The sequence below is a fragment of the Bradyrhizobium sp. SBR1B genome (assembly GCF_014198205.1).
Classification (GTDB): domain Bacteria; phylum Pseudomonadota; class Alphaproteobacteria; order Rhizobiales; family Xanthobacteraceae; genus Bradyrhizobium.
The window spans coordinates 1-228,947 of sequence record NZ_JACIHC010000002.1 but is presented as its reverse complement, the minus strand read 5'-3'; the positions used below and the strand labels follow the sequence as shown (position 1 = coordinate 228,947).

The 228,947-nt window shown below is 63.3% G+C and carries 198 protein-coding genes, 4 tRNA genes and 5 pseudogenes (1 of these 207 running past the window's edge); 109 read left to right on the top strand and 98 right to left on the bottom strand.

The window, feature by feature from the left end:
* The 8 genes from GGD61_RS05705 to GGD61_RS05670 form a co-directional block, all read left to right on the top strand.
* Positions 1-663, top strand: the 3' portion of a protein-coding gene (locus tag GGD61_RS05705) for an outer membrane protein (RefSeq protein WP_018318284.1). Its footprint begins 165 nt before the window's first position; 663 of the gene's 828 nt are visible here — the last part of the coding sequence; the start codon falls outside the window, past its left edge; it ends in the stop codon at positions 661-663.
* A 75-nt stretch (positions 664-738) separates the two neighbouring features.
* The gene (locus GGD61_RS05700) at positions 739-1,329 is read left to right on the top strand and encodes a glutathione S-transferase family protein (RefSeq protein ID WP_092254995.1); all 591 of its coding nucleotides are present in this window, start codon (positions 739-741) and stop codon (positions 1,327-1,329) included.
* 17 nt (positions 1,330-1,346) lie between these two features.
* Positions 1,347-1,811 carry a GNAT family N-acetyltransferase gene (locus GGD61_RS05695; protein ID WP_092254992.1) on the top strand — a complete coding sequence of 155 codons (465 nt, stop codon included), beginning with the start codon at positions 1,347-1,349 and terminating at the stop codon, positions 1,809-1,811.
* 173 nt (positions 1,812-1,984) lie between these two features.
* The gene (locus tag GGD61_RS05690) at positions 1,985-2,176 is read left to right on the top strand and encodes a hypothetical protein (protein ID WP_240536301.1); all 192 of its coding nucleotides are present in this window, start codon (positions 1,985-1,987) and stop codon (positions 2,174-2,176) included.
* Positions 2,177-2,257: 81 nt separating this feature from the next.
* Entirely contained in the window at positions 2,258-3,430 is a 1,173-nt protein-coding gene (locus tag GGD61_RS05685) for a phosphoserine transaminase (RefSeq protein ID WP_092255895.1), read from the top strand.
* A 169-nt stretch (positions 3,431-3,599) separates the two neighbouring features.
* Complete coding sequence (serA, locus tag GGD61_RS05680) at positions 3,600-5,189, top strand: phosphoglycerate dehydrogenase (RefSeq protein ID WP_018318279.1); 1,590 nt, start codon at positions 3,600-3,602, stop codon at positions 5,187-5,189.
* 156 nt (positions 5,190-5,345) lie between these two features.
* Complete coding sequence (locus GGD61_RS05675; protein WP_092254990.1) at positions 5,346-6,518, top strand: acetyl-CoA C-acyltransferase; 1,173 nt, start codon at positions 5,346-5,348, stop codon at positions 6,516-6,518.
* Between the two features lie 217 nt (positions 6,519-6,735).
* Positions 6,736-8,709: a methyl-accepting chemotaxis protein gene (locus tag GGD61_RS05670; RefSeq protein ID WP_092254987.1), complete on the top strand. Its 1,974-nt coding sequence runs from the start codon at positions 6,736-6,738 to the stop codon at positions 8,707-8,709.
* 59 nt (positions 8,710-8,768) lie between these two features.
* On the opposite strand, the gene GGD61_RS05665 is transcribed toward GGD61_RS05670, so the two are convergent.
* On the bottom strand, positions 8,769-12,230 hold the full coding sequence (locus GGD61_RS05665; protein ID WP_092254984.1) for a PAS domain S-box protein: 3,462 nt from the start codon (positions 12,228-12,230) through the stop codon (positions 8,769-8,771).
* Positions 12,231-12,923: 693 nt separating this feature from the next.
* On the opposite strand from GGD61_RS05665, the gene GGD61_RS05660 reads away from it, so the two are divergent.
* Together GGD61_RS05660 and GGD61_RS05655 are read left to right on the top strand one after the other, a co-directional pair.
* A complete protein-coding gene (locus tag GGD61_RS05660; protein ID WP_091958388.1) occupies positions 12,924-13,358 on the top strand; it encodes a phasin in 435 nt (144 codons plus the stop codon).
* 374 nt (positions 13,359-13,732) lie between these two features.
* A tRNA-His gene (locus GGD61_RS05655) sits at positions 13,733-13,809 on the top strand.
* Positions 13,810-13,875: 66 nt separating this feature from the next.
* On the opposite strand, the gene GGD61_RS05650 is transcribed toward GGD61_RS05655, so the two are convergent.
* Complete coding sequence (locus tag GGD61_RS05650; protein WP_183230419.1) at positions 13,876-14,691, bottom strand: hypothetical protein; 816 nt, start codon at positions 14,689-14,691, stop codon at positions 13,876-13,878.
* Positions 14,692-15,397: 706 nt separating this feature from the next.
* Here GGD61_RS05650 and tenA point away from each other — a divergent pair.
* Positions 15,398-16,081 carry a thiaminase II gene (gene tenA, locus GGD61_RS05645; protein WP_018318272.1) on the top strand — a complete coding sequence of 228 codons (684 nt, stop codon included), beginning with the start codon at positions 15,398-15,400 and terminating at the stop codon, positions 16,079-16,081.
* Positions 16,082-16,328: 247 nt separating this feature from the next.
* On the opposite strand, the gene GGD61_RS05640 is transcribed toward tenA, so the two are convergent.
* A complete protein-coding gene (locus tag GGD61_RS05640) occupies positions 16,329-16,694 on the bottom strand; it encodes a hypothetical protein (RefSeq protein ID WP_092260583.1) in 366 nt (121 codons plus the stop codon).
* A gap of 125 nt (positions 16,695-16,819) precedes the next feature.
* On the opposite strand from GGD61_RS05640, the gene GGD61_RS05635 reads away from it, so the two are divergent.
* Positions 16,820-17,317, top strand: a complete 498-nt coding sequence (locus GGD61_RS05635; RefSeq protein ID WP_092260585.1) for a DinB family protein — start codon at positions 16,820-16,822, stop codon at positions 17,315-17,317.
* Between the two features lie 33 nt (positions 17,318-17,350).
* On the opposite strand, the gene GGD61_RS05630 is transcribed toward GGD61_RS05635, so the two are convergent.
* The 4 genes from GGD61_RS05630 to GGD61_RS05615 form a co-directional block, all read right to left on the bottom strand.
* Positions 17,351-17,755 carry a nuclear transport factor 2 family protein gene (locus GGD61_RS05630; protein ID WP_092260587.1) on the bottom strand — a complete coding sequence of 135 codons (405 nt, stop codon included), beginning with the start codon at positions 17,753-17,755 and terminating at the stop codon, positions 17,351-17,353.
* Between the two features lie 84 nt (positions 17,756-17,839).
* Positions 17,840-18,778, bottom strand: coding sequence for an AEC family transporter (locus GGD61_RS05625; RefSeq protein ID WP_092260590.1), 939 nt, complete (start codon positions 18,776-18,778; stop codon positions 17,840-17,842).
* A 6-nt stretch (positions 18,779-18,784) separates the two neighbouring features.
* Positions 18,785-19,708 (bottom strand): CoA ester lyase, encoded by a 924-nt coding sequence (locus GGD61_RS05620; protein ID WP_092260592.1) that lies wholly within the window; start codon positions 19,706-19,708, stop codon positions 18,785-18,787.
* A gap of 2 nt (positions 19,709-19,710) precedes the next feature.
* Positions 19,711-20,877, bottom strand: a complete 1,167-nt coding sequence (locus GGD61_RS05615) for a CaiB/BaiF CoA-transferase family protein (RefSeq protein WP_092260594.1) — start codon at positions 20,875-20,877, stop codon at positions 19,711-19,713.
* Positions 20,878-21,285: 408 nt separating this feature from the next.
* Here GGD61_RS05615 and GGD61_RS05610 point away from each other — a divergent pair, with 408 nt between their 5' ends.
* Together GGD61_RS05610 and GGD61_RS05605 are read left to right on the top strand one after the other, a co-directional pair.
* A complete protein-coding gene (locus GGD61_RS05610) occupies positions 21,286-21,624 on the top strand; it encodes a hypothetical protein (protein WP_018318265.1) in 339 nt (112 codons plus the stop codon).
* Positions 21,625-21,984: 360 nt separating this feature from the next.
* On the top strand, positions 21,985-22,662 hold the full coding sequence (locus GGD61_RS05605) for a ParA family protein (RefSeq protein ID WP_025032179.1): 678 nt from the start codon (positions 21,985-21,987) through the stop codon (positions 22,660-22,662).
* A 79-nt stretch (positions 22,663-22,741) separates the two neighbouring features.
* Here the strand turns inward: GGD61_RS05605 and GGD61_RS05600 are convergent, their stop codons facing one another.
* From GGD61_RS05600 to trxB, 5 genes are all read right to left on the bottom strand, one after another.
* A complete protein-coding gene (locus tag GGD61_RS05600) occupies positions 22,742-22,906 on the bottom strand; it encodes a hypothetical protein (protein ID WP_183230418.1) in 165 nt (54 codons plus the stop codon).
* 132 nt (positions 22,907-23,038) lie between these two features.
* Complete coding sequence (locus GGD61_RS05595) at positions 23,039-23,185, bottom strand: hypothetical protein (RefSeq protein ID WP_018318262.1); 147 nt, start codon at positions 23,183-23,185, stop codon at positions 23,039-23,041.
* A 316-nt stretch (positions 23,186-23,501) separates the two neighbouring features.
* Positions 23,502-24,410, bottom strand: coding sequence for a 4-hydroxy-tetrahydrodipicolinate synthase (locus tag GGD61_RS05590; protein WP_092260598.1), 909 nt, complete (start codon positions 24,408-24,410; stop codon positions 23,502-23,504).
* Between the two features lie 459 nt (positions 24,411-24,869).
* Positions 24,870-25,793, bottom strand: coding sequence for a LysR family transcriptional regulator (locus GGD61_RS05585; RefSeq protein WP_026201990.1), 924 nt, complete (start codon positions 25,791-25,793; stop codon positions 24,870-24,872).
* Positions 25,794-25,798: 5 nt separating this feature from the next.
* On the bottom strand, positions 25,799-26,764 hold the full coding sequence (gene trxB / locus GGD61_RS05580) for a thioredoxin-disulfide reductase (RefSeq protein ID WP_018318258.1): 966 nt from the start codon (positions 26,762-26,764) through the stop codon (positions 25,799-25,801).
* A 262-nt stretch (positions 26,765-27,026) separates the two neighbouring features.
* Here trxB and GGD61_RS05575 point away from each other — a divergent pair, with 262 nt between their 5' ends.
* On the top strand, positions 27,027-27,506 hold the full coding sequence (locus GGD61_RS05575) for an Lrp/AsnC family transcriptional regulator (protein WP_026201989.1): 480 nt from the start codon (positions 27,027-27,029) through the stop codon (positions 27,504-27,506).
* A 405-nt stretch (positions 27,507-27,911) separates the two neighbouring features.
* Here the strand turns inward: GGD61_RS05575 and greA (GGD61_RS05570) are convergent, their stop codons facing one another.
* From greA (GGD61_RS05570) to GGD61_RS05560, 3 genes are all read right to left on the bottom strand, one after another.
* On the bottom strand, positions 27,912-28,385 hold the full coding sequence (greA, locus tag GGD61_RS05570; protein ID WP_018318257.1) for a transcription elongation factor GreA: 474 nt from the start codon (positions 28,383-28,385) through the stop codon (positions 27,912-27,914).
* Positions 28,386-28,606: 221 nt separating this feature from the next.
* Positions 28,607-32,071: a carbamoyl-phosphate synthase large subunit gene (gene carB / locus GGD61_RS05565; RefSeq protein ID WP_092260603.1), complete on the bottom strand. Its 3,465-nt coding sequence runs from the start codon at positions 32,069-32,071 to the stop codon at positions 28,607-28,609.
* A 253-nt stretch (positions 32,072-32,324) separates the two neighbouring features.
* Entirely contained in the window at positions 32,325-33,494 is a 1,170-nt protein-coding gene (locus GGD61_RS05560) for an MFS transporter (protein WP_183230417.1), read from the bottom strand.
* A gap of 113 nt (positions 33,495-33,607) precedes the next feature.
* Between GGD61_RS05560 and GGD61_RS05555 the strand changes: the two genes are divergently transcribed.
* On the top strand, positions 33,608-33,979 hold the full coding sequence (locus GGD61_RS05555) for a helix-turn-helix transcriptional regulator (RefSeq protein ID WP_092260814.1): 372 nt from the start codon (positions 33,608-33,610) through the stop codon (positions 33,977-33,979).
* 169 nt (positions 33,980-34,148) lie between these two features.
* Here the strand turns inward: GGD61_RS05555 and GGD61_RS05550 are convergent.
* Together GGD61_RS05550 and GGD61_RS05545 are read right to left on the bottom strand one after the other, a co-directional pair.
* Positions 34,149-34,224, bottom strand: a tRNA-OTHER gene (locus GGD61_RS05550).
* A 54-nt stretch (positions 34,225-34,278) separates the two neighbouring features.
* Complete coding sequence (locus GGD61_RS05545) at positions 34,279-34,980, bottom strand: class I SAM-dependent methyltransferase (RefSeq protein WP_092260608.1); 702 nt, start codon at positions 34,978-34,980, stop codon at positions 34,279-34,281.
* A gap of 114 nt (positions 34,981-35,094) precedes the next feature.
* Between GGD61_RS05545 and GGD61_RS05540 the strand changes: the two genes are divergently transcribed.
* Positions 35,095-35,619 carry a Dps family protein gene (locus GGD61_RS05540; RefSeq protein ID WP_018318252.1) on the top strand — a complete coding sequence of 175 codons (525 nt, stop codon included), beginning with the start codon at positions 35,095-35,097 and terminating at the stop codon, positions 35,617-35,619.
* A gap of 124 nt (positions 35,620-35,743) precedes the next feature.
* On the opposite strand, the gene GGD61_RS05535 is transcribed toward GGD61_RS05540, so the two are convergent.
* Together GGD61_RS05535 and carA are read right to left on the bottom strand one after the other, a co-directional pair.
* Positions 35,744-36,265, bottom strand: coding sequence for a hypothetical protein (locus GGD61_RS05535; RefSeq protein ID WP_092260610.1), 522 nt, complete (start codon positions 36,263-36,265; stop codon positions 35,744-35,746).
* Between the two features lie 166 nt (positions 36,266-36,431).
* Positions 36,432-37,622, bottom strand: a complete 1,191-nt coding sequence (gene carA, locus GGD61_RS05530; RefSeq protein ID WP_018318250.1) for a glutamine-hydrolyzing carbamoyl-phosphate synthase small subunit — start codon at positions 37,620-37,622, stop codon at positions 36,432-36,434.
* Between the two features lie 146 nt (positions 37,623-37,768).
* Between carA and GGD61_RS05525 the strand changes: the two genes are divergently transcribed.
* From GGD61_RS05525 to GGD61_RS05495, 7 genes and pseudogenes are all read left to right on the top strand, one after another.
* On the top strand, positions 37,769-38,479 hold the full coding sequence (locus tag GGD61_RS05525; RefSeq protein WP_092260612.1) for an alpha/beta fold hydrolase: 711 nt from the start codon (positions 37,769-37,771) through the stop codon (positions 38,477-38,479).
* A 51-nt stretch (positions 38,480-38,530) separates the two neighbouring features.
* A complete protein-coding gene (locus GGD61_RS05520) occupies positions 38,531-38,986 on the top strand; it encodes a GatB/YqeY domain-containing protein (RefSeq protein ID WP_018318249.1) in 456 nt (151 codons plus the stop codon).
* 225 nt (positions 38,987-39,211) lie between these two features.
* A pseudogene (locus tag GGD61_RS05515) lies at positions 39,212-40,351 on the top strand (epoxide hydrolase family protein).
* A gap of 49 nt (positions 40,352-40,400) precedes the next feature.
* Positions 40,401-42,011 (top strand): acyl-CoA synthetase, encoded by a 1,611-nt coding sequence (locus tag GGD61_RS05510; RefSeq protein ID WP_183230416.1) that lies wholly within the window; start codon positions 40,401-40,403, stop codon positions 42,009-42,011.
* Positions 42,012-42,037: 26 nt separating this feature from the next.
* A complete protein-coding gene (locus GGD61_RS05505; protein ID WP_092260618.1) occupies positions 42,038-42,505 on the top strand; it encodes a MarR family winged helix-turn-helix transcriptional regulator in 468 nt (155 codons plus the stop codon).
* 83 nt (positions 42,506-42,588) lie between these two features.
* Entirely contained in the window at positions 42,589-42,975 is a 387-nt protein-coding gene (locus GGD61_RS05500; protein WP_092260620.1) for a nuclear transport factor 2 family protein, read from the top strand.
* Between the two features lie 2 nt (positions 42,976-42,977).
* Positions 42,978-43,421, top strand: coding sequence for a hypothetical protein (locus GGD61_RS05495; RefSeq protein WP_104465320.1), 444 nt, complete (start codon positions 42,978-42,980; stop codon positions 43,419-43,421).
* Position 43,422: 1 nt separating this feature from the next.
* On the opposite strand, the gene GGD61_RS05490 is transcribed toward GGD61_RS05495, so the two are convergent.
* Positions 43,423-45,654: an ATP-binding protein gene (locus GGD61_RS05490; protein ID WP_092260625.1), complete on the bottom strand. Its 2,232-nt coding sequence runs from the start codon at positions 45,652-45,654 to the stop codon at positions 43,423-43,425.
* 240 nt (positions 45,655-45,894) lie between these two features.
* Here GGD61_RS05490 and GGD61_RS05485 point away from each other — a divergent pair, with 240 nt between their 5' ends.
* Complete coding sequence (locus GGD61_RS05485) at positions 45,895-46,665, top strand: DUF2189 domain-containing protein (protein ID WP_026201985.1); 771 nt, start codon at positions 45,895-45,897, stop codon at positions 46,663-46,665.
* 191 nt (positions 46,666-46,856) lie between these two features.
* On the opposite strand, the gene GGD61_RS05480 is transcribed toward GGD61_RS05485, so the two are convergent.
* Genes GGD61_RS05480 through GGD61_RS05470 form a run of 3 tightly spaced genes read right to left on the bottom strand, consistent with a single transcriptional unit; the run spans position 46,857 to position 48,143 of the window.
* Positions 46,857-47,369 carry an SRPBCC family protein gene (locus GGD61_RS05480; protein WP_092260627.1) on the bottom strand — a complete coding sequence of 171 codons (513 nt, stop codon included), beginning with the start codon at positions 47,367-47,369 and terminating at the stop codon, positions 46,857-46,859.
* Positions 47,366-47,836: an SRPBCC family protein gene (locus GGD61_RS05475; RefSeq protein WP_092260629.1), complete on the bottom strand. Its 471-nt coding sequence runs from the start codon at positions 47,834-47,836 to the stop codon at positions 47,366-47,368. Before GGD61_RS05475 ends, GGD61_RS05480 begins: the two co-directional genes overlap by 4 nt.
* A complete protein-coding gene (locus GGD61_RS05470) occupies positions 47,829-48,143 on the bottom strand; it encodes a helix-turn-helix transcriptional regulator (protein ID WP_183230415.1) in 315 nt (104 codons plus the stop codon). The genes GGD61_RS05475 and GGD61_RS05470 overlap by 8 nt, the downstream gene beginning before the upstream one ends.
* A gap of 116 nt (positions 48,144-48,259) precedes the next feature.
* Here GGD61_RS05470 and GGD61_RS05465 point away from each other — a divergent pair, with 116 nt between their 5' ends.
* On the top strand, positions 48,260-49,705 hold the full coding sequence (locus GGD61_RS05465) for an LVIVD repeat-containing protein (protein ID WP_092260633.1): 1,446 nt from the start codon (positions 48,260-48,262) through the stop codon (positions 49,703-49,705).
* 257 nt (positions 49,706-49,962) lie between these two features.
* A complete protein-coding gene (locus GGD61_RS05460) occupies positions 49,963-50,583 on the top strand; it encodes a LysE family translocator (protein ID WP_177237307.1) in 621 nt (206 codons plus the stop codon).
* Positions 50,584-50,586: 3 nt separating this feature from the next.
* Here the strand turns inward: GGD61_RS05460 and GGD61_RS05455 are convergent, their stop codons facing one another.
* Entirely contained in the window at positions 50,587-51,390 is an 804-nt protein-coding gene (locus GGD61_RS05455; protein WP_183230414.1) for an N-formylglutamate amidohydrolase, read from the bottom strand.
* Positions 51,391-51,465: 75 nt separating this feature from the next.
* Between GGD61_RS05455 and GGD61_RS05450 the strand changes: the two genes are divergently transcribed.
* The gene (locus GGD61_RS05450; protein ID WP_092260637.1) at positions 51,466-51,864 is read left to right on the top strand and encodes a gamma-glutamylcyclotransferase; all 399 of its coding nucleotides are present in this window, start codon (positions 51,466-51,468) and stop codon (positions 51,862-51,864) included.
* 56 nt (positions 51,865-51,920) lie between these two features.
* Here the strand turns inward: GGD61_RS05450 and GGD61_RS05445 are convergent, their stop codons facing one another.
* Complete coding sequence (locus GGD61_RS05445; protein ID WP_092260639.1) at positions 51,921-52,484, bottom strand: chlorite dismutase family protein; 564 nt, start codon at positions 52,482-52,484, stop codon at positions 51,921-51,923.
* Between the two features lie 436 nt (positions 52,485-52,920).
* Between GGD61_RS05445 and dnaG the strand changes: the two genes are divergently transcribed.
* From dnaG to GGD61_RS05430, 3 genes are all read left to right on the top strand, one after another.
* Complete coding sequence (gene dnaG / locus GGD61_RS05440; RefSeq protein WP_092260641.1) at positions 52,921-54,942, top strand: DNA primase; 2,022 nt, start codon at positions 52,921-52,923, stop codon at positions 54,940-54,942.
* A 376-nt stretch (positions 54,943-55,318) separates the two neighbouring features.
* The gene (gene rpoD, locus GGD61_RS05435; protein ID WP_092260643.1) at positions 55,319-57,460 is read left to right on the top strand and encodes an RNA polymerase sigma factor RpoD; all 2,142 of its coding nucleotides are present in this window, start codon (positions 55,319-55,321) and stop codon (positions 57,458-57,460) included.
* 184 nt (positions 57,461-57,644) lie between these two features.
* Positions 57,645-58,025: a thiol-disulfide oxidoreductase DCC family protein gene (locus tag GGD61_RS05430; RefSeq protein WP_092260645.1), complete on the top strand. Its 381-nt coding sequence runs from the start codon at positions 57,645-57,647 to the stop codon at positions 58,023-58,025.
* A gap of 18 nt (positions 58,026-58,043) precedes the next feature.
* Here the strand turns inward: GGD61_RS05430 and GGD61_RS05425 are convergent, their stop codons facing one another.
* Positions 58,044-58,280 (bottom strand): hypothetical protein, encoded by a 237-nt coding sequence (locus GGD61_RS05425; protein ID WP_018318231.1) that lies wholly within the window; start codon positions 58,278-58,280, stop codon positions 58,044-58,046.
* Positions 58,281-58,741: 461 nt separating this feature from the next.
* Entirely contained in the window at positions 58,742-59,086 is a 345-nt protein-coding gene (locus GGD61_RS05420; RefSeq protein WP_092260647.1) for a hypothetical protein, read from the bottom strand.
* Positions 59,087-59,354: 268 nt separating this feature from the next.
* Between GGD61_RS05420 and GGD61_RS05415 the strand changes: the two genes are divergently transcribed.
* The gene (locus tag GGD61_RS05415; protein ID WP_092260649.1) at positions 59,355-60,158 is read left to right on the top strand and encodes a lytic murein transglycosylase; all 804 of its coding nucleotides are present in this window, start codon (positions 59,355-59,357) and stop codon (positions 60,156-60,158) included.
* 103 nt (positions 60,159-60,261) lie between these two features.
* On the opposite strand, the gene GGD61_RS05410 is transcribed toward GGD61_RS05415, so the two are convergent.
* Positions 60,262-61,092, bottom strand: a complete 831-nt coding sequence (locus tag GGD61_RS05410; RefSeq protein ID WP_092260651.1) for an SDR family oxidoreductase — start codon at positions 61,090-61,092, stop codon at positions 60,262-60,264.
* A 120-nt stretch (positions 61,093-61,212) separates the two neighbouring features.
* On the opposite strand from GGD61_RS05410, the gene GGD61_RS05405 reads away from it, so the two are divergent.
* The 4 genes from GGD61_RS05405 (at position 61,213) to GGD61_RS05390 (ending at position 64,954) form a co-directional block, all read left to right on the top strand.
* Positions 61,213-61,587 carry a response regulator gene (locus GGD61_RS05405; RefSeq protein WP_092260653.1) on the top strand — a complete coding sequence of 125 codons (375 nt, stop codon included), beginning with the start codon at positions 61,213-61,215 and terminating at the stop codon, positions 61,585-61,587.
* 217 nt (positions 61,588-61,804) lie between these two features.
* On the top strand, positions 61,805-62,416 hold the full coding sequence (locus GGD61_RS05400) for a LysE family translocator (protein ID WP_028140463.1): 612 nt from the start codon (positions 61,805-61,807) through the stop codon (positions 62,414-62,416).
* A gap of 665 nt (positions 62,417-63,081) precedes the next feature.
* A complete protein-coding gene (locus tag GGD61_RS05395; protein ID WP_177237308.1) occupies positions 63,082-64,293 on the top strand; it encodes a GGDEF domain-containing protein in 1,212 nt (403 codons plus the stop codon).
* A gap of 34 nt (positions 64,294-64,327) precedes the next feature.
* The gene (locus GGD61_RS05390) at positions 64,328-64,954 is read left to right on the top strand and encodes an N-acetylmuramoyl-L-alanine amidase (RefSeq protein ID WP_092260657.1); all 627 of its coding nucleotides are present in this window, start codon (positions 64,328-64,330) and stop codon (positions 64,952-64,954) included.
* A 147-nt stretch (positions 64,955-65,101) separates the two neighbouring features.
* Here the strand turns inward: GGD61_RS05390 and GGD61_RS05385 are convergent, their stop codons facing one another.
* The 3 genes from GGD61_RS05385 to GGD61_RS05375 form a co-directional block, all read right to left on the bottom strand.
* Positions 65,102-65,443 (bottom strand): hypothetical protein, encoded by a 342-nt coding sequence (locus GGD61_RS05385; RefSeq protein WP_018318223.1) that lies wholly within the window; start codon positions 65,441-65,443, stop codon positions 65,102-65,104.
* Positions 65,444-65,624: 181 nt separating this feature from the next.
* Positions 65,625-66,524 (bottom strand): RNA polymerase sigma factor RpoH, encoded by a 900-nt coding sequence (rpoH, locus tag GGD61_RS05380; protein ID WP_018318222.1) that lies wholly within the window; start codon positions 66,522-66,524, stop codon positions 65,625-65,627.
* A 217-nt stretch (positions 66,525-66,741) separates the two neighbouring features.
* Complete coding sequence (locus GGD61_RS05375; RefSeq protein ID WP_092260659.1) at positions 66,742-67,749, bottom strand: RluA family pseudouridine synthase; 1,008 nt, start codon at positions 67,747-67,749, stop codon at positions 66,742-66,744.
* Here GGD61_RS05375 and GGD61_RS05370 point away from each other — a divergent pair.
* From GGD61_RS05370 to GGD61_RS05360, 3 genes are all read left to right on the top strand, one after another.
* Positions 67,748-68,092, top strand: a complete 345-nt coding sequence (locus GGD61_RS05370) for a hypothetical protein (protein WP_028140457.1) — start codon at positions 67,748-67,750, stop codon at positions 68,090-68,092. The genes GGD61_RS05375 and GGD61_RS05370 overlap by 2 nt on opposite strands.
* A gap of 57 nt (positions 68,093-68,149) precedes the next feature.
* Positions 68,150-68,224, top strand: a tRNA-Glu gene (locus GGD61_RS05365).
* Positions 68,225-68,309: 85 nt separating this feature from the next.
* Positions 68,310-69,824: a site-specific integrase gene (locus GGD61_RS05360; RefSeq protein ID WP_183230413.1), complete on the top strand. Its 1,515-nt coding sequence runs from the start codon at positions 68,310-68,312 to the stop codon at positions 69,822-69,824.
* A 21-nt stretch (positions 69,825-69,845) separates the two neighbouring features.
* On the opposite strand, the gene GGD61_RS05355 is transcribed toward GGD61_RS05360, so the two are convergent.
* The 6 genes from GGD61_RS05355 to GGD61_RS05330 form a co-directional block, all read right to left on the bottom strand.
* On the bottom strand, positions 69,846-71,798 hold the full coding sequence (locus tag GGD61_RS05355; protein WP_183230412.1) for a DEAD/DEAH box helicase family protein: 1,953 nt from the start codon (positions 71,796-71,798) through the stop codon (positions 69,846-69,848).
* 599 nt (positions 71,799-72,397) lie between these two features.
* Entirely contained in the window at positions 72,398-73,147 is a 750-nt protein-coding gene (locus GGD61_RS05350) for a hypothetical protein (protein WP_183230411.1), read from the bottom strand.
* 265 nt (positions 73,148-73,412) lie between these two features.
* Positions 73,413-74,870: an ATP-dependent endonuclease gene (locus GGD61_RS05345; protein WP_183230410.1), complete on the bottom strand. Its 1,458-nt coding sequence runs from the start codon at positions 74,868-74,870 to the stop codon at positions 73,413-73,415.
* Positions 74,867-75,994: a DUF262 domain-containing protein gene (locus GGD61_RS05340; RefSeq protein WP_183230409.1), complete on the bottom strand. Its 1,128-nt coding sequence runs from the start codon at positions 75,992-75,994 to the stop codon at positions 74,867-74,869. Before GGD61_RS05340 ends, GGD61_RS05345 begins: the two co-directional genes overlap by 4 nt.
* A 134-nt stretch (positions 75,995-76,128) precedes the next feature.
* Positions 76,129-76,269, bottom strand: a complete 141-nt coding sequence (locus tag GGD61_RS41605) for a tyrosine-type recombinase/integrase (RefSeq protein ID WP_409362451.1) — start codon at positions 76,267-76,269, stop codon at positions 76,129-76,131.
* A 695-nt stretch (positions 76,270-76,964) separates the two neighbouring features.
* Positions 76,965-77,609: a recombinase family protein gene (locus GGD61_RS05330; protein WP_183230408.1), complete on the bottom strand. Its 645-nt coding sequence runs from the start codon at positions 77,607-77,609 to the stop codon at positions 76,965-76,967.
* 954 nt (positions 77,610-78,563) lie between these two features.
* On the opposite strand from GGD61_RS05330, the gene yaaA reads away from it, so the two are divergent.
* The 3 genes from yaaA (at position 78,564) to GGD61_RS05315 (ending at position 81,544) form a co-directional block, all read left to right on the top strand.
* Positions 78,564-80,156 (top strand): peroxide stress protein YaaA, encoded by a 1,593-nt coding sequence (yaaA, locus tag GGD61_RS05325; RefSeq protein ID WP_183230407.1) that lies wholly within the window; start codon positions 78,564-78,566, stop codon positions 80,154-80,156.
* On the top strand, positions 80,153-81,307 hold the full coding sequence (locus tag GGD61_RS41600) for a hypothetical protein (RefSeq protein WP_183230406.1): 1,155 nt from the start codon (positions 80,153-80,155) through the stop codon (positions 81,305-81,307). Before yaaA ends, GGD61_RS41600 begins: the two co-directional genes overlap by 4 nt.
* Before the next feature lie 162 nt (positions 81,308-81,469).
* Positions 81,470-81,544, top strand: a tRNA-Glu gene (locus tag GGD61_RS05315).
* A 312-nt stretch (positions 81,545-81,856) separates the two neighbouring features.
* Here the strand turns inward: GGD61_RS05315 and GGD61_RS05310 are convergent.
* From GGD61_RS05310 to GGD61_RS05300, 3 genes are all read right to left on the bottom strand, one after another.
* Complete coding sequence (locus GGD61_RS05310) at positions 81,857-82,276, bottom strand: CBS domain-containing protein (RefSeq protein ID WP_092260661.1); 420 nt, start codon at positions 82,274-82,276, stop codon at positions 81,857-81,859.
* A 182-nt stretch (positions 82,277-82,458) separates the two neighbouring features.
* Positions 82,459-82,929: an aminoacyl-tRNA deacylase gene (locus tag GGD61_RS05305; protein ID WP_092260663.1), complete on the bottom strand. Its 471-nt coding sequence runs from the start codon at positions 82,927-82,929 to the stop codon at positions 82,459-82,461.
* Between the two features lie 217 nt (positions 82,930-83,146).
* Positions 83,147-84,100 carry an alpha/beta hydrolase gene (locus GGD61_RS05300; RefSeq protein WP_177237309.1) on the bottom strand — a complete coding sequence of 318 codons (954 nt, stop codon included), beginning with the start codon at positions 84,098-84,100 and terminating at the stop codon, positions 83,147-83,149.
* 1,344 nt (positions 84,101-85,444) lie between these two features.
* On the opposite strand from GGD61_RS05300, the gene GGD61_RS05295 reads away from it, so the two are divergent.
* Positions 85,445-86,935, top strand: coding sequence for an amidohydrolase family protein (locus GGD61_RS05295; RefSeq protein WP_092260667.1), 1,491 nt, complete (start codon positions 85,445-85,447; stop codon positions 86,933-86,935).
* 3 nt (positions 86,936-86,938) lie between these two features.
* Positions 86,939-87,868: a GTP-binding protein gene (locus GGD61_RS05290; RefSeq protein WP_183230405.1), complete on the top strand. Its 930-nt coding sequence runs from the start codon at positions 86,939-86,941 to the stop codon at positions 87,866-87,868.
* Positions 87,869-87,944: 76 nt separating this feature from the next.
* Here GGD61_RS05290 and GGD61_RS05285 read toward each other — a convergent pair whose 3' ends face one another.
* A complete protein-coding gene (locus GGD61_RS05285) occupies positions 87,945-88,322 on the bottom strand; it encodes a tautomerase family protein (RefSeq protein ID WP_092260671.1) in 378 nt (125 codons plus the stop codon).
* 160 nt (positions 88,323-88,482) lie between these two features.
* On the opposite strand from GGD61_RS05285, the gene GGD61_RS05280 reads away from it, so the two are divergent.
* Positions 88,483-89,082, top strand: a complete 600-nt coding sequence (locus GGD61_RS05280; RefSeq protein WP_092260673.1) for a TetR/AcrR family transcriptional regulator — start codon at positions 88,483-88,485, stop codon at positions 89,080-89,082.
* 60 nt (positions 89,083-89,142) lie between these two features.
* On the opposite strand, the gene GGD61_RS05275 is transcribed toward GGD61_RS05280, so the two are convergent.
* Together GGD61_RS05275 and GGD61_RS05270 are read right to left on the bottom strand one after the other, a co-directional pair.
* Entirely contained in the window at positions 89,143-89,610 is a 468-nt protein-coding gene (locus GGD61_RS05275; RefSeq protein ID WP_092260675.1) for a hypothetical protein, read from the bottom strand.
* A gap of 11 nt (positions 89,611-89,621) precedes the next feature.
* Complete coding sequence (locus GGD61_RS05270; RefSeq protein ID WP_092260677.1) at positions 89,622-90,122, bottom strand: hypothetical protein; 501 nt, start codon at positions 90,120-90,122, stop codon at positions 89,622-89,624.
* Between the two features lie 285 nt (positions 90,123-90,407).
* On the opposite strand from GGD61_RS05270, the gene GGD61_RS05265 reads away from it, so the two are divergent.
* From GGD61_RS05265 to GGD61_RS05250, 4 genes are all read left to right on the top strand, one after another.
* Positions 90,408-92,090, top strand: coding sequence for a methyl-accepting chemotaxis protein (locus GGD61_RS05265; RefSeq protein WP_183230404.1), 1,683 nt, complete (start codon positions 90,408-90,410; stop codon positions 92,088-92,090).
* Positions 92,091-92,251: 161 nt separating this feature from the next.
* Positions 92,252-93,973 (top strand): AMP-binding protein, encoded by a 1,722-nt coding sequence (locus GGD61_RS05260; RefSeq protein WP_092260681.1) that lies wholly within the window; start codon positions 92,252-92,254, stop codon positions 93,971-93,973.
* A gap of 12 nt (positions 93,974-93,985) precedes the next feature.
* A complete protein-coding gene (locus GGD61_RS05255; protein ID WP_183230403.1) occupies positions 93,986-97,291 on the top strand; it encodes a carboxyl transferase domain-containing protein in 3,306 nt (1,101 codons plus the stop codon).
* A gap of 224 nt (positions 97,292-97,515) precedes the next feature.
* Positions 97,516-99,384 (top strand): sigma-54-dependent Fis family transcriptional regulator, encoded by a 1,869-nt coding sequence (locus GGD61_RS05250; RefSeq protein WP_183230402.1) that lies wholly within the window; start codon positions 97,516-97,518, stop codon positions 99,382-99,384.
* 161 nt (positions 99,385-99,545) lie between these two features.
* On the opposite strand, the gene GGD61_RS05245 is transcribed toward GGD61_RS05250, so the two are convergent.
* A complete protein-coding gene (locus tag GGD61_RS05245; RefSeq protein WP_177237312.1) occupies positions 99,546-100,115 on the bottom strand; it encodes a flavin reductase family protein in 570 nt (189 codons plus the stop codon).
* A gap of 58 nt (positions 100,116-100,173) precedes the next feature.
* Entirely contained in the window at positions 100,174-101,271 is a 1,098-nt protein-coding gene (locus GGD61_RS05240; protein WP_092260687.1) for an LLM class flavin-dependent oxidoreductase, read from the bottom strand.
* 237 nt (positions 101,272-101,508) lie between these two features.
* Here GGD61_RS05240 and GGD61_RS05235 point away from each other — a divergent pair, with 237 nt between their 5' ends.
* From GGD61_RS05235 to poxB, 3 genes are all read left to right on the top strand, one after another.
* Positions 101,509-102,435, top strand: a complete 927-nt coding sequence (locus GGD61_RS05235; RefSeq protein WP_092260689.1) for a 2-dehydro-3-deoxygalactonokinase — start codon at positions 101,509-101,511, stop codon at positions 102,433-102,435.
* Between the two features lies 1 nt (position 102,436).
* Entirely contained in the window at positions 102,437-103,069 is a 633-nt protein-coding gene (locus tag GGD61_RS05230; protein ID WP_092260691.1) for a 2-dehydro-3-deoxy-6-phosphogalactonate aldolase, read from the top strand.
* Positions 103,070-103,179: 110 nt separating this feature from the next.
* A complete protein-coding gene (gene poxB / locus GGD61_RS05225; protein ID WP_092260693.1) occupies positions 103,180-104,916 on the top strand; it encodes a ubiquinone-dependent pyruvate dehydrogenase in 1,737 nt (578 codons plus the stop codon).
* Here the strand turns inward: poxB and GGD61_RS05220 are convergent.
* A complete protein-coding gene (locus GGD61_RS05220) occupies positions 104,913-105,278 on the bottom strand; it encodes a hypothetical protein (protein WP_177237313.1) in 366 nt (121 codons plus the stop codon). The two genes, poxB and GGD61_RS05220, sit on opposite strands and share 4 nt — an antisense overlap.
* Positions 105,279-105,345: 67 nt before the next feature.
* Positions 105,346-106,254, bottom strand: a complete 909-nt coding sequence (locus GGD61_RS05215) for a PaaI family thioesterase (RefSeq protein ID WP_092260695.1) — start codon at positions 106,252-106,254, stop codon at positions 105,346-105,348.
* Positions 106,255-106,370: 116 nt separating this feature from the next.
* Between GGD61_RS05215 and GGD61_RS05210 the strand changes: the two genes are divergently transcribed.
* Positions 106,371-106,691, top strand: coding sequence for a hypothetical protein (locus GGD61_RS05210; RefSeq protein ID WP_165637419.1), 321 nt, complete (start codon positions 106,371-106,373; stop codon positions 106,689-106,691).
* Positions 106,692-106,867: 176 nt separating this feature from the next.
* Here GGD61_RS05210 and GGD61_RS05205 read toward each other — a convergent pair whose 3' ends face one another.
* A complete protein-coding gene (locus GGD61_RS05205; protein ID WP_183230401.1) occupies positions 106,868-108,337 on the bottom strand; it encodes an amidase in 1,470 nt (489 codons plus the stop codon).
* Between the two features lie 1,210 nt (positions 108,338-109,547).
* Between GGD61_RS05205 and GGD61_RS05200 the strand changes: the two genes are divergently transcribed.
* The 4 genes from GGD61_RS05200 to GGD61_RS05185 all read left to right on the top strand — a co-directional run bounded on the left by GGD61_RS05200 (position 109,548) and on the right by GGD61_RS05185 (position 114,512).
* Positions 109,548-111,884 carry a Tex family protein gene (locus tag GGD61_RS05200; protein WP_183230400.1) on the top strand — a complete coding sequence of 779 codons (2,337 nt, stop codon included), beginning with the start codon at positions 109,548-109,550 and terminating at the stop codon, positions 111,882-111,884.
* Between the two features lie 295 nt (positions 111,885-112,179).
* Positions 112,180-112,662 carry a hypothetical protein gene (locus GGD61_RS05195; RefSeq protein ID WP_018317259.1) on the top strand — a complete coding sequence of 161 codons (483 nt, stop codon included), beginning with the start codon at positions 112,180-112,182 and terminating at the stop codon, positions 112,660-112,662.
* A gap of 100 nt (positions 112,663-112,762) precedes the next feature.
* Positions 112,763-113,455, top strand: coding sequence for a response regulator transcription factor (locus GGD61_RS05190; RefSeq protein WP_018317258.1), 693 nt, complete (start codon positions 112,763-112,765; stop codon positions 113,453-113,455).
* Complete coding sequence (locus GGD61_RS05185) at positions 113,442-114,512, top strand: HAMP domain-containing sensor histidine kinase (protein WP_183230399.1); 1,071 nt, start codon at positions 113,442-113,444, stop codon at positions 114,510-114,512. The genes GGD61_RS05190 and GGD61_RS05185 overlap by 14 nt, the downstream gene beginning before the upstream one ends.
* Here the strand turns inward: GGD61_RS05185 and GGD61_RS05180 are convergent.
* The gene (locus GGD61_RS05180; RefSeq protein ID WP_018317256.1) at positions 114,507-114,878 is read right to left on the bottom strand and encodes a response regulator transcription factor; all 372 of its coding nucleotides are present in this window, start codon (positions 114,876-114,878) and stop codon (positions 114,507-114,509) included. The two genes, GGD61_RS05185 and GGD61_RS05180, sit on opposite strands and share 6 nt — an antisense overlap.
* Positions 114,875-115,741, bottom strand: a complete 867-nt coding sequence (locus GGD61_RS05175) for a S1C family serine protease (protein WP_183230398.1) — start codon at positions 115,739-115,741, stop codon at positions 114,875-114,877. Before GGD61_RS05175 ends, GGD61_RS05180 begins: the two co-directional genes overlap by 4 nt.
* Before the next feature lie 184 nt (positions 115,742-115,925).
* On the opposite strand from GGD61_RS05175, the gene GGD61_RS05170 reads away from it, so the two are divergent.
* The 5 genes from GGD61_RS05170 (at position 115,926) to GGD61_RS05150 (ending at position 122,813) form a co-directional block, all read left to right on the top strand.
* Positions 115,926-116,891: a VOC family protein gene (locus GGD61_RS05170; protein WP_183230397.1), complete on the top strand. Its 966-nt coding sequence runs from the start codon at positions 115,926-115,928 to the stop codon at positions 116,889-116,891.
* A gap of 56 nt (positions 116,892-116,947) precedes the next feature.
* The gene (locus GGD61_RS05165; protein WP_183230396.1) at positions 116,948-117,823 is read left to right on the top strand and encodes a dihydrodipicolinate synthase family protein; all 876 of its coding nucleotides are present in this window, start codon (positions 116,948-116,950) and stop codon (positions 117,821-117,823) included.
* A gap of 169 nt (positions 117,824-117,992) precedes the next feature.
* Positions 117,993-119,096 (top strand): S1C family serine protease, encoded by a 1,104-nt coding sequence (locus GGD61_RS05160; RefSeq protein ID WP_018317252.1) that lies wholly within the window; start codon positions 117,993-117,995, stop codon positions 119,094-119,096.
* 126 nt (positions 119,097-119,222) lie between these two features.
* The gene (locus GGD61_RS05155; protein ID WP_183230395.1) at positions 119,223-121,547 is read left to right on the top strand and encodes a xanthine dehydrogenase family protein molybdopterin-binding subunit; all 2,325 of its coding nucleotides are present in this window, start codon (positions 119,223-119,225) and stop codon (positions 121,545-121,547) included.
* Between the two features lie 228 nt (positions 121,548-121,775).
* Positions 121,776-122,813: an IS110 family transposase gene (locus GGD61_RS05150; RefSeq protein WP_183230394.1), complete on the top strand. Its 1,038-nt coding sequence runs from the start codon at positions 121,776-121,778 to the stop codon at positions 122,811-122,813.
* Between the two features lie 334 nt (positions 122,814-123,147).
* Here the strand turns inward: GGD61_RS05150 and GGD61_RS05145 are convergent, their stop codons facing one another.
* The 3 genes from GGD61_RS05145 to GGD61_RS05135 are packed head-to-tail and all read right to left on the bottom strand — an operon-like array spanning position 123,148 to position 126,359.
* Complete coding sequence (locus GGD61_RS05145; RefSeq protein ID WP_183230393.1) at positions 123,148-124,344, bottom strand: acyl-CoA dehydrogenase family protein; 1,197 nt, start codon at positions 124,342-124,344, stop codon at positions 123,148-123,150.
* Between the two features lie 15 nt (positions 124,345-124,359).
* Complete coding sequence (locus GGD61_RS05140) at positions 124,360-125,499, bottom strand: acyl-CoA dehydrogenase family protein (protein ID WP_183230392.1); 1,140 nt, start codon at positions 125,497-125,499, stop codon at positions 124,360-124,362.
* Positions 125,500-125,504: 5 nt separating this feature from the next.
* A complete protein-coding gene (locus tag GGD61_RS05135; RefSeq protein WP_183230391.1) occupies positions 125,505-126,359 on the bottom strand; it encodes an enoyl-CoA hydratase in 855 nt (284 codons plus the stop codon).
* A gap of 270 nt (positions 126,360-126,629) precedes the next feature.
* Here GGD61_RS05135 and GGD61_RS05130 point away from each other — a divergent pair, with 270 nt between their 5' ends.
* The 6 genes from GGD61_RS05130 (at position 126,630) to GGD61_RS05105 (ending at position 131,922) form a co-directional block, all read left to right on the top strand.
* Complete coding sequence (locus GGD61_RS05130; RefSeq protein ID WP_018317247.1) at positions 126,630-127,238, top strand: LemA family protein; 609 nt, start codon at positions 126,630-126,632, stop codon at positions 127,236-127,238.
* Between the two features lie 198 nt (positions 127,239-127,436).
* On the top strand, positions 127,437-128,333 hold the full coding sequence (locus GGD61_RS05125) for a YgcG family protein (protein WP_183230390.1): 897 nt from the start codon (positions 127,437-127,439) through the stop codon (positions 128,331-128,333).
* Positions 128,334-128,338: 5 nt separating this feature from the next.
* Positions 128,339-128,836, top strand: a complete 498-nt coding sequence (locus GGD61_RS05120) for a TPM domain-containing protein (RefSeq protein WP_183230389.1) — start codon at positions 128,339-128,341, stop codon at positions 128,834-128,836.
* Positions 128,837-129,138: 302 nt separating this feature from the next.
* Complete coding sequence (locus GGD61_RS05115; RefSeq protein ID WP_183230513.1) at positions 129,139-130,128, top strand: hypothetical protein; 990 nt, start codon at positions 129,139-129,141, stop codon at positions 130,126-130,128.
* Between the two features lie 92 nt (positions 130,129-130,220).
* On the top strand, positions 130,221-131,732 hold the full coding sequence (locus tag GGD61_RS05110; protein WP_183230388.1) for a hypothetical protein: 1,512 nt from the start codon (positions 130,221-130,223) through the stop codon (positions 131,730-131,732).
* A gap of 25 nt (positions 131,733-131,757) precedes the next feature.
* Positions 131,758-131,922: a hypothetical protein gene (locus tag GGD61_RS05105; RefSeq protein WP_018317242.1), complete on the top strand. Its 165-nt coding sequence runs from the start codon at positions 131,758-131,760 to the stop codon at positions 131,920-131,922.
* Positions 131,923-131,971: 49 nt separating this feature from the next.
* Here GGD61_RS05105 and GGD61_RS05100 read toward each other — a convergent pair whose 3' ends face one another.
* The 3 genes from GGD61_RS05100 to putA all read right to left on the bottom strand — a co-directional run bounded on the left by GGD61_RS05100 (position 131,972) and on the right by putA (position 137,243).
* Positions 131,972-132,619 carry a glutathione S-transferase family protein gene (locus tag GGD61_RS05100; RefSeq protein WP_183230387.1) on the bottom strand — a complete coding sequence of 216 codons (648 nt, stop codon included), beginning with the start codon at positions 132,617-132,619 and terminating at the stop codon, positions 131,972-131,974.
* Positions 132,620-132,703: 84 nt separating this feature from the next.
* The gene (locus GGD61_RS05095) at positions 132,704-133,909 is read right to left on the bottom strand and encodes a CaiB/BaiF CoA-transferase family protein (protein WP_183230386.1); all 1,206 of its coding nucleotides are present in this window, start codon (positions 133,907-133,909) and stop codon (positions 132,704-132,706) included.
* Between the two features lie 334 nt (positions 133,910-134,243).
* Positions 134,244-137,243, bottom strand: coding sequence for a bifunctional proline dehydrogenase/L-glutamate gamma-semialdehyde dehydrogenase PutA (gene putA / locus GGD61_RS05090; RefSeq protein WP_092260727.1), 3,000 nt, complete (start codon positions 137,241-137,243; stop codon positions 134,244-134,246).
* Positions 137,244-137,356: 113 nt separating this feature from the next.
* Between putA and GGD61_RS05085 the strand changes: the two genes are divergently transcribed.
* Positions 137,357-137,818 carry an Lrp/AsnC ligand binding domain-containing protein gene (locus GGD61_RS05085; protein ID WP_018317238.1) on the top strand — a complete coding sequence of 154 codons (462 nt, stop codon included), beginning with the start codon at positions 137,357-137,359 and terminating at the stop codon, positions 137,816-137,818.
* Between the two features lie 169 nt (positions 137,819-137,987).
* Here GGD61_RS05085 and GGD61_RS05080 read toward each other — a convergent pair whose 3' ends face one another.
* From GGD61_RS05080 to GGD61_RS05065, 4 genes are all read right to left on the bottom strand, one after another.
* The gene (locus GGD61_RS05080) at positions 137,988-138,188 is read right to left on the bottom strand and encodes a cold-shock protein (RefSeq protein WP_008134691.1); all 201 of its coding nucleotides are present in this window, start codon (positions 138,186-138,188) and stop codon (positions 137,988-137,990) included.
* 285 nt (positions 138,189-138,473) lie between these two features.
* Positions 138,474-138,782, bottom strand: coding sequence for a sulfite:cytochrome C oxidoreductase subunit B (locus GGD61_RS05075; RefSeq protein ID WP_026201815.1), 309 nt, complete (start codon positions 138,780-138,782; stop codon positions 138,474-138,476).
* A gap of 12 nt (positions 138,783-138,794) precedes the next feature.
* Positions 138,795-139,994: a molybdopterin-dependent oxidoreductase gene (locus tag GGD61_RS05070; RefSeq protein ID WP_092260729.1), complete on the bottom strand. Its 1,200-nt coding sequence runs from the start codon at positions 139,992-139,994 to the stop codon at positions 138,795-138,797.
* 347 nt (positions 139,995-140,341) lie between these two features.
* Positions 140,342-142,075 (bottom strand): adenylate/guanylate cyclase domain-containing protein, encoded by a 1,734-nt coding sequence (locus GGD61_RS05065; protein WP_092260733.1) that lies wholly within the window; start codon positions 142,073-142,075, stop codon positions 140,342-140,344.
* Positions 142,076-142,375: 300 nt separating this feature from the next.
* Between GGD61_RS05065 and GGD61_RS05060 the strand changes: the two genes are divergently transcribed.
* On the top strand, positions 142,376-143,983 hold the full coding sequence (locus GGD61_RS05060; protein WP_092260826.1) for a glycosyltransferase family 39 protein: 1,608 nt from the start codon (positions 142,376-142,378) through the stop codon (positions 143,981-143,983).
* A gap of 125 nt (positions 143,984-144,108) precedes the next feature.
* Here the strand turns inward: GGD61_RS05060 and GGD61_RS05055 are convergent, their stop codons facing one another.
* Positions 144,109-145,137 carry a YcjF family protein gene (locus GGD61_RS05055; RefSeq protein WP_183230385.1) on the bottom strand — a complete coding sequence of 343 codons (1,029 nt, stop codon included), beginning with the start codon at positions 145,135-145,137 and terminating at the stop codon, positions 144,109-144,111.
* Positions 145,134-146,603: a YcjX family protein gene (locus GGD61_RS05050; RefSeq protein ID WP_183230384.1), complete on the bottom strand. Its 1,470-nt coding sequence runs from the start codon at positions 146,601-146,603 to the stop codon at positions 145,134-145,136. Before GGD61_RS05050 ends, GGD61_RS05055 begins: the two co-directional genes overlap by 4 nt.
* 178 nt (positions 146,604-146,781) lie before the next feature.
* On the opposite strand from GGD61_RS05050, the gene trhA reads away from it, so the two are divergent.
* The gene (gene trhA / locus GGD61_RS05045; RefSeq protein ID WP_092260740.1) at positions 146,782-147,477 is read left to right on the top strand and encodes a PAQR family membrane homeostasis protein TrhA; all 696 of its coding nucleotides are present in this window, start codon (positions 146,782-146,784) and stop codon (positions 147,475-147,477) included.
* A gap of 54 nt (positions 147,478-147,531) precedes the next feature.
* Positions 147,532-148,326, top strand: a complete 795-nt coding sequence (locus GGD61_RS05040; RefSeq protein ID WP_018317230.1) for an SDR family oxidoreductase — start codon at positions 147,532-147,534, stop codon at positions 148,324-148,326.
* 193 nt (positions 148,327-148,519) lie between these two features.
* On the opposite strand, the gene GGD61_RS05035 is transcribed toward GGD61_RS05040, so the two are convergent.
* Positions 148,520-148,975 (bottom strand): MarR family winged helix-turn-helix transcriptional regulator, encoded by a 456-nt coding sequence (locus tag GGD61_RS05035; protein WP_092260742.1) that lies wholly within the window; start codon positions 148,973-148,975, stop codon positions 148,520-148,522.
* Positions 148,976-149,050: 75 nt separating this feature from the next.
* Here GGD61_RS05035 and GGD61_RS05030 point away from each other — a divergent pair, with 75 nt between their 5' ends.
* The gene (locus GGD61_RS05030) at positions 149,051-149,827 is read left to right on the top strand and encodes an SDR family NAD(P)-dependent oxidoreductase (protein ID WP_092260744.1); all 777 of its coding nucleotides are present in this window, start codon (positions 149,051-149,053) and stop codon (positions 149,825-149,827) included.
* Between the two features lie 191 nt (positions 149,828-150,018).
* Here GGD61_RS05030 and mdlC read toward each other — a convergent pair whose 3' ends face one another.
* From mdlC to GGD61_RS05010, 4 genes are all read right to left on the bottom strand, one after another.
* Positions 150,019-151,641 (bottom strand): benzoylformate decarboxylase, encoded by a 1,623-nt coding sequence (gene mdlC, locus GGD61_RS05025; RefSeq protein WP_183230383.1) that lies wholly within the window; start codon positions 151,639-151,641, stop codon positions 150,019-150,021.
* Between the two features lie 175 nt (positions 151,642-151,816).
* Positions 151,817-152,668 (bottom strand): MaoC family dehydratase N-terminal domain-containing protein, encoded by an 852-nt coding sequence (locus GGD61_RS05020; protein WP_183230382.1) that lies wholly within the window; start codon positions 152,666-152,668, stop codon positions 151,817-151,819.
* 15 nt (positions 152,669-152,683) lie between these two features.
* Positions 152,684-153,787: a CaiB/BaiF CoA-transferase family protein gene (locus tag GGD61_RS05015; RefSeq protein WP_183230381.1), complete on the bottom strand. Its 1,104-nt coding sequence runs from the start codon at positions 153,785-153,787 to the stop codon at positions 152,684-152,686.
* Between the two features lie 10 nt (positions 153,788-153,797).
* A complete protein-coding gene (locus GGD61_RS05010) occupies positions 153,798-154,967 on the bottom strand; it encodes an acyl-CoA dehydrogenase family protein (protein ID WP_018317224.1) in 1,170 nt (389 codons plus the stop codon).
* A 125-nt stretch (positions 154,968-155,092) separates the two neighbouring features.
* On the opposite strand from GGD61_RS05010, the gene GGD61_RS05005 reads away from it, so the two are divergent.
* On the top strand, positions 155,093-156,013 hold the full coding sequence (locus GGD61_RS05005) for a LysR substrate-binding domain-containing protein (protein WP_183230380.1): 921 nt from the start codon (positions 155,093-155,095) through the stop codon (positions 156,011-156,013).
* Positions 156,014-156,293: 280 nt separating this feature from the next.
* Here GGD61_RS05005 and GGD61_RS05000 read toward each other — a convergent pair whose 3' ends face one another.
* The gene (locus tag GGD61_RS05000; protein WP_018317222.1) at positions 156,294-157,568 is read right to left on the bottom strand and encodes a cytochrome P450; all 1,275 of its coding nucleotides are present in this window, start codon (positions 157,566-157,568) and stop codon (positions 156,294-156,296) included.
* 175 nt (positions 157,569-157,743) lie between these two features.
* On the bottom strand, positions 157,744-159,009 hold the full coding sequence (locus GGD61_RS04995) for a cytochrome P450 (RefSeq protein WP_183230379.1): 1,266 nt from the start codon (positions 159,007-159,009) through the stop codon (positions 157,744-157,746).
* Positions 159,010-159,419: 410 nt separating this feature from the next.
* On the opposite strand from GGD61_RS04995, the pseudogene GGD61_RS04990 reads away from it, so the two are divergent.
* Both GGD61_RS04990 and GGD61_RS04985 read left to right on the top strand, forming a co-directional pair.
* Positions 159,420-160,566 (top strand): annotated as a pseudogene (locus tag GGD61_RS04990) (YjgN family protein).
* A gap of 3 nt (positions 160,567-160,569) precedes the next feature.
* On the top strand, positions 160,570-161,682 hold the full coding sequence (locus tag GGD61_RS04985) for a M48 family metallopeptidase (protein WP_179734939.1): 1,113 nt from the start codon (positions 160,570-160,572) through the stop codon (positions 161,680-161,682).
* A 69-nt stretch (positions 161,683-161,751) separates the two neighbouring features.
* Here GGD61_RS04985 and upp read toward each other — a convergent pair whose 3' ends face one another.
* The 4 genes from upp to GGD61_RS04965 form a co-directional block, all read right to left on the bottom strand.
* On the bottom strand, positions 161,752-162,381 hold the full coding sequence (upp, locus tag GGD61_RS04980; RefSeq protein WP_018317218.1) for a uracil phosphoribosyltransferase: 630 nt from the start codon (positions 162,379-162,381) through the stop codon (positions 161,752-161,754).
* 168 nt (positions 162,382-162,549) lie between these two features.
* Positions 162,550-163,788, bottom strand: coding sequence for a URC4/urg3 family protein (locus GGD61_RS04975; RefSeq protein WP_183230378.1), 1,239 nt, complete (start codon positions 163,786-163,788; stop codon positions 162,550-162,552).
* A 7-nt stretch (positions 163,789-163,795) separates the two neighbouring features.
* Complete coding sequence (locus GGD61_RS04970; protein ID WP_018317216.1) at positions 163,796-165,052, bottom strand: GTP cyclohydrolase II; 1,257 nt, start codon at positions 165,050-165,052, stop codon at positions 163,796-163,798.
* A 276-nt stretch (positions 165,053-165,328) separates the two neighbouring features.
* A complete protein-coding gene (locus GGD61_RS04965; RefSeq protein ID WP_183230377.1) occupies positions 165,329-165,964 on the bottom strand; it encodes a VOC family protein in 636 nt (211 codons plus the stop codon).
* A 261-nt stretch (positions 165,965-166,225) separates the two neighbouring features.
* On the opposite strand from GGD61_RS04965, the gene GGD61_RS04960 reads away from it, so the two are divergent.
* Together GGD61_RS04960 and GGD61_RS04955 are read left to right on the top strand one after the other, a co-directional pair.
* The gene (locus GGD61_RS04960) at positions 166,226-167,350 is read left to right on the top strand and encodes a threonine synthase (protein WP_183230376.1); all 1,125 of its coding nucleotides are present in this window, start codon (positions 166,226-166,228) and stop codon (positions 167,348-167,350) included.
* Between the two features lie 162 nt (positions 167,351-167,512).
* Positions 167,513-168,319, top strand: a complete 807-nt coding sequence (locus tag GGD61_RS04955) for a class I SAM-dependent methyltransferase (protein WP_183230375.1) — start codon at positions 167,513-167,515, stop codon at positions 168,317-168,319.
* Between the two features lie 195 nt (positions 168,320-168,514).
* Here GGD61_RS04955 and GGD61_RS04950 read toward each other — a convergent pair whose 3' ends face one another.
* Positions 168,515-169,330 (bottom strand): DUF2927 domain-containing protein, encoded by an 816-nt coding sequence (locus GGD61_RS04950; protein ID WP_092260764.1) that lies wholly within the window; start codon positions 169,328-169,330, stop codon positions 168,515-168,517.
* Positions 169,331-169,528: 198 nt separating this feature from the next.
* Positions 169,529-170,107, bottom strand: coding sequence for a L,D-transpeptidase (locus GGD61_RS04945; protein WP_018317212.1), 579 nt, complete (start codon positions 170,105-170,107; stop codon positions 169,529-169,531).
* A 266-nt stretch (positions 170,108-170,373) separates the two neighbouring features.
* Between GGD61_RS04945 and GGD61_RS04940 the strand changes: the two genes are divergently transcribed.
* Positions 170,374-171,921, top strand: a complete 1,548-nt coding sequence (locus tag GGD61_RS04940; RefSeq protein WP_183230374.1) for an acetolactate synthase large subunit — start codon at positions 170,374-170,376, stop codon at positions 171,919-171,921.
* A 192-nt stretch (positions 171,922-172,113) separates the two neighbouring features.
* Positions 172,114-172,632, top strand: a complete 519-nt coding sequence (locus GGD61_RS04935) for a hypothetical protein (RefSeq protein ID WP_183230373.1) — start codon at positions 172,114-172,116, stop codon at positions 172,630-172,632.
* Between the two features lie 42 nt (positions 172,633-172,674).
* Here GGD61_RS04935 and GGD61_RS04930 read toward each other — a convergent pair whose 3' ends face one another.
* A complete protein-coding gene (locus GGD61_RS04930) occupies positions 172,675-172,908 on the bottom strand; it encodes a DUF3551 domain-containing protein (protein ID WP_018317209.1) in 234 nt (77 codons plus the stop codon).
* Positions 172,909-173,166: 258 nt separating this feature from the next.
* Between GGD61_RS04930 and GGD61_RS04925 the strand changes: the two genes are divergently transcribed.
* The 3 genes from GGD61_RS04925 (at position 173,167) to greA (GGD61_RS04915) (ending at position 174,714) form a co-directional block, all read left to right on the top strand.
* On the top strand, positions 173,167-173,502 hold the full coding sequence (locus GGD61_RS04925) for a hypothetical protein (RefSeq protein ID WP_092260770.1): 336 nt from the start codon (positions 173,167-173,169) through the stop codon (positions 173,500-173,502).
* Between the two features lie 174 nt (positions 173,503-173,676).
* Entirely contained in the window at positions 173,677-174,162 is a 486-nt protein-coding gene (locus tag GGD61_RS04920; RefSeq protein WP_183230512.1) for a hypothetical protein, read from the top strand.
* 69 nt (positions 174,163-174,231) lie between these two features.
* Positions 174,232-174,714, top strand: a complete 483-nt coding sequence (gene greA / locus GGD61_RS04915; protein WP_183230372.1) for a transcription elongation factor GreA — start codon at positions 174,232-174,234, stop codon at positions 174,712-174,714.
* Between the two features lie 124 nt (positions 174,715-174,838).
* Here the strand turns inward: greA (GGD61_RS04915) and GGD61_RS04910 are convergent, their stop codons facing one another.
* The 4 genes from GGD61_RS04910 to GGD61_RS04895 all read right to left on the bottom strand — a co-directional run bounded on the left by GGD61_RS04910 (position 174,839) and on the right by GGD61_RS04895 (position 178,167).
* Positions 174,839-175,612, bottom strand: coding sequence for an SDR family NAD(P)-dependent oxidoreductase (locus tag GGD61_RS04910; RefSeq protein WP_183230371.1), 774 nt, complete (start codon positions 175,610-175,612; stop codon positions 174,839-174,841).
* A 47-nt stretch (positions 175,613-175,659) separates the two neighbouring features.
* Positions 175,660-176,055, bottom strand: a complete 396-nt coding sequence (locus tag GGD61_RS04905; RefSeq protein ID WP_312012622.1) for a cupin domain-containing protein — start codon at positions 176,053-176,055, stop codon at positions 175,660-175,662.
* Positions 176,056-176,179: 124 nt separating this feature from the next.
* Complete coding sequence (locus GGD61_RS04900) at positions 176,180-176,965, bottom strand: carboxymuconolactone decarboxylase family protein (protein ID WP_183230369.1); 786 nt, start codon at positions 176,963-176,965, stop codon at positions 176,180-176,182.
* Positions 176,962-178,167: an arabinose transporter gene (locus GGD61_RS04895; RefSeq protein ID WP_409362455.1), complete on the bottom strand. Its 1,206-nt coding sequence runs from the start codon at positions 178,165-178,167 to the stop codon at positions 176,962-176,964. The genes GGD61_RS04900 and GGD61_RS04895 overlap by 4 nt, the downstream gene beginning before the upstream one ends.
* 99 nt (positions 178,168-178,266) lie before the next feature.
* Between GGD61_RS04895 and GGD61_RS04890 the strand changes: the two are divergent.
* The 3 genes and pseudogenes from GGD61_RS04890 (at position 178,267) to GGD61_RS04880 (ending at position 181,023) form a co-directional block, all read left to right on the top strand.
* Positions 178,267-179,165, top strand: a pseudogene (locus GGD61_RS04890) (LysR family transcriptional regulator).
* Between the two features lie 232 nt (positions 179,166-179,397).
* Entirely contained in the window at positions 179,398-180,075 is a 678-nt protein-coding gene (locus GGD61_RS04885) for a hypothetical protein (RefSeq protein ID WP_092260782.1), read from the top strand.
* Positions 180,076-180,654: 579 nt separating this feature from the next.
* Positions 180,655-181,023 (top strand): hypothetical protein, encoded by a 369-nt coding sequence (locus GGD61_RS04880; RefSeq protein WP_143109092.1) that lies wholly within the window; start codon positions 180,655-180,657, stop codon positions 181,021-181,023.
* Positions 181,024-182,542: 1,519 nt separating this feature from the next.
* Here the strand turns inward: GGD61_RS04880 and GGD61_RS04875 are convergent.
* Entirely contained in the window at positions 182,543-182,848 is a 306-nt protein-coding gene (locus GGD61_RS04875; RefSeq protein ID WP_244550746.1) for a hypothetical protein, read from the bottom strand.
* A gap of 357 nt (positions 182,849-183,205) precedes the next feature.
* Between GGD61_RS04875 and GGD61_RS04870 the strand changes: the two genes are divergently transcribed.
* From GGD61_RS04870 to GGD61_RS04840, 7 genes are all read left to right on the top strand, one after another.
* Positions 183,206-187,318, top strand: coding sequence for a GAF domain-containing protein (locus GGD61_RS04870; RefSeq protein WP_246785884.1), 4,113 nt, complete (start codon positions 183,206-183,208; stop codon positions 187,316-187,318).
* On the top strand, positions 187,315-187,704 hold the full coding sequence (locus GGD61_RS04865) for a response regulator (RefSeq protein ID WP_092260790.1): 390 nt from the start codon (positions 187,315-187,317) through the stop codon (positions 187,702-187,704). Before GGD61_RS04870 ends, GGD61_RS04865 begins: the two co-directional genes overlap by 4 nt.
* A 116-nt stretch (positions 187,705-187,820) precedes the next feature.
* Positions 187,821-188,660, top strand: coding sequence for a universal stress protein (locus GGD61_RS04860; RefSeq protein WP_092260792.1), 840 nt, complete (start codon positions 187,821-187,823; stop codon positions 188,658-188,660).
* Positions 188,661-189,229: 569 nt separating this feature from the next.
* Complete coding sequence (locus GGD61_RS04855) at positions 189,230-190,555, top strand: integrase arm-type DNA-binding domain-containing protein (protein WP_183230367.1); 1,326 nt, start codon at positions 189,230-189,232, stop codon at positions 190,553-190,555.
* A 638-nt stretch (positions 190,556-191,193) separates the two neighbouring features.
* Positions 191,194-192,744 (top strand): adenylate/guanylate cyclase domain-containing protein, encoded by a 1,551-nt coding sequence (locus tag GGD61_RS04850; protein ID WP_183230366.1) that lies wholly within the window; start codon positions 191,194-191,196, stop codon positions 192,742-192,744.
* Positions 192,741-194,474 (top strand): ThiF family adenylyltransferase, encoded by a 1,734-nt coding sequence (locus tag GGD61_RS04845; RefSeq protein ID WP_183230365.1) that lies wholly within the window; start codon positions 192,741-192,743, stop codon positions 194,472-194,474. Before GGD61_RS04850 ends, GGD61_RS04845 begins: the two co-directional genes overlap by 4 nt.
* On the top strand, positions 194,443-194,970 hold the full coding sequence (locus tag GGD61_RS04840) for a Mov34/MPN/PAD-1 family protein (protein WP_183230364.1): 528 nt from the start codon (positions 194,443-194,445) through the stop codon (positions 194,968-194,970). Before GGD61_RS04845 ends, GGD61_RS04840 begins: the two co-directional genes overlap by 32 nt.
* An 87-nt stretch (positions 194,971-195,057) precedes the next feature.
* Here GGD61_RS04840 and GGD61_RS04835 read toward each other — a convergent pair whose 3' ends face one another.
* From GGD61_RS04835 to GGD61_RS04830, 3 genes are all read right to left on the bottom strand, one after another.
* Entirely contained in the window at positions 195,058-195,639 is a 582-nt protein-coding gene (locus GGD61_RS04835; protein WP_246785883.1) for an ImmA/IrrE family metallo-endopeptidase, read from the bottom strand.
* Complete coding sequence (locus GGD61_RS41205) at positions 195,521-195,793, bottom strand: ImmA/IrrE family metallo-endopeptidase (protein WP_283814524.1); 273 nt, start codon at positions 195,791-195,793, stop codon at positions 195,521-195,523. The genes GGD61_RS04835 and GGD61_RS41205 overlap by 119 nt, the downstream gene beginning before the upstream one ends.
* A 121-nt stretch (positions 195,794-195,914) precedes the next feature.
* Complete coding sequence (locus GGD61_RS04830) at positions 195,915-196,223, bottom strand: helix-turn-helix domain-containing protein (protein WP_183230363.1); 309 nt, start codon at positions 196,221-196,223, stop codon at positions 195,915-195,917.
* A 232-nt stretch (positions 196,224-196,455) separates the two neighbouring features.
* Here GGD61_RS04830 and GGD61_RS04825 point away from each other — a divergent pair, with 232 nt between their 5' ends.
* On the top strand, positions 196,456-197,481 hold the full coding sequence (locus GGD61_RS04825; protein ID WP_246785882.1) for a cyclic nucleotide-binding domain-containing protein: 1,026 nt from the start codon (positions 196,456-196,458) through the stop codon (positions 197,479-197,481).
* Here the strand turns inward: GGD61_RS04825 and GGD61_RS40365 are convergent.
* Positions 197,469-197,978 (bottom strand): hypothetical protein, encoded by a 510-nt coding sequence (locus GGD61_RS40365; protein ID WP_246785881.1) that lies wholly within the window; start codon positions 197,976-197,978, stop codon positions 197,469-197,471. The genes GGD61_RS04825 and GGD61_RS40365 overlap by 13 nt on opposite strands.
* 16 nt (positions 197,979-197,994) lie before the next feature.
* Here GGD61_RS40365 and GGD61_RS04820 point away from each other — a divergent pair, with 16 nt between their 5' ends.
* Both GGD61_RS04820 and GGD61_RS04815 read left to right on the top strand, forming a co-directional pair.
* A complete protein-coding gene (locus GGD61_RS04820; protein ID WP_246785880.1) occupies positions 197,995-198,975 on the top strand; it encodes a hypothetical protein in 981 nt (326 codons plus the stop codon).
* A gap of 8 nt (positions 198,976-198,983) precedes the next feature.
* Complete coding sequence (locus GGD61_RS04815; protein ID WP_246785879.1) at positions 198,984-199,736, top strand: E2 domain-containing protein; 753 nt, start codon at positions 198,984-198,986, stop codon at positions 199,734-199,736.
* A gap of 478 nt (positions 199,737-200,214) precedes the next feature.
* On the opposite strand, the gene GGD61_RS04810 is transcribed toward GGD61_RS04815, so the two are convergent.
* The 3 genes from GGD61_RS04810 to GGD61_RS04800 form a co-directional block, all read right to left on the bottom strand.
* A complete protein-coding gene (locus tag GGD61_RS04810; protein WP_183230361.1) occupies positions 200,215-200,733 on the bottom strand; it encodes a hypothetical protein in 519 nt (172 codons plus the stop codon).
* A 352-nt stretch (positions 200,734-201,085) separates the two neighbouring features.
* Entirely contained in the window at positions 201,086-201,748 is a 663-nt protein-coding gene (locus GGD61_RS04805) for an SOS response-associated peptidase (RefSeq protein WP_183230360.1), read from the bottom strand.
* Between the two features lie 112 nt (positions 201,749-201,860).
* Positions 201,861-202,055, bottom strand: coding sequence for a hypothetical protein (locus tag GGD61_RS04800; RefSeq protein ID WP_183230359.1), 195 nt, complete (start codon positions 202,053-202,055; stop codon positions 201,861-201,863).
* Positions 202,056-202,068: 13 nt separating this feature from the next.
* Here GGD61_RS04800 and GGD61_RS04795 point away from each other — a divergent pair, with 13 nt between their 5' ends.
* The 5 genes from GGD61_RS04795 to GGD61_RS04780 all read left to right on the top strand — a co-directional run bounded on the left by GGD61_RS04795 (position 202,069) and on the right by GGD61_RS04780 (position 205,319).
* On the top strand, positions 202,069-202,614 hold the full coding sequence (locus tag GGD61_RS04795; protein ID WP_246785878.1) for a hypothetical protein: 546 nt from the start codon (positions 202,069-202,071) through the stop codon (positions 202,612-202,614).
* 196 nt (positions 202,615-202,810) lie between these two features.
* Positions 202,811-203,197: a thermonuclease family protein gene (locus GGD61_RS04790; protein ID WP_312012580.1), complete on the top strand. Its 387-nt coding sequence runs from the start codon at positions 202,811-202,813 to the stop codon at positions 203,195-203,197.
* A gap of 134 nt (positions 203,198-203,331) precedes the next feature.
* On the top strand, positions 203,332-203,514 hold the full coding sequence (locus GGD61_RS04785) for a hypothetical protein (RefSeq protein ID WP_183230358.1): 183 nt from the start codon (positions 203,332-203,334) through the stop codon (positions 203,512-203,514).
* A gap of 505 nt (positions 203,515-204,019) precedes the next feature.
* Positions 204,020-204,502, top strand: a complete 483-nt coding sequence (locus tag GGD61_RS40360; RefSeq protein WP_246785877.1) for a DUF2235 domain-containing protein — start codon at positions 204,020-204,022, stop codon at positions 204,500-204,502.
* Between the two features lie 103 nt (positions 204,503-204,605).
* Positions 204,606-205,319, top strand: a complete 714-nt coding sequence (locus GGD61_RS04780) for a DUF2235 domain-containing protein (protein ID WP_312012579.1) — start codon at positions 204,606-204,608, stop codon at positions 205,317-205,319.
* Between the two features lie 271 nt (positions 205,320-205,590).
* Here the strand turns inward: GGD61_RS04780 and GGD61_RS04775 are convergent, their stop codons facing one another.
* From GGD61_RS04775 to GGD61_RS04770, 3 genes are read right to left on the bottom strand one after another with little or no spacing between them, the layout of a single operon-like run.
* Positions 205,591-206,994, bottom strand: a complete 1,404-nt coding sequence (locus GGD61_RS04775) for a hypothetical protein (protein ID WP_183230357.1) — start codon at positions 206,992-206,994, stop codon at positions 205,591-205,593.
* Positions 206,954-207,166, bottom strand: a complete 213-nt coding sequence (locus tag GGD61_RS40200; protein ID WP_210310974.1) for a hypothetical protein — start codon at positions 207,164-207,166, stop codon at positions 206,954-206,956. The genes GGD61_RS04775 and GGD61_RS40200 overlap by 41 nt, the downstream gene beginning before the upstream one ends.
* Before the next feature lie 11 nt (positions 207,167-207,177).
* Positions 207,178-207,990, bottom strand: coding sequence for a nucleoid-associated protein (locus GGD61_RS04770; protein ID WP_210310973.1), 813 nt, complete (start codon positions 207,988-207,990; stop codon positions 207,178-207,180).
* A gap of 409 nt (positions 207,991-208,399) precedes the next feature.
* Between GGD61_RS04770 and GGD61_RS04765 the strand changes: the two are divergent.
* The 4 genes and pseudogenes from GGD61_RS04765 to GGD61_RS04750 form a co-directional block, all read left to right on the top strand.
* A pseudogene (locus tag GGD61_RS04765) lies at positions 208,400-208,718 on the top strand (integrase); the annotation flags it as partial.
* 545 nt (positions 208,719-209,263) lie between these two features.
* Positions 209,264-210,802, top strand: coding sequence for a Wadjet anti-phage system protein JetA family protein (locus GGD61_RS04760; protein WP_312012578.1), 1,539 nt, complete (start codon positions 209,264-209,266; stop codon positions 210,800-210,802).
* A gap of 10 nt (positions 210,803-210,812) precedes the next feature.
* Entirely contained in the window at positions 210,813-211,451 is a 639-nt protein-coding gene (locus GGD61_RS04755) for a DUF4194 domain-containing protein (protein ID WP_183230356.1), read from the top strand.
* Entirely contained in the window at positions 211,448-213,724 is a 2,277-nt protein-coding gene (locus tag GGD61_RS04750; RefSeq protein WP_183230355.1) for an ATP-binding protein, read from the top strand. The genes GGD61_RS04755 and GGD61_RS04750 overlap by 4 nt, the downstream gene beginning before the upstream one ends.
* Here GGD61_RS04750 and GGD61_RS04745 read toward each other — a convergent pair.
* Positions 213,641-214,009: pseudogene (locus tag GGD61_RS04745) on the bottom strand (sugar phosphate nucleotidyltransferase); the annotation flags it as partial. The gene GGD61_RS04750 and the pseudogene GGD61_RS04745 overlap by 84 nt on opposite strands.
* Positions 214,010-214,318: 309 nt before the next feature.
* The gene (aepX, locus tag GGD61_RS04740; RefSeq protein WP_183230354.1) at positions 214,319-215,290 is read right to left on the bottom strand and encodes a phosphoenolpyruvate mutase; all 972 of its coding nucleotides are present in this window, start codon (positions 215,288-215,290) and stop codon (positions 214,319-214,321) included.
* A gap of 344 nt (positions 215,291-215,634) precedes the next feature.
* Between aepX and GGD61_RS04735 the strand changes: the two genes are divergently transcribed.
* Positions 215,635-215,910: a helix-turn-helix transcriptional regulator gene (locus GGD61_RS04735; RefSeq protein WP_246785875.1), complete on the top strand. Its 276-nt coding sequence runs from the start codon at positions 215,635-215,637 to the stop codon at positions 215,908-215,910.
* 748 nt (positions 215,911-216,658) lie between these two features.
* Positions 216,659-216,865: a cold-shock protein gene (locus GGD61_RS04730; RefSeq protein ID WP_312012577.1), complete on the top strand. Its 207-nt coding sequence runs from the start codon at positions 216,659-216,661 to the stop codon at positions 216,863-216,865.
* A gap of 668 nt (positions 216,866-217,533) precedes the next feature.
* Here the strand turns inward: GGD61_RS04730 and rpoN are convergent.
* The 4 genes from rpoN to GGD61_RS04710 form a co-directional block, all read right to left on the bottom strand.
* The gene (gene rpoN / locus GGD61_RS04725; protein WP_183230352.1) at positions 217,534-218,985 is read right to left on the bottom strand and encodes an RNA polymerase factor sigma-54; all 1,452 of its coding nucleotides are present in this window, start codon (positions 218,983-218,985) and stop codon (positions 217,534-217,536) included.
* A gap of 416 nt (positions 218,986-219,401) precedes the next feature.
* On the bottom strand, positions 219,402-220,844 hold the full coding sequence (gene phnY, locus GGD61_RS04720; protein WP_183230351.1) for a phosphonoacetaldehyde dehydrogenase: 1,443 nt from the start codon (positions 220,842-220,844) through the stop codon (positions 219,402-219,404).
* Positions 220,845-221,043: 199 nt separating this feature from the next.
* Positions 221,044-222,186, bottom strand: a complete 1,143-nt coding sequence (aepY, locus tag GGD61_RS04715; protein WP_183230350.1) for a phosphonopyruvate decarboxylase — start codon at positions 222,184-222,186, stop codon at positions 221,044-221,046.
* 63 nt (positions 222,187-222,249) lie between these two features.
* Positions 222,250-223,110 carry a methyltransferase gene (locus GGD61_RS04710; protein ID WP_246785874.1) on the bottom strand — a complete coding sequence of 287 codons (861 nt, stop codon included), beginning with the start codon at positions 223,108-223,110 and terminating at the stop codon, positions 222,250-222,252.
* Between the two features lie 1,121 nt (positions 223,111-224,231).
* Here GGD61_RS04710 and GGD61_RS04705 point away from each other — a divergent pair.
* A complete protein-coding gene (locus GGD61_RS04705; protein WP_183230348.1) occupies positions 224,232-226,664 on the top strand; it encodes a CoA transferase in 2,433 nt (810 codons plus the stop codon).
* A gap of 238 nt (positions 226,665-226,902) precedes the next feature.
* Positions 226,903-228,402, top strand: a complete 1,500-nt coding sequence (locus GGD61_RS04700; RefSeq protein WP_183230347.1) for an alkaline phosphatase family protein — start codon at positions 226,903-226,905, stop codon at positions 228,400-228,402.
* A gap of 289 nt (positions 228,403-228,691) precedes the next feature.
* Here the strand turns inward: GGD61_RS04700 and GGD61_RS40195 are convergent.
* A partial coding sequence (locus tag GGD61_RS40195; protein ID WP_210310972.1) for a hypothetical protein occupies positions 228,692-228,947 on the bottom strand: 256 nt, incomplete at its 5' end.

The window sequence follows — 228,947 nt, the reverse complement described above, 5'->3', positions numbered from 1 at the left end:
TCGTCCGACGAGAACTTCAACGGCTCGACCAGCAACATGATGGCTGCCCTGTTGGCGGATACGTTGATCGAGAGCTCGATGGGCGTGTCTCAGTGGAATCTCGGACTGGGCAAGGCCTCGCAGCGCACCACCGGTTACGGCGCCTTCGTCGGATACAATGCGCAATGGGACGACGTCGTCCTCGGTCTCGAAGTGAGCTGGCTGCACGGCAGGTTCGGAGGATCGTCGTCGGCCAGCGAACGGCGCGTCAGCCCCACTGCACTGTCCGACGGCAATTTCCATGATGTCACGGCGACGTCGACCTCTTCGATCAGCATCAGCGACATCGGGACGTTCCGCGGTCGCGCCGCCTACGCATGGGGATGCTTCCTGCCCTACATGTTTGCGGGGCTCGCGCTCGGTAATGCCGACATCGTTCGCACCGTCAGCGTGCAGGACCGCGTGAGCGCGACCCAGCTCGGGGTCTACACGCCGCTGGCGCCGTTGACCTCGACCGATGCCCAGCACAATCACCTGATCTACGGCTACACCGCCGGTCTCGGCGTCGACGTCAATCTGGTCGGCGGCTTGTTCATGCGCGCGGAGTACGAATATATTCGCTTCACTTCCCAGGTCGACACCAGCATCAACACCGTCCGCGCCGGTCTCGGCTACAAGTTCTGACGGGACCGCGCTGCGCCGCGGTTGACAGCTCGCTTGCGTCCTGATGCTCTGTCGCTCCAAAGCGGGGCGGCAGCGATGAAGATCTACGGCGACAGCAATTCCGGCAATTGCCTGAAGGTGAAGTGGGTCTGCGACAAGCTTGCATTGCCCTACCAGTGGATCGAGATCGATACGCGCAAGGGCGAGACGCGCACGCCGCAATTCCTTGAGATGAACGGCGCCGGCCAGGTGCCCACCGTCGCATTCGACGACGGCCGCACGCTGGCGCAGTCCAATGCCATCATCCGCTATCTCGCCCGCGACAGCGCGCTCGTTCCGCGCGACGCCTTCATTGCGGCCAAGATGGACGAATGGCTGTTCTGGGAACAGTACAGCCACGAGCCCTATATCGCGGTGTGCCGCTTCCTCCTCGTTTATCTCGGCAAGGATGCATCCGCGCTCGACCCCGAAAAGGTCAAGCGCGGCTATGCGGCGCTCGACCGCATGGAGCAGCATCTTTCGGCCGGCCGCTTCTTCGCCGGTGAAGAGGTTTCGCTCGCCGACGTCTCGCTGCTCGCCTATACCCGCGTGGCGCATGAAGGCGGCTTCGATCTCGGCCGCTATGCCGCCCTCCGCCGCTGGATCGGCGAGGTCGAAGCGTTTCTCGGCCTCCCGCCGGCGCGCTGAGGTTGGAGTTGTCTGACATGAACGCCGAATCCGTCTCCATTCGCCGCGCGCGCCGCGACGACGTTCCTGCGATCGTGGCGATGCTCGCCGACGATCATCTCGGCCGCGCGCGCGAGCGCGTCGAGGATCCGTTGCCTGCCGCCTATTACGATGCCTTCGCGCGGGTCGAGCGCGATCCGAACCTCACGCTCGTGGTTGCCGAGAGCGAGGGCAGGGTGGTCGGCTGCCTGCAACTCGCGATCCTGCCGGGCATCAGCTCGCAAGGCGGCGTGCGCGGCCTGCTGGAAGACGTTCGCGTTGCTTCGGATTGTCGCAGCCGCGGCATCGGCGAGCGGCTGGTGCAATGGGCGATCGCGGAAGCGAAAGCGCGCGGCTGCGGTCTGGTCGAGTTGCTGACGCATGCGAGCCGCGTCGATGCGCAGCGTTTCTACAAGCGGCTCGGGTTCGCAGCGAGTCACGTCGGTATGACTGTCCGCTTTTGAGGCAGCTCTTCGCGAGCCTTGCGCGATCAGCGAATTCGGATCGCGCGTTTGTTCATATTAACAGCTGATAAACTACCCAGCCGTCGTTCACGTTGATCCGGGAACGAACGGTGCTACGGCAGCTTCAGACACCGGGCTCTGTCGGTTCGGGGATTTCGATGACAAGCTATTCAATGATCAAGGTCGGCAACGATTACGTCGTGCAGGCCAATGACAAGTGCATTTTGAAAGTCGGCAGCCGCCGCAGAGCCGCGCAATTGATCAGCGAGGCCACGGACTTGCTGAATGCGCTCGCGGTCGTTGAATCCCCTGATATCGCACCGGAAGCACCATCACGCCGCCGTGAGACGCCGGAACTTCCTTGACGACTCTTCCTGTTTCCCGTATCAGCCGCGGCGGGACACCTCCCCCCAACGGGAGGCTGACTATCTGGAAGGGTAGATATGATGACTGTAGCGAAGCCCGCTTCGCGGCCGAACGTGCCGCATTTCTCCTCCGGCCCCTGCGCCAAGCGCCCCGGCTGGAACGCCCAAAATCTCAAGGACGCAGCACTCGGCCGGTCGCATCGCGCGAAGGTCGGCAAGACCAAGCTCAAGCTCGCGATCGATCTGACGCGCGAAGTGCTCGAAGTGCCCGCCGACTATCGCATCGGCATCGTGCCCGCCTCCGATACCGGCGCAGTCGAGATGGCGCTCTGGTCGCTGCTCGGTGCGCGGCCCGTCACCACGCTCGCCTGGGAATCCTTCGGCGAAGGTTGGGTCAGCGATATCGTCAAGGAATTGAAGCTCAAGGACGTCACCAAGCTCAACGCAGCCTATGGTGAGATCCCCGACCTCTCCAAGGTCGATCCCAAGAGCGACGTTGTCTTCACCTGGAACGGCACCACGTCAGGTGTGCGCGTGCCTGATGCCAACTGGATCAGCGCGACCCGCGAAGGCCTGACCATCTGCGACGCCACCTCGGCCGCGTTTGCGCAGCCGCTGGACTGGGCCAAGCTCGATGTCGTCACCTTCTCCTGGCAGAAGGCGCTCGGCGGCGAGGCCGCGCACGGCATGCTGATCCTGTCGCCCCGTGCGGTGGAACGGCTGGAAACCTACAAGCCGGCCTGGCCGCTGCCGAAGATCTTCCGCATGACCAAGGGCGGCAAGATCAACGAAGGCATCTTCGTCGGCGAGACCATCAACACGCCGTCGATGCTTTGCGTCGAGGATTATCTCGATGCGCTGAACTGGGCCAAGTCGATCGGCGGCCTCAAGGCGCTGATCGCGCGTGCCGACGCCAACACCAAGGTGCTCGCCGACTGGAAGGCGAAGACGCCGTGGATCGACTTCCTCGCCAAGGACGCCGCGATCCGCTCCAACACTTCGGTGTGCCTGAAGTTCACCGATCCCGCCATCACCTCGCTGTCCGAGGACGCGCAAGCCGAGTTCTCCAAGAAGCTGGTGGCGCTGGTGGAGAAGGAAGGCGCCGGCTACGACTTCGCGTATTATCGCGATGCGCCGGCTGGCCTGCGCATCTGGTGCGGCGCCACCGTCGAGGCCAAGGACGTCGAGCTGCTGACGCAGTGGATCGACTGGGCTTTTGCCGAGACCAAGGCCACGCTCGCCAAGGCGGCCTGAGTTCTGACCCTCCCCTGGAGGGGGAGGGTCGACGTACCGTCAGGTGCGGCGGGGTGGGGTGATCTCTCCACACGGCGCACTGGCGAATTTCGAATTCGCAGCTTCACCCCACCCCGGCGCTTCGCGCCGACCCTCCCCCCTCCAGGGGAGGGTGTGAAGGACACATCCCATGACCAAACCCAAAGTTCTCATTTCCGACGCGCTCTCGCCCGCTGCCGTGCAGATCTTCAAAGATCGCGGCGTCGAGGTCGACTTCCAGCCCAATCTCGGCAAGGACAAGGACAAGCTGGCCGAGATCATCGGCAATTACGACGGCCTTGCGATCCGCTCCGCGACGAAGGCGACCGCAAAGATCCTCGACAAGGCGACCAACCTCAAGGTGATCGGCCGCGCCGGCATCGGCGTCGACAATGTGGAGATCCCCGCCGCCACGGCCAAGGGCATCATCGTGATGAACACGCCGTTCGGCAATTCGATCACGACCGCCGAGCATGCCGTCACCCTGATGCTGGCGCTCGCGCGCGAAATCCCGCAGGCCGACGCCTCGACCCAGGCCGGCAAGTGGGAGAAGAACCGCTTCATGGGCGTCGAGATCACCGGCAAGGTGCTGGGCGTCGTCGGCTGCGGCAACATCGGCTCGATCGTCGCCGACCGCGCGCTCGGCCTGCGCATGAAGGTGATCGCGTTCGATCCGTTCCTGTCGCCGGAGCGCGCCAAGGACATCGGCGTCGAGAAGGTCGAGCTCGACGACCTGCTCAAGCGCGCCGATTTCATCACGCTGCACACGCCGCTGACCGAGAAGACGAAGAACATCATCGACGCTGCCGCAATCGCCAAGATGAAGAAGGGCGTGCGCCTGATCAACTGCGCGCGCGGCGGTCTCGTCGACGAGCAGGCGGTGGTCGATGCACTCAATTCCAAGCACATCGCCGGCGCCGCGTTCGACGTTTTCGTCGAGGAGCCCGCGAACGCCAACGTGCTGTTCGGCCATCCCAACGTGATCTGCACGCCGCATCTCGGCGCCTCCACCACCGAAGCGCAGGAGAATGTCGCGCTGCAGGTCGCCGAGCAGATGTCGGATTACCTGCTCACCGGCGCGATCTCGAACGCGGTCAACTTCCCCTCGATCACGGCGGAAGAAGCGCCGAAGCTGAAGCCGTTCATCTCGCTCGCCGAGAAGCTCGGCTCGTTCGCCGGCCAGCTCACCGAGACCGGCATCCTCAAGGTCGAGATCACCTATGAGGGCCACGTCGCCGAGATGAAGATCAAGGCGATCACCTCCGCCGTGCTGTCGGGCCTGCTGCGGCCGATGCTGGGCGAGGTCAACGTGGTGTCCGCCCCCGTCGTCGCCAAGGAGCGCGGCATGGTGGTGGACGAGATCGTGCGCGCCGCCCAGAGCGACTATGAGAGCCTGATCACCGTGACGGTCGCGACCGAACGCCAGGAGCGCTCGGTCTCCGGCACCGTCTATCACGACGGCAAGCCGCGCCTGGTCGACATCAAGGGCATCCGCGTCGACGCCGAGTTCGGCAAGTCGATGATCTATGTCACCAACGAGGACAAGCCGGGCTTCATCGGCAGCTTCGCTGGCCTGCTGGGCGACGCCAAGATCAACATCGCGACCTTCCATCTCGGCCGCGTCGAGCAGGGCGGCGACGCTATCGCGCTGGTCGAGGTCGATGGCGCGGTCCCGGCGGACGTGCTCGCCAAGGTGCAGGCCCTGCCGCAGGTCAAGCAGGTCAAGGCGCTGACGTTCTGAGACGCTGACATATTCCGACCCGCGGAACAACGCCGCCTCCGTCACGGGAGGCGGCGTTTTTATTTTCCGCAGCCTTCAAACTTTGTGTACCAATGGCGCCAGGACAACTCGTTCAAAGAGCGCTCCGTTCAAAATCGCTCGACAAGGGAGAAACACATGCGTGAAGCCGTCATCGTTTCCTATGCGCGCACGGGCCTCGCAAAATCCGGCCGCGGCGGGTTCAACATCACGCCGCCGATGTCGCTCGCGGCGCACGCCATCCAGCACGCGGTGAAGCGCGCCGGCGTCGACAAGGACTATGTCGAGGACTGCTATCTCGGCAATTGCGCCCATGGCGCGCCCAACATCGGCCGCCAGGCCGCGCTGCTGGCCGGCCTGCCGAAGACCACCGCCGGCGTCTCGGTGAACCGGTTCTGCTCCTCGGGACTGCAGACCATCGCGATGGCCGCCAACTCGATCCGCTCGGACGGCGCCGACTGCATCGTCGCCGGCGGGGTCGAGAGCATCTCGATGCCGGGCGGCGGCACGCCGAAGGAATCGATCGATCCTGAATTGCTCAAGGTCGCGCCCGACATCTTCATGGCGATGATCGACACCGCCGACATCGTCGCCGAGCGCTACAAGCTCAGCCGCGAATATCAGGACGAGTTCTCGCTGGAATCGCAGCGCCGCATGGCGGCGTCGCAGCAGGCGGGCAAGTACAAGGACGAGATCGTCCCGATGAAGACCAAGATGAAGGTCGTCGACAAGGCCACCAAGGCCGAGACCATCGTCGACTACGTCGTCGATCGCGACGAGTGCAACCGGCCCGAGACCACGATGGAAGGTCTCGCCAAGCTCGAGCCGGTGAAGGGCCCCGGCAAGTTCGTCACTGCCGGCAATGCCAGCCAGCTCTCGGACGGCGCCGCCGCCGTGGTGCTGATGGAAGCCAAGGACGCCGAGAAGCGCGGCCTCAAGCCGCTCGGCCGCTTCGTCGCCTGGGCGACCGCGGGCTGCGAGCCCGACGAAATGGGCATCGGCCCGGTGTTCGCAATTCCGAAGCTGCTCAAGCGCACCGGCCTCAAGGTCGACGACATCGATCTCTGGGAGCTCAACGAAGCCTTCGCCAGCCAGTGCCTGTACTGCCGCGACCAGCTCGGCATCGATCCCGCCAAGTACAACGTCAACGGCGGCTCGATCGCGATCGGCCATCCCTTCGGCATGACCGGCGCCCGTCTCACCGGCCACCTGCTGCAGGAAGGCGCGCGCCGCAAGGCGAAGTGGGGTGTGGTGACGATGTGCATCGGCGGCGGCCAGGGCGGCGCCGGCCTGTTCGAGATCTACAGCTGAGCCGATCCGCAACCAACGGCTTGAAGGGAAGGAAGCACGGCGCGTACGAGCGCCGTGTTTTTTTGTGCACTTCACCGTGCATAAACGCCATCGAGACCTATCCTGTGACGTGTATCGTGCATAAGTACGTAGTCATACGTGTCCGCAAATTAACGGAAGTTTCCGCGCATTGAGGCTTCATTAATCGCATCAGCCACAACCAATTTTGAAATCAAAGATGCGATTATTCTCCCTGCGGCTCACCCACAAGATCACTGCAATCGGCGTCATCGGCGTCGCTGGTGTCGTCCTGATCGGCGGCATTCACCTCTATGGTGAGCGCGCGATGGCGGTCTATCGCAACGCCGCCGAGGAGGCGCGCACCGTCTTCGAGCTCAACAACAGGATCGCGGTCGAACTGCTCGAGGCGCGCCGGGCCGAAAAGGATTTCCTTCTACGCAGCGATCCGGCCAGAGCCGAGCGCCAGGTCGAGATCAGCCGGCAGGCGGCGCTCGACATCGAGACGCTTCGCGGCAGGATCTCTGTCGTCGGCAAGCCCGAGCTGGCGCAAAAGATCGACGCGATGAATGCATCGCTGAAGACCTACCAAGCGCGCTTTACCGCGGTGGTCGAGGAGCGGCAGCGGCTCGGCCTCGACGAGAAATCCGGCCTGGAGGGGCGCCTGCGCGCGTCGGTCCACGGTATCGAGAGCCAGGTCGACCAGCTTCAGGACTCCTCTCTCAAGGTGATCATGCTGATGATGCGCCGGCATGAGAAGGACTTCATGCTCCGTCGCGACGCGCGATATGGCGATGACATCAAGAAGCGTGCGGCTGAATTCTCCGCCAACCTGAACGCCGCAACCATTCCCGACAATTCGAAGGCCGAGCTTCGCCAAAAGCTCGCCGATTACCAGCGCGACTTCTCCGCGTGGATGGAGACCGCGTTGAAGCTCGCGGCCGAGCTGAAGGCGATGTCCGAAGCGTTCTCCGCGGTCGAGCCCGTCATCGAGCAGGTCTCGAAGTCGGTCGACCAGATCCGTGTCGAGGCCGACCGGCTGAACGAGGCCGAACGTGCCAACATCCAGTTCTGGATCGCGGTCGCGATCGCGCTGATCGCATCCGGCGTGCTCGGCCTCGGCATCTTCATCGGCCGCTCGGTTTCCAAGCCGCTGTCGGCCATGCGCGCGGCGATGATCGAGCTCGCCAACGGAAATTTCGCCATCGTGCTCCCCGGGCTCGGCCGTCCCGACGAGATCGGCGAGATCGCGCAGGCCGTCGAGACGTTCAAGGTCAATGCCGAGCGCAAGGCGCAGGAAGAGGCGGAAGAGAAGATCAGGCAGGACAAGCTCGCCGCCGAGCGCCGTCGCGCCGACATGATCAGGATGGCCGACGATTTCGAAGGCGCGATCGGCGAGATCGTCGAGACCGTGTCGTCTGCCGCCAACGAGCTCGAGGCGTCGGCGACCTCGCTGACCACCACCGCCAGCCGCTCGACCGAGCTTGCCACGCTGGTCGAGGCGGCCTCCGAAGAGGCCGCGACCAACGTGCAGTCGGTGGCCTCCGCAGCGGAGGAGCTGACCGCCTCCGTCCACGAGATCAGCCGCCAGGTGCAGGCCTCCGCACGCATGGCCGGCGAAGCCGTCAGCCAGGCCGGGCAGACCAACGACCGCGTCAGCGAATTGTCGAAGGCGGCCGCGCGCATCGGAGACGTGGTCGAGCTCATCAGCGCCATCGCGGGCCAGACCAATTTGCTGGCGCTGAATGCCACCATCGAGGCCGCGCGTGCCGGCGAAGCCGGGCGCGGCTTTGCAGTGGTGGCTTCGGAGGTGAAGGCGCTGGCCGAGCAGACCGCGAAGGCCACCGGCGATATCGGTCAGCAGATTTCCAGCATCCAGGTTGCGACCGAGGATTCGGTCGGCGCCATCAAGACCATCGGCGGCACCATCGAGCGGCTGTCCGAGATATCGTCCACCATCGCCGCGGCCGTGGAAGAGCAGGGCGCCGCGACCGGCGAGATCTCGCGCAACGTCCAGAATGCGGCCGCCGGCACCACGCAGGTGAGCGCCAACATCAGCAGCGTCAGGCAGGGCGCGACCGAGACGGGATCTGCCTCCGCGCAGGTGCTGTCCGCGGCGCAGTCGCTGTCGAACGACAGCAGCCGGCTGAAGATCGAAGTCAGCAGGTTCTTGGACACCGTGCGCGCGGCGTGATGCCTCCGTGTCGTCAGCCCCGGACAAGCCCGGGCATGACGAGCTTGTGGTCGTGACTGCTAAGCCCCCGCCACCACCGGTGCGAACACCACTTCGATCAGCGTGCCGGAATTCCCCGCGCTCTTGATGTTGAAGCGGGCGCGATTGGCTTCGACCAGGGCCTTGGTCAGCGACAGGCTCAGCGCCGAATTGTCCGCGGCGTCCCCGGGCGGCGGGGTGCGGAACGGCTCCATCGCGGCGGCGACTTCGCGCTCGGAGAGGCCATGGCCGGTGTCGCGGATGCGCAGGCAAATCTCGCCGCGGTCGGACAGCGCGGTCGAGACGATGACCTGGCCGCCGGCGCTGGCGAGCCTGATCGAGTTCGAGATCAGGTTCATGGTGATCTGCCGCATCGCGCGCGCGTCAGCCGTGACCTGCGGCAGCGCATGCGCGAGCGAGGTGCGGATGATGATGCGCTCGCGATTGGCCTGCGGCTGCATCACCGTCACGCAGGCTTCGACGAGGTCGTTGAGGCTGAGGTTGGCGAAGTTGAGATCGAGCTTGCCGGTTTCGATCCGCGACAGCTCCAGCAGATCGTCGATGATCGCGATGACGCGCTCGCCGGAGGCGCGGATATCCTTCATGTATTCGCCGTAACGCTCGTTGCCGAGCGTGCCGAAGCGTTCGGAGATCATCACCTCGGCAAAGCCGATGATGGCGTTGAGCGGCGTGCGGATCTCGTGGCTGATCCGCGCCAGCATGTCGGCCTTGGCGTTGGCCGCGCTGTGGACGAGGTGGCGGGCCTGCGTCAGCTCGCTCTCGCCCCTCTTGCTCTGCGAGAGATCGCGGAACACGGCGAAGAAGTTCGGGCCGTCCGGCCGCGTGCGGCCCATGATCATCGCGAGCGGAATGACGCCGCCCTTCTTCTCGCGTCCGAGCACCTCGCGGCCGTGGTCCAGCAGGCTCGAAATGTCCTGGCTCTTGAGGCTTTCGAGATAGTCGGCGACGATCTGCCGGCTCTCCGGCGCGAACAGCGTCGCCAGATTCTGCTCGAGCAGGTCGGTGCCGTCATAGCCGAACAGCGCCTCGGCGCTGCGGTTGCAGGCGTGGATGTTGCCTTCGGCATCGAACATGACGATGCCCTCGGCGGTGGTGTCGAGGATCGCGGCGAGATCCTCCGCATCGGCATCGCCGGCCGCGGATTCGAGCTCGGGCGCGTAGGGGAAGGATTCGGCGACGATGGGCTCCACGACGACGGTCTCGGCGATCGAAGCCGCGACGCTGGGCGCCGGCGGCAGCGCGCAGATCAACGCATGCGCGCTCTCGCCGTCCCAGTCGATCGTGTGCAGATGAGCCTCGGTGGTCGCAAGCGGCGCTTCACCGTTCGCGAGCGTCGCGCTGATCGTGACAGGCGTGCCGGCTTGCGAGGTGCTGCTGGCCGAGGACACGCCGGGCTCGACATAGAGCGCATCGAGCCCGCCGGCACTCTCCAGCGCGTTGATGCCGTCATAGCCCATGCGCGCGAGGAAGGCGGGGTTGGCGTAGAGCAGGCGGTCGAGCCGGTAGATCAGGATGCCGGTCGGCAACAGGTCGAGCAGGGTGCGGTCGCGCGCGCTGGCGCCGCGTGGCGGCGGCGCGGGCTCGCTCAGCCATTCGGCCGCAGCTTGCGGCGATGAGGGCTCCGGCGCCGACGGCTCGGTGAGGGTCTCCGCCACGGGCTCGGAAGCTTCTGCCGCGATCGTCTCGCGCTCGCGTTCGAGCCGTTCGGACAATTGCCGGGCGAGCTCGTTGAACGCGCTATTCTCGACCGGCGTCAGCGTCGGCGATCTCTGATCACTGGGTGATCTGACATCGCCGTGCGGGCGGAACGGCACGACATTCGGAGGGGTTTCGACTGGCGTTTCCACTGACGTTTCCGGATCGGTTGGGTGTGAATTCGCGTCGCTGGTGGGTTCGGGCAGTTCAGGTTCGGATGCTGGCTCGGGCTCGGCTGCGGGCGGCTCGATCGGCGGAGGCGGCGCCTCCGCGACCGGCTCGGCCTCGGGCTCCGGCGCGACCAGTTCGGCAGACGGGCCGTGCTGCGCCGGCGGTTCGGTCACCGTCTCGAAGCGCCTCAGCGCTGCGAGACGATTGAGGCCGTCGAGATCGCGGCAGACGCCAAAGCCCTTGAAGCCGGCAAAGTTGCGCTCGCGGTCGTAGACCGGCAGGCCCGCGAGCTCGACCGGCAGATGCTCGCCGCCGTCAGCCGGCCAGTTCACGGTGATCCCGGCCCAGGTGTCGTGGCGCGCAAGCGCCTCCGCGACGCGCCCCTCAGGATCAAGCGAGAATTCCGCGGCGATCTCGCGCCAAGGGCGGCCGAAGCCGGCGGCGGTGCGCGCGCCGATCAGGCGGATGAATTCGTCGGAGAGAAGCACAAAGCGGCCCTCCGCATCCATCTGCCAGAGGAAGCGCAGCGGATGCTGACGCGGTGCGGGCGGCTCTTGGCCCGACGAATCCCGGCCAGACGATTGCTGGCCCGACGGCGGCTCGACCATGCCGGGAGTGATCGGCACAGCCTGCGGCGACACGATGGCTTGATGCGGGTTTTCAACCGGAGTCTTTGGCGCGATGTCGGCGCCCTGGTCCGGGGTTTCGTGAGCTGGTTCTCGAACAGGCTGTTCGGCCGTGTCCTCGACCCCCGTCGAGTCCTGCGGTTCAGGCGCCATTGTCTCGGTCGCTGTGCACGCCTCGACCGGCTCGGCGAACGCATCGAACAACGAGATCCCGGCCGATCCGTCCTGCGACGGTGGCGGCTCGCACGGCATGGCCGCGGCCTGCTGCGCAGGTTCAACCGGCGCTTCGTTTGCGGTTTCCGCCGTGCTCGCGGGCACGGAAGCTGCGGGTGCTGCTTGCGTGGCGGGCTCGATCAGCGCGACCAGGCCGACATCGGCGCCGCTGCCGACCCGTTGCAGCACCATCTGGCCGATGCCGATCGGCGTTTCGACGCGGCCCGCGCGAAGCGCATCGCTGCGCGCTTGCTCGAGGCCGGCCTCGCCGAGATCGCGAAAGCCGAGCAGGGAGCGGGCGGCCTCGCTGGCGCCGACGAACAGGCCGTCGGGCGCGAACGCCGCCATCGGCATCTTCGCGCCCTCGACCAGCCGATGCAGCCGCTCGACCAGCGGCATGGTGCGCAAGGTCGGGTCCATCGCGGTGACGAGCACGGCGTGTCCGCCATCGGCAAAGTCGAGCCGGGCGCAGGCGCAGGTCATCAGCGTGCCGAGCCGGGCGCCGAAGCCGCGCAGCCGTTCGAGCCGCACGGTGCCGTTCGCCGGCAGCTGCCGGGCGAGCCGGGCGACCTGGCGGCGATGGCCGTCCGCCGGGCCAAAAATCCGCTCCGCCAGCGCTGCGCCGTTCGCCGCGCCGAACAGCTTTGCGCCGACCGGATTGGCCCACAGCACGCGCGCGCCGTCGGTGGACCACAGCCAGGTCGCGAGCGGCGAGGTCGCATGCACGGCCAGCCGGGGATCGCCCACACCTCGCAACTGGAAATCCGAACTCGTCATCCGACCGGCTGTGTCTCGCGCTTGAAGCTGGCGGCTGCCGGGAATGACAGCCTTAAGAAAGGGTTAGTATCGCCCGCGCCCGCGGGCAGGTCCACGGCCCCGGTCCCCGGCGGCGGCCCTAAGCCGCGATAACCTTAATCAGCCCGAACCCGCAAGCCGCCGCCCGGTTCATCCAAGGGATTCGAAGGGAAGCTGATCGTCGGCCGGCGTGACCTGACTCGGTATGCACGTCGAGAAAGGTGCATTCCCTCCCCCCTTGTGGGGGAGGGTTAGGGAGAGGGGTAGCCCAGCAAGCGATGTCAGTTGGGGTGACGTGCCGAGAGCAGGGTGCGCGACGGAAAGAATCCCCGTGCGGCACCCCCTCCCTGCCCCTCCCCCACAAGGGGGGAGGGAACGGAAAGAGCGGAGCCTGCGGGCAGACTCACGCCACCACCCCCTTACCTCAACCCCCGGTTCCCCGAACCCGGAACCTCGCCCTAACCTAGATTAAATTATCGCGGCGCACCCTGCCTCCGCATTGCGCTGCACAATGTTGACATGATAGGCAGCCATAATCTTGGGCGCTGGGCGAGCCATCTCGTTTGTTTCGCGTTTCCAGTCTTTCGTACCCGCTCAATGTGTGACGGCCCAGACCGGGGGCCGGCGGGCGCGCCAGAAGGCTCACTCCATTTTTCATTATCGTGAGGGACAACCATGACAGGTGCGACTGATCCGTTTTCTGCCTCGATCATTCCGTTCGAGGTGCCCGAGCAGATGCGTGCGTTCGCCGAAAAGGGCGTGTCGCAGGCCCGTGAGAGCTACGCCAAGTTCAAGGACGCCGCCGAAACCCACAACGGCACCGTCGAGGCCGTGTTCACCTCCGCCAGCAAGGGCGCGAGCGAATACACCGCCAAGCTGGTGGAATTCATGAAGGCCAACAGCAACGCCCAGCTGGACTTCGCCCAGCAGCTGTTCGGCCTGAAGTCGCCGGCCGAAGCGATGGAGCTGTGGACCGGCCACACCCGCACCCAGCTCGAGACCTTCCAGTCTCAGGCCAAGGAGCTGGTCGAGCTGACCCAGCGCGTCGCCGCCGAGACCGCCGAGCCGATCAAGGCCAGCGCCTCGAAGTTCTACAAGCCCGCCGCCTGATCCGGCAGGTTGGTTTGAATTTGAGAAACCCGGGCCGAAAGGCCCGGGTTTTTTCTTCGCCTCTCCCGCTCTTGTCCGCCGAAGCCTTGGCGAAGGCGGATGCGGGAGAGGCCGGCGCCGGGCGATACGAAGCATCGTCGGGCGACGGGTTGAGGGTTGTCTCCGCCCGGGGAGTGCCGCCATAAGCGGCAGAGGCAGCGCAGCACCTGGATGGCCGTGATCAAGCCCGATTTCCTCGCACCGAACGTGATTTCAGCCGGTTTTTCGTCGCTCTGCGGCCTTGCCAAACCGGGCCGTTGCACCTAGTTTCCGCCCCGTCCAGCCCCCTAGGTCGACGGCCTTTTCAGGTAGCCCCGAGGGCGGCTCGCCAGGATGCAGTTGTAGCTCAGTTGGTTAGAGCGCCTGTCTGTGGAACAGGAGGTCGGTGGTTCGAGCCCACCCAACTGTACCAGCGGGGTCAATATTTGAGATCAAAACAAAGAAATCAGCAGAATTCGCTTGAGGCGATAAAGCGGCATCAAGCAGGCAAATCGCTATTCCTGATGTGTGCAGGGATGCCGACGATGTTAGCGATTTTTCGCCAGATCCTGCGAAAGCCGTACTGCGACCATGGTCGGGCCGACGCCTCGTAAATGACAACAGGACCAGCAGATGGCTTCCCGCCATAGAAGACAATGGCGTGCGCCAATTCCTCCATAACCATTGGGAAGACCTTTAGATCGTGCTGAGTCACTCGTGATCGCTTGGTGGTCATACGCAGAATAAGTTCTTCATCAATCTGCTCCCATCGAAGACCTCTTATCCACTTACCGTATTTGGGATGTGAAACATCGGATGGATCAGCCTCATCATTCGGCACCCATTCTCCAAGCACTTCTTTTTGGGTAAGGCGCAGCTCAAATTGAAGAGCTTGCGCGAGCGCAATGGAGAAATAACCGATTTCCCGAGCTTTGTTCCGGAGCGCGGTGGCTTGATCTGCGGTCATCCTTGAGATGCGTGGAGTGGAGCTAGCTTGAACGCGAGCGAGGCTTAGGACTTCGAAAAGACGCGCGCACTCTCTATCTTCCAGTATCGTCGCGCCAAATCGAAACACCGCGCTTAGGCGTCCCGTTAGTGCGGAGGCCATCGCGGCCTTGCCATTAGCTACCCAATCGCGCTGCCAAGCAACCAATGTGCGGGCACGAACGTCCCTCAGCCGGTACTCTCCTTTCTCTGCGGCGATGCGCGCTAACATTCGACGATGCCTCACGCGGACCTCATGTTTCAGCTCATGGAAAGATGAGTCTGGATCGATTTGGTATTCCGTAATCAAAGTCCCGAGCGTCAAGCTCATCGGTTAACCTATCCGTTCACAAAGTAGGTCCCAAAAATAATTATCACGATCGCTATTGTGCCGACGATACCGAGAACGCCCTCGGCTTTTATCGTCGACCCGAAAATTTGGATTTCCATTCTCTGTCGTTGTTGCACGGCGACTCTCCCTTGGATCAGACCTAACCCTTGTGCTCGATCTCCGGGAGAAGGCAATCGAGTGCCTTCGAAAAATCCTAATACCTCGCAATCTCATGCACTTAAGACACTGCGCGGTAGGTTATCGCTCTATGCGAAAGAGCGACAACCTGCATTTTTCCAAATTGCTTTGCCTTTAAGTTCAAGCGCCACCAGCATAATTTCTGAGCGGTGCTGATTGTACTGTCTGCTGATCAGCAACTGATGACTGACATCCACTGAGCAGCTCTAAGAAATTCAAAGACTTAGACAGGCTGTCGCTCTTTACCATGGAGCGATAACCTGAAGAGAAAGTGCGACTAGATGGGAAGCGAGCCGCCGCCGAGACGCGGGACAAGGGAGCGGCGGCTCGCTTTGCCTGCCGGGATTACGGTGACAGTGCACTAAACTCCTAATCCCGCGCATGCGTGCCATCAGAGTACTGGCGAAAGCCAATCTTGTGCGCGGTCACCGTAGCTCCTCGGTTCGCAATGCGATATCGGTAGCGAGCCAAAGATATTCATGGACAAGCAAGCCAGGCAAAAAAGATCGTGAGTTTCTTCGAACGTCTCAAGACAGAAGCATCCGTTGAGTGGCGGGCCTACACCGAACATCCCTTCACGAACGGATTGGCAGACGGCTCGCTCCCCGAAGCGGCGTTTCGTCACTACCTCGTCCAGGATTACCTGTTCCTCATCGAGTTTGCTCGCGCCTACGCGCTGGCGGTCTACAAGTCGCCCAGGCTTGCCGACATGCGTGAGGCAGCGGCCGGCCTTTCGGCCATCCTCGATGTCGAGATGAACCTGCATGTGAAGCTCTGTGCCGATTGGGGCCTATCCCCGGCCGATCTTGAACAGGCCCCTCCGGCGGCCGAGATGCTGGCCTATACACGCTATGTGTTAGATGCGGGAATGCGCGGCGATCTGCTGGCACTCAAGGTGGCGCTTGCTCCCTGTGTGATCGGGTACGCGGAGATCGCAACGCGGCTCGCCTCGCGACCCCATGCGGATGCCGCGACCAACGCCTATCGCGTCTGGATCGCGGAGTACGCCGGCGTGCCGTACCAGGAGGTCGCTGCCAAAGCCCGTGCGCACCTCGACCATCTCGCCGATCTCTACGCCACGCCGGCCCGCGAGGCCGAGCTGACTGCGATCTTCAAGGAAGCCACCCGGCTCGAGGCAGACTTCTGGGAGATGGCCTGGCGCGAGGGCCAGCGTGTTGCCGAATTACGGTAACAGTGCGCGAAACTCCTGCGGACTCGCATCCCGCCTCACGCGATCATCGCCTTGATCTGCGCAGTATCCGCAAACTCGATCAGCTCGGCGATCTTGCCATCCTGATGAACAGGTCCAGGATCTCGGTGCTGAAAGTCTTTCCGCTCGGATTGTATCGAACGACAACCCGGGAAAGCGCGACGTCGAGCCTGCATGCCTATCCGGCGCGAGGGCCGCGGTCGTCTAATTCAGACGGGTGCAATTTGCCTCACTTCCGTGCGCCCGCCGTCGACCAAGGCTTCGGATCTTCTCTCGGTGGTGGTCCATTGAGTTGGAGCTCCCAGGACTCGAATGGCGGACTCACTTGGAACCCGCGGTCGCAATAGCTCCGGATCCATTGGGCGGCACGGTGCTCCGCATACTTCGCGTTAACGGGCATACCCTGCTGATCAAACTCGATGACGTTCGCAAAGATCGCATAGGCCTGCTCCATCAAGCTCGGCTCTGCTAACATTACCTGGCGATATTCGATCCCTTCGAGAAGAGGATGCCCGACGGAGCCAGCAGCAATCCAATAGCTGAAGCTACGTAACGCTCCCGAGAAGGCGGCGCTTAGCTTTGAAGGATGATTCATGTTCGAACACCATAAAGTAGCAAGTGAGCCAAGCTCCGCCGTCGACACCGTATTTCTAGCTGCTTCACGTCCGGGGCAACATCCCGAAATCAGCCAACATCGACAACCTCTGGGAGCCTGAGAAAATGATCTCAGCCGAATACTGCCGACTTATGGCCCGCTACAACACTTGGCAGAACGCCTCTTTGGTAACGGCCGCCGACGAGCTTACCAACGAGGATCGCTGGAAGGATCGAGGTGCGTTCTTCCGGTCGATCGCAGCTACATTGAACCATCTTTATTGGGCTGATGCCCTGATACTGGAGCGATTAAAGGGGAACGAGCGTCCAGAGGAAACCATCAAGCCCTCCCTCACGGATCCCACAGATTGGGAGGCCTTCAAGGCGCTCCGCTTGCAACGGAACGCGGAAATCGAAGCGTGGTCAGCGCGATTGGTCGATGCGGACCTGAACGGGATGCTTGTTTGGTATCCGGGGGACGGTTCAACTCGGATCGAGAAGCCAAAGACGCTCGTTGCTGTTCAACTCTTCAATCACCAGACCCACCATCGAGGTCAGGTCCATGCGATGCTGACGGCAGCGGGTGCAGAACCAGAGCCGACGGACCTTCATCTTCTGGCGTAGCTCGTGCGACGCTCCAATCCATCTCATCGCATGTCAGGCGATCATCGCCTTGATCTGCGCCGTGTCCGCAAACTCGATCAGCTCGGCGATCTTGCCGTCCTGAAATCTGAACAGATCCAGGATCTCGGTGCTGAAAGTCTTTCCGCTCGGATTGTATCGAACGACAACCCGGGAATGGACTGCGACGCGATCCCCGTCGACCAGCTCAGTCAGGATCTCGCGGCTTTCGAAGCCGAAGTTGGCAGTGAACTGAGTGAAAGCCCCGCGCAGGGTCGGATGCCCCTCCATGCGTCCCGTCAGTTCCAGCGCGCCCTTGTCGCCCATCAAGGTGAAGTGGCCCTCGGGATGAAAAGCCGTCACCAGGCCTTCGACGTCGCCCTCGCCGCGCGCGGCGTAGGCGGTCCTGATCAATGCGAGCATCTCTTCGCGCTGTGCCATGTCACCCTCCCTGCAACACGTATCAGGGCAGCCTAGCGACCTTCGCGTGTAAAGGCAAAATCATTGGGACCGTGTTGCGCGTGCTCAGCGCGCCACCACCCACACCACCACCGGCAACGTCACTGCCGCCAGCAGCGTCCCCAGCGCCACCGCGCCCGAGACCGGGTTCACCAGCCGCTGATACTGCACCGCGAAGATGTAGGCGTTGGCGCCGGTCGGCATCGCCGCGAACAGCACGACGACGCCGGCAGCGATCGGCGGCAGGTCGAGCAGCTTGGCCAGCACGAATGCAGCCGCCGGCATCGCCGCTAGCTTCAGCGCGCACATCACCAGGATGCTCAGCTTCTCGCCCTTCACCTCGAAGCGAAACAGGTTGATGCCGAGCGCGATCAGCGCGGTCGGCGAGCCCGCCTGCGCCAGCAGCTCGATGGTGCGGTCGACGACGGGGGTGAGGCCGAGGCCGGTGAAACGCCAGATCACGCCAAAGCCGATCGCCAGCATCAGCGGATTGCGGGCGAGATCCGTGAGCACGGGCCAGATCACCGACAGCGCCGAGCCGGTCCGCTTGCGGTTGACCAGCTCCATCTGCAGGATGCCGCAGAGCCAGAGCAGCGGCGTGTTCACCGACAGGATCAGCGCCATCGGGCCTGCGGCCTCATTGCCGAGCGCCGAGAGCGTCAGGGGAATGCCGAGCATCACGATGTTGCCGTAGACCGAGCCGATCGCGAACACGACGCCGTCCTCGCGATCTTCGCGCCGCGCGCGCAGCAGCGCCGAGATCGCCAGCGCCGCGATCCAGATGACGGCCAGCGCGCCGTAATAGGCGCCCCACATCCGGTAGGGGCTGACGTCTGGGAATTCCGACACGACGATGGTGCGGAACAGCAGCGCCGGGATCGCGATGCTGAAGGCGAACTCGGAGATGCCCTTGTGCGCGCTCTCCGAGACGAAGCGAAACAGCACCGCGGCATAGCCGGACGCGATCAGCGCAAACACCGGCGCGACGATCAGCAATGTGGCCATGCGCCGCTACGACCCCAGCTCGATGATCCGGCGCGCCATCCGCACATTGGCATAGTCGATCATCTTGCCGTCCAGCGTCACCGCGCCCTGTCCTTTCGCCTCCGCCTGCTCCATGGCGTCGACGATCCGCCGCGCCTGGGCCAGCTCCTGCTCCGACGGCATGAACGCGCGCAGCGTCGGCTCGATCTGGTCGGGATGGATGACCTGCTTGCCGTCGAACCCCATCGCCGCGGCCTTTTGCGCGCTGCTTTCGGTCAGCCTGGCATCGCGGAACGCGCCGCAGGGGCCGTCGATGGCGTGAAGGCCGTGCGCGCGGGCGGCCACGAGGACGCGCATCATCGGATAGGCAAACAGGTCGAGCGGGGCGGAGGCATAGCCGCTTTGCGCCGATCCCACGTGACGATAGCCGTCCGGCGACACGCCGATGTCGGAGGAGCGGGCGCCGATCGACGCCGCGAAATCGCCGACGCCGAGATGCAGCACGGCGACGCTGGCGTGGCACGCAGCGAGCGTGTCGACATTGACGAGGCCGAGCGCGGTCTCGATCAGTAATTCCAGCGCGACCGGCGCGGGGCGATCGGGGTTAGCTGCCCGCAACTGCTCGGCAATGCCGGCGATGTCGCTGGCGCGCTCCGCCTTCGGCACGATCACCGCATCCAACCGCGGAAGTGCGACCAGCGCGCGGATCTCTTGCGCGATGAAGGGGCTGTCGACGGCGTTGATCCTCACCGTGACGCGCTTGTTGCCCCAGTCGAGCGAGGCGAGGGACTGGACAGCTTCCTCCAGCGCAAGGCCCTTCTCGGACGGCGGCACCGCGTCCTCGAGATCCATGAACACCGCATCCGCCGTTGAGGCCGCTGCCTTGGCGACAAGACGGGAGCGATGCGCGGGAACGGCGAGGTAGGCCCGCGTGGGCCGCAGCGAGACCATCGTCAAATGTCCTTCGCCAGACCGAGTTCGCTGAGGATAGCCTGGTTGTGCTGTCCCACATCCGGCACCGGATCCATCCGCGGCTTGACGCCTGGAATGGTCAGCGCAGGCAGGAAGCTCATCACCGGCCCGCACGGCGAGCCGACGCTCTGCACCCGGGACCGCGCGCGGAGCTGCTCATGCGCCAGGAAAGCCTCGACCGAGTTCAGATGCGCGTTGGCGATCGCGGCCTCATCCAGCAGTCGCAGCACCTCTTCGCTGGTCATGGATGCAAAGCGCTGCTCGATATGCGCCTGTAGCTCGTCGCGGTTCTGCATGCGCAGCGGATTGGTGCGGAAGCGCAGGTCGTCGGCAAAGCCGGCATCGCCGAGCACGATGCTGCACAGCGACCGCCATTCCCGATCGTTCTGGATGCCGAAGAAGATCGTGTTGCCGTCGCCGACCCGGAACGGGCCATACGGCGCGATCGTCGCATGCCTGGCGCCGGTTCGCGGCAGCGGCCGGCCCGTGCTGTGCGTGTAGAAGGCGGGATAGCTCATCCAGTCGGTGATGGAGTCGAACAGCGAGGCCTGGAAGGCGGTGCCCTTGCCGGTCCGCTCGCGACGGTACAGCGCCATCAGCACGCCGTTGAGGATGTACATGCCGGTGGCGATATCGACCACCGACAGCCCGACCTTGGCCGGCTCCGCCTCGGTGCCGTTGATGGCGAGAACCCCGGCCTCGCACTGGACCAGGAGATCATAGGCCTTCTTGTCGCTGTAGGGGCCGCCAGTGCCATAGCCCGAGACGTCGCAGGCGATGATGCGCGGATACTTTCGCAACAGCGATGCGGCATCGAGGCCGAGCCGCTCGGCAGCGCCGGGCGCGAGGTTCTGGATGAACACATCGGCCCGCGGCAGCAGGGCGTCGAGCACCTTGCGGCCGTCCTCGCTCTTGATGTCGATGGCGAGGCTTTCCTTGGAGCGGTTGGTCCAGACGAACTGGCTCGACATGCCGTTCATCACGTGGTCGTAGTCCCGGCAGAAGTCGCCCGCGCCCGGCCGCTCGATCTTGATCACCCGCGCGCCCCAGTCCGCCAGGTGCCGGCTCGCCAGCGGCGCCGCGATCGCCTGCTCGAGCGAGACCACCGTGACGCCGGACAGCGGCAGCTCCGCTTCATTCGCTTCCATGAGATCGCTTCCTCTCGTGCGCTTTTCGACCAGCGCAGGAGACAGGCCGATCACCCCACGCGCATCTTTTTGGATGGGACATGATGCCCCCGTTTTGCCCGACAAGTCAAACCTGGTTTCGTCAAATCCTAAGACGAAATGCGCTGCGATTACCGTGGCTTGGCTACTGTGCATGGGGTTGTTTTCGCAGTTTTGTGTCTGAGGGCGAGACCCTTTCCTCGGCCACACCTGTCATCCTCCGCCTTGTGCGCAATTGCGCACAAGGCCGGGCGACGACAGTGGAGAGGTTGCCGAGCGGCACCCGCCTGTTGCCGAGACCGCACAGGTCCGACCTTTCGCATCTGCCCTCGTTGCCAACGAACCGCCGTTCACCCACTATTCCCTCCGACTCGACATGTGGGGGGATCGATGCCGGCGTTTCGCTTCAAGACATCCTTGGCTGCTGCAACCCTCGGGATGGCCCTGGCCGTTCTGATCCAGCCCGGTACCGGCTTCGCCTACACCCCGGAGGAGCAGCAGGCCTGCACGCCGGATGCGATGCGGCTGTGCGGCGAGTTCGTGCCGAACGTCGACGCCATCACCGCCTGCATGATCAAGAAGAAGGCGCAGCTCTCGCCGCAATGCCGGGTGTTCTTCCGTCCCGGACCCGAGCCGGGTGAGGCCCGCGCCGGCAAGCCGACCAGCATCGCGCCCAAAACCGCGAAGAAGAGCACCAAGCCCAAGAAGAAAAAGACCAGCGACGGCTGAGCGCGGGATAGCCCGCGTTCCTTATCCGAAACTTCGTAATGTAACGGACTCCTTTTGTTCGCGCAGGCCGCGCTGATGCCTGCGGCAATTGCGAATGTGCGAAGGAAAAGAGTCGGGTAAGGGTTTGCGCGGGAAGGTTGCATTCCGCTTGGTCCCGTTCGGCTGCTCAAAGAACGCACAGACGCTCGCGCGGGCGGTGTTTCGCTGCCGGTGGTCTCTTGTCGTGCGACGCAGTGTGACTCAAAAGCCAACACGCCTTGTTATTTCGTGGCGGCAACGCAACCCCCGATAAATTTTTCTTTCACGAATCAGCGCGGTGATTCATTTTCGCGGCCTAGGGTCAATCTGGAGGCCGAAGGTATGAACGTTATTGTTTTTGCATCGCGTAAAGGCGGCTCGGGCAAGAGTACCCTAGCCGCGCATCTCGCCGCACAGATCAAGGCGAGCAAGCAGGTCATGCTCGTGGACGCGGACCCGCAGGGCTCGCTGACGCTGTGGCACAAGCTGCGTGGCACCAACGAGCCGCCGATCAAGGCGGCGGTGAACTCCGTCAGCGGCATCGTCTCCGCTGCCAAGCGCGACGGTTATGAATGGGTGTTGATCGACACGCCGCCGAACCTCTCGGCCGTCGTCGACGACGCGATCAAGAACGCGACGATGGTGGTCATTCCGGCGCGTCCCGGCGTGTTCGACGTCAACGCGGTGCAGGAAACCATCCAGATGTGCCGCGCGGCGCGCAAGCCCTATGCGGTCGTGCTCAACGGTGCGCCGGCCAAGCGCGACGAAGCCGAAAGCCCGATCGTCACCATCGCCCGCGAAGCGCTGGCGAAATTCCGGGCTCCGGTGTGGGGCGGCCAGATCACCAACCGTTCGGATCTCTTGATGGCGCTGAGCCACGGCGAGGGCGCGCGGGAATACCAGGCCGAGAGCCGTGCGGCCCAGGAAATCGCAAGGCTGTGGGCGGCGATCGAGCGTTCAGTTAAGGCCATTCGCGGCACGGCGTCGGCGTCCGGCGCAATGCACAAGCAGGCTGCTTAATTTCATTATTCATTTCCCCGGACGAAAAACGCGCGGGAACGTCCGCGCGTTTTGCGTTTTCGGGATCTGCTGAAGGAGGCTACGCCACCATCAGCATGTAGAACACGATGACCGGCGACATCGTCAGGATCACCGACCAGATGCCGGCGGCCCAGAGAATGTCCTCGGTGGTAAAGCTCTGCTCGGTGGACAGCTTCTCCTGTCCGGCGCCGAAATGCGACGCCAATTCATTATGACTATTCATAAACGCCCCCGCGATTTCTTCGCTTATGGGCGTGAACGATACGCGGGATGTTTTAAGATTCCGGCTTGCAAACCGCTGCGCATTTTGAGCGCATTTGTGACGGCCGCTTAACCATCCGCGCGACGTGCCGCCTCAGGCGAGCCAGACGCGAAACAGCAGCGCCGGCATCAGGCCGAGCATCACGGCCCAGAAGCCGAACGACGATACGACGAGAATTCCCTGCAAAAGATCGGCCGGCGCGAATTGCTGCGCGGCCGTAGGCCGGGTGCGATGTCCCATGGTCATTCCCCTCTGGAAGTTCCTGGAGAGCAACGATAGGGACGGACGGGTAAACGAGACGTGGATGCGCCATGCGGCAGCAGCGAAGGCCGTTGGGGCGCGGTTAACCAAGGGGCGGCGCTCTTACCCTCCCCTGGAGGGGTCCGGGACGAGCGAAGCTCGCCCGTGGGTCGGCTCACATGAGCGCAGCGAAATGTGAGACGGGGTGGGGTGACGGTCTCGCCACATCCGACAGTGCCCGAGTTGCGAGATCACCCTACCCCGCTCGCGCTTCGCGCGATCGACCCTCCCCCTCCAGGGGAGGGTGAACGAGAAACTACGCCGCCACCTTCGTCCGTCGCTCGATCTCGCGATCGATCGCGGCCGCGAGCTCGCTGCTCACTTCCACCATTGGCAGGCGCACTTCTGGGCTGTCGATCAGGCCGCATCGCCACAGCCAGTACTTTGCCGGCGCCGGGCTCGGCTCGGTGAACAGCAGCCGCGTCAGATCGGCGACCTCGTGCCAGCGCGCCTGCGCCGCGTCATGGTTGCCGCGCTTCGCTTCCGCATACACCGCCGCGAACGTCGCGGTCTCGACATGAGCGGAGAGCACGATGCCGCCGTCGGCGCCGTCGCTGAGCGCCTCGAAAAAGTTCGCGTCCTCGCCCGTGAGCACGCGAAACTCCTTCGGCCGGTCGCGCAAGAGCGCGATCGATTGCTCGCGGCTCGCGCCGCAATCCTTCAAGCCTATGATGTTGGGATGCTCGGCGAGCCGCAGCATGGTCTGGTTGGTGATGTTCACCGAGGTGCGATAGGGAATGTTGTAGAGCGCAAGCGGCCAAGCGGCGTGATCGGCGAGCGTCTCGAAATGCGCCAAGAGGCCGCGCTGCGAGGGGCGCACATAATAAGGGCTTGCGATCAGATAACCGTCGATCGGCCAGTCCGCGGTCTCGTCGAGACGGTCCTTCAGCCGCGAGGTGTCCGCGCCCGACAGCCCGAGGCAGATCGGCAGGGTGCGCCGGCTCGCCGCCATCTCGTCGCGCACGATGGCGACGAGACGTTCGAGCTCGGCCTCGCGCAACGTCATGCCTTCACCCGAGGTCGCCCCCAGGATGAATCCGTCGATGCCTTGCGCGCTGTAATGTCGCGTCAGCCGCCGCAGCGATCGCTCGTCGAGCGCGCCGCCCTGAAACGGCGTCACCAGCGGCAGCCACAGCCCGTGCAAATGATCTTCAAGTCCGGTCATGTTTCCATCTCCTTCTCGGGAAACCTGAGACGGAGGGCACATGAAAAAACCCCGTCCAGGCGGCGGGGTTTTCGGGATTGCAGCGATGACGAAGCCGGTCTAGCGCGCGCAAAACTCCGAGGTCCCCGGATGGGGGCCTTTTTTCGAGGCGATCGCCTTCGACGAGATTGCGCACGACTTCGTGATCATCTGCAAATGATGCGGGGTATGCCTGGAACTGTCAATACACGCGGAGGGCGAAGGCCGATTTGACCGAAAAAAAGCCGGGCTCGAACGAGCCCGGCTTAAGGTATTGGCCACGTGAGGCCGACACAATCACCTTCCAAGAGGGATTACTGAACTCCCGCGCCACTGGAGGAGGGGGACAAATGCGCAACGCGAAGGCTCAGCGTGCAAACAGTATGAGCTTGACGAGCGCCATGCAGCAACAGCCGAGGCCGCATGTCAGTCATGCGGAAATCAGGACGGCCAGCGCTGCGCCTTGCTCACCACGAAGTCGCGGAACACCTGCACGCGCGCGACCGTCTTCAACTCTTCGGGATAGACAAAATACGTATCGAGCTGGATCGAATCCGACTCGCCGAACAGCTGCACGAGTTTGCTCTGTTCCTCGACGAGGTAGTCGGGCAGCGCCGCGATGCCGAGGCCCTGCTGACAGGCGCGCACGAGACCGAGGATGTTGTTGACCCTGAAATAGGCTTCGCGCGGACCCGAGCCGTTGCGGCCCGCTTCGACCAGCCAGTTGCGGTTCTGCAGATGCGGCGCGAAGTTGCCGTCCGAGAGCGTGATGATGCGGTGGGAGTCGAGCTCCTCCAGCGTGCGCGGCGTGCCGAAGCGCTTGATGTATTCCGGCGAGCAATAGGCGTGGAAGCCCATCGCGAACAGCTTGCGCTGGATGAGATCCGGCTGCGTCGGCTTGCGGGTGCGGATCGCGACGTCGGCCTCGCGCATCGACAGGTCGAGCTCCTCGTCGGTGACGATCAGGGAGATCCGGATTTCCGGATAGAGCGCGGTGAACTCGCCGAGCCGCGGGATCAGCCAGTTGATGCCGACGCCGGGCGTGGTGGTGATCTTGAGGTCGCCGCTCGGCCGCTCGCGGCTGTCGGTCAGCTTGGCGCGCGCCGCCTGGAGCTGCATGAACACGTCATGCGCGGTGCGGAACAGCAAATCGCCCTGCTCGGTGAGGATCAGGCCGCGGGCATGGCGGTGGAACAGCGAGACTGAAAGCTCCTGCTCCAGCGCCGAGACCTGGCGCGACACCGCCGATTGCGACAGGCCGAGCTGCTCGCCCGCATGCGTGAAGCTGCCCGCTTCCGCCGCCGCGTGAAACACCTTCAGCTTGTCCCAGTCCATATCCGTAAATCCGTCGCGTGTTCGGGGCATGATCTTTATTCCGCTGCCGCGCGCTCGCTGGCGCGCAGGGCCAAGAAACGTTCGGCTTCGAGAGCTGCCATGCAGCCGAGGCCGGCGGCCGTGACGGCCTGGCGATAGGTTTCGTCGGCGACGTCGCCGGCGGCGAACAGGCCGGGCACCGATGTCGCGGTCGAGTTCGGGGCGACCTCGACATAGCCCGACGGTTTGAGCTTGATCTGGTCTTTGACGAGCTCGGTCGCCGGTGCGTGGCCGATGGCGATGAAGATGCCGTCGGTCTTCACGTCCGTCAGCGCGCCGGTCTTGACGTTCTTGAGGCGGACATGGGTGACCTTGTTGGGGTTCTCGGTGCCGCAGATCTCGTCAACGGCGCTGTCCCAGATCACCTTGATCTTCGGGTGCTTGAACAGGCGCTCCTGCAGGATACGCTCGGCGCGGAAATGGTCGCGGCGATGCACGATGGTGACCTGCGAGGCATGGTTGGTGAGGTACAGGGCCTCCTCGACCGCGGTATTGCCGCCGCCGACCACCACGACCTCCTTGTTGCGGTAGAAGAAGCCGTCGCAGGTGGCGCAGGCCGATACGCCGCCGCCCTGGAACTTTACTTCGGACGGCAACCCGAGCCAGCGCGCCTGCGCGCCGGTGGCGAGGATCACAGAGTCAGCGAGATAGACATCGCCCGAGTCGCAGGTGAGGCGGAACGGCCGATGCGAAGTTTCCAGCTTAATGACCAGGTCCGTGACGATCTTGGTGCCGACATGGACCGCCTGCTTCTCCATCTGCTCCATCAGCCAGGGGCCCTGGATCACATCGGCGAAGCCGGGATAGTTCTCGACGTCGGTGGTGATGGTGAGCTGGCCGCCCGGCTGGATGCCTTGGATCAGGATCGGCTCGAGCATCGCGCGCGCGGCGTAGATCGCCGCCGTGTAACCGGCGGGGCCGGAGCCGATAATGACGACCTTTGCATGAACAGGAGCGGACATTTCGATGGACGCCTTTCACGGGGGATTTGCAGCGCGGGCGCGGAACATGCCGGGAGGCGTCGCGGAGGCGCTGAAATATCAGAGCTAATCTAAGCGTTCTGGTGAGCTATGCAAGAATTGCATTCCCTCTCGGCGGATTTTTCCAACAAGGAACAAAAGTCGATTGCGGTGCACGCGCAATAAAATTGCGCTAGTCGTGCGGACTGGGCTATGAGGATTGCGGCAAACCCACCAATCAAGCCGCAAAGGCCAGGAGTTCCAAGTGTCGCGGAACCTAGACGACATCGACCTGAAAATTCTGTCCGAGATTCAGGCCGACGGTCGAATCACGAATGTTGAGCTGGCCAAGCGGGTCGGCATCTCGCCGCCGCCCTGCCTGCGCCGCGTCCGGGCGCTGGAGGAGGAGGGCTACATCCACGGCTATCGCGGCCTGCTCGATGCCCGCAAGCTCGGCTTCGACGTCACCGTCTTCGCCGCCGTGCACCTGTCCAGTCAGGCCGAGGCGGATTTGCGCGCCTTCGAGGAGTTCGTCCGCGCCGAGCCCCTGGTGCGGGAATGCTGGATGTTGTCGGGCGAGGTCGATTTCATCCTCAAATGCGTCGCCCCCGACATGGCGACCTTCCAGGATTTCGTCACCCATCTGACCGCCGCGCCCCACGTGCGGAACGTGCGAACGTCATTGGTGCTGCACAATTCGAAGTATGAGGCGGCCGTGCCGCTGGACGTGAAGGGGCGGAGGTAGCCGCTCTAGAGTCCTGCCAATCCCGTCATCCTGAGGCGCGAGGCATCGGGCGCAACGCGCCCGATGGGGAGCCCGAAGGATGCGCGGCCAAGATGCAGCAGCGCGCGGCAACAGTTGGGCCATCGCCCTTCGAGGCTCGCCGAAGAGGCGAGCACCTCAGGGTGACGGTGATGGAATTAGGTTCGCTGCATCAACACCGTCATTGCGAGGAGGAGCTCTTGCGACGAAGCAATCCAAAGTCTTTCCGCGGCGGCAGCCTGGATTGCTTCGCTGCGCTCGCAATGACGGGCGGAGAGAATGCGTTTCTCCACTCACGCAAGCGATGCGCTGAAATAAAGACACCCCGAAACAAAAAGGCCGCGCATCGCGCGGCCTTTTGAAACGTCTCGGTGCAGCGGCAAATCCTTACCGCCATTCCACCTTGGTAATTTCATACGCCTTGGCGCCGCCGGGTGCGTTGACCTCGACGGTCGAACCTTTCTTCTTGCCGATCAGCGCGCGGGCGAGCGGCGAGGTGATGGAGATGCGGCCCTTCTTGGCGTCGGCCTCGACCTCGCCGACGATCTGCCACACCGTCTTCTTCTCGGTGTCCTCGTCGACCAAGGTCACGGTGGCGCCGAACTTGATGGTGTCGCCGGACAGTTTCGAGATGTCGATGATGTCGGCGCGCGCGAGCTTGTCCTCGAGCTCGGCGATGCGGCCTTCATTGTGGGACTGCTCTTCCTTCGCGGCATGATATTCCGCGTTCTCCGACAGGTCTCCGTGCGAGCGCGCCTCCGCGATATGCTCGATGATGCGCGGACGGTCCTCGGACTGGCGCTTCTTCAATTCTTCCCCGAGCGCGGCAAAGCCGCTCGCTGTCATCGGAACCTTTTCCATCTCTTCTCTCGTTCTTCGGTTACGCGCCCCCACAACAGCGGGCGCAGAAACCTTGATTCGTCGGTATTCCCGGCGCTGAACACGCGGCCACCGGAACGTTATGTGGGCTGGCGCCGGAACAGAACAACCACCATGGCCGGACAGTTCCTCCGGCCATTGTGGCTTCATTGCCAATCACTTAGCGGAGGCCTAACCCTTAAGGCTCGGCCTCCCGCTCGCGATCAGGTTTCCGAAAAGTAGCTCTGCAGGGTACGAACCTCAAGGTCCCCGCCGAGATAGGCGCGGATGCCCTGCGCGGCCGCCACGGCCCCGGAAAGAGTGGTGTAATACGGCACTTTATGCAAGAGGGCCGCGCGCCGCAGCGAACGGCTGTCGGCGAGCGCCTGCGGGCCTTCGGTGGTATTGAAGACGAGCTGGACGTCGCCATTGGTGATGGCGTCGACGATGTGCGGCCGACCCTCCAGCACCTTGTTCACCTTCTCGGTCGGGATGCCCTGATCGGTCAGGAAGCGCTGGGTGCCCGAGGTCGCCAGCACCTTGAAGCCGAGCGAATGCAGTTCGCGGACCGCATCGGCGATGCGCGTCTTGTCGCTCTCGCGCACCGAGACGAACACCGTGCCCTTGCGCGGTACTCTCGTGCCGCCGCCGAGTTGGCTCTTGGCGAAGGCGACCTCGAAATTGCGGTCGATGCCCATGACCTCGCCGGTCGAGCGCATCTCGGGGCCGAGCACCGTGTCGACGCCGGGGAAGCGCGCGAACGGGAATACCGACTCCTTGACGCCGACGTGCTTGAGCTTTGCCTTCTTCAGCTTGAAATCGGCAAGCTTCTCGCCGGCCATGATGCGCGCGGCGATCTTCGCGACCGGCGTGCCGACCACCTTGGCGACGAACGGCACGGTGCGCGAGGCACGCGGATTGACCTCGAGCACGTAGATCTCGCCGTCCTTGACGGCGTATTGCACGTTCATCAGGCCGACGACGTCGAGGCCGAGCGCGAGCTCGCGGGTCTGCCGCTCCAGCTCCTCGATCATCTCAGGCTCGAGCGAATGCGCCGGCAGGGAGCAGGCGCTGTCGCCGGAATGGATGCCGGCTTCCTCGATGTGCTCCATGATGCCGACAATGAAGGTGTCCTTGCCGTCGCAGAGGCAGTCGACGTCGATCTCGGTTGCGTCCGAGAGATAACGATCGAACAGCAGCGGGTTCTTGCCGAGCACGGTGTTGATCTGCCCGGTCTTGTCGTTCGGATAGCGCGCCTTGACGTCGGCCGGCACCAGCTCCGGCAGCGTGCCGAGCAGATAGTCGTTGAGCTGGTTCTCCTCGCGGATGATCTGCATCGCACGGCCGCCGAGCACGTAGGACGGGCGCACCACCAGCGGCAGGCCGAGATCGGCAGAGACGAGCCTTGCCTGCTCGACCGAATAGGCGATGCCGTTCTTGGGCTGCTTGAGACGCAGCTTGTCGAGCACGCGCTTGAAGCGGTCGCGGTCCTCGGCAAGGTCGATGGCATCAGGCGAGGTGCCGAGGATCGGCACTTCGGCGGCTTCCAGCGCGCGCGCGAGCTTCAGCGGCGTCTGGCCGCCGAACTGCACGATCACGCCGTGCAGCGTGCCGTTGGTGCGCTCCTTGGCGATGATCTCCAGCACGTCCTCGGCAGTGAGCGGCTCGAAATACAGCCGGTCGGCGGTGTCGTAGTCGGTCGACACGGTTTCCGGGTTGCAGTTGACCATGATGGATTCATAGCCGGCATCATGCAGCGCGAAGCAGGCGTGACAGCAGCAATAGTCGAATTCGATGCCCTGGCCGATACGGTTCGGTCCGCCGCCTAGAATGATGACCTTCTTCTTGTCGGACGGCGTGCTCTCGTCCGCCGGTGCGCCCGCGAACAGCGCCTCATAGGTCGAATACATATAGGCGGTCGGCGAGGCGAATTCGGCCGCGCAGGTGTCGATGCGCTTGTACACCGGACGAACGCCGAGCGCGTGGCGCTTCGCGGTGACCTCGGCTTCCGTCGTCTCGGCGAGCACCGCGAGCCGCGCATCGGAGAAGCCCATGGCCTTCAGCGTGCGCATGCCGAAGGCATTGCCCGGCAGGCCGTTCTTGCGGACCTTCTCCTCCATGTCGACGATGCCGCGCATCTCGCTGAGGAACCACGGATCGATCTTGCAGGAGTTGAAGATCTCCTCGTTCGACCAGCCGAGCCGCATCGCCTGGGCGACCTGGAGCAGCCGGTTCGGCGTCGGCGTGCCGAGCGCGGCCCGGATCGCGTTCTTGTCGTCGTCGCGGCCGAGACCCTCGATCTCGATCTCGTCGAGGCCGGTCAGTCCGGTCTCGAGCCCGCGCAGCGCCTTCTGCAGGCTTTCCTGGAAGGTGCGGCCGATCGCCATGACTTCGCCGACCGACTTCATCGACGTGGTCAGCGTGGTGGAGGCGCCGGGGAATTTCTCGAAGGCGAAGCGCGGCACCTTGGTGACGACGTAGTCGATGGTCGGCTCGAACGAGGCCGGCGTGGCGCCGCCGGTGATGTCGTTGGCGATCTCGTCGAGCGTGTAGCCGACCGCAAGCTTGGCCGCGACCTTCGCGATCGGGAAGCCGGTGGCCTTCGAAGCCAGAGCGGACGAACGCGACACGCGCGGGTTCATCTCGATGACGACCATGCGGCCGTCCTCGGGATTGACGCCGAACTGCACGTTGGAGCCGCCGGTCTCGACGCCGATCTCGCGCAGCACCGCCAGCGAGGCGTCGCGCATGATCTGGTATTCCTTGTCGGTCAGCGTCAGCGCCGGCGCCACCGTGATGGAATCGCCGGTGTGCACGCCCATCGGATCGAGGTTCTCGATCGAGCAGACGATGATGCAATTGTCCTTCTTGTCGCGCACCACCTCCATCTCGTACTCTTTCCAGCCGAGCACGGATTCTTCGATCAGCACTTCGTTGGTCGGAGACGCATCCAGGCCGCGCTCGATGATGTCGAGGAACTCTTCCTTGTTGTAGGCAATGCCGCCGCCGGTGCCGCCCATGGTGAAGGAGGGGCGGATGATCGCGGGCAGGCCGATCTCGGACAGCGCCATCATGGCCTGGCCGAAGGCGTATTCCTGGTAGCGCTTGCGGCGCTCGCTCTCGCCCAGCGTCCACTGCCGCTCATGCTCTTCGAGCGCGGCGCCGGAGAGTTTTTCGCGCTCGGCCTGATATTTGTCGCGGAACGATTTCTTCAGCGCCGAGGCGTTGGCGAGCCGCGACTTCGGCGTCTCGAGCCCGATCTTGGTCATGGCCTCGCGGAACAGCTGGCGGTCTTCCGCCTTGTCGATCGCATCCGCGGTCGCGCCGATCATTTCGACGTCGAACTTGTCGAGCGTGCCCTGGCGGCGCAGCGACAGCGCGCAGTTCAGCGCGGTCTGTCCGCCCATGGTCGGCAGCAGCGCGAAGCCGCCGGGGATGACGTGACGTTCCTTCTCGATGATCTTGGCGACGATCTCGGGCGTGATCGGCTCGATATAGGTCGCATCGGCCAATTCCGGGTCGGTCATGATGGTGGCCGGGTTGGAATTGACGAGGACGATGCGATAGCCCTCTTCCTTCAGCGTCTTCACCGCCTGGGTGCCCGAATAGTCGAACTCGCAGGCCTGGCCGATCACGATGGGACCGGCGCCGATGATCAGGATGGTGGTGATGTCTGTACGTTTGGGCATCAACTCTCGCCGGACTGGAATTTAGGCACAAAAAAAGGGCGCGCTCCTGCGCGTCCCTTTGGCCGAAGCGCGATCAGCAAAAGTGGCCACCGGTTTTGCGTCCGATCGCGCTTCTACTCTTATTAAGAGGCGCATGATCTTGACGCCAAACCGCCTACACTTTGGCGGATCATGCGCGCGCGCGGTGGTCTCCCTCGCGCGCGGGTGGGTCTTAGACCAGATTCCGGAGCGGCGAAACCCCGAAAAACGCCCATCAACCGGCAATTTTGACGGGTTTTGGCCTGGCCTGCCAGCCACGGGCGAGATGCACCAGAAGTGAGGCCGCAACGCTCGTTCCGCCGATCCAGCCGAGGTCGGTCGGCGAGAGGGTGGCCAGCACCGCCCCGCCCAATGCCCCGCCGATGGCGAAGCCGAGATGCATGGCGGAGGCGTTGAGCGAGAGCGCAATCATCGAGGCCTGCGGCTCGATCCGGATGATGCTGGCGACCTGGGCCGGGTAGAATGCCCAGCCCGAGATGCCCCAGAGGAAGATCGCGCCCAGCACCGCATAGTGCGCCTGGCCCGGCATCAGCTTCAGGACCACCGAGTGCAGGATCAGCGCTGCTGCCATGCCGGCGAGCCCGAGGCCCACGGTGGCGAGCGTACCGAGCCGGTCGGCAAGTAAGCCGCCGAACATGTTCCCGATCGCGGCCGCGCCGCCAAACACCAGCAACGCAAGGCTGATTTGCTGCGCATCGAAGCCGAGGCCGCGCAGCGGAATCGCGAAATAGGTGAACACGGTGAAGCCCCCGAGCGCCCATAGGATGGTGATCACAAGCGCGACCAGGACATTGCTGTGACGCGCCACGGCCAGCCGTTCGCCGAGCGAGGCGGTGTTGCGCGGCAGGCCGCGGGGCAGGCCGAGCAGCAGCCCGGCAAGCGCGACGGTGCCGATCATAGCGACCATGGCAAAGGTCGCGCGCCAGCCGAGCAGGCTGCCGACGAGATTGCCGAGGGGAACGCCAATGACGGTCGCGACCGTCAGGCCCGACGTGACCAGCGCCACCGCTCGGCCGCGCCGTTCCGGCGAGGCGACCGCCACGGACACTGCGAGCGCCGTCGGCATGCAAAGCCCGGAGCCCAGCGCCATCAGCATCCGCGAGGCCAGCAGCAGGGCGTAGCTGGAAGCCACCATCGCGGCGAGATTTCCGGCGATGAAGGTCGCCAGCGCCAGGGCGAGCACGGTGCGGCGGTCGATATTGTTCAGCGCGACGGCCAGGATCGGGGAGCCCACGGCGTAGGTGAGGGCGTAAGCCGTGACCAATTGGCCGGCGGCGGAGACCGAAATCTGCAAATCGGCGGCGATGCCGGGCAAAAGGCCTGCGATTACAAAGCCTTTGATGCCGATCGCAAAGGCCGCCAAGGCCAGCCAGAATACGCTCATTGGACGAGATCCCTATGTTCAACGTTTATCGAACTATTGAATGTGAGGATATGGATGTCAATTGGTTCAAGAACTATTGAACATTGTGGCCGCTTCGCTATGATTCCCGGATCATGAGCCGCACACCTCTCCACCCGACCCCCGAGCAGATCGAGTTGCCGATGGTGCTGGATTGCCTGAGCGATCCGATCCGGCTCGCCATCGTCTATCAGCTTGCCCAGCAGGAAGGTGTCAGCAGCGAGCTCTGCTGCGGCGACTTCAACGGGCTCGCGGGCAAGTCCAACCTCGCCTATCACTTCGCCAAGCTGCGCGAATGCGGCCTGATGCAGACGCGCGTGGCCGGCACCAACCGCTTCATGCGGCTGCGCCGCGAGGATCTGGACGCGCGTTTTCCCGGCCTGCTCGATGCGGTGATCAAATCCGCGGCCAAGGACGCCGAGCGGCTTCAGTTGCTGCCGGAGGGTGAAGTGGTTGCGGCAGATTGAGGTTGGGGCGGGGCAGTCCGTCTTCGCTTCCGCTGCGCTCCAGCTACGCCGGACACGCTTCGACCCTGCGGATGGCTGCGCCACGCCCGGCTTCGCCCTTCGGGCTTCGCCGCGGCAGCGTTCGCCACGAAAAGGCTTGCCGAGCCGAAGCTGCGTAAGCAGCGAAGGCTGGAGACCCGGCCTGGATTTGAACCAGGATGTAGAGCGTTGCACCGCCCTCGCGTAGACGCTTCCGCCACCGGGCCGAGGCGATCATTACCGATTGCAGTGCGACAAGCTACAACGGCTAATTGTTATGCTTAACGAACCAGAGGCGGCCGCGCGATGAAGGTCATGCGCCAGCGATTGTGGCCGATATTGGCGTGGGCGCGCTGGACCGCGAACCCGGCCGCTCTCAGCTTGGCGGTGATTTCCTCCTCGCTGTAGCGCTGGAGCCCGATACGCGTGCGCAGATGACGGTAGTCGGACAGCGCGGTGCTGATCAGCCCGATCAGCGCGTCTTTCAGGAAACCGTGGCGCAGGCCAAAGCCGAGCAGCGCCATGACGTCCCTGAACATGCCGACATTGGGCTGGAGGATGTCCCCCAGCACCAGCTTGCCGGAGGGCTTCAGGATACGGCGGATGGTGAGGAGCGCGGCATCGAGCTCGTCCGGCGCCATGTATTGCGCGACCGAGTTCATCACGACGAGGTCGATCGACTGGTCCTGCATCTTCCGGACATCGTCGAGCGAGCGGACACGGATCTTGGTGTTCGGGGCAAACCGCGCGATCAGCCGGCCGCGCACGCCCGGCGCGGGCTCGGCGAGGATCAGCTTGCCGCAGCTAGCGGCCACCTGGGTCGCCGAGAGCGCCTCGCCGCAGGCATAGTCCAGCACCGTCGCGTCCGGCGAGGGGATATAGCCGATGATGTCCCGCGCGATGATCTGGAAGTGCAAGTCGCGATGCAGCTTGCTGACATAGATCGTATGCGTCGAGTCGTAATAATCGATCCAATCGTCCATGGTATTCGATGGTCCCGGCCAAACGGTTCCCGTCAAGGAACCGGCGCTGCCCGCCTTGCGTTAGGGGTGCGACGGCGCGCCGTCAATGTCCGCGTCCTAACAGGAAGGCTTCCCGTGAGCAAAACCAACAACAAGGTCTCGCCCGATCTCGATACCCCCACCGACCTGTCGCCCGACGGGGTCAAGAAGGTTTCGGAGGCGCTCAACGTACTTCTGGCCGACGCCTTCGCGCTGTATCTGAAGACCAAGAATTTTCACTGGCACATCAGCGGCCGGCATTTCCGCGACTATCATCTGCTGCTCGACGAGCAGTCCGACCAGATCTTCGCCACCACCGACCAGCTCGCCGAGCGCGTCCGCAAGATCGGCGGCACCACGCTGAAGTCGATCGGCCAGGTCGCAAAGCTCCAGACCATCAAGGACAACAACGAGGACTACGTCCCGCCGCGCGAGATGCTGCGCGAGCTGATGCAGGACAACAAGCACGTCGCGGCTGCGATGCGCAAAGCGCACGAGGTCTGCGACGACGCCGGCGATGTCGCCAGCGCCAGCATTTTGGAAGTGTTCATCGACGAGACCGAGCGCCGGACGTGGTTCCTGTTCGAGGCCACGCGGCAGGAGGGTGGCAACGAGGCGTAGGGCACGGTGCCGTGGGGTGGGCAAAGGCGCGCTCTTGCGCGCCGTGCCCACTATCTTTCCTTTCGGCTTGAATAGATTGGTGGGCACGCTTCGCTTTGCCCACCCTACGGCGCCGCCGTTGTGGCTACCGCCACAGCCGCATCAACGCCCCATCCGTACCCGTCACGGGATCGGCCGGCGGCATCGCGACGTTCGGAATCGTCTTCAACGCTTTCGCGTGGCTCTCCGGCGTTGGCCGCGCGATCTCCATCTTGCTGCCCGGCGGATAGGCGCCGATCACGCAGAAATCCTCGCTCGCCCTGATGCGTTGATGGCCGGTGCCGGCGGGCAGGATCGCGACATCACCCGCCTTGATCTCGAGCTCCTGGCCATGGTCGCCGCCGAAGCGGACGCGGGCACTGCCGCGCGCGACGCCGAGCACCTCATGCACCGTCGCGTGGTAATGCAGATAATCGTAGACGCCGTTCCGCCACGTCCCGCCCCAGCCATTCGCTTCGAACAGGTTCTCGATGGTCTCTTCCGGCCGCTCCGGGTCGAGCTTCACCGCAGCCTGGTAGACCAGGAACGGAAGGATGTTGTTCGGCACGAGCCCGTCATCCTCGAACACGATGGCGAGCGGCTCGGCCTTGTCGCGGACGACGGACATGGCGGGACTCCGGCTGCAAAGACAGCGGGACAACATTCTATCGTGTGGAGGTGTTCCTCAACAGGTCACCTGTCCCGGACGCGCTGCAGCGTGCAACGCCGCGGCGCAGAGCCGGGACCCCAGAGAGCCGCGAGGCCCGGTTCAGCGGGGCATGAGAGCGCGCGTCTTACGCGCTCTTCTTCTGCCGCATCAGATCCGCAAAACGCTGGAACAGGTAGTGTGAGTCGCGCGGGCCTGGTGAGGCCTCGGGGTGGTACTGCACCGAGAACACCGGCTTGCCGTCGAGTTGGATGCCGCAATTGGAGCCGTCGAACAGCGAGATGTGGGTCTGCGTCGCGCCCTTCGGCAGCGTGGTCTCGTCCACCGCAAAGCCGTGGTTCATCGAGGTGATCTCGACCTTGCCGGTGGTCTCGTCCTTCACGGGGTGATTGGCGCCGTGATGGCCCTGATGCATCTTCTTCGTCTTGGCGCCGACGGCGAGGCCGAGCATCTGGTGGCCGAGGCAAATGCCGAAGGTCGGCGTGCCGGACTTGATGACGTCCCGGATCACAGGCACGGCATATTTGCCGGTCGCGGCCGGATCGCCCGGACCGTTGGACAGGAACACGCCGTCCGGCTTCATCGCCAGAATGTCTTCGGACGAAGTCGTCGCCGGCACCACCGTCACCTTGCAGCCGACGCCGGCGAGCAGGCGCAGGATGTTGCGCTTGATGCCGTAGTCGATGGCGACGACGTTGAACTCCACCTTGTCCTGGCGGCCAAAGCCCTTGTCCCACAGCCACGGCGTCTCGTCCCAGGTGAAGCGCTGGCCGCTTGTGACCATCGGCACGAGGTCCATGCCCTCGAGGCCCGGCCATTCGCGCGCCTCTTCCTTGAGGCCATGCAGGTCGAACTCGCCGTTCCTGGCGTGCGCGATCACGGCGTTGGGCATGCCCTTTGAGCGGATCAGCGCGGTCAGTGCGCGGGTGTCGATGCCGGAGAGGCCGATGATGCCGCGCGCCTTTAGCCACTGGTCGAGATGCTTGGTGGCTCGATAGTTCGAGGGATCGGTGATCGCGGTGCGGAGGATCACGCCGCGGGCGCCAGGTGTGGCGGCCATGTTCACCGTCTCGATGTCTTCCTCGTTGGTACCGACATTGCCGATATGCGGGAAGGTGAAGGTGATGAGCTGCCCGGCATAGGAGGGGTCGGTGAGGATCTCCTCATAGCCGGTCATCGCGGTGTTGAAGCAGACTTCACCGACGGCGTGGCCTTCGGCGCCGAGACCAAAGCCTTCAAGCACCGTGCCGTCGGCAAGCACGAGGAGCGCGGTCGGTTTATGGTCCGGCCAAGCGGGATCGTTGTCATGTTGTGTCATGAGCGCGTTTCATAAGCCTGCCGGACGCCCCCGTCAAAGCGCAGATGCACCGATTCACATGCGTTTTTGCATATTTGACAGCCTGTCTCGGGCTCCTAAGCTTGGCCGCACAATTTCCGGCAAATTCCTGGGCTTGCGAGGCAATAATGGACCAGACCACCCCGATTCTGTTGGTTCCGGGGCTGGCCTCCTCGGCCCGGATCTATGCTCCGGTCATCCCGGCGCTGTGGCGTTTCGGCCCGGTCATGGTTGCCAACCATATCCGCGACGACAGCATGGCGGCGATCGCCGCCCGCATGCTGAGCGAGGCCCCGCCGCGCTTCGCGCTCGCGGGCCATTCCATGGGCGGCTACATCGCGTTCGAGATCATGCGCCAGGCGCCCGAACGGGTGTCAAAGCTCGCGCTGATCAATACCCAGGCGCGGCCAGATACGCCGAAGGCAACCGCACGCCGGCGCGGCTTGATGGAACGCGCCCGGCGCGGCGAGCTCCGCGCGCTTCGCGAGGAGAGCTTTCCGGAGCTCGTGCATCCGTCGCGGCGCGACGATGCCGATATTCTCAAGCTGGTGCATGCGCAGGACGAGGATGTCGGTGTCGAGGGCTATCTGCGGCAGCAGACCGCGATCATCGCACGGGTGGATTCGCACCCGACGCTTGCAGCCATCAAATGCCCGACGCTTGTGTTGACGGGCGATGCCGACAACACCATCCCGAACGCGCTCTCCAGGGAGATGGCCGCGGGCATCGCCGGCGCAAGGCTCAAAGTCCTCGATCGCTGCGGGCACTTGCCGCAAGCCGAGCAGCCCGAAGCGACAGTGCGGGCCCTGACCGAATGGCTCGGAACCGAGGTTGTCTAGGGGCCGCGAACGGCCTAGATCAGGCGTCAGATATTCGAAGGGATCACGATCATGTTGCGCGACGACATCAACAATGCGGTCAAGGAGGCCATGAAGGCCAAGGACGAGCGCAAGCTGTCCACGCTGCGCATGGTCAACTCGACCATCAAGAACGCCGACATCGACGCTCGCGGCAACGGCAAGCCGCCGCTGTCGGACGCCGATCTGCTCGGTGTGCTGCAGAAGATGATCAAGCAGCGCCAGGAGGCGGTCGAGCTCTACGACAAGGGCGGCCGCGCCGAGCTCGCGGCGCAGGAGCGCGAGGAGATCGCGGTGATCTCGGCGTATCTGCCGAAGCAGATGGCCGACGACGAGGTGAAAAAGGCGATCGCGGATGCGATCGGCGAGACCGGTGCCGCCGGCATGAAGGACATGGGCAAGGTGATCGCCGTGCTGCGCGCGAAGTATGCCGGGCAGATGGACTTCGGCAAGGCGAGCGGCCTCGTGAAGGCCGCGCTGTCGGGCTAGCTGCTTACCCTCCCCTGGAGGGGAGGGTCGATCGCGCGAAGCGCGAGCGGGGTGGGGTGATCTCTCCACTCGGGCAGCGCTTCCGCGGAAAGACTGCCACCCCACCTCGGTTCGCATGCCGCTTCGCTTCATGCGAACCGATCCTCCCCCTCCAGGGGAGGATCGGTACCTTTGACGTGGCTGCGATCCGGTCTACTCTCTGGACAAGAAAAATCGGGAGGCACGATGACCGGCGCCATCAAACCGTTCCGCATCGCCATCAGCGACGACATTCTCTCCGATCTCAAGTCGCGTCTCACCCGCACGCGTTGGCCGGAGGCGGAGCTGGTCGACGACTGGAGCCAGGGCGCACCGCTGAAGTGGATCCGGGAGGTCTGTGCCTACTAGGCGAGCGAATATGACTGGCGCGCCCGCGAGGCAAAGCTCAACCGCTTCGCGCAGCTCACCACCGAGATCGACGGGCTCGACATCCACTTTATTCATGCGCGTTCGAAAGAACCAAGCGCGCTGCCGCTGATCATCACCCATGGCTGGCCGGGCTCGATCGTCGAATTCCAGAAGGTGATCGCGCCGCTCACCGATCCCGTCGCGCATGGCGGCAATCCTGCGGATGCGTTTCACGTGATCTGTCCTTCGCTGCCCGGCTTCGGCTTCTCCGCCAAGCCGAAGGCGACCGGCTGGGGCGTCGATCGCATCGCCGCGACCTGGGCGAAGCTGATGGAGCGGCTGGGCTATGCGCGCTATGGCGCGCAAGGCGGCGATTGGGGCTCGGCGGTGACGGCCTCGCTCGGTTCGCAGGATGGGGCGCACTGCGCCGGCATTCACATCACGCTGTCCTTCAACTCGCCGCCGCGCATGGAGGGCGAGCCGACGCCGGAGGAGAAGCGGGCACTCGCCGGCCTCAAGCATTACGTCGATTTCGACTCCGGCTATTCCAAGCAGCAATCGACGCGCCCGCAGACGCTCGGCTATGGCCTCACGGATTCGCCGAGCGGGCAGGCGGCCTGGATTTTGGAAAAGTTCTGGGCCTGGACCGATTGCGACGGGCACCCTGAGAACATCTTCAGCAAGGACGAGCTGCTCGACAACGTCATGCTTTATTGGGTGACGGAGACGGCGACCTCCTCGGCGCGACTCTACTGGGAGAGCTTTGGCAAGCGCCGCACCACGCCTGTCGTCAAGGTGCCGACCGGCGTCGCCGCGTTCCCCAAGGAAATCATCACGCCGGTGCGGAGCTGGATGGAACCGAACTTTCACAACATCACGCATTGGAGCGAGATGGAGAAGGGTGGCCATTTCGCCGCCTTCGAGCAGCCGGAGCTGTTCGTGCGCGATGTCAGGAAATTCTTCCGGACGATGCGGTAACTCTCTAGACTGGGCAACAACGACGAGACCCGGGAAGACGACCAAGCCCATGCTCACCGAAGCCAAGACCTACGACGAGCTCGTCCGCAACTTCCGCTGGGACATCCCGGCGCACTTCAACATGGCGGAAGCGTGCTGCGATCGCCATGCCGACGGCACCGGCCGGCTCGCGCTTGTTTATGTCGACGAGAACGGCGCCACCACGCGCACCTCCTTCGACGAGGTCGCGGACATGTCGCGCCGCTTTGCCAACGTGCTGAAGGCCGATGGGCTTTCGCGCGGCGACCGCGTCGCGGTGTTCCTGTCGCAATCGCTGGAGCTGCCGATCGCGCATATGGCGGCGTTCCGCTCCGGCCTGGTCTCGATCCCGCTGTTCGCCCTGTTCGGCGAGGACGCGCTGGAATTCCGCCTTTCGAATTCACAGGCGAAGGCAATCATCACGGATGAGGCGGGCTGGGAGAAGCTCACGAAGATCCGCGAGCGGCTGCCCTATTTGCAGGACATCTACATCACGAGCGGCGCCGTCCACGCCGGCGCAAAGCCATTCTGGCCGGCGATCGAAACCGCGTCCGAGGACTTTGCGACCGTCGACACCGCCGCCGATGATCCTGCGCTGATCATCTACACCTCGGGCACGACGGGAAATCCCAAAGGCGCGCTGCATGCGCACCGCGTGGTGCTCGGCCATCTCCCCAATGTCGAGATGTGTCACAACTTCTTACCCAGGCCCGGCGATCTGATGTGGACGCCGGCGGACTGGGCCTGGATCGGCGGCCTCGTCAACGGCCTGCTCGCATTCTGGTATCACGGCATCCCCCTGGTCGGGCATCGCGCGCGCAAATTCGAGCCGCAGGCGGCGATGCAGATGATGGCCGATCTCGGCGTCCGCAACGTCTTCCTGCCGCCAACCGCGCTGAAGCTGATGCGGCAGGCGGGTGTGAAGCACGCGGGCGTCAAGCTCCGCAGCATCTTCACCGGCGGGGAATCGCTCGGCGGCGAGCTGCTCGGCTGGGTGCGCGAGACCTTCGGCATCGACGCCCATGAGGTGTTCGGCCAGACCGAGTGCAATCTCGTGATCGGCAGCAACTCCAACCTGTTTCCAATCCGCCCGGGTTCGATGGGCAAGGCGACGCCGGGCTTCGACGTTCGCATCGTCAACGACAAGGGCGAGGAATTGCCGCGCGGCCAGCGGGGCATCATCGGCGTGCGCCAGCCATGCCCCGTCACCATGCTCGAATATTGGCGCAATCCCGAGGCGACGGCGAAGAAATATGCCGGCGAATTCCTGCTCACCGGCGATCTCGGCGTGCAGGACGAGGATGGCTATTTCTGGTATGTCAGCCGCGAGGACGACGTCATCACCACCGCCGGCTATCGCGTCGGCCCGTCCGAGATCGAGCACACGCTGATGAAGCATCCCTCGGTGGCGATGGCCGCGGTAATCGGCATTCCCGATCCGATCCGCACCGAATCGATCAAGGCCTGGATCGTGCTGCGTCCGGGCTTTACCGGCACCGACGCGCTGGCGCGCGAGATCCAGGAGTTCGTCAAGGTGCAGCTCGCCGCGCATGAATATCCGCGCTTCGTCGAATTCGCCGAGACGCTGCCGATGACGGCGACGGGCAAGGTGCTGCGGCGCGAGCTGCGGGCCAAGGGCTGACTTCTTAAAAGGGCTGACTTCCGACAATGGCCAAGACGTCTCAAGCCGCGGGACTTCACCGCGCTTCGCTCGACAAGTTGCACGATCTCGATGCGGCGCTCGAGCTCATGTATTACGGCTGGCGCGGGATGACGCTGGAAGCGGACGAATATCTTGCGAAGCAGGGCCTGTCGCGTCCGCATCATCGCATCCTCTACGTGGTGGCACGGCGGCCCGATATCGCGATCGGCTCGCTGCTCGAGGTCCTCGGCATTTCCAAGCAGGCCTTGAGCCGGCCGCTCAGTCTGCTGCTGGAGCGCAAGCTGGTGACGTCGAGGCGCTCGCCCGAGCAGCATCGCTCGAAGCTGCTGCGTCTGACGGCCGCCGGGCAGCGCATCGAGCAACGGGCTTCGGACCACGAGCGCAAGGTTTTGCGCGAGGCGTTCGATCGCGTCGGCGCATCGGGGGCGGCGGCATGGATGGCTGTCATGGGGACGATCGCCGACAATAACTGACGGTTCTTAAAGTCAATGTAGTTGACATGAGAAGCGGGCTTTGCCACTGTCCTGGCAACAGGCCGGGGAGGGCCCGTGTCGTCATGAGCGGACAGAATCCATTGAGCGCGCAGAAGATGAATCGCGCGGCCGCCGAGCGCTTCGTCGCGGCATGGTGCGCGAATTGGTGCAAGGTCGAGATCGACGCGGTGGTGGCGCATTTCGCCGAGAATGCGCAGATGCGCAGCCCTCTGGCGCTGACGCTGACCGGTTCTCCTGTCGTCGCCGGCATCGAGAATATCCGCGCCTATTGGCGCAAAGCCTATGGCCACATCGAAAGCGCGGACCTGAAGATCCTGAGCTGGAGCTGGGACGACACCATCGCGCGCCTGACGGTGTGGTGGCAGCTCGGCGACACGCGCGCCAGCGAGTTCATGGATTTTGACGACGCTGGCCGCGTCGTGCGCAGCGAAGCCTTTTACGGAAAATGACCATGCGCCTTTCGGATATCGTCCTGCTCCTCAACACGCTGTGGTTCGGCGGCGCCTTCATCCAGTTCAGCATTGCGCAGGCCAACACGCTGAAGATCTTGCTGCCGCGGGAAGAGCGCAGCAATCCGATCGCGCCGACCCTGGCGGCCAGCGTTGCGTTCCTGGGCGGGATGAACCTGCCGATCGGGCTGCTGTCGTTCTACCTTCTGGTTGCGCGTCCGCTCTTCTTCCAGCCGGTCGAGGCGCAGCTCACGCTGTTCCTGTTCTTTTCGGCCTGCCATTTCAGTCAGTTCGCCTATAACCTCCCGGTGCTGATGCGTGGCGGACGTGTCGGGGTCGCCTACTGGCCGGTGTTGAAGGGTCCGATGCTCCGGATCTTCGTCATCGACGCGGGCCTGTTCGCGGCCAATCTCGCAGTGGCGCTTCAGCTCGCGATAGCGTCCTGATCTACCGCGACGGATCCGCGAGCGCGGCCCGCAGCATCGCCGCAAGATCCTTTCGCCGGAACGGCTTGGTCAGAATGCGGGCGTCGCCGCCCCCGTCCGGTGTTTTGACGGGAGTCTGGCTGTAGCCCGAGGTGAAGAGCACTTTGAGATCAGGCCGCAGCTCGGTTGCTTGCCTCGCAAGCTCCGGCCCGAATATGCCGCCGGGCATGACGACGTCGGTGAACAGCAGCTGGATGTCTCCGGGCTGGCGCAGCACCTCCAGCGCTGCCGGTCCGTTCGACGTCGCGATGACCCGGTAGCCGAGCGTGCTGAGCTCGTTCTCGACATAGGCCCGCACCATGTCGTCGTCTTCGACGAGGAGAATGGTCTCGTGTCCCGCTTGTGTGACGGTCGCTTCCGCTGGGCGCAGGTCCTCGCCCGGCGGTGTTTCGAGACGGGGAAAGAACAGCCTGACGACACTGCCTCGTCCCGGCTCGGACTGTATCTGCACAAGTCCGCCGGACTGTTGTGCAAATCCGTAGACCATGCTCAGGCCGAGGCCGGTCCCCTTGCCAACCTCCTTGGTCGTGAAGAACGGCTCGAACGCGCGGCTGACCACCTCGGCGCTCATGCCGCTGCCGGTATCGGTCACGGCCACCATCACGTAGTCGCCGGGCCGCGGCTCGCCGTTGACGTCGAGGTCGGATTCACCGAGCGAATTGTTGCGCACCTCGACCGTCAGCTTGCCGCCCTCCGGCATCGCGTCGCGCGCGTTGAGCACGAGGTTGAGCAGGGCCGTCGTCAGCTGGCCGGGATCGACGCTGGCCGGCCATAAATCCCGTTCGAGCGCGAAGCGGCACTCGATGTGCTCGCCCAGTGTCCGACGCAGAAGCTGCTCCATGCCGAGCACTTTCTCGGCGATGTCGATCTCTCTCGGCCGCAGCGGCTGCTTGCGTGCGAAGGCGAGCAGGCTCCGTGTCAGGTCAGAGCCGCGCTCGGCGGCGGTCGCGATGTCGCCGGCGATGCGGTGCAATTCCTTGTTTCCCGCCAGCTGGTCGGCAAGATGCTCGGAGTTGCCGAGAATGACGGTCAGGAGATTGTTGAAGTCATGCGCCACGCCGCCGGTGAGCTGGCCCATGGCTTCCATCTTCTGGGATTGGCTGAGCTTCTGGTTGAGATCCGCGATCGCGGCGCGCTGCCGCTGCAGCGATTCGGCGGTGCCGTTGAGCAGGGTCATCAATCCGCCGAGCTCGCCGCCCGGATGGGGCTCCGGAATGCGCGCGCTGAGATCTCCGCGCCCGAGCCTCTTCGCCATGGTGGCGAGCCGCCCGACCTGGCGGCCGATGCTCACGGTCGTGAGGATCCATAAGCCGGCCAGGAGCAGCAGTAAGGCCACCGCGAGAATCGCCATGTCCTCGTAAAGCCGGCGGTTCGCTGCCGCGACCAGTCCGTCCTTGGAGCGTCCGACCATGATGGTGAGGCCGGCCTTGCGCATCGAGGGCGAGCGGGCAACGCCCCAGATCTGCGTGCGGCCCCCGCGGTCGGTGACTTCCCGAAATGGCTCGCCATCGGGCGCTGCCGCAAAGCGGAACAGATCGGAGCCCGCAATGGTCCCGCCAATGGGCACGCTCCAGCCGCCGCCCTTGGGGGCGACCAGGACCGTACCCTTGGCGTCGACGAACAGGATGTCCTTCTCGGCCAGCAGCCGCTTGTCGTGAAATTCCGCGAATTTGTTCAGGTTGAAGGATGCGAGCAGCACGAATTTCAGCGCGCCCGCCTCCGATCGCACGGGATAGGCGATCTGGAGCACCGATAGCCCGGTGAGGCGGCCGAACACCGGCTCCGCGGCAACGACGCCTTGAAGACCCTTGACCTCTTTGAAATAGCCGCGGTCGTTCAGGTCGAGGGTGCGGTTGGTCCGAAGCGAGTCGCAGAACAGGCTGCCGTCGGGATCGATGGTCAAGATGCCCGTGAACTGCGGATATTCTTCGCGCACTTCCGACAGGAACGCCGAGCACGCCGCCTTGTCGCGCGTGTCGAGGTCGCGGGCCCGGGCGAGCCCATAATGAAGCTGGGCGGTGCCCTGGATCTTCTCGTTCAGATCGCTCGCGATGTCGTCGGCGGATGCGGCCAGATTGGCCAGCGCCGCGTCGATCTCGCTGGCCCGGTTCTGCACAAAACGCAGCCCGACCAGGATCGCGGGCACCAGCATGGCGGCAATGACGAGGATCAGTAACCGGGTACGCAGGCTCATCGGTGGGGCGGTCCGCTCTCAGGCGCATCTGCTCGGAGGTACAATTTGCGGACGATCGTCTGCCCAGTCCATAGCATTGGCGCGAAAATCGCGCCGATGGTGAAGGATTTCGCATCGCGAGCATTGTTACCTCGCCGCTGCTCTTCGCACCGGCTGGCATCAAGTTGCGCCTGCGCGCGGCGGCGCTAGTATCGCAGCATGCGCGCGACGAAAGATCGCGCCGATGTGTGGAGGGAGCTGATGTCCATCTCCGGCAAGGTCGATCCGGTGGTACGTCGCGTCGCGGCGACCGATATCGCCGAGGCGCTGGTCGAGGGTCTGCGCGATTTCCAGGCGCTACCGTTTTACGGTCTCTGCTTCGGCGCGCTCTACGCCGCCGGCGGCATCGCCATCATGCTGTGCCTCACCGCCTTCGGAATGGTCTATCTCGTCTATCCCCTGGCGGCAGGCTTCGCGTTGATCGGGCCATTCGTGGCGATCGGGCTCTATGAGGTCAGCCGCCGCCGCGAGCGCGGCGAGCCGGTCTCCTTCGGCGCGATCTGGTCGGCCGTGCGCGCGCGCAGCGAGATCGGCTGGATGGCGTTCGTCACGCTGTTCGTGTTCGTGATCTGGATGTATCAGGTGCGGCTCCTGATCGCGCTGCTGCTCGGTCTGCACGCTTCGTTCTCGAGCCTTCAGGAATTCATGACCGTGGTGCTGACCACGAATGAAGGCCTGCTGTTCCTCGGCATCGGCAATGCGGTCGGCGCGGTGCTGTCGCTGATCCTGTTCTCGCTGACCGTGGTGTCGTTTCCGCTGTTGCTCGACCGCGAGGTCGATTTCGTCACGGCGATGGTGACAAGCGTGCGCGCGGTGGTGACGAGCCCGCTGCCGATGATCACATGGGCCGCCGTGATCGTGATGCTGCTGATCGTCTCGGCGCTGCCTTACTTTCTTGGGCTGATCGTGACGTTACCCGTGCTCGGGCATGCGACCTGGCATCTTTATCGGCGGCTGGTGGTGCCGGTGTAGCTAGTCGCTGTCCTTTTGCCCTTGGGCGGTGCCGTAGGGTGGGCAAAGCGACTTGTCCGCCGTAGCTCGAAGAGCGAAGGCGGAAGCGTGCCCACCACCCCTCTCAGCCGGGGACAGATGGTGGGCACGGCGCAAGTGCGCCTTTGCCCACCCTACGATGCCGAGTTCGCGGAGACAGACCCCGTCTCGCCCTACGGCGTCTTGATCCCCATCGCCTTCAGGGCATCCAGCATCCGCTGCGGTGGCCCCATCTTCACCGCCAGCGGCTTGCCGGTTTCCAACAGGCTCTTGAGGCTGGACAGGATCGCGGGCCAGCCCGAACGGCCACCGGCGAGGATGTCCTCGCTGAGCGGGCGGTCGTGGCCTTCGCTCATGGTAAGCCGGACCGCATCGCCGGCCTGTTCGATCTCGTAGGTGACGAGAGTCGGCCCGAGCTTCTCGATCAGCTCGGGCCAGTTGACGTTGAAGGTGACCGACAGCTTTCGCGGCGGATCGTAGGCGAGAACCTCGCCGCTGATGTGCAACGCGCCATCGGGCGTGCGCACGGTGAACGCGCCGCCAAGGCGCGGCTCGACCTCCACGGCATTGCCGAAGAAATACTGCTTGCTGAACTGGGCCGAGGTCAGCGCCTCCCACACTTTCTCCGGCGTCGAGGCGATGTAGATGGTGTAGACCGTCAGCGGCTTGAATTGATCGAGGTTCATTTTGCGTCGAATCCCTTGTTGAGCGCCGTGCGGGGAATGGCGAGCACTTTGCCCCTCTCCAGCAGGCTCTTGAGCCCGGACAGGATCGCCGGCCAGCCATTGGAGACGGCGCCGAGATATTTGCCGCCCTCGACGAAGCCGTCATGCAACACGGTCAAACGCACGAGCGCGCCGAACGGTTCGATGGTGAAGACGACGCGTGAGATTGGCTCGCCGCGCAGCTCTTCGAATTTCTGGTGCTTGAAGCTGTAGGACAGGCGGCGCGGCGGATCGGATTCCAGGATTTCGCCGGAATCGGTGACCTCGCCATCGAGCGTAAGCGCAAAGGGCGAGCCGACCTGCCAGTCGGAGCGGACCTCGGCGCCGAACCAGTACTGCCTGGTGAATTCGCTCGACGTCAACGCCTCCCACAGCTTTTCCGGCGTGGTCTCGATATAGGTCACGTAGACGAACTCCGGCTTACTCATCGCGCTTCTCCAACTGGCGTTTCAACTCGCTGAGCGCGGCGAGCTTGCCGCGCTCGAATTTTTTGATCCAGCGTTCGCCGATCTGATGGATCGGCACCGGGTTGAGATAGTGCAGCTTCTCGCGGCCATGCCTGATGGCGGTGACGAGATTGGCCTCTTCCAGGATCGCAATGTGCTTGGTCACGGCCTGCCGCGTCATCGCAAGGCCCTCGCAGAGCTCGTTCAGCGTCTGGCCGTTCCTGGCATGAAGCCTGTCGAGCAGCGACCGTCGTGACGCATCGGCGAGCGCTTTGAAGACCTCATCCATGGTGTCGATAATAGGCAACCAAATGGTTGCATGTCAAGATGGAGTCTTTGGCGCGCGCAGTCGGCCGTGCTAGCCTCGACGCTCAGCCAACGCAGATTGGTTCCGGGAGGATTTTGATGTTCCGTCGCGTTTCACGTGTTGCCGCTCTCGTCCTTTTCGCGTGCAGCACCGCGGCCCAGGCGCAGAAGCAGACCATCGGCGCGCCGCCCGAAGCGTCCAACATGAAGCTAGTCGGGAGCAACGACCTCCAGGCCCGCAGCGCCTATCAGCCGACCATCCATCACCAGGGCGATCGCTGGATCGCCTATATCGGCCATCACGGCGGCACTGATGATGTGCCCGCGCCCGTCAACCCGATGACGGGCAAGGCCGAGCCGAACGGAACCTCGATCGTCGACGTCACCGATCCCGCGCGTCCAAAATATCTGCGGCATCTGCCGGGGCAGGAGGGCAAGTACGAATCCGGCGGCGCGCAGATGGTGCGGGTGTGCGACGGCAAGGCCTTGCCGAGGGGCGATCCCAACGCGGTCTACATGCTCAGGACGTTCGGCGGCGAGGCGCACGAGATCTGGAACGTCACCGATCCCGCGAGCCCCGTGCTCATCACCCGCATCGGCGGCCTGAAGGACACCCACAAGAGCTGGTGGGAATGCGACACCGGTATCGCCTATCTCGTCTCGGGCGCGCCGGACTGGCGCACGCGGCGGATGACGCAGATCTATGATCTCTCCGATCCCGCGCGCCCGCAGAAGATCCGCGATTTCGGTCTGCCCGGTCAGGAGCCCGGTTCGACCGGCGCGGTGCCGACCGAATTGCACGGGCCGATCTCGACCGGGCCCGACGGCAACCGCGTCTATTTCGGCTACGGCACCAACAAGGGCGGCATTTTGCAGATCGTCGATCGCGACAAGCTCTTGAGCGGGGCAAAGGAGCCGACGCCGGACAATCTGCGCTATCCCGAGATTGCGCGCATGCCGATGTCCGCCTTCAACGGCGCGCACACGACGTTTCCGATGCTCGACATGCCCATCGCGGAATTCGCCGAGGACAAGGACGGCAAGACCCGCGACATCGTCATGATCGTGAATGAAGCGATCCTCAACGAATGCGGCGAGGCGCGGCAGATGGTGTGGTTCGCCGACGTCACCACCGAGACGCGGCCGATGATGATCTCGAGCTACACCGTGCCGGAGGCGAGCGGGCGGTTCTGTCAGCGCGGCGGGCGCTTCGGCGCGCATTCCTCCAACGAGAGCATGGCGCCGGTCTACTACAAGAAGATGGCCTTCATTGCCTTCTTCAATGCCGGCGTGCGCGCGCTCGATATCCGCGATCCCTATCATCCCAAGGAGGTCGGCTATTTCATTCCCTCGATCACGGCTGCGACCGACAAGCGCTGCATCCCGATCGAGGGCGGCGAGCGCTGCAAGGTCGCGATCCAGACCAACAATGTCGAGACCGATGATCGCGGCTACATCTACATCGTCGACCGCGCCAATACCGGCCTGCATATCCTGGAGCTGACCGGCCCGGCCCGCAATGTCGCCGGCCTGCCGAAGAACTGATGATGCGGCGCGGACCGATGTCGGCGTCGATGTTGGTACGTCGCTTCCACATTCTCCGCTGTCATTCCCCGCGCAGGCGGGGAATCCAGTATTCCAGAGACGTTGGTGAAGTGCGGAGGCGTCGCGGCGTACTGGATCCCCCGCTTTCGCGGGGGATGACACCGTTGGTTGAGCGCGCACCTTGCGCTCATCTCACTTCCCTCTGCGCCCGTCCCATGCATTAATATGGCCCAACCGCTCCGAGCCGAGTCTCCCCCATGATGTCCATGCAAGCCTATTTCGCCTTCGTCGCCGCCTGCATTGCGCTGGCGCTGCTGCCGGGGCCGATCGTCACCCTCGTCATCGCCAACGGCCTGCGCCACGGCACGCGTGCCGCGCTGACCAACGTGGCCGGTGCGCAGGCCGGCCTTGCCATCGTCATCGGCATCGTCGCGGTCGGCCTGACCTCGCTGATGGCGACCATGGGCTACTGGTTCGACTGGGTGCGCTTTGCCGGCGCCACCTATCTCGTCTGGCTCGGCATCAAGCTGATCTGGGCGCCGGTCGAGGGCGTCGATGTCGACACACCGCCACCGCCGCCGCGCGGCGGCTTCTTCCTGCAGGGTTTCCTGGTGCTGCTGTCGAACCCGAAAGTGCTGGTGTTCTTCGGCGCCTTCATCCCGCAGTTCATGGACATGAACCAGCCGCACTTTCCGCAAGTGGCGCTGCTGGGCGCGACCTTCATGGTCACCGCCGTGGTGACCGATGCGCTCTACGCCATCGCCGCAGGCCGCGCGCGAAAATTTTTCTCGGCCCGCCGCACGCGGATGATGTCGCGCATCTCCGGCGGCTTCATGATCGGCGGCGGCATTTGGCTGGCGCTGACCAGGGCGAAGTGAGGCTTACACCAACAGCTCCACCTTCAGCTCCATCTCGACCTCGGCAAGGATCCTTGCCAGCCGTTCGGCCCATTGCTGCTGGCCGGTGTGGTCGGCGATCAGATCCTGCCGGATCTCGATGCCAGTGTTGACGAGGCCGCGCCCTTCGCCGTGGACGGGGATGGTGTAGTCGGTGAGGTCGCTGACCGCGTAAGGCTCGTTGTCGCCGACAACGAGATCGCCCTCTGCGCGCAGATGTTTCAACAGCAGTTGCGGCAGCACGGTGTCGCGGTTGTAGAGCGCGGCGATGTGCCAGGGCCGCGCGACGCCGGCATAGACGGGCGTGAAGCTGTGCAGCGACGCCAGCACCGTCGGCCGCTTGTCGTGCAGGCGGGCGTCGATCGCGGCATCGATGCGATCATGATAAGGCTCGAAAATCTCGCGCCGCCGTGCCTCCCGCTCCCCATCCGATATCCCTTCGTTGCGCGGGATCGCGGTGGCTTCGGAGATCACGGGGATCGAGCTTGCAGCAGAAGGCGGGCGGTTGCAGTCGATCACGAGCCGCGAATAGCGCTGCGCGATCAGATGCGCACCCAGCAACCTTGCGAGCCGCTCGGCGACGCCGGCAATGCCGATGTCCCAGCCGATGTGCCTGACAAGCTCGCTTTCCGCGATGCCGAGATCGCCGAGCGCGCGGGGCAGCACCCGTCCGTAATGATCCGAGGTGAGCAGAAAGGGCGAAGTCCCTTCGGCATTTACCTCATGCACGGGCAAAATATCGCCCTCGCCGAGCAGTTGATCGGCGGCCTCGGCCGTGTGCAGATCCATCCTGATTGCCTATGAAACGATTACGTGTCTAAACGGAGTAACGATATTGCACCGACGTCGCAACTTTAGAGCAGCATGACCTCCGATCGCCTTTTCGTCTACGGCACCCTGATGCGCGGCTTCGACCATCCGATGGCGCGACTGCTCGCGGGCCACGCCGATTTTGTGGGTGAAGCGACCTGCCGCGGCCGGCTCGTCCTGGTGAAGCATTATCCGGGACTGCTGCTGTCGAATGCTGCCTCCGACATCGTTCATGGCGAGCTCTTCCGGATGCGCGTACCTGACGAGCTCCTGGGCGAGCTCGACATGTACGAGGCCTGCGGCGAAGGTTTTCCCGAGCCGACCGAATATCTGCGCCGGCTGATCGACGTGACGCTGCCTGATGGCACCACGGAGAAGGCCTGGACCTATGTCTACAACTGGCCCCTCACGGGTTTGCCGCTCATCGAGTCCGGGCGGTTCTTGGCGCACTAGTTGTTTTCGAGCATGATCTTCTCGGAAAACCGCTTCGCACTTTTCCGGATCATGCTCTAAGCCGACAGCACTTCCTTCACCACGCGCACGTCGACCTCGCGCTCGACGTAACTCCATTCCTCGGTTTCCCGGAGCATCGCCACCAGCTCCTCGAACAAGGAGGCATGCACGGGGGCGAATTCGAACCAGGTCAGGAAATCGAAGGGCTCGCCGAGGTCGCGGCAATGATAGAGCTGGCGCGCGATCGCGGGCAGGAAACGAAGGCTGCTCGCGATGTGGTGCGACTTGTCCTCGAAGATCTGGCGGCGCTCTTCCTGCGTCAACTCCCACCAGGCCTGCGATTTGCGGATCGGGATCAGCGCCGCGCTGGTTGCTTCCATCCGGCCGAGCCCGGCCTGCACGGCTGTGAGCTGCTGCTTCTCGGGCCGCTCGGTGTAGCGCAAATTGCTGGGGGCGCCGACCAGCCGCCAGGCATTGCGCGAGGGCACCAGCGGCAATGAGACGGCCTCGCTGTCCGTCACCGACAGCGCCGGCATGAAGGGCAGGGGCTCGCCGGTCACGGGCGCGATCGAGACCACGCGCCAGCCCCCGCTGTGTCCGCCCCGAAAGGTCCTGAACATGGGGATATGGAAGCGTGGAACCGGGTTAGGTTCAAGGGGCTCGTCATTTCGGCACTACGGTCCCGTCATCCTGAGGCGCGAGTGGCGCCATGCCATGCATCGCGCCGGGAGCTTGAAGGATGAACGGCCGCGCTGATGCTCAGTACTCGACGCGGTTAGAGCCGGGCCGACGCCCTTCGAGGCTCGCCGAAGAGGCGAGCACCTCAGGGTGACGGATGAAAGCAATCGCTCGTGGCATTGGGCTCGCGCTGATGCGTCCGCGGCGCTGTCAATATTCGCGTGTAGGTATTCGTCTTGGAGACAAATAGCGTATGTGGACAAAGTGGATATGGACGGAACGTATCAAGAACATTAAATGAGCAATTGAAGCAAGGCAACGATTTGCCTTTCTGAGTTGGGCGGCTCCGTGCGGCCACTGACAGAGTTCCATTCCCCCATGCGCTTCACGCCCCAATTCCTCGACGAGCTTCGTGCCCGGCTTTCGGTCTCCGAAGTCGTGGGCAAGCGCGTCAAGCTGAAGAAGGCCGGGCGGGAGTGGAAGGGGCTGTCGCCGTTCCAGCAGGAGAAGACGCCGTCCTTCTACGTCAACGACCAGAAGGGTTTTTACCACGACTTCTCCTCCGGCAAGCACGGCGACATCATCTCCTTCGTGATGGAGACCGACGGCCTGCCGTTCGCGGAGGCCGTCGAGCGGCTCGCCAGCATGGCGGGCCTGGCGCTGCCGGCGGTGACGCCGGATGCGGCGCGGCAGGAGCAGCGCCGCCGCACGCTGCATGACGTCATGGATCTCGCCGCGACCTATTTCGCGGAGACGCTGGCCTCGCGCGTCGGCGCCAAGGCACGCGGCTATCTCGCCGACCGCGGGATCTCGCCGGCGACTCAATTGCAGTTCCGCCTCGGCTATGCCTCGCCCGATCGCTTCGCGCTGAAGGAGCATCTCGGCAAGCTCGGTGTCTCCGTTGACGACATGGTCGAGACCGGCCTGCTGGTGGCCGGCGACGATATTCCCGTTCCCTACGACCGCTTCCGCGATCGCGTGATGTTCCCGATCACCGATCTGCGCGGCCGCGTCATCGCCTTCGGCGGGCGCGCGCTGGAGAAGGACGTTCCGGCCAAATACCTCAATTCGCCGGAGACGCCGCTCTTCCACAAGGGCGACAATCTCTACAATCACCAGACCGCGCGCAAAGCCACCCATGACGGCAGCGCGCTGATCGTGGTCGAAGGTTATGTCGACGTCATCGCCATGGTCACCGCGGGCTTTGCCGGCGCCGTCGCGCCGCTCGGCACCGCGCTCACCGAAAGCCAGCTGGCACTGCTCTGGAAGATGGCGGACGAGCCGATCCTCTGCTTCGACGGCGACCGCGCCGGCCAGAAGGCGGCTTATCGTGCCGCTGATCTCGCGCTGCCATTTCTCGCGCCCGGAAAGAGTCTTCGTTTCGCGCTGTTGCCGGAGGGGCAGGACCCCGACGATCTCGCGCGCTCCGGCGGTCGCGGCGCGATCGAGGAAGTCATCGCGGCGGCGAAGCCGCTTGCCGAGATGATCTGGTCGCGCGAGCTCGAAGGCGGCAATTTCGCCACCCCCGAGCGCCGCGCCGCGCTGGAGGCGCGCGTCAAGGAGCTCTCCAACGGCATCCGCGACGAGGTGGTGCGGCGCTATTACCGCGATGATTTTGCCGAGCGGCTTCGGCGCACTTTCGCGCCTGAGGGTGGCCGCAGCGGCTTTGCCGGCCGGGGCAATCTCCAAGGTAATTCCGGCCGCCAATTCCAGCCCCGGGCTGCGGGAGGCGCGAATCGATTCGGGGGGCAGGGATTCGGGGGAGGCCTCGGCGGCGGGCGCCGGGGCGCGCCCGGCCCCACCCTGTTACCCTCCGGCCCCTACCAGGCGGCGAGCCCGCAGCTGGCGGCAAGCCCGATCATGCGCGGCCAGCGCAGCGCCATCTCCCGCCGGGAGGCCCTGATCCTGCAATGCCTGATCAACCACCCCTGGCTGCTGCACGATCACCTCGAGGAGGTCGCCGCCCTGGAGCTCGCTCATCCCGAGGCCCACAAGCTCAGGGCCGGCATCATCGCCGCCTTTGCCAACGACCACCACCATTCCCCGGACCCCGGCGAGCAGGCCGAAAAGATGCGCGGCGATCTCGCCAAAGGCGGATTTTCGCAAGTCCTTCAACGGGTTGAGAACGGCATCACCACCGCGGCGGTGTGGGGTGCCCGCGAAGGCGCCGCGCCCGACGACGTTCTCGCCACCTGGCATCAGCTGGTTGCCTTGCATCGGCAATGGCATTCACTACTTAGAGAGCTGAAAGACGCCGAGCTGGCCTTGGGGGAGGACCCCAGCGAGGCCAATTTGGCGTGGCTGCGTGACGTCAAGGCCCGGATGGCCGAGGTCGATGGCACCGAAGCCCTGATCGAGGGTTTTGGCGAGCTGTCGGGTCGGTTCCAGAAGAGCGTGTGATGAAAGAATCATGCGGACGGCCGGAGCCGGAACCGCTAAAAGACTCGCCAAATCCAAGGTTTGGCGGCAAAAACAGGGTTAATCGAGGCTTAACGGTCTTGTAGCACTTTGGCCACCAGGCGGCCGCAGGCAGAACAGACGCGTCAGGAATGAATCCGCGCAATTGCTGTTGGCACTACACCTGCATCCGCTGCGACAAAGAGGCTGACGAAGCGTTAGGCATTTCCGGCGAGAGAGAGTTGGGGGTGGCGAGAGATATGTGCGCCGCCCTTTCCGTGTCGAGAGCTGCCGAAGCGAGAGCGTCGGGCAACAGGTTCATGTGAATTCAGGCAGACGCGGCGAGCCGACTGCATTGAAGCGCGTTTAGGAGCAATGGATGGCCACCAAGGCAAAGACGCTGCAGGCGAAGGACAAGGAAAAAGACGACAAGGCAGCGGACGCGCCGGAAAAGGATTCCCAGGACGCGCCCTCGCCGTTGCTTGACCTGTCCGACGCCGCCGTAAAGAAGATGATCAAGCAGGCCAAGAAGCGCGGCTTCGTGACCTTCGATCAGCTCAACGAAGTCTTGCCGTCCGACCAGACCTCGCCCGAACAGATCGAGGACATCATGTCGATGCTCTCCGACATGGGCATCAACGTCACCGAAGCCGACGATAGCGAAGGCGAGGAAGACAAGGACGAGGGCGGCGAGGACGAGACCGACAACGAGCTCGTCGAGGTCACCCAGAAGGCCGTCACCGAGGTCAAGAAGAGCGAGCCGGGCGAACGCACCGACGATCCCGTGCGTATGTATCTGCGCGAGATGGGCACGGTCGAGCTGCTCTCCCGCGAAGGCGAAATCGCCATCGCCAAGCGCATCGAGGCCGGCCGCGAGGCGATGATCGCAGGGCTGTGCGAAAGCCCGCTGACCTTCCAGGCCATCATCATCTGGCGCGACGAGCTCAACGAAGGCAAGATCTTCCTCCGCGACATCATCGATCTCGAAGCCACCTATGCCGGCCCCGACGCCAAGGCCGGGATGAACAATGCGATGATCGCAGGTCCCACCGGCGAGAACGGTGAAGCGCCCGCCGAGGGCGGCCAGGCCGCCGCGACCGGCGCGCCCGCGCATGTCGCCCCGCCCGCCGCGCCGCCGTCGCCGACCCCGTTCCGCGCCGCGCCTGCGCCGGGCGGCACGGAAGCCGGCGAGGAGAAGGATCCGGGCGAGGCTGCGGCCGAGTCCGACATGGACGACGACGAGTTCGAGAACCAGATGTCGCTCGCGGCCATCGAGGCCGAGCTCAAGCCGAAGGTGGTCGAGATCTTCGACAAGATCGCCGACAGCTACAAGAAGCTGCGCAAGCTTCAGGAGCAGGACATCCAGAACCAGCTCCAGAACGAGTCGCTCTCGCCGCACCAGGAGCGCAAGTACAAGAAGCTGAAGGACGAGATCATCGTCGAGGTGAAGTCGCTGCGCCTCAACCAGGCCCGTATCGACTCGCTCGTCGAGCAGCTCTACGACATCAACAAGCGCCTCGTCTCGCATGAGGGCCGCCTGATGCGCCTTGCCGACAGCCACGGCGTCGCGCGCGAGGACTTTTTGCGCAACTACACCGGCTCGGAGCTCGATCCGCGCTGGCTCAATCGCGTCTCGAAGCTCTCGGCCAAGGGCTGGAAGAACTTCGTCCATCACGAGAAGGACCGCATCAAGGATCTGCGTCACGAGGTGCATCAGCTCGCCGCGCTGACCGGCCTCGAGATCGTCGAGTTCCGCAAGATCGTGCACTCCGTGCAGAAGGGCGAGCGCGAGGCACGCCAGGCCAAGAAGGAGATGGTGGAAGCCAACCTCCGTCTCGTGATCTCGATCGCCAAGAAATACACCAACCGCGGCCTGCAATTCCTCGACCTGATCCAGGAAGGCAACATCGGCCTGATGAAGGCGGTCGACAAGTTCGAGTACCGCCGCGGCTACAAGTTCTCGACCTACGCGACGTGGTGGATCCGGCAGGCGATCACCCGCTCGATTGCGGACCAGGCCCGCACCATCCGCATCCCCGTGCACATGATCGAGACGATCAACAAGATCGTGCGCACGAGCCGCCAGATGCTCAACGAGATCGGCCGCGAACCGACCCCGGAAGAGCTCGCCGAGAAGCTCGGCATGCCCTTGGAGAAGGTCCGCAAGGTCCTGAAGATCGCCAAAGAGCCGCTTTCGCTCGAAACGCCCGTCGGTGACGAAGAGGATTCACACCTCGGCGATTTCATCGAGGACAAGAACGCGATCCTGCCGATCGACGCCGCGATCCAGTCCAATCTGCGCGAGACCACCACGCGCGTGCTCGCCTCGCTCACCCCGCGCGAAGAGCGCGTGCTCCGCATGCGCTTCGGCATCGGCATGAACACCGACCACACGCTGGAAGAAGTCGGTCAGCAGTTCTCGGTGACGCGCGAGCGTATTCGTCAGATCGAAGCCAAGGCGCTGCGGAAGCTGAAGCATCCGTCGAGGAGCCGGAAGCTGCGGAGCTTCTTGGATAATTGATCGGGATTGTCATGCCCGGGCCCGACCCGGGCATCCATCGTAACGAAGACGGCGGGCCGAAAAGCCCGCCGTTTTTCTTTGTGCTAGCGCCTGGATTGCGTCGGATAGTAAATTGCGAGGCGGATGCCGTTGGTTTGCTCATTCCATCTCCGTTGCTCTTCCGCTTTTTTCAACCCCGCCAGCTATGCCCGACTATCACCTCACCGTCTGGTACAACACCCGCTGCCCCGTCTGCGACGCCGGCATCGACTGGCAGCGCAACAAGCTGCTGGCGCTGGTGCGCGCGGGTACGGTCGAGTTCAGAGACATCAACGAGCAGCCCGACGCGCTGGCGCACTTTGGTGCTTCGCTCGACGACATCAGGCGGCGCCTGCATGCGACCGATGAAGCGGGGCGGCTCATCGTCGGTGCGGATGTCGCGATTGCGTTGTGGAGGTTGACTCCGGGGGAGGGCTGGCTTGCTGCGCTGTTCGGCAATCGCGTGGCGCTGCCATTCACGCGGTTCGGCTACGACCGGTTTGCCGATCTGCTGTTTGCCTGGAATAAAAGGAGCGGGCGCTGGTGAGCGCCTGCTTATGTCGTCCTACTTCTTCTTCACCCCGACCCGCTCGATCCGCTTGATCTCGAGCGCGGGGCGGCCGCTCTTTTCGGCGATCTCGCGGTCCTGCTCCATGATGAAGGCGCGGGCGGGTTCGTCGCCGTCGAGGCCGCCGAGCAGCTCGCTGGGTACGCGGCGGTTGGAGCGCTGGGAATCGTCTTCATAGAAGACGTTGAAAAAGGCGAATTCGCCTTTGGGATTGGTTCCGGGTTTTTTGGCCATGGCGGCTTGTCGTCGATAGCCGCGTCATAGTCAAATGACTTCGCGCGTCGCCGGGGTCGGTACGGAGCCGTGGGCCCGCTGCGCAAGGGATCCTTGCCTCAATAAACGGCGGGCCGAAGCCCGCCGCTTATTTTTGGTCTTCAGCGTCACCCGGGGCTGGCAGGGTGACAACCTAAAATAGAAGGCTATAGAAGACGCCCTGCGATGGCAAGGCAAATCGTGGCGGCGTTGATGTCGCAGCGAGCGGATCAGATATGCGATGGTCGCGACATCTGGTTTCGATTCACATCGAAGCAATTGTTTAGAGCGTCAAACCAGTTTGTTCATCTTGCCGGCCCTCGCGATGCAACGCGCGTGGCGCGCTGTGTCGGAAGGCGCGCCAGCCTGCACCTCTTCCCGCCTGCGTGCAGACAGTGTGATCTCGATTTGTAAAAGCGGGTTCCATCGCCGCGGCTAATGTCTCAATGCGCGCGCGTGCGCCGCGCCGTCTCCTGCATCGCCAGCCGCGACCCGCGTCCGCCGCCCTTGCCGCTGTGCTCTTTAAGTCCCTGCGCCATGATCGCGCTGCCCATCGCAGCCGAGCCGAAGGTGATGAGGAACGAAGCCACCAGCAGCGCGAGCGCGATGCCGGGCGAGCTGTCGGCGAAGATCAGCTCGCGCAGATGTCCGGGGTTGAGCCAGAGCAGGCCGCCGACGAGGAGCGTCGCGGCGCAGGCGCCGATCGCGAGGTTGATGGCGAGCAGGCGGAACAGGGGAATGCGGAGGAGGGAGCGGGCTGGCCGGTGAGGATGTTGATGGTTGGACATGGTTGATCGCTTCATCCTGGCTCAACGTCGTCGTCGATCGCGCAGCGGTGTGGCGCAAGCAACATTGTCACAGCGCCAGCTCTCTCATCCATCAATCCGGCCGGTCATGGAGGCTTCTCCTTGGCGGCTCCCGTGTATTCGCAATCTAGACAGCAGGGCGTGAGACAGTTTGATGCGGATCAAGCTTGCTGCTTTGACGCTCGCTGCGTTCCCGGGCATGATCCGCGCGCTGCTTCGCAGCTTGAGATTTTTAAGGGGATTGCTCCACATGCTGAGACTGCTTCTCGCCGCCGCGTCCGTCATTTGTCTGGCCGGCGGGGCGCAGGCCGCGCGCTGCGGCGGGGACTTCAACAGTTTCGTCGCCACCATGGCCCAGGAAGCGCAAGCAGCCGGCGTCTCGGCAAGCGTGACCAACGCGGCGCTCAGCGGCGTCACCCCCGATGGCGCGGTGCTTGCCTTCGACCGGCGCCAGCGCCACACCTTCAACAAGAGCTTTGAGCAGTATGTCTCGACCCGCGTCGGCCCCGGCCGCATCAATGGCGGTCGTGCCCTCTTGCAGCGCCACGCCGCGCTGCTCTCGCGCATCGAGCAGCAGTTCGGCGTGCCCCGCTATATCCTGGTCGCGATCTGGGGGCTGGAGAGCGATTTCGGCAAGGGCGACATCGGCAAGATGCCGGTGGTCCGCACGCTGGCAACCCTCGCGCATGATTGCCGCCGCACCGACCTGTTCCAGGGCGAGCTGCTCGCTGCGCTGAAGATCGTGCAGCGCGGCGACCTGCCGCTGCGCGACCTGATTGGCGCCTTCGCCGGCGAGATCGGCCAGACCCAGTTCCTGCCGTCGTCCTACATCAAATACGGCGTCGATTTCGACGGTGACGGCCATGTCGACCTCCGTCACAGCGTCCCCGACGTGCTCGCCTCGACCGCGAATTTGCTCCACACCAGCGGCTTCAAGATGGGCCAGCCCTATGGCGAAGGCACCGCCAATTTCGAGGCGATGCGCGAGTGGAACAGGGCGGTGGTGTATCGCAAGACCATCGGGTATTTCGCCGATCGCCTTGCGGGACAGTGACCACATACTCAGTCTCGTAGGGTGGGCAAAGCGTAGCGTGCCCACGACTTCTGTCGGCGGCAAAGAGATCATGGGCACGCTACGCTTTGCCCACCCTACGAATTCACGTTCCCTTCGCCATCTTCTCCAGCCGCCGCTGCAGCGGCGCCCAATACGTTGCCGGCCGAAACCGCTGCAACAGGTCCATGAAGCGGGCGTCGTTGCCGATCAGGATGCGGGGCTCGTTCTTCTCGATACCCCTGATGATGCGCAGCGCGGCGTCCTTCGGCGTGGTCCTTGCCGCGGTCTCGAACCGCTCGATCGATTGCGCGCGGCGGGCATTGTCGGTGACACCGACCCCGGTGCGGGAGTTGCGCGCGATGGCGGTAGCGACGCCGCCGGGATGCACGACCGACAGCCTGACCGGGCTGCCCGCCACCGCAAGCTCGTGCCGCACGCTCTCGGAGAAGCCGCGCACAGCGAACTTGGCCGCCGCGTAAGCCGATTGCCCCGGCGGCGCGATGATGCCGAAGATCGAGGAAAGGTTGACGATGTGCGCCTCAGCCCTCGTCTTCAGATGCGGCAGGAAGGCGCGCGTGCCGTGCACCACGCCCCAGAAATTGATGTCGAACAGCCAGTCCATCTGCGCCTGGTCGATCTCCTCGAACGAGCCCATCAGCGCGACGCCGGCATTGTTGACGACGATGCCGAGCGCAGGATGGGTAGAGGTCGCCTCGTTCGCGAACTGCGCGATGTCGTCGGGCTCGCCGACGTCGACGCGGTGCACGCTGACCTTGCGTCCCGCGCCGATCTCGGCCGCGAGCGTCTTCAGCCCGGCCTCGTCGCGATCGGCCAGCGCAAGATCGCAGCCGCGCTGTGCAAGCTCGATCGCCAGCGCCCGGCCGATGCCGCTGGCGGCTCCCGTGATGGCGGCGGCGCCGCGAATCGTGGTCATGAACCCCCCGTCAAGTCCCTGCGCGTGGAACCATGATTTACATTTTTTCAGAATGGAACTGAACCGCAGGCGCCCTGGCTCCTTAACATACGTTACGCAAGCGATCATTGGGAGACGCTGATGGGACAGGCACAGCCATTTCGTGCAACTGCGCTGATCGTTGAAGACGACGTCATGCAGCGGGAGATGCTGAGCCTGCTGCTGGAGGAGAGCGGCTACCACGTCATCCAGTGCGAAAGCGCCGAGGCCGCCGAGCGCGTCCTCGACAAGAGCGCCGGCGCGCTCTGCCTGATGATGACCGACGTCCAGCTCGCGGGGCGCATGAACGGTGTCGAGCTCGCGCACGTCGCCAAGGACCGCAATCCCAAGCTCGACGTCGTCGTCACCTCCGGCCGCCCCCTGATGCAGCCCTTGCCCGACGGCGCAAAGTTCTGGGCCAAACCCTGGGCGCCGCTCGACGTGCTGCGCGAAGCCGAGCTCGCGCAGCTGGCTTGAAGCGAAGGTTTTGCTATCAAATCCGTCATCCTGAGGTGCGAGGCATCGGGCGCAAAGCGCCCGATGGGAAGCCTCGAAGGATGCACGGCCGCGATGCAGCCGGGCCGTCGCCCTTCGAGGCTGGCCCAAGCGGGCGAGCACCTCAGGTTGACAGTCAGAGACTGAAGGCCCGAGACCTGACTTCCCCGCCGCGAGGCGGGTTGATAAGGTCGGCCCCATGTCCTGGTCCTTCCTGCTCACCTCGCTCATCGTCGTCGCCTCGCCCGGCACCGGCGTGCTCTACACCCTGGCTGCGGCGCTGACGCGCGGCTCGCGTGCCAGTCTCGCGGCCGCCTTCGGCTGCACGCTCGGGATCGTGCCGCACATGATGGCGGCCATGCTCGGGCTCGCCGCCGTGCTCCACACCAGCGCGCTCGCCTTTGCCGCGCTGAAATGGGGCGGGGTGCTCTATCTGCTTTACATGTCCTGGCAGGCGCTACGCGAGCAAGGTGCGCTGGCGGTCGAGGGCGAGATCCGCGAGCGTTCGGTCGGCCGCGTCATCGTCACCGGCTTTCTGATCAACATCCTCAATCCAAAACTGTCGATCTTCTTCCTCGCCTTCTTGCCGCAATTCATCGCCGCGGACGAAGCCCATGTGCTGGCGCGCATGCTGGAATTGAGCGGCGCCTTCATGGCGATGACCCTTGCGGTGTTCGTGGTCTACGGCCTCTGCGCCGCCTCGGTGCGCGAGCACGTCATCTCCCGCCCGCGCATCATGGCCTGGCTGCGCCGCAGCTTCGCCGCCGGTTTCGCCGCGCTCGGCGCCAAGCTGGCCTTTGCGGAGAGGTAGTTTCTCCTTCACCTTTTGAAAGGTTCGTCATGCCCGGGCTTGTCCCGGGCATCCACGTTCTTGATGCGGCGTCCAGGAGGGGCAGCGTTCTCAACACCACCCAATAAAAAAGCGGGCCTCGCGCCCGCCACCTTCAAACTTACCCGACGCCCGGGCGGAGCAAGCTCCACCCGGGCAAAGAACAAGCCTCGTTACTTCTTCTTCGCCTTCTTGGCCTTCTTCGCCTTCTTCTTCGTCGCCTTCTTCGCTTTCTTAGCCATAGGATCCTCTTAAGGGTTAATGGTGGAACGCGACACGAGGGATGCTCGGCGGAGGGCCAGCCTCGCAACATCCTCGACGACAAACTCAGCAGATTCGCGCCTTCCTGCCCCGCGCTGTCACATCCGTGTCATCGCGTTATCCACAGCTCAGATGCATTTTCGGGTGATTTTGGTGCGCGAATCCGCATCGCGGCGTCGAAGCGGCGTCGCCGCCGACATCCCTAACGATCCGACAACGGAGCGGCGCCGTTCATGAATCCAAAACCAAAGGCGCGTTTTGCCGGAACGCGGTGAGACTCCATTAAGCGCGAAGGCCGCATTCTTCTCCGCAAGAAAACGGGGATGGGTCATGGACGGACGGCTGCCAGGGACGGGGGGCGCGACGCTGCGCATGCCGCGCGCGTCATGCTGAACGTACCGACGCTCTGGACCGTCTTCGTCGTCAACTTCCTGGCGCTCGGCGTGATCTGGGCCTACGTGACGCGCTCCTATCCGAAATTTGCCGCCGCGCGGTTCTGGATGGCATCGTCCTTTGTCGGTGCGATCGGGGCGATGACGGCGCTGGTGCGCCTGTTCGTGGCGTCTCCCCTTCCGCTTCTGCTCGGTGCGGCCGGTGTGATCGCCGCGAGCTGCCTCGCCGCGATGGGCATTCAGCGCTTCTATGGCCGGCCGGTCTCATGGCGCCTGATGACGGCGACGGGAGCCTTGAGCCTTGCCGGCGTCGTGGTCTTCATGGTCGGCTTCGAGCACATGCAGCTGCGCATGCTCAGCTACACGCTCGGTCAGGCCCTGCCGCTGATGCTGGCGCTGCGCCTGCTGCTGTCGCCGCCGGAAGGGCGCGTCAGCCCGGGCGCGCGGCTGTCAGGCATCGTCATCCTCACCATCATCGCGATCCTCATTGCCCGCACGATCGGCAATCTGCTCGGCCACGATCTGTCGGCGAAGGCCGGCGGCCAGACCCATGCCGTGATGGTGCTGGGGCTGCTGTTCCTGTCGATGACGCTCAATTTCGGCTTCCTGCTGATGGCGATGGACCGGCTGCGGGGCGAGGTCGCCGACCTCGCGCTGCTCGACGATCTCACCGGCGTCGCCAACCGGCGGCATCTGCTGCAGCGCCTGACCGAGGAATGCGCCCGCTCGGAGCGCAGCGGTGCGCCGTTCTCGCTGCTGGTGATCGATCTCGACGGCTTCAAGACCATCAACGACACCCACGGCCATGCCGCCGGCGATGCCTGCCTGCAGCACTTCACACTGATGGCGCAGACGCGGCTGCGGCCCGGCGACATGCTGGCCCGCACCGGTGGCGACGAGTTCTGCGTCGTGCTGCCGTCCTCGTCCTTGCGCGAGGCCGCCGCGATCGCCCGCCGCGTGCTCGAGGTCTGCCGTCAGGATGCCGAGGCCTGCACCGGCAGCGAGATCCCGATCGCGATCTCGATCGGAGTCGCGCAGTGGGATCGCGGCATCGGCGAATTCCCGGATCGCCTGATGGCCAATGCCGACCACGCCCTCTATGCCGCCAAGAAGAACGGCAAGAACGATTTTGCCGTCTACGATCCGTCGCCGCCGCTCTCGCCTGAGCCGATCGGCCGGGGCGAGACCGCGCGCCATTTCGCCTGAGGCCATGCTAGGTTGCGGTCACCGTTGGACCCGCATGATGATCGCTCGCCTGCTCGCGGCCGTTCTGGCCGCTTTCTTTCTGATCGCCCCCGCCGCTGCCGAAGATGCCGAGCTCGCAAAGCTCGCACGCGCCTCCGGCACGCCCGACATTCCCGGCCTGAAGCTGGTCTGGCTGGCGCCCTGGGGTGACGTCCGGAACGCAAGACCCTGGCGCAACATCATCGTGCACCAGACCGAAGGGCCGGCGGGCTCGGCGCGCGGCGGTGCGCAAGCGCAAGCGAAGACCCCGACGCGGCGCGGCGTCACCGTGTGGGTGGAAACCGACGGCACGGTCTATTGGGCGGTCGCGGAAAACCTGGTGCCGACCCATGGCGACGGCGCCAATCGCAACGACAACAAGTTCATCGACAACAGCGCGACCTATCGGCAAGTGGTGCGCGACAATTCGATCGGCGTCGAGTTCGCCGGCAATTATCCTGATGTGACGACCGGTCCGACCGACGCGCAGGTCGCGGCGTGGCGCGTGCTCGTTCAGGTCCTGCGCGCGCGCTACGACATCCCGCTCGACCGCGTCTATGCCCACAACTGGATCGACTACAAGGACGCGCGCTATTGCGAAGGCTGCTGGCTCGCCACGCTGGCGAGGATGTGGGGGGAGTAGGAGGTGCGCTCCCTCGCCCCGCTTGCGGGGACGGGGACGCTGAGAGTTGGACTCGCGGAGAGTCCCCCTCACCCGAATTTGCGCTTCGCGCAAATTCGACCTCTCCCCGCAAGCGGGGCGAGGTGAACGACCGGCGGCCCGGATTGGCTACACCGCCTGCGCCATCCAACCGAAGAACCGTCGCATCAATCCCGGCCGCTGCGGCAATTCCGGCGGATCATCGACCGCCAGCACGCGTTTGAAGAAGTAATCCAGAAACACCATGTCGTTCGGCTCGGTGACGGTGAATGTCTCCTCGCCGAAGAACACGCTGTAACTGAAGAAGAACGGCCCCATCAGCGGGATCGTCGCCGTGCCTGCATAGTCCTTGGAGATCACGAACTCCGACGGCTCGAGCCCATGCTCGCGCATCGCCTGCTCGACCAGCGGCAGCTTGCGCATGAACTGGGGAGAGAAGCCGCCGACGGTGGATTGCAGGATGATCGACACGGTGCGTGCCCGCTCTTGTGATGTGATCCGACCATCATGTGTCGGGCGACCCGTCATAGGCGTTCAAGTGCCCCCGCCAGCTTCGCGAAGCTGGCGCAGCTCACCCAACAAAAAAGCCGGCGTTGCCGCCGGCTTTTTCTCTTTCTCGATCCGCCAATCTCTTACCGCGGAAAAGCCCCGCTTAGTGCGCGGCTTCCAGCGCGGCCTGTTCGGCCCTTGCGATCGTGCCCTTGACCGCGGACTGCACCTTCTCGAAGGCGCGGACCTCGATCTGGCGGACGCGCTCGCGCGACACGCCGAACTCGGCAGCGAGGTCTTCCAGCGTCATCGGCTCATCGGCGAGGCGGCGAGCCTCGAAGATGCGGCGTTCGCGCGGGTTGAGCACGCCCATGGCGCCGTTCAGCGCGTCACGGCGTTCGTCGTACTCCTCGTGCTCGGCCAGCATGGCTTCCTGGTTGGGCGTATTGTCGACCAACCAGTCCTGCCACTCGCCGGCTTCGCCGTCGTCGCGGATCGGTGCGTTGAGCGACGCGTCGCCACCGAGGCGGCGGTTCATGTCGATCACGTCCTGATCGGTGACGCCGAGGCGCTTGGCAATGATCTTCACCTGGTCGGGACGCAGATCGCCCTCGTCCAGCGCGTTGATCTTGCTCTTCGCCTTGCGCAGGTTGAAGAACAGCTTCTTCTGGTTCGCGGTGGTGCCCATCTTCACGAGCGACCAGGAACGCAGAATGTACTCTTGAATCGACGCCTTGATCCACCACATCGCATAGGTGGCGAGACGGAACCCCTTCTCGGGTTCGAAACGTTTCACCGCCTGCATCAGGCCGACATTGCCTTCCGAGACGACCTCGGAGATCGGCAGGCCGTAGCCGCGATAGCCCATGGCGATCTTGGCCACGAGCCGGAGGTGGCTGGTGACGAGTTGGTGCGCCGCGTCGCGATCGTCATGCTCGCGCCAACGCTTGGCGAGCATGTATTCCTGCTGGGGTTCCAGCATCGGGAACTTGCGGATCTCGGCGAGGTAACGGGAAAGGCCGGATTCTCCATTGAGGACCGGCAAAGCAGCGGTACGGGCCATACTGAAGCCCTCCAAAGGTTCAGGCCCCCGATAGCGGCGGGCCAGGCAGACGACCGCTGTGTTAAAGCCGGCCGTAGCTGCGATGTTCCGTTGGTCATTTCCAACGCAGCCGCAATATACCCCATGGGGGGGCAAAAAGGGAAGGATTGCTGACGTCACGACCCCGTGTGGCAGCTATAATCTTTTGTAATGTAACGCTTTTCTTAAAGGGCCTGCGTCATACCGCCGCTTTCAGGGTGCTCTGGAGGAGAAGCAAATCCTCCGGCAAAGGCGCCTCCCAGTGGAGTAATTCTCCGGTCCTCGGGTGCTCCAATACCAGCAAATACGCATGCAGGGCCTGCCGCCCAAGCGCGGCCAGAGCGCCCTGCGACGAGGGCGCCAACTGGTTCGCCTTGGTCTTGAAATGCGGGCCATAGACGGCATCGCCCATCAGGGGATGGCCGATATGAGCGAGGTGGACGCGGATCTGGTGGGTGCGCCCGGTCTCGAGCTCGCAGGCGAGCAGCGTCGCGATCGGCTTGCCGTCGCGTCCGTTAAAACTCTCCAGAATCTCCCAATGCGTCACCGCCTCGCGGCCGCCCTGGCGCACCGCCATCTTCTCGCGTGCATGCGGATGGCGGTCGATCGGGGCGTCGACGGTGCCGCGATGGCGGCCTGGGACGCCCCAGGCAAAGGCCATGTAGCCGCGGCGCATCGCACCGGTGCGGCCGTGGTCGGCGAATTGCGCGGTCAGCGAGGCATGGGCGAGGTCGTTCTTGGCGACCACCATCAGCCCTGTGGTGTCCTTGTCGAGTCGGTGCACGATGCCGGGCCGGCGCACCCCGCCGATGCCCGACAGCGAAGAGCCGCAATGGGCGATCAGCGCGTTCACCAGCGTACCGGTCTCGTGGCCGGCCGCGGGGTGCACCACCAGCCCCTTCGGCTTGTTGAGGACGACGATGTCATCGTCCTCGAACACGATATCGAGGGCGATATCCTCCCCCTTCGGCTCCGGCGGGGCCGCCGCCGGCACGTCGATTATGATCGTATCGCCGGATGTGACGTGATAAGCGGGGTCGCGGACCGCGGAGGCCTTCAGGCTCACCGCGCCCGCCAGGATCAGGGCTTTCAGCCGCGATCGCGACAGGTCGGTGAGGTGTGCCGCCAGCACGCGGTCGAGCCGGGCCGACCCCTCGTTGCCGGCGACCACGACCTCCAACCTTTGCGCAGAGCCAAAATTTTCCATGACGACGACTGATACCGCTGTTCCCGAACCGAGCCCCGAGCAGGCCGCGCTGTTCGCGCGGGTGCGGCGGATGATGCTGATCGCGGGGTTGACCACGGCGCTGGCGATCTGCGCCGTGCTAATCGCGGTGGGCTACCGCCTTTTCAAGTCGGAGGGAAGGGCGGCCGAGGCGGCCAGTGACGTCACCGCCATCCTGCCTAAGGGCGCCAAAATCGTCTCGACCGGCCTCGCCGGCGACCGCCTCGTGGTCAGCCTGGATGTCGGCGGCGTCATCGAGATCCGCACCTTCGACGCCCACACGCTCAAGCCGGCCGGGCGGCTGAAATTCGCCAATGAGCCGTAAAAGGCTCCTCGGGGTCCTTGCGGCGGACAAATTTCGAGGCTATTGGCTAGCCCTCACGCTCCCTTCGTCTAGCGGTTAGGACGCGGCCCTCTCAAGGCTGAAACAGGGGTTCGATTCCCCTAGGGAGCGCCATTTCCTCCTAACTGCCTGACATCGCTGGCATTGCTCGGTGCAGCTTCCTCGTTTGCTACGTCTTCGTGCTACGGGAAGCGATGGAATGCCGCGTGTCTCACACCTGATCAGGCGTAACGGAATCTATTGGTTCAAGATCGATCTGCCTGACGATCTCGCGGGCCTGCCACTACCGCATTCGATCCCGCTGACAATTAAGCAACTGGAAAGCCCCACGCGGCTCGGTCGCTTCAAGACGGCAGTCTGGCTTTCGTTGAGAACGGCGGTCGAACGCGAAGCCAAGCAGCGTGTTGGCATTCAGATCGCACAACATCTAAACCTGTTCGACGCGGCGAGAGCGTTCCTGACCGGCAACTATCAGCCCGAACAAGCTGTCCCATTGACAGGTGACGATCAGTTACCTGCAACAGGTTGCATTGGGATTGTACAAAACGCCGTTTGTCTGCCGCTTCCGAAGTCAGCCAAGGCCCCGGCAGGTGCTGAGGCCTTCGGTGGACTCATGGCTGCGCCCTTAAATGTCCCCACGATAACCAAGGCGTTCCATGCATGGTCTAGCGGGGGCGGAGCGAAGGGCACAAGGACGCCTGCCCCTAACACCGTCACCGAAACTGACGCAGCCCGTCGCAGGTTCGTTGAGTTGTTCGGAGACTTGCCCGTACATCACATCAACAAAGGGCATGGCCGCGAGTATCGGGACGCAATCAGCCGAATACCCAAGGGTCTTCCGGCAGACTTGAAGCAGCTTACCCTGCCGGACTTGCTGCAACGGGATCTGAGTGCGTACGAACCACGCTTAGCAACGACCATCAACAAATCCCTGACCTTGCTCGGCGCAGTACTTGCCCGTGCCGAACAGGACGGTCACTTCGACGGGACTGGATGGCGCAACCCGTTTGACGTGGCGTTCGACGTCGATTCCGCCGATGAGGACTATTACGAGCCGTTCACCAAGGACGAGTTGAAGCTGCTGATGGCGAGCCCGGTGTTCGCTGCCGGTGTGCGCCCCAAGGGGGGACGTTGTGAGACGGCAATGTGGGCACCCTTACTCGCTCTGTTTCAAGGTGCTCGCCGCACGGAGGTGATCCAGCTATTGGTTCAGGACATAGCCAAAGACCCGGAAACCGACATTTGGACGCTGCGTTTCGACCGCGAAGGTGACAAGAGGATTAAAACCGTGTCCTCGATCCGGCGTGTCCCGATCCATCCTGAACTGGTTCGCCTCGGCTTCCCGTCATTCGTGGAGGAGCGCCGCAGGGCAGTTGGCCCATTGTCGAGCCTTTGGCCCGGATTTGAGGACAGGAGCAAGCTGGCAAGCCGTGCCAATAAATGGAGCGAGTGGTTTAACGCCTACCTCGCAGAGCACGTCGTTGATGATCCGGTGAAGAAGTTTCACTCGTTTCGCGGCACATTCAAACGGTTCGGCCGCGCTGCTGGCGTCGATGAGGTCGTGATCAATCACCTTGTCGGGCATTCTAATAGCAGTGTCGGCGCTCGATACGGACGAAAGCGTGACGCTGATGGCGTGAGGGATACCGGCTATCCGCTGCCCCGGCTAGCAGAGGAGCTTAGCAAAGTAAGGTTCGATGGAGTGAGATTGTAGAGATCCATGACATGCATGGCATTAACCGGCTTTCGACAACATATTACAACGAGCAAAGCGGCCTGGATTGCCCCGGCCTTTCCCAGCCAAGAACGTGAAGCCCGTTTCCTTCATCGCTTTTTGGACGAGAGGGTTTGCAAGATAACGGCTCTTGTTTTTCTGGAACGAGATGCCTGTCAGTCTCTCAAGCTCAACAGTTGTTATTTCTGGCGCAGCCGTGCTGTAGAGAAGCAACGTTAGACCTTTTACGCCTCCATCTTTCCTCGTCCCCGGTTTGCTTTGGCTAATCAGCTTGGCACCGGGAAACGTCTGGTCCTTATGTCCGATTAGTCGGTCGAACTCCGCCGTAACGTAAAGGCGCTGTTCGCCGCAGACGCCATCGGCATCGATGTTTCTCGCATTGCCTCGCATCGCGAGCTGTTTCATGTGCCGACACAGATGCCCCTCTCGTATCCAGCGTAGTTGGCTGCTTCTTGGGTTAGGCGTTTGAAAGGGGGCGAGTGCAGATGCGGTCGCCTGTTCCTCCCTCAGACCCAAACTGGTGCCGACCATTGCTCGCTTGGGAACATGAAATTCACCGAACAGGAATACGGCGGTTGCGTCTTTCCAGCGGTTCGAGCCTATCCCCGACCCCCAGTGGATGAAGCAGACCTTTCGTGCATCGAGATCAAACGGATCAGAGAATTCCCGTTTGTCGTTCGGGAGGTATTCGTGGTCCAGAAGCCCCTTGTGGACGACGGCCAGCACCTGCTCACCGGGGTGGCTGTTCTGTCTGATAGTTTCCATGATCCAAGCAGCATACGGCTTCGCTCGTTTTGCTTCCTTGATGATCTGACTGACTGTGTATCCGTTCGGTATATCCGGCTCGATGTGAGTGATCGTGAGCTTGCTGAAATCGACCCGTGGCACCCGTACATGCTTACGATTGTTGACGAGCAGTGAGACACCGTCGATGTCCGCAGTAGCATCAAGGAGGATGGTCCCCGGTCTGAGCGGCATGTTCATCTCGTAGCCGACGAACCGCGCACCCTTGCCGTACTCATCATAGCGGGACAAAAAGGCGAACCCCTTAGCCAGCGATCTTCCGAAGCCGAAGACATTCTTCACCTGGTCATCAGATGACGCGATGTAATTGTTGGCCTGTTCGGAGTTGAACCAAGTCAGGTCGATCTTCCCGGCTCGTAGTATCTCATCGAACGAAGCTTTGCCGGCTGCGGCCTGCCATACCGCCTCAAGGTGGTCGTGCAATCTGGTCAATTGAGCAACATGAGCCAAATTCGAGGTGTGCTTCTCCGCCAGCCTGTCCCGGACTGTCTTGATCAGCCCGGTATCTACGTCGAAGATGGTAACGTCAGCCGCCTTTTCATCGACGAACGTCAGCCTGCGGGCCTTGCCGCGATACACTGTCGCTTTGTCCGCTCGCGACCCCATGTAGAACCTGTGGGTGGCAATGACGACAGGGTAGTTCGCAAGATCATCGACCGAAAAACGGTGTTCGGGGACAAACCCGTGTTGATGTTCGATGGTGTCTCGCGAGGTCCGGCTATCATGGGCACTGGTCCAGATCGCAACGTTCGTTTGGCCAACAAGGGCTGACATCTCCCGGTACGTGTCGTCCGCTTGTTGGATTGTCTCGACAAGGAAGAGAACGGAGCCTTCGGGGTGGACTTCGATGAAAGCCTTGGCAAAAGCTTGCGTATAACTGGACTTGCCGCTGCCTGTCGGAGCGGACACGACCCTATACTGAGCCACACCACGCTCACTGTCCTCGATTGCTAAGAGGCCAGCCGTGAAGATTGACTGTGAGACTTCCCTGTCGAAGTTGGTGATCTCTCGATTACGTAGCCTTGCTTGTCTCTGCATGGCTGCTTCGTATGCGTTTTCTAACTGTGTCAGCACGGCTTTCTCGGATTTCAACGGTGCGAGTGGTCGGTGGTTCGGGTTGGGTGAGGGAAAAGGGCGATCCAACTTCATCAGGAAAACCTCCTCACCATGCTAAAGAAGATCAGCACGTTGAGGGGGTTTACGACGGTCGTCTCCATCACCTTCCCATTGGCGAGCCGTCACCCGGCATCGTTTTGTCGAGCGTTTGTCCGCCATAAGGGTGGCCGGTTCTGATGGCTAAGGGAAAGGTGAGCGGCCCACCGTACATCCGAGGGCTGTACGATGGGTCAGTTTCTTACGCCTTCCAATCCAATGTTTTTGCAGTCTGATAGATGCAGAAACCCACCACATCTGACATCGTGACGTGGAAGCCCCTCTCTCGCCAAACAGGCTCCATCATCCTGCGCAGCGAGTAAAGGTTCAGGTAGGAGATGTCGTCGAGCTTTGCGGAAACGTTGTGTGCTGCAAAAGCCCGACTCGGCTCACTCCTCATGAACTCATCTATAGCCTTTTCTATCATTGTGGTCCTCATGCTGGTTGCGGGTTGAAGGCGAAACGCTGGCGGTCTTCGCACCCTTCCTCGGCAGGATCAGCCTGCCGCTCCAAACGTTCGATGATCATGGTGATCCCAAAGGTTTGGATTTGTGAGCCAGCCAGGTGCTGGCAAAAGTCTTCCTGAAGCGAGCATTTCACTGCACCTCGCCAAGCGCATCGAAATAGGCAAGCCGCTCCTTGCGCTGCTGCTCCTCCTCACGCCGTTCAAGTTGTGCCACCCGCACTCCAGCAGGGCCGAACAGTTCCACCAGCAAACCACTTAGATACTCGGCGGTTCTCGGCTCTAGCTCCTTCATGGCTCGCCGCTCGCGACCATCGCTGGCCCCGTTCCAGTGGGAGAAGCTGGTGCTGGATAGGCCCCTAACTCGCCTGACAAGCTGAGTGCGGAAACCCGTTTCGTCCTTGAACAGGCGAGGGTCGTAATCCTGGAGGAGGTACATTGCGATGACAGCGACTGCGACCTCACGACCAGACACGGTGTCGGCCAGTCGAACCAGTTCCTTCATCCCCGCTCGCACGTAGCGAACAATCGTTTTGGGAAGTTCGGCCCGCCAACTGGCAGTCACGATTTCCCATCGCTGGTCACAGATAGACCAGAGCTTGGCATCGGGTTGCTTGGCGATCCGCGTCTGAACCTTGTCGATGAACGGTTTCAGATCGCCCTTGCTGATGGTCCGCTGTTCTTCGTGACCATGACGGCGTTTGCGGGACCTGTGCTTCGAACAGAGGAGTGAGTGACCGGCGCGAGTGTTCGCGCAGCCGTTCACACGGCAGCGTGGTTTCATTGTAGCCCTGCTAGTTGCGTTGATCTGCAGCCATGCCCCAACAGACAGACACGAACTGTCGTGGTTGAGGCGCATCGCGACGTACACGGGATCGAGCAAGTCAGCGTCGAGAGAGCTTTTTCAACGAGAGTGTGGCAAGATTAAGTCATTGAAATCATTGAATAATCTATCCATGTGTGGATAGGCAGTCCACCCGTGGATGCATGTGGCGGGCCCGCAGTCACTGAAGAAATGGCGCAACCGTCTCCCCCCCCGAGAAGCAAGTCGGAACGTAGAAAGCTGAGGGCCTCTATGACCCGTATGAGCACTTGCGGCGCTGAGCTTTTAGGTCATCGTATCTCTCGAAAACGCACTTGCCGAAGCGTCAGACCGGCTGAGGTACATCCGCGGTGCCATCCATCAAATTCAGCAGGTCACGGTAACAAGCCCCGGCCGCTGTGCTGTTAGCCTCGTCTTTCATCCAGATGGTGAACAGCGCCGCGAAAAGTTGCGGCTTGGTCAGGCCCACGTGCTGGCCCAGTTTGTGGTACCAGTCATGGTGATCGGAGCCCTGTAGACCAAAGAGGATCGTCTCGAGATCTGTCCATCCTGTTGCTTCAGCAACCTTGATTGGATCTGTGGCAACCATCTCTCTGAACACGATCTCTATTGCCTTGTCTCCCGGAAGATGAACGCTCATTGGCTGCACGTCATCCGGAATCTTTCCCCTCATGTCCCCGTCGAAGAGACCTACAAAGCGAATGAACTTAAAGGGGCCGCGAAGCTGTCTTACGGCATTGATGATCTCGCCTTCGCCGTTCCGAGCCATGATCTCGATCCGTCGAGACAGATTGGGGTCCAGCCTTTCCAGCCAAAGCCGACAAAACGTGCTTCCCGCAGCGTCCTCGACGAAGACGATAGTGTCAACGGGCGGCTTAATACCAAGCGTCTCGAGAAGAATCGGCGGGGGCCGATCGGCTACTAGCTTAATCCCCTGAGCGTCGCGGCGGAAGAAACGGGTACTCTCTTTGCCTAGCGGCGCGATGATTTGAGCGGAGTGACTCGTCATCACCACGCAGAGCTTTCGTAGGAATGCCATGCTCGCTACGTAGTCGCGAAACGCGTCCTGCGAACTTGGAGAGAGGTAGCATTCTGGCTCTTCTATAAGGACGATGGATCCCTCAGCAGCCCTGGCGAGTGACCACCATAAGTAAAATGCGGCAAGCTCACCAGCGCCCATTGTGCGACTATCGTAGCGATCAGCGCCGAATGTGACCTCAAAAAACGGAAGCACGGCTTCTGCCAGCTCCAGCTCATAGACCTGCACCGTGCGATAATCTCGCTTGGTCAGGTAGTTCAGCGTCGCTAGCTCTTTTTCGTCGAGCGTTCTGCCTCCCTCGCCGTTGATCACGTCTTCTGCGCTGTCGTAAGAGCAGAAAACCTCTTGCTGTTGGAGAACTTCAGTGGAGCTATCGAGGTGCACAATCTCGATGCCATGCTCCTTTCCACCTTTGATCTCGCCTTCTACAAAGGTGACTTCGCAGGTCAGAATCTCACTCCCAACATGCAGGCCAACCGAAGCGGTACCAGCAGAGAGCTTGCGAGCGGTGATCACTTTACGAGCCGCAGCAGCTGGGTCGAGCGTCGCCCAAATCGCCCTTAGCAAGGATGTCTTGCCAACGCCATTTGGACCACATAACACGGTTAGAACCGAAGTGAGTGGAATGTCACCTTCACCGAGGCTCGGAACCCCCTTGAATGAGATGCGGTCTACCCGGACGGGCCAATGCTCTGGCTTCTCTCGGATTCGCCGGTAGAAATCCTGCGCACGAGCATGTCTCATTGCAGGGTGCTCCACTCTGCAATGCTCAGGCTTTCATTTAGCACGTGCTCTAAAGTGACATCTGAGCGTTGTCTCAGCGTGTCGTGCACGAGTGTTATTCGGTCCACGCGGATAGACGCAGGGACAGAGGTGCTGACGGCGAAGAAATGCAAATACCAAAGACAAAAGTCGCGGTAAGCAACGGACGAGACGTCCGATACCCGTAAACTCGCGCGGTCGGAAAACACGCCTATCGCATCCGAAAGATAGTCTCTGCCAGACTTCGACGCCTGAGCGAAAAAGAAGCGGTCCATCGTAGGTCCGGCTTCGTCGTGAGCATCAAGCCTCGCGCAGTATAGCAACCAAGAAAGGACGCTAGCTTTGTTGAATCTGCGCGGCCCGATTTTCTCCCGTGCGGAGGAGAATTTGTCGATGCACACGTTTGCTCGTGCGATCACCGCGTCATTAAAGCCTTGCGGATCTCGAAAGCGATCGGAGATCAAGCTTTCAGTGCTTTTTACTGAGAACGTGCCTCTATCAAGGAAAAAGAGGAGCTTGGCTAGCACGTCATCGTACGCCATGCGGGCGTTCGAAAAGCCGATGGTTTCTTTAGTATTATCTAGCGCCTGAAACCGACTTACCAAGGTCTTCAGTTGCTTTCGCGCAGAACTATATAGCGCATTGCGCTTTTCGCCGGCCGTCAAGCCGGTCGGTTGGTTCAACCGGTAGAAGAGTTCGTTCGGCTCGTCGGGCTCAAAATCGGTGATCCGAAATCCGCGGATGGTGTATTGATCGATCTTTCGTTGTGTGGCGGGATCCAATTGGGAATAGAATTTGCCGTGCAGGGGCGTTAGCCGCCCATCTAGAGGAATTATGTTCGCGTCGATAGAGAACTGATCATTTAGAAAATCTCGGACCGTGGCGAGCCGTTGCTGACCATCAAGCACCTCGAGCTGGTTGGTCTCAGTCATAACAAGATGGACGGGAGGGATAGACCACTCTCGTAAGATCGTGTCGATCAACTTCTTTTTCTTCGCTAGCGACCAAACTTCCTGTCTTTGGAAGTCGGGTTGAAGATCGATGTCACCACGATGGATACGATCAACGATGCTTCTTACATCCGGATCCCAAGGCGTTAATTTCATTTATCTCTCAATAATTGCGTGCATCTCGCGCTTCTTGCTACCCTATAGCATGTTGCGCACGGAGGTGAAGCCCTCGCTAGCCTCTGTCGTCCAAGTCAAATTGGTCGTGCAATCCCGCCCACACCGCGATGCGCTCAGCCCCTCCGGAAGTCCTTCAGCCGCGTCGGCGATAGCTCCGTGTATCTGACGGCGTGCCGGATGTTCTTGTGTCCGAGATAAGCCTGCAAGGCTCGTTTGTCGTGTCCTCTGTTGGCCAAGGACAAACCCGCAAGCATGACGCAGCATGTGTGGCCTTAAATGGAATCCCAGCCTCAACGCCCGCCCGCTGCATCATGCGAGCGAACGGCCGTTGTGAACGCGCCAGTCTGCTCGCTGGTGAACACGAAGGCCGACTTCAGCTCCTGCTCGTGCTGCAAGCGTTCGAGGCCCAGACACGATCAAAGAGGCGGCTCCTGGACTAAGCCGAAGTACGTCCACAGAGGGCCTCGCAGGTTGTTGACGGTTGCGCGTTTGGGCCATCAGGCGGTCAACTTTAGCTTTACTAAAAATCTGCGATAGGTACCGTAAGCGTACACACAGCTTGTTCGGATCATGTTCCCGGAAAGTGGTGGCCAGATCGGAGATGACCTGACCACCACTCCGCGGGAGTAGCTCCCCGAAGGAAATCTTCGGGAGCTGAGCGCCAGAAGGGGCAGGGGCCGAGTTCTTCTCCGGTGTCAACGGATCGGCATCCTGACCCTTCTAGGCAGCACCACGAATCGGTGGTGACGCCGTACCCTCATTGAATGATTCTCGGGTAAGACTCGCAACGCTTCCGGCGTCGCTCCTAACATCTATCCGCCACTTACACAGGGTTTTCTTCATTTTTCCCCGTAGACCTACGGAGGAGGCACCTCGTTGTCGATTCTGGAGAAGATCTGACGAGGTTACAGCCTCTCGACTCGTGGCTCACTTTCCGCCAACGCAAGCGTCACATTGCCCACGTCGCAAGCTGCTGTTTCGCGTTGGCCGGGTTCAGGATGATCCGGGTCACGGCCATCCTCTGCAAGCCTACTTCCTTCGCAATCTGGCTGGTGTTCATCGCGCCTTGTCCCGCAAGCGCCAGCACTTTCTCAACCTGTTGACGGGTGAACGACGGCTTGCGCCCTCGATACGCTTTCTGGTCACTGGCCTTGGCAAGGGCAATGCCAGCCCTCTGCATGTCTCTCGCACCTTCGGCCTGTGCCTGAGCCATCGCGGCCATGAAGTTGATCAGCGAGTCCCTGATGGCCTTCTGCATCGGGTCTTTGGTGCTGCCATCGAACGTGAACCCGTTGATGACGGTCCTAACGATCACGCCCTTCTTCATGAAGTGCTGAATGGTCTCCACCACGTCATCGTATCGGCGACCAAGACGATCAACCCACCGGACCACAAGCGTGTCACCATGTCTGAGCAGGTCGAACAACCGCTTGCCCTGCTCACGCTCGCAGAGCCGGGTGGCAACACCGCTGACACCGTGATCCGCGATGACATGGTCATCATCGATAGCGAACCCTGCCTCACGGGCTTGGGTAAGCTGGTGGTCAAGCGTCTGCTCTGCGGTCGATACTCTGGCGTACAGAAAAGTAGTCATCGATGCTGCCCCGCATGATCACAAGGGTAATGATCACATAGAATATGCTCACAGACTTGCTGTCAACCCTTGTGAGCGCGTTTCCGGGCCATGATCGCATGACTCACAGAACCATACCTTTGTGAGCATCTTGCGTTCCAATTCGGTCAGTTCAGACGGCTTGAGCAACGACAAAATCGCTGTCACAGATCGCGACGGAAAAGGGGGCATCCATGAGGTTCGCTTGCGCGGTTCTATTCCTGGTGCTGACGCAGTCCGCGAATGCGCAGCAACAAGGCTCGACAATCACGCTGTCCTGTAACGGAGTAAGCAAGTTTATGGTGGCATCCGCCGCAGATTTGAAACCTGACCCGATCACAAATCTCGGCGTCATCGTGAACGCGGGCAATCGAACCGTCTCATTCCTCGACAACGTAATACCCATAACAACGCTCACACCCACAATGGTCGGATTCAGTAGCCAGTACGCGAAGGGGAGGCCGACCATTTCTGGCGGGATCGACCGGGTTACCGGGAGTGCCGAGTTCGATTGGATGTATGAGAACATCGGCAACAACACCCATTGGGACCTTACGTGTCGTCCCGCCGCTCGGCTTTTCTGAGGCCCCCATGGGGGTCATGCGGGCCACAACAGGAGCGATTACCGTCTCACATTTTTTCGCAGTTTTCAGACCGGCCTACGCTGCCTCTGCTCGCTCTGCGTCGGTGACCTTGTAGCGAGGGAATGCAGCTATCGCCTCTATCCACTTCTTGACGGTGATGCCCTTGTATTCCTCGCCCCGCGCCCGGGCGGCGTGTCCACAGATTGCGTGGACGCGTTCATCCTCTACGACGCTGCCGGATAGGTGAGTTACAGCCAGCGCCTCCTGACCAAAGACGTATGCCGACGCCCCTCAACTCGGTTGAAGTCGAGGCCCGCCACTACTAACAATAAACTGTGGGGGGAAGCGATTCATGACAGGTTTGGTCTTATTTCTTCACGGCTTGTTCGGTGACGAGACTAGCTGGCACGGAGTGCCGGATTTCGTAGAGAAGTATTTGGGCTCTGACTTTGATGTCAGACAAGCCACCTACAGTGCAGGCAAGCTCAGTCCATCCGATCTCGAAACCAGTGCTGGTGAGGTTCTGACCTTCCTCAAGACGAAATTCCCGGATCACCAACCCATTTTTCTCATTGGGCATAGCCTTGGGGGCCTAGTTGCTAGAGAAGCTTGCCGCAAGCTGTTAGTCGAAGGGCCTGACGAGCTTCTACAAAAGATAACAGCCGTGATAACGGCTGGAACACCTCTCGAAGGCGTTCCGTATTTCAATTGGCTTCTTCGTGGCGTTGCACGCCTGAATCCAAAAGTCGCAGAGCTTGCTAATCCTGAACATTTGTTCGCGGAATATCGATTGGCGATTCGTAAGGCGCGGGAACGTGAACCAAAGCCGAGCAGGCCCAAGCTGCTTCACCTCAGGTTTGCAGATGATCGTGTAATCGCCAAGCATGTTAAAGATAACTTTACGGACGATGATGACGAGGCCGGCGTTCTTCCCGGCACCCACACGGGATTTGCGAAGGGACGGCAACGCGGCGACTATGTAGCTGAGGTACTAGTCCAGACCATACGGGACGCTCTCAACGCCGTAAGTGCAATCAGTCGAGACGCAGAAGTAGCGGCACCCCACATCTCAAGAAGCCAAGCTGCTCAGGTTTTGCCTGACCGCCTGATTTTGATCGCGTGTTCGCATACTAAGAATTCGGGTGGAGCAGCCTATTCTGGTGAGCCGCTCGATTGGGTGCCTGAAACTTCTCTTAGGCAGGACCTGCTAGCAAAGCGCAATTTCATCTTCTCTGCCCTGCACGACGGAAAACTCGAAGACAACATTGAACGTGGAGGAAACCGTTCGCACCAGCCGGCTAACGAAAATCTTGTCCGCGGTCGTGATATCGGCGGCAGCGCAACGACGGGTCAGTACCTGCCAGCCTTCGAGCGCTATGCCGGTCGCCTTTATCACCAAATCGGGAGCGATGGTTGGCAGAGCTACCTCGGCAAGCAAGGTGGCGTCAAAGTTCTGATTATGTCGGGGCTATACGGCCTGATTGAACCTACCGAAGCGATCCAAAACTACGACATACATTTAACCGATACTCACAAAGGTGATTTTTTAGAGGTGAAAGCTCACTGGCTTGAGCTTTATACGAGAGCTATCTCGGCCTATGTCCGCCATGCACATACCGCCGGGCGCAAGGTCAACATCTTCAACTTCCTTTGCGACCGTCATTACGTAGATGCCGTCAGGTGGCATAGTCTACCGAGAGACATGTGTTCGGTATTTCATTTCGTGGCACCGGGAGCAAAGGATGTCGGACTTCTGCCGCCGGCCGGGTTTCTCATCAAAGCCATCCTAAACGATCCCTCTATCCTCGAACGGTTTGAGAGGGGAAAGTACGGTCACTACGCGCTCACCGACTATGGTCATCCGCCTACTGGTCTGTCCGACTTCAAATTCGGATTTGAATCCCGCGTCGGCTTGAGTAGTTCGGCGGGAGCAACCGAAGCGTGACCTTTCTAAGTGGTCTAAAAGTGTGGCTTGGTCAAAGCGTTGACACAAGCAGCATCTGCGCAGGCTACGAAGAACTCAACTCGTTGCCGTTTCTGACGAGCCTTGGCTGTGCGATCCGGCGACCATCACTCCGAAGAACTCATCTGAATGCTGATCTTCGAAGCAAGTTGGGCCTCACCGGTCCATTGATGATAGATTCTGGCGGGTTCGCTTTATCGATGGCTCCTTCGGCCCGTTGGTCCGTTCGGCATGTGAGCAGCGCCATAGAAGAGATACAGGCGGACATCTTTGTAACGTTGGATCTTCCGCCTCACAGGTCCGACGGTGCGCGAGACAGAATGCGGAAGATACGCAGGTCTGTGATGAACTACGAGCTTCTCTCAGAACGTTTCCCTGAGAAGATCATAATGCCCGTCGTCCATGGTCGGACACGGGCCGAGGTGGAGGTCTGCCTTGACTTGATTGCTTCAATTTCATCGCGGCCACGTTGGGTTGGAATTGGAGGAGTCGTGCCGCTCCTTCTAGGGCGCAGGCAACTTGCTGATTGGGAAGGCAGTCCAGAATCCTTCATCGCAATGTGCGTTCAGGCCACGCGGTCGCGCTTTCAACGTTCAAAAATTCATGTGTTTGGCGCGGGCGGCACTCGAACTTTTCCGGCGATGGTCGCTCTTGGCGCAGATTCCGCGGATTCAATTGGCTGGAGGCAGGCGGCGGGGTATGGCTCCGTATTCTTGCCGTTAAAAAGTCAACGCATAGTCTCGCCTGGTGCCGACATGCGAGCGGTCCGCAAAATTTTGGGCCGTACTGACGCGGCGGATGTGATGCGATGTGGGTGTCCCATCTGCACGAAAAGCGCCACTTTCAGAGGCCGAATAGCTTTGTTCAAGAAGAGCTTCCATAACCGGTCGATCCATAATGCTTGGGTGATCGGCAACCAGTTCTTGCACTGGCCTCGCACAAGGGCGGACCTCTCGGTGCTTGTTAGCGAGGGTGGTCTCGGACCTCGATGGGCCTCAGCAGTTGGAGGACAGACCAACGGGGCCGCTAGCGCGGCGGGGCCGAAGAGAAAACGCGTTCGCGTCAAAGCTAATTATCGCAAGCGGGGGGCGAATGAGCTAGGCGATCTCCCTATTCCAACCGCTGGGCACTAGAACCGGCGATCTTTTGAGAAATTTGGGCCGACTGCCATTCCGGTGCTTGTGCTGCTACGTTGTGCTGCTACGTTGTTCGTCCTAGTTGACGATTGTGGACGAGAAGCACTGGAGTCATGCGAGGCGGAAGGCGTGAATTCGAGGCTATTGGCTAGCCCTCACGCTCCCTTCGTCTAGCGGTTAGGACGCGGCCCTCTCAAGGCTGAAACAGGGGTTCGATTCCCCTAGGGAGCGCCAAATCCGCGATATTCCTCGACTTTTTGCTGCGACCCTATCCGACGGCGGCCCCGTCCGGCCGCGCGATCTCGCTTGGTCATAGGTTGCGCGCCGCAGCGTCGACGCTGATGAAGCGATCGAGTGAGCCCGCCCCTGACATTCACTCCGGCGCAAAGTAAGCCACATCGCGCCGTCGCTTCTGTGCCGCGCGATGGTTGCATGACGAGCGCGTGGCTCGGGCTCCCCCTCAACGCCTGTTTGAGCGGCGATCGCGAGAGAGCCCTGGCCGCAAGCCCTGGCCGCAAGCCCTGGCCGTAAGTCCTGGCCGCAAGTTCAGTGATGCGCCGAAATGCTCCTGACGGTCTCGGTGAGCATATCACCGGACGCGGAATGGCCGACGTCGCCCAGGCTGATGATGCCGACCATCCGCTTGCTCTTGTTGATCACCGGCAGCCTGCGGACCTGCAGCTTCTCCATATGATGCATCGCCTTAGCGAGGTCATCGTCCTCGCGGCAGCAATGGATGCCCTCGGTCATCACGTCGCGCGCCGTCGCGCGGCCGGCATCGAAGCCGTGGCTCGCGAGCCCTTTGCAGACGATATCGCGGTCGGTCACCATTCCGACCAGCTTGTCATCCTCGCCAATCGGAATGCAGCCGATGTCATGCGCCCGCATCAGTTTGGCAATCTCGTTGATTGGGGTGTTGGGGCTGACCCAGTCGACACCCTTGTGCATCACGTCTTTGACTTTCATGGCGAGCCTCCGTTCGTGGGTTTCAAGTGCGTTGATGCAATGCAACGGCACCCCCAATCTTCCGAACTCCGACCAGACAAGCGCAGACACTCTCGCCGCCACCCTGCGGAACAGTATGACGGCGACCTCACGGCCAGAGTTCCCGCCCAAGATCGCAACGGCAATCGGCGGTCTACAAAACCTCAGTCATGCGCGCTGAAGCGCCCGTGCGGTGCGTTGGCCGTCAGGCGCGCAAACTGCGCGTGACCCATATGGAGCAGCGTCTCATGATCGCCGGCTTCCATATAGATGTCTGGCTGTGCCTCGATGCTGTCCTCGACGATCATGTCCAATCCGTAGCATTTGCCGACGGCGGGAACCGCACCGTGTGCACAGTCGCTGAACAGCCGATTGACCTCGGTTTCATTGGCCATGTGGACATTGTCGCCGAGGCTTGTCCTCAGGTCCGACAGGCGGAGGTGATGCGATGCGGGCAGGATGGCCAGCATGTATCCGCCATCGCGCCGCAACACGATGCCCTTGGCGAGGCGGTCGCCCGAGATATGGCATGCCTCGGCCGTTCGAGCGGACGTCATGCTGAGTTCGTGCGGGATCACCTCGTACTGGATGTTCTCAGCGGCGAGGTATTTCTGGAGCGTGGGAGCAATGGCCATGGCATCACCTCCGATGCGGAATGCAAACCATCCACCGCGAGGTCGACCCTGCAGACTCTCGCCATACGATGGGCGGCTGCCTGACTAGAGACCCAACATAGGTCTTCCATCCGCAAGCTGCAATTCAGTGTTCGCGGTTTTCTTCTGCGCGGAGCGCCATCGGTCGAGACTGGCACTCAGGGGCAAGCTTCGCGCATGGCTCGGCACAGCCACTCCCTCACGCCGTCGTGCCGTCGATCGAGCGGCGGATCACTTTCTGCACCTCCGAATTCGACAGGAACAGATCGTGGTTGATGATGCCCCAGCCTTCCTGGGAGGCATCGACCACACGCACGCCGAGCCGCGCGATGACCGCTTTCTCGGCCGCGCCGACCCGCGTCATGCCACCTGCGAGCTGTCCCGACAGCGCGAGTGCGCGATCGTTCGTCGCGGCGATCACGGTGATCTTGCCGGCCAGCGGGCCGATGCGCTGGATCGCCGACGAGAACACGTCCATGTCGATATCAGGCGCGGCAAACACCACGGCGCCGATCTTGCTCGTGACCGTGTCGCCGTAACGCGCATGGAGCTGCCGCAGGCTTTCGAGCGTCAGCATGGTTCCCATGCTGTGGGCGACGATGTGCACGCGGCCGGCGCTTGGCGCCGACACCAGCGCAGAGAGTACGCGTTCGAAATCGTCGCGCGACCACATCGCGCTGTCGCGGTCATAGGCATAGTCGAACAGGCCGGCCTTGGAGGGCCAGGAGAACACCATGGTCCGGCCGCGGAACTTGATCCCGTCGGAGAGATGGGCGCCGTCCAGCACGGCCGTCTCGAACGTCTGCTTGAAGCCGTGCACATAGATCAGCACGTCTCCTGTCCCGGCCTGCGCAGCGAGATCGCCAGCGTCGGCCGGCACCGGTTCGACCCGATCAAGGCGCCAATCGCCAAGTCCAACCGAGGCGAGGGACAGACGGCTCTCGTCCGGCGCCGCAAGCTTGGCCCGTGCGACCGTCATGGCCGTCGCGCGTTCCGGCCCAAACCATGGTTTGGCACGGGCGCCGTTGACGGGCTTGCGCGTGGTGGTGACGAGTACTGTCGGGTCAGCGGAGAGGGACGACGCATCGAAGCGCGCGCCGGTCGCACCCAGGCCGGCGCATCCGCCGAGCGCGAGGGCACTCCCTGCCGACATAAGTCCGCCGAGGAAAGCGCGGCGCGAAACGGAGTGACGGGAATCGCGTTGCAGAGGACGTCGGACGATCACTGGGAACCTTTGGGAACTTTGCCCACCTCACGCCGCCCCGCCTAGCTCACTGAATGACAATGCAGGCGAGAAGACGGCGGAGCCGGTTCGCGGCGGGTTCAAGTCATGGCGCACTCTCAAACGGCCTCGTAGGACGTAATATTCTTGATCTGAGGTGCGAGCACGTCCTCTGCCGTTTCGAGGTCGAAGCGGGTCTGAATGTTCATCCAGAACGCGGCGCCTGTCTTGAAGAACTTTCCGAGCCGCAGCGCAGTGTCGGCCGTGACGGGTTTTTCTTCGCGCGCTCGATCCGAGTGCGTGGCACATTCAGGGCCGCCGCGACCGCGCAGGGCGTCACTTCAGCGGAACGAGAAATTCTTCCCGTAGGATTTCTCCCGGATGAATCGGCGGGAGTTTCCTTGCCATCTGCGTACTCCTTTGGTCGGCCACAGGCGGCCTACCGGAGACCACGGAGGTTACTCGCCGGCCGTTTGCTTCTCAAGCCGGGACCGCGCATTCGAGGCGTGCCACAGATCGATCGGCGCCCGTCAAGCGAAACAGGCCAAAGTTCTGTCAACCCCTCCACGCAAAAATATTCCACTTTACCGAAATTCGGATTTGTCGTATGTGTCGGCCATTCCAGCCCACCAAAGGGGCGGTCGTACGTCGTTTCGAGCGCGGGCTGGGAGTTGCGGTGGACGCGGGCGGCGTTAAGGCGGAGCTTGCGCGTGCAGGGCGAGAGAACCTCGTGAGCATGCGTGACCTGCGAAGACGAACGGCGCCCATGTCCGGCGGAGCCTCTTGGCGAAGCCGGATGGCCTGCGTACGGCAAAACCGTGTGGTCCTGGCCGTCGTTGCTACGGTCAAGCCTTTCGCGGAGATGCGAGCGAGCCCAACCGGGCAGACTGCATCATCCAATTCGCGGGGCGAGGGAGGCCAGAAGGAAAGTTCGGCTCCCGGGAGAGCGCGGCATATTGGCCGTCAGACCATCGCGCAAGGAAGGCCTGGTTTCGGCTGCCCTGTGTCTCCCCTGTGCATTGCGTGTGCAATCTGTTCAGCACGGGGGTCTTTACGGGTGCCAGCCGGCGCCCGGCCTTCCCTGCGCCCTTTCTTTCGAGAGGGTGAGGAGAGCAGCATCACTCGGGCAAAACATGCCGCGAGGACGCGGGCGCGCGTCCGCGGGTTGCCTGCGAAATGACCTTCCGTGCGAGCATGCTGCGTCGGCTTCAGTGGAGGTGGTCGTCGCTTCCGGAATCTGCCTTGATGCGATTTCGAGGTGGAGGGAGTGACGATATGAGCGGCTTGGTGATCTCTGGCGGCCGGGTGGTGGATCCCGCGAGTGGGATGGACGCCGTCGGCGACGTGGCGGTGGTGGATGGCAGGATAGCCGCGGTCGGCACGGGCCTTGGCGGCGCCGAGCGCGTGATCGACGCGACCGGGCTCGTGGTCGCCCCCGGCTTCATCGACCTGCACGCGCATGGCCAATCGATCCCGGCGGACCGCATGCAGGCGTTCGATGGGGTGACGACGACGCTCGATCTCGAGGCCGGCGTGCTGCCGGTCGGGTCCTGGTATGAGCGCCAGGCGAGAAAAGGCCGCGTGCTGAACTACGGCGCCGCCACCAACTGGGCGTTTGCGCGCATCGGCGCAATGACCGGCTCCAATGCGGAGAGCTCGCTGGAGGCGTTCGGCAACGCCATGCGCGACCGCCGCTGGATGGACAACGTGGCGAGTGATGCGGAGGTCGCCGGCATTCTCGAGCGTCTCGGGCGCGGTCTCGATGAAGGCGGCATCGGCGTCGGCATCCTCAATGCCTATGCGCCGGGCGCCGGCGTGCAGGAGCTGACCGCGGTCTGCCAGCTCGCCGCCGCCAAGGATGTGCCGACCTTCACCCACGTCGCCTTCATGTCGCGCATCGACCCCGAGAGCGCGGTGGAAGCCTATATCCGCCTGATCGGCTATGCCGGCGCCACCGGCGCGCACATGCACATCTGCCATTTCAACTCGTCGAGCAAGACCGACGTCGAGCGTTGCCGTGTGCTGATCGCGAAGGCGCAGGCGCAGGGCCTGCCAATCACGGTCGAAGCCTACCCTTACGGCACCGGCTCGACCGTGCTGGCCGCCGCCTTCTTCAGCGACCCCGAATTCGTCGAACGCAACGGCACCGGCTACGATTCGGTGCAGCGCGTGACCGACGGCTATCGCTTCCACGACCGCGAGGAGCTCCTGAAGGCGCAGGCCGAGGAGCCGTCCTCGCTGGTGCTCTGGCACATCCTCGACATCGAGAACAATTCGCATCACCGCGATCTGCTCGACATGTCGGTGCTGTATCCCGGCGGCGCGATCGCGTCCGATGCGATGCCGTGGACGACGTCGGACGGCAAGACCTACACCGGCGATGCCTGGCCGCTGCCTGACGATGCCACCTCGCATCCGCGCTCAGCCGGCTGCTTCACCCGCTTCATCCGCGAATGGGTGCGCGAGCGCAAGACCGTGTCGCTGCTGGAAGGCGTGCGCAAATGCGCGCTGATCCCGGCGGAAATCCTGTCGCAGAGCACGCCGGCGATGCGCGCCAAGGGCCGGCTGACGAAGGGCGCGGACGCCGACATCGTCGTGTTCGACTACGAAAAACTCTCGGACCGCGCGACCTTCACGGCGATGAACCGTCCGTCCGAAGGCGTGCGGCATCTCGTGGTCAGCGGCCAGGTGCTGATCAGCGATGGCGTGCTGGACCTCGCGGCGCGTCCGGGTCAGCCGGTGCGCCGGCCCGTGGTCGGGGGCTGACCCGTGCCGGTCCCCATTCTCCTGGTGACGGGCTTTCTGGGGGCGGGCAAGACCACGGTCGTGAACCATCTCCTGGCGCATGCGGAGGGACGGCGGATCGCCGCGATCGTCAACGATTTCGGCGCCATCAACATCGATGCGGAGCTGATCGCGGGCGCCAGCGACGGCGTGGTCAGCCTCGCCAATGGCTGCATCTGCTGCTCGCTCGAAGGCGATCTGCTGCGCACGCTCTCGACGCTGCTGCGGCGCGATCCGAAGCCCGAACACATCGTCATCGAGACCAGCGGCGTCGCCGATCCCACCGACATCGTCCGCAATCTGATGGACCCCGTGATCCTGCGCGAGGCGCCGCTGGAGACGGTGCTGTGCGTGATCGACGCCGCGACACCGCCGGCCGCACTGGACGACGCTCTCCAGCGCTCGCAATTGCGCGTCGCCGATATCGTGGCCTTGACCAAGCTGGATCTGGCGGACGAGGACGCGGGGGCGCGGATGCGTCAGGCCATCCGCGCCTTGCGCCTTCCCGCCGTGGTGGTCGATGCGCGACATGGCGAGATTCCGTCCGCACTCCTGTTCCCCGCGAACGTCGAGCGTGCGCCCGCGCCGCGTGACCCGGGTCCGAAACGACCGGCAGAAGAGCGCTTCGAGACGCTGAGCTGGACCTCGGACCGCCCGATCTCGCTGCCGCGCCTGCAGCAGGCCATCGGCCGTCTCGCGCCGAAGCTGGCGCGTGCGAAAGGCCTGTTCGAGACGGTCGAGCAGCCCGGCCGCCAGATGGTGTTTCAATTCGCCGCCGGCCGCGCCACGCTCGCCCCGGGCGATGCGCCCGCGCCGGGCATACCGCGGACGCGGATCGTGTTCATCGCCGAGCTCGGGGTGCTGTCGAAAGCCGAGCTCGACGGCATCATGGAAGCGTGCGTTGCAGGCGAGTAGGGCAATCCGCGCCGATCGCAGGGCGTATCAGGCGCCTCAATCCTCGATCGGCAGGGCACCGGCAGGTCCGCCCAGCTCACGCGAATTGCGCCAGCCCATGACCGACGGACCAGTTCTCCTTGGGGGCATCGAGCACGTTCACGAACACGTCCTCGGGCCGGATACCCGGGCTTTCGCCGAGAAGGTCCGCGATCCGGCGATACAGCGCCTTCTTCTGCTCAGGGGTTCGCGAGGCGAACACGGTGATCTGGATCAGCACCGCGTCGTCGCTGCGCTCGACGCCGTAGGCATTGCCGCAGCGGAAATTCGCCGGCTCATGCTCGGTGATGGCCATGAACGCGTCGTCCACGGGCACGTTCAGCGCCTCGCGCATGGCGCGGTAGAGGCCGTCGAGAATCGCCTGCCGGTAGGCTTGCGGCTTGCCGGCGCGCATCGAGATGTGGAGCAGAGGCATCGCGCGTCCCTTTGCATGCGGGCCCGACCAGCAGGGCGAATGCGTACGCCGCTGTTCGGCCCAGTGTTGAAATGGGCTATCAATTCCAATTGGTTTTTGACACGATGTCGAGAAAGCATGTTCTTGACGTCGTGTCAAATACTTCAAAAAGGAGCCCAGCTTGAGGCCGCGCGAATTCGACCATGACGATGTCTTGCGCATTGCGTTCGACCAGTTCTGGCGCAAGGGCGTGCGCGGCACCTCGCTGTCGGACATCGCGCGCGATGCCGGCGTCCAGCGCGGCAGCCTTTACAACGCCTTCGGCAGCAAGGAAGCGCTGTTCCTGCAGGCCTATGAACGCTATGCCGGGGATTATCTCCTCGCGCTGCAGAAGGCGCTCGGGACGGGCAGCCTGCGAAAGCGCCTCACCGCTTTCTTCGATCTGACCATCACCAATTTCCGCTCGGGCACGCCCCCGCGCGGATGTCCGACCACGCGCGGCCTGATGGAGCTCGGCGCCGCGGAAGGCGAGGGATTGGACGAAGAAGCGCGCCAGGTCTTTGCGGGCCTTATCTCGCGCATCACAGCACTGGTTCAGGACACGTTGTCGGCAGGCGCCGAGCGCGGCGAGTTCAACGGCAACGCCGGGGCCGCGGCGCTGCACATCATCACCGTGACGCGCGGCCTCGCCGTGCTCGAACGTGCCTTCGGCGACGAGCCGCAATTGCGCAAGATCGCCGCGCACACCATCGATCTCGTGCTCGGCAGGAAGGGCGGCTAGCGCATGATCCGGAAAAGTGTGAAGCGGTTTTCCGGAAAGATCATGCGCAAACAACAGCCCTCAGCACAAGGCGAGCGCGTTGACCGCTCGCGTTGCCGCAGCTTCCTTGCCCGAGCCGACGAAGGCGCAGACGATGGATTCGAGCTCGCCCGGCTGCTTGCTTCGCGCGACCGCCAGCAATCGCATCAATTCCGTCTCGTCCTTCGACAGCCGACGGCAGGACGGCGGCATGAAGCACAGTTCGCATGGCCGGCCGCTGCGCAGGATCCTGACCAGCGCTGCCACGCGCGCGACCAGCAGCGGACTGTCGGCAACGCCAGTCGCCTCGTCGGCAAAGCGATAGGCGGCTTCCCAGCAATCGGAGGCGCCGGTGGTGTAGGCCGCCCCGATGAAGCGGAACAGCGACAGCGCGACGCGGCAGAAATCATCGTAGCTGTCGACGCAGGGGCGCGCTCCAAGCGCGGCCTGGAGCGGACAGAGCCGCGATGGGCCGGCTTCCGGCACCGAGGCGCAAATAGCTGGGGTCATGACCGATCTCGTCAGTGCAATGTCGGGCTTCCGACCAGCCAGCTCTTCATCGCCATGGTGCGGTCATGGTCGAATGATCGCACCTGCCGGTCGGGCAGGATGAGGCCTGCCATGCGGAAGATCGTGGCGAGCCCCCGCACGGGAGCCAGCGCCCAATCGGCGCCGACCGGCGGCAGCCAGCTCTCGAACCGTTCGCGCACGATGTCGATGCGATCCTGTTGGGCCGCGGCGATGGCCTGCAGAATCCCGCGCTCGCTGTCCGACATGCGCGGACAGGTCGGGCAGTGCACTTCGATCGCGGTATGGGCCGTGCAGGCGAAGATCTCGATGATGGATTCCAGCGAGAGCACGGCATCGCCCACGCGGAAATGGTCGTACACCTCCTGGATATCGGCTGCAGTCGGAACGGCGCCTCCGCTGCGTGCCTTGGCCCGGAATCCCCAGATGAAGAGCCGTTCGGCCGCACTGAGCGCGGGAAGGTCGAGAGACCCTGATGATGTCGATTGATGCATGAAACCTCTGGCCCTTGGCTGCGCTCACGCCACAGCTGGCGCTGATTGTCTGCATCGATCGTTCTGCCGGAGCACTCTCCAAGTCAACGCTCGCAGGGGCGATATCGAGGTCTTCTAGTTTTGAAGAGGTTTATATTCGCAAGCGGGGGCGGCGCCGCGAGGGTGCGAAAACCGTGCGCGGCCGCAGGGCTTCGGCGGCCGCTTGGGGAACCCGAATGCTTAAAGCTTTGCTAAGGGGATCGGGATAATCTGGCATGTCTGTCCCGCCAAATTTCGTGAGCTCCGATGATTTTCTCCCGCATCAGTTTCAAGCTGGTCCTGATTGTCGGCATCAGCCTCCTCGGCATGATCGCGCTGGCACCGATCGCCCTGTCGACCCTGCGCACGCAGATGGTCGCCGATCGCCAGGCCAAGACGCAGCAGGTGGTTGATGTCGGCTACGGCATTCTCGCCCACTACCAAAAGCTCGAGAGCGAGGGGAAACTCCCGCGCGAGCAGGCCCAGGCCGCCGCGATCGCCGAGATCAAGAGCCTGCGCTACGACAAGGTCGAGTATTTCTGGATCAACGACATGGCCCCCAAGATGGTCATGCATCCGATCAAGCCCGAGCTCGACGGCAAGGATCTGTCCGGGATGAAGGATCCCGCCGGCAACGCGCTGTTCATGGGCTTCGTCGACGTCGTCAAGAAGCAGGGCGCGGGCTTCTACGGCTACCTCTGGCCGAAGCCCGGCTTCGACCAGCCGGTCGGGAAAATCTCCTATGTGAAGGGCTTTGCGCCCTGGGGCTGGATCATCGGCACCGGCATCTATCTCGACGATGTCGACGCCGTCTTCCGCCAGGCCGCGACGACGTTCGGCTATGTCTGTCTGGCCGTGCTGGTCCTGGTTCTCGGCGCGTCCTTCGTGATCGGCCGCAGCGTGACCCGGCCGCTGGCAAAAATCACCGCGCTGACCGAGCGGCTTGCCGCCGGCGACAGCGCGTTCGAGGTGCCCTATACCGACCGCAACAACGAGGTCGGCGCGCTCGCCAAGGCGCTGGCCGTGTTCAAGGACAATGCGTCGGCCGTCGGCCGCATGCATGCCGAGCAGCAGGAGCTGAAGCAGAGGGCCGACGACGAGAAGCGCAAGGCCATGACTGACCTCGCCGGCAAGTTCGAGGCGAGCGTCCAGGCCGTCGTCCGCGATGTCTTCAACGAGGCGCGCGCGATGCAGCAGGCCGCGCAGGGCATGTCGGAAACCGCGGACAAGGCGACCGACCGCGCGAGCTTCGTCGCCTCCGCCTGCCAGCAGGCCTCGAGCAACGTGCAGACGGTGGCCTCCGCCGCCGGCCAGCTGTCGTCCTCGATCTCGGAGATCAGCCAGCGCGTCGCACAGGCCGCGACGGTGGCCGACAAGGCCGCCGCCGACGGCCAGCGCACCAACGACACCGTGCAGGGGCTGGCAGCGGCCGCGCACAAGATCGGCGAGGTCATCGACCTCATCAACCAGATCGCCTCGCAGACCAATCTGCTCGCGCTCAACGCCACCATCGAGGCGGCGCGCGCCGGTGAAGCCGGCAAGGGCTTTGCGGTGGTTGCGAGCGAAGTGAAGTCGCTGGCGAGCCAGACCGCGAAGGCGACCGACGAGATCGGCGCGCAGATCACCGCGATCCAGGCCGAGACCAACCAGGTCGTCGGCAACATCGAGAGCATCCGCGCCACCATCATGGAGGTCAACGAGATCTCTTCGTCGATCGCCGCCGCCGTCGAGGAGCAGGGCGCCGCGACGCAGGCGATCGCCCACAGTGTGCAGGAGGCTGCCTCCGGAACCGATCAGGTCTCGCAGAACATCTCCGGCGTCACCGACGCGACCGCGGCGACCGGCCAGGCCGCAGGCCTCGTGCTGCAATCGAGCGGCCGGCTGACGCAGAAGCTGCAATCGCTCGAAAACGAGGTCAGCGCTTTCGTCGCGGGCGTGCGCGCAGCGTAACGAAACGCGCTGCGAGAGACTTTCTTTTTCCGCGTCGCGGCATCGGCCGCGACGCCGATGCTGTTTTTCTTGACATGACCTCTGCCGTGCTCGACGTGTAGCGATGTCGATTGACGGCACGTGCGTGCCTTCGAAAAGAAAAGCAACACGGGAAAGACGTCATGAGCGCGGGCCTCAACGAGAAGGATTATCTCGCCACCTTGCGTGGCCTGTGGGATAGGGCCTGGCCGAAAGGCATGCCGCGTTCGCCGAATTATCTGCACGGCGAAGTTCCCTTGACGGAATATCTGCGCGCCTGGGCGAAGCGCAGCCCGGAGCGGCCCGCAATCAACTTCTACGGCCACGTCACCACCTACGCGGAGCTCGACCGGCTGAGCGACCGTTTTGCGGCGCTGCTGCAAGCCAAGGGCGTCAGCAAGGGTGACCGCGTCGCCGTGTTCCTGCCGAACTGCCCGCAATTCCACATCGTGTTCTTCGGCATTTTGAAGCTCGGCGCGATCCATGTCCCCGTCAGCCCGCTGTCGCGCGCGTTCGAGCTGTCCTACGAGCTGAACGACACCCAGGCCGATGTGATCGTGGCGCTCGACCAGCTCGTCCCCGTCGTCGAGCAGGTGAAAGGCGAGGTGCGCCTGCGCGAAATCATCGTCACCAGCTTCGCCGATGTCATTCCGGTAACGCCCGCGTTCCCCACGCCGGACTCGATCCGCGCGCCGCGCGTTGCGGTCCCGGGCGCGACCGATCTGCTGCCGACGCTGGCGGCAATGCCCACGCCTATGCCGCTGCCGCCGCCTGGGCTCGATGACGTTGCCGCGCTCAACTACACCGGCGGCACCACCGGCATGCCCAAGGGCTGCGTCCATACCCATCGCGACATGGTGTACACGGCCGCGGCCAATTACGGCATCTCGGTGCTGTCCGACGAGAGCAGCGTGTTCCTGTCGTTCTTTCCGGAATTCTGGATCGCCGGCGAGAACTTTGGCCTGATCTTCCCGCTGTTCTCCGGCGCGACGCTGGTGCTGCTGGCGCGCTGGGATGCCGTCGGCGCGATGGCGGCGATCGACAAATACAAGGTCACCATCACCGCGATGCCGGTCGACGGCGCGGTCGAGCTGATGGACCATCCGCGCTGGAGCGAGTTCGACCTGTCGTCGCTGCAGCAGGTCCGCGTCGTCTCCTTCGTCAAGAAGCTCAACGCCGATTATCGCAAGCGCTGGAAGGGTCTGACCGGCACGATCCTGATGGAGGCGGCATGGGGCATGACGGAAACCCACACCTCCAACACCTTCACGGCGGGCTTCCAGGATGACGATTTCGACCTCAACAATCAGCCGATCTTCGTCGGCCTGCCGGTCCCCGGCGCCGAGTTCAAGATCACCGATTTCGAGACCGGCGCATTGCTGCCGCTCGGCGCGGAAGGCGAGATCCGCGTGCGGACGCCGTCGCTGCTGAAGAGCTACTGGAACAAGCCGGAGGCGACCTCCGAGTCGCTCGTCGACGGTTGGCTGCGCACCGGCGATATCGGCAACATCGACAAGGACGGTTTTTTGCACTTCCTCGGCCGCCGCAAGGAGATGCTGAAGGTCAAGGGCATGAGCGTGTTTCCGCCGGAGATCGAGGCGCTGCTCGGCCAGCATCCGAAAGTGCTGGGATCGGGCGTGGTCGGGCGCGACGATCCTGACAAGGGGCAGGTGCCGGTGGCCTATATCCAGCTCAAGCCGGAGGCGGTCGGCACCATCTCTGCGGAAGATCTGCGCGCCTGGTGCGCCGAGCGCATGGCCGTCTACAAGGTCCCGGAAGTGCGTATTATCGATGCCCTGCCGCTGACGGCGACGGGCAAGGTGAAGAAGCAGGATCTCGATCCGAATCTTCCTGCTGCTGTCTGAGTGAGAGAGACGATGTCGTTCAAGAAACTCCTGATCGCCAATCGCGGCGAGATCGCCATCCGCATCGCGCGCGCGGCGGCCGATGCCGGCATCGCGACCGTTGCGATCCATCCCACTGATGATGCGCTGTCGCTGCACGTGCGTGTGGCCGACGAGGCGGTCGAAATCCCCGGCCGCGGCGCCCGGGCCTATCTCGACATCGATGCGGTGGTGACGGCGGCGAAAAGCGTCGGGTGCGATGCCGTGCATGCCGGCTACGGCTTCCTCAGCGAGAATGCCGCATTCGCCAAGGCGTGCGCGGACGTGGGCCTCACCTTCGTCGGGCCGAAGCCGGCGGCGCTCGAATTGTTCGGCGACAAGGTCGCGGCGCGGCAACTGGCAAAACGTTGCGGCGTGCCGATCATTGCCGGCACCAGCGGGCCGTCCTCGCTGGAGGAGATCACGGCGTTCTTCAGTTCCCTCGGCAGCAATGCTGCGATCGTGATCAAGGCAATGGCCGGCGGTGGCGGTCGCGGCATGCGCGTGGTCGAGAACGCATCCGATCTTGCGGAAGCCTATGCGCGCTGCCAGTCCGAGGCCAAGGCGGCCTTTGGCTTCGACGGCGTCTATGCCGAGCGGCTGATCCGGCAGGCGCGGCATATCGAGGTGCAGATCATCGGCGATCGTCACGGCGCGATCTCTCATCTCTGGGAGCGTGAATGCACCATCCAGCGCCGGCACCAGAAGCTGATCGAGGTGGCGCCGAGCCCGTCGCTGAGCGATCCCTTGCGCGGCCGCATCATCGAGGCGGCCAAGCAACTTGCGACGGCGGCGGCTTACGACAATCTCGGCACGTTCGAGTTCCTGGTCGACGGCACGGCCGAGGACAGTTTTGCCTTCATCGAGGCCAATCCGCGGCTGCAGGTCGAGCACACCGTCACCGAAGAAGTGCTTGGGCTCGACCTCGTCCGCGCCCAGCTTGCGGTCGCGGAGGGTAGCACGCTCGCCTCGCTTGGCCTTGCGCAGGCATCGATCCCGAAGCCACGAGGCCATGCCATGCAGGTTCGCGTCAACATGGAAACGCTGGACGAGACGGGCGCGACGCATCCGACCGGCGGCGTGCTCGCCGTTTTCGAGCCCCCATCAGGCCCCGGAGTTCGTGTCGATAGTTTTGGTTACGCCGGCTACAAGACCAGTGCGGCCTTCGACTCGTTACTCGCAAAAGTCATCGTGCATACGCCGGGCGAAGCCTGGCATGATGTCGTTGCAAAAGCCTCGCGTGCCCTGCGCGAGTTCCGGATCGACGGCGTGGTCACCAATATCGCCTTCCTCCAGGCGGTGCTGGCGCATCCTGATTTCAGGACCAACCGCATCGCGACCGATTTCATCGATCGCAATATCGCAAAGCTCGTCGATGCGGCCGATGGCGCGGCCAAGCCGCTTTACTTTGCGCCAACCGAAGGAAGTGGCGTTCACGGTGCCGAGACGCACGTCGCGCAAGTGGTGCCTGAAGGCACGGTGATGGTCGCCGCACCGTTGCAGGGAACCATCGTCACCATTCAGGTGAAGGAAGGCGAGATCGTGCGCCCCGGCCAGCAGCTCGCCGTGATCGAGTCCATGAAAATGGAACATCTGGTGATGGCCGAGCAGGGCGGCCGTGTCATGACGCTCGCCGCCGGCGACGGCGCCACGCTGATGCATGGCGAGCCGATCATGTATCTCGAGCCGCTCGACGTTGCGGCGGATAGGGCCACGGCCGAAGCCGACATCGATCTGGATCACATCCGGCCCGATCTCGCCGAGTTGATTGCCCGCCAGGCGAACACGCTGGATGCGAATCGCCCCGCCTCGGTCGAGCGCCGCCGCAACACCAACCAGCGCACCGCGCGCGAGAACGTCGCCCAGCTCGTCGACGAAGGCTCGTTCATGGAATATGGCAGCCTCGCCATCGCGGCGCAGCGCCGCCGCCGCAAGCTCGACGATCTCATCAAGAACACGCCGGCTGACGGACTCGTGATGGGCGTCGCCACGGTGAATGGCGAGAAGTTCGGGCCCGAGGGTGCGCGCTGCATCGTCGTGGCCTATGACTACACCGTGCTCGCGGGCACGCAGGGCCACATGAACCACAAGAAGATCGACCGCATGCTGACCCTTGCGGAAGACTGGCGCGTGCCGCTGGTGTTCTATGCCGAGGGCGGCGGCGGCCGGCCCGGCGACACCGACCGGCTCGGTATGACCGGGCTCGACGGTCCGTCCTTCGTGCAATTCGCAAGGCTCTCCGGCCTCGTGCCCGTGATTGGTGTCGTCTCCGGCTATTGCTTCGCCGGCAACGCCGCGATGCTTGGCTGCTGCGACGTGATCATCGCCACCAAGAACGCCTCGATCGGAATGGGCGGCCCTGCGATGATCGAAGGCGGCGGCCTCGGCGTCTATCATCCGGCCGAGGTCGGCCCGGTCTCGTTCCAGTCGCCGAACGGCGTCATCGATATCCTCGTCGAGGACGAGGAGGAGGCGACATCCGTCGCGCAAAAGTATCTGTCCTATTTCCAGGGCGCGGTGACGGAGTGGGAGGCCGCCGACCAGCGCCTGCTCCGACGCGCCATCCCCGAGAACCGGCTGCGCGTCTACGACATCCGCAGCGTGATCGATCTCGTCGCCGACAAGGATTCCGTGCTGGAGCTGCGCCGCGACTACGGCGTCGGCATGATCACCGCGCTGATCCGCATCGAAGGAAAGCCGTTCGGCCTGATCGCCAACAATCCGCGCCATCTCGGCGGCGCCATCGACGCCGATGCCGGCGATAAGGCCGCCCGCTTCCTCCAGCTCTGCGACGCGTTCGACCTTCCCGTCGTTTCGCTCTGCGACACGCCCGGCTTCATGGTCGGCCCGGAAGCCGAGAAGACCGCGATCGTGCGTCACGTCTCGCGCATGTTCGTCACGGGCGCGAGCCTCACTGTGCCGCTGTTCGGCATCGTGCTGCGCAAGGGCTACGGTCTCGGCGCGCAGTCGATGATCGGCGGCGGCTTCCACGCCTCGTTCTTCACCGCGGCCTGGCCGACCGGCGAATTCGGCGGCATGGGCCTGGAGGGCTACGTCCGCCTCGGCTTCCGCAAGGAGATGGAGGCGATCACTGACCCCGAGGAGCGCGAGACCTATTACCGCAACAAGGTCGCCGAGCTCTATGCCAACGGCAAGGCGGTCTCGATCGCATCGGTATTCGAGATCGACAACGTGATCGACCCCGCCGAGACGCGCCGCTGGATCATGGCCGGACTCCGTTCGGTGCCGAAGCCGCCGGCCAGGGCCGGGAAGAAGCGGCCATGCATCGATACGTGGTGAGGGCGGTGCAGCAATAGATGAGCCCGTCATTCCGGGCGCGCGCAGCGCGAACCCGGAATCTCAAGATCCTAGGGTGCGCAAGGGCACACCCTAGTTCGGTGCTTCGCATCGCCCCGGGATGACGAGAAGAGACAGCGTGCCTCCAAGCCGTTCCCGGTTCCCGATTGACATCCCCGCCTGTGGTGCCAGACTTTGCACAATAATACAGGGTGGAGACGTCCGCGATGGCCAGCCTGTCGGCCTCGAACCATGTCGCCCGTGTCTTGTCCGTCGCCAATCAATTGGCCGACGTCGATGCCTCTTCGCGCATTGCCGATTCCTGGCGGCGCTGCCTGATCAGCCACAAGCTCGACCCCGCCCGGCAGGGACCGCCGCAGACGCTGACTGAAGCCGAGGTCCGGCATGTCGCCGAACCGATGGAGCAGCTGATCCAGCTGGCGACGCCGGAGCTCGAAGACCTCGCGCGGGTCCTGCGCGAGGCCGGCTATTGCGTCAATCTCGCCGACCCCAGCGCCACGATGCTGTGGAGCCGGCTGCCCGGCCCGGCCGATACTGAAATCTTCATGCGCTGGAAGGTCTATACCGGCTCGAATTTTTCCGAGGCTTTCGAAGGCACCAACGGGCTCGGCACCGCACTCGCGGAGCAGAAGCCGATCCTGGTGCATCGTGACGAGCATTTTCGCGCGCAGTGGCACATGTTCTCCTGCGCCGTGGCGCCGCTGTTCGACCAGGCCGGTCGCCTCGCCGGTGCCGTGAACATCACCTCATGCCGAGAGGATCTCGAGCGCGCTGCGCATCAGCTCGCGCTCGCGGTGACGATGGAGGCGACGCGGCGCATGGAGGGTGCGATCTTCCGCGGTCATTTCCGCAACGCCTGGATCGCGACCGTGCCGGGCGACGGCGGCAGCGGTCTGCTCGCCTATGACGACGACCGCCGCATCGTCGGCGCCTGCCGTTCGGCGCGGGCACTGCTGGGTCTCACCGACGGCCTGATCGCATCCGGCATCGATCTGTCGCGCTACGTCAAGTTCGATCATCATGCCGGCCGCGGCGCGGACGAGACGGTCGAGTTGCGCCGCGCCGATGGCAGTGCGTTAGGGCGAGGGCATGTTGCGCCGCCGCTGCGGGCGAGATCATCGGCGCGCCCGCTTGCACCGCGCCGCGATGCAGCTGTCGATCGCTTCGACGCCCTGCATCGGCTCGCCGGCCGCGATCCCGGGCTGATCAGAAGCGTGAAGCGGCTCCGAAGCATAGGCGATCACAATCTGGCGGTGCTGCTCCATGGCGAGACCGGCGTCGGCAAGGACGTGTTCGCGCGCGCCATTCACGCGGCCAGCAACCGCGCGCGCAGCAATTATGTGGCGCTGAACTGCGCGGCGATGCCGGAGAGCCTGATCGACGCCGAGCTGTTCGGCTACGAGGCCGGCGCCTTCACCGGCGCGCGGCGCGACGGCTCGAAGGGCCTGATCGTGCAGGCCGACGGCGGCACGCTGTTCCTCGACGAAATCGGCGATATGCCGATCGCGCTGCAGACGCGCTTGTTACGCGTGCTGGAAAACCGCGAGGTCTGGCCGCTTGGCGCGCTCAAGCCCGTCGCCGTCGACATCCGCCTCATCAGCGCCACCCACCGCGATCTCGGCCGCATGGCCGAAGAAGGCGGCTTCCGCGCCGACCTCTATTTCCGCCTGCGCGGCCTCGAGGTGCGGCTGCCAGCCTTGCGCGAGCGTGCCGACCGGGACGACGTCATCCGCCAGATCGCGCGCGAGGAGGCGCCGAACTGCAGGCTTTCGGACCAGGCGTGGTCGCAACTCTCGGCCTATTCCTATCCCGGCAACATGCGCCAGCTTCGCCACGTGCTGCGGCTCGCCGGTTGCACGGCGGAGAACGGGGTCATCACCGAGGCGGATCTGGATCTGCCGCCGTTCGGAGGGAGGGCAGCGGAGCCTGATCTTGCAGCGGCCGAGCGCGCCACGATCGTCGAAGCCCTGCGTAAGCACGGCGGCCGCGTGACGGAAGCGGCCCGCGCGCTGAAGCTCAGCCGCGCCACGCTCTATCGCAAGATCAAGCAGTTGAAGATCGAGACGGCGCAGTAGGGATCAGCTGCACGTGGCGCGCGTTCTCCGCTGGCTCGGAATCGTAGGGTGGGCAAAGGCGCGCTTGCGCCGTGCCCACCATCTCTAACCGAATGTTGCAGTACGTGGGCACGCTTCGCTTTGCCCACCCTACGATACTGTATTCGCAGCGAGAGTGACGATTAAGAAAAATCCGTCCAGCTCAGATGCCGTGAATCGAGGTCGCCGACCGTCACCGTTTCGCGCATCTCATGCGGCGTGTGAAAACTGCTGCGCAGGTACACCAGCGGCGCTGCGGACGCCAGATGCGACACGCCGCGCACTTCGCCGACGAAGATCGAATGCGTCGTCGTCTCGAACTCCTGCGCCAGCACGCAGTCGAATGCGGCGACCGCATCCGTCAGCACCGGGGCGCCCGTGGCCCCACGCGTCCACTGTCCGAACGCAAAACGGTCGTCGCCGTTGACGCCCTTCTGGCCGCTGAAGGTCAGCGCGAGCAGGGCGTGGTCCTCGTGCAGGAAGTTGATCGCGAACGCGCCTTCCTCGCGGATGCGCGCATGTGCGCTGGCGTTGCGGTTGACGCAGACGATCAGCGAGGGCGGGCTATCCGACAGCGAGCAGGCCGAGGTCACCGTCAATCCCGTGCGCTTGCCGTGCTCGGCGCCGACCGTGACCAGCGCGACGGCGCCGGCACATTGGCGCATCGCCTGCTTGAAATCCTTCACGTCGAGAGGATTGGCGTCGACCGTCACGCGGAAATCTCCGAAAACAGAAGCGGGTGCGACACGATCGCGCCGCACCCGCTGAGCGTCAAGCCGCCTTCTTCGCGGAGCCGAGATGCGCAAGGCGCGGCATCACCTCGTTCTTCAGCAGCGAGAGCGAGTGGTGCCAGGCTTCCGCCTTGTGCTTGTAGTCGAAGCCGAACACCAGCAGCACGCCGAAGCCGCCGACCTCGTCGTAGATCTTCTCGATCTTCTCGGCGACGGTCGCGGGCGAGCCGACGATCCAGTTCCGCTTGGCGCAATATTCGACCGTGACGTCGCTGTCGGGGACATCAGGGGCGTGCTTGAGATAATCCTTGAAGCCGAAATGGCCGAGCAGCGGCAGGAAGTACTCGCTCATCATCCGGCCCATCATGTCGCCGGTCGAGAGCTTCCAGGCTTCCTCGTCGGTGTCGGCGACGAACACCTCGCGCACCAGGCGCCAGTCCTGCCGGTTCGGCTTGCGCCCGGTCTTGGCGGCGCCGATCTCGACCGAGTCCCAATGGCTGGAGACATAGGCCGGGTTGAGGTTGAGGCTCATCGGGATGAAGCCGCGCTCGCCGGCGAGCTTCAGCGTGTCCGAGTTCTTCGACAGCCCGGCAACGCCGATCGGCGGATGCGGCGCCTGCAACGGCTTGATGTGGGGCTTGAGGAAGTCGAACATCGTGTCCGGCTTGGTCACCGTCCAGAATTTGCCCTTGTGGGTGAAGGGTGCCGGCTCGGTCCACAGCTTCAGGATGATCTCCAGCGCCTCGCGGGTCATGTCGCGGTTCTGCCCGCTCATGCCGTCGACGTTGAACATCGCCCAGTCGCTCGGCAAGCCGCTCGCCGCGACGCCGAAATTGAGCCGGCCCTCGGAGAGATGGTCGAGCATCGCGACGCGGTTGGCGAGCTCGGCCGGGTGGTGATAGGGCAACAGGAAGCCGCCGGGTCCAATGCGCAGCTTCTTGGTCTGCATCAGGGCCTGCGCGATCAGGAGGTCCGGCGTGGGATTGGGTTCCCAGGGCGCGGTGTGGTGCTCGCCGACCCAGGCTTCCTGATAGCCGAGCTCGTCGAGCCAGCGCATGACCTGCAGGTCCCAGTCGTTCCCTTCCTTCAGGCCGCACTCCGGCGGATGCGAAGGCATCGTGAAATAGCCGATCTCCATGGGTTTCCTCATCTGATGTTGACGCGTCTTGTCGCGCGTTGACGGAGTTGAGCGCCGAAGCTTCAGCAAGCGCTGTGCCAGCGGTTCAGCAAGCGCTGTGCCAGCACGGCGGAGCCTCGAATTGCGGAGAAAGGGCTGGTTTGCCCGCGCAATAGCCGGTATCTCGGCACAGACTTGCAAGACGTCGTCTCACTGTCGCGAGACGGCGTCCCAGCCGTGAGACGAGGACAGTTTCGCATGACCGAACCCGCTTATGTCGCGGTGGACTGGGGCACCAGCAGCTTCCGGCTGTGGCTGGTCGATCGTGCCGGCCAGGTACTGACTGAGCGCCGCAGCGGCGAGGGCATGCTCGCCGCGGCGAAGACCGGCTTTCCCGCCGTGCTGCAATCGCATCTTGCCGCGGTCGAGGCGCCGGATCATCTGCCGGTTCTCGTCTGCGGCATGGCCGGCGCCAGGAACGGCTGGGTCGAAGCCGGCTATGTCGACACGCCGGCGCCGCTGGCCGCCATCCTGAAACAGGCCGTGCGCGTCCCCGGCGAAGCCCGCGACATCCGCATCCTGCCTGGCATCGCGCAGCGCGAGACAGAAGCGCCGGACGTGATGCGCGGCGAGGAAACGCAGCTGCTCGGCGCGCTCGGCCTCAAGGCCGCGGGCGAGGCGCTGGTCTGCATGCCCGGCACGCATTCGAAATGGGTGCGCGTGAAGGACGGCGTGGTCGAACGCTTCTCCACCTTCATGACAGGCGAGCTGTTCAGCGCCGTCTCGCGCGAGACCATCCTGTCGCTCGCGGTCGCCGGCGCCGACGAGGCCGAGGATGTCGCGAGCTTCAAGGCGGCGGTGAAAGCTGCTTATGAGGCGCCCGCCTTTGTCGCCAATCACTTGTTCGGCGCGCGCTCGCGCCAGCTGCTGTTCGGCGGCACGCCGGCCGCGGCGCGCGAGACGCTGTCGGGCACGTTGATCGGCGCCGAGCTGGCGGCGGGGCTCTCCGGCCCCGTTCCCCAAGCGGGCGTCGAGCTGATTGCATCGGGGCGGCTTGCGATGCTGTACCGGCTGGCGTTCGAGGCGCTGTCGGTCAACGCAATTCCGGTCGACGCGGATGAGGCCGTCCGCCGCGGCCTGTCGATGGCGGCTGCCGCGATCTGGACGAAGCAGAAGGATTTTTGAGATGAGCGTTCCCTTTCCGCCGATGAAGCGGCCGCTGGTTGCGATCCTGCGCGGCGTCAAGCCGGAGGAGGCCGAGGCGATCGTCGCCGTGCTGATCGAGGCCGGCATGACCGCGATCGAAATTCCCCTGAACTCGCCCGATCCGTTCCGCTCCATCGCAACGGCCGTGAAGCAGGCGCCTTCAGGCGTGCTGATCGGCGCCGGCACGGTGCTGACCACCGCGGATGTCGATCGTCTCGACGACGTCGGCGGCAGGCTGATGGTCTCGCCCAATGTCGACACTGAGGTGCTCGCGCGTGCGCATCAGCACGGCATGGTGACCTTGCCTGGCGTGTTCTCGCCGACCGAGGCGCTGCTCGCGGCGCGCTCGGGCGCATCGGGCCTGAAATTCTTTCCGGCCAGCGTGCTCGGCGCATCAGGCATCGCCGCGATCCGCGCCGTGCTGCCGCCAGGCGTCATGATCGCCGCGGTCGGCGGCGTCTCCGATCAGAATTTTGCGGAGTACATCGGGGGCGGCGTCACCGCCTTCGGGCTCGGCTCCAGCCTCTACAAGCCCGGCATGAGCGCGGCCGATGTCGCAGGCCGAGCGAAGGCAACGATCGCGGCTTACGATCGGGCAATTCAGAAAGATTGAACGGACAATAAACTAGCCGTGATCCTGACATGGCCTATTGTGCCACATAGTGTCGCGATGCTGACGTTTTGCGCATCGTATTATGTGACTGGCTGAATCAGGAGACCGACATGGCGATCAACAACGTGGCCGATCTGTTCGTGGCAACGCTCGAGCAGGCCGGCGTCAAGCGTATCTACGGCATCGTCGGCGACAGCTTGAACGCCCTGACTGAATCATTGCGCCGCCGCGGCACGATCGAATGGATCCATGTCCGCCACGAGGAGGTCGCCGCGTTCGCCGCCGCCGGCGAAGCCGAGATGACCGGAAGCCTTGCGGTGTGCGCGGGCTCCTGCGGTCCCGGCAATCTGCATCTGATCAACGGCCTGTTCGACGCGCATCGCAGCCGCGTTCCCGTGCTGGCGATCGCGGCGCAGATCCCGACCGCTGAGATCGGCGGCGGTTATTTCCAGGAGACCCATCCGCAAAATCTGTTCCGCGAATGCAGCCATTTTTGCGAGCTGGTGTCCGACCCGAGCCAGCTTCCTTACGTGCTGGAGAATGCCATCCGCGCGGCGGTGGGCCTGCGCGGTGTCGCCGTCGTCGCCATGCCCGGCGACGTCGCATTCCGTAGCCCGCCCAAGCGCGCGCTGTCGACGACGCGCGGACTCGCGCTGTCGGCGCCGAAGGTGGTGCCGCAGGCCGATGAGCTGCAGGCGCTCGCCGAACTCCTCAACGGCACCGAGCGCGTCACCCTGTTCTGCGGCCGCGGCTGCGCCGGCGCGCATGCACCCTTGATGCAGCTGGCGGAAGCGCTGAAGAGTCCGATCGTGCATGCGCTCGGCGGCAAGGAGCATGTCGAGTACGACAATCCCTATGACGTCGGCATGACCGGCTTCATCGGCTTCTCCTCGGGCTATGCCGCCATGCACGCCTGCGACGCCCTGGTGATGCTCGGCACCGATTTTCCCTACAAGCAATTCTTTCCGACCGATGCTAAGATCGCGCAGGTCGACATCCGTCCGGAAAATCTCGGACGACGCTGCAAGATCGATCTCGGCCTCGTCGGCGACGTCAAGCTGACCATCGAGGCGCTGCTGCCGCTGCTGAAAGCAAAGACGCAGCGCAAGCATCTCGACGATGCCGTCGCGCATTACAAGAAGGCGCGCGAGGGCCTGGATTCGCTGGCCAAGGGCACGCCGGGAAGCAAGCCGATCCACCCGCAATATCTCGCAAGAGTCATCAGCGATCATGCTTCCGACGATGCGGTCTTCACCGCCGATGTCGGCACGCCCACGGTGTGGGCCGCGCGCTATCTCGACATGAACGGCCGCCGCCGGCTGGTCGGCTCCTTCGTGCACGGCTCGATGGCCAACGCCATGCCGCAGGCGATCGGTGCGCAGGCCGCCCAGCCCGGCCGCCAGGTGATCTCGCTGTCGGGCGACGGCGGTTTCTCCATGCTGATGGGCGATCTCATCACGCTGACGCAAATGAAGCTGCCGGTGAAGGTCGTGATCTTCAACAACGGCGTGCTCGGCTTCGTCGCGCTGGAGATGAAGGCCGCGGGCTTCGTCGACACCAATGTCGACCTGAAGAATCCCGATTTCGCGGCGATGGCGCGCGCCATGGGAATCTTCGCCAAGCGCGTCGAGGACCCCGGCGAGCTTCAGGGCGCGGTGAAGGAGATGCTGGCCCATAACGGCCCGGCGCTGCTCGACGTCGTCACCGCCAAGCAGGAGCTGTCGATGCCTCCGACCATCATGCCCGAGCAGATCAAGGGCTTTAGCCTCTGGGTTCTGCGCGCGGTGATGAACGGCCGCGGCGACGAGGTGCTCGACCTCGCGAAGACGAATCTGCTGCCGCGTTAGCCCCGCTTCACCGACGGCGCGGGCAGCCGCTCGTGCCGATTCTGGAAGCGTTGCCAGTGCATCACTGAGCCGATCAGCAGGGCCGGCACGAAGCCGAGCAGGATCAGGAAGTGCGGCAGCTCCTTCGGCGAGACGAAGGCGATGGCGATGTCCGAGATCATCCAGAGCGCCGCGAACATCACCGCAAAGTCCGTTCGCGGGCAGCGCAGGTAGTAGAACACGGCGGTGATGACGATGGCGGGTCCGATCGCCACGCCGATCATGATCGCGGTCAGCTCCTTCGGCGTCAACGCGTCGAGCATCATCGAGGCCAGCAGCCAGAGTGCGGCGAACATGGCGACGATGTCGAGCGGATGCCGCAATCCAATACCTCTCGCGGGGACGTGCTATCGTTGTGGCCGGGGCTGCGGCCGTCAAGTCAAAATGCGCTTATTCCTCGTCACTTCCTGGCGTCGGGCGCAGCATGAAATGGCCGAAGGCGGTGGCGATCGGCTTGTCCGCATCGTCCTGCCAGGCGCGCGCCTCGAAGGCGACGATGCGCCGGCCCTGCTTGACGATCGAAACGTTGGCAAACGTATCGAGCGCACGGCCGGAGCGCAGATAGTTGACGGTGAGCCCGATCGGCTTCGGCGGCGCGGCGGCGCCGAGCTCGCGCCCGACGCCGATGATGGCCGTGGTCTCGAGGAAGGCCCCAGTCATGCCGCCGTGGATCGCGGGCAGGATCGGGTTGCCGATGATGATTGGCGAGAACGGCATCGTCAGCGTGCCGTCGTCATTGACGCAGATGCCGAGCGCGCGCGCGAACGGGCTGCGCGCGAACGGGCCATCCGGATCTTCCGGCGCCTCCAGCACCGGGATGCTGCGCGCATCCATCCTGCGGTCGGCGAGCATGTTGGTGCGGTTGGCACCGATCATGAAGCAGGCGGTCGCAGTCGCCACCGGATCGTCCTCGGATTCTTGATAGGCGGTGGAGCGCACGAAGGCGATCGAGCGCGTGGTGCGGTAGCACACCGAATGCGCCTTGATGTCGAGGCCCGGCGTCGCCGGCTTCTGATAGTCGATGCGCAGGTCAAGGGTTGCGATCGCGCGCGTGCCGTCGAGCGCAAGTTGCACCGCCATGCCGCAGCTCTCGTCCAGCATCGCGGTGACGACACCGCCATGCAGCACGCCGGTCTCGGTGTCGCCGACGAAGACGGGCCGGTAGGGCAGGCTCGACCAGGCCTCAGCTGGTGCAAAGCGATCCAGCTGGAGCCCGCTGATATGGCCGTAATCGGAGCGGCGGCCCTTGATGGCGTCGGCGAGTTCCTCGAATGGGAGCGTGGTCGGTATGGTGCTCATGGGGACGTTTTAGACCAGTGTCGGGCGCCGCGCAAAACCCCGAATTGGCCTCGACAGAGCAGGCCGAAGCACCGATGGTGGGCGCTCCGTTCGCCGACTAGCCGCAAGGAGCGCCCATGGCCGACCCCGAAACGCCTGCCAACAATCAGGGGCCCGTCACCATTTCGAGCTCCAGCTCGGAGCGGGCGCCGATCATCTATTTCGACGGCGCGTCCTGCTTCGGTCATCACAACGGCGCGATCCAGATCGAGCTCGCCGCGAACTTGCTCATGCCGGTCGGTGCCGCGGTCAGGGTCGACGTGATCCAGACCGCGCACCTGCGCTGCAGCGTGGCCGCCGCGCTGGCGCTGCGCGAAGCCCTCGACAAGGCGCTGGCGATGTACCGGCAGGGCCAGCAGCAGCCGGTGACGGAGGAGATCCCGACGGTGAAGAATTGAAGCTGGTGGTGCGACTGCGTCGGCCTTCATGGTTCGAGACGCGCCGCAAGGCGGCGCTCCTCACCATGAGGGTCTAAGATATCGCTGCGAAATCAGACCTCATCCTGAGGAGCCCGCCAACGGCGGGCGTCTCGAAGGATGGCCGCAAGCGCAAGGCTGAAACAAACAGCCAAGCCTCAGCCTACATGCACCTTCGGCTTCTTGCCGCCGTTCCACTTGCCGTCGAGCGCGCGCTCGATCTGGGCGGCGAGTTGCAGCAGCAGGCCGTCATTGGCCTGCTTGGCGATGGCCTGGATGCCGAGCGGCAGGCCGTGGTCTTGCGTTGCCATCGGCATCGAGATCGCCGGCATGCCGCAGAGATTGGCCAGCGGCGTGAAGGCAAAGAAGCGCCAGAGATTGTCGAACCAGTCGCGCACATCGGGGTTGTCGGAAATGGTGAGATATTCTCTGGTGCCGACCTTCGGTGTCGGCAGCGCAGTGATCGGCGTCAGGATCACGTCCCATTGCTCGAAGAAGGTGCCGAAGCCGCGCGATGTGGTGTTGAATACGCCCTGCATCTTGGCACGCTCGGCGAAACTGGTGTGCCGGCCGGCTTCCCAGATGCGGATGTTCATCGGCTCGATCAGATCCTCCGGCGGCTTTTCCAGCCCGCGGGCGGCGAGCATGTTGGAGATCACCACGGCGAAGTTCGAGATGTAGCAGGTGGTCTGCGCCTCGAATGCAGCGGGAAGGTCGATCTCCGGCAGCGCATAGTCGACGTGATGGCCGAGGCCTTCGAGGAAGCGTCCGGCCTTCTCCAGCTCGGCTGCGATCTCGGGCGTCGCGGTGTAGTTGCCCCATGTATGGGACAATGCGATGCGCAGCTTCGAGGGATCGCGCTTGATCATCTCGGAATAAGGCTGCGCCGTGGTCCAGAACGGCATGAACTCGCCGGGCGCAGGCCCGCGGGTATGATCGACGAAGGCGGCGGTGTCGCGCACGCTGCGCGACTGGCAGCCCTGGATCGAGACGAGGCCGGTGAGGTCGGACATGTGCGGGGCGAGCGAGAACACGCCGCGCGAGACCTTCAGCCCGATATTGCCGTTGACGCCGGCGGGAATGCGGATCGAGCCGCCGCCGTCGGTCGCATGCGCGATCGGCACCACGCCGGCCGCGACCATCGCGGCGCTGCCCGCCGAGGAGCCGCAGGTGGTGTAGTCGGTATTCCAGGGATTGCGGGTGACATAGACTGCCGGATTGTCGGCCGAAGAGCACACGCCGAATTCCGGCGTCGTGGTGCGTCCGATCAGGTTGAGCCCCGCCTGGCGGAATTTACCGGTGAGGAACGTATCGGCCGCGGCGCGATTGCCGCGCATCAACAGCGAGCCCATTTCCTGCAGCCGGCCCTTCATGGTCGGCCCGAGGTCCTTCATCAGGAAGGGCAGGCCGGCGAACGGACCTGCGAGATTGGCGCCGTCCTTGGCGGGATCGGCGATCACGTCCTCGAACAGCTCGACCACGCCCGACAGCGCCGGATTGACCTTGGCGACACCAGCGGCGGCCTGGCGCGCCAGCTCCTTCGCCGTCAGCTCGCCCTTGCGGACCCGCCCCGCCAGCGCGACGCCATCGTGCTGCGCCCATTCCGTCCAGCTCATCGGCAACGTCATGAAGTCCTGATCTCCTTAAGATGCGGCGCCACCTTTTTCGCAAGGGACCGCTTGAATCAACTGAGCCGGCACGAGGGGCAGGGTTGCACGGGGCGGAGAGGTCGCAAGGCGGCGTCATCCCAATCCGGCAGTTGTCCGATCGTTGCAACCCGGAGGAGCCTGTAGCCCGGATGGAGCGCAGCGTAATCCGGGGCCGCTCGCCCGGCATCCGGCACCGTCCCGGATTACGCTGGCGCTCCATCCGGGCTACGCCATCGTTGCTGTGTCGCCCGCTGTCAATTGCCGCGCACAAAAATATTCCACTTTACCGAAATTCGGTTTCGGCGTATGTGTCGCCCATCCTGATCCGGCGAAAGGGGCGGTCGTACGTCGTCACGAGCCGCGGATCGGGGAGCGGTGGACGCGCAGCGTCGTGCACGAGAGGCGGGAGCAGGGCGGGATGACCCCCGTGAGGTCCAGGCTTCGTGCGGACGAACGGCGCTTCAAGCGTACGGCCAAATCGCGTGGTCCTGGCTGTCGTTGCTACAGCCAAGCCTTGCGGAGGTGCGCCGAGCCCGACCGGGCGAAGCGCGCCGCCATCCGTGAGGTGACGGAGGCAAGCAGGAACTCGTCTCCGGGGAGAGCGCGCCATAGGCCGTCAAACATCGCGCAGGGAAGGCCGGACGTTTCGGCTTCACCTGTTGATCCGTTGTGCATTGCGTGTGCATCTCATCGCACGACGGACCCGCGGGTGCCAGCCGGCGCCCGGCCTTCCCTGCGCCCTTTCGTTGAGGGCGCGATGCGGAGCGCAAAGCTCGGGCGGAAGCGCCGCGAGGAGGTGAAGGCATGTCTGCAACACACAACCGGCGTCGTGGGGTGGGCAAAGCGACTTGTCCGCCATAGCTCGAAGAGCGACGGCGGAAGCGTGCCCACGCATCTCGTGCCGCGTTTGAAATTGGTGGGCACGGCGCGGTGCGCCTTTGCCTACCCTACGGCACCGTGTCTGCCGCATAGACTCGGTGTCATCGCCCGCGCAGGCGCATCCGGGATCCGCGAGGGTGTTCGCGCGCCGTCCCCACGAATGTGGCGAGATCGCATCGGTTCGACAAAAAATCCCCTGTCGACGGTCCGCCGCAGTACCTTGATGAATCAACCCCGGTTGGTCCATAAGCGGCGTCCCGTGGCCGGTGGTTCGCCCCCGCGTTGCGTGCTTGGATAGAGGAATTCTCGCGTGGCAAATATCAACCAGAAAATTGCGCAGGAGCTTGGGGTTCGGGCGGAGCAGGTCGAGGCGACGGTGACGCTGCTCGATGGCGGCGCCACGGTTCCCTTCATCGCCCGCTACCGCAAGGAAGCGACCGGTGCGCTCGACGACGCGCAATTGCGCACCCTGGAGGAGCGCCTGGGTTACCTGCGCGAGCTCGAGGATCGCCGCAAGGCCATCCTCGAATCAGTCCGCGAGCAGGGCAAGCTCGATGCGGCGCTCGAGGCCTCGATTCTCGCCGCCGACAGCAAGGCCCGCCTCGAAGACATCTATCTGCCGTTCAAGCCGAAGCGCCGCACCAAGGCGGAGATCGCCAAGGAGGCCGGCCTCGAGCCGCTCGCCAACCAGTTGGTGGCGGAGCCCACCAACGATCCGAAGGTGGTGGCCGAAGGCTTCATCAACGCCGAGAAGGGCGTTGCGGATGCCGCCGCCGCGCTGGACGGCGCCCGCGCCATCCTGGTCGAACGCTTCGACGAGGACGCCGACCTGATCGGCGCGCTTCGCGAGGAGATGTGGACTAACGCGCGCATGGCCTCCAAGGTGCGCGACGGCAAGAAGACCGAGGGCGAGAAGTTCGCCGACTATTTCGAGTTCTCCGAGCCGCTGACCAAGCTGCCCTCGCACCGCATCCTCGCGATGTTCCGCGGCGAGAAGGAGGAGATTCTCGACCTGCAGATCCAGGCCGAGGCCGAGGCGCCGCCGCCCGGCGTGCCGAGCGCCTATGAACTGAAGATCATGAAGCGGTTCGGCATCGCCGACCTCAAGCGCGCCGGCGACCGCTGGCTGATCGACACCGTGCGCTGGGCCTGGCGCACCAAGATCCAGGTGCATCTCAATATCGACCTGCGCATGCGGCTGTGGAACGCCGCCGAGACCGAGGCCGTGCGCGTGTTCGCCTCCAATTTGCGCGATCTCCTGCTGGCCGCGCCGGCCGGCACCCGCGTCACCATGGGGCTCGACCCCGGCTATCGCACCGGCGTCAAGGTTGCCGTCACCGATGCCACCGGCAAGGTCGTCGATACCGCCGTGATCTATCCGCACGAGCCGCAGCGGCAGTGGAACGAGTCGCTTGCGATCCTCGGCAAGCTCGCATTGAAGCATCGCGTCGAGCTGATCGCGATCGGCAACGGCACCGCCTCGCGCGAGACCGACAAGCTCGCGGGCGATCTCGTCAAGGGGCTGGCCGAGCTGAAGATGACCAAGATCGTGGTGTCGGAAGCCGGCGCGTCGGTCTATTCGGCCTCGGCTTTCGCCTCGGAGGAGTTGCCCGGTCTCGACGTCACCCTGCGCGGCGCGGTCTCGATCGCGCGGCGTCTGCAGGATCCGCTCGCCGAGCTCGTCAAGATCGAGCCCAAGGCGATCGGCGTCGGCCAGTATCAGCACGATCTCGGCCAGGCCAAGCTCGCAAAGTCGCTCGACGCCGTGGTCGAGGACTGCGTGAACGCCGTCGGTGTCGACGTCAACACCGCGTCCGCACCGCTGCTTGCCCGCGTGTCGGGCGTCGGCTCAGGCCTGGCGCAGAGCATCGTGGCGCATCGTGACGCCAACGGCCCGTTCAAGTCGCGCAAGGCACTCAAGGACGTGCCGCGGCTCGGACCGAAGGCGTTCGAGCAGTGCGCCGGCTTCCTGCGCATCCTCGGCGGCGAGGACCCGCTCGACGCCTCCGGCGTGCATCCGGAAGCCTATCCGGTGGTGCGCCGGATCCTCAGCGCCACCAAGAGCGACATCAAGGCGCTGATTGGCAGCAGCGAGATCGTGCGCACCTTGAAGCCGAAGGATTTCGTCGACGAGACTTTTGGTCTGCCGACCGTCACCGACATTTTGAAGGAATTGGAAAAGCCCGGCCGCGATCCGCGTCCGGCGTTCAAGGCCGCCGTGTTCAAGGAAGGCGTCGAGGAGATCAAGCACCTGCAGAAGGGCATGATCCTTGAGGGCACCGTGACCAACGTCGCCGCCTTCGGTGCCTTCGTCGACATCGGCGTGCACCAGGACGGCCTCGTGCACATCTCCGCGATGTCCAAGACCTATATCAAGGACCCGCGCGAGGTGGTGAAGCCCGGCGACATCGTCAAGGTCAAGGTGCTGGACTTCGAGGTCGCCCGCAAGCGCATCTCGCTGACCTTGCGTCTCGACGACGAGGTCGGCGCCAAGAAGGACGCCCCCGGCATGCAGCGCGACAACAGCTCGCGCAACCCGTCACGCATGACGTCGTCCGCACCGCGCAAGCAGGAATCCTCCGGCGGCGGCGCCCTCGCCGAAGCGCTGCGCCGCGCGGCGGAGAAGAACAACGGCAAGCGGGCGTAGCTTTCAACCTCTCCCCGCTCTTTGCGGGGAGAGGTCAACTGCTGGATGTACGGAGAGCTCTCTCCACATCGTCATTGCGAGCGCAGCGAAGCAATCCAGAATCCCTCCTCGGAACGACTCTGGATTGCTTCGTCGCCAGGGCTCCTCGCAATGACGGGGAGAGAGTTGGGCTCCGCCTCCCTAACACTCGCGTCAGAATCTGGCGCGTTTGTAAGTTGAAGGCGCCGATCTCTTGCTCTCATCTGATCATCCTCGTGCGACGCGCTAACCGCCGCACTGCAAGGAGGATGCTTCGATGAACAACAGGCTTCTCAAAGGCCTCACCGCGGTGACGATCGCCGCGGCGATGGCGCTCGCTTCACCGGTGCTCGCCCGTGGCGGCGGCGGACATGGCGGCTTCGGCGGCGGCGGTCATTTCGGCGGCGGTGGACATTTCGGTGGCGGCATGCACGCAGGCGGCTTCGGCGGCATGCGCGCCGGCGGGATGGGCGGTGCGCGCTTCGCCCATGTCGGCGGTCCTGCCTTTGGCGGTGCACGCTTCGCTCATGCCGGCGGTCCCGCTTTTGGCGGCGCACGCTTCGCCCATGCGGCGATCGGGCCGCGTTTCGCCGGGGCCGGCTGGCACGGCCATCGCGGCTTCCACCATCATCACCATTTCCGTCGTTTCGCCGTCTTCGGCGCGCCCTTCATCTACGCCGGCTACAACGATGGCTGCTGGCGCAGGAGCTGGACGCCCTATGGATGGCAATGGGTCAATGTGTGCGGAGACTATTGGTAGTCGCATCGCCGTACCGCACCATTGTCGCGATCGCCACCGGGCGGTTCCGTCCAGCCCCGGAACGGGATAGTCTGGTGGCGATTGTCGCGCGGAGTTTTGCATGACCGGAGGTCACCGTCGCATCCTGGTCGTCGAGGACGATCCGGAAACAGCAGGCCAGCTCGTCGAGGAATTGACGACCTCCGGCTACGACGTCGATCTCGCAGCTAGCGGCCGCGAAGCCCTCAGCCACGGCGCCGCGCGCGACTATGCCGTGATCACGATCGACCGCATGCTGCCCGATATCGACGGCATCAGCGTGATGCGGCAATTGCGGGACGACGGCGTTGCCGCGCCGTTCCTGATCATCTCCGCGCTCGGCGAGGTCGACGATCGCGTGCGCGGCCTGCGCGCCGGCGGCGACGACTATCTCGTCAAGCCGTTCTCCTTCACCGAATTGCTGGCTCGGCTCGAGGCGCTGGGCCGCCGCAGCGAGACCATCGCCAAGGAGACGCTGCTGCGGGTCGGCGACCTCGCCATCGACCTGATCGCGCGCAACGCCAGCCGCCGCGGCCGCAAGATCCCGCTGCTGCCGCGCGAGTTCCAGCTGCTCGAATATCTCGTCCGCAACGAGGGCCGCGTCGTCTCCCGCGCGATGCTGCTCCAGCACGTCTGGGACCTGCATTTCGACCCCTCCACCAACATCATCGACGTCTATGTCGGGCGCGTCCGTCGCAAGGTCGATGATGCCCAGGCCTATCCGCTGATCCACACCATCCGCGGCATCGGATATTGCCTCCGTGCTCCTGGTTAAGACGCTCCGCTCCTCCACCTTCCGCCTGGCGCTGATCGCGATCGCGGCGTTCGGGCTGATTGTCGCGGCGATCATGGCCTATGTCTATTTCGGCACGCTGGCCTATGTGGAGAGCCGGGTCGGCGACGCCGGCGATCACCGCGGTTTCACCGCGATGATCGAGCTTGCAATGGCGGCGGTTGCCGTGCTGCTGCTGGTGCTCGCCGGGCTTGCCGCCGTGCTGGTGACGCGGCGCACGGTCGGGCGGATCGAGGAGATCAACGCCACCAGCCGCGCCATCATGCTCTCAGGCCTCGACCAGCGCATCCCCTTGCGCGGCAGCCATGACGAATGGGACCGCGTCGCCGAAAACCTCAACCAGATGCTCGACCGCATCGAGACGCTGATGGGTGAGGTCAAGCAGGTCAGCGACAACGTCGCCCATGATCTGCGCACGCCGCTGACGCGGATGCGCGGCCGGCTGGAGAAGGCCTATCACCACCAACGCAACAGCGAGGCGGATGCCGCGCTGATCGGCGACACCATCGCCGATCTCGACGCCGTGCTCGGCATGTTCGCCTCCATCACCCGGATCTCCGAGATCGAGAGCCGCGCCCGCACCGGAGCCTTCCGCGCGCTCGATCTCGCCGAGATCGCCGGCGAGGTCGTCGAGCTCTATGACGCCGCCGCCGAGCAGGTCTCAACGCGCCTCAGCCTCGCCGGAGACCGCGAGGTGCCGATCACCGGCGATCGCGACCTGCTGTTCGATGCCATCGCCAATCTCGTCGACAATTCGATCAAGCACGGCTGCAAAGGCGGGCAGGTGACCGTGACGTGCCGCAGCGCCGATGGCGGTGCGGTGATCGCCATCGCCGACGATGGTCCGGGCATTCCCACTGAGGAGCGCGATCACGTCTTCAAGCGCTTCTACCGGCTCGAGCAGAGCCGCTACACGCCGGGCAACGGCCTTGGCCTCAGCCTCGTCGCTGCGGTCGCGCGCCTTCATGGCGCGGGCGTAGCGCTGCATGACAATGCGCCGGGCCTGACGGTCGAGCTCCGCTTCCCCGTGACATCATAGCTCGATCACGCCGCGGCGTGCCGCATGCGCCACCGCGTCGGTGCGGCCGGTGGCGTCCAGCTTGTCGAGCAGCGAGCCGACATGGAATTTGACGGTGTGCACGGAGATGCCGAGCCGGCGGGCAATCATCTTGTTGGAGGCACCCTCGGCCATCAGCGCCAGCACGTCGAGCTCGCGCTGCGTCAGCGCGATGTCGGCGGGCATCACGCGCGGATCGCGGGCGACGACGGTCGCCGTGGCAGCCTCGCCGGGCGCGGCAAGGCGAAGCCCGGCGACGCTGCCGAGCAAGGCCGCCAGGCGATCGGCGAGGGCGGGATCGTCAATCTCCAGGGCAAGCACGATCTCCGGCGTCCGGTCCTCGCTCACGCCTCCGGCCTCTCGCCGACCGTGACCTTGAAGCTGATCGGCTCGCCGCCGCGGCGCGCCGCGACGTCGACCACCGCGCCGACGCTCGAAGGACCCAGCGTTCGCGACAGCGCGCGCACGCCTGACAGCTTCTGGTCGTTAACTGCCACAATGACGTCGCCCTGGCGGATGCCGGCCGCGGCCGAAGGGCCGGCCTTGTCGACATTCATCACCATGGCGCCGATGCCGTCGTCGAGCCGGACCGGCTGGAGCCCGAGGCCGAGATATCCGCGCGCGATGCGGCCGCGCGTCTCGAGTTGCGCCGCGACGCGCTCGATCGTCGCCGTCGGGATCACCAGCACGCGCCGCGGCCCGAGCACGGCCATGCCAAAGGCTTCGCCCGATGCATCGAGCGCAAGGCCGCCCTGCTGGCTGCCGCGCAGGCGGACATCGAGCTCGATCCGCGCATCGATCTCGCCGCCGCGCAGGGAGCGCCAGCCGCTGCCGGACGCCGATACCATCCCCAGCGCGGCACTCGGCGTCTCGCGGTTGGTGGCCACCACGATCGACAACGCGCCGAGGGGCGGGACCGTGGCGGCGAGCTTGACCGGCGTAGCAGCGGCCTCAGTGCGCAGCAGCGCGATGTCGGTGGTGTGGTCGCGGCCGGCGATCGTGGCAGCCACGCGGCTGCCGTCGGCGAGACCGATCTCGACCTCGCCCTCGTCGGCCAGCGCCTCGTCGGCGGTGACGATCAGCCCCCCTTTCCAGACGAAGCCGGTCGCACGGGAGCGATGCGAGTGCACAGAGACGATTGCGGGCGCAGTGCGCGCCACCACATCCGCGAGGGCGGACGATAGTGAGGACAGGGGAGTTGGGTCAGTCATAGCTGGCTCCTATAAGCTGTCCTCAATCTGGGATGTCGCGGGGAATCGCGAAACTGGCCGGGTGGTCAGGACACCGCCTGTTACGGCCGACGAACATGTGATTGGGAGCCGCTCACGGGAACGTGTAGCAATCGGCCCGACATTGCGCCGCACGGCCCCAACCAGTTTCAGCGAGCCCTGACCGATGACCATCGACCTCACCCGCCGCACCCTGCTGCAACTCGCCGGCGCGACCTCGCTTGCGATGGCGGCCGCAGCTGCCGCGCGTGCCGAGGGCACGCCGCAGGGCGGCGGGCCGACCTATGCCAGCCGAACGCCGATGCGGGTCGGCATGGTGACGCTGCGGGTGAAGAATCTCGACAAGGTCGCGGACTACTATCGCGACGTGATCGGCCTCACCGTGATGGAGCGGTCGGCGACTGCGGCGAAGCTCGGTACATCAGGCGTCACGCTGCTGGTGCTGGAGGCCCGCCCCAATGCGGAAATCGAGCCGCGCAATGCCGCCGGCCTTTACCACACCGCCTTCCTGATGCCGACCCGTAAGGACCTGGCGCGCTGGCTGGTGCACGCGGCCTCGCACCGCGTGAAGCTGTCGGGCTTTGCCGATCACCTCGTCAGCGAATCCGTCTATCTCGACGATCCCGAAGGCAACGGCATCGAGGTCTATGCCGACCGCGATCCCTCGCAATGGCAATGGAGCGAGGGCAGCGTGAAGATGGCGTCCGACGAGCTCAACATTCCCGATCTCCTGTCGCTGACCAATACCCGCGTGCCAGATTACGCCAAGGCGCCGGACGGAATGCGCATCGGCCACATGCATCTGCGGGTCGGCGATCTCGCGCAGGCCGGAGGCTTCTATCATGGCGCGATTGGCCTCGATCCGACCCGCAGCCGCAGCGGCGCCGCGTTCCTGTCGTCGGGCCGCTATCATCATCACCTCGGCATCAACGTCTGGCAGAGCCAGGGCGCGGGCCAGCGCGACGACCAGATGACGGGTCTCGCCTGGTTCTCGCTGGTCATGGCCAAGCCGGAGCTGCTCGCCGCGCAGGAAGAGCGCCTGCGCAAAGGCGGTGCGAAGGTCACGGCGCTTGCCGACGGCGTGGAGGCGATTGATCCCTGGGGCACGCGGGTACGCTTGCTCAAGGTTTGATCGCGGGGGCGGGCATTGCTAAGACCCGTCGGGTGCCAGCTTCCGGAGCCCCCGACATGTCCGAATTCCACGGCGTCTTCCCCTATCTCGTCTCGCCCGTCGATGCCGACGGCACAGTGCGGACGAACGTGCTCGCAAAGCTCTGTGATGATCTGATCGGCGCCGGCGTGCACGGGCTGACGCCGCTGGGTTCGACCGGCGAGTTCGCCTATCTCAATGCCGCACAACGCACCGCGGTCGTGCAGACCACGATCGAAGCCGCGCAGGGCCGCGTGCCTGTTGTCGCTGGCGTCGCCTCGACCTCGACGGCGGATGCGGTGGCGCAGGCGAGGGCCTACCAGAAATGTGGGGCCGACGGCATCCTGGCGATCCTGGAGGCGTATTTTCCGCTGACTGACGGCCAAATCGAATCCTATTTCCGGGCCATCGCTGACGCCGTCGACATTCCCGTCGTCATCTACACCAACCCGCAATTCCAGCGCTCCGACCTCACCCTCGACACCATCGCGCGCCTCGCCGAGCACCCGCGCATCGGCTACATCAAGGACGCCTCGACCAACACCGGCCGGCTGCTCTCGATCATGAACCGCTGCGGCGATGCCTTGCGGGTGTTCTCGGCCTCCGCCCACATCCCGGCCGCGGTGATGCTGATCGGCGGGCTCGGCTGGATGGCGGGCCCGGCCTGCATCATCCCGCGCCAGAGTGTCGCGCTCTACGACCTCTGCAAGGCCGGCCGCTGGGACGAGGCGATGGCGCTGCAGCGCAGGCTGTGGCGCATCAACGAAGCCTTCGCCCGCTTCAACCTCGCAGCCTGCATCAAGGCGGGGCTTTCGATCCAGGGCTACGACGTCGGCGACCCCGTCCCGCCGCAGGCGGCGCTGACGGCCGAGGCGCGCAAGGTGGTGGAGGCGGCGCTGCGCGAGCTGACATAGCTCGTTGTCACGCGGCAATATGCCCCGGCGCTCGTGCGGGAGCCCCAAAAGTCCCAACCTGCGCAATCGAGAAACTTCCGAGCGTTTGCGACGTTGCCGCGTGAGCGATTTCTGTCCATGCAATGTGCATCTCAGAGCCCGCATTCAGCACAAGACACGGTGATCACCCATGAATCGTCGCTACGCGATTGCCGCGGCAGCCTTCGCCGCCCTGCTGCTCGCCGTCACGGCCGCGAAAATCCTGCATGTCCCGGTCTCCTATGCCCCATGGGCGGCACCCTCCGCACGCGCCGTCGAGCAGCGCGGCCCGCTGTCCGATGGCGAAAAGGCGACCATCGACATCTTTGAACGCGTGTCGCCCTCGGTCGTTCAGGTGGCGGTGAAATCGGCGGCGAGTCCGCTCATGGGCGAGGAAGGCCAGGGCGGCGGCGCGTCCGGCACGGGATTCGTCTGGGACCGCGAGGGCCATCTCGTGACGAACAATCACGTCGTGGCCAATGGTGGCGAGATCGCGGTGCGCTTCGCCTCAGGTGAAGTCGCGCAGGTCGACCTCGTCGGCACGGCGCCCAATTACGACCTCGCGGTGCTGAGGATCCGCAGCGTGCGCGAGCTCCCGCAGCCGGTGGCGCTCGGCAGTTCGAACGACCTGAAGGTCGGCCAATCCGCCTTTGCGATCGGCAACCCCTTCGGGCTCGATCAATCGATGACCTCTGGCATCATCAGCGCGCTCAAGCGCCGGCTTCCAACCCATGGCGGCCGGGAGATCGCCAACGTCATCCAGACCGATGCTGCGATCAATCCGGGCAATTCAGGCGGGCCGCTGCTGGACTCCGCCGGCCGGCTGATCGGCGTGACTACGGCGATCATATCGCCGTCCGGCTCGAATGCCGGCATCGGCTTCGCCGTGCCGGTCGATGTCGTGAACCGGATTGTCCCCGAGCTCATCCGCAACGGCCGCGTGCCGACGCCCGGCATCGGCATCGTCGCCGCCGGCGAGGATGTGTCGACGCGGCTTGGCGTCGAAGGCGTCATCGTGGTGCGGACGGCCCCCGGCAGCCCCGCCGAGCGGGCGGGGATTCGCGGCGTCAACTTTTCGACGGGAGCGGTCGGAGACATCATCACCGCGGTGGAAGGGAAGCCGGTGCGGCGCCTCTCCGATTTGACCGATGCGCTCGAGCAGGCCGGAGCGGGCAAGACCGTTCGCCTCACGGTCAAACGCGGCTCGGACAGCCGCGACGTCAATGTAGGCATCATCGATATCGAGCGTTCCTGACGGCGAATTCCACGCCCGCAAGGGGGGCAGACGCGCATTGCAGATGTGTCGCGGCTCGGTTGTCTGGCGCGCAAAATCGGTTAAAACCGCCGCGGTCGTTTTTGCGGATTTCGAGGACCCCACGGAATGAACATTCTTCCCGGCAATTTGCGTTTCGGAGCGGGGCAGCCCGTCAAGCGTTTGGAAGACCAGCGGCTGCTGACCGGGAAAGGGCAGTTCATCGACGACAAGCCGGGAGACGGCGCGCTGTGGTTGTACGTGCTGCGCTCGCCGCATGCCCACGCCAACATCGTCTCGATCGACACCAGCGCGGCGGCCGCGATGCCGGGCGTTGCCGCGATCTACACCGGCGCCGACCTCGTCAAGGACGACGTCGGCAGCATCCCGACGCTGAGCATCTTCAAGCGCCCCGACGGCAAGCCGATGACAGTGCCGCCGCGCCGGCTGCTCGCCCATGAGGTCGTCCGCTACGCCGGCGAGGCCGTGGCTGCCGTTGTGGCGTCGTCCCGCGTCGAGGCGCAGAGCGCAGCCGAGGCGATCGTGGTCGAGTACGACGTGCAGCCTGCGGTGGTCGACCCTGTCGAGGCCGTCAAGCCCGGCGCGCCCGTGGTGTGGCCGGAGGCGCCCGACAACATCGTCGGCGCGATGGCTTACGGCGATGCCGCCAAGGTGGACGAAGCGTTCGCCAAGGCCGCGCACACCGTCGAACTCGATCTCGTCAGCCAGCGCCTCGTGCCGTCCGCGATGGAGCCGCGCTCGACCATCGCCGAGATCGACAAGAAGACCGGCCGCCTGCTGCTGCATGTGCAGTCGCAGACCCCGGCCTCGACCCGCGACGTGCTCGCCGAGGCCGTGCTGAAGCGTCCCAAGGACAGTGTGCGTGTGCTGGTCGGCGATATCGGCGGCGGCTTTGGCCAGAAGACCAACCTCTATCCAGAGGACGGCATCGTCGCTTACGCCGCGACCAAGCTGAGCAAGAAGATCCGCTGGCGCGGCGATCGCACCGACGAATTCGTCGGTGGCACCCACGGCCGCGATCTCACTTCGACTGCCTCCTTTGCGCTGGACGAGAAGGGCAAGGTGCTGGCCTATCGCGTCAAGTCGATCGGCTGCACCGGCGCCTATTCCTCGGGCGCGGCGAACATCATCCCGCTGGTGCTCGGCCCGTTCGTGCAGACTGGCGTCTACGACCTGCCGCTGGTGCATTTCGAGGTGAAGTCGGTGATGACCCACACCGCGCCCGTCGGTGCCTATCGCGGCGCCGGCCGGCCCGAAGCGGTCTTCATCGTCGAGCGCCTGTTCGACGTCGCCGCGCGAAAGATCGGCATCGATCCGCGCGCGATCCGCAAAGCCAACTACATCAAGCCGGCGCAGCTGCCTTATACCAATGCGGCGGGCCAGGTTTACGATTCTGGCGCCTTCGCGCACATGCTCGACCGCGCCGTGAAGCTGGCCGACTGGGACGGCTTTGCCGCGCGCAAGAAGGCGGCGAAGAAGAAGGGCCTGCTCTACGGCCGCGGGCTCACCTCCTACATCGAATGGACCGGCGGCCGCGCCCACACCGAGAAGGTCAGCCTGCACGCGACCTCTCAAGGGCGCGTCGTGCTGCATTCCGGCACCATGGCGATGGGGCAGGGGCTGCAGACCACCTACACCCAGATGATCTCCGACACGCTCGGCATTGCCATGGACAAGATCGATGTCGTGCAAGGCGACACCGATCTCGCGATGGGCTTTGGCAGCGTCGGCTCGCGCTCGCTGTTCGTCGGCGGCACGGCGGTCGCGGTCTCCTCCAACGATCTGATCCAGAAGGCGCGCGAGAAGGCGGCGAACGTGCTGGAGACCTCGGTCGAGGACATCGAATATCAGGGCGGCATGCTGACCGTGGTCGGCACCGACCGCCGTATCAGCCTGTTCGACATCGCCGAAAAGGAGAGTGGCGCCAAGCTCAGCGTCGATTCCGAGGGCGAGGTCGATGGTCCGAGCTGGCCGAACGGCACGCATATCTGCGAGGTCGAGATCGATCCCGAAACCGGCGTCTCCAAGGTCGTGCGCTACACCACGGTCGACGATGTCGGGGTCGCCGTGAACCCGATGCTGGTGACGGGGCAGATCCATGGCGGCGTCGCGCAGGGCATCGGTCAGGCGCTGTATGAAGGTGTCTCGTATGATGCCGACGGCCAGCTCCTCACCGCGAGCTACCAGGACTATTGCATCCCGCGCGCCGACGACGTGCCGCCGATCGTGGTGACGCTGGATGATTCCGCGCCCTGCCGCACCAATCCGCTCGGGGCCAAGGGCTGCGGCGAGTCCGGTGCCATCGGCGGCCCGCCCTGCGTCACCAACGGCGTGATGGACGCGCTCGCCGAGCTCGGCGTCACCCAGCTCAATACGCCGCTGACACCGCAGAAGATCTGGCAGGCGATCCGGGAGGCGAAGGCGGCGGGTTAGCGTCGAGTTATTGCGCTAGCTGCTGCCACACACTCCGCTGTCGTCCCGGACAAGCGCGCCCAAGCGCGCGCCGATCCGGGACCCATCACCACAGGGAGGAGTTTGGCGCAAAACTGGTAACTCCGAGTCCCCGCAACCACATCTCCCTGTGGTTATGGGGTGGACGGCCCCCTACGGCATCAGTGTGCCAGAATGAGGTTGTCACACACCCATTCACAGGAGCCGTCCGTGAGCCAGATTATCCGTATCGGGATGGATACGTCGAAGTATATTTTCCAACTGCATGGCGTCGATGCGTCGGAACAGGTGGTGCTGCGCAAACGGCTCAGCCGGAAGGCGATGCTGGAGTTTTTTGCCAAGCTGCCGCCGACGGTGATCGTGATCGAGGCTTGCGGCGCAGCCCACCATTTGGCGCGCGAGCTTGGAAGGTCGGGACACACGGTCAAGCTAATTGCGCCGCAGCTGGTGAAGCCCTACGTGCCGCGCAACAAGAACGATGGGCGCGATGCGGAAGGGCTGTGCGAGGCGGCGAGCCGGCCTCGGATGCGGTATGTGCCGGTAAAGACGGTCGATCAGCAAGCCGCACTGATGCTGCTGGGCGTCCGCGAGCAACTGGTTACGCGTCGCACGCAGCTCTCCAATACGATCCGCGGGCATGCGGCCGAGTTCGGTCTGATCTCGGCCAAGGGGCTGGACAAGCTCGCCACGTTCCTGGGGGCGATTGGGCAAGACGAACGCGTGCCGGAGCTGGCCCGCGAGCTGTTTGCGATGCTGGCTCGCCAATATGAACAGGTGCAGGTCGAGCTGAAGGCGATCGAGGCCAGGCTGCTTGCCTGGCACCGGGCCGATGCCACGAGCCGGCGATTGGCGCAGATCCCGGGGATCGGTCCGGTCACGGCGGCGGCGCTGGTGATGAAGGCGCCAGACCCGCATGCCTTCCGCTCAGGAAGGCTGTTTGCGGCCTGGCTCGGCCTGACGCCCAAGGACCATTCCACCGCGGGAAAGACCCGGCTCGGCAAGATAACGCGTGCAGGTGATGAGAGGCTACGTCAGCTGCTGGTGGTCGGAGCGACCTCGGTCGTGAAGATGGCCAAAACCCGCGATCGCGGGCCTCGCTGGCTGATCGAGCTGTTGAAGCGCAAGACACCCAAGCTTGCCGCAGTGGCGCTGGCCAACAAAATGGCTCGCATCGCCTGGAAGCTGATGACCACTGGAGAAAGCTACGAGAGTGCGCGGATCGATGCCACCACGGCAACCGCCGCCTAGCTGAGAGATTTGGCCGGCCGGCGGCTGAGCCCACCGGCCGAACCGGAGCTGCAAGAGCAGAGAAGATGGAATGATCGGTCGACCCGAGACGCGAGCAAATCCGTGGGACCCATTGGCTGTACAAAGGCCGCTGCGGTGATTGGAACTCGTGTTGCGGAAACCATCTTGGCCAGCAGCGAACAAGCTGCACCCAACAGGCCGCACATATGGATGCAAGCGATCCGGTCAAACCTCTCAAAGCTCTTGTGCCACGGGGGCCGTCCACATATGGGTCCCGCCTTCGCGGGGACGACAGCGGAGGATGCCGCGCCAATTCGAGCTGAAGTCATAGATCTCAAATCCCCAGCATCATCTTCGCAATAATGTCGCGCTGGATCTCCGAGGTGCCGCCGAAGATGGTGTAGGCGCGGCCGTTGAGATATTCCGGCACCATTGTCAGCACCTCCTCCGGCGTCGCCGGCTCGTGATTGAGCTTGTAGAGCGGGCGCATCGGCTCGACGGCGAGGGCGTCGTGGCCGATGACGTCGACGCCGAGCCGCGTCACGGCCTGGCGGATTTCGCTGTTGCGCAGCTTCAGGATCGACGACACCGCGCCGGGGTTTTGTCCGGTCTGCAGCGCGGAGAGCACGCGCAGCTCAGTCATTTCAAGCGCGTCGATATCGACTTCCACCTCCGAGATGCGCGCGGCGATATCGGGACTGTCGATGGCGCGGCCGGTCAGGTCGGACTCGGCGAGGTCGGCGATCGCCTTCAAGCCCTCGCGCAGCTTGGCCGAGGCAATGCCCGAGCCGCGCTCGAACTCGAGCAGATATTTGCCGTAGGTCCAACCCTTGCCTTCCTCGCCGACCCGGTTGGCCACGGGCACGCGGACGTCGTCGAAGAACACCTGGTTGACCTCGTGGTCGCCGCCGATGGTGAGGATGGGACGCGTGGTGATGCCAGGCGTCTTCATGTCGATCAGGATGAAGCTGATGCCGTCCTGCTGCCGCGGCCCGTCGCTGGTGCGCACCAGCGCGAACATGCGATTGGCGTGATGCGCATGCGTGGTCCAGATTTTTGTGCCGTTGATGATGTAATCGTCGCCGTCGCGCACCGCGCGCGTCTTCAGCGAAGAGAGGTCGGAGCCGGAGCCCGGCTCGGAATAGCCCTGGCACCAATAATCCTCGCCGGAGAGAATCCGCGGCAGGTAGAAGTTCTTCTGCTCGGGCGAGCCGAAGCCGATGATGACCGGCCCGACCATCTTCACGCCCATGACATTCACATTGGGCACGCCGGCCCGCGCGGACTCCGTCTCGAAGATCCAGCGCTGCGCCGGCGTCCAGGCCGGTCCGCCATGTTCGACCGGCCAGCCCGGTGCGCCCCAGCCCTGCCTGTGTAGCGCGCGCTGCCAGGCCATGCCGATATCAGGGTCGGAGAACACCGAGGGCGTCAGCGCGGTCGCGCGCTTCATCTCCTCGGTGAGATTCTTGGCAATGAAGCTGCGTACCTCGTCCTGGAAGGCGCGCTCTTCGGCATTGAACGACAGGTCCATGAGGCTCTCCCGGTATCAGGCCTTGCGGCCAAGTTCGGCGTGACGGGCATAGTGGTGCGCGCTGCCGCCGAACAGCGTGTCGAAGGCGACGAGGCGCTTGAAATAGGCGCCGACCTCGAGCTCCTCGGTGACGCCCATGCCGCCGTGGAGCTGGATCGACTGCTCGCCGACGAAGCGCGCGCATTTGCCGATCTTGGCTTTGGCGCCGGACGCGGCCCGTGCCCGCTCGACTGGCGCGGCATCTGCCTTGAGCGCAGCGCGCAGTGCCATCGAGCGCGCCTCGTCGACCTGCATCGCCATGTCGGCGAGGCGATGGCGGATCACCTGGTTGGCCGACAGCGGCCGTCCGAACTGCTTTCGGATCTTGGTGTATTCGAGCGTGGTGTCCAGCAGCGTCTGCATGATGCCGACGGCTTCCGCACCGAGCGCAGCCATGGCGCAGTCGACAGCCCATTCGATGGCCGGCAGTGCCTCGTGACCGTCGCCGAGCAGGGCGTCCTCGGGCAGATGCACGTCGCATAGCTCGAGGTTGCAGGCGCGCCCGCCGCCGAGGCGCGGAAAGTCGCTGACGACGAGGCCAGGCGTCGTCGCGGGCACGAGGAACAGGCCGGTCCGTCCCGAAGGCCTCTGATGATCATGAATGTGCGCGGAGACGATGATCTCATCGGCGGCATGGCCGTCGAGCACGGCGATCTTGCTGCCGGCAAGGCGCCAGCCCTGCGCGGTCCGGTCGGCGGCGGTTGCGACCTTGGCGAGATCGAACCTCGCCGCGCGCTCGGAATGCGCAAACGCAAGCTTCAAGGATCCATCCGCGATCTTCGGCAGGCTCTCCTGCTTCTGCTCATTGGTGCCGCATCTGGCGATCAGTGCGGCTCCCAGCACCACGGTCGCGACATAGGGCTCCGATACCAGCCCACGGCCGAACGCCTCCATCAGGATGCCGATCTCGACCGCGCCGCCGCCAAGGCCGCCGAACTCTTCCGCAATCGGCAGCGCCAGCCAGCCGAGCTCGGCGAACTGCTTCCACACCTCCGGGCTAAAGCCGAGCGGATCGTTCGCCATCTTGCGGCGGTGATCGGCATCGTAGCTTCCGGCCACGAAGCGCTCCGCGCTCTCGCGCAGCAGCCTTTGTTCGTCGCTGAGATTGAGATCCATCGCAATTACTCCGCGGCCGCCGGCGACTTGCGCACGGAGGGATGCAGGCCCGAGGGATCGACGATCATGCCGAACTCCTGAAGATTGTGGGCGTGGCAGAGCTGATGCAGCGCAAAGGCCTGGTCGATTGCGGCGGGCTGGCCCATCACATCGACCGAGCGGTTCACCGCTTCCTTGGTCATCTTCAGCGCGAAGGCCGGCTTTGCCGCAATCCTGCGCGCCAGCTCCAGCGTGCGCGCAGAAAGCTCCGCGCGCGGCACGACCTGATTGACCATGCCGAGCTGATGCGCCACTTCGGCGTTCCAATTGTCGGCAGTGAACAGGAACTCCTTGGCCTTGCGCGCGCCGAGCTCCCAGGGGTGCACGAACCATTCGACGCCGCAGACGCCCATGGTCACAACGGGATCGCAGAACTGCGCATCGTCGCTGGCCATGATGAGGTCGCAGGCCCAGGCCAGCATCAGCCCGCCGGCGATACACTTGCCGTGCACCTCGGCAATGGTCGGTTTTGCGAGATTGCGCCAGCGCCGGGTGATCTGGAGATAGATTTCCTGCTCGCGCGCGAAGCGGCCATGGGCATTCGGCTCGGCAAAGCCGCCCCAATTTCCGATCGGTGGAAAATCGACGCCGGCGGTATTCTTGCTGCCGGGACGCAGGTCATGGCCGGAGGAGAAGTGCGGACCGTTGCCGGCGAGGATGATCACCTTGACCGTATCGTCCTGCACCGCCGCGTCGAAGGCGGCGTTGAGGTCGTAGGTCATTTGCAGGTTCTGCGCGTTACGCGCTTCTGGCCGGTTCATCACGATCCGGGTGATCGCCGGATCCGGCCTCTCCACGAGGATGGTCTCGAACGAGGTCATCGCGTTTCCCCCGGTGTTCTGTCTTATCGTTTCGTCGAGTTGACTATGTCGGTCAGGGATAGGCAAGAGGCTTGCGTCAGTCGGCTGAGGTGCGCTCATCCGGCGCAGTCATTCCGGGATGGTCCGAAGGACCAGACTTGGAATCTCGAGATTTTCAGGTGCGCAAGGGCGCACCATGGCTCGCTTCGCGCCCCGGAATGAACCCGAAAAGCTGGTACCGCGTTATCGCTATCTGATATTGAGTTACAGGATTCCACCGGGAGAAATTTAATGCGCAAGATCCTGACCGTGCTGGCGGCGCTGGCCTCGCTGAGTCTCACCAATTGCGGCTACAACGCGATCCAGAGCGAGGACGAGCAGATCAAGTCCAACTGGTCCGAGGTCGTGAACCAGTATCAGCGCCGCGCCGATCTCGTGCCCAATCTCGTCAACTCGGTGAAGGGCTTCGCCCAGCAGGAGAAGGATGTGCTGCTGGGCGTCACCAATGCGCGCGCCAAGGTCGGCAGCATCCAGGCGACGCCCGAGGTGCTGAACGATCCAGCCGCCTTCCAGAAGTTCCAGGCCGCGCAGGGCGAGCTCTCCAGCGCGCTGTCGCGGCTGCTGGTCGTCACCGAGAACTACCCGCAGCTCAAGTCGGACGCACTGTTCAAGGATTTGATGTCGCAGCTCGAGGGCACCGAGAACCGCATCACGGTGGCGCGCAACCGTTACATCAAGGCGGTGCAGGATTATAACGTCACCATCCGCTCGTTCCCGAGCAACCTCACCGCGATGATGTTCGGCTACAAGGAGAAGCCGAACTTCTCGGTCGCCAACGAGAAGGAAATCTCGACCGCGCCGAAGGTCGATTTCAACCCGGCGCCGGCACCGTCGAAGTAAGCGCCCCAGATCCCGATGCGCGCCACGCCCTCTGCCGTCATTCCCCGCGAAGGCGGGGAATCCAGTACGCCGCGGCCTCTCCCTAGGCCTCTGGCGTCTCTGGAATACTGGATCGCCCGGTCCCGGCTACGCCAAGGGCTTCGCCGGGCACAGCGGTATTGGGCCGGCGAAGCGTCAGCGAAGACGGCAAGCCGGGCGATGACACTGAGTGTGCGGCGCGCGGTTTTCGTTGCGACGCTCGTCCTCGCCTTCGCGCTCCCCGCCTCAGCCGACGTCGCCATCCCCGAGCTCACCGGCCGCGTGGTCGACCAGACCGGGACGCTGTCCAGCAGCAACGTCGCCGCGTTGTCGCAAAGGCTGCGCGACTTCGAGACGCGCAAGGGCAGCCAGATCGCCGTCCTGATCGTGCCGACCACGCAGCCGGAGACGATCGAGCAATTCTCGATCCGCGTTGCGGAGGCCTGGAAGATCGGTCGCAAGAAGGTCGACGACGGCGCGATCCTCGTCGTCGCCAAGAATGACCGGCATTTGCGCATCGAGGTCGGCTATGGCCTCGAAGGCGCGCTCACCGACGTCACCTCGCGGCGGATCATCGATGAGATCATTACACCGAAATTCCGGGCAGGCGATTTCGGCGGCGGCATCTCGGATGGCGTCGATCGCATGATCCGGGTCATCGACGGCGAGCCGCTGCCGGTTCCGTCACCCACGGTGAGCTTCGGTCATCTGGATGACCTCGCGCCGGTCTTCATCGTGACGCTGTTCGCCTCGATCGGGGTCGGCGGGTTCTTCCGGGCCATGCTGGGGCGGCTGCTCGGATCCCTGGTGACCGGCGGCATCATCGCAGGGCTGACCTGGCTCATTCTCGGCTCCTTCGCGCTCGCCATCGCTGTCGGAGTCCTGGGCTTCATCATCGGGTTCGTCGCCGATCTGTTTTCGGCGATCATGCCGGCCACTGGCCGTTCGCGCGGCGGCTCGTGGTCGAGCGGCTCTTCGTCGGGTGGCTGGAGCAGCGGGTCGTCTTCCAGTGACAGCGGCAGCTTCAGCGGCGGTGGCGGCAGTTTCGGCGGCGGCGGCGCCTCGGGGAGCTGGTAGCGGTCATGAGCATCAAGCGCATTGCCAGACATCTCGTGCAGCATCATTGGCGCGCAAAGCAGATCTTTCCGCCGGCCGTGCTCGCCCGCATCGAGCAGGCGATCAAGCAGGGCGAGACCACCCATTCCGGCCAGGTCCGCTTCGTGGTCGAAGGCGCACTCGACGGCGCGCCGCTGTTCCGCAACCAGCCGGCCCGCGAGCGCGCCCTCGACGTGTTCGCGCACCAGCGCATCTGGGACACCGCACACAACAACGGTGTCCTGATCTATCTCCTGCTCGCCGACCGTGACGTCGAGATCGTGGCCGACCGCGGCATCCACGCCAAGGTTGGTGCCGAAGGATGGGAAAGCATCTGCCGCGCGATGGAGGCGGAGTTCGGCTCCGGCCAGTTCGAGCGCGGCGTCATCGCCGGCATCACGGCGGTGTCGCGCGAACTGGCGCGGCATTTTCCGCCCGGCGCATCGCATGCGAACGAGCTGCCGGATGCGCCGGTCGTGATGTGACGGACTGTGATGTGTGACGACGCACCTGCGGCGCGCTCCACTCTCTCTCCGTCGTCCTTCGAGGCTCGCTGCGCTCGCACCTCAGACGGTAGCGACTAAGGCGCTCATTCCGCGGCCGTTCATCTTCACCCGATTACGAATTGTTTGACGCCCGCCACACCGGTTCCACTTTCCCGGCCAAATTCGGCCCCGGATAACTTCCTAAAATTTCGGTAAGCGGGTCCGCAGGTAAGGATTTCGCAAGCAATGAAAGTTACCAAAAGGTCAACCCAGACTGGAGTATTTGAGCCGTGAGCGAACCAATGCCCGAGCAGGCTGCCCAGGACACCGGCGTCGTCGAAGCTGCGGCGACCGCGCCGCAGGCCGTCGAGGCCGCTGGGATCGAGGCTCCCTCGATTGCCCCGGACCATGAGGCGCCGCCCAAACCTGATCCGGTCAAGCCCGATCCGATCAAGGTCGAGCCGCCAAAGATCGAGGCGTCGCGGATCGAGGTGCCGAAGCTCGAAGCCAAAGCCGAAGCCAAGCCCGAGCCAAAGCCCGGCAAGCTGATCGTCATGGCGCCGTCGGAACGCTCCTGGGACCGTGAGGATTTTGCCCCGCATGTGAAGGCGGAGGAGCCGCGCGAGACCGGCAGCAAGCGCCGCCTGTCGGCGATGGCCGCGGTGGTGGCGATCGCGGCGAGCGTCGGCGCCATCAGCGGCGCGCTCGCAACTGCCGGCATGATGCATTTCGCCGCCCCGGCCCAAGTGCCGGTGCAGGTCGCCGACACCAGCGCGCTGGATGCTTCGGTCGCCCGGATCGATGCCGACCTCGTCGCGCTCAAGGCCAATGTCGAGCACAGCTCGAAAACCGGCGTCACCCAGTTCAACCGGGCCAATGACCGCCTCGACAAGCTCGAGAAGGCGCAGGCCGAGCCGATGGCCAAAATCGCAAAGCTGTCCGAGACCGTCGACAAGCTCCGCGCCACGCCTCCCGCCGCCCCCGCGCAGGCCGCAGCAGCGGTGCCCAAGGAGACCACCGGCTCGATCGCGCCGACCCAGGTTGCGACCGCCGCGGCCGCACCGGCCCCAGTGGCTGCCGCGCCCAAGACCGAGGTCGGCCGCCTGCCGACGGTCGAAGGCTGGCGGCTGCGCAACGCCGCCAATGGCGGTGCGCTGATCGAGGGCCGCGACGGGCTTTACGAGGTCTATCCTGGCGATCCCATTCCCGGCCTCGGCCGCGTCGATGCGATCCGTCGCCAGGACGGCCGCTGGGTGGTCGTCACCAGCAAGGGCCTGATCGTCGCGCGCTGAGCGGCCCAGATACGACTTTCGAAAGGCGCTTCACCACCATGTGAAGCGCCTTTTTGCTTGAATAGGCGGACCGCTGCGGTGTTACCTCAGGCATGAGCCGCGCGTTGCGAATTCTCCTTGCTGCCGCCGTCTTGTTTGGCGGCACCGCCGCGCTATCGGCCGCGGAGACCGCGCCGCTGACGCGCGGCACCGCCATCACCGATCCCGATCTCCTGCGCAGGCTCGATGAGGGCAACGCTCTCACGCTCCAGCGCCTGTTGGCACCGGAGCGCAAGGCGGATGGGCCGCTGACGACCGACCGGCTGTTTTCAGAGCTGTCCCAGCTCAAGGACATTCCGCCGGCGATCGATGCGGAGGTCGACCGCTACGTCAAAGGGCAAAAGGCGGCCTATCCGAGCGAGACCATCGGCGTCGGCGAGGGCTTTGACGTCCAGCTGTTCGATCGGGCCGTGCTGAATTCTCGCGACACGCGCTTCGTGCTGGCCGGCATCGTCAACCGCATGGACCGCGCCTACGCCTCGGAGGAGTCCTGCGGCGAGATCCGGCTGCTCTATCGGCTGGCGCGTTTCGACGGCACAACCGCGACGCGGCTGCCGATGACGCTCAATCTGGTGATGAAGGCACGGGATGCGCGCCAGACGGACGCGAACGGCAAGCCGATCAGCTGCGCTGAACTCGCGCGGCGCTGGCTCGACAACGGCAATTGGCAGGAGCTGATCGGCAGCCGGGACGACGCCATGCTCGATCGCATCGAGACCAACATCCAGCTCTCGGTCGCGGCGAAGTCGGCGCTGCATGATTTCCGCTCCGACTATCTGCTCAAGGTGTTCAAGTACAATTCCGCCACGAAGGCCTTCGAGGAATCGACGCTGGAGAACCAGATCGACCGCGACCGGATCATGGCTGACGATGCGCTTCGGCGCGACTTCAAGGATTGGCTGCTCGCACCCGAACATCTTCGCGAGTTCGATCGTGGCACCGTGCTGATCCCCGAGAAATTCCTGGCCAGGAGTGCGGTGGTGCCGACGCCGGCCGGGCTCGATGCATCAGTGCTGCAGCCGGAGTTCGGCATGATGCAGGCTGAAGGGGAGGGCCAAGCGGTCTTCACCGACAACGACGTGGTCGGTGCGTTGAAGCAGGCGGCCGCGCGCGGCGACCTGCAGAACATCCGCTCGGTCGCGGGCTTCCAGCGCCGTCTCAACGACGTCACCTGCTCAGGCTGCCACCAGACCCGCGGCATCGGCGGCTTTCACTTTCCGGGCGTCGATTGGCTGGCGGACAAGCCGTCGAACTCCGCCATCGTGCCGGCCTCGCCACACTTTCTCGGTGACCAGCCTCGCCGCCGCGACATCCTGACCGCATTCGCCGCGGGCAAACGCCCTGATTTCTCACGCGGATTTGCCAGCCGGCCGCAGACCCGCGGCAGCCGGGAGCTCGCCGGGAGCGAGTATCAGGACGGCTGGGGCGCGCATTGTTCCCTGCAGGAGGCGGGATCGGGAACGCGAGATGAGAGTTTTACGTCATGGAGCTGTGCTAACGGTCTCACCTGTCAGGCCGCCGCGGCCTCGCGCCGCATCGGCATGTGCTTCATCAAGACGCGTTGAGCCCGCAAAGCGATTTGGATGATTCATGACGAATACTGGCGACGCCAACAAGGAGCGCAATCGCGAGATTGCGCGCAATGAGGAAGTCAAGCAGGTCACCGGCAGCGCCCGCGTCAGCATCTGGGCGATCGCGATGGCCGTGATCGTCGGCGGCATCCTGTTCACGCTCGGCTGGCTGTCGTTGAGGTAGTTTCCCTTCCCCTCTCCCCGCAAGCGGGGAGAGGGGAAAGAAGGAGTCTTCACTTCGCGTAGTTCGTCATCCGCTTGCCCGGCAGCAGCTCATACGCCGGCTTCCAGCCAGGTAGCGCGGCCATGCGGCCGAGCCAGGCGTGGATGGCCGGATGGCTCGCCGCGAAATCGAAGCCGTGCTCGTCGCTCGGATAATGCAGATAGGCCATCATCGAGATATCAGCGACCGTCGGCTTTGCGCCGATCGCGAATTCGTTGTGCTGGAGATGGCCGTCGAGGATGCCGAGGAAATCTTCCAGCCGGCGGCGAAAGTGCTTCAGCACCTGCGGGTCGTTCTTCTCGGTGAAGGCGCGCATGAAGCGATAGGTCGCCATGTAGCCGGTGAGCTTGTGGTTGTCCCAGAACAGCCAGCGCAGCAGCTCGAACTTCTCGTCCTCCGTGTCGGCACCGAAACGCCCATATTGCTCGGCGAGCTTCAAGAGCAGCGGCGCGGTCTGCGTCATCTTCACGCCGTCGACTTCGAGCACCGGAATCTCGCCCATCTCGTTGACGGCCTTGCGCCATTCCGCCGTGCGCGTGACGCCGCCGCCGAAATCGGTCCAGACCGGCTCGAACCTCTCGCCGCAAAGCGTCAGCATCAGCGCCAGCTTGTAGCTGTTGCCGGATTCGGGGAAGTAGTGCAGGCGGTAGCTGGGCATGGGACCTCGCGGCGTTGTTTTGCCGGTAGCTTATAGCGAGATCGCCCGGCATCGTCATTGCGAGTATGTAGCGCTAGCGCGCTCCTATCCCACCGCCCCCGATCCGCGCAACTGCTTGATCGCCGCTTCGTCGTATCCCGCCTCGCGCAAAATCTCGTCACTGTGCTCGCCCACAGCGGGCGGCTTGCGCGGCTGGACCTTCTTGGTGCCGTCGATCCAGATCGGGCTGGAGATGGTGAGCATGGTGTCGTTCTCGAACGGCACCAGCACCTCGTTGTCGAGCATCTGCTTGTCGTTGGGGATGTCGTCCAGGATGGCGACGACGCCGAACACGAGGCCGTTGCCGTCGAGAATCTTGCGCCATTCGGCCAGGTCCCTGGTCGCGAAGGTCTCGTCGAAGATCTTGATCAGCTCCACCGAGCGGGCGTGACGGTCGGGTTTGGTGGCGAAGCGCGGATCGGTGATGAGGTCTTCGCGCCCCAGGCACTTCGCCAGTGTCGGAAACTGCTTCTCTTCGCTCAGCAGCGACAGGATCAGCCAGCGGCCGTCCTTGCATTGATAGTGGTTGGCGACAGCGTTCAGCGCGCGCTCGCGCGGACGCCGCTCGCCGAACTTGGCGCCGCAGAGCTTTGCCTGCGCCAGCACGCTCGCGGCCCACACCCCGTTCGCCATCAGATTGGAGGCGACGTGGGAGCCCTTGCCGGTCTTCTCGCGCTGATAGAGCGCGGTGACGATGGCGCCGTAGAACGCCATCGCGCAGGGATGGTCGCCCATGCCGGCGACCGAGCGGGCCGGCGTGGTGTCGGTGTCGGCGCGGACCAGGTCCATCAGGCCGGAGCGCGCCCAATAGGCATTGCTGTCGAAGCCGGGCTTGTTGGCCTCTTCGCCCTTCTCGCCATAGCCGGTGAAGGAGGCGTAGATCAGCCGGTCGTTGAGATGGGCGAGGTGATCGTGGGTGATGCCGAGCTTGGCGCGCACCGGCGGCGGCATGTTGGTGATGAAGACGTCGGCCTCTGCGACCAGCTTGTAGAGCACGGCCTGCGCTTCCGGCTTGGCGAGGTCGAGCGCGATGCTCTTCTTGTTGCGGGCCTCCAGCAGCCAGGCGAAATTGTGCTCGCCGGTGGGATAGCCAGGTAGGTTCGGCAGATTGCGGTAGGGATCGCCGGCGCCGGGCGGCTCGATCTTGATGACATCGGCGCCGAAATCCGACAGCACGGTCGCGGCCGCGGGCGCTGCGATAAAGCTCGCGCAGTCCAAAACCTTCAGGCCCGCAAAAATGCCTTTTTCCATCGCGGCGTTGCTCCCTCGCTCTTGTCGTTTCCCGCGCGCTGGAATTGGCGCGGGCAGGTGATGGAGCAATTAGACTGATGTTTTGCCGGGATGCAACGGCGCCCGGCGCAGGGCCCATTGCGGCGGTCGGCGTGCGTCCGGTGGGCGCTAATTCCATCCCCGTCACCCTGAGGTGAACGCTTCTTCAGCGGCCCTCGAAGGGCGACGGCCCGGCTGTATCGGGGCCGTTCATCCTTCGAGGCTCCCGGCGCGATGCCTGGCATCGCGCTACTCGCGCCTCAGGATGACGGAACTGCTATTGCGATACTGTGAGATCCGAAGCCGGACTTGCCGCTCACTCCTCCCCCGCAAGCAACGCCGCGTTGCCGCCCGCCGCGGCCGTGTTGATCGTCACGGTCTGCTCGGTCGCGAAGCGGGCGAGGTAGTGCGGGCCGCCGGCCTTGGGGCCGGTTCCGGACAGGCCGTTGCCGCCGAACGGCTGCACGCCGACGACGGCGCCGATCATGTTGCGGTTGACGTAGATGTTGCCGACCTGCACGCGGTCGATGATGGCTTCGATGGTGTCGTCGATGCGGGAATGGACGCCGAGGGTGAGCCCGTAGCCGGAGCGCTCGATCGCCTGCAGCACGCGTTCAAGATTTTCGGCACGGTAGCGCACGACGTGGAGGATCGGGCCGAACACCTCCTCGGTGAGCTGGCCGGCGTCCCTGAGCTCGAAGATGTGCGGTGCCACGAAGCAGCCTCGCGGCGCCGTGCCTGCAAAATGCAGCTTCGCCTCACTCTTCATCCGCGCAATATGGGCAACGAGGCGCTGCTTGGCCTCCGCGTCGATCACAGGGCCGACATGGGTCGCGGCGTCACAGGGATCGCCGATTTTCAACTCGCGCGCGGCGCCTGCGATCATCTCGATCATGCGGTCGGCGACGTCCTCTTGCACGAACAAGAGCCGCAGCGCCGAGCAACGCTGGCCGGCGGAGCGGAACGCCGAGGTGACGACGTCGTCGGCGACCTGCTCGGGCAGCGCGGTTGCATCCGCGATCATGGCATTGATGCCGCCGGTCTCCGCGATCAGCGGCACGATCGGCCCATCCTTGGCGGCGAGCGTCCGGTTGATGCTGCGGGCGACCTCGGTCGAGCCGGTGAAGACGACGCCGGCGATATCGGCGTGCGCGGTCAGTGCGGCACCGATGCGGCCGTCGCCGACAACGAGATGCAGGGCATCTTTCGGGATGCCGGCTTCGTGCAGCAGGGCGACAGCCTCGCGCGCGATGCGCGGGGTCTGCTCGGCGGGCTTTGCCACAACGCTGTTGCCAGCCATCAGCGCCGCCGTGACCTGGCCGAGGAAGATCGCCAGCGGAAAATTCCACGGCGAGATCGCGACGAAGACGCCGCGGCCGCGCATCGCGAGCGCGTTGCTCTCACCGGTCGGGCCCGGCATCGCGGCATCACCGCCAAACAGCTTGCGGCCTTGCGCAGCATAATAGCGGCAGAAATCGGCGGCCTCGCGCAGCTCCGACAGCGAATCGTCGAGCGTCTTGCCGCCCTCGCTTTGCAGCAGCGCGATGAAGCGGGCGCTGCGGCTCTCCAGGAGATGCGCGGCTTGCTCCAGCGCCGCCGCGCGCGTGGCCGCCGGCGTCCGGCTCCAGGCGGCGAAGCCAGCGCGTACCGCGGCCACCGCCGCATTGGCTTGATCCGGAGTGGCGTCCGCAATCGGCTCGAGATCGGTCGCTTCCGCTTTGACGTCAGCGAGCAAATGATCGAGCGCGACGCGCGCGCCGAATTCGACGCCGCGCGAATTGCGCCGCTCCGGCGCGAAAAGATCGGCCGGCAACGGGATTTTCGGATGCGCCGCCGCTTGCGGCCGGACGATGGCGTCCGCCGGACGCTGCAACAGCGCCGTAACAGGCACGCGATAATCCGCGGCCTGCGCCACGAACGAGGAGTTGGCGCCGTTCTCCAGCAGACGCCGCACCAGATAGGCGAGCAGGTCCCGATGGCTGCCGACCGGGGCATAGGTGCGGTAGGCAGTCTCGGGATGATCCTTGGCAAGCTGCTCGTACAGCGCTTCGCCCATGCCGTGCAGGCGCTGGAATTCGAACCCGCCGCTCTTTCCGGCGAGTTCCAGCACGGTCGCGACCGTCAGCGCATTGTGGGTAGCGAATTGCGGGAAGATGCGCGGCCGCAAGCTCAAAAGCTTCGTCGCGCAGGCGACGTAGTTCAGATCCGTCATCGCCTTGCGCGTGAACACGGGATACCCGTCGAGCCCGCGTTCCTGCGCGCGCTTGATCTCGGTGTCCCAATAGGCGCCCTTGACCAGCCGCACCATCAGCCTGCGGTCATGCGCGCGGGCGAGCGCGTCGGCATAGTCGATCACCGCGCTGGCGCGCTTCTGATAGGCTTGGATTGCGAGGCCAAATCCGTCCCAGCCGGCCAGCGAGGGATCGGCGAGCGTTGCCGCGATCACGTCGAGCGACAGCTCCAGCCGGTCGGCCTCCTCGGCATCGACGGTGAAGTTGAGGTCATGTGCCTTGGCGCGCTGCGCGAGATCGAGCAGCAGCGGCACCAGTTCGGCCATCACGCGCTCGTGGCTGATCGCCTCGAAGCGCGGATGCAGTGCCGAGAGCTTGACCGAGATGCCGGGCCTGTCGGGCAGGGGATGGGGACCCGCAGCCTTGCCGATCGTCTCGATCGCACTCGCATAGGCATCGAAGTAACGCTTGGCATCCGCCGCCGTGCGCGCGCCTTCGCCGAGCATGTCGAAGGAATAGCGCGGCTTCTGGCCGGAGCGCGGCTTGCCCCGCTCCAGCGCCTGCTCGATGGTCTCGCCCAGCACGAAATGATTGCCCATCAGCCGCATCGCCTGGCGCGTGGCGGTGCGCACCGCCGGCGCGCCCAGCCGCTTGACGAGGCGGCCGATGGTGCCGTCGGGCGTCTCGCCGGGCTGGATCACCCGCGCCGACAGGCCGAGCGCCCAGGCCGAGGCGTTGACCAGGAACGCGGTGGACTTGGTCTCGTGGTGGATGAAGTCGCCCTCGCCGAGCTTGTCCTCGATGAACTGGTCGGCAGTGCGCGCATCCGGCACGCGCAGCAGTGCCTCCGCCAGCACCATCAGTGCGAGCCCTTCCTTGGTCGAGAGCGCAAACTCCCGCAGCATGTCCTCGACCCCACCGAGCCGGTCGTCGCGCTTGCGGATCGCCTCGATCAGCCGCGTCGCAGTGCGGTCGATCCGGGCTTCCTGTGGCGGGGACAGATGCGACGCCGGCAACAGCCGCGCGGCGATCTCGGCATCATCGGGCGCATAGGCGGCGGTGAAGGGCGGTGGGATGTTCGGCATGGCGTGTCCTGTGGCTCAATCCAGGATAAGGCTCGCATGACCGTAGTTCGATAGACAATCTAGCCGATTTGCCTTAGAAAATGAAGATCGGAAGCGATCTGACCTGATAAATTATGGAACTCGATCGAATCGACCGGAAGATCCTCTCGATTTTGCAGGAGGATGGGCGCATCGCCAATGTCGAGCTTGCCGAGCGCATCGGGCTGTCGCCGACTTCGATCGGCGAACGGCTGAAGCGCTTGCAGCGCGAGGGCTTTGTCGAAGGCTATGGCGCGCGGCTCAACCCGCATCGGCTCGGCCTCGGTTTGTTAGTGTTCGTCGAGGTGCTGCTCGACAAGACCACGCCGGACAATTTCGAACGTTTTGCGCGCGCGGTGAAACTCGCGCCCGAGGTGCTGGAGTGTCACATGGTTGCCGGGGGCTTCGACTATCTTGTGAAGGCGCGGCTAGCCGACATGGCGGCGTATCGACGCTTCCTCGGCGAGACCCTGCTGTCGATGCCGGGCGTGCGCGAGACGCGGACCTATGCGGTGATGGAGGAGATCAAGCGCGACGCACCGTTACCGGTGGGCTGACGAAGTGCCGTCGCGATTGTCATTGCTGAGGCGTTGAACGAGCGGTCCTCGCGGGAAATAGCTCTCCGTGTGCAGTCGCAACGCCTGTCGTCGAATGCACTGGCCGTCTTCTAAAATTTTCTTGGCCCGGCTCCCGGAAGGGTCCGGGAGGCAGCAAAAGCTGGCGGGCTTATACTTTGAGGTTCTCTGCGGAGGTCTTGCCCCGGTTTGCGATCTCTTCGTATTCCACCGTCTGTCCTTCGTTCAGGGACGACAGACCGGCTTTCTGCACTGCCGAGATATGCACGAACACATCCTTGCCGCCCGACGCAGGCTGGATAAATCCATAACCCTTCGTCGGGTTGAACCACTTGACCGTACCTTTAGCCATCACGACTTCTCCGCGGGTCTTCCTCCGAGATCTCGAACCGCCAGTCCCCGCCAACCGGCCGGTTCGGTCCTAACAGGATACGCGGAATGTGGCCGGCTTGGTAGCTCAAACCACATCGGCCTTTTGCCGAATTCCGCTCAACTTCGCGGCGTTTTTGCCGGTTTTGCCCGTTTCGCGGTCAAATGGCCGGAGCGCGGCGGATGTACTGTAGACAGGAGGAGCGAGCAGCCACTCTTCCTTACCCTCCCCCTCCAGGGGAGGGTAAAGAGAAAACGCTCCGGTCCTTCAATACGTCGCGGCCAGGTAATCGACGATCTTGCCGACATCGGCATCGTCGATCGGCGCGCCATAGACCTTGATCATCTTGGTCACCTCGGCCTGCCAGAAGCCTTTCTTGTCCTTCATCGGCGGCTGCGTCTTGATGTAGTCGGCCGAGTGGCAGGCGCTGCAATTGCCCTGGACCACTTCGAGATTGGGCCCGGGCTTGAATGCGGCGACCTCGTCCGGAAGCTGGTAGTTGACGGGGGCCGCGGTCACGGCGCCGAGACCGGTGGCGAGGGCGAGCGTGATAGCGAGGAGAACGGTGCGCTGCATGGTCATTCTCCCTCAGGCCACGGTAACGCGGACGGTTTCGACGACGTTGCGTAGATAACCCGCCGGGTTCCAGCGCGGCGTATCCGGCTGCGTCTCGCCGCCATTGCCGGTGGCACGCACCTTGAGCTCAACGCTGCCTGCCGCGAGCTTCACCGGCAGCTTCCATTCACGGAACGAATATTTGCCGAGATCCTTGCCGAGCTTGGCGCTCGTCCAGGTCTTGCCGCCGTCGGTGGAGACCTGGACCTCCTTGATGCCCTTGCCGCCGTCGAAGGCGATGCCGCGCAGGGTCGTAGCTCCGGCCTTCAGCTTGGCGCCATCAGGCACGCTGGTGATGAAGGAGCGGATGGTGAAGCGGTTGATAGGGATCGTCGCCTTCGGCGTAGTGCCGGGCTCGATCGCGTTATCAGGCGTATCCGGAATGCGATAGGCCGACTTCATCCAGAAGCCTTCATAGACGTTGTCGATGACGGTGATCTCGTTGAGGTGCTTGACCCAGTAGGTGCCGTAATAGCCCGGCACGATCAGGCGCAGCGGGAAGCCGTTGAGGAAAGGCAAATCTTCGCCGTTCATGCCATAGGCCAGCATCACCTCACCGTCTCTGGCGTGATCGATGTCGAGTGCCTTGACGAAGTCAGGCGTCTTGTCGCTGACCGGCCCGTCCATGCCGTTGAAGGTGACCTGCTTGGCGCCGCTCTGCACACCGGCCATCTCCAGCACCGCTTTCAGCGGCACGCCGCGCCAGCGCGCATTGCCCATCGCTCCGTTGGCGAGCTGGCCGCCGGCAACGCGCGGCTCGAAGAAGCCGCGGCTGTTGCCGGAGCACTGGTTGACGGCGACGATCTCGGTCGCCTTCATCTTCCTGATGTCTTTCAGCGAAAGTTTCAGCGGCTTGTCGACCTTGCCCTTGACCTCGAGCGTGAACTTGTCGGGGTCGAGATTGTAGGGCAGGTCCGAGAGGTGATAGCGCACGAAGAACGCATTGTTTGGCGTGATCGGGCCGTCGTTGAAGATCGCGAACGGCGTCTCGAGCTGCGGCGGCCGGCTGGTGAGCCCAATCATCGCTCGCTTCTGCGGATATTTCACCAGCGGCCGTTCGCCATTGGCGAAGGGCAGGGTCACGGTATCGAGTGCCAGTGCCCTGGTGGAATTCAGTGTGGCGGCGAGTGTGGCAAGCCCCGCTCGTTTGAGCAGGTCGCGTCGATCGAACATCTGGTCCCCTCCCGGAGCTTTTCGTTGGCTTGTGGTCATCACCGCGAGCCGCGCTCATCTGTCGCAACGATTTGAACGAAGTCAATTCGTGCTTTCGCAGCAGGCCCATGCCGCTGCGTTGCAGCACGCCGGTGTTACGTGGACGATTTTGGTTGTCTCAATGTCGCCGCGCGCTCGCTGCACCTCTCCCGCTTGCGGGAGAGGTCGCGCCCGGGCGATGCGAAGCATCGTCGCGCGCGCGGGTGAGGCTTTTCTCCTGTAGGGGAGTGTCCCATTGCGGAGACACCCTCTCCCCAACCCTCCCCCGCAAGCGGGGGAGGGAGCGCATCGCCTCCGTCGCTCACAAATCACGCTGCGACGCGCTCGGTTCGATCGACCAGCGCCGTCAGCTCCCGCGCATCCGCGACGACCCGCACCGCCATCGGCTCGTCGCGGCCGCGGATCGCGACCTCCTGTTGCGGCAGCGTATCGTCGGCGAGGCCCGCCGTGCTGCGGATTTCGTCCGAGACGATCGCCTCGCAGGCCAGCGTCTTGGTCATGTCCTGCAGCCGGGCGGCGACGTTGACGGCATCGCCCAGCGCCGTGAAGACGATGTGATCGCGATAGCCGATGTCGCCGATGATGACCTCGCCGCCGTGAATGCCGATGCCGAAGCGGATCGGCTGGCGCAGATCATGGCTCAACAGCTGGTTCAGTTCGTCGATATGCGTGGCGATGCCGCTGGCAGCCTTCAGCGCCTGCCGGCAGGCGGTTTGCGGATCGGCCGTGAGCCCGAACAGCGCCAGCATGCCGTCGCCGACGAACTGGTTCGGCTGGCCACCATTCTCGATCACGGCCTGCGACACCGCGCCGAGGAAGCGGTTGACGATGAAGACGGTGTCGAACGGCAGCCGCTTCTCGGCGAGCTGGGTCGAGCCGCGCATGTCCACGAACAGGCTGACGAGATAGCGCTCCTGGCCGATCCTAGCCGGCGCCGAGGCCTGCGCGTTGGCCGACGACGTTTGCGGGGTGAACAGCTGGAAGAAGGAGAGATCCGACGTCGGCCGCAGCTGGCAGGCCAGCCTGATCGAGGGGTCGTTGGTGCCGACGCGGGTCAGCACGAAGGCCTCGCGCTGCGACGGCTCGGGCAGGACCCCATGATCGCCGATGACACGGATGCGGCAGGTCGAGCAGCGGGCGCGGCCGCCGCAGACGCTGGCATGCGGCAGATTATGGCGCAGGCTCGCTTCCAGCACGGAGAGGCCCTTGGGAACCCGCACCGTCCTGCCATTGCCGTAGGACAGCGCGATCATGCCGCCGCGCCGCTCGCGCCAGGCCCGCACGCCGCGTGCCGCCAGCGCCAGGCCAAGCAGCCCAAAATAGGTGATGGTGAAGGCGCCGGTGATGCGATCGAGCGTGTTGCCTTCCGCGACCGTGCCGACCTGGCGTCGGGTGAGATTGTGCGTCCGCCATTCCCCGTCATCGGCCTCGATCGCGACGCTGCGGCCGCCCTGGTAGATGCCGAGCAGCGACAGCGTCGGGACCAGCACCGCGGCGGCGAGCAGATAGGGCGCGGCGCGTGTGAAGAACGGCTTGAGGCGGAGCCAGAAATAGATTCCGATGCAGCCGTGCACCCAGGCAATGAGCAGCAGGATCGTCATCTGCCAGAGCCGGCCGGGCGCTGCGACGAAGAACAGATAGAGCTCCTGCGGATAGAGCTTCTGGTGATCGTACAGCGTATAGCCGAGCCGCACCCCGACCACGTGCGCCATGACCAGTGCGGGGATGCTGAGGCCCAGCACGAGCTGCAGCGGCTCGATCGTCCGCCAGCGGAACTGCCGGCGCTGGTACAGCGCATAGATGCCGAGCCCCATATGGGTGAGCGCGGCGGTGTAGAACACGATCGAGACGGGGAGAAATTGCCAGAAGGCGGTGTGGTAGTAGACCCCAGCCTCCATGGCCTCGACCGAGATATTGCCGAGCGCGTGGTTGAGGAAATGGCTGATCACATAACAGAACAGGATCACGCCGCAGACGAGCCGCACCTGCCGCACGCTGGTCCCGCGGACGAGTTCGGAGATGGATGCAGCAGCGGTGCCCATGATTCGGTTGTATCAGTTCATGAAGGAGAACAGCCAGCGTAGCGTTTAATTCCCGATGTGGACAGGTTGCGGGATCACATGCGCGGCAAAGGTTACGAATTCGTAGGGTGGGCAAAGGCGCGCCCTTGCGCGCCGTGCCCACCGTTTTTCTATCATATCCTGCTGGTGGGCACGCTTCGCTTTGCCCACCCTACGGCGTCCGCGTTGAGGCTGGGATCGCCGCTTGCCCATCCCCCCGCATTGACTCCCCCTCCCAGGTTGGCGAAAAGCGCGGCCGTGACGACAGCCCCTGACATCACCATGCCCTCTGGCGGCGCCTCGCGCCGTCCCCTCGTCATGGCCGTAGCGATCATCGCCGCAATGACGCTGCTGCGCATCGTCTACGCCTCCGCCATCGAGCTGCGCACCGACGAGGCCTATTATTGGACCTGGTCGAAGGAGGGGGCGCTGAGCTTCCTCGATCATCCCCCGGGCATCGCCTGGCTGATCCGTTTCGGAACCGCGAACTTCGGCGACACCACGCTCGGGGTCCGCTTCGGCGGCATCGTCGCGATGCTCGTCACGCAGCTGCTGCTCGCCGACATTGTCCGCCGCCTCACCCATGATGTGCGCGCCGTATTGTTCGCGGTGCTGATGCCGGAAGCTGCACTTTACTACGGCCTGCTGATGGCCAAGGTGGCGCCCGATGTCGCCATGATCCCGTTCGCGGTGGCGATGATGTGGTCGCTGGTGCGGCTGGCGCAGAGCGGCGACGGACGCTGGTGGCTTGCGGCCGGTCTGTTCGCCGGCCTCTCGATGCTGTCGAAATTCACCGCGATCATGTTCGCCCCGGCGGTTGCCGCTTTTCTGCTGGTACCGGATTGGCGCTGGCGCTGGCTGCGCAGCCCCTATCCTTATCTCGCGGTGCTGGTCGCAATCGCCGTGTTCTCGCCGGTGCTGATCTGGAACGCGCAGCACGATTGGGCCTCGTTTCGTTTCCAGGGCGTACGCGCCACCGCCAATTACGGCATCTCGCTGCGGACCATCGGTGACTTCATCGGCCTGCAGTTCGGTCTGGTCGGCTTCGTCATGCTGCCGGTGGTGCTGACCGGCCTGGTGCTGACGGCATGGCGCGGCTATCGCACGCGCGAGCCCGTTGGAATTCTCTTGTCGACGGCGGTGCTGGTGCCGTTCGCCTATTTCCTCTTTAAGTCGACCACGCTTCGGGTCGGCGACACCTGGCCGATGTTCATGTGGCCGGTCGGCTTCGCCGCCGCGGCCGTGAACCTCGCGGCGATGATGAAGGAGGATTGGTCGCCACGCATGCTGAGGTCGTCGCTGTTCTGGGCCAAGACCGCTGTCGTCTCCGGCATCGCCTTCGTCGTGATCGTGTTCCTTTATTACGTCGCCGCGCCCTGGAATCTGCTCGGCAAGATCGACCCGATCGGCGCGGAAGCCGGCTACGAGCAGGTCGCCGCGCGCGCGCAGGCCGCGCTCGACGAAACAGGCGCGACCTGGATCGCGACCACGGACTATCGCACCTATGCCATGATGCGCTGGCTGTTCCGGGGCCGCGTGCCCGTCATCGAGATCAACGAGCGCGGCCGCTTCCAGGATTTCCGCGATCCCGGCATGGACCGGATCAAGGGCCATGCCGGCATCTATGTCGGCCGCGAGCCGGACAATCGGTCTTCGTTGTGGGAGAACATCCCGGCGAAGCGCGAGCATCTCGGCGAAGTCGAGCGCCGCTGGCGCGGTGTTCTCGCGGATACCTACGTGATCGAGAAGCTCACCGATTGGACGCCGGAGTTGTCACCGCCGAAGGATTCGCCGCTGTTTTGGTGGAAGGTGCTGGCGGGGGAGTTTGAAAAGCGGGAGCGCGCAGCGCGAGCGGTGTGGGGTGATTTCTCCACACGGGCAGTATCGTAGGGTGGGCAAAGCGAAGCGTGCCCACGCATCTTTGCGATCGAGAGAGATGGTGGGCACGGCGCAAGCGCGCCTTTGCCCACCCTACGATTCCGGTCTTGCGGAGAGAGCCCTCACCCGTCTTGCCGCTACTCCTCCTCGTCCTTCTTCCGCAGCAGATCCGTCGCGAGGTCCGACAGCTTCGGCGGCGGCAATGCCGCAAACGGCAGCGGCCTTGTGACGGCGATTGCCGCCAGTCCCAGCCGTGCCGTCAGCAATCCGTTCAGCACGCCTTCGCCCAAGCGCTGCGACAGCTTTGCCGCGATACCGTGGCCGAGCATCTGCTGCACCAGGCTGTCGCTCGCGGCCATGCCGCCGGTGATGGCGAGATGGGCGATGACGTGGCGGAGCAGGCGGATCATGCCGAGCGCGCCGGGGCGGCCGCCGTAGAGATAAGCGAGCTGGCGGATCAGGCGCAGTGCGGCGACGAACACGAACAGCACATCGATCGCGGCGCGGGGCGAGACTGCGGTCACGATCGAAACCTTTTGCGCCGCCGACGATACCAGCCGCCGTGCCTCCGCATCCAGCGGCGACATCAGCTCGCGCTCGGCGAGCCGGATCATGTCGGCGCCGTCGATGATCTCGCCGGTGTGACTCTCCAGCGTCGCGCGGGCGCGTGCGAGCTGCGGGTTCTGGTGCGCGATCTTGAGCAGATCCTGGACGATGACGCGGCTTTCCTTGCGGTCGTCGCTGGCGAGCACAGCGGCGGCGCGCGCATGCAACTGCTCGATCGTCGCCAGCCGCGCCAGGCCGAGTGCCTCGCGGCCGATCACCACCGCAAGCGCCAGCGCGGTGACGAGCGCAAAGGCGAGACCGAGGTAGCCGAGCGTTTCGCTGCGCGCGAACAGGTCCTCGATCAGATGCACCACGCCGAGCCCGGTGCCGAGCAGCGTCAGCCCGGCGAGGCCTGACCAGAACAGCGTACCCCAGGGAAGTCCGCGCCGCGCCGGCCGCGCGGCCTCGATCGGCACCGGCAGCGCCTGCGGATCGTGCTCCGGCGTGATCTGGATCGTGGCGCGGCCAAGCCGTGCCGTCTCGTCGGCTTCGGTGACGACGACGCCGGGATCGTCGAGCCGGAACGTTGCCGGCCGCCGTGGCTTCGATCGGTCGTTCATGCGAGCTTGTCTCCGATCAGGAACTGCAAGGCACGGTCGAGGCGAATGTGAGGCAGCGTCGGCGGCTCGGTGCCCTCGCGGTCGAGTGTGGGCGGACGGAAGCGCAGGAAGCGGAAATCGCTTGTCCCGGCGGTCTCGGTTGCGAGGCCGCGGAACGCGGCATTGCCGTTGAACAGCGGCTCGGGATCCAGCGGCAAATCGCCCGGAAAGGTCGCTACTTCCGTGTTGCCGTCGAAGAATTCACCGCCGGCGCTTTCGCCCGCGGCCGGTGTTCCCAGGATCGACGGCAATTTGTCGCGGCCGTGCGCGACTTGGGCTTCTCGTGTGGCACGTACCGCGGCGAGCGCCACCACGTCGATCGCCGCGCCGGTATTTTCCGCGCGCGCAACGGCGCCCGAGACGGCGCGGCGCAGCACGGCCTCGAGCCGGTCGTGGCTGGAATGGTGCAGATGATCGGCCTTGGTCGCCGCGAACAGGATGCGGTCGATGCGCGGGCGGAACAGGCTGGAGAGAAACGTGCTGCGGCCGATGTTGAAGCAATCGAGAATGCCGGCGAGGGCGGCTTCGAGATCGTGCAGCGCCTCGGGTCCGGAGTTGAACGCGGACAGTGCGTCGGCCAGCACGATCTGGCGATCGAGCCGGGCAAAATGATCCCTGAAGAACGGCCGCACCACGACGTCCTTGTAGGCCTCGAAGCGGCGCACCATCATCGCCCACAGCGATCCCTCCGGCGCCTGCCCGCCGATCGGCACGTCGAGCGGCGCGAAGGTCAGTGCCGGGGAGCCTGCGAGATTGCCGGGCATCAGGAAGCGGCCGGGCGGCAACAGGCTCATCGCAAAGCGCTCGTCGCGGCAGGCGCGCAAATAGTCGGTGAAGAGGCTTGCGGCCGTCAGCGTCGCCTGCTCGTCCTCGCGTGCGTCGGGCTTGAGCGTTGCCAGATGCGCGTGCCATTCGCTGGCGAGAGGAGCGCGCGGCGCCTCGCGCGACAGCGCAAGGCTCTCCGCCGACCATTGCTCAAAGCTCTTCTGCAGCAGCGGCAGGTCGAGCAACCACTCGCCGGGATAGTCGACGATGTCGAGGGTCAGCGTGCGATCGGCGCCGTTCGGGCGCTGATAGTCGATGACGAGCCTGAGCTCGCTGATGTCGACGGTCGAGTTCGGCCAGCGTCGCTCCTCGACCAGCGCGCGCAGATGGCTCTCATATGCAAAACGCGGCACGGCATCGTCGGGCTGCGGCGCCAGATGCGCGCGCGCGATCCGGCCCGAGGCGTAAGCGTCGAACACCGGAAAGCGGCCGCCGCGGGTGAGGCCGTGGATCAGCGCGGTGATGAACACGGTCTTGCCGGCCCGCGACAGGCCGGTAACGCCTAACCGCACCGTCGGGTTGAAGAAGTGCTCGCCATAGTCGATCAGCGCCTGCGCGGACAAGCGCGCTTCTTCGACCATATCCTGGAAACTGAATGCCATATGAACGTTAATGGATCGGGGGCGGCGGGACTGTGTGACCGATCACAAAAGTGGCAATTGCGTGAAGAAAATCAAGCTCCATACTTCCACCGTCTTTGTCGGAAAATCAGCCGTTTGAACGACGCGCCGATCCCGAAAGACCCATACAAGAGGACATTGCCTCATCTTGCGGATTGCCATGACCGTCTTCCAACTGAAAGAATTCGCATCCACCTCCGTCCACGCCGCAGCCGACGTGATCGGCTGGAATTACGACCGCGCCGAGCTGATCGCCGACGGCGTCATCCACGCGATCGGCGTCCTCTTCGGCCTCATCGCCGCGACCGTGCTGGTGGTGCTGACGGTGGTCTATGCCAATACGATCGACATCGTCGGCGTCTCGATCTACGTCGCCGGCCTGCTCTCGATGCTGGTGCTGTCGGCAACTTATAATCTCTGGCCGGTGTCGCCAGCCAAATGGCTGCTGCGGCGGTTCGACCACTCCGCGATCTATCTGCTGATCGCGGCGACCTATACGCCGTTCATCCTAGAGGTGAAGGACAGTGGATTCGCGCTGGTGCTGCTCGCCGGCGTCTGGTGTGTCGCCATCCTCGGCATCGTGCTGAAGCTCTTTTATCCCGGCCGGTTCGACCGCGTCTCGGTCGGCATCTATCTCGCGATGGGCTGGAGCGGCGTGATGCTCTACGACGCCGTGGTCCGGGCGCTGCCCGCGCTGGTGCTGGGCTTCATCCTTGCGGGCGGACTGCTCTACAGCTTTGGCGTGATCTTCCATGCCTGGCGGCGGCTGCGCTTTCAGAATGCGATCTGGCACGGCTTTGTGTTGGCCGGCGCGGCGTGCCATTATACTGCGGTGCTCGACCTCATGTTGAGCTGAGCAAGACCCAAAGGGGTCTTCCAGGAAGCGGTATAAGACAAGAGGAGACGTCGCATGCAGGTGACCGGCAAGGTCGTGGTCGTCACGGGCGGCGCAAACGGCATCGGCAAGGCGCTGTGCGAGGCGTTTTACAATGCGGGCGCAGCCAAGGTCGTCGTCGCGGATATGGACGCCGCCAATGCGAGGGCGGTCGCGGCCATGGTGGATGGCGCGGCTTTCAAATGCGATGTCGCGCAGGAGAAAGACATCTCGCACGTCATCGAGGAGACCGAGCGGCAGTTCGGCCCCATCGCCCTGTTCTGCTCCAATGCCGGCATCGGCGGCGGCTTCGATCCGATGTCGGTTAATGCCGGCGGCGCCTCGGATGAACCGTGGCAGCGCAGCTGGGCGATCCACGTCATGGCCCATGTCTATGCGGCGCGGCATCTGATCCCGCGCATGAAGGCGCGCGGTGGCGGCTATTTCCTCAACACCATCTCGGCCGCGGGCCTGCTGTCGCAGGTCGGCAGCCCGGCTTATTCCACCACCAAGCACGCCGCGGTCGGCTTTGCCGAGAATCTCGCAATCTCGCACAAGGCCGACAACATCAAGGTCTCGATCCTCTGCCCGCAGGGCGTCGACACCAACATGCTGCGCTCGATCCCGAAGGGCCCGCAATCCGGTGACGGCGATCTCACGCCGGAGCAGGTGGCGAAAGACGTGCTCGCCGGCCTCGAGCAGGAGACGTTCCTGATCCTGCCGCATCCGCAAGTGCTCGGCTATATGCGCAAGAAGACCGAGAATTACGATCGCTGGATCGGCGGCATGGCCAAGATCCAGGCGAAGATGCGGGAGGAGTTCGGGAAGTAGCCGTGATGTCGGTGCGATTGAGGCACACTCGCGCCAAACACTCGCTGTCGTCCCTGCGAAAGCAGGGACCCATAACCACAGGGAGAAGTTTGGCGAAGACTGGTAGATGTTCTTGCGCGCGGTACTGACACCTGCGCTTTACGGATAAATCACGCGGTATGGGTCCCTGCGTTCGCAGGGACGACACCGGTGGTTACCGAGGCAACGTCTCCTCCACCCGGCTCGCCCGCAGCGCCCGCGCATAGAGCATCATGCCGTCGCGCACGGTGCGCTGCTCCGCCGCCGTCAGCGCCGCCAGCGCGCCGCGGACCTGCTGCCGGCCGAACGCGTGCAGCGCCTCCAGCGTGCGCCGGCCCTTCGCCGTCAGCGACAATAGCTTGCTGCGGGCATCATTCTCATCCGGCGTCTCCCTGAGCTCGCCGCAGTCGATCAGCTTGCGCACCAGGCGGCTGACGCTGGATTTCTCCAGCCGCAGGAAATCGCCGAGCTCGGCTGAGGTCATCGGACCGCGGATGCCGATCTCCAGGATGGTGTGCACGGCCGACGGCGGATAGTCCGAGGCCGCCACCGTGGCATCCATGAAGCCGAGCTCGCGCACCATCAACCGCGAGGCGGCGCGAATGTCGTCGATCAGCGCAAGCTCGGCCATCTTGACTCCTGGTGTATAGTTGTATCATACAACTATATGCGTGCAGCGGCGCGCGCAAGGGTTTTGGAGTGAGCCATGAGCGGAGCTTTGCCGGCAGGTCAGCGGATGCGGGGCAAGGTCTGCCTCGTCACGGGCGGCGGCAGCGGCATCGGCCGCGCCACAGCGTTGCGGATGGCGACCGAAGGCGCCGAGGCGATCATCGTCGCGGGCCGGCGCGAGGCCGAGATCGAGGCGACCGCCGCTTCATGCCGCGAACTCGGTGTCGAGGCGATCCCGCTCAAGACCGACATCACGCGCGAGGACGACGTCGCGCGCCTCGTCGGCACCGCCATTGAACGTTGCGGCAGGCTCGACGTCGCCTTCAACAATGCCGGCTTCCAGGAGCGCCGCGCGCCGCTGGAAGAGCAGGGCACTGATATCTACGACAGCGTGTTCGACACCAATGTCCGCGCGCTGTTCCTGTGCCTGCGCCATCAGCTGCCGGCGATGCTGGCGCAGGGCCGCGGCAGCATCGTCGTCAACGCTTCTGTCAGCGGCGTGCGCAATCCCAACCCCGGCTTCTCGCTCTATTCGGCCTCGAAGGCCGCCGCGATCTCGCTGACGCGCTCGGCCGCGCTGGAGAACGCCCCGCGCGGCATCCGCATCAACGCCATCGCGCCGGGCCGCGTCGTCACCGACATGATGCTGCGCGCCGGCGTCGGCGATGTCGCAACCGTCAGCGCCGGCCTGCCGTTGCGGAGGATGGGGAATCCGGAGGAGGTGGCCGAGGCGGTGGTGTGGCTGTCGTCGGATGCGTCGTCCTATGTGGTCGGGCACGTGCTCGCGGCGGACGGGGGGTTTTTGGCGTCGTAGGTTTTTGGACGGTGGCGCAACAAACTCAGTGTCGTCCCCGCGAACGCGGGGACCCATAACCCCAGGGAGAAGTTTGGCGAAGACTGGTCGTATTTTTGCCCGCGGTACTGACACCGCGCCTTACCGATAGATCACGCGGTATGGGTCCCTGCGCCCCGTGCGCAATTGCACACTAGGCAGGGACGACAGCGTCAATGCTTCTGCCCGTACAGCACCGGCACCGCCGAATCCACGACGACCTCGACCAGGCTCGTGCCCTCGAATGCCATCCCTTGCCTCAGCGCCTCGCCGAGCTCGGCGGCCTTGCTGACCCGCACCGCATGGCAGCCCATGCCTTCGGCGAGCCGGACGAAATCGATGCCCGGCAGCTCCAGCCCGGGCACGTTGCGCACCTGCATCACCTGGCTGAACGAGCGCATCGCGCCGTAGCCGGAATTGTTGATGACGACGATGGTCAGCGGCAGCTTGCGCTGCGCGGCGGTCCACAGCGCCTGGATCGAGTACATCGCCGAGCCGTCGCCGATCAGGCAGACCGTGCGGCTGCTCGGCTTGCCGAGTGCCATGCCGACGGCGGCGGGCAGAGAGTAGCCGAGGCCGCCGCTCGCCATGGTGTAAAAACTGTCATGGCCGCGCATCGGCATGAATTTTTGCATCGCCGGCCGGTGCGAGGGAACCTCCTCGACGAGCGACGCACCATCCGGCATCGCCTGCGACAGCGAATGCAGCAGGAACTCGACCGGCAGCGGATCGGCGGCCTGCGGCGCCGGCGGCAGCGTGCGGCCCTTTGGGGCCGCGCGTTTGGTCTCCGGCAGCAGGTCGAGCAGCGTGCTCAGTGCCGGCTTCATCGTCGCGATGATGCTGGTGCCGACCGGCGTGACCGCCGCGGCATCCGCATCATCGGTGATCTGAAAAATCGTCGCACCACCGTCGAAGATCGCGGCATGGCCCTCGACATGGAAGGTGAACACCGGCGCGCCGATGACGACGACGAGATCGTGCGCACGCAGTGCGTCGGAGAGTTGCGCCGGCGAGGCGTGCAGAAACCCTGAGAATTGCGGATGCCGCTCGGGAAACGAGCAGCGCGCCGAGAACGGGCTGACCCAGACGCTCGCCTTCGCCTTCTCGGCGACGCGCACCATCAGGTCGACCGCACCGGCGCGGTCGATTCCGGGGCCGACGACGAGGGCTGGGTGCTTTGCGCTAGCGAGCGCAGCGACCAGTGCCTTCATTGGCTCAAGCTCGGGCCCGATCTCGCGGCTGACCATGCGCGCCTCGATCGGCGCGCAGGCATGCGCCCAGTCGTCGATCGGGATCGACACGAAGGTCGGTCCGCATGGCGGCTGCATCGCGGTGTAATAGGCCCGCGCGATCGCGGCCGGCACGTCCTCGGGCCGCGCCGGTTCGACGCTGTATTTCACGTAAGGCCGCGGAAATTCCGATGCGCGCTCGGCATAGAGGAACGCCTGCAGCGGCAGGATCGAGCGCGCCTGCTGGCCCGCAGTGATCACCAGCGGGGTCTGGTTGCGGTGCGCGGTGTAGATGTTGCCGAGCGCGTTGCCGACGCCGGCGGCCGAATGCAGATTGACGAAGCCGGCATTGCGGGTTGCTTGCGCGTAGCCGTCGGCCATGCCGACGGCGGAGGCCTCCTGCAGCGCCAGCACGTAGTCGATGTCGTCGGGCCAGTCGCTGAGGAACGGCAGCTCGGTCGAGCCGGGATTGCCGAAAACCCTGTCGATGCCAAACGAGCGCAGCAGGTCGAGCGTCGCCTGCTTGACGGTGACGGACTTGCTGCCGGTCTTGCCGTTCTTGGCCATGGTTTCCGTCCCTTCTCAATTCCTCATCCTGAGGAGCGCGTCTTCGCGCGTCTCGAAGGATGAGGGCCCGGCTGGTGGCTCCGCCCTTCGAGACGCGCGCGAAGAGGCGCGCTCCTCAGGGTGAGGGTCTAACTTCCTACATCGTCATTACATTCGCAATGACGAGCAGAGGCCGTCACCACACCGCGGTCCCCTTCATCGTCGGCTGTCCCTCCGCATTCGCGGTCCACAGCTCCATGCCGGCCTCGGTCTCATTGGCGTTGACCGAGAACTCGGTGCCCTCGAACAGCGGCTGCAGGCCGCGATACGAAAACTTCTTCGGCGCCTCGCCGCCGTGCAGCTTCGCAGCCATCTCGATGATCAGCGCCGCCTGCAGCGGGCCGTGGAAGATCAGGCCCGGATAACCCTCGACCTTGGTGACGTAGTCGCGGTCGTAATGGATGCGGTGGCCGTTGAAGGTCAGCGCCGAATAACGAAACAGCAGCACGGGATCGGAGACATGGGTCTCGCGGTGCTGCGCCTTCGGCGGCGGAGGCGGGGCCTTGGCGCCAGCGGGCGCGTTGCTCGTCATCTCACGATAGACGATGTCCTGCCGCTCGCGGATGGCGACGCCGCGCGGCGAGGAGATGCTGTGCTCGACCGAGACGAAACACAGCGTGCCGCTCGAGCCCGATTTCACCTGCACGTCGGCGATGCGCGAGGTCCGCGTCGATTCATCGCCGACCTGCAGCGGCTGCAAAAACTCGATCTCGCCGCCGGCCCACATCCGGCGCGGCAGCGGCACCGGCGGCAGGAAGCCGCCGCGGGTCGGGTGGCCGTCGGGCCCTAGCATCGACATCGGAAACACCGGCTGCGCCAGGCACCAATGCACCGTGAACGGCGCGGCGTCACCCTTTTTGGGCTCGCCGACCTCCTGGAACAGCGTCGCGCGCAGGCCCATGACGAGTTGCGCGGTGACGATGTCGGTAGCCTCGGTGCTGCGGCCGATCCATTGCCGCAAATGATCGATGTCGAGCTTCTCGGTCATGACGCCTCGCTCTTCTTACTTCCTGGACTTTGGATTTTCGCCGATGGCGGGCACAGCGCCGTAAGCGCGCGTCTCGCCGACGACGATCGGCGCCGGCGCGGGATAGCTGACACGCCCCTGCGGCGTGTCCACCTCGATGCGGCGCAGATGCGGGTGGTTGGTGAGGTCGGCCATGGTGTTGACCTCGGCAAAGGCGATGTCGGCGTCCGAGAGCCGCTTGAGCAGCTCGTCGCGCGTCATCTTGCCGAAGATATCCGCCACCGTCGTGTCGGTGAAATCACGGTTGCGCACGCGCTCGACCATGTTGGCGACGCGGGGATCGGCGGGCAAATCGGGTTGATCCAGCACCTTCGCGCACAGCGTCTTCCACTCGCGCTCGCTCTGGATCGAGATCAGGATGTCCTTGCCGTCCTTCGAGGTGAACACGCCATAGGGCGCGATTGAGGGATGGCGCAGGCCCATGCGCTTGGGTGGATTCCCGGCCTCGGAGTTGAGCAGCGGCACGGTGCACCAATCCGCCATCACGTCGAACATGGAGATGCGGATGTCACAGCCCTTGCCGGTGCGCCCGCGCCCGATCAGCGCTTCCAGGATCGCCGCATGCGCGGTGGCGCCGGTCGCGACGTCGACGATCGACATGCCGACGCGCGAGGCGCCATCGGGATTGCCGGTGATCGAGGCAAGGCCGCTCTCGGCCTGGATCAGCAAATCATAGGCCTTGCGATGTGCATAGGGACCTTCGTCGCCATAGCCCGTGATGGTGCAGGAGATCAGCCTTGGATAGTCCTTCAGTAGCCGCTCGCGCGAAAAGCCGAGCTTGTCCATCGAGCCCGGCTTCAGGTTCTGGATCAGCACGTCGGCGCTGGCGATCAGCTTTTCCAGCTCGGCGCAGCCTTCCTTCGTCGCGAGATCGACCACCGCCGATTGCTTGCCGCGGTTGAGCCAGACGAAATAGCTGCTCTGGCCCTTTGCCGCCGCGTCATAGCCGCGGGCGAAGTCGCCCTCGGGCCGTTCGATCTTGATCACCTCCGCGCCGGCATCCGCCAGGCGCGAGGAGCAGAACGGCGCCGCCACCGCCTGCTCGACCGCAATCACCCTGATCCCGTCCAATGCTCCCATGATGGTGGCCTCAGTACGAGCGCGGCATGCCGAGCACATGCTCGGCGACGAAGGAGAGCACGAGGTTGGTCGAGATCGGCGCCACCTGATAGAGCCGCGTCTCGCGGAATTTGCGCTCGACGTCGTATTCCTCGGCAAAGCCAAAGCCGCCATGGGTCTGGATGCAGGCGTTGGCCGCTTCCCAGGATGCGTCCGCCGCCAGCATTTTTGCCATGTTGGCCTCCGCGCCGCAGTCGAGCCCGGCCTCGTATTTGCGGGTGGCTTCCTTCACCATCAATTCGGCCGCGCGCATCGAGGCATAGGCCTTGGCGATCGGGAACTGGATGCCCTGATTCTGGCCGATTGGCCGGCCGAACACGCTGCGCTCCTTGGCGTAGTTCGTTGCCTTGGCGATGAACCATTTGGCGTCGCCGACGCATTCCGCCGCAATCAAAATGCGCTCGGCATTCATGCCGGAGAGGATGTAGCGAAACCCCTTGCCTTCCTCGCCGATCAGATTCTCCGCCGGCACCTTCATGTCGGTAAAGAACACTTCGGTGGTGGCATGGTTCATCATGGTGCGGATCGGGCGGATCTCGAGGCCGTTGTTCTTGGCCTCGCGCATGTCGACGATGAACACCGACAGTCCGTCGGTGCGCTTCTTGGCCTGCTCCTTCGGCGTGGTGCGCGCCAGCAGCACCATCAGGTCTGAATGCTCGGCGCGGCTGGTCCAGATCTTCTGGCCGTTGACGATGTAGCTGTCGTTGCCATCCTTGCGCGCGAAGGTCTTCAGCGAGGAGGTGTCGGTGCCGCTGGTCGGCTCGGTGACGCCGAAGGCCTGCAGGCGCAATTCGCCGCTGGCGATCTTCGGCAAATATTTCGCCTTCTGCTCCGCATTGCCGTGCCGCAGCACGGTGCCCATCGTGTACATCTGGGCATGGCAGCCGCCGCCGTTGCAGCCGGCGCGCTGGATCTCTTCGAGGATCGCGGCCGCCGCGGACAGCTTCAGCCCCGCACCGCCATATTCCTCGGGGATCAGCACCGAGAGATAGCCGGCCGCTGTCAGCGCGTCGACGAACGCCTTGGGGTAGGCCATCTCGCGATCGAGCTTACGCCAATATTCGCCGGGGAACTGGGCGCAGAGCTTTGCGACGGCTTCACGGATGTCGGCGTAATCTTCGGTGTGGTGTTCTTCACTCATGGCGTTTCCAGTTCTCAGCGGCAGTTAAGATAACGCCGGCCGATCCTCAGGCGTTGTGAAAACAACGCCAGCCCCCTATGCTCATTTGTTATAGCGTATGGAGTAGCCTTCCAGGATTGGCAAGCATGGATTTCCGGCAGCTCAGGACCTTCAGTTGCGTGGCGGAGCTCGGCAGCCTCTCCAAGGCCTCCGACACGTTGCGCGTGGCGCAGCCGGCGCTCTCCCGGCAGATCAAGCTGCTGGAACATGAGCTGCGCACCGAGCTCTTCACCCGCAACGGCCGTGGCATGGTGTTGACCGAAGCCGGCCGGCTGCTGCTGGCGCGCACCTCCGGCATCGTGCGGCAGATCGACCAGATCCGCGACGACATCCAGTCGTCCAAGGGGCCGCCGTCGGGCCAGGTCGTGCTTGGCCTCGTTCCAACCGTGAGCTGCGTGCTGTCGGCACGCTTTGCGCGGCGCTGCGTCGAAAAATTCCCCGGCATCTCGCTGCGCATCGTCGAGAGCTACAGCGGCCATCTCGTCGAATGGCTGCATCGCGGCGAGATGGATCTCGCCATCCTCTACGGCCGCTCCGCGGATCTGCATCTCAACGTGCAGAGTCTCGGCCGCGACAACATCGTCGCGGTCGGCCCGCGCGGCTGCGGGCTCGCGCGCAAGAAGAGCGTCGACATCGGCTGGCTGCTCCGGCAACGTTTGGTGCTGCCCAGTCATTCCCACGGCCTCCGCGCGCTGATCGAGCACGCGGCCGCCCAGCGCAAGATCAAGCTCGACGTCCAGCTCGAGGCGGATTCGTTTCGCGTGCTGACGAGCCTCGTCGAGGAGGGCCTCGGCTTCGCGCTGCTGCCGCCATCGTCGGTCCACGGCGAGGTCGCGGAGGGGCGGCTGGAAACCGCCGTGGTCTCGAAGCCGATGACACGCGAGCTCATTTTCGCTTCTCCGATCGACCGCCCGGTCTCGACGGCCTCGCTCGCCGTCACGGCGCTGCTGCGCGAGGAAGTCGCGGCCTGCCGCAAGGAAGGCGTCTGGGACATCAAATTGAGTTAGATGCGCTGACGTCGTAGAACAGTCAGGCGCCGCCTTGCCTTCGCATCTGGCGCGAGCTGTCATGCCGAAATTTTATAGCTGCGGTGCGAGCTCTAGGGGCGTTCGGAGCGCGCTCTTTATTCACACTCGGTGTCATTGCCCGCGAAGGCGGGCAATCCAGTATTCCAGAGGCCGCGCGGCTAGAATCGAGAAGCCGCGGCGTACTGTTATGCCCCGCCTTCGCGGGGCATGACAGTGGAGATTGAGGAGATCGATTGCCCCAGGGCAGTCGATTAGCAGCCTACCCCGGAATCCTGACCGGCAGCGTCTCGTACCCCTTGATGAAGCTCGAATAGATCCGCTTGGGCTCGCCGACCACCTCGATGCGGTCGAAGCGTTTCAGCATCTCTTCCCAGACGATGCGCAGCTGCAGCTCGGCGAGGCGCATGCCGACGCAGCGGTGGATACCGAAGCCGAAGGAGAGGTGGGTGCGCGGGCGCGGGCGGTCGATGATGAAGTCGTTCGGCTTGTCGAACATCTCCTCGTCGCGGTTGCCGGAGACGTACCACATCACGACGCGGTCGCCCTTCCTGATGTGCTTGCCGCCGACCTCGGTGTCTTGCAACGCGGTGCGGCGCATATGCGCCAGCGGCGTCTGCCAGCGGATCACTTCGGGCACCATGGAGTCGATCAGCTCCGGATTGGCGCGTAGCCTGTCGTATTGCTCCGGGTTCTCGTTCAGCGCCAGCACCGAGCCGGTCATGGTGTTGCGCGTGGTATCGTTGCCGCCGACGATGAGCAGGATGATGTTGCCCATGAGGTTGTCGGGGTCCATGTGCCGCGTGGCGTCGTTGTGGGCCATCAGCGACAGCAGATCGTTGCGCGGCGCCGAATTGACGCGCTCGTTCCACAGCTTGGACATGTAGGCGTAGCACTCGTCCATCTCGCGGCGGCGTTCCTCGGCGGAGGCGACGATGCCGCTCTTGGGCAGCGCGGTCGAAACATCCGACCAGCGCGTCAGCTTGCGCCGCTCCTCCCAGGGGAAGTCGAACAGGGTCGCCAGCATCTGCGTCGTCAGCTCGATCGAGACGCGCTCGACGAAATTGAAGGTCTCGTTGCGCGGCAGATTGTCGAGCACCGTCTGCGAGCGCTGGCGGATCAGCTTTGCCAGCTCGTCCAGATGTGTCGGCGTGAACATCGGCGACACCGTCTTGCGCTGCGACGAATGCCTGGGCTGGTCCATCGCGATGAAGCTCGGATAGTCGTAGCCTTCCGGCACGTCGCGGATCGAGATGCCGCCGAGCGTAGAGTCCGAGGAGAAGATGCCGTGATTGGTGTCGACATGCATGATGTCGTTGTACTTCACCACCGACCAGTACGGTTCGATCGGCGCGTTGGTGCAGTAATGCACCGGCTCTTCCTTGCGCAGTCGCTCGAACCACGGCCACAGCGTGTCGTCCTGGAATAGCCGGGGCGCGCCGGGGTGGAATTGGGACAACGGCGTCGCATAGGCCTCCTCGCGGGCCCTGCGCATGCGTTCGGCCTTGTCCACTTTAACCGGCGCTTGGATGTTCATCGTCGTGGCTCCAATTGGTTGTCGGACCTCTCCCGCTTGCGGGAGAGGTCGGCGCGTAGCGGCGGGTGAGGGTTTTCTCCTCTAGGGGATTGTCCCGTTGCGGAGATACCCTCTCCCCAACCCTTTCCCGCAAGCGGGAGAGGGGGCGCAGTATTGTCGTGGCATAGTTCGCAGTTCACGCCGCGATCTTCACCGGCAGCTCTTCCAGACCCTTCACGAAACTCGAATAGACCCGCTTGGGTTCGCCGACCACATCAATATGGTCGAACCGCCTAAGGATTTCTTCCCAAATAATCTTGAGCTGGAGTTCGGCAAGCCGCAATCCCACGCAGCGGTGGATGCCGAAGCCGAAGGACAGATGCGTGCGCGGGCGGGCGCGGTCGATGATGAATTCGTAGGGCTTCTCGATCGCCTCCTCGTCGCGGTTACCCGAGACGTACCACATCACGACTTTGTCACCTTTCTTGATCTCTTTGCCCCGGAACTCGAAGTCCGTGAGCGCGGTGCGCCGCATATGCGCCAGCGGCGTCTGCCAGCGAATTACTTCGGGCACGAAACTGTCGAGCAATGCGGGGTTCTCGCGCAGCTTGCGATACTGTTCCGGATGCTGGCTCAGCGCGTGGAGCGAGCCCGACATGGTGTTGCGCGTCGTGTCGTTGCCGCCGACGATCAAAAGCACGAGATTGCCGAGGAAGTTCTTGGCGTCCATGTCGCGCGTCGCGGCGCCATGCGCCATCATCGACAACAGATCGCTCTTCGGCGGCTGCGCGATGCGCTCCTTCCACAGCCGCGCGAAATAGCTGGCACATTCGGTCAGCTCGGCCTGACGCTCGTCTTCGGTGGCGACGAGGCCGTCGGGGCCGGGGATGGTGGTGGCGATGTCGGACCAGCGCGTCAGCTTGCGGCGGTCCTCCCAGGGAAAGTCGAAAAGCACCGCGAGCATCTGCGTGGTGAGCTCGATCGAGACGCGGTCGACCCAGTCGAACACCTCGCCGCGGGGCAGGTTGTCCAGGCACTCGGCCGAGCGCTTGCGGATGTTGAGGGCGAGATTGTCCAGATGCGTCGGCGTGAACATCGGCGCCACGGTCTTGCGCTGCGCCGCATGGCGCGGCGGATCCATCGAGATGAAGCTCTCGCGGCGCAGGTCCGGATCGATGTCGCGGATGGTGATGCCGCCGAGCGCGGAGGCCGAGGAGAACACCGAATGGTTGGTCTCGATCTCCACGATGTCGTTGTAGCGCGTCACCGACCAGTACGGCCCGAACATCGAGTCCTTGCAATAGTGCACGGGATCTTCCCGGCGCAGCCGATCGAAATACGGCCAGAACGTATCGGTCTTGAACAATTCCGGGTCGCCCGGATCGTACTGCTCCAGCGGCAGTGAGTTGGCGCGCTCGCGCAATGCGTCGAGCTTTGCCGCGCTCTCCATGGTCCCATGCATGACCGCTCTCCCTGGCATGAACCGCGCGTTCTCGTTGAATTCTGCGCTGCGGTATTTGATTTGCAATTACAGCCGGTTGTCTGCGCCGGAGCAAGGGAGAGTTTTGTCACATCCAACCTTTGGGCGTGGCCGGGCGCGTAGCCCGGATGGAGCCAACGGGTCGGCGCAAAGCGCCGCCCGATGACAGGCTCCGCGTAATCCGGGGCCGGCGTCACTTGGGGCAAGATCCCGGATTGCGCTGACGGGATCTCGATCAACGTGACCCGCCGCACACCATTTGTCGTGAAATCGTGCCAGAAACCGACTGGAATCAAGGTAAATCGAACCCCGCCATCTTGGGGACCGACCAAGCTCTGATCTATAGTTTGACCCGATCAAGACCGCATCCCGAGGTTGCCGCCGTGAACGATATGCAATGGACCCCCATCGGCTCCGAGCCCTTACCGCCGCCGCTGCCGCCCACGCGGGTCGATTTCAGCGGTGACCGCTCCGAGTTCCGGAAAATGGTCACCAAGGGGGCCATGCTGGAGCTCGTCACCTTCGGCTTCTACCGGTTCTGGCTCGTCACCGACATCCGTCGTCATCTGTGGGCGAACACCGCGATCGACGGCGATGCCGCCGAATATACCGGCCGTGCCAAGGAGCTGCTGGTCGGCTTCCTGTTCGCGCTCGCGATTCTGGTGCCGATCTATCTCGCCTACTTCCTGATCGGCATCGAGTTCGAGCGCTGGCAGGGTTTTGCCTCGACGCCGCTGTTCATCGGCTTCTACGCCTTCGGCCAGTTCGCGATTTTTCGCGCGCGACGTTACCGGTTGACGCGCACCGTTTGGCGCGGCGTCCGATTCTGGATGGACGGCTCGGGCTGGGCCTATTCGTTCCGCGCCATGGCGTGGGGCTTGCTCGTATTCCTGACGCTCGGCCTGGCGCTGCCCTGGCGCGAGGCCGCGCTCGAACGCTACAAGATGCAGCACACCCATTACGGCGATCTTCGCGGCGATTTCGAGGGCAACGGCTGGACCTTCTTCAAGCGTGGCTGGTGGCTGTGGCTGCTCAGCCCGATCGCGCTGGTGATCTTCCCGCTCGCGCCGTTCTTCTATGCGGAGTTCAAGGCGCGCGAATGGCGCTGGTGGCTCGACGGCATCCGCATCGGCGGCGTCAGCCTGTTCTCGGACCTGCCGCACGATGCCTTCTACGGCCTGTACTGGAAGGTGATCGGCTGGTGGACGCTGCTCTCGATGGTATTCTCCGCCTATCTCGGCGGCTCCGCCTTGCTGGGTCGTCCAGCTGAGCGGCGTTCCGGCCGATCAGGTGTTCGGCTCCGACAATGCCGCCAGGAGCATCCCGATGGTGGTGATGATGGTAGCAGGCTATCTCGCGCTGGCGCTTGCGATCAACATCGTCATGCGGGTCTATCTTCAGCGCGATCTCTGGGCCAAGGTGTTGGAGACCGTCAAGGTGCACGACATCGGCGCGGCGTCGGATGTGCAGGGGCGCGGCGTACTTGCCAGTGCGCTCGGCGAAGGTTTTGCCGACGGGCTCGATGTCGCGGGATTCTGAGCTGTGAGTGACGTATTTGCCGAGGCGCCGGCGCAGGCCGCCAAGCCGACCATCTTCTTCGACGGCACGTCGAGCCGCCGGCGGCAGGTGACGCTGACGTTCGCTGATGCGCTCGAGATCCTCGAGGAGGGCGGAACGCCGGTTCGCTGGTCCTATGCCGACATTCGCCGCGCCGACAGTCCGCCGGGAATCCTGCGTCTTGCCTGCATCGCCGCGCCGCCATTGGCGCGGCTGGAAATCCGCGACGCTGTACTCGCGGCGGACGTGACCGTCCGCTGCACCCATCTCGACGAGCACCGAACCTCGCGCCGCGGCGTCGCAAAGATCGTCGGCTGGTCGGTGGCCGCCACCGTCTCCATCGTCTGCGTCGTGCTGTTCGGTGTGCCGCTCGCCGCCGACCGTCTCGCGCCGCTGGTGCCGAAACCGATCGAGCGGCGCATCGGCGACGCCTCCGAAGTCCAGGTGAAGACCATCTTCGGCCGCAGCGTGTGCGAAGACCCCGCGGGCAAAGCCGCGTTCACAAAGCTGGTCAACCGCCTGCGCGATGCCGCCGGCCTCGATGACGATTCCATGACGGCGGGCGTGCTGCCGACCGCGGTGCCGAATGCGTTCGCGCTGCCCGGCGGCAAGGTCTACGTGCTGAGGGGCCTGCTCGACAAGGCGCAAAACCCCGACGAGCTCGCCGGCATCCTCGCCCACGAGCTCGGCCATCTCAAGCATTACGACAACATGCGCGGCCTGATCTACAACGGCGGCACCTCATTCCTGATCGGCCTGTTGTTCGGCGACGTCACCGGCTCATCCGCCGTGATCTTTGCCTCGCGCACCGTCGTCGAAGCCTCCTATTCGCGCGAGGCCGAGACTGCTGCCGATACGTTCGCGATCGAGATCATGCACAAGCTCGGCCGCTCGCCGAAGCCCGCTTTTGAGCTGATGTACCGCATCACCGGCAAGGAAGGCGGCTCCACGCTCACGTCGATCCTCGCCAGCCACCCGCTGACCGAGGACCGCCTCGCCCGCATGACCAGGGAAGATCGCCCCGTCAGCGGCCCGCCGCTGCTGACGGACAAGGAATGGCAGTCGCTGAAGGGAATCTGCGGCAGCGGGAAGATCTGAAGGTTGATCGCTGCAACGGCGGAGGTGCGCTCCCTCTCCCGCAAGCGGGAGAGGTGCTTCAGAGCGCGCCTACCGCGTCCCGTAGGCGCGGTCGCCGGCATCGCCAAGGCCCGGCAGGATGAACCCGTTCTCGTCGAGACCTTCGTCCACCGCCGCGGTCCAGATCGGCACGTCCGGATGCAAGCCGCGCAGCCGTTCGAGTCCTTCCGGCGCGGCGATCAGGCAGGCGAGGCGGATGTCCCTGGCGCCGCGCTCCTTCAGGCGGTCGATGGCGGCGACGGCCGTGTTGGCGGTGGCGACCACCGGGGTCACCACGATCGCGAGGCGCTCGCCGAGGTCGGACGGCGATTTGAAGAAATACTCCACCGCCGCAAAGCTGTGCGGCTCCCGGTAGAGCCCGATGTGGGCGACGCGCGCGGTCGGCACCAGGTCCATCATGCCGTCGACGAAGGTGGTGCCGGCGCGCAGCATCGGCACGAACACCAGCTTCTTGCCGGCGATCTTGGCCGAATGCATCGTCGCCAGCGGCGTCTCGATCACGGTGTCTGCGAGCGGCAGGTCGCGCGTCACCTCGTAGCACAGCAGCATGCCGATCTCCTTGATCAGCTCCCTGAACGACTTTGTGGAGATCGATTTGTCCCGCACCAGCGTCAGCTTGTGCTGCACCAGCGGATGATCGACGATCGTGACGCCTTCCATGATGGGATGCTCTTCTTCTTCCCTTCTCCCCTTGTGGGAGAAGGTGGCGCGAAGCGCCGGATGAGGGGTATCTTTCCGCGTATTCCAATTGAGAGACCCCCCGCGGAGAGAGACCCCTCACCCGGCTTCGCTTTTGCGAAGCCACCCTCTCCCGTAAGGGGAGAGGGTTTAGAAAACCGTGCCGTCGCTGATCACCTTGAGCGGCGGTGAACCATCAGGACGGCGCGCAAAGGCAATGGCGCGGCCGGCGGCCCAGGTGCCGCCTTCCAAAATGCTGGCGAGCGGTAATGTCTCGGGCGTGCGGCCGAGCTTGGCGCGAACCAGCTCGGCAAGCCGGTCCAGCAGCGCGACCGTCAGCGCGCGCCATTCCACGACGAGCAGCGAGTCCACCGCATGCGCACCCTCGCCATCGGCGGCATCGCGCAGACGCAGCACCTCGTAATCGACGAACAGTCCGCCGTTGCGATATTCGGCAAGTCCCGTCAGGCCGTCGATGTCGGTGACGTCGAGGCCAGCGCGCTGCAGCGGTTCGATCAGGGAATAACTCAGCCATTGCGACAGCTTGTGCAGCGGCACGAGGCCCGCGGTCGCATCATCCGCCCTAAGCGCCGGATGGCGCCAGCAATCGCCGAGCGGAATCTTTGCAAGCTCCAGCCGCGACGGCCAGATCGGTCCGAGCTGGTTCAGCACCGCCGACAGGATCGCAGGCGCGGCAATGGCGCCGCCCTTCGCCTGCGCCGCGATGTGATCAAACAGCCCGCCCGGCCGCGGTGTATCTTGCAGGCCGAAAATCTCGGCGCGCTCCGCGACCAGCTTGCCCAGACGCCGCAACAGATCCGCGCGCCCCTCGAGCCCGAGCAGCGTATTGGTGTCGCTGACCTGAAAAGCGGAGGTGAGTGCGGCGAGCGGCAGCTGCGCGAGCACGTTCGCATCGGCCCTGAATGGCGAGCCGGCGTCGCGCGAAAAAAGACCGCTCGCAAACATGTCGAGGCTGGCGATCGCGAGCCCCTCGGACCGGCCGATGCTTTCGCCGCTCATGGCATCGCGGTAGCGCCAGGCCGCGCCCGCGCCGGCATCGAGCAGCACGCTGACGATGGCAAGGTCGAACTCCGCGCGCGCCCGCGCGGCGCGGTCCGGCCACGAAGCCGCGTCGGCAAGCTTCGCCCAGCGGTCGGCGCCGCCAAGCACAAAATGCCGCCAGCGCGCATGGAATGGAATCTCCAGCGCCGGATAGGCTTTGCGGGTCACCGCGAGCACGGCCTCCGCGACACCATCCATCCGGTCGAGATCGATCGTGAAGTGGCGGAGGCCGCCGGCAAGGCCGATCTCCAGCATCTGCGCGGCCCGCGCGCGCACCGCATCTGCGGTGAGCAGCGAGCGTGCTTGCAATTCCAAAGCCTCCGGCATCGCGCGATCAGTATTTTTCCAGCGAACGCCCGACCACGCCGTCCACGTCCTTCTCGGGCGCGATGTCGGTCGAGTAATAGCCGGCGGCTTTCTTCGCGGCGATCTCGACATAGGCGTCGGCGGGAATCAGCTCCGGCGGGATCGGCACGCGCTCGACGATGTCGATGCCTTGCGAGGTCAGCGCGTCGTATTTCATGTCGCTCATCGACAGGAAGCGGTCGATGCGCTTCAGACCGAGCCAGTGGATCGTATCCGGCATCAATTGCTGGAAGCGGGCATCCTGCACGCCGGCGACGCATTCGGTGCGCTCGAAATAGGCGGCGGCCGCATCGCCGTCCTCCTGGCGCTTGCGCGCGTTGTAGACCAGGAATTTGGTGACCTCGCCGAGCGCGCGGCCTTCCTTGCGATTGTAGACGACGAGCCCGAGCCCGCCTTCCTGCGCGCCGCGCGCGGATTCCTCGATGCCGTGGATGAGATACGGACGGCAGGTGCAGATGTCGGAGCCGAACACATCGGACCCGTTGCACTCGTCATGCACGCGGCAGGTGATCTTGGTACGATGGTCCGGCAGTTTCGTCACATCGCCGAACATGTAGACGGTGGTACCGCCGATCGGCGGCAAAAACACCTTCATGTCCGGCCGCGTCACCAGCTCGGGGAACATGCCGGCGGTCTGCTCGAATAGCGTGCGCCGCAGCTCGGTCTCGGCGGTGCCGAAGCGCGCCGCAAGCCCCGGCAGGTACCAGACCGGATCGATCGCGATTTTCACGACGGAGACGCTGCCATTGGCATGCACGACCTCGCCGTCGGCGCGTAGCCGTTTTGCGGCCAGCGCCTCGCGGATCTCCGGCAGGTCGAGCCGCGCTCGCGTCACGGCGATGCTCGGGCGGATGTCGGAGCCTTCTGCGATCTCCTTACCGAAATTCTCCGCGACCAGATGCCCCCAGGGATCGAGCGCGACGATCTTGGCGGGATCGCGCCATTGCTCGAACGGTCCGATGGTCGCCGCCGGAAACGTATTGGTGAGGTCGGGCCTGCGAATCGGATCGAGCGCGCCTGCGGACACCGCGAGCGCACGGTACATCGCGTAGGACCCGCCATGGCTGCCGATCACGTTGCGATCCCCGGCGCGCGAGACCGTGCCGATGATCGGTCCGCGGGCGCGCGCGTCAGCGGCGCCCCAGTGGATCGGGAAGGCGGACTTCCGGCCCGGCTCCGGATGCGAAGTCAGGCGGATGTGGTCGGTACGGTTCGCGCGGCTCATGACCAAACTCCCAAAAAGCCAACGGCCCGCCGCTCGGACGGGCCTGGCTCGGTCGCGTTGCCGACGCGGAACATCGGCGACGCAAGCTCAATCCAACATATTGTAGCGGCAAGACGCGACAGACAAGTTAATCGTGCTGCGCGCGCAGGGCCTCCGCTGCCGATGCCGGTCACCAGCCATTGCCATGCCCAGCTGAATGGCGCACGGCACCGGTATACAGGCTATATCTATGTAGTTATTTGTGTTTTTGAAGGGGCCACCGGCCGGCGAGGCCGGCTAGACCAGCTGCCGGTCGCCTCCCGGCGTCCGGATCACCGCGCGAAACGAGGGCGCGGAATCGTGACGGAAGCGGATGCGCGGATCGTCCAGAAAGCCCGCCAGCGACGCGGCGATCGTGTCCGCCTCGGGGTGCCGTATCTCGAATTCCACCAGGGAGCAGCCGAGATCGGCCATGCGCGAGGCTGGATGCGGTCCGGCCGGCCACTCGATCACGGTCGGAAACGCGCCGTCGAACGGCATCGAGCCGTCGGGCGGGACGGAGATCAGCCATTCGAGATGGCCGCGCGTCACCGTGATGGCGGGTTTTGCGACATGCGGGATCGTCGCGAGCGCGGACGTGATGTCGGACGTGCTCACGACCCAGGTCATAAGCCGCGGCGAAACCGCGAGCGCCGCGCGCGTCCGTGCATCGTCCAGCGCGAACCAGCGCGGCCGGGTGGGCGCGGGAGCCGACGGGTTCGGCGCGATGACTTCGAGGAACGCTGTCTCGCTCAGTCGCAGCAGATGATTGTGCGTGCCCATCAGCGGATGCGCGCCGCCGGCCGGCGGCGCAATGCCGAGCGCGGTCTCGACATAAGCGACGCCCTCGGCAAGGTCGTTCGCGGCGACGGTGATGTGGTCAAGACGAAGCATGGCTAGCGATCCGATTTCTTCTCGAGCTCTTCCAGGCTATGGCCATATCGTGCGACCAGGTTGAATCTGCGCACCGTCGAGTTCGCGCTGACTGTAACCTTTGGTCCATCGAACTGCCATCGCCTGTCCGCGCTCCCTGCAAGTGAGACGGCGTATCGTGCACAAATCGGGCTGCGTCCACACCCTTGCAAACGCGTGACTGGATAAAGCCCATATATTCAGACATATCGACTGGATCGGTTGACCGCCCCGGAGACCCCCATGCCCGCCAGCTACATCGACCCCCGCAACGGAAAGCTCTATGCGCTCGACCAGCCGCGCTGGTGCTCGGACGAGCGCACGCCGCTTCTGGTGACGCCGGGGGCGGGGATCTCGCGTGAGGACATCGACGGCCGCACGCGCTCGCTCTGGCGCTACCGCGCGGCGCTGCCGGTCGAGATCAAGACTCCGATCACGCTCGGCGAGGGGTGCACGCCGCTGGTGCAGCAGGACTGGGGCGATTTGCGGCCGTTGTTCAAGCTCGAATGGTTCAACCCGACCGGCAGCTTCAAGGACCGCGGCTCGGCCGTGATGCTGTCCTTCCTGCGCCAGATCGGCGTCGACGCCATCTTGGAAGACTCTTCCGGCAATGGCGGCTCGTCGATGGCGGGGCTGGGCGCCGCCGGCGCCATACGCGTGAAGATCTTGGCGCCGGCCTCGACCTCGCCGGCGAAGATCGCGCAGGTGCGCGCTTACGGCGCCGAGGTGCAGCTCGTCGAGGGCCCGCGCGAGGAATCGGAAGCCGAGGCGATCCGGCAGTCGAGCCAGACCTTCTATGCCAGCCACAATTGGCAGCCGTTCTTTCTCGAAGGCACCAAGTCGCTCGCCTATGAAATTTGGGAAGATCTCGGCTTCCGCGCCCCCGATAACATCATCGTCCCCGTTGGCGCCGGCAGCTCTCTTCTCGGGTGCGCCTTCGGCTTCCGCGAGCTGTTGAGGGCCGGCCAGATCGCGAAGCTGCCGCGGCTGTTCGCGGCGCAGCCACTCAACTGTTCGCCGATCGATGCGAGCTTTCAGGCCGGTGTCGATACGCCTGTCGCGCGCGAGGTCAACAAGACCATTGCCGAAGGAACCGCCATCAAGCACCCGCTGCGCCTGCGCGAGATCATTGCGGCCTTGCGCGAGAGCAGCGGCGGCACCGTCGCGCTCACTGAGGACGAGATCGTCGCCGCCCTGCGGCGACTGGCCCGGCAGGGCCTGTTCGCCGAGCCGACCAGCGCCAGCGCGGCTGCGGCGCTGGACAAACTCTCGGCCACCGGCGCCATCAAGGCGACCGACACCACGGTCGCCGTCCTCACCGGCACCGGCCTGAAGGCCGCAACCACCGTCGCCGATCTCGTCCAGTAGGGTCCGATCTGTTGGGCCGTGTTGCGGCGCGGCCGCCGCGGGACGAGGGCGTTGCAGAAGGCCCGGGCATCCACGTTGCCGCGGAGCCATGCGGCCGCGTTGAACCTTCGGCGCCCGTCGCCAGCCTCATGAAGATCCAGCTCGCGCAAAGGGGAGAGTTCCATGACCGCGCAGGATCCGTTTGCAGGTTTCAAGGCAGTCCAGAAGGAAGCCTGGTCGCTGTTCACGCCGATGGAAGTTTTCACGACACCGACCGCCGCCAAGCTCGTCGGTTTTGCCGGCGTCGCCGCCGGCCAACGCCTGCTCGACGTCGGATGCGGCACCGGCGTTGTCGCGATCACGGCGGCGCGCCGCGGTGCGAAGGTCAGGGGTCTCGATCTGTCGCCGGTCCTGATCGAACGCGCCCGCGAGCATGCGCAATTGATGAACCTCGATGTCGACTTCAAGGACGGCGACGCCGAAAGCCTGCCCTATGGCGACAACGAGTTCGACGTGGTGCTCAGCCAGTTCGGCCACATGTTCGCGCCGCGCCCGGACGTCGCGATCGGCGAGATGCTGCGCGTGCTGAAGCCCGGCGGCACCATCGCCTTCTCCACCTGGCCGCCGCATCTGTATGTCGGGCGGATGTTCGCGCTGATCGGCCGCCATCTGCCGCCGCCCGAGGGCGTGGCATCGCCGGTGTTGTGGGGCGATCCGAAGATCGTCGCCGAGCGTCTCGCGGGGAAAACGAAGGACCTCTCCTTCGAGATGGACATGATGACACCGTCCGCCCTCAGCCCGCAGCATTTCCGCCGCACCATGGAAACGACGATCGGGCCTTTGATCAAGCTCGTCGCCCAGTACAAGGACGAGCCGGACAAGCTCAAGAGCTTCCGAGCCGAATTCGAGGCGCTGATCTCGGAATGTTTCGACCCCGGCCACAATGTGATGCGCCAGCAGTTCCTGATGTCGAAGGCAAGGAAGGTGTGAGGCTGAAGCGATAAGCCGCCGCGATCGCACGTGCTCCTTCTCCCCTTGTGGGAGAAGGTGGCGCGAAGCGCCGGATGAGGGGTCTCTCTCCACTCAATGAAATTGAACTTGCGGAGAGAGACCCCTCACGCGTCTCGCCGCTATGCGGCGAGCCACCCTCTCCCACAGGGGAGAGGGTGCAGCGAGCAAGCGCCTTCACTCCTTCAGATCATTCACCTGCTTGACCCAGCTGCGCACGTCGGCGAGCACGGCGGGCAGCACCGCCTTGACCTCGGCCACGGTCATGCCGGGCTTGATGCGGGGATCGTACAGCAGATTGAGGATGTACTGGTCGTAGACGTCGAAATACCCCATCGAGACGTTGTCGTTGAACATCGTCCACGGCACGCTCGCGGTGTCGTTGATGGGCCCGAGCGATTGCAGCAGCTCCTCATAGGCGCAGTCGAGAAAGACGAAGTCGCCGTTGTCGACGGTGAGGATGACGTCGGAATGCTCGATCTCGAAATTGTCGTTCTTGCGGAAGCCGGACAGGCATTGCGGGTCGAGCGAGGTGCGGATCTCGCGCGCCTTCTCCGCACCGTAGAAGCTGGAGATGGTGCGGAAGAGGTCGCGGTCGCGCACCAGCTTCACCCGCACATTGGCCGCTTCGGCGGTCGCGATCATGGCGATGTCGAGATGTTGCACGCGATGGGCGATGTCGGCCACGACCCTGGCGAGCTGCGTCTTGCGGTCGGCGCGGTCGCTCTCGGCGTACACGCGCACCGGCCCGTCGAATTTGCGAATGCGGTCGACGCGGCCGGCGAGGTGATATTCGGCGCCGAACGCCGTCTTCAGGAAGCCCTCGACGATCTCTCCGTCGGTAAAATTCTTCTTCTCGGAGCGCTGGCGCGAGGAGACCGCGGGCAACTCGCCCGCCACCGCGGTGGTCGCGGGATCGGGCGCGCATGTGAGCGCGGCGAGCGCCAGCAGGGCGATGCGAAGGGCAGCCGAGGACGGATTGAGTGCGCTCATCGTCGTGCGACGCTGCCGTATTCACGTCGCGCGCACAAGGCCGCAGATTCACGCGGCCTGCGGGTTCCCGGCATTGTCTGTAACAAGAGAGTTACAGTGTCGTAGGGTGGGCAAAGGCGCGAAAGCGCCGTGCCCACCATCGCGCCGCAACCGCAGTCAGTGGTGGGCATGCCTCCGGCTTTGCCCCGGAAGCGTGCGTCAGTTGTTCAGCACCACCACCGTGGTACCGACCGAGACGCGGCCGTAGAGATCGCTGACGTCGTCATTGGTCATGCGGAAGCAGCCCGAGGAGACCGCCTGGCCGATCGTCTCCGGCTCGTTGGAGCCGTGGATGCGGTAGAGCGTCGAGCCCAGATACATCGCGCGCGCGCCGAGCGGATTCTCGACGCCGCCCTTCATGTGGCGCGGCAGGTCCGGCCGGCGGGCCAGCATCTGCGACGGCGGCGTCCAGTCCGGCCATTCCTTCTTGGCGGTGATCCTGTGGACCCCGCCCCAGCGGAAGCCGTCGCGGCCGACGCCGATGCCGTAGCGCAGCGCCTGGCCGTTCTGCAGCACCAGATACAGCCGCCGCTCGCTGGTGTTCACCACGATCGTGCCGGGGGCGTAATTGCCGTTATACATGACGGTGGTGCGGGGGATCGGATTGGCGCCGGAACGGAAGAAGTTCGGTCCGCCGCCCATGATGTCGCGCGAGTCGAACTCTTCGGCGAACGCGCCGCCCGCCATGGCCGACAGCAGTGCGATGGCGGCAATCGGCGCGGCAAAAAACCGGATCATTGTTTCCCCCAGCAAAAAATCGATTCAACAAGGGCCACAGGCCATATTTGCGGGCTTTTCGCAAGCCACGGCCCCGTGAGGGATGCCATGCTTAACGATTGACGTCACCAGATCCGCAACCGCGCCAATTTGACGAAAAGCGTTATCCAAGCCAGCGCATCCTCGCGCGGGGCAGGGCCGCGATGGCCCCTATTGCTTTGACGGGGCCTGCGAACAATGATTGGTCGGATACCTCACTCGAAATCGGCGGTTGCGGAGCAAGAAGAATGAACGGTGCGGAAAGCCTGGTGCGGACGATGGTCAAGGGCGGGGTGGACATTTGCTTCTCCAACCCGGGAACCTCCGAGATGCATTTTGTCGCAGCGCTCGACCGGGTCCCCGGCATGCGCTGCGTGCTCGGCCTGTTCGAGGGCGTGGTGACGGGCGCGGCCGACGGCTACTACCGCATGAAAGGTACGCCGGCCTCGACCCTGCTGCATCTCGGCCCCGGCCTCGCCAACGGTCTTGCCAACCTGCACAACGCCAAGAAGGCCAATTCCGGCATCGTCAACATCGTCGGTCAGCATGCCGTCTATCACATCGACTACAACGCGCCGCTGACCTCCGACATCGAGGGGTTGGCCCGGCCGATGTCGTCCTGGGTCCGGACCTCGCCGAACTCCAAATCGGTGGCCGCCGACGGCGCCGCCGCGATCGCCGCCGCCAAGAGCGCGCCGGGTCAGATCGCGACCCTGATCCTGCCCGCCGACACCGCCTGGAACGAGGCCGACGGCATCGCCGAGGTTCCGGCCGAGCAGCAGCGCGCGAGCTATTCGCCGCAGGCGGTCGAGCGGGCCGCGAAGATCCTGCACGGTGACGGCGAGGGCACGCTGCTGCTGATGACCGGCAGCGCGCTGAGCGAGCAGGGCCTGGCGCTGGCCGAGCGCATCGCCGCCAAGACCGGCTGCACCGTGATGGGCCCGACCTTCCGCCCCAAGATGGCGCGCGGCCGCGGCCGCTACTCGATCGACCGCATCCATTACGTGATCGAGAACGCGCTGCCGATGCTGGCCAAGTTCCGTCACATCGTGCTGGTCGAGTCTGACGATCCCGTGGCGTTCTTCGCCTATCCGAACAAGCCGAGCATGCTCAAGCCTGAGGGCTGCGACGTCCATCGCATGACCTCCTTGGGCGAGAACTCGGTCGCAGCGCTCGAGGCGCTTGCGGGTGCGGTGAAGGCGAGCGCGAAGGACGTCAAGCCGCAGGCCGTGCAGGAGCTGGTCAAGCCGACCGGCGCGCTCACCTTCGCCTCGATCGCGCAGGCGATCGCCTGTGCGATTCCCGAAAACGCGATCATGGTCGACGAGTCCCTCACCACCGGCCGCGGCTTCTTCCCGCCGACGGCGGCGGCGGCGCCGCACGACTGGCTGCAGAACATGGGCGGCTCGATCGGCTTCTCGACGCCGCTCTCGATCGGCGCTGCGATCGCCTGCCCGGACCGCAAGGTCATCACCATGGTCGGTGACGGCAGCGCGATGTACACGATCCAGTCGCTGTGGACGCAGGCGCGCGAGAACCTTGATATCGTCACCATCGTGTTCGCCAACCGCATCTACCAGATCCTGCGCGGCGAGTTCGACAATGTCGGCGCCGGCGAGCCCGGCCAGCGCGCCAACGACATGCTCCGCCTCGACCGGCCCACGCTGGATTTTGTCGCGCTGGCCAAGGGCATGGGCGTGCCCGGCCGCGCCGTCACCAATGCCGACGAGTTCAACAAGGCGCTGGCCGAAGCCGTCGCCGAGCCGGGGCCGCGGCTGATCGAAGTCCAGATGTAGGGGGTTGATTGAACAAGCTCTCTCCCCACGTCGTCCCGGCGAACGCCGGGACCCATAAGCCCAGGGAGAGGTTTGGCGAAGACTCGGAGTTCGGTACGTGCGCCGTGTACACTCGATAGACCTCGCGGTATGGGTCCCGGCGTTCGCCGGGACGACACCGAACCAGGTGCGCGAGATGGGCCCGGAGGCACGATGCAGACCGAGCTGAACAAGGTAATCGCGGCGCTGCGGGACTTCTACGCCCACGAAGGCTTCCTGTTCGAGAAGGACATCGGCGAACGCGCGGTCACGCACCGCTTCGCCGTGCATCTGGAAAAGCAGTTCTCCGGCTGGTCGGTCGACTGCAACTATGACCGGCTCGGCGAGCGCACGTTGCATCTGCCGCACGGCACCATCATCTCGACCGACGACCATCTCGGCAAGTCGATCTACCCTGATGTCGTCGTGCATCAGCGCGAGATCCCGAACAATCTGCTCAGCGTGGAGATCCGCAAGGCGAGCAATCACACCCCGCTTGAGCACGACCAGCACAAGCTGAGGGCGCTGACCGACGTCCACGTCTGGTTTCCCTACTGGGTCGGCCTGCTGCTGGTGCTGGACAAGGACCAGGTGACGATGTCGGAGGTCTATGTCAGCGGCGCCGTCGACGACCCGCTGTCGCGCTGGTTCGCGGCGCGGCTCGAGGAGATCGGCCTTGGAGCTCGCGCATAGAGACGTGCGGCATGCGCGATCGCCGCGCACGCCGCGACGTGGTCAGTAGGCGTAGGGCTGCGAGTAGGCGTAGCGCGGGTTGATGCCGCAATAGGCCGATGTGCCGGAGGCCGTCGCCGCACATTGCTGGTAGCTGGCGAACTGGCAGTTGCCGGGATAACCCCAGTTGCGGCCTTGCAGGCAGTATCTGTCGCTTCCGGCCTGGGCCGGGGCCGCCGACAACGATGCGGCGATCAAGGTTGCGAACGATGCAAGCGTGAGGATGGTGCGACGCATTTCGATCTCCTTCAATGGTAGGTGGAACGGCCGAGCCTTGGCGTTCCCGTGGCTTGTCTGACTCGGGGTCATGCTGTGTTGGTCTCCCCGGCGCCGGATGCGTTCGAAGCGAGGACCATCGTGACGCAGCCGGCGCCTTGCACTGTGATCTCGGCCACAGTTCGCACACGGGTTCCGACCTATCCTCAGCGAACTTGCACGCCTCGATCCGGTGGGACTAGGCTTGCCTCGTTCGGATCAAGGCATTTGGAGGTTCTCATGCAGAAATCATATTTGCTGGCTGCGGTAGCAGCACTGGCGCTCATGACGCAAACGCCGCATGCCCTGGCCCAAAGCGCGCCGGCCGCCGGCGGAACAGCTGCGCCTGCGGCGACAACCGCTGCGCCGGCAACGACGGCGGCGCCGGCCGCGACCACCGACAGCTCCAGCCAGCCGACCGACTCCAAGAAGAGTGCGTCGAAGAAGCCGGCGAAGAAGAAGATGACGCGGCAGCAGGAAATCGATCGCTCCGTCGACACCGGCACCGTGCCCGCGCGCTATCGCAGTTCGGTGCCCAAGCAGTACCAGCAATATATTCCGTTCGCTAAGCAGTGACGGATCGCATGGCGGCGCGGGATGCTCAGCTTCGCGCCGCCTGTGCGCTCGAAGAACCGGCGCTTCGACGACCGGCCTGCGACCAACCGCCTCTGCCGGGCGAACTCCGGCCCCACATCCTCGGTGGCGGTCTGCGAGCGCAGTGCTAGAGTAGGCCGAAACTCGGGGGGAGTGATGAGTGACGACGTGAAGGATGCTGGCCTTGTGGCCATGATCAGCAGCATCCTTGGAGGCAACAAGCGCGCAGACAGTGTTGCACCGCCGCCGCTCACCGAGGGTCCGCCGACCGTGCCGTCGAACGGAGCGGACGCGGTCGCGGCGCCCGTCCCTGAGGCGACGTCGACCGGGCAGGAGGATGCGGCCAGCGCTGCGCCGGCCACTGCGGAACCGGTCCAGCCGCCTGCGAAAATCGTCACGACGCGGGATGGCAAGCAGTTGTTGCCGGCAGAAGCGATCGCCGATCTCGTGCTTGGCGAGCTCCGAAAGCTGGAGAATTTCCCGGCGACCGGCGCCTCGGTCACGGTCTACGGTTACAGGCACTGGAACGCCATGATCACCTTCGCCCCGTTCTCGACCAATTTCCAGAACGCGACGCGGTTCCGCCAGGCCATGCCGGACCTCGTCTTCAAGCTCCGTCGTTTCGTCGAACTTGAGATATAATCTGGGTTCAATCACCGGCGGCGGGAGCGCGCTGCCGGGCAGCCCGGACAGTTCGACAGGATCTTTGAATTGAGCGTCGCCTTTACCAAGGAAGAAAGCGCCGAAACCGCGTCCGAGACGCTGTTGCCGGATCGCCCGGTCTCGCCGCATCCCAACCTCGTGACGGAAGCAGGGCTGCAGGCGTTGCAGACGCAGCTTCAGCAGGCCCGCGAGGCCTATGAGGCCGCGCAGGCCATCGAGGACGTCAACGAAAAGCGCCGGCAGTCGGCGGTGCCGTTGCGCGATGCCCGCTATCTCACCGAACGGCTGCGCACGGCGCAGCTCGTTCCCGATCCGACCTCGACCGAAACAGTCGCCTTCGGCAGCACCGTGACCTTCAGCCGCAGCGACGGCCGCGTGCAAACCTACCGCATCGTCGGCGAGGACGAAGCCGACCCTAAGGCGGGGACGATCTCGTTCGTCGCGCCGGTCGCGCGGTCGCTGATGGGGAAGGCGGTGGGTGACGTCGTAGGGACGGGTGCGCAGGAGATCGAGATCCTGTCGATCGGGTAGGGGCGGGGCCGGTATCGGTCTGCCTGAAGCATGATCCGGAAAAGTGCGAAGCGGTTTTCCGGAAGGATCATGCGCAAACAACAACCTAAAGCGCGATGATGATTCATCCAAATCGCATCGCGCTTTAGGCCTGTGGAAGCGGAACTCCGGTCAGCCTGCCCAATCTTTCGATGAGTGCGTCCTGAAAATCCGGATCGGTCGCCTCACTGGCCGGCTCCTCCCGCCGGAGATGATGCCAGTAGCGCCCGCTGACCAGAGCGGCGGGCTCCTCGCTCACCGCGAGCCAGGCTTGCGTCTGTTGTCCGGTGTGGAGATCGACCGGGGCGCCCGAGCCACCCATCTTGGTGCGTACCCATCCGGGATCGACGGCGTTGCTCAGGACTTTGGGCCAGCGTCGTGCCAGACCAAACGCGAGCGCGACAACGTGCAGCTTGCTCTCGGCATAGGCCTTGGCCGAATCCCAGGCCCGCTCTGTCCAATCGAGGTCGTCGAGCGAGCCCTCTCCACCGCGGTGCAATCCGCTGCTGAGATACACCAATCGGTCGGGCCGCTCGATCAGGGCCGTCAGCATGTACGGCGCAAGCGTGTTGATCGCCAGGGTTTCGGCATGGCCTTCCGGCGTCGCGCCACGGCTAGGCCGTGTGTAGACGCCGGCGTTGTGGATGATCGCATCCATGCGCCCGATTGCGTTGACTTGGTCGGCGATGCTTCTTGCATCTGCGGCACTGCGGAGATCGCCGACCACGATCCCGGCGCAACGCGACGCGAACGCGCCGATACCGGGGGCGCGATCCGCCGACCGCGCGTGCAGCACCACGCGGTGACCTTGATCAACGAGCGATTGCGCCGCTGCCCGGCCGAGGCCGTCCGTGCTGCCGGTGATGAAGATGATCGCCATGCGCTGCTTCTCCGGATGTTTCAGGACGCACTCTACGGCGCCCGCCATCACTTCCGATATTGTTCGTCGCTCACTTTCTCCATCCAGTCGACGTTCTTGTGGCCGGTGGATTCCTGGATGGCAATATGGGTCATCGCCGTCGTCGGCGAGGCGCCATGCCAATGCTTCAGTCCCGGCGGAAACCACACGACGTCGCCCGGCCGGATCTCCTCGATGGTTCCGCCTTCGCGCTGAACCCAACCCAGTCCCGCGGTGACGATGAGCGTCTGTCCGAGCGGATGCGTGTGCCAGGCGGTGCGGGCACCCGGCTCGAACGTGACCTGGCCCGCGCCGACCCGAGCCGGATCAGGGGCCTGGAACAGCGGGTCGATGCGTACCCTGCCGGTGAACCAGTCCTGCGGTCCCTTCTGGGACGGGCGCGATCCGTTTCGCTTGATGTCGATGTCCAAGTCCATGGTCATGTGCGTCTCCTGTGCGTGGCGCGCCTGCGCGCGGCGAATTCCGATGATAACGGCGGTGCTGCCGCCAATGAGCACGTCCCTGCGCCTGATCACGGCACGTCTCCGCTCAGCGCGGCCGCTTTTCGACGACGTCCTTGATCACCGGCGCCGCGGAGAATGCGTTGGGCCAGCCGGCGTAGAAGGCGAGATGGCCGAGCACCTCGCCGGCTTCCTCCCGCGTCAACCCGTTATCCATCGCGCGGTTCAAATGATAGGTGATCTGCGCGACCTGACCGGTCGCGATGAGAGCGCTCACGGTGACCAGGCTGCGGTCGCGTGGCGCCAGCGCCGGCCTCAGCCAGAGGTCGCGGAACAGCACGTCGGTCGTGTACCGGACGAGGCTTGGCGTGATCTGCCCGAACTGCTCGCCGACGCGGGTCGCCCGCTGCTTCTCCGCGGCTTCGTCGAGCGGCAGTTGCGGCCCAGAGGCCGGCGGGAGCTGATCGGCCCCGATGTTGCGGCTCTTGAAGACGTCGCGCGCCGCCGGGATCGCATCCACCGCGTTGGCCCAGCCGGTGTAGAAGGCGAGGTGCGTGATGATCTCCGATATCTCCGCCGGCTTCACCCCGTTGTCGAGCGCGCGTGCGAAATAGTCGGGCAGCTCCACGGTCTGGTTGCGCGCGATCAGCGCCGCGACCGTGACGATGCTGCGGTCTCGCGGCGAAAGACCGGGACGCTTCCAGAGATCGCCGATGACGAACTTTTGCTCGTAGGCTTCGAGCGCCGGCGCAACGGCGCGGATGTCTTCCGATGTCGACATGGGATTTGCTCCTTTGACGGCTGCCGTGTCCGCGGCGACCGGGCCGCCGGCGATGAGCCAGAATGACAACAAGGTGGTTGCGAGCGTTCTCATTGCGGATGTCCTTCGACGGTGAACGGGTGCGCCAGCAGCCACCAGGCGACCAGCGCGGCGCAGAGCACGGTGACGGCGCTGGCGAAAAACAAAACGTTCAGCCTTGCTCCGGTGGCGATCAATCCAAGCGCCGGGCTCGCGATCCCCTGGGCCAGGTCGAGAAAGGCGGTGTAGGCGCCCATGGCCAGGCCGCGGTTCTGCACGGGGACGCGGCGCACGGCCTCGACGCCGAAGCCGGGATAGATCAGCGAGAAGCCGAATCCGGTGAGCGCGGCACCGGCCAGCGCCATCTCGGGTCGTGCCGCAAGCCAGATCAGGGCCTGCCCGGCGGCTTCGACCAGGGCACAGAGAAGCGCAACCCTGGCACCGCCGATCGCATCGGCCAGATGACTGAACAAGACGCGCGCCAGGATGAAGGCGAGGGCATAGGCCGTGTAAGCAAGCCACCCATTGGCCCATCCCCGGCTGGCAAACAGCAAGGCGACGAATGTCGTCACCGCGCCGAAGCCGACGCTGCCGAGGGCCGATCCGAGGCCCGGCGCCCATACCGCGCCGAGCACTTTGGCGAACGACAGGCGCACTTGCTGCACCGGCGTCACCGCGGGAAGCTGCACCACGAACAGCAGAGCCAGCAGCGGCGCTGCCGTCGTCGCGAGCGCGATCGCGGCAAAGCCGTAGGCGGCGTAAAGCGCTGAGCCTGCGGGGGCGCCGATAGCGAAGGCGGCGAACATCGCCGAACCGACCCAGGCGATGACCTTGCCGGTGTTGCCACTCTCGACGAGGACCAGCCCCCAACTGACCGCGGCCGTGATGATGAAGCTCTCGGCGGCGCCGAGCAGGCCGCGGCCCAGCAGCAGAATGGTCACCGAGGCCAGTGGAGCCTCAGTGAAGCCGAGCGAGAGCAGGTAGAATAGTCCGGACGCCGCGGCCGCGATGAGGCCGGCGATGACACCGCGCTTCGCCCCGCTCCTGTCCGAGACGTGGCCGGCCCATGGCCGCGAGACCAGGGATGCCGCGAACTGACTGCCGGCGACCAGGCCGACCACGAACGTGCCGAACCCCAATCCGTCGTGCACATGAAGCGGAAGCACGGGCATCGCCATGCCGATGACGAGGAAGGCTGCAAAGACAACCGCCATGATCGGCAGCAAATTCGCCGTGACGCGAAGCGAGGCGACGGGCTGCATGGCTGTCATGGGCATGCTCATTCAGGGCTCCTGGTGGATGCTCCGAACCTAGGACCTTCGCCGTGCCTTGATTAGGTGATAGATTTCGAATGAAGTTATTAGGGCCGCTAATCAATGCATCGGGACGACGCGAGCGACCTTCTTGCCTTCCTGGCCGTGGCGCGGGAGCGCAACTTCACGCGCGCGGCGGCGAAGCTTGGCATGACACAGTCCGCGCTGAGCCAGATCATCCGGAATCTGGAGGAGCGGCTGGGTGTCAGGCTGCTCAATCGAACGACGCGGAGCGTCACGCCGACGCAGGCCGGCGAGCGGCTGTTCCAGAGCATCGGCCCCAAGTTTACCGAGATGGACAACGATCTCGCTGCCCTCGGCGAGTTTCGCGAAAAGCCTGCCGGAACCGTGCGGCTGACCGCGACGGAATATGCCGCCAGCGAAATCCTGCTGCCGGCGCTGGGAAAGCTCCTGCCGAAATACCCGACATCCATGTCGAGATCATCATCGACTACGGGCTCACCAACATCGTCGCGCAGCAGGTCGATGCGGGCATCCGTCCCGGCGAGCTTGTCGCCAAGGACATGATCGCCGTGCGCGTCAGCCCCGATCTCCGGATGGCCGTCGTCGGCTCTCCGTCCTACTTTGCTGGCCGCAAGCGCCCGAAGACACCGCAGGATCTGACCCAGCATAATTGCCTCAATCTGCGCCTGCCCACGCACGGCGGCAGCCTCTATGCCTGGGAATTCGAGAAGAACGGGCGGGAGCTCAATGTGCGGGTGGAGGGCCAGCTCGTGTTCAACAGCGCGGGGCTTCTCTTGAACGGAGCGTTGAAGGGCCTCGGCCTTGCCTACCTCACCGAGGCACATGTGCAGCCGTATTTGTCAGAGGGACGTCTTGTCCGCGTGCTCTCGGATTGGTGTCCGCCGTTCTCGGGATACCATCTCTACTATGCCAGCCGGCGCCAGCCTTCCCCGGCCTTCTCGCTGCTGGTAGAGGCGCTGCGATACCGCGGCAAGTAGAACGGCAAGCCGAATCGGCAAGTCGAATCGGCAAGTCGAACGGAATGACCCGCGTCCGGCACTTCAGGCGCGCAGAAACATGGAGATTTGATCGATTGCATGGGGTGTGCAGGGTGAGGCGAGGATTGCGGGAGCAATCCCATTCGCCTAAAGCATGAGCCATGCGTTTCCGTTGTCTTGTCCTGATATCGATGGTCTCCGCCGTGTCCGCGAAACAAAGCCCGATGGTTGGATGAGACGGTTTCTGTCGGGAGCGTTGCCGTTCTACGCGCTGGCTGTACTGGCCATGTGCATGTACCTCGTCCTGTACAGGACGAACCTTTTCGATCTGAACGCCATCGTCCATGGCGCGACAGGGTCGTCATGGTTTCTGGTCTTCATGTTCGTCTGCGTGCTGCTGGAGTCGGTCTTCCCGTATTTTGGCTATTTTCCCGGAACCGCCCTCATCCTGATGTCCGTGGCGCTCAATCCGAAGTCGGCGGATGCTTCCGTCTTTGTCGTGGCGTGGCTCGCCATCATCCTGGGCGCCGTCTTGAGTTACGGACAGGCTCGGTTCTTCAGGCCGTTCCTGCAGCGGGTGGCCTCGAAGGCGGCCCTGCGCCGATGTGAGTCCCTGTTCGACGCTTATGGCGCTTACGCCCGCATCGCCTTGTTCGTTCATCCCAACGCCTGCGCGATGTATTTCACGGCGCTCGGACTTCTCGGCCGCAGCCTGACGCGGGAGCTCGCCTATCTCTGTGTGGGCGCAGCCGCCGCCGTGGGCATTCTGTTCGTGATCGTGACCAGGTTGGTATCGTCCGTCGGCCCTGCTGATGACGGCGAATTGCAGGTGCTGCTGGCGGCAGCGCTGGCCGCCATGGGGACGCTTGTTGGTCTCTACGCGGCCTGGCGGTCGGAGCGGGTTGCCTGAAGCTTGCTCCGTCTTACACCTCCGCCGGCGGGCGCCGTGATCGCCTGCAATCGACAGGCTTCAGGGCGACGGCGCTGATCTAGCCACACGCTAATAATGCGCCTTTACCCGCCAGGCTTAGTGCAATACGCGAGCGGCTTCTGCTAGCCGGACTTTCTCTCTGAGGCCCTCGAGATCCTGTATTGCCTTAAGCAATCTCACCAAATCGGAAGCTATGTGTGCCAGAGTAGGCCTTTGCGGCTTTGGGGTTCGAGATTTCTGTTTCATCGCGAAACGGCTCCCTGCCAGGACCGGTAAAGATAGGCCGGGATTGGCAAGGACCGTGCCAGGGAAGCGCAGCCGGCATTTCAGGCCAGAGAGCGCGCGGGAGGCAAGCGAAAAGGTTATCTGGCCGGTGCCGCTTTCCATCCGTACGACTGGCGCGCGATCTGGCCAGTGATGTCGGTGTCCTTTTCGTCAGAGAGGCGCCAGGCCGCCACCCCGAAGCAGACGGTTAGAACCACGGCTGTTGTTAGAAGCAGCATTGATAGAAACTGGCTCACACCTGCACCCCCGAATACGACGCATGAGCCAGCGACCATGGAACGTCGATTCGGAAAATGCAGATGCGTTGACCTAGTAGCAGGTATCCCCAAGCTACGCGCAATGCGCAATTATCCTTGGTTGCAATTGTTATTCGTTCAAGCCGTTGAGATTGAATCAGGTTCTGATCGACCAGCGGAGTGCCGTTCCATGGTTTGGAAAACAGCCGCTCAAGAACGCACGCTCAAACCCGCCCGCGGCCTGGGGGCGAAAGTGCAGGCAGCATTTGGTGCTGGCGCGAACCGCGTTGAGATCGTTGCGGACTTCGCATCCCGCGTTGCCGAAAGAGCGGCCGAAACAAAAGATGAAGATCCGATCGTTGCTAGCGCTACGAGCACTACCCCGAAAATTAGGCTGCGCATTTAATCCTCCCTCACTCCATCTCAGCATCGGACGGCGATGTTTCAACGCCGCTTCGTTTGGCCGCCAAAATGGTTTCGTGCACGCGACCGTGAAGTGTGGATTGCTGTTTTGCTCCGGCCCATGGGCTCTCTAGGCCGAAGCAGAGCCCAGCCGGCCTCAGCGGCCCAGACTGCTTCAAGAACGCGCGGCCAGGGCTGCTGTGGACCGATAGCGCCTACAAGTCCGATGACTATGAGGACGAGCCCCGATAGGACAGGTGAGCTGAATGAATGGTCGGAAATGCAGCGGCCCCGGCACCCGTTCGCTGAGGCCGCTTTTATTTGCTCGGTAAGCGGAACGACTTTCCCAATTCCGAGTCGAATCCAAGCTCCCGACAAGTCCCCAAATCAAAAGCCCCCGTCGGGAGCAAACCTTCCCCAAGGTTGGCGACCTCGGCCCCAAACCGAGGTCGCTTGTCATAAATGTGGAAAAAGGCGTCGGCAAGGCGTGTGCGAGCAACGCAAATCGCGCGCTTCTTGCTTTGAATGCGCCGGTTGCAGTCGCGTGAGAGCGGAATTAAATCAAACCTGGTTTCCGTGGTAAAGTGCTTTTAATTCAGTCATTTAAAGCTGGAGTGTCGCGGCAGAGACTTTCGGCTGCCGTGCCATGATTGCCGCAGCAGGAAGCTTAAAGGTCATATCAACCGTTTCCAGTAAGCTTTGGGCTTGACCGACGCATAATGCGAGTTCCCATTTAAATCTCCAGTTCGAGATGAGTCGGGATTTGCCGTGGGTATTTACTTGCTCTCGCTCGCGGCGTGCGTTGTCGGGGTTCTTCTATTCATGGCATTCCATCGATAGGGCCGACAACGGACGCAACAGTTACATTGAATCCTCAACCCAAGCCGAAATTAATGATTTTGGCCGGTTGTTTTTGACTGTGCACAGTTGCTCGCGTTCAATTCCAAAGGTGGAGGCGAACGTGTTTTTGAACTGGGTCCTCGTTATTCTTATCGGCGTCAGCGTTGCGGTCCTGATAGCCCACGCGATTGACGCGATGCGCTCCTGACGTGCGCTTCTGGCGATGATCTCTGATGGACCTTGTCGGTACGGGCAGCGCACAGCCCAGCGCGGTGAAGTTCTTCAAGATCGATGAACTCCACAGCTCGCTGTCTTAATGAAACCCTGGCCGCAAAGCCGGCATGGAGCCAAGCCATAGATTGCGTGTGCCCAGCTTTGCGCAAACTGTTTCCCCACCAGGCATTGAACTTGTACGCTGACGGCGGCAACGGTCTGCCGAGAATTGCTTCAATTTCCGAGAACGTGAGCCGAATCGTTTGCGCTCCTGTGCGCTGTAGCTCTTCCCGTAGTGGATCGTAAACGGACATAACATTTGGCTCGTCGCGTTGGCCCGTAGGCTTCCCTGCCATGCTCCGGGTATCTGGTGCAGCTGATTGATCGCTCCGCTTCGCCCAGCATGAGTCGGCTCGCATCACCAGATTCAATTGCTCCTGGATCAGCGACGATAGCGCAGCGAGTATCGATTAGTGCACTTTTTGCTCAAGGTCTCTCAGTAGCGAGTGCAGAAAGTCGCTGGCATGGTCATATTGAGCGTTGCCGTTCGTGATTTGACGGACGCGCGGGCTCACCAAGCGACCAACAGTTTCAGAGCGGAGCAGCTCAGCTCTGTCCGAACACTGCAGCGGTAAAGCATCGGGTAAATCTTCCGCAGATCCGAACAGCTTCAAGAGACAATGTTCGCCCTCGGTCTTACGGTCGTGATGCGCCCTCGCAGCATATAAAGCAAACAGCCCACGGAAAGCATCGCGGGAAACGGCAGGTTTTCCCATCGGAACGCCCTTAAAATTAAATCCATAATAAAGGCAAGTCTGAAGCATTGGTGCGGAAAAAGCTAGCGCAAAATTAAATCAACCCGTATCTCGCATTGGGAGATCAGAGGCGGTCCGAAATCAGCCGCCGCAATAGCCGCACTTGGATCCGGCGATCTGCCACCATGTGGACCAAAGCAGCGCGACTTGTGGAGCTCGCTGCTTCGGTAGATCGAGGAGGCGAATTGACGCGTGGTCGATTGAAAATCAACTAACGATACGTCTGGTCGGAGGCACCTGATGGTGGAATAATTCCGACGCTTTCTTGATTGGATTTTGACGTCGGCCGCGAACCGGCTGGCGACCTGGATTTTCATCATGGCCGCGCTTCCTCAGGGCGTTGTGGCGGAATTGCAGCACGAGAACGCGCGGCTCCTGGCCGAATTGCGCGCCGCACAAGATCGCGAGACCGCCACCGCGGACATCCTCAAAATCATTGCCAGTTCGCCATCGGAGGTAAAGCCGGTATTCGATGCGATTGCGAGGCGCGCCAATGCCTTGCTCGGCGGCTTTTCGACGACCGTATTCCGCTTCATCGACGGCACTGCCCATTTGGCGGCCTTCACGCCGACCAATTCTGCCGCCGATCATGCTTTGCAGCAGATGTTTCCGCGGCCGATTGCCGATTTCGAGAGTTTTGAAAGGACGCGGGCCGGTAAGGTGGTGCCGACCCCCGATACCGAAGCGCTGACAAACGACATCAAATTCATCGCGCGCGCCCGCGGCTTTCGCAGCATGTTGTTCGTTCCGCTCGCGACCGGAGGCGTGGTGATCGGCATGATCAGCGTAACGCGGGTCGAGCCCGGTAACTTCGCTCCGCATCATGTGCAACTTCTGCAGACCTTCGCCGATCAGGCCGTTATCGCCATCGAGAATGCGCGGCTGTTCGATGAGGTGCAGGCGCGCACTGACGACTTGCGGGAATCGCTGCAGCAGCAGACGGCGACCGCCGATGTGTTGAAGGTCATCAGCCGCTCCGCGTTTGATTTGCAAACCGTCCTCGACACGCTCACGGAATCGGCGGCGTGGCTGAGTGGTGCCGACATGGCGGCAATCGTCCGGCGGGACGCCGACGGCGCCTTCTATCATGCAACTCGGTACAATTTCTCGCCCGAGTGGGCCGAAGTCTCGGCGGGCATTCGACTCAATGCTGGACGCGGCAGCGTGGTTGGGCGCGTCCTGCTGTCCGGCAAGGCTGTCCAGATCCAGGATGTCGTGGCCGATCCCGAATACGCTTATCCCGAGCAGCAGAGGGCCGGCGGTTACCGGACCCTCCTGGGCGTACCTTTGCTTCGATCCGGAGAAACGATCGGCGTGCTGTTCCTGGGTCGCAAGGCCGTGAACTCGTTCACGGACAAGCAGATCGACCTGGTCTCCACTTTTGCCGATCAGGCCGTGATCGCGATTGAGAATGTCCGGCTGTTCGATGAGGTCCAAGCGAAGACCCGCGATCTCGCCGAATCGCTCCAGCAGCAGACCGCAACTGCAGACGTGCTGAAGGTGATCAGCCGCTCGACCTTCGATCTGCAGACCGTGCTCAACACGCTGGTCGATTCGGCGGCACGGCTGTGCGAAGCGGAGATGGCGTTCATCATGCGTCGGGAGGGCGATGAGTACCAGGCCGGAGCAGCGGTGGGATTTTCGGAGGAATACATCGCGTTTCTGCAGGGGCACCCGATTACGCCCGGCCGGAGCACGGTTACAGGCCGGGCCGTACTCGAGCGCCGCCCGGTGCAGATCCTCGATGTCGCTGCCGACCCCGAATACGGGCTGCGCGAGTCGACGACCATGGCTGGTCAGCGCACGGCGCTCAGTGTTCCCCTCATGCGCGAAAATGAGCCGATCGGCGCGCTCGTGATCGCTCGCAAGCGCGTGCAGCCCTTCACGGAAAAACAGATCGAGCTGGTCGCCACATTTGCCGACCAGGCCGTGATCGCCATCGAGAATGCGCGGTTGCTCAAGGAATTGCGCCAACGCAGTGAGGATCTCAGCGAGTCGCTGCGCCAGCAGACCGCAACGGCCGACGTGCTCAAGGTAATCAGCCGTTCGGCGTTCGACTTGCCCAATGTTCTCGAAACGCTTGTCAGCTCGGCCGCACGGCTCTGCGGCGACCCCAGAGCAGCGATCTATCTCATTCGCGATGGGCTGCTGCACCTGGAGGCCGCCCATAACAACCCACCGGAATGGGTCGCGCTACGCAAGAGCCAACCGCTTGCGCCGAGCCGCGACACGCCGAGCGGCCGGGCTGCGCTCACTGGCCGGGTCGACCATGTCGCCGATCTCATGAAAGACCCCGACTTCTCGCGGCATGACCTCGCGAGAATCGGCGGCTATCGCGCGACCCTCAACATACCTCTGGTACGCGAGGGCGCCGCGATCGGGGTGCTCAGTTTGGCGCGACCGGAGCCGGGCCCGTTTACCCCGCGACAGATTGAGATCGTGCAGACCTTTGCCGACCAGGCCGTGATCGCCATCGAGAATGTACGGCTGTTCGAACAATTGCAGACCAGGACGCGGGATCTGTCCGAGGCGCTGACGTACCAGACCGGCAGCGCCAATATCTTGCGGGTTATCGCTTCCTCGCCGACCGAGGTCGGTCCGGTGCTCAAGGCGATCGTGGAAAGCGCATGCGGGCTCTGCGAGGCATATGACGCCCTGGTGGTTCTGAGGGATGGCGAAGATATCGTCATCGAGGCGCACCATGGACAAGTTCCCGTGGTGTGGAGCCGGCGGGCGATCAGTGTCAAATCGCCCACCGGCCGGGCGATTGTCGATCGTCGCACCGTTCAAGTGCGCGACTTGCTTGGGCCCGATGGAGAGGAATACCCGATAGGACGCGAATATGCGGTTCGCTCCAACGTTCGGACTGTTTTGAGTGTGCCGCTGTTGCGCGAAGGCGAGAGCATGGGGGCGATCGTACTGCGTCGTATGGAGGTGCGCCCATTCGACGACAAGCAGATCACTCTGCTTCAGACTTTCGCAGATCAAGCTGTCATCGCCATCGGCAACGTGCGTCTGTTCGAGCAGTTGAACGAATCGTTGGAGCGGCAGACGGCAACATCGGAGGTGCTGGAGATCATAAGCGCTTCATCGGGCGCATTGACTCCGGTGTTCGACAAAATGCTGGAGAACGCGACGCGAATTTGCGGCGCCGGCTTCGGCACCATGAATCTCTATGAGGACGGCGGCTTTCGCACGGTCGCACTGCACAACGCGCCGCAAGCTTATGTTGATACCCGGCTGTACCAGAGCATTCGTCCCCATCCGGCGAGCGGGCTCGGCACCGTCGAGAAAACTCATCAGACGGTTCACATCGACGATATCAGAACTCAGCCGCCCTACGTCGAAGGCAACCCGAACGTTCGCGCGCTTGCCGACCTTGCCGGCGCAAGGACGCTCGTCATCGTGCCGATGCTCAGGGAAGATGAGCTGATCGGGACCATCACGATCTTCCGCCAGGAAGTGAAACCCTTCACAGACAAGCAGATCGAGCTCGTGTCCAATTTCGCGCACCAGGGCGTGATCGCGATCGAGAATGCACGCCTGCTGAACGAGCTGCGCGAGCGCACAATGGAACTGTCGCAATCGCTCGAGGAATTGCGAAATGCGCAGGATCGGTTGATCCAGACCGAGAAGCTTGCCTCGCTCGGGCAACTCACCGCCGGCATTGCGCATGAGATCAAGAACCCGCTCAATTTCGTCAACAATTTCGCTGCGCTTTCCTCCGAACTCATCGACGAACTCGGCGACGCGCTGCGTTCGGCCGGGCTCGGCGAGGCAGCAAGGCTGGACATCGACGCGCTGATACACATGCTGCAAGGCAACCTGGAAAAGATCGTGCAGCACGGAACGCGCGCCGATTCCATCGTCAAGAATATGCTTCTGCACTCTCGCGAAGGGTCTGGCGAACGCCGCGCGGCCGATATCAACGCCATCCTCGAGGAAAGCCTCAACCTTGCTTATCACGGAGCGCGCGCCGAGAAAGCAGGCTTCAATATCACGCTTGAAAGGAACCTCGATCCGTCTGCGGGCGCGCTCGATCTGTATCCGCAGGAAATCACGCGGGTGTTCCTCAATCTCGTTTCAAACGGCTTCTACGCGGCGAGCAAACGAAAGGACGCCGCCGGCGACGGCTTCGAGCCAAGGCTGCGCGCGACGACCACAAACCTCGGCGGCGCCGTCGAGATCCGGATTCGCGACAATGGCGCCGGCATCCCGGCCGACGTGAGAGAGAAGATATTCAACCCATTCTTCACGACCAAGCCCGCAGGCGAAGGAACTGGCCTTGGCCTTTCAATCTGCCACGACATCATCGTGAAACAGCACGGCGGCAGCATCGAGGTCGATACCGAGCCCGGCGATTATACGGAGTTCATCATCAGGCTGCCGCGTAGGCTGGCGGCGCCATTGCAGACCGGAGGCAGAAGTTGAGCGTCTTCATAATGGTGGTTGACGACGAGCCCGATGTAGAGGTGCTGTTCCGCCAGCAGTTTCGGCGCGATCTGCGCTGCGGTCGTTTTCGCATGGAATTTGTACCGTCGGCACCGCTGGCGTTGCAGCGCGCGGCCGAGACAGAGGATGCAACCCTGATTCTGATCCTGTCCGACATCAACATGCCCGGAATGAGCGGGCTGGAGCTGCTGCCTATCGTGCGCTCGGCCCGCCCCGATGTACCGGTCATCATGATCACGGCCTATGGTGACGCCGAGACCAGGCGCAAGGCGCTGGCGAACGGCGCAGCCGACCTGTTGACCAAGCCAATCGACTTCGCGGCGCTTCGCCAGGAGATCGATGCGAGGCTTGAGCAGGTCGCATGACTGCAAGCATTGTTGATGACAACCGGAACGAGGCGAAGTGAAATTATCGTAGGCATCAATTCAAGCGAAACTAGGCATCCTGCGTCACTGCCCACTGCAAACACCGGAGGTCGAAAATGAAGACGCTCTTGGTCCCGCTTCAGAATATTCCGATGATGACATCCACGCTCGATGTCGCCGTACGCCTTGCGCAACGTACCGGCGCCTATATCGAAGGCTTTCCGCTCCGGTTCGGCATCCCGCAATATCTAGCCGCGGAATTGGCCACCGGTATTCTGTTAGATACGTATGAAGTGAAGAGCGAAGCCGAATTGAACGACATGCGCGACTTTTTCGAAGCATTCATGCTGAAGCACGATGTTCCTCGATCCCCTGCCGGATCGGGTCGACCGTGCTTCGGCTGGCTGGAGACCGCGCCTGAGGGCGAAGACTTTGTCGGAAGTTACGGGCGCGCCTTCGATCTGATCGTGATGGCAAGGTCTGACATTGATGCTGCGGGCCCCCACCGTCGCGCGATTGAGTCCGCGCTGTTCGAGAGCGGCAGGCCCGTTCTACTTGTGCCATCGAATGCACCGAGAAGCGTCGCAACAAACATCATGATCCACTGGAACGGCAGTACCGAGCAAGCTCGGGCCAACGCATTTGCCATGCCGTTGCTTCGTCTGGCCGAAAGAGTATCGGTCCTAACCGTCGTCGGCGGCCAAGCGGTACCAGGACCGTCTGCCGATCAGATCCTCCAGCAACTGCGGTACAATGACATTGCAGCGCAGGTGAGAACGGTTGAGCTGGAGAACCGCGATACCGGACAGGCAGTGCTCGATGCCTGCAGAGCTGAAGGCTGCGACCTCTTGATCAAGGGAGCCTTCACCCGCACCCGCTTGCGGCAAATGATATTCGGCGGGGCGACCAGCTATATCATGGAGCATGCGCAGCTGCCTGTCCTGATGGCTCATTAGAACGCGCGCCTCTCTTCAGATCATGCCGTCCTGCTCCTGTCTTGCCTGACGAGCCAAACCAGGGTTCGGTAAAGGCGCAACCCATTGATCCGGCTGGGGCCGGCTACTGTGCATGGGGTTGTTTTCGACATTTTTGATGCCGACGGTCCCGACAGCCATGAGGCTTGGGCGATCGTCCGCATCCGGCTGGGTTCAGGAAACGAATGGTGGGCGCACAAGGGATCGAACCTTGGACCTCTCCCGTGTGAACCACAATCCGTAGACCGGAGCCAACCAAATCCAGCCATAGTTGAGGTGTAAAAACTCCTTTGATCAGTGGTGGTTATGACCTTGTGCGGCCATAGGAGCCCATAGGTGACCTTGCTACATTTTGTATGCCCCCATTGTGCCCGCTGTGGATTTTCCCTTGGGGCACAAAAGCGGGGGGAGGTCTGAGATCCGGTTCTGTTTGGGTCCGTGGATCCTTTCTGCGCGGCACACCGCGAGGAGAAGGTCTGAGGGCCGGTTCTGTTCGAGGGCTGACTGCCCTTCTTGCGGGGCCCACCGGCCACAGAGAGAGGGAAGAAATCATGACGGAGCCGGCCAACCAGCTGACACTCACCGATGCGGTAATCCGCAACGCAACGCTGCCGCCGGGTAAGGCGCAGCATTATCTCCACGACGACAAGCTGCCCGGCCTCGCCTTGCGCATGCGTGCCACCGGCGGCCGGACCTGGGTCTACCTCTTCACCAAGCCGGGGGTGAGAGGGACCCAACGCAAGACCCTCGGCGCGTGGCCCAAATATAATGAGAAGGCCGCGCGCAAGGCCGCTACCATCGCCGCCGGCGAGGTGGTCAAGGGCTTGGACCCGAACGACGCGAAGCGCGAGGCGAGGCGGCAACAGGCAGCCGAGAAGCAACGCACCACGCTCGCGACCCTCATTGTTGGTCCCTACCAGACGTCCTTGACCGAACGTCAAGTCGTCAACTGGAAGCCAGCAATGTCGGCGCTGCGGCGCGGGCTCAAGGATCACGCCGAGAGCGGCGTGGGGGACCTGACGCGACGGCAGATCATGGCTGCGGTCGACAAGATCGCCAAGACCGGCAAGCGCGGTGCAGCCAAGGACTTACGCAAGCACGTGCATACCTTCCTCGAATGGTGCGTCGGCGAAGGTTACGTCGAGCACAACGTGCTCGCCGGTTATCGCGCGCCCAAGGAAACCCGCGCGCAGAGAGTCGGGCGCCGAACAAAGGGCCGCGCGCTGACCGATGAGGAAATCATCAAGGTCTGGGATGCATCCGGCAAGCTCGGAGCTTTCGGCCTCCTGGCACGCATGTGCCTGCTCGGTGGCCCGCGCCGCAGCGAGCCAACCATGATCGAGTGGCGCAAGCACATCATGGATGACCGTATCACTTTCGACGCGGCATGGACCAAGATGGGGCTGCACCACGATGTGCCGCGCACTCACTTGGTTGACGAGGTCCTCACGGCCGCGAAACATTTCCAGCGGGCAACCTCCGACTATGTCTTCCCGTCACCAAAGACCGGCGGCCAGATGTCCGGCTTCACCAAGATGGTCAACCGCCTGATCAAGGAAGCGAGCGTAGCCAAGTTCACCATGCATGACTTAAGGCGCAGCTTGCGCACCATCATGTCACGCTGTGGCTACGACAACGAAATCCAGCGTCTATGTGTTGGGCAAAAGCCTACCGGAATCGATCAGGTCTACAATCACGACGAACAGTGGATCATCCGCAAGATGGCGTTCGAAGCTGCTCATGACTACATTGCGGAGTTGGTCGGTGCGAAAAGGGTCGGCAAAATCGTGCGCCTTCAGCGGACGAATCCACTTGACCCGATCAAGGCAGAGCTCCTCGGCCGTCTCCATGAGCATTATGCGGCTGAGGCGCCTTAGTGGTCTTGTCGCACTTGGCCAGGTAGTCGCGCACCGCGTCGACACGATAGAGTGGCCGGCCATCGACGTAGCGCCATTTCAGCGGGTGGTTCGGATCACGCCGCCACTGCTCCAGTGCACCGGGCGTGCGCCGGATAACGGCGGCCGCCTCTAATGCCGTTAAATTTGAGCTGGCCGGCAGCGCATCGATATCGAACGTCGCGGGCGGTGGTACGCCACGATTCTTGCGACGTCGCTTTGTGGCCCGCGGCGTTTCCGTGCGATCTGGCGACCCCAACGCCTCAATCCCAGTCCTTTCGTTCTTGCCGCCCATTCCTTCGCACCGAACTGTTTAATCGGTCAATGGGATCGCAAGTCCCTACAGAAAAAAAGAAATCTAGAGCGCAGGTGCGGCTACTGGGTACTGTGGCGTGCGAATCGGACGAACGGCGCGTAGTCTCCTCGCTCACCGACCACTCGCAGATCGAGCGAATGGCAGCATCAAGGCTTGCGCATGAGAAGCAGCCGAAGCGCGCAACAGCGCATCTTGCGTCCGCAGTGTCCTTGGCAATTCGCCGCGCGATACCTACATAATCGCAATTGACCGTTCCGTACCCGATGCCTGTGCGGGTGATATTTAAGGGGGATACCAAATAGCCATGGGTACTTGGAATAGTGACCGCGCGACCAAACGGATCGACGCGAAGATCGATTCGTTGCCTCTCAAGGATATCGAGATCAAGGAATACGTCCGAGAAACCGACCTGTCGGGGTTGTCGGGCAGCACGGCCTACCGCGTCGACGGCGTCCATTTGTATGCCGACATCTTAAATTTGAAGGACATTCTGAACGTCACCGCGGTCGAGGGCGAGACCTGCCATAAGCGCACGCTCCGCTTCCTGAACATGCACTACCGCGCGGCACACCGCATCATCAGCGCCGTCGAATCGATCTTCGTCGATTTCCATAACCAGCGCCTTCACACCGTCTTCACCAAGCCATACGACGACGAAGCGAAGCGCGTTCATCGTGCCGTGGCGACGGCGCAGCTAATCATCGACGTTCTGGCGCGCACCGGTGAGGATGCCGGTCATCCGGCGGCCAAGGTCCGGGTCGGGATCGACACCGGCAGGGCTCTCGCGGTCAACAACGGAAGGCGGGGCCACCGGGAGCCGCTCTTTCTCGGAAGACCCGCCAACCATGCCGCCAAGCGTGCGGGCGGCGGCTACGCACAAGGAATCTACTTGACCAACGAGGCGCGCAAGGCAATCGGCTTCGCCGAAGCGCGTGATGTCGACAGGACGCCGCTGAGCGCCGAGGAAATCGCGAAGAGCCAGCAAGCGGCCAAACTCGATGTGACGGTCGACGGGATCGTCAAGGATTGGGCTGAGGATCTGAAGAACAGCCCGATCGGTGATTTCGTATTTTCAGGCCATACGCCTCCTTTTTCGACGTTGGATATCGAAACATTGTCGGTGAAGAATTCGCGCCGGCAGGATGCCGCCTCGATCTACGGCGACTTGGACGGCTTCACCGCCTATGTCGGAACCAACATGGGGACGGATGCCGGCGCAAAGCACGTCGTGCGCGCGCTGCACGTCCTTCGATCTGAACTGGACGCCGTGCTGCACGAGGACTTCCAGGGCCGAAAGATCAGGTTCATCGGCGACTGCATCCACGGCGTATTGGCCGAAGGCACCGCACAGACGACCGACGGGGTTGAAACCATCAGCAGCATGACCCTATGCGCGGCGGCGATGCGGAGCAGCTTCAACATCGCGCTGAAGCGTCTCAAGGACAAGGGGACCGATGCGTCCAGCCTGGGGCTCCAGATCGGCTTCGAGTACGGGCCGATTACGGTCACGCGCCTTGGCATGAAGGGCGGCCTCATCCGTTGCGCCGTCAGTCGAGGGATCCTGAACTCCGAGCAGGAGCAGGGCCGTTGCAAGGGCAATCAAACAGCCATAGGGACGAACGCTTATTCGAAAGCCAGTCACGGCGTACATGCGCTCTTTGGCGACATCCGCATCCGCGGCGACCTGGATTACGAGACGGCGGTTAACGGGATGGCCGGAAAGAACGACTCGGTCGCGCGGGCGATCAAGTCTGCTGCGGGAGCAAGCCTTCTGAAGCCAGCATCGTCTCCCGCAGCGCCGCTCAGCTTTCCCGACCGACCGGCAGGTCCGACGAAGCCGGGCGGCTTTGCGTGAGCTGGTATCTAACGGACGTCGCCCGATTCAGTGCCGAGCGCCAGGCGATCGAATGCCTGGCTCAAGAAGTCGACTGGTTCGCGGTAAAGACTTGGCGGCTGGATGATCGCCTTCGTTTGGTACTGGATGCTGAAATCGGAGCCGGAGGCCGAGTCTATCCCATCTACCTCCAATATCCCGACATGTTTCCGCATACCCCGCCGTCGGTGTTCCCGCGTGGGGATACTGCCAGATGGTCGGCACATCAATTCGGTGCCGGAGGTGAGCTCTGCCTCGAATACGGGCCGGACACATGGACGGCGAACAACAACGGCAGAGATCTGATAGAGAGCTGCTACAAGCTGCTCGCAACGGAGAATCCGGGGGGCGACGAGTTAGGAGACGCGCCGTCTCGTCACGTCGAAAGTCTCGGACAAAGCCTTCGCATCCGATACAGCCGCTATCTGCTAACACGCCCTTTTTGCGCCTTGCTCGGCCGACTACCTTTGCGCGTTCCGCTCGAAGTCAACCTTGTTTCGCTCTATCATAAAGAATCCGTCGTCCATGTGGTCGACAAGGTGCTGCTGGCTGATGGCACACAATGGACTGATCCCACCGTTCCGTCGCAATTGGGGTCCGAATATACCGAACGCCGTGTGCCGATATGCCGATGGGATGAGACCGATATCTTACCCTCGACAGAAAGCGTGGACAATTTCGACAGCGGGTTTGCTGCCGTCGGAAACGTGCTGGAAGCACGGTATGGTTTGATCGTGCGCGGCTCCGAGTTGTCGGTCTACTTCCTCAACAGAACAAAGAACTCAGTCGTGGACGTTGCCGTCATATCGCCTCTGCCGGACGCGACGCGTCTCGATGCCGCTCATTCGGTTCTCGCGGCAAAGAGGGTCGCGATAGTAGGATGCGGGTCCCTCGGCAGCAAGGCGGCGACCATGCTCGCGAGGTCCGGGGTCGGCGGTTTCGTGCTCGTCGACGATGACATTCTGCTTCCAGATAACTTGATCCGGAATGACCTCGATTGGCGGGACGCCGGAGTGCACAAGGTGCCGGCTCTCGCTCGACGTCTGCAGTTCGTGAATCCGTCGGTCGACGTCTTGCAATGGCGCGTGCCTCTTGGCGGGCAGGACGCGAACGAGAGCGCCGATGCCATGCTAAAAAAGATATCCGAATGTGACCTAATCCTCGATGCGACGGCGGATCCCAATGTGCTGAACCTCCTCTCGGCAGTGGCCGGGTTCGCGAAGAAACCCGTGGTCTGGGCGGAAGTATTCGGCGGCGGGTTCGGCGGCCTGATCGCCAGATATCGACCTGGGATCGAGCCGCCACCGCCATTCATGCGGCGCGCCATCGAGAACTGGTTCGGCGAAAAGGGATCCATGCCGAGGAGAACGCATCGGCCGTACGAAGCGATTGACACCAGCATCGACGTGCCCATGATCGCCGACGACGCGGACGTGTCCGTCATCGCAGCCCACGCTACCCGGTTCGCGATCGATCTGCTGATTGATCGCGCTCCATCCCTATTTCCCAACTCGGTCTACGCGATCGGTCTTGGCGCAGATTCGGTGTTTTCTCAGCCGTTCGAGACCTACCCGATCGATGTCGGTGCGCCGCCGCCGGAGCCCGAAATCATTGAGCTCTCCGACCAGGAAAAGGCCACGGAGATAGCCACCTTGCTCGAACTGCTGAAGGACAAGATCGGTGGAGCTGATTCTTCCCCGCAAGATAACTGACCTTTTGCGCTGTGAGCTGCGGGGGCGCCGCAACGAGATCGGCGGCGTGATGGTCGCAGAGCACGTGGGCGGCGAGACCTTCCGGATAGTCGAACTTTCGGTACAGAGGTCGGGAGGTACGGCGATGCATTTCGTCCGGGATCCGGAGCAGAGCAAAGCGTTTTTATCGGATTTCTTCGCTAGAACAGGCGGCGACTATCGTCGCTTCAACTATATCGGAGAGTGGCATTCCCACCCGGCGTTCGAGGTCGTGCCTAGCCGAAACGATATCCAAGCGATGTATCAGATCGTCGAAGACCCCGAGGTAGGCACGAATTTCGCCGTCCTCGTCATCGTCCGGCTGCTTCTTCGTAAGTCGTTGCAGATGTCGGCAACGTTGTTCCGGGCCGGTTTATCTCCAGAATCAGTCGTGATCTTGGTCGAAGGGAAGAAATCTGGATTCTTATCGCGATTGCGAGGTCTGTTGCCTCGCATCTTAACGATCGGACGGTGCTGATCACATGCCGGTTTCGGTCGATCGACGAGGGTTGCGTCGTTCCTCATTTCATACTGGACGGATTACCTGAAGCGTTTGCCCCCAAGCTCAGAGCGGGAGGCGCCGCGCAATGCCGACCCAGCCGGGATCATCACCTAGGTAAAGAAGGGTGTAGGCCGCGTCGTAGCGTTCACTTCTGAACGAGTGTTCGCGCGCCGGCTCGTCGAACCAGATGCCGCTCGGGTGATCGACACCGGTCCTAGCCTCCGGCGTGAACTGCTCCTGACCGACTGCCGATCCTAGTGGTAACTCTACCGGGCCTCGGCTGCTGCGGATGAATGCTCCGGTCGTCAGGGCCGGCTTGCTCGACCACGACCACTTGACGAAGCCGTCGACCGAGACCACGAGCAGCGCCCTTCGCTCCGTGTAGCGTAGCCAATGAAGGATGGCGGCGACCAGCGACACATCATACCGATCGGCGCAATTGCCTAAGATGTCGAAGTCCGGCTTGTCCTTCGGCGGCGCCTGCCGTCTGAAGTCGTCGAGAGGCATGAGGAGCCAGGAGGCAAACTCATTGGCCTCCCTTTCGATCTGCAGCTTGGTTCGTCCGTCGACGCCGGCTTCGCCTGAGTGGATCCCATCTGGGTATTTCTCTCGAGTGCAGAAGGTAGTGGCCGAATTCGTGCGCAATGGTGAACCTGCGGCGCCCCCGTGACTGGTCGGCGCCGAACACGATTCCCCATTTGGTCTTCGACTCGGACGGCACCAATGCGCCAGCGAAACCGTCGAGCTCTTCTGCAGCAACCTTGGTGATGGGATCCTCAGGGAAGAGGGAGCGCGACATCTCCATGGCAAGCGCTCCGATGTCGAACCGATATCGATCAGGTGGGTTCGCCAGATTTAGCATCTGGTTGAAATGGCTCGCCCAGCGTCGAGGTACCCACCCCCCAAAGTTCATGATCGACCTATTCGTCCAATGCCTTGGCCAGCTTCCGGAGCCGGGCACGCGCCTCCGGCGACATCGCCTGGTATTCGCGGAAGAAGGCCTTGTCCTCCGCCGATTCGAGATCCTCACCACCCAGCAGGTAGTCGATGGTCACGTCCAGAGCCCTTGCCAAGCCGGCTAATTTCTCGCCGGAAGGGCGTGGCAGCTCCCGATTCTCAAGCTCCCATAAGTAGGATTTGCTCAGGCCAGCCCGGTCGGCGAGCTGATCCAAAGTCAATTTCGCGTTTTTCCTCAGCGCCTTAATGCGATCGCGGACGGTGTCAGCCACGCAATTCGCCCTTGATTGTTCGGTGTAGCAGCATATCCCGTCCTTGACTCTCTACAACAGGTTCCTATGTTCGGAGTAGCAGTATTTCCTGTGGCGCGAAAGCGAATCGGCTGACGGCCCATCTGCGCGCTGGGAATGGTAAATTATGGTCTTTGCCCCTGATGTCGACCGGGTGCTCGAGCGGTTTCTCAAGCAGCATTGCCCGAAGCCGGACCTGATCCGGGCGGCTATCTTGCGCGAGCCGCTCTGCGGGATTCAGGAATATCTGCCTGATCAGGTGATCTGCCGCCGCGGGGATCGCGTCAGCGGTTGCTGGCTGGTTCTTGGCGGTCGGGTCGAAATCCGGGCAGGCGATAGGAGCGTCACCTTCCGCGGCGAAGATGAGATATTCGGTGAACAGGGTCTGTTGCATTTCCTTGCCGGTAAGAATGGCTCCCGGACGGCAGACGTCAAGGCGATCGGCCCAGTACGGCTGTTCTTCATCGATGCCGCCTTTCAGCAGCGCCTTACGGACCCCGAGAATACCATCTGGGTCCTGACGCTCGCCGACGTCGTTAACATGAAGCTGGCGCAAGCGACCGAAGGACGTTCGGAGCTCCGCAACTCGGTCGCCGAACAGGAACACCTTCTGCGGCGTTTCTCCGACGGCGATGCGCTCGGCCTCGTCAAGGTCGCAGCGGCTGGACAGAATCCGCCGATCCAGAATCGCAAGGCAGTCGTATTTTTCAGCGATATTGCCAATTTCAGCGTCTGGTCGGCCGGTAAGGATTCCGGCGAAGTCGCATCTCACCTTCACCGGCTCTGTTCGCTCCAGATCGATCTGATCCGGAAGGCTGGCGGGCAGATCGACAAGCTCATGGGCGATGGCGTGATGGCCTATTGGTTCATCGACACCACTGAGCGAGAGCGAATTGAGCCCGCCGCCGTCATCCGGTGCGCGACGACGATCGCTGAAGAGATCGGGCGCTACGTTACCGATAATCAGCTCGACGTCGGAATCCGCATCGGCTTGCACGCCGGCGACGTCGCGTTTGGCGATTTCGGGGCCGAGCAGAGGATTGCCGTGACCGTGCTCGGCGCGACCGTCAACATGGCGGCGAGGTACGAGCAGGCGAAAAGCGCCGAGCTTGGTCAGGTCCGAGTCAGCCCTGATCTTCGCGATCTTGCCCTCCGAGCGGGCATCGCCCCCGAAACGTTCCGAGGTCCTGTGAAAGCTAGCGTGAAGCATGGCGTCGAGCTCGACGTCTATTCGTTCTGAGGAGGTCGCCTATGTCGTGGAATGCGGACCGGGCTAAGACGAGAATCCGGGAACATTTGAAGACCGTGCCGGACGTAGACCGCAACATCGCGCTCGATTCCGCGCGGGCGCAGACAACGGTCCGGAAGAGCGGCTTGATCGGTCATCTTCCGATCCGCCAAGCCTTTCTCGTGGAGGGTGTTCACCTCTACGGCCAATTGCTGGACTTCGACGGTCTTGTCGCTGAGGGCGGCTCCGAAACGGAGGGCTCGCATCGCAGGCTCTTGCGATTCCTCAACATGCACTATCGCGTCTGGGACGCCGTCGTGGATAACGATGACGGCGACCGGGTCGATTACCACGGCGCCCGGCTCCACGCCGTCATCACGTCGCCAGCCGGAGACGCTGCGGCGCAGATCACCCGAGCTGTCGCTCTCGCGGGCAAGCTGTCGGAAGCTGCCGAACGGCTCGGCCAGGCGCATGGCTTTCCGTCCCGCATCCGCTTTGGGATCGATCATGGGCAGGTGCCTGGCCATGACGACCGGCCGCTCCCACGAGAAGGACACACTATTCCTCGGACGTCCCGCCAATCACGCGGCAAAGCTCGCCGCCGCGGAAGATGAGGCGGGCATCTTTCTGACCGAGACCGCACAGCAGCGGGCGCGGCCGGGTGCTGTCCGGAAGTCTGCCGGCCGGCCGGTGCTCGACGAGACCTACATCCGCGACGCGGTACGGAGCTTCGCGTTCGACAGCCTCGAGCGCAGGGTCGATGAGGTCGCTCAGGACGCCGTCGAACCGATCTTCCGCTTCAAGCGGCCGGAACTGCCGCTCGCGAGCGTCAAGTTCGCGGATCTCTCGCCGGCGAACTCCGTGCGCATGGGCATGGCGTCGATCTTCGCCGACATCGACGGCTTCACCGACTTCGTCGACCAAGCCATCAAGGGCGGCGCCGTCGAAATCTCAAAGGCTGTGAGAACGGTCCATGTCATCCGCGAGGAGCTCAACTCGGTTTTGAACGACGACTTCGACGGCAAGCGCGTGAGGTTCGTAGGAGACTGTATCCAGGGCAGCGTGGCGCAAGGCGATCGGACCGACGACGGGCCCGGCTCCGTGCGCCAGGCCGTGTTGTGCGCCAACGGTATGCAATCGTCGTTCGACCTCTGCCTCGACGCGATGGCCTCCGATGCGGCGATCGGCCTGGCGATCGGCGTAGAATATGGTCCGACGCCGATGACCCGGCTGGGTTACCGCGGCCACGAGAGCGTCCGGTGCGTAGCCAGCCGGGCCACCATCAATGCCGAGCGCACGCAACAGAGCATCGAGGGTAGCGGAATCCGGCTGGGCGCCGTCGCCCAGCAGGTTGCCGACGCCGCGGTCCGACGAATCATCGCGACGGGACGGCTGATGTCGTTCGACACCGCGTCGGACCTTCTGGGCGCTCCGCAGTCCCCGGCCGTTCAGATCATGCGCAGCGAGCCGACGGCGCGGTCGCACACTGCACGTCCGAAGCGCTAATCTATCAGATGATGCCGGTAGCCCTCGACGCGATCGTCGACACCGTTCCGCCTTGGGCCGAACTCCGGCGGATCGGCGCTCGTGCAGCCGAAGTCGACGCCGTCCTCGTGCGAAGCAGTGGGGCTTTCACCCGGCTCTTCGAGCTTGAGGTCCAGCATCTCGCCGACGAGGTGTCGGTGTATGAGCGGGTCAGAGGCAAAATTCTCCCAAGGTGTTGTCCCGAGCGCCACATCAACGCCGACGGTTCGTTCTGCCTCGGTCTCCGGGCCGGCGAGGGGATTGACTCGGCCACCGCGGCAACCTGGTGGACGAAGCTTCACGCATTCCTGCTTTGCCAAGAGACTGCTGCCGAGGCCGGATTGTGGCCTCCCGGCTCCCAGCTATCCCATGGCGATGCTGGCGATATCGAGCTGCTCGCCGAGCAAGCCGCGGCCGAAGCCGGCGCCGGTGCGGCCTATCGCGACGCCGTTGAGTTCGACATCGGTCCCATTGCTGTGGGACTTTCCAAGATCAACAAGATGACTGGACGCTTGAGGAACGGTCGGAGCTCCTGCCTTTGCGGCCGAAAGCACCGGACGGGCAAACCGCTTCTCCGGCGGGAGTGCCACGGCCTTGGATGCCCCATAGAACTCGAGTTTAAACGACGTGCAGCGGTCGATTGGTTCTGGCGCTCGATGTCTAATCTGCCCTGTTGCGGCACCATGCTGGCATGCCCGCTGAAAGCCACTACTCCCTCGACCCTCTCCACCCTCGATAACTAGAAAGAGCTCGATCTGCCCGGCTTCGACTGGACTCCCTCCTTCGTCCTGCTCGGACCTTTCGACCGTCTCGCTCGGGGATTCGGACACTCTCCGTACGTGGGCCGAACGCGCCGCGCAGCCTGTCGGTGATGCTTGTACCTATCCCGATGACGTACTTCTGGTGTTGAGGTATGCCTGCGGAATCCGCGGCCGTTAAGAGCTCGGCAAGGCGCGATACGATGCTTGGGGACGTTCCAAGTGCCGTCCATGAATACGGCAGAGCCGTTTCATGTTGCGTTCCCTAGCAGCGGGACTATGACCGGTCGAAATCGGGCGATCGACAAAACCGATATTCAGAATGATCCGTTGGGCGCGAAATCCAGCCTATTCTACCTGAGCGAGAGCAGTACCCAAAGACCAACAATGAAGAGCTGAAGCAGCGCCAACTTGTCTGCATCTGGAGAAATGAATCCGCTTCGCGGTCAGGAAGAGCCCACTCTCACTCCGCTGTCGAGATTCTGTTCCAGTTGTTGATTTCGACGCGCGTCTTTATGGTCCGCACGACCAGCGCGGTAGCGAGCACGAACGGACCTATGAATTCAGGGAGAGTGAGCCTTTGATCCACAATTTCTAGGCGATTGGTCGATATGACAAGGCCAATGGCACCCAGGGTCAGGTATACGTAATCGAGTTCTTTGCTCCACTGCTCGCCACGCCATCGTGTCAGGTACGCCGCACCGCCCCTGATGAGTATTTCGCTTGCGATCACGAATAGCAGGACCGCATATACTGCGGTTGCGGCGATGAGATCAGAGTAGCGGATCTTCTCTTCGTGAGCGAAATCGATGAAGAAAAAGACTACGAGGCTGAAATATCCGGCCGCCATCAAGGCGTATGAACCTTCAGACAGCTCGTACCCTCGCTCTCGGAAGACCTTCGCGAAGTGGAAGTGCAGCAGGGGTATCAGGTTCGCTACGATGGCTAGAAGTGGAACACCTTGAAGGAATCGCATGGACATTCCTTGGTCATCTTCGATTGGCGGGTGAGATTGTATGGTGCGCACGGCGGCCTCGACCTCGGACGAGGTGCGGACCGGCCTCAAGGAGGCCAAGCAGATCAGTCCGGAGAATGATCGCAGGGTCCTCGAAAGCGGCGCCGAACCGACAATGGCTTCAAAGTCGTACCCGGCGGCGGGCGCACAGCCCGAGGTCCGTTCAGGATGACAAGAGCCTGAATTGAGCACGGCCAGTTCGACCTTACTTAAGATCCGACTGCTTTAGAACTCGATATCCCGATCATAGGTGAGTCGGATCCTCCTTCGGAGGTGAAGGCGCTTTCCCACGCGTTCCGCTGCACTGTTCAAAGGCAGCCTACGCAGCGATCTTGTCTTCCTTGTCTTCGCCGCGCATGACGATCTTCAGCGCGTCGACGGGCAAAGGGCGCTGCAGCGCCTTCGCCTCATCCCAGGGAGCGCGCATCCAGACGTCGCGCTCCTCCTCGGTGGTCAGGATCACTGGCATGGCCTTGGGGTGGATTGGCTGGACGACCGCATAGGGGGACGTCGTCAAGAAGCCGTAGACGAGGTGGGGGCCCGGGATCGGCTTGGAATTGGTGCCGCGGTCGCCCCTGAATTCGGTCCAGATGCCGGCGAAACAGAACAGCGGCCGGCTTTCCTCGAGCGCGAACCATACGACATCCTTCTTCTTTGTCTCAGGATTTGGCTCGGGTGCGTATTCAGCGAAGCTGTTCGCCGGCACGAGGCAGCGGTTCTCTGGTTTCAGCCAGCCGCGCCAATGCGGCGACGATGTATTACGAATGTTGGTTACCGGCGGCCCGCCGGTCTTCGGCGGGGGCGGCATGCCCCAGCGCATCAGCACCATCTCTTCGGCGTCGCCGGCATTGCGGATCACCCGTGCCGGATAGTCCGGAAACACGCCGGGCATCGGCGCCAGATTGCCGACATAGCGGTTCATGCGCCTGAACAGACCGGAGATCGCGGTTTGGTTCGTTGTGATCGAATAGAGATTGCACATTCAGGGCTCGCTCTCGGTCATTCGCATGAGCTGGATCGCCATCGGAGCCTGATCGTCCGCCACAAAGTAATACTTGTCCGGACGTTTCATCGTCAGCCTCAGCGCCTGCCGTCTAACCAGTGTAAGTCCGAAAGCGTCCCCGCGTGTAGGCGTGTGAAACGGCCTTCTTCAACTCCGAGATCTCCGATTCCAGGAAATTGTTCGCGACGATCAGCGCGCGAATGTCGCCGTCGCAAACGGCGATCGCCAGCTCGACGGCGGCGTCCAGCCCATCGTCCTCTTCGTTCGGTTTTGAGGCCGAGGACATGGCCTGATCCAGGTTGACCGTCGATGGTGTATGTTCTTATTTTGTTCTCATGGAGTCAAGCCGCCGTTTCAAGCCGCCCTGGACCTTGGTCCGGGAAAATTCCGAGTGCTATGTGGTCCGGGACGCCAACGGCGTGACCCTCGCGTGGCTGTATTGTCGCGATGACGCGCAGCGCTACAGCTTCGGGGTCGGCAAGCTTTCGTCGGATGAGGCACGTCGGATCGGCAAGGCGATCGCGCGCATTCCGGAATTCCTGATGCCGCGCCAAGGCTTCTATCCGCGTGGAGGCGGCCCGCGCTGGCGCGCCGACCGGCCATATCACGTGGCTCTGGAGGATCGCTATATCCGCGAGCACTGGGACGAGATCTACGCGCTCTGCAAGCTCAACAGCCTGCCGTTCAATGCAACTGGTGAAGTCATAAAGAGCGACGGCGTTTGGAAGGTCTATGAGTTTACTTGGCAGATGGATGCGTCCTGTTCTGGGACCGTTTCCAGGGCCGCTGGCTGCGCGGCACGGAGTTTCATTGTCCCGAGCAGCCTGAGAACCTGCCGGTGCTGAAGCCGCTTGAGAACTGGCCGAAATTCAATCCCCGCAATCTGCGGTAATCGGTGGTACCCAACGCCATGAACAAGTGTCGAGTCTTTATATTGATGCTCCTGCTGCTAACGAGTGCGGCTCTGGCCGACAATTTTGTCGGTCAGGCCAGCGTCATTGACGGCGACACGTTGGAGAAACGCGGATCCGCCTTTGGGGTGTGGATGCTCCGGAGAGCACTCAGCTATGTCGCGGTGAGGATAGTTTACAGTACCGCTGCGGTTCGAAGGTCGCGAACGACCTCGACGCTTACATTGCCCGGCGCCCAGTCAACTGTGTCCCGCTCAGCCTCGATCGGTATGGCCGCACGGTCGCGACGTGTTCGGTCGCGGGCAAGGATCTTGGGGAATGGCTTGTGCGCAACGGTCTCGCACTGGATTGGCCTCAATATTCAAAGGGCAAATATCACGAAGGTCAACGCGATGCTGAGCGCGCCGGCCAAGGCTTGTGGAAGGGCAGCTACGTCGAGCCGTGGCTCTATCGCGCATGCATCCGCGCCAGCCGAAACCCGTCCGCCTGTTCGGACGATGCAAATGCCCATGCTTGATGCGATCCATTGCGAGGCGTCAATCCACAAGGTGCGATGGTTGATCACCGCACTGGAGCGGGTGGGTCTAGCGCCGTTTGGGCGACTCACGCTACCCATCATTCCGAGCCACCTCACTGCACAATGGGAATGAAATGGTTGCAGCCAATCGTGAACTGCCGGCCTCTGGTTACGCACTTGAAGTGGACGGCCGACTCAAAGCCGAGTTTGCAACCAGAGACGGCGCCAGGGCGGGCGGAGAAGAACTAAAGAAACGTTTTCCCATGCTTCAGATCAGGATCTATGACGCGCAGACGGATGCGCGCGAGGACATCTAGATCTCCGACGGGCGAATTCTTTCGCTTGCGCGCGTGCGGCTTTCACCGCACCGGGCTCTCGTGAACCGAGCCGCTTTGCGTCTCGGCCGCCGTGCGGCTTCGATCCCTCGCGCAAAGAGATGCGGAGCTCCTCGCCGGGGGCACTCCGGAAAGGGGCTCGCCTGCGGCGATCGCTATCACTGCCACGTTCCCGGGTGCCGCTATTGAACCGGTCTCGTCGCTGCACTCGGACCCGCGTGCCCCTTCGGGGCGCTATGCTCACGCTCTCCGGGTGCCGTTTTCCGTTGAGGCGATGAGCCGTTGGCGCACGCCTGGTCGGGCCTGCGGCCCTCGGGCCCTCAAGGCCAAGTGCCATGAAGAAATCGGACGGAGGGAAAACCCGGCCAAGTAGAATGTGCATTATTTAAGCGCACGACGTGCATCGAATCGGCGGCCGGCATATTCTCCGGCAAAGTCGCCGATTCTCTCTTCAGTCGGCCAATTTCATGCAGCCGGGGGCTACGTCATGAAGGTTCTGCGATGGATCGAGCGGATTGCGCATTCGATCGGCCTCCTGCTTGCGATCGTGGCCATAGTCTGGATCGGGGTAATTATCGGTCGCCCTTCAGAGAAGAGCGGAAATCAGCCGAACTTCGTCGGCGCAGAGCAGCAGCAGAAGCGCCTCGCGATTTTTCTCGACGGCACATGGAATAGCATCAACAGCAATACGAACGTCTGGCGCATGCGCGCGCTTTGCGCCGCGAAAAGCAAGGATGGTAAACCTCAGCTCGTCTACTACGAGGTCGGGGTCAACGGTTTCCTGGGCGGTGTTTTCGGCCAGGGTCTCGATGAGAACATCCGCCTAGCTTACGAGTGGCTCATCGAGAACTACAACGATGGCGACGAAATCTTCATTTTCGGCTTCAGCCGTGGCGCGTTTACAGCCCGAAGCTTGGCTGGGTTGATCGCCATAGATGGCATCCTGAAGCAGGATCCCCCATCGGCGTGACCGAACTGTTTGATCGCTACAGGAAGGGTGACGAGGAGAGCATTTGGACGTTGAAGGAGAAGGAAGCGTCCGGAGACACCAGAGAGCTGACCGAGCAAGAAAAGTGGCTGCTCAAATACTCCCAGCCGGCCAAATTGAAAGTTGTCGGCGTGTGGGATACCGTTGGATCTGCGGCCTTGCGGCCGGAAATATTCCGGGCATTAGCCGTTCTCAGTTTGATTATCTGCAGACGGGATTACGCATCCACATTCTGAACGGCTATCACGCGCTTGCCGTCGATGAGCACCGCAACGACTTCGCTCCGACGCTGTGGGACGTTCGCCATCCGAAAGATCCGAACGCGATGATCGCGCAACCGCGTCCGCTCTTCGGTGTTGAGCAGCGCTGGTTTGTCGGTGCCCACGCAAATGTTGGGGGCGGCTATCAGACGGATCTGCTTGCTCAGGCTCCGCTGCGCTGGATGATGAAGAAAGCGGAATCTCAGGAGCTCTCGTTCCGATCGGAGGTCGATCTGGATGGAGATGCTGTGAAAGCACCGATTGCCGACTCCTACGCGTCGTTTGGCTCGGGATTGTTCGCCAAGATTTCTCCGCCTCTGTTCCGGACGATCGGCCGAGAACCGGATGTCCGGGAAGACGGAAGCCACATCAACGTCAACGAGACGATCGACGCGAGCGTGTTCCAGCGGTGGCGTGCTGATCCAGCCTATCGGCCGGCCAACCTCGTCGAGTGGGCGCAAAGCAAGAAAGTTGATCCTGCGCAATTGCAAGCTTCCTTGCGAGCTGACGACCCCAGCGTAAACGTGCCGGACCAATAGACTCGCGCGAAGTGCAGCTGCCTAACTTCAGGCCGGTTAAAGAGGAGGACCGCAAGTCGGATGTATCGGCGCCAGCGCTGAGGATCCAGACCGGCCTTCGTTGCCTTTGTATTGGCCGCGGTTTGCATCAGGATCAGCTTAGTTACCTCGCGATGGTTCTGGCGGACGCGCGCCTTTAGAAATCTACAGGCGGCTGGCCCTGTAGGCCTCAGCCCCGATCAGCTCAAAATCGCGGCTGTGCACTCGCCCATCGTTCTCTGGCAGTTACTCTTCAGTTTGTTGGACGCTTCGCGAGAACAGCCGGCCAGCGGCTGGGCGACGTTACATCTTGCAGCGTGTGCAGGCCGGCAGCAACCAGAACTCCGACCAAGAGTGCGTAGACGACAAAAAGAACGCCGCGGGTTTCTCGGTAGTTCTTCATCGCCTGTTCGATCGGCGTTTCAGCGATTTCTTCCCGCTCGCGAACGGAGATGTAACTGTAGAGACTTTGCAGCCAACTCCGCCGGGAGGAGGTCTGGCTTCGAAAAAAAGCGCTGTTGATCCGCCATTGCAACACAAATGACAAACAGATGAACGTTGCGGCAGTAAAATAGAACAAGGAAGAGATGAGAGGACTCGGTGCCTTGGTCGCGTCACCCAGGATTTTCAATATGAAAGGTGCCGCCGAGACAGCCAGGTCGCGCCAGAGCGTCGCTGCAAGATCTTGCGCGCGTTGCGCGACTTTTTGCGTCTCATCGATGACAGTCTTGCGGAGATCAGCAAGAGCCTTGAGCGTTTCGCGGCTGGATGATTGGACGTGCGCTTCATAGGCAGCCTTAGCCGCCTCAAGCGCCTGGTCCAATGTCGGGGCGAGATCTTGCTGGGGACGGCTCGCCCGGGCCAGTTCGCCGGAAAAGAGCAGATGGCGTGCTTCGATATCGCTTCCTGAAAGAAAGACCCAGTGCGCGGCGTCAGTCAGGTGAGAACGCGCCCCTGGCAGGGCAGGATCGTCGGCTTTAATGCGATAGATTGGAGGCGTCGCTGCAGCTTGCAACCAAACCTGACCGTCCTCGAGCCAAGCGCGGGAAACCAGACCGCCCAGCAATCGGCGGGCAGCAACCTTTTCCCAAGCTCGATATGCCGGTGATGGAGTTGCTGGCTGAGCGTCCAGAAGCCAGGGACTGAGATCGTTAACGATCTCACGATCGGGCACGAAGTCGCGGACATAACGACTTGGGTCGATGGAGCTCAGCAGGGACGCTGGAGGCGGAATCGGCTTCGCCAAATCCCACGAAATGACCTCTAGTCCCCGTGCATGAAATGCCTGACTGGAGGTTAAATCGGCGACCGCGAGGCGCGGGAGGACCCTCCGTTGCGTTAGGTATTGTGGAATGCCTGATTGGAAAACGAAGAAGGCACAAGCCTTGTCGGCTGGCTTTCCAAGCGTGATCACCACCTCTCGCGTCAAATCGAAGACGTCGCCCGGAACGAGATCGCCACCGAGTGCCGGATCATAAACTTGCAACGCCGAGAAGGGGGGCGGGATTTCGTCCGCGAATCCCAGCCAGGCCACCTGCGCTTTGGCGGACGGCAGCCGCCCTCGCAGTACAAGGGCATCAACACGCTCGTCCGCCGAAGCGCCGTTTGCAACTAGCTCACGAACGCACTCGACCAGATATGTTGAGCTCGAAGTCATCGAGTGTAATCTTGTCTTTAATAATGATCTCGCCCTTGTCGCGATCGACCGAAACGACTGACGGCATCAAACCGGCAGGAAAGGTCAGTTTCACTCCGCTCGCCGTCTCGACACGACGGTTCCTGGGCGCCGCAATCGCATTCTTTTGAAGCACAAAGGATTCACCCGCCATTCCTTCGCGCTTCAGTCGGCCACCACCGGGCTGTCATCAGGTAGCGGACCGAAAATGCTCTTCAGCCAGTTTTCGGCGTTTTCGCCGTCGAGGGACCCACCCGACTGGCTGGCATCGTAGAGGCGTTGCGCTAGATTTTTCATTGCCTCTTGCGGAAGTATGTCCTTGTGCTTTTGTGCAATATTACGGGTGAACTCGATGATTGCCTTGGTGAGCTCTTCTTCCGTCCGCTGACGCCGCACCAGCAGGAACTGCTCGAAATAAGCTGCAGGCCGCTGCGGATTCTGACGATCGATAACGCATATTTCGTCACCCTCTTTGCGCAGCTTGACGAGAGCGGCTTTCTGCAAGGCGTTCCGGTTCTGGACAAAAGTCCGCTCGATTTCGCCGAAGGTCGGTTTGGGCTTCCCGGAGCGCCCACGACTGACGTCGTAATCGTAGCTCAGAACCTTTTCATCCTCGAACTTCAAGAGTGCAAACAGCCTGCCGCTTGAACAGGACAACGAGAAGATCAGGAAAGCGCCGACGGCCGTGCTGCCACCATGAGCTCCGTTGAATGCAGTCGCCAGCTTCTCGCTTTCCTCCTGAAACGTGCTTTTATCGCGGCTAATACGCGCTAGTTGTGCCCGCACAGGGGCATCCTCCATAAATTCGTAACGGTTTCCGCTATTGACCGAGCGTACGCGACCTAGAAAAAATTGCGCGTGTTTGCTCGGATCGAAAGCTGCCAGCAGCTGAAAGTGTTCCTCCCCCGGGCCCACAATATGGAAGACGCTCTGATCAATGCGCAGGCTTTCGAGTTCCTGCTCCGTGAGGAAAGCCATAGATCAACCGTAGAACAAAAAGAGAACAAAGGCAATCGCCTTACTCAATCCAGTTACGATACATTGGATGAGCAAATCCTGCATTTTGCTAGAATGTCCGTTCAGATTCCGCGTCAGAACTGGCCTTCTCAGGTTGAAAGAGGCCGAGCTTGGTCTCTGAGTGTAGATAAAGTTTTCAGGATCGATGAGCTTTTTCATGGTGTTCAAGCTACCGGTCGGCCGTGAAGCCCTGGTCATGCGGCGTTGATCGAGCTTACGACCTGTCCGCTCCCGTTCCAGCTCGCTTGGTTGCCCGGATGTCTTGCTGCCGCTAGCACCTCGTTAACGAGGTAGGTGCGCGGCACATCGTGATGCAGCCCCATCTTGGTCTACGCTGCATCGAAGGTGATACGGTCATCCATGATGTGCTTCCGACTATGTCTTCCCGTCACCAAAGATCGGCGGCCAGATGTTCGGTTTCATCAAGATGGTCAACCGGCTGGTCAAGGAAGCGGCCCTCGCCAGGTTCACCATGCATGACTTAAGGCGCAGCTTGCCCACCATCATGTCACGGTGTGGCTACGACAACGAAATCCAGCGGCTGTGTGTCGGGCAAAGGCCAAGCGGAAATCGATCAGGTCTACAATCACGACGAACAATGGATCATCCGCAATATGGCGTTCCAAGCGGCTCACAACCACATTGCGGAGTGGGTCGGCGCGAAACGGGTCGGCAAGATCGTGCGCCTGTAACGGACGAACCCGGTTTAGGAAGCTCGGCTCGCCGAGCGCGAGATAACCAGATCCAAGTCGTCGTCCGGGACAGTCCCCGGCACACCCGCGATGTTCAGGTCGATCCCGAGCCTGGCGAAGGCCTTTAGCACCGTGCCGAGGCTCGGATTCTCCAGGCGGCCAGTCCTAAGTCGCTTATCGTCTTCAAAATCATAGGCGCTCGTCTCGGCCGGCGATTAACGTTGTAGCGATCTGAACGATTTCGCCGCTTTGGTTCCGGGTCTTGCCGCACGGGCCAATACTTGGGGACCTTTCTATGCCCCGCCTGAAAGAGGGTAACAGTGCACGTCCCGGTCTTCGCCAGGCGCGGCGGAACTCCAAAAGCATACAAAATGAGACCTTCGCGGCCTCGACAGAACGCGTGGAGCGAGAGTATACCGGAACATACTGTGAACAATTCTTCCGGTTGTAAATCTTGAATGTGCTCTCGACCTTGATACCTTACATCTTTTCATGGGTTTAAGGCCGACTTGATCAGCCCCTGGGATGTCGTCGCAAGGAGCGTGCAATCATTGTCTCTGTTCCGCCATTTGCATGACGATGCGTTCTTGGCCTTCTCGCGCGATCACAAGCACCTCTATGCCGCTTGTCTGCTCGATTTCCATGAGCGTTTTTTTTCGAGGGCGCCGGCATTTCCGACCCCACAGCAGGTCGTGCACGCCATCTACGACGTCATGCGTGCCAATCCCACTTTGTGGAGCGAAACCGATGATTTCGGCAGCCTGCCGGAAATGATTTCGGCCGGTCGCCGTCGCATTCGCAAGGCCGATGTCGCGCTCGCCTCCGAGAAGGGCGAAAAGGCGCTTGGCCTGGCACGGCAGCTCTATGCCCGGCTCCTCGCCTGGGGGTGGCTTGAGGAGGAGGAATATGGCCTGCGCGTCACCGTCGACATGGCCATGGGACCTCTCCTCGTCATCCAGCGGTTGGCGAGCCTCAACAAGGATCTCTCGCAACGGTTCGGCGGCCTGATCGTGCAGATACGCCTCAATCTCGAGGCCGTCGAAAAGCTCACGCCAGAGATCACCGACCGCAAGCAGCGCGAAGCTGCGCTCGCCGTCCGTGAGGCGCGCAATCAGGCCGACCAATTCACGAAAAGCCTGCGGGCCATTCTCGCTGATCTCAAGCGCATCAGGCGGACGGTGATGGAATCGAAGACCGTCGGCAGCCGCCTTGAGGCCTTCTTCGAGGAATTCGTCGATCAGCTCTTGCTGAGGGATTTCGAGTCCATCCTGACCGTCAACCATCCGTATCGGTTCCGCGACGACATCGTCGACCTCGCGCGACGGATCTCCTATACCCGGCAGACCATGCAGGTGCTGGCCGAGGAGTACGTCGCCGCCAGCATGGCGTCCGATGTCGAGGACGGACGAATGGCCGCTGCGGACGATCTGTTGGCGATCGAGAACATCTTCGAGCAGGTCGGCGAGATGTTCGACCGGATTGAGACCTTCCGGCGGCAACTGGAGGCCCGCGTCCGCAACACGATCAAGTACGCCGAGCGCGGCGCACATGGACTGGTCGGGCGCGCCGGCGACCTCGTTCGTCGTCTCGACGCGCTGCTCCGAGACGGACGTCATGAGCGCGCGAGCGTCGAGTGGAACGTCGAACCGCTTCGCTCGCCCTGGTCGGAGCACCATCAGGCACCGAGCCGCCAGCCGCGCCGGCCTGTCGAGGCGAGGGAGCTTTCAGGGCCGCCTTCAGATCCGCTCTATGAGCTGAGGAAGCAACTCCGGCTCGAATACATCGCGCGCATCGCGCCGCGCCCGGAGGACGTCCGAACGTTTCTCGAGGGTCAGGTCCCGCCGGCCGGAACGAAGGAGGCGCGCTTCTTCGAAATCGGGACGGTCGACGACTTCCTTGCGTTCGACTGCGCTCGCCGGTACGCCCTGACCGGCGAAGTGCCGCCCCAGATCGCCGGAAGCTTCGAACTGGAACCCTCGCCTGACACGCCGCCGCACGACAGCGAATGGTTGCGATGCGCGAATTTCGTGATCCGTCGTCGCGGTCTTGGCAGCGGCGGCCTTCACAGCGGCTTTGGCTAGGGGGCGGCGCATGCTTAGCGAATTCGAAAATATCGAGCGCTCGGCCGGCGCCGACAAGGCCGCCGATCTGCGCAAGGCGCTGCACTTCCTGCTGCGCCGGCAGTTCGTATTCGCGGGCGACCCCAGGACCGGCACCGTCTACAACACGATCATGGATGGCCGCTTCCGCGCCGCGGTCGACGGCTTTTTCGATACCTGCGGTTATCGCGTACACCGCGATCCGGAGGCGCAGTGGGCGGGTATCGTCGCCATGGACGAAGACGTGCCGCTGCCACGAATGAAATTGGACGAAACTATCGTGATGCTCGTCCTTGCCGCCTACTGGCAGCAGGAGATCAACGCGGGCGCAATGGAAGACCGCGCTGTCGTGGTCGCCACCCTGAACGATTTGTTCGACCGCTATCGGGAGATGGTGCAGCCCAACGGCGGCAGCGCCATTTCCAGTCAGCGCTTCCGCGACATTCTCAAGGAGGCGGCGCAGCGGAGCCTGGTCGAGATCGGTGACTTCGACAGCGAGCAGCAGGATTGCGAGGTCCGGATCCGACCTATGATTAAGCTGATCAGCGGTGGTGACGCCCTGCAGCGGCTGGAGCGATACGTCCGCAGCGAGGAAGTCCGCTTTCCGCAACGCGCGGGAGATCAGGCATGATGGAGCTGCGACATCTTGCGATGGTGAACTGGCACCTGTTCGAAGTCGCGGACATCGCGGTCGCCGGCCACATCGGCGTGCTGGGAGAGAATCGGTCGGGCAAGTCGACGATCCTGGACATGGCCCAGGTCGTTCTCACCGGCGGTAATCGGCGCTTTCTGCGCCTGAACGCGGTCGCGGGCGACAGCGGAAAGTCCCGCAGCGGATCCAAGCGCAGTGTCGTCGACTACTGCCTCGGTACGCTTGGCGAGGACCAGCGCTGCCGGGACGAGGCTCGAACCTACGTCGCGCTCGGGTTCGAGGATACCGACGGGGACCGCCCTCCCGTCACGATCGGCATGGCTCTCGAGGCGCGTAAATCCGACAGCAAGGAGACCGTGCTCGCGCTCTTCGTCGCCGTCGGTGCGGTCCTGACCGCGAAGGACTTCATCGAGCTGAGGGGCGCGCAGCAGTTCCCGGCGCAATGGGAGGACGTGCGTGCGGGAATCGTGTCGGCGGTGGGCGAGGCGAATTTCGTCAATCACCGGGACCGGGCCGGAGACTACGTGCGCGAATACATGCGTCATCTGGTGCCGCATGCGCCCTACGGCGAGCAAAACGCGAGCGCTTTGCAGAAGTCCATCGTGAACGCGATGACGCTGGACCACAATCAGACCGCCACCCAGTTCGTCCGGGACTACATCCTCGAGGATAGCCGCATCGGCATCAAGGAGCTGCGCGAGTCCATTCAGACCTACCGCAATATCAGCGAGACGATCCGCAAGATGCGGGAGAAGCTCGAGGCGCTGAAAGCGCTGCGGACGATCCTGGCGAGCCTCGAGGAGACCCTGGAGACCAGGTTCCGCGAGGAGTGGATCGCCAAGCGGGCCAATTGGCTTGCGGCAAGGGCGACCAATCGCGATCTGAGGATCAGACTGCGCAATGAGCAGGCTCAGCGCGCTGCCGCAACCGCTGAGCTCGCCGACATCGACGAGGACGTCAAGGCCATCGAGCAGGAGATCGATCGTCTCACGACGGCGATTGCCGAACACGACGCCAAGACGGGCCGGAAAGAACTGTCGCAGACCGCTGCGGTGGCCGAGCAGGCCGCGCAGCGCGCCCTCTCCGAGTTCAGGGATCGGGTCGAAAGCATCCGGCGGCTTCGGCCGCTGCTTGCGATGTACGGCTGCGGCTTCGACGTGCTCATTCCCGCCGTCGAGAGGCTCGTCGGCGAAGCCAAAACTGCGGACATCAGCGCCGTGTCCGACGGACTCTCAGCGGCCGAGCAGGCGTTGGTGTCGTCGGCTCCGGCATGGTCGGCCAAGGTCGACGAGGCGAGGCAGGCGATCATGGCCGAAGCGTCTCGATTGCGCGCCCAGCGGGGCGCACTGCTCGAACGCATCCAACAGCACGACACCGGAGGTGCGCGCGCGCACCTTGAGCCGGACACCGAACGGCTGTGCCAGAGGCTCCGCCAAAAGGGCATGGCGCCGCGGGTGCTCTGCGAACTAATCGAGGTCGCAGATCCCGAATGGGCGGGAGCCGCTGAGGCACTTCTCGGCCGCGATAGGGACGCGGTTTTCGTCGACAGGCCGCACATCGGTGCGGCGACCGCGATCTTCAAGGAGGGGCGCCGCGAGTTTCGCCGCACCTCGCTGGTCAGCCTCAACAAGCTGGAGCAGTTCAGGGCCAAGCCGGACCGCGGAACGTTTCCTTCGATCTTCCGTACCGATGATCCGGACGCGTTGTCGTTCATCATGCGGCGCTACGGCTCGGTTCGCCTTGCGGAGACGCTCGAACAATTCAACAAGCCGGGCAGGGCCATCATGAAGGACGGCCTATACGACGACGGCCTGGTGCGGACCCACCGTTCAGTCGATCCCTCGCAGCACAAGATCGGCAAGGCGGCCCAGGCGAACGCGCTGCGAGCGCTGCAGGACCAGGCGGACGCGCTTGAGGACGCGCTTGCGCAGAAGGCGAGGGAGGCTGAGGCGGCCGATGGCGCGTTCGCCGCCCTGAAGTCCCTTTGCGCCGAGGGGCGTGCCGGTTTGAGGGACTTGGCGATAGCTTTCTCCGCTGCACAGGTCGAAAAGACCGATGCACAGGCAAGGCTGTCGGCGCTGGACGGAGTTGGCGATGGAACTTCTATGGCGCGACGGAATGTGCGTCCAATGCAGCCGTGCACGAAACATCGGATGGGGATGACAACTCAGCTGACGCAATACATTGTCCTCGAAGAAGATGTCGCCCTCGAGAAGGAATTGGTCCCCGGAAAGGAGCGACTCGCGCGCTAACCAAAGCGAATAGGCGCTGCCAGTACGATCGAAAACTGGGGAATCGACGTACTTGATCGAAACACTGCCAAATCGGCAGCCACAGGCATTCTTGATCGCCTCTTTGCGATACCCGACGACAACAGTCACCTCTTCCACGCCCACACGGTTATGTAACGCGTTGTGCAGGATGGAAGTGCCTTGGACTTGGACGAGAGGTTTCGGACTTAAATCCGTTAGTGGCCGCAGGCGAGAGCCCACTCTAGCGGCAAGAATGAGCGCATGCTTAGGAGCATTCAAAGGCACTTCATTCGCTCTTTTAATCCCGAGTATCACACCTCAAGCATGCTGAATGCCTCCGTTCGCCCTTGCCGCGAACGTGTCAGACCATCTCGCTGATTGAAATCGAATGGCAAGAGTTGCGCATATACCGGCATCCGCATCTGTTTGAGCGTCCTCCAGCCGTAGCACCAGATGTTTTGCCGAGTCCAGAATGTGTGCAGGAGTTTACGTCGCAGCCCATTTGATGACACCGCAGCGAAACCGGCGAGAGGCGGGGCGCATTGGGCGGGTCTTGAGGAATCCAAACGTCAGGTGCCGGCCCTGCTTTGCCGCCTATCGAGACTGCAAATATCGCTTCTCTGATGCGGCGAGTTCATCATACCTCAAGAGATCGAATATCTCTGTGAGCGGGGAGATATGAGATTCAATGCCCGCAACGCTCTCTTGGGCTGCGATACTATCGCAGACACGTCGCATTGCAGCTGCGGCAGCTCGCATGGAGTGATTGGCCCAAATAACCGTAGAGATGCGCGCATCGCGATAGGCCGAGACCGGCGTTCGGTAGTATGTCGTCGGAACGATCACGACGGGAATCCGGTTGCTCCACTCGGCGGCGAACGAAAGCACCTCGTTCGCGCTACTCTTTCGCGAGTGTATCAGGATAGCATCCGCGCCCGCGTCGGCATAAGCGTGGGCACGGACGATAGCTTCGTTCAGACCGTGCCCGGCGATCAGCGCCTCGACCCTGGCGATCAGAATGAATGTGTCGCCGACTACATCCTTTACAGCACGCAGACGGCCGGAGAACTCATCAATATCGGCGAGCTGATGCCGCTCACCAACGAGAGAGTTTAGCTTCGGAAAGCAGCTGTCCTCAAGCGAGACACCCGCCGCGCCCACCTGACGAAGTTTGCGTGCGAGAAGTCGCGCATTGTTGAAATTGCCAAAGCCACCGTCGCCGTCAACGAGCACCGGTAGCTCAGTCGAATCAACGATGCGTTCAATGCTTTCGACCAGCTGGCTCCAAGAAGCTTCGTTAGCATCGCGAAAACCCAACGAACTGGCGATCGAGAAACCGGATGCCCAGAGCCCTTTGAAGCCCGATCGTGCGGCGATTCTAGCCGAAAGGCCATCATGCGCCTCCATCAAAAACGATAGCTCATGGTCCGAACAGACTTGGGCGCGAAGCCGTTCGACAGGCGATGACGGCGTGTATTCATGGCCTGCTGCGGGCCGAGCGGCTTGCGGTTGATACTGCAGGCACAATTCCTGAAAGCCATGCTTCGATTGACCAAAGTCGTTCATATCCTTTTGGGGTGACAGCGCTCAATGACCAGCTTTGGTAGTTTATCCGGGCGTAAATGGCTTGCATCATTGCCTAGGATTGACGCTAAACGGCTGAGCCGTCCTAGTTCATGAGCGTTGATCTCACTTGTCGGCGCGAGAAATGTTTAGTGAAGTCCAGTTCACACAGAGTTCCCTCCGATTGTCGGAATGCCGTTGTTGCGTTTACGACACATGGCGAGAGCTCCTCGATAGGGCCGGCTTGATGATGGCAGCTTTGCGAGAGTGAAGCCGCCAACTCCAACTAACTTGCTCTGATTCGGCGAGAGGTTTCCCTGCGGGAATGAATGGTATGGCATTTGCTGATGCCGTTCCTGTTCTCTCAAGCCCAGGAAAAACTCATGGCCGATGTCGAAGAGAAAGTAGTCGTGCTGTCGGAACGAGAAGTACAGTGTTTGCGATGGGTCGAGGAGGGAAAGTCATCCTGGTCGATCGGTGTCATCCTGAAAGTGAGCGAGAACACCGTCAACTTTCATATCAAGAATGCGATGCGAAAGCTCGAAACGGGCACCCGGACCCAGGCCGTCGTCAAAGCACGACGTCTGTGCCTTATTAAAGACGCCGACTTGCGGTTGCGCTAATAAGAACGTGGATTGCTGGGGCGAAATGCGAAGCATTTCGCACATTCGTCGGCCATCATAACGGTGAGGTCCAATGCTGACGAGCGAGTCCGCGTGGCGCCGCCAGCGTAAGACGCTCTTGAGGAGCTGGATGGTGAGCCGGGCCTCGATGTCTGCCTCCTGTTGCGAGCGCACTCATCGTAAGCGAGCCATCGGTTGAAGTCCGGTGATCACAGTGGCAGACGACTTAAAGTCATGGCCAGCCAAAGCGGCGTGGACGGGTTGGCGGGCGGGGCGGCAATGACAGTCGGCAGACGTCATTTCCAAAGTCCCCTGCTGGTAGACGTTGCTCGGACGGCACGGCTTGCACGTTTAGTCAGGTTCGGGTGATTCTCACGATGCATTATGCATTCCAACCTTGGAGCGGCGCTCTTCGCGTACCTACAATGGGCTGCTCGGGCTCTCGGATAATTTGGATAATGGGGCGGATACGAGTAACCGGTTGAAGTCGGCGGTCACTGCCCGTGCATTCAACTGTGCGGTGAACCGGTAGCCGCAGCAATTGAAGCAAAAGGAAACAGCGGCGTCCGGCTCAACACGGCAGGAGGCGAAATTTCATCGCGGCGGCGGGATTTGTGTCTTCGAATCTTACGGTGACACCTGGGAGCGACAAACGCGGCAGGATCGAGGCCGCAGCGTTTTTGCTGTTGCTCTTGATGGTGCGAAGACTTTTCGGTAGATCACAACAGTTCACTATGGAGGTGCCGAAGTGGCAATGGGTATTGTGAAGTGGTTCAATCCGACCAAGGGCTACGGATTCATTAGGCCCGAGGATGGTAGCGGGGATGTGTTCGTGCACCTGAGTGCCGTGGAAAAGGGCGGTTACACCACTCTGGAAGAGGGGGCTCGCGTAAGTTATGAGCTCAAGGCGGGCCGTTCCGGCAAGATGTCGGCTGAGGATCTAAGAGTAGGCTGATCCGAGCGTTTGGAATGAAGTGTTCGATCAGAGCTCAGTCTGTTTACAGCAGGCGAGGAAAGTTGTGAGCTAGGGGTTAGGCCTTCGGGACCACTACCATCTGAGCTGACACAACGAAGAGGGGGTGTGCACCCCGATATGGAGTTGCGTCACCGGTAGCGCTCGGCGTTTCGCGCGCGAAAAGCTCTGGCGTGCTTTGGTAGACAACTATGGCCAAGCGCAACGTCTCTTCTCCACGGCACTTTGCCTGGAAGAACGCGTCGGCACCGTGCTTTCGCTTCACGGCCGGCGCGCTTTCCCTGGCTGAATCGATTGCTGGCGATGCCTGCGAACGTCATCGTTTGGCAAACACTGCCTGAGGCACGGGCCATCCTCCCATGAAGTTCGGGATCATTCGCTAACAGACTTCCGCTGGCTGCAAAAAAAAGCGACTCGCCAGTTGCTACCTGCAGTCTCGCCCTTCGTGGGCTACAATGATCCTAACGCAATTGTCTGAACCAAGGCGTTGCCAAGCTTCTTGTGGGGCGGGACCCGCTAGCGCACGAGAATATTTCCAACTGCGTTCTGCTCTTCTCGTGATTGACCCTCAAGACCATTCCAACTCTCGCTTGTCGCCAACGCATCCGAGGCGAATAGTCTTGCCCGATGAACCCCGAGTCGGTAGTGTTTCACGGTCTGCGAGCTCCGGCCGATGTTCGACTGTTGACTGTTTTCCATTCATTATTGCGGCGGCGTTGCAGCGAACAGGGAATTCGCATGGCTTCGCGGTACTTAGCGACCGTTCGGCGAGCAATATCGACGCCCGAGGCGCGCAGGCGTTCCACGATGCTATCATCCGACAGGGGCGCAGACGGTTCTTCCGCATCGATCAGCCGCTTGATGCGGTGACGCACGGCTTCCGCGGAGTGCGCCTCGCCGCCGTCGGCCGAGGCGATAGAGGCCGTGAAAAAATATTTCAACTCGAATGTGCCGCGGTTTGTCGCCATGTATTTATTGGCGGTAACGCGAGAGACCGTGGATTCATGCATCTGGATGGCCTCGGCGACGTCCCTTAGATTCAGCGGTCTTAAGTGGGCCACACCATGGGTGAAGAAGCCGTCCTGCTGGTGCACGATCTCGGTCGCGACTTTCAGGATAGTGCGAGCGCGTTGATCGAGCGCGCGCACCAGCCAGGTGGCGTTTTGCAGCGCACTGGTGATAAAGGATTTGTCGCCCTCCTTGTCGATCTTCTTCGACAGCTCCGAATGGTATGTCTGGTTCACTAGGACATGGGGCAAGGTGTCGTTGTTGAGCTCGACATGCCAGCCGTCATCTGGTCCCAGGCGAACATAGACGTCGGGCACCATGGTCTGGAGCCGCGCCGATCCGAACTTCATGCCAGGCTTGGGATTGAGCCGCCTGATCTCGGTAATCATGTCGGCAATGTCTTCGTCATCGACGCCGCAGAGCTTGCGTAGGCTCTCGATGTCGCGCTTGGCGAGGAGGTCGATATGCTCGACGAGGGCCTGCATGGCGGGATCGTAGCGATCGAGCTCGCAGAGCTGGATCGCGAGGCACTCGCTCAAGTTACGCGCACAGACGCCTGGTGGATCGAACTTTTGCAGAACGGCAAGAACGCCCTCGACGTCCTCTTGCGTTGCGCCAAGCCGCTCGGCGGCGCCGCCAAGATCGGGCGGCAGATAGCCGGCCTGGTCGACGAGGTCGATCAAATACTGCCCGATCATCCGCTGCCTCGGTGCGGTGAAGGAGACAGAGAGTTGCTCGGCGAGATGACCCGACAACGTTGTCTCAGCAGCAACAAAATTTTCAAGATTGTAGTCGTCGTCACCGGAGGAGCCGCCGCCCCATTCGGTGTAGACGGTCGGCGCGGCGTCCTGAGCGTCGCGCGCGCCCGCTTCGGCCGGCTGTTCCGCGCTGACCTCACTGGCCACAGTTGGGGATTCAACGCCAGCTGCCTCGCCACTGGCGCGCTCCAGCAGAGGATTGCGTTCGAGCTCCTCTTCCACGAACGCCGTAACATCGAGATTGGACAACTGCAGCAGTTTGATGGCCTGCATCAATTGCGGTGACATGACCAACGATTGCGAATGCCGGTACTCTAATCTCTGCGCGAGCGACATGGAGCAAGAACCAATACTGAACTTAGCCGAGGTTCCTTCATCTAGTCAGGAGCTGATCCACGCGCATTGATGCCGCGCAAAAGCAGAGGCGACGTGGGACTTGACTGGGAAGAGGGCAGCTATGCCGTGGGATTTGAGGGCAATTGAAGCTGCTCCGGATGCTTGGGTCGTTCCAGCATGATGCGGATCGTCCCTTGTCCGAGCACTGCCGACCACCAGGCGCTGAATGCTTTTGGCACTTGTTCTGCCGGCGCTTTATCTCGTCCGACCTCGCTTCATCTTCGGTCCTGGTGGCTATGATGAACCAGGAATCCGGTCTTGGAAGGTCCTCATCTCATCCCACAGGTACTGACGGCAAATAGGCTCTTGCCTTTGCCACGGAATAAATTGTTGAAACGTTGTAGCCCGTTCCAGGCTTAGACCGGCCACGGCAGTGAGTACGTCTTCAGCTGCGTGAAGCCGCGCATCGCCTCGAGAACACCCTCCTTATAGCCCAGCCCCGATTGCTTGATCCCGCCGAAGGGCGTCATTTCGGTACGATAACCCGGGACTTCCCATACATTCACGCTTCCTACGTCGAGGCCATTGATTAGCCTTGTGATATGATCAATGCGGTTAGAGCAAACGCCCGCGGAAAGTCCAAACTTAGTAGCGTTCGCGATTGAAATGATTTCATCGATATCGTTTGGACAACGGATGATCGGCAGCACGGGCCCGAATGTTTCTTCAACAACAAGTTCGGAGGTCGTCCGAACACGATCCAGGAGCGTAGGTGGAAAAAATGCGCCGTCGGGTCGACTGCCGAGTAGCCGGACCGCACCATCATCAATCGCGCCGGCGACACGTCGAGCGATCAGTTGAGCGGCCTCTTGGCTGATCACGGTCCCGACGTCCACATTTGGATCGCTGGGGTCTCCGGTCACGAGTTGCCGCATATAATGGAGCGCGCGATCTGCAAAGTCGTCGGCGATGGTTTCGGCTACCAACGCCCGCTTGACGGCTGTGCATCGTTGACCCGAATTCTTGATTGCACCTTGCACGGCCAAATACGCCGCACGTTCGGGGTCGGCATCCTCGAGGACGATAATTGGGTCGTTCCCTCCGAGTTCAAGTATGAGTTTCCGGTATCCAGCTCGCTCGGCAATGTATCGCCCCACGCAAACCGACCCTGTAAATGTCACCAGCTCCGCATCCGGGTCGGTGAACATAGCATCTTCTAAGGAGTCTGGGGTCCCAGTCAGGGTTGAGAGCATCTCCTCAGGAAGTCCCTGCTCAAACAGTATTCTGCCAAGTGCCAGGGCGGTCAGTGGAGCTCGCTCGGATGGCTTTAGGACGACGCGATTATTTGTCGCTATGGCGGGAGCGAGTTTATGGCTGACAAGATTGAGAGGATGATTGAATGGCGTGATTGCGGAGATCACGCCGGCAAGAGGTCTGCGAATGGCAAAGATGCGACGTTCCTGAGGAGTTGTGCCGATGTCACATGGATAAATCTCCCCTTCGCTCTGGATCATTGCATGGGCGGCAAACGACCAGACGTCGCAGGCGCGTTTGGTCTCATGCAGGGCGTCTTTCAGGCAGAGGCCAGTCTCCGACGTAATGAGCCGAGCAAGCTGATCCTGATCTCGTCTAATCGCGCTTGCGGTTCCAAGGAGAATATCGGTCCGTTCGCGTCGGGTCAGTTTAGGCCGAGTTCGCGCGGCAGCCTGGAACGCTTTCCTGACATGTTCCGGTCGTGCCTGCGGCACCTTGCCTACAAGTATTCCCGTGAAAGGATTCTTTACCTCGATCGTCAAGTCCGAATGGGAAGACGAACCTGCTATGATCATCGGATGATAGTCTGCATCGAATTCAGGCATGCGATAGCTCAATCAGGATGTGACTGTCAGATTGTCGGAATGTGACCGCATCTTTGTCAGAAACAGATGCACGGGCGGCGAGCGACGCCGTGGTAGCGGTTGGTTGAAGGCCGGTCGGTTTTGAAGGGATAGCCATGTAAGGCAGGCGCAGGATGGCCAAAGTCGAACGTTGAGGCTTCCGGTGCATCAATGCTCCTTTTTATTGTGCTGGTGCCGGCTCGCTGCCGCCGTTGTGAAGCGCTCGCTGGAATGCCGTCTTGTTCTGAAGTGGCGAATATCGGGAGGTGACGCGCGGGAGCCGCGGCGGATGCTGCCGATTGACCTTGCAAACTATGAAATGAGGGCCACTTGTCCTCAAGGATTGCTCCGTGACAGCTATGAGATGATCTGATCCTTTGCAAAGGGTGGCGGTGCGATATCCGCAGGCGGAGGCGACGGCCTCGAGTGAAGATGTTCGTGACGTCGAGAGCTGGCCACCCGTTGAAACATCACATTCGTTGTCCAGCACCACGTGGATCAGATTGCTTGGGCTTTCATAGCCAATGGTGGATAGAGCCCCCATGTGCATCAGGACGCTGCCATCTCCATCTAGTGCCAGGACCGTTCTGGCAGGCGACGTAAGTGCGAGTCCGGCCGCGATCGCTCCGCAATGTCCCAGCGCGCCCTGGACATAGAAATTCAGCGGTCGATCCGAGACTCGGAACAGCTCGCGAGAGACAAATCCAGTCGTAGAAATAACGAGTGTATCCGGGTCGATCTGTCCGCAGATCGACCCGATGACCTCCCCGACAGTCAGGCTGTAGTCGATCGCGTTAGGCGGACATTTTGCTGGGTCGCAACTGGATAGCTGGCCGCTTCGAAATAGCAGCGCAAAGGGCGCGCCTTTGCAAAATAATTCGTCGCTCCGCGCAAGGGCGTGATCCACGCCGGAATCAGTTCCATCGAAGTCGCGCCACCCGATAGAGAGCAAGTCCAGGAGGGCTGTCGTCTTGGCTCCCATAATCGTGTGTTGTGGCTCATCCGCAGGCCCATCGGGGTGACCCCGGACGGATAGGAGGAGCAGGACCGGTAGTTCACTCACCAACAATAATGACGTCAGCGGGTTGATGATATTTCCGAAACCAGAGTTCTGCAGCGCCACGACTGCCCTGCGGCCTGACAGCACCGCGCCGGCGGCGAGAGCAACCGCACTGCCTTCATTGGCTGCAGGGATCGCCAAGAACCCCGGCTCACGAGCGGCTTCATCGAACAGATCCGCAAAGTTTGAACAGGGGACGCCGGAGAAGAGGCTGTACCCAGCCGTCCGCAGCTTTGACAATAGAACGGTGGTCTCAATCGGCATGTCGCACTCACGAATTGAGGAAGCGCAGCGGCAGGCTCAAAAGCCCCTTGCGCCTCTCGAATTTCAGGCCGCCTTTCGAGCGACAACCAAGCTGCGGTTGCAGATGGATTTTTGGTACTCGACCTGCTGGAAGCCTGTGTCCTCAAGCGTCCTGCGCATGTCCTCGAAGCTGTAACAGCAGCCTTCGTATCCTGTCGTAAGCAGCACCGAGTATTCTGCTTCAGCAGGGGGAGACGGATAGCCTCCGCGGTCGTCCGGGTGGCAGCTGAAAATCGCCACGCGCCCGCCGGCCGAAAGAGCGTCGTGAGACTTGCTCAGGAGAAGACGAACCTTGTCCGCCCCCCAATTGTGGAGAACGTGTGAATAAAGATGAAGGGTTGCCTCTCTGGGCAGCGGATCAGCGAACATATCTCCAGCTATGACTTGGACGCGATCTGGGTAAAGATTTCGATCCGTGAGGCATCTGCGCGCAAGCTCATCAACGGGCGGCCGTTCCAAAATAATTGCTGTGAGAGCGGGATAGCGCATCAGCAAATAAGCGGAATACACGCCAGATCCGCCGCCCACGTCGAGGACGGACGTGTCATCCGTGCAATCAAGAAGAGTTGCGAGGTGTGGAGCAAAAATCCGCCCCCGCTCCTCCATCCCGCGTGTATTCAGGTCGGCGAACTCGTCGGTCTGCATCAGGGCGTCCCAGCTCTTTGTCACCCCGCGTTCAACGTGCCAGGTGTCAGCGCCTCCATCTCGTAAAATCTCGTAAAGCTCCCGAACAGAAGGCTTATACTTCATGGTTGCGATATACGATGCAACGCTATCAGGGGATTTGCCGCTGAGGTACCGAATGGACGCGGCGGTGGCGTGAAGTCGGCCGGCTTCGTTGGTGATGAGGCCCCACGATTGAAAGAGGCGGAGCATGGTCCGCATCGGACGCTCCCGAAGGGCAAAATGGACCCGAAGTTCCTCCTCTGTCGCCGGGTGACCATCAAGGTAGGTGAAAAAATCAAGCCACGACACAGCCGTAATATAGAGATCCGCCGCGTACGAGCTGTCGCGCCACTTGATGATCTGCGCAATGTCGGGTGCGCAAACAGGGCCATCGGGCCCGCCTCGAGATATTGACGCGGCGCTAGATGATAGTACAGGCGGTTGCATGGTCCAATGTCCCTCTCAGATTAAAGCGCGTTCAGGGCAGGCGACGTCGCACATCGGCCGGCAAATCTCACGCCTTGAGGGAGCCGGGCCACACTAAAAGACCCTGAAGGCGCGGTAACGTAGAGCGGGCCTATCGGCGGCCCGATTCCCAGAAGTAATTTCAGCCACCCCTGAGGCGGCGTGCTCGGCGAATCCGCGTCCGGGTCATCATACGCTACCATGGCGGGGAGACTCTGTTGCATTCGACTGCTGACGCCGCGCTAGCGCGCGCCCCGTCTGCAGTGACACACGTTTTTCTACTGCATCAATTGCGAGCGCTGGTAGTTGACTAGAAATAAGGGAGCGGGGCGCCGCCACGGACGCAGAGTTTTGCTAGATTTGCCTATTGGATCTTGTTCGGCAGGCAGCTGGGCGCAAGCGGACGCTTTGTCTCATTCCGCACATTTTGTGATCGGTGCTTCAATGCGCTTATTTGCCTCGAACGAGACGCAAAGTCTTTCTAGCCCTTGTCTCGCAGCATGAATTTCGCGTAGGACGCGATTGGTACGATTGTTGCTGCACTAACCGCGCTTCCTCTACGAGAGCGAAAAGAGCGCATACGGCCTTGTCTGCATCTAGCTGTTCCTACATTCTGCACAAGTTCGCCAATTCACCCCGCCGGAAACAGGCAAGCACGGGCCAGTTAATGGCATTTTGCCTCTTCGAGCCGGATGTTGAGTGTCCCAGTCATTGTCGCTCGGGTCCTCGGGATGTCCGTCGTGCTCAGGCGAGGGTCCGAGTACCGGCTAAAGAACAGGCCCTCGATCGCTATACCATGGCGGATGGAGTACCCACGGCCTGCTAGGCGGCTCGCTCGCCGAGATGAGGATTCCGCAAACGATTTTGGCGCAAGGATGGATAGCAGAAGGACACAATCGCCGGGGGTTTTGTCGCATTTGAGGGTGATCGAGATCGGCAGCTCGGATGCCAGCAGCTATTGCGCTCGATTGTTCGCTGACTTCGCGGCAGACGTTCAGAAAATCGAGCCGCCAGGCGGAGTTCCAATGCGCCGTACTGCGCCACTCACTCCCAAGGGCCACAGTGCGTGGTTCGCATTTCTCAATTACAACAAATCGAGCACCATTATCGATCCCGCTAATGCGGGCGCGGTCGCAAGGCTAACTGCACTGATCGAGGAATGCGACATCTTGATCGATGGTCGGGATGTTGATTGCGCGAACTGCCCGCCCATTGATGTCGCTGCGATCCGTGACCGCCACTCCGGCTTGATCTACGTTGAGGCGAGCTGGTTCGGACGAGGGGGGCCTTATGCAGACTTTGCGGCGACGGATTCGACTGTCCGTGCGCTCGCTGGGCTCATCAAGCTGGTTGGGCCGGCAGAAGGACCGCCTTCGCACGCTCCGGATTTCCAGACCGGTATTCTTGCCGGCCTATGGGGGTTTATAGCCGCGGCGTCTTCGGTGATTGCTCGAATGCAGGGCGAGCCCGGCCGCAGCTGGTCACTCAGCGTCTTCGAGTCGAGCCTTGCTCTCAGCGAATACCTCATCTTCGAGGCAGCGGCGCGTGGCGAGGTCGTTCGCCGTATGGGCATCAATCGATTCTGGCCGATCTTTCCGGGAGGTATTTACGAAACAAAAGAAGGATGGCTCGGTGTTACGATTTTCACTCCCGCTCAGTGGAGAGCGTTTTGCGACATGCTCGACCTTTCCGAACTTGGAGGCAATCCTGATCTCCTCCTCGGCAGCGATCGTCTGCATGACGCCGAGCAGATCGAACAACAGATCATACCGAGATTGAAGACGCGGACAGCTCAACAGTGGTTAAGGGAGGGGCTCAAACGTAAGATTCCTGTCGTGACCGTCCCCCAAATGTCTGGCCTTGTCAAAGACACCGAGAGGAGAGCACGCGGCGCGATCGTGCCTGTTTTCTTTGACGAAGAAGAAGGCTTGACAGCCGGATCGATGCAACGCTTGACGCAAACTCCGCCGCGCCGAGGTGGCAGGGTTCCGCTACCTGGCGAGCAGCAAGCCACCGCGAAGGTGGAGAGGCGTCTGCCTCTACCTTCAGCGGACTGCGCTGATGCGGGACGGCCGCCGTTGGCCGGGGTTCGGGTGATAGACTTCTCGATGGGCTGGTCAGGACCCTTGTGTACGCGCATCCTGGCCGATCTTGGTGCGGACGTCATCAAAATCGAGGCCATCCAATATCCGGATTGGTGGCGGGGCGTAGACAAGCGGCCAGCTTTCATCGAGCACAAAATGTACGAGCGGGCGCCATGCTTCTGCATCGTGAACCGTAACAAACGCGGCATGACACTCGACCTGACGCGGCCGCGAGGTCTTGCTCTTGCTAAACGGCTTTTGGCGGATGCGGATATTGTCGTCGATAATTATTCAGTCGATGTCCTGCCGAAGCTCGGACTAGGCCTCGATGTGCTGCGATCCCTCAATCCTCGATTGGTCAAGCTGTCGATGTCCGCATTTGGCGTGAATAGTATTCATCGCGATTGTCGGGCGTACGGCTCGACTCTCGAACAAGGGTCGGGCCTGCCGGGTGTCGTCGGAAAGTCCGATATGCCTCCGGTGATGAGCCATGTTGCCTTCGGGGATGCTGTCGGGGGCTTGAACGGCTGCGCGGCAGTTCTGATTGCGCTGATTTATGCTCGTGATGCCAGGCAAGGACAACATATTGATCTTTCCCAGACCGAATGCATGCTGCCATTTACCGCGCCATGGCTCACCATGCACTCGATCGACCGAATGCCGCCGAAAAGGTACGGCAATCGACATCCGCAATTCGTGCCTCACGGCTGTTTTCGATGCGCGGGCGAGGATAACTGGCTTATAGTAGCCGCCACCGACAATGAAATGTGGCAGAGGCTTGCCAGTCTTATTGGTCGACGAGACTGGGCGATGGACGCATCGCTTAATTCTGCAGAAGCCCGCCGAAGCATTGAGAGCGATATCGAGAACGCAATCGAAGCCTGGACGCGGACCCGGAATGCAGATCAGGCGATGCTCGAATTGCAGAGGGTCAAGGTTGCGTCCGGCGTAGCTCGGCATCCAATCGACCTGCTCCAGGATCCCCATCTAAGGTCGCGCGCATTTCTACAAAACCTCGAGCGGCCCTTCATAGGCGCGCATCTACAGCCATCAATGCCGATCCGCGAAGGGGAGGATCCCTATACGCTTCGTGCGGCGGCACCGACGCTGGGGCAGCACAATAGCGAGATCCTGACGGGCCTTCTCAAGCTCTCCGATAGCGATGTTGCTGAGCTCGCGAGAGAAGGCATCATCGGCACGACAATGCTTTGCGAGGGTCGTTAGAGGCAAATCAGTGCCCGGCACAGTGATTGTGTCCGGAAGCGGCTGTCTTGTGGTGACCGCGGCCGCGATCTTGCGTCCCGAAAGCCCTGACGAGATTACGGAAGGGTCCACATGGACGGCGTGAAAAGTATCGGTGACATGGTCTAACCCCGCCTGGGCCGAGGTCCGACCCTTTCGCAGCGCTTCAAGTGAGCAGCCGTCGAACCCTTGAAACACACACCTAAGCGAGCGTGCCAATATGTTACATCGATCAGGTCCAAACCGGGTTATCATCGTGCTTTTTGGGGGGCTTCGACCCGATCTTATCAGTCCATCGCGGACTCCAAACCTGAATAAACTGAGGCGCCGCGGTACTATGCTAGCGCGGCAGCGCACCATCTATCCCAGCGAGACCCGGGTTTCACTGACGAGCCTGATCACCGGCGCGACGCCGGATCGTCATGGCATTGTCGGCAACAGGTTTCTCGACCGCGTGGCCGCAGCCCCGCGCTTGATCGATACGAGCGACGACCGCCTGGTCGAGGACCTCGATGCCGCGAGCTGCGGCCACCTCGTCGGCGTGCCGTCGCTAGGCGAGATTCTCGCGGCGAACGGCAAGAGCTTTGCGGTTCTCGCCTCCAATTCGGCCGGAGCAACGCGCATGCTGAACCATAAGGCTCGATCCCTGAGCCAAGTGACGCTGTCGGGTCATTTTGCTCGTGTCTCAACGTCGCCCCCAACGCTCGAAAGAGTGGAGGCGCGGCTTGGGCCGACGCCTGCGCCGGCGCCTCACGGTACCCCGGATCTTTCCGCTCAAGCCTTTCTAACATCGGCCTTGCTTGACGAGGTCTGGCCTCAAATTCAGCCCGACGTCGCAATTCTCTCCTTCGGCGAGCCCGACACCACCTCGCATTATTGCGGAATCGGCGCGACACGGACTCTGGAGGTGATCGGCTTTCTCGACCGCCAATTCGGCCGCGTGCTTGACTGGTGGGAATCTGAAGGCGCACCGCAAGGCGTGCATCTCATCGTAGCATCCGAGCATGGCCATGTGACGGTGCACGCGCAGGCCGATCTCTTGGACACGCTGAATGCCACTGGGATTCGTTGTGGTCAGGTGCCAGGACCGGGCATCGACGCGGTCGTCATAGGGGGGCAGGTTGGCGCCATTTACTTGAAGGAGCCGTCCGACGGCGCCATCCGCCGCTTGGTAGCCGCAATGATGGAACGGCCTTGGTGCGGACCGGTGTTTACGTGCGCGAGAAGCGGGGAGGATGGAATCGCCCCAGGCAGCCTTGCCCGTCATCTGGTCTTCGCCGATCATCCCCGGGCGGCTGACATATTGTTTTCCTTTCGGGGGGACGATAGTCGCGATCCCTTTGGCTATCCAGGGCGCTGCTGGAGCCCACATTGGCCTGTTGGGCTCGGTGTGCACGGCGGGCTGCACGCCAAGGAAATGTCCTCACTGGGCATCCTAGCGGGCCCATTGATCAGAAGCGGCGTGAAATCTCATGTGCCTTCGGGTATCTGCGACTTTGCGCCGACCGTGCTCAGCCTGCTTGGCATTTCCCGGCCGTCCACCATGACAGGCCGCGTGCTAGCGGAGGCCCTTATTTTCGGTGCGAAGGATCCTCCAGCCATCGAGACAGTTCATAAAGCGAGAGCCGGTGAATACCAGCAGGAGCTGCGCCGCGTGCAGGTCGGCTCGACGGTCTACATCGATTCGGCGGATGCTTCTTCATCCCCTCATCTCAATTGATCGTACGCGAAGGTCGATAGACCCGTGAAAGAACGCTGCTGATCTACCTGGCCCTGTCTTCCGTCTGATGACAGCAACTGCCAGCGTCAAGCAGAGCGGGCGGCTGAGATTGTCTGATTTTGTTATGCAAGGTCGTGCTCCCAGCAATGCAGTCGGAATTGAACCAAGAAAACCGTGCCGTTCCGTTTCTCGAGCAAGCCAGCGCAACCGGGCTATTGTGGGGTTCCCAGTTTCCGGCGGCCATAGCCGGCACGGAGCGTAATGAGTTGGCCTAGCTCTTGCTCCGGTACTAACCAAAGCCTGTATCGATCCAATCGGTGAGGCTTGCAAAGGAGGGCGATCTAAGATGCGCAAGTGCCTCGGCCCTCAGATGATTCAAAGTGCCCTGCACCGGAGCCTGCGGCGATGGGATGGGCTCGGCAATTGTTGCGAGCTCAAACTCGTCGCTGACTAGGGTCTGTTTGGATTCAGGATTCTCATTCCCGCTTGATTGTGATTCAAGCTTGGAATGAACCGATTCGTTTTGACTGATGCCCAATGGGCGA

What these genes read in the sequence shown, in the direction of transcription:
- GGD61_RS05700 (WP_092254995.1), top strand. Translation starts at nt 739, where the DNA reads ATGAAGATCTACGGCGACAGCAATTCCGGCAATTGCCTGAAGGTGAAG.
- GGD61_RS05405 (WP_092260653.1), top strand. Translation starts at nt 61,213, where the DNA reads ATGGGACAGGCACAGCCATTTCGTGCAACTGCGCTGATCGTTGAAGAC.
- GGD61_RS04870 (WP_246785884.1), top strand. Translation starts at nt 183,206, where the DNA reads ATGGCCGCGCTTCCTCAGGGCGTTGTGGCGGAATTGCAGCACGAGAAC.
- GGD61_RS04950 (WP_092260764.1), bottom strand. Translation starts at nt 169,330, where the DNA reads ATGAGCGCACTCAATCCGTCCTCGGCTGCCCTTCGCATCGCCCTGCTG.
- GGD61_RS04810 (WP_183230361.1), bottom strand. Translation starts at nt 200,733, where the DNA reads ATGTCCATGCGATTCCTTCAAGGTGTTCCACTTCTAGCCATCGTAGCG.
- GGD61_RS05085 (WP_018317238.1), top strand. Translation starts at nt 137,357, where the DNA reads ATGGAACTCGATCGAATCGACCGGAAGATCCTCTCGATTTTGCAGGAG.
- GGD61_RS05430 (WP_092260645.1), top strand. Translation starts at nt 57,645, where the DNA reads ATGCCCGACTATCACCTCACCGTCTGGTACAACACCCGCTGCCCCGTC.
- GGD61_RS05500 (WP_092260620.1), top strand. Translation starts at nt 42,589, where the DNA reads ATGAGCGGACAGAATCCATTGAGCGCGCAGAAGATGAATCGCGCGGCC.
- GGD61_RS05340 (WP_183230409.1), bottom strand. Translation starts at nt 75,994, where the DNA reads ATGAAATTAACGCCTTGGGATCCGGATGTAAGAAGCATCGTTGATCGT.
- GGD61_RS05560 (WP_183230417.1), bottom strand. Translation starts at nt 33,494, where the DNA reads ATGAGCGTATTCTGGCTGGCCTTGGCGGCCTTTGCGATCGGCATCAAA.
- GGD61_RS05690 (WP_240536301.1), top strand. Translation starts at nt 1,985, where the DNA reads ATGATCAAGGTCGGCAACGATTACGTCGTGCAGGCCAATGACAAGTGC.
- GGD61_RS05555 (WP_092260814.1), top strand. Translation starts at nt 33,608, where the DNA reads ATGAGCCGCACACCTCTCCACCCGACCCCCGAGCAGATCGAGTTGCCG.
- GGD61_RS05600 (WP_183230418.1), bottom strand. Translation starts at nt 22,906, where the DNA reads ATGAATAGTCATAATGAATTGGCGTCGCATTTCGGCGCCGGACAGGAG.
- GGD61_RS05060 (WP_092260826.1), top strand. Translation starts at nt 142,376, where the DNA reads ATGCCCTCTGGCGGCGCCTCGCGCCGTCCCCTCGTCATGGCCGTAGCG.
- rpoD (WP_092260643.1), top strand. Translation starts at nt 55,319, where the DNA reads ATGGCCACCAAGGCAAAGACGCTGCAGGCGAAGGACAAGGAAAAAGAC.
- GGD61_RS05640 (WP_092260583.1), bottom strand. Translation starts at nt 16,694, where the DNA reads ATGAATCATCCTTCAAAGCTAAGCGCCGCCTTCTCGGGAGCGTTACGT.
- GGD61_RS05345 (WP_183230410.1), bottom strand. Translation starts at nt 74,870, where the DNA reads ATGAGACATGCTCGTGCGCAGGATTTCTACCGGCGAATCCGAGAGAAG.
- GGD61_RS04965 (WP_183230377.1), bottom strand. Translation starts at nt 165,964, where the DNA reads ATGCTTCGTCTTGACCACATCACCGTCGCCGCGAACGACCTTGCCGAG.
- GGD61_RS40200 (WP_210310974.1), bottom strand. Translation starts at nt 207,166, where the DNA reads ATGGCGGGTGAATCCTTTGTGCTTCAAAAGAATGCGATTGCGGCGCCC.
- GGD61_RS05310 (WP_092260661.1), bottom strand. Translation starts at nt 82,276, where the DNA reads ATGAAAGTCAAAGACGTGATGCACAAGGGTGTCGACTGGGTCAGCCCC.
- GGD61_RS04895 (WP_409362455.1), bottom strand. Translation starts at nt 178,167, where the DNA reads ATGCCCATGACAGCCATGCAGCCCGTCGCCTCGCTTCGCGTCACGGCG.
- dnaG (WP_092260641.1), top strand. Translation starts at nt 52,921, where the DNA reads ATGCGCTTCACGCCCCAATTCCTCGACGAGCTTCGTGCCCGGCTTTCG.
- putA (WP_092260727.1), bottom strand. Translation starts at nt 137,243, where the DNA reads ATGCCGAACATCCCACCGCCCTTCACCGCCGCCTATGCGCCCGATGAT.
- GGD61_RS05160 (WP_018317252.1), top strand. Translation starts at nt 117,993, where the DNA reads ATGAATCGTCGCTACGCGATTGCCGCGGCAGCCTTCGCCGCCCTGCTG.
- GGD61_RS05490 (WP_092260625.1), bottom strand. Translation starts at nt 45,654, where the DNA reads ATGAGCCTGCGTACCCGGTTACTGATCCTCGTCATTGCCGCCATGCTG.
- GGD61_RS04815 (WP_246785879.1), top strand. Translation starts at nt 198,984, where the DNA reads ATGATGCCGGTAGCCCTCGACGCGATCGTCGACACCGTTCCGCCTTGG.
- GGD61_RS05370 (WP_028140457.1), top strand. Translation starts at nt 67,748, where the DNA reads ATGACGACGACTGATACCGCTGTTCCCGAACCGAGCCCCGAGCAGGCC.
- GGD61_RS05165 (WP_183230396.1), top strand. Translation starts at nt 116,948, where the DNA reads ATGTCCGAATTCCACGGCGTCTTCCCCTATCTCGTCTCGCCCGTCGAT.
- GGD61_RS04900 (WP_183230369.1), bottom strand. Translation starts at nt 176,965, where the DNA reads ATGAGAACGCTCGCAACCACCTTGTTGTCATTCTGGCTCATCGCCGGC.
- carB (WP_092260603.1), bottom strand. Translation starts at nt 32,071, where the DNA reads ATGCCCAAACGTACAGACATCACCACCATCCTGATCATCGGCGCCGGT.
- GGD61_RS05330 (WP_183230408.1), bottom strand. Translation starts at nt 77,609, where the DNA reads ATGACTACTTTTCTGTACGCCAGAGTATCGACCGCAGAGCAGACGCTT.
- GGD61_RS05455 (WP_183230414.1), bottom strand. Translation starts at nt 51,390, where the DNA reads ATGGATCTGCACACGGCCGAGGCCGCCGATCAACTGCTCGGCGAGGGC.
- GGD61_RS05075 (WP_026201815.1), bottom strand. Translation starts at nt 138,782, where the DNA reads ATGCAGCGCACCGTTCTCCTCGCTATCACGCTCGCCCTCGCCACCGGT.
- GGD61_RS05675 (WP_092254990.1), top strand. Translation starts at nt 5,346, where the DNA reads ATGCGTGAAGCCGTCATCGTTTCCTATGCGCGCACGGGCCTCGCAAAA.
- GGD61_RS04820 (WP_246785880.1), top strand. Translation starts at nt 197,995, where the DNA reads ATGACGACCGGCCGCTCCCACGAGAAGGACACACTATTCCTCGGACGT.
- GGD61_RS05260 (WP_092260681.1), top strand. Translation starts at nt 92,252, where the DNA reads ATGAGCGCGGGCCTCAACGAGAAGGATTATCTCGCCACCTTGCGTGGC.
- GGD61_RS05095 (WP_183230386.1), bottom strand. Translation starts at nt 133,909, where the DNA reads ATGGAAAAAGGCATTTTTGCGGGCCTGAAGGTTTTGGACTGCGCGAGC.
- GGD61_RS05040 (WP_018317230.1), top strand. Translation starts at nt 147,532, where the DNA reads ATGCAGGTGACCGGCAAGGTCGTGGTCGTCACGGGCGGCGCAAACGGC.
- GGD61_RS04805 (WP_183230360.1), bottom strand. Translation starts at nt 201,748, where the DNA reads ATGTGCAATCTCTATTCGATCACAACGAACCAAACCGCGATCTCCGGT.
- aepY (WP_183230350.1), bottom strand. Translation starts at nt 222,186, where the DNA reads ATGCCGATTGAGACCACCGTTCTATTGTCAAAGCTGCGGACGGCTGGG.
- GGD61_RS04935 (WP_183230373.1), top strand. Translation starts at nt 172,114, where the DNA reads ATGCAGACCGAGCTGAACAAGGTAATCGCGGCGCTGCGGGACTTCTAC.
- GGD61_RS05105 (WP_018317242.1), top strand. Translation starts at nt 131,758, where the DNA reads ATGACGAATACTGGCGACGCCAACAAGGAGCGCAATCGCGAGATTGCG.
- GGD61_RS04735 (WP_246785875.1), top strand. Translation starts at nt 215,635, where the DNA reads ATGCCGTTCCTGTTCTCTCAAGCCCAGGAAAAACTCATGGCCGATGTC.
- GGD61_RS04855 (WP_183230367.1), top strand. Translation starts at nt 189,230, where the DNA reads ATGACGGAGCCGGCCAACCAGCTGACACTCACCGATGCGGTAATCCGC.
- GGD61_RS05450 (WP_092260637.1), top strand. Translation starts at nt 51,466, where the DNA reads ATGACCTCCGATCGCCTTTTCGTCTACGGCACCCTGATGCGCGGCTTC.
- yaaA (WP_183230407.1), top strand. Translation starts at nt 78,564, where the DNA reads ATGACAGGTTTGGTCTTATTTCTTCACGGCTTGTTCGGTGACGAGACT.
- GGD61_RS05625 (WP_092260590.1), bottom strand. Translation starts at nt 18,778, where the DNA reads ATGGCCACATTGCTGATCGTCGCGCCGGTGTTTGCGCTGATCGCGTCC.
- GGD61_RS04940 (WP_183230374.1), top strand. Translation starts at nt 170,374, where the DNA reads ATGAACGGTGCGGAAAGCCTGGTGCGGACGATGGTCAAGGGCGGGGTG.
- GGD61_RS05300 (WP_177237309.1), bottom strand. Translation starts at nt 84,100, where the DNA reads ATGTCGGCAGGGAGTGCCCTCGCGCTCGGCGGATGCGCCGGCCTGGGT.
- carA (WP_018318250.1), bottom strand. Translation starts at nt 37,622, where the DNA reads ATGACACAACATGACAACGATCCCGCTTGGCCGGACCATAAACCGACC.
- GGD61_RS40360 (WP_246785877.1), top strand. Translation starts at nt 204,020, where the DNA reads ATGAAGGTTCTGCGATGGATCGAGCGGATTGCGCATTCGATCGGCCTC.
- GGD61_RS05665 (WP_092254984.1), bottom strand. Translation starts at nt 12,230, where the DNA reads ATGACGAGTTCGGATTTCCAGTTGCGAGGTGTGGGCGATCCCCGGCTG.
- serA (WP_018318279.1), top strand. Translation starts at nt 3,600, where the DNA reads ATGACCAAACCCAAAGTTCTCATTTCCGACGCGCTCTCGCCCGCTGCC.
- GGD61_RS05230 (WP_092260691.1), top strand. Translation starts at nt 102,437, where the DNA reads ATGAGCGTTCCCTTTCCGCCGATGAAGCGGCCGCTGGTTGCGATCCTG.
- GGD61_RS05460 (WP_177237307.1), top strand. Translation starts at nt 49,963, where the DNA reads ATGATGTCCATGCAAGCCTATTTCGCCTTCGTCGCCGCCTGCATTGCG.
- GGD61_RS05050 (WP_183230384.1), bottom strand. Translation starts at nt 146,603, where the DNA reads ATGGCATTCAGTTTCCAGGATATGGTCGAAGAAGCGCGCTTGTCCGCG.
- GGD61_RS05005 (WP_183230380.1), top strand. Translation starts at nt 155,093, where the DNA reads ATGGATTTCCGGCAGCTCAGGACCTTCAGTTGCGTGGCGGAGCTCGGC.
- GGD61_RS05020 (WP_183230382.1), bottom strand. Translation starts at nt 152,668, where the DNA reads ATGACCGAGAAGCTCGACATCGATCATTTGCGGCAATGGATCGGCCGC.
- GGD61_RS04970 (WP_018317216.1), bottom strand. Translation starts at nt 165,052, where the DNA reads ATGAGCCGCGCGAACCGTACCGACCACATCCGCCTGACTTCGCATCCG.
- GGD61_RS05610 (WP_018318265.1), top strand. Translation starts at nt 21,286, where the DNA reads ATGCCGGCGTTTCGCTTCAAGACATCCTTGGCTGCTGCAACCCTCGGG.
- GGD61_RS41605 (WP_409362451.1), bottom strand. Translation starts at nt 76,269, where the DNA reads ATGCTTGCGGGTTTGTCCTTGGCCAACAGAGGACACGACAAACGAGCC.
- GGD61_RS04975 (WP_183230378.1), bottom strand. Translation starts at nt 163,788, where the DNA reads ATGCCGGAGGCTTTGGAATTGCAAGCACGCTCGCTGCTCACCGCAGAT.
- GGD61_RS04710 (WP_246785874.1), bottom strand. Translation starts at nt 223,110, where the DNA reads ATGCGGACCATGCTCCGCCTCTTTCAATCGTGGGGCCTCATCACCAAC.
- poxB (WP_092260693.1), top strand. Translation starts at nt 103,180, where the DNA reads ATGGCGATCAACAACGTGGCCGATCTGTTCGTGGCAACGCTCGAGCAG.
- GGD61_RS05080 (WP_008134691.1), bottom strand. Translation starts at nt 138,188, where the DNA reads ATGGCTAAAGGTACGGTCAAGTGGTTCAACCCGACGAAGGGTTATGGA.
- GGD61_RS05255 (WP_183230403.1), top strand. Translation starts at nt 93,986, where the DNA reads ATGTCGTTCAAGAAACTCCTGATCGCCAATCGCGGCGAGATCGCCATC.
- GGD61_RS05420 (WP_092260647.1), bottom strand. Translation starts at nt 59,086, where the DNA reads ATGTCCAACCATCAACATCCTCACCGGCCAGCCCGCTCCCTCCTCCGC.
- GGD61_RS05155 (WP_183230395.1), top strand. Translation starts at nt 119,223, where the DNA reads ATGAACATTCTTCCCGGCAATTTGCGTTTCGGAGCGGGGCAGCCCGTC.
- GGD61_RS04945 (WP_018317212.1), bottom strand. Translation starts at nt 170,107, where the DNA reads ATGATCCGGTTTTTTGCCGCGCCGATTGCCGCCATCGCACTGCTGTCG.
- GGD61_RS05035 (WP_092260742.1), bottom strand. Translation starts at nt 148,975, where the DNA reads ATGGCCGAGCTTGCGCTGATCGACGACATTCGCGCCGCCTCGCGGTTG.
- GGD61_RS04955 (WP_183230375.1), top strand. Translation starts at nt 167,513, where the DNA reads ATGACCGCGCAGGATCCGTTTGCAGGTTTCAAGGCAGTCCAGAAGGAA.
- GGD61_RS05265 (WP_183230404.1), top strand. Translation starts at nt 90,408, where the DNA reads ATGATTTTCTCCCGCATCAGTTTCAAGCTGGTCCTGATTGTCGGCATC.
- GGD61_RS05670 (WP_092254987.1), top strand. Translation starts at nt 6,736, where the DNA reads ATGCGATTATTCTCCCTGCGGCTCACCCACAAGATCACTGCAATCGGC.
- GGD61_RS04930 (WP_018317209.1), bottom strand. Translation starts at nt 172,908, where the DNA reads ATGCGTCGCACCATCCTCACGCTTGCATCGTTCGCAACCTTGATCGCC.
- aepX (WP_183230354.1), bottom strand. Translation starts at nt 215,290, where the DNA reads ATGAACGACTTTGGTCAATCGAAGCATGGCTTTCAGGAATTGTGCCTG.
- GGD61_RS05140 (WP_183230392.1), bottom strand. Translation starts at nt 125,499, where the DNA reads ATGGATCTCAATCTCAGCGACGAACAAAGGCTGCTGCGCGAGAGCGCG.
- GGD61_RS05595 (WP_018318262.1), bottom strand. Translation starts at nt 23,185, where the DNA reads ATGGGACATCGCACCCGGCCTACGGCCGCGCAGCAATTCGCGCCGGCC.
- GGD61_RS41205 (WP_283814524.1), bottom strand. Translation starts at nt 195,793, where the DNA reads ATGTCGCGCTCCCTCTTCCCTGAGGATCCCATCACCAAGGTTGCTGCA.
- GGD61_RS05660 (WP_091958388.1), top strand. Translation starts at nt 12,924, where the DNA reads ATGACAGGTGCGACTGATCCGTTTTCTGCCTCGATCATTCCGTTCGAG.
- GGD61_RS04850 (WP_183230366.1), top strand. Translation starts at nt 191,194, where the DNA reads ATGGGTACTTGGAATAGTGACCGCGCGACCAAACGGATCGACGCGAAG.
- GGD61_RS05605 (WP_025032179.1), top strand. Translation starts at nt 21,985, where the DNA reads ATGAACGTTATTGTTTTTGCATCGCGTAAAGGCGGCTCGGGCAAGAGT.
- rpoN (WP_183230352.1), bottom strand. Translation starts at nt 218,985, where the DNA reads ATGTCGCTCGCGCAGAGATTAGAGTACCGGCATTCGCAATCGTTGGTC.
- GGD61_RS05615 (WP_092260594.1), bottom strand. Translation starts at nt 20,877, where the DNA reads ATGGAAGCGAATGAAGCGGAGCTGCCGCTGTCCGGCGTCACGGTGGTC.
- GGD61_RS05175 (WP_183230398.1), bottom strand. Translation starts at nt 115,741, where the DNA reads ATGACTGACCCAACTCCCCTGTCCTCACTATCGTCCGCCCTCGCGGAT.
- GGD61_RS05000 (WP_018317222.1), bottom strand. Translation starts at nt 157,568, where the DNA reads ATGAACATCCAAGCGCCGGTTAAAGTGGACAAGGCCGAACGCATGCGC.
- GGD61_RS05270 (WP_092260677.1), bottom strand. Translation starts at nt 90,122, where the DNA reads ATGCATCAATCGACATCATCAGGGTCTCTCGACCTTCCCGCGCTCAGT.
- GGD61_RS05190 (WP_018317258.1), top strand. Translation starts at nt 112,763, where the DNA reads ATGACCGGAGGTCACCGTCGCATCCTGGTCGTCGAGGACGATCCGGAA.
- GGD61_RS05400 (WP_028140463.1), top strand. Translation starts at nt 61,805, where the DNA reads ATGTCCTGGTCCTTCCTGCTCACCTCGCTCATCGTCGTCGCCTCGCCC.
- GGD61_RS05240 (WP_092260687.1), bottom strand. Translation starts at nt 101,271, where the DNA reads ATGGAGATCGGCTATTTCACGATGCCTTCGCATCCGCCGGAGTGCGGC.
- GGD61_RS04920 (WP_183230512.1), top strand. Translation starts at nt 173,677, where the DNA reads ATGAGTGACGACGTGAAGGATGCTGGCCTTGTGGCCATGATCAGCAGC.
- GGD61_RS04750 (WP_183230355.1), top strand. Translation starts at nt 211,448, where the DNA reads ATGATGGAGCTGCGACATCTTGCGATGGTGAACTGGCACCTGTTCGAA.
- GGD61_RS05275 (WP_092260675.1), bottom strand. Translation starts at nt 89,610, where the DNA reads ATGACCCCAGCTATTTGCGCCTCGGTGCCGGAAGCCGGCCCATCGCGG.
- GGD61_RS05055 (WP_183230385.1), bottom strand. Translation starts at nt 145,137, where the DNA reads ATGAACGACCGATCGAAGCCACGGCGGCCGGCAACGTTCCGGCTCGAC.
- GGD61_RS05195 (WP_018317259.1), top strand. Translation starts at nt 112,180, where the DNA reads ATGAACAACAGGCTTCTCAAAGGCCTCACCGCGGTGACGATCGCCGCG.
- GGD61_RS05015 (WP_183230381.1), bottom strand. Translation starts at nt 153,787, where the DNA reads ATGGGAGCATTGGACGGGATCAGGGTGATTGCGGTCGAGCAGGCGGTG.
- GGD61_RS05510 (WP_183230416.1), top strand. Translation starts at nt 40,401, where the DNA reads ATGCTCACCGAAGCCAAGACCTACGACGAGCTCGTCCGCAACTTCCGC.
- GGD61_RS04700 (WP_183230347.1), top strand. Translation starts at nt 226,903, where the DNA reads ATGTTACATCGATCAGGTCCAAACCGGGTTATCATCGTGCTTTTTGGG.
- GGD61_RS05235 (WP_092260689.1), top strand. Translation starts at nt 101,509, where the DNA reads ATGACCGAACCCGCTTATGTCGCGGTGGACTGGGGCACCAGCAGCTTC.
- GGD61_RS05650 (WP_183230419.1), bottom strand. Translation starts at nt 14,691, where the DNA reads ATGAGCTTGACGCTCGGGACTTTGATTACGGAATACCAAATCGATCCA.
- GGD61_RS05120 (WP_183230389.1), top strand. Translation starts at nt 128,339, where the DNA reads ATGAGCATCAAGCGCATTGCCAGACATCTCGTGCAGCATCATTGGCGC.
- GGD61_RS04925 (WP_092260770.1), top strand. Translation starts at nt 173,167, where the DNA reads ATGCAGAAATCATATTTGCTGGCTGCGGTAGCAGCACTGGCGCTCATG.
- GGD61_RS05475 (WP_092260629.1), bottom strand. Translation starts at nt 47,836, where the DNA reads ATGAGTAAGCCGGAGTTCGTCTACGTGACCTATATCGAGACCACGCCG.
- GGD61_RS04800 (WP_183230359.1), bottom strand. Translation starts at nt 202,055, where the DNA reads ATGTCCTCGGCCTCAAAACCGAACGAAGAGGACGATGGGCTGGACGCC.
- GGD61_RS05635 (WP_092260585.1), top strand. Translation starts at nt 16,820, where the DNA reads ATGATCTCAGCCGAATACTGCCGACTTATGGCCCGCTACAACACTTGG.
- GGD61_RS05135 (WP_183230391.1), bottom strand. Translation starts at nt 126,359, where the DNA reads ATGACCTCGTTCGAGACCATCCTCGTGGAGAGGCCGGATCCGGCGATC.
- GGD61_RS05145 (WP_183230393.1), bottom strand. Translation starts at nt 124,344, where the DNA reads ATGGACCTGTCGTTCAATGCCGAAGAGCGCGCCTTCCAGGACGAGGTA.
- mdlC (WP_183230383.1), bottom strand. Translation starts at nt 151,641, where the DNA reads ATGGCCAAGAACGGCAAGACCGGCAGCAAGTCCGTCACCGTCAAGCAG.
- GGD61_RS05305 (WP_092260663.1), bottom strand. Translation starts at nt 82,929, where the DNA reads ATGGCCATTGCTCCCACGCTCCAGAAATACCTCGCCGCTGAGAACATC.
- trxB (WP_018318258.1), bottom strand. Translation starts at nt 26,764, where the DNA reads ATGTCCGCTCCTGTTCATGCAAAGGTCGTCATTATCGGCTCCGGCCCC.
- GGD61_RS05295 (WP_092260667.1), top strand. Translation starts at nt 85,445, where the DNA reads ATGAGCGGCTTGGTGATCTCTGGCGGCCGGGTGGTGGATCCCGCGAGT.
- GGD61_RS04875 (WP_244550746.1), bottom strand. Translation starts at nt 182,848, where the DNA reads ATGGGAAAACCTGCCGTTTCCCGCGATGCTTTCCGTGGGCTGTTTGCT.
- GGD61_RS05495 (WP_104465320.1), top strand. Translation starts at nt 42,978, where the DNA reads ATGCGCCTTTCGGATATCGTCCTGCTCCTCAACACGCTGTGGTTCGGC.
- GGD61_RS05545 (WP_092260608.1), bottom strand. Translation starts at nt 34,980, where the DNA reads ATGGACGATTGGATCGATTATTACGACTCGACGCATACGATCTATGTC.
- GGD61_RS04775 (WP_183230357.1), bottom strand. Translation starts at nt 206,994, where the DNA reads ATGACTTCGAGCTCAACATATCTGGTCGAGTGCGTTCGTGAGCTAGTT.
- GGD61_RS05285 (WP_092260671.1), bottom strand. Translation starts at nt 88,322, where the DNA reads ATGCCTCTGCTCCACATCTCGATGCGCGCCGGCAAGCCGCAAGCCTAC.
- GGD61_RS05065 (WP_092260733.1), bottom strand. Translation starts at nt 142,075, where the DNA reads ATGGGCACCGCTGCTGCATCCATCTCCGAACTCGTCCGCGGGACCAGC.
- GGD61_RS05125 (WP_183230390.1), top strand. Translation starts at nt 127,437, where the DNA reads ATGACACTGAGTGTGCGGCGCGCGGTTTTCGTTGCGACGCTCGTCCTC.
- rpoH (WP_018318222.1), bottom strand. Translation starts at nt 66,524, where the DNA reads ATGGCCCGTACCGCTGCTTTGCCGGTCCTCAATGGAGAATCCGGCCTT.
- GGD61_RS05485 (WP_026201985.1), top strand. Translation starts at nt 45,895, where the DNA reads ATGTCCATCTCCGGCAAGGTCGATCCGGTGGTACGTCGCGTCGCGGCG.
- GGD61_RS05100 (WP_183230387.1), bottom strand. Translation starts at nt 132,619, where the DNA reads ATGCCCAGCTACCGCCTGCACTACTTCCCCGAATCCGGCAACAGCTAC.
- GGD61_RS05630 (WP_092260587.1), bottom strand. Translation starts at nt 17,755, where the DNA reads ATGGCACAGCGCGAAGAGATGCTCGCATTGATCAGGACCGCCTACGCC.
- GGD61_RS05215 (WP_092260695.1), bottom strand. Translation starts at nt 106,254, where the DNA reads ATGAGCACCATACCGACCACGCTCCCATTCGAGGAACTCGCCGACGCC.
- GGD61_RS05585 (WP_026201990.1), bottom strand. Translation starts at nt 25,793, where the DNA reads ATGCCCCGAACACGCGACGGATTTACGGATATGGACTGGGACAAGCTG.
- GGD61_RS05170 (WP_183230397.1), top strand. Translation starts at nt 115,926, where the DNA reads ATGACCATCGACCTCACCCGCCGCACCCTGCTGCAACTCGCCGGCGCG.
- trhA (WP_092260740.1), top strand. Translation starts at nt 146,782, where the DNA reads ATGACCGTCTTCCAACTGAAAGAATTCGCATCCACCTCCGTCCACGCC.
- GGD61_RS04880 (WP_143109092.1), top strand. Translation starts at nt 180,655, where the DNA reads ATGGAACGTCGATTCGGAAAATGCAGATGCGTTGACCTAGTAGCAGGT.
- upp (WP_018317218.1), bottom strand. Translation starts at nt 162,381, where the DNA reads ATGGAAGGCGTCACGATCGTCGATCATCCGCTGGTGCAGCACAAGCTG.
- GGD61_RS04885 (WP_092260782.1), top strand. Translation starts at nt 179,398, where the DNA reads ATGAGACGGTTTCTGTCGGGAGCGTTGCCGTTCTACGCGCTGGCTGTA.
- GGD61_RS05030 (WP_092260744.1), top strand. Translation starts at nt 149,051, where the DNA reads ATGAGCGGAGCTTTGCCGGCAGGTCAGCGGATGCGGGGCAAGGTCTGC.
- GGD61_RS04960 (WP_183230376.1), top strand. Translation starts at nt 166,226, where the DNA reads ATGCCCGCCAGCTACATCGACCCCCGCAACGGAAAGCTCTATGCGCTC.
- GGD61_RS04995 (WP_183230379.1), bottom strand. Translation starts at nt 159,009, where the DNA reads ATGCATGGGACCATGGAGAGCGCGGCAAAGCTCGACGCATTGCGCGAG.
- GGD61_RS05390 (WP_092260657.1), top strand. Translation starts at nt 64,328, where the DNA reads ATGATGATCGCTCGCCTGCTCGCGGCCGTTCTGGCCGCTTTCTTTCTG.
- GGD61_RS04860 (WP_092260792.1), top strand. Translation starts at nt 187,821, where the DNA reads ATGAAGACGCTCTTGGTCCCGCTTCAGAATATTCCGATGATGACATCC.
- GGD61_RS05210 (WP_165637419.1), top strand. Translation starts at nt 106,371, where the DNA reads ATGGCCGACCCCGAAACGCCTGCCAACAATCAGGGGCCCGTCACCATT.
- GGD61_RS05375 (WP_092260659.1), bottom strand. Translation starts at nt 67,749, where the DNA reads ATGGAAAATTTTGGCTCTGCGCAAAGGTTGGAGGTCGTGGTCGCCGGC.
- GGD61_RS05590 (WP_092260598.1), bottom strand. Translation starts at nt 24,410, where the DNA reads ATGACCGGACTTGAAGATCATTTGCACGGGCTGTGGCTGCCGCTGGTG.
- GGD61_RS05250 (WP_183230402.1), top strand. Translation starts at nt 97,516, where the DNA reads ATGGCCAGCCTGTCGGCCTCGAACCATGTCGCCCGTGTCTTGTCCGTC.
- GGD61_RS04755 (WP_183230356.1), top strand. Translation starts at nt 210,813, where the DNA reads ATGCTTAGCGAATTCGAAAATATCGAGCGCTCGGCCGGCGCCGACAAG.
- GGD61_RS04785 (WP_183230358.1), top strand. Translation starts at nt 203,332, where the DNA reads ATGGTTGCAGCCAATCGTGAACTGCCGGCCTCTGGTTACGCACTTGAA.
- GGD61_RS05355 (WP_183230412.1), bottom strand. Translation starts at nt 71,798, where the DNA reads ATGAAGTTGGATCGCCCTTTTCCCTCACCCAACCCGAACCACCGACCA.
- GGD61_RS05685 (WP_092255895.1), top strand. Translation starts at nt 2,258, where the DNA reads ATGACTGTAGCGAAGCCCGCTTCGCGGCCGAACGTGCCGCATTTCTCC.
- greA (WP_018318257.1), bottom strand. Translation starts at nt 28,385, where the DNA reads ATGGAAAAGGTTCCGATGACAGCGAGCGGCTTTGCCGCGCTCGGGGAA.
- GGD61_RS05535 (WP_092260610.1), bottom strand. Translation starts at nt 36,265, where the DNA reads ATGTCCGTCGTCCGCGACAAGGCCGAGCCGCTCGCCATCGTGTTCGAG.
- GGD61_RS05010 (WP_018317224.1), bottom strand. Translation starts at nt 154,967, where the DNA reads ATGAGTGAAGAACACCACACCGAAGATTACGCCGACATCCGTGAAGCC.
- GGD61_RS05445 (WP_092260639.1), bottom strand. Translation starts at nt 52,484, where the DNA reads ATGTTCAGGACCTTTCGGGGCGGACACAGCGGGGGCTGGCGCGTGGTC.
- GGD61_RS05695 (WP_092254992.1), top strand. Translation starts at nt 1,347, where the DNA reads ATGAACGCCGAATCCGTCTCCATTCGCCGCGCGCGCCGCGACGACGTT.
- GGD61_RS05520 (WP_018318249.1), top strand. Translation starts at nt 38,531, where the DNA reads ATGTTGCGCGACGACATCAACAATGCGGTCAAGGAGGCCATGAAGGCC.
- GGD61_RS05505 (WP_092260618.1), top strand. Translation starts at nt 42,038, where the DNA reads ATGGCCAAGACGTCTCAAGCCGCGGGACTTCACCGCGCTTCGCTCGAC.
- GGD61_RS05395 (WP_177237308.1), top strand. Translation starts at nt 63,082, where the DNA reads ATGCTGAACGTACCGACGCTCTGGACCGTCTTCGTCGTCAACTTCCTG.
- GGD61_RS04705 (WP_183230348.1), top strand. Translation starts at nt 224,232, where the DNA reads ATGGATAGCAGAAGGACACAATCGCCGGGGGTTTTGTCGCATTTGAGG.
- GGD61_RS05480 (WP_092260627.1), bottom strand. Translation starts at nt 47,369, where the DNA reads ATGAACCTCGATCAATTCAAGCCGCTGACGGTCTACACCATCTACATC.
- GGD61_RS04910 (WP_183230371.1), bottom strand. Translation starts at nt 175,612, where the DNA reads ATGGCGATCATCTTCATCACCGGCAGCACGGACGGCCTCGGCCGGGCA.
- GGD61_RS40365 (WP_246785881.1), bottom strand. Translation starts at nt 197,978, where the DNA reads ATGATCGATCCCAAAGCGGATGCGGGACGGAAAGCCATGCGCCTGGCC.
- GGD61_RS05425 (WP_018318231.1), bottom strand. Translation starts at nt 58,280, where the DNA reads ATGGCCAAAAAACCCGGAACCAATCCCAAAGGCGAATTCGCCTTTTTC.
- GGD61_RS04770 (WP_210310973.1), bottom strand. Translation starts at nt 207,990, where the DNA reads ATGGCTTTCCTCACGGAGCAGGAACTCGAAAGCCTGCGCATTGATCAG.
- GGD61_RS05205 (WP_183230401.1), bottom strand. Translation starts at nt 108,337, where the DNA reads ATGACGTTGCCGATGAGCTGGACGGAATGGGCGCAGCACGATGGCGTC.
- GGD61_RS05620 (WP_092260592.1), bottom strand. Translation starts at nt 19,708, where the DNA reads ATGGTCTCGCTGCGGCCCACGCGGGCCTACCTCGCCGTTCCCGCGCAT.
- GGD61_RS05115 (WP_183230513.1), top strand. Translation starts at nt 129,139, where the DNA reads ATGCCCGAGCAGGCTGCCCAGGACACCGGCGTCGTCGAAGCTGCGGCG.
- GGD61_RS05525 (WP_092260612.1), top strand. Translation starts at nt 37,769, where the DNA reads ATGGACCAGACCACCCCGATTCTGTTGGTTCCGGGGCTGGCCTCCTCG.
- phnY (WP_183230351.1), bottom strand. Translation starts at nt 220,844, where the DNA reads ATGCCTGAATTCGATGCAGACTATCATCCGATGATCATAGCAGGTTCG.
- GGD61_RS05410 (WP_092260651.1), bottom strand. Translation starts at nt 61,092, where the DNA reads ATGACCACGATTCGCGGCGCCGCCGCCATCACGGGAGCCGCCAGCGGC.
- GGD61_RS05070 (WP_092260729.1), bottom strand. Translation starts at nt 139,994, where the DNA reads ATGTTCGATCGACGCGACCTGCTCAAACGAGCGGGGCTTGCCACACTC.
- GGD61_RS05360 (WP_183230413.1), top strand. Translation starts at nt 68,310, where the DNA reads ATGCCGCGTGTCTCACACCTGATCAGGCGTAACGGAATCTATTGGTTC.
- GGD61_RS05130 (WP_018317247.1), top strand. Translation starts at nt 126,630, where the DNA reads ATGCGCAAGATCCTGACCGTGCTGGCGGCGCTGGCCTCGCTGAGTCTC.
- GGD61_RS05415 (WP_092260649.1), top strand. Translation starts at nt 59,355, where the DNA reads ATGCTGAGACTGCTTCTCGCCGCCGCGTCCGTCATTTGTCTGGCCGGC.
- GGD61_RS05465 (WP_092260633.1), top strand. Translation starts at nt 48,260, where the DNA reads ATGTTCCGTCGCGTTTCACGTGTTGCCGCTCTCGTCCTTTTCGCGTGC.
- GGD61_RS05110 (WP_183230388.1), top strand. Translation starts at nt 130,221, where the DNA reads ATGAGCCGCGCGTTGCGAATTCTCCTTGCTGCCGCCGTCTTGTTTGGC.
- GGD61_RS05470 (WP_183230415.1), bottom strand. Translation starts at nt 48,143, where the DNA reads ATGGATGAGGTCTTCAAAGCGCTCGCCGATGCGTCACGACGGTCGCTG.